A 230,686-nucleotide genomic window follows, 5' to 3' on the forward strand; every position below is an offset into this window, starting at 1 on the left:
CGATATGGAGGACAAGCTCCGCCTCATAGTGCACATCTCCCCGATCCTCCGGCAGCACCACGGGGGAACCGTCCGCGACAACCAGAGCATGAGTCGGCTTAGTGAAAATCATAGGCTCATCCGGAACGCTGTTGCCGAGCTCGGCTGCATGAAGCCCATAGTTTCTTCCGACGCAATATATATTGCGAATGTGGTGTATGTCCATCCTATGTATCGTCCCTTCCACTCTTCCAGATCATCCGCTTGGATTACTGCTTGGTTTCTTGCTTGGGTCCTGCAGGCTGTGCTGCGGGAGACTTTCCGGACGACGACGAGCTTGCCGCTCCCGATGCTTTGCCTGTACCCTCAGCACCCGCTTTCGGTTTATCGCTTGCTCCCGACTTGCCGCTCCCTTCCTGTGAAGAGGAGCTGCCTTTTCCGGCCGGCGAGGTCTCCCCGGCTTTCTTGCTGCTTGGCGTCTTAGTCGCCTCGGTTGCACCCGGTTTGGCCGTACCTGTACTCTCCGGCTGCTTTGTTGCTGGAGTGGAGGTTGACTGCGCCGGCTTGGTCGTTTCGGTAGCTTTGGGCGCTGTCGGCTTGGTCGTTTCGGTAGCTTTCGGAGCCGCCGGCTTTGGAGAAGCTGCCGGGAACGTATTGACCGGCCCGAGGGATATCGCACCCTGTTTATCAACTTTGGCATTTATGGAATTCTTAGTCAACCTCTGGAATAACTGCTCGCTCTGATCCTCCACCATGCGGACCGGCTGCGCCCACTTGGTCAATATCGGAACGAGACTGAGCTCGCAGCTTCGTTCCTTGGTGCATGCCGCATTCAGGATCATGCTGTCCCACGTCTCGGGCACCTCATTGGTTGTAAATACAAAATTGCCAAGGCTGTAGGCCACCCACTTGCCTTTATACTGCTCGAAGCCTTGTGGAACGTGAGGATGGCTCGCGACCACCAAGTCGGCTCCCGCGTCGATAAATTCATGGGCCAAATCCGTCTGAATCTTCACCGGATGCGACTTCCGCTCCTCTCCCCAGTGCGCGATCACCACGACCAGATCGGCTTCCTGCCGCGCCTTGGCCACGGCTTCCATCGTTGCTTTGCTCGTATGGGCTGTCGCCAGCCCGGCCTTCTTGGCCGTCGCTATCCAGCTCGTGCTGGGAAGAACCCGCGTGAATCCTAGAAACGCGATCTTCATCCCATGGCGTTCCACGATGACGTGTCGATATGCTTCGTCCGCATCGCGTCCGCCGCCGACCCGAAGGATGCCCTGATCGTCCAGATGTTCGAGCGTATCCAGCAGCCCCTCCTCGCCATAATCCATCGAATGGTTGTTTGCGAGATTAACCAGATCGATTCCCGCTTTCTTCAACTCAGGCAGGGCTAGCGGGGACGAACGATATACATATTCCTTGGTTTGCGCGCTGCCTCGCGTCGTAACCGGCGTCTCCAGGTTGGCTATCGTGAGATCCGCCTTCTCCAGATAGGATTTGACATATTTAAAAGGATAATCATAGCCATGCTTAGTCAGCAAGTCTTCCACCTTGCCGGCGAACATCACATCGCCCACGAAGGTCAGGGTGACCTTATCAGACGCATTTGAAGTATCCGCCCCAAGCGGCTGAGGCCTTGCGCCCTCCGTTAACGTCGCCGGCTTTTCCCCAGCTGAGGGGGGATTGTCTGCGCCCGTGGACGTGCCCGGGGCACCCGAAGCCGCGGCAGGCGGTTTAGCCGACGCAACGGGCGACTCTGCGGCAACCGTATTCTCTTGCTGACGCGATTCCAGCCATTGTGTCAAATAAGCAAAGGCCCCCATCGTAATCAAGGACAGGAGGGCGATTTTCAACCATAGAGTTTTGTGGTCTTTCCTCACGCTCTTGTGCTTCTCTGTGCGGGATTGTATCATCATCTACTCCTTTACCGGGCTTGCCGCAAATCAAACTCTATTATATCAAATCGAACAGGTCCGGTCATGGGCAAATGTCCCAAAAATCTGTGTTCGGAGCCGCACTGTGATATAATGACACAGCCGAATGATTACGGATTATACCCGATAAATGAAAGGTGAGAGCATGGAGAAAATCGCGTTGATCTCAGACATCCACAGCAATATGACGGCTCTGGAGGCCGTCTTGGCTCATATCCGGGATACCGGTATACGGCGTATCGTCTGCCTTGGCGATCTGGTGGGCAAGGGACCCCAGCCGTCAGAAGCGGTGGAGAGAATACGAGAAGTGTGCGAAGCGGTCGTCCAGGGCAATTGGGACCACGGGATCGTACGTCCTCAGGAGAAGGCCTCGGCTCAGTGGCAGCAGGACAGGCTATCGTCCGAGCAGCTGGCTTACCTGGGAGGGCTTCCGTTCTCCTTCGACCTTTGGATCAGCGGACGCCGGGTTCGTCTGGTGCATGCCTCCTCGGATAGCGTCTATCACTGGATTACCCGCAAGGCCGACAAGAAGGAGAAGCTGAGCTTTTTCGATAATACGGCGGCAACGGGCCCTTTCCTGGATACGGAGGATACGCCGGATGTAGTCGGGTATGGCGACCTGCACGTTCCTTTCATGCAGACGTTGAAGACGAAGCAGCCGCGCGGACTGGTGCTTTTTAATACAGGCAGCGTGGGCGCGCCTTATGACGGCTTGCCGCAGGCAAGCTATGTCGTGCTGGAGGGGATGATCGGGGAACGGACAGAGGCCCCTTTCTCCATGCAATGGGTTCGCATTCCCTATGACGTGCAGCGCGAAATTGCGATTGCCGAGGAGGCGAATGTGCCTGAGCTTGACCGTTACCGCTATGAGCAGCTTCACGGCCGCGAGCTGTAGCTATCACGAGTACATGTCGCCGATTTGTGAGAAGATAGGCACAGGTCTTTCCAAGTGAAATGCCCGTACATACGAAAGAAGGTGAGCCGCTATGGAGAGATGGAAAATTAATTTAGCCGTTCTATGGGCGGGTCAATTTTTGGTCATGGCGGGGATGACGATGATCGTGCCCTTCCTCCCTCTGTATTTGCAGGATTTGGGCATGCATGACCAGCATGAAGTAGCGGTGTGGGCTGGACTTATCTTCGCCGGCAACTTCGTTACATCCTTTCTGTTCCAACCGCTTTGGGGCGGTCTGGCCGATCGCTACGGCCGCAAGGTCATGCTGCTTCGCTCCGGGTTCGGCATGGCCATCGTCATGACCTTGATGGGCTTCGCCGGTACGGCTTGGCATCTGCTGCTGCTCCGTATGCTCAACGGCACGATATCCGGCTTTGTTCCTGCAGCGGTGGCTCTGATGTCTGCCAATACCCCGCGCGAACGGATGGGCTTCGCGATGGGCACGCTGCAGTCGGGAGCGGTCGCCGGTTCGATCCTGGGTCCATTTATCGGCGGACTGATGGCAGCCTGGGTCGGCTTTCGTCCCATCTTCTTTATTACGGGAGGGACGTTGTTCGCCGCTTCCCTGCTCGTCGCCTGGCTGGTCAAGGAAACGTTCGACGCTAAAGAGGCGGCGAGCAAGCCGAAGCAATCGATGCTGTCCAGCTTCAACGAGCTTCGCCTCACCCGCCAGCTGCCGTCGCTCTATGCGGTCACCTTCCTGATCCAGTTCTCCCTGCTGAGCGTCCAGCCCTTGCTGCCTCTCTTCGTGCAAAAGCTGCATGGACAAGATGCGATGATAGCGTTCTATGCCGGGCTGGTCGGCTCTGTTACCGGGTTCTCCAACATGGCCGCCGCGCCGGTGCTTGGCCGGGTCGCCGACCGGATCGGTCCGGAGCGCATCCTGTTCGTCTGCCTGATCGGCGCCGCGGTCGCTTCCGTTCCCCAAGCGATAGCAGGCAACGTCTGGCAGCTGCTAGCGGCCCGTTTTTTCCTGGGCATCTTCCTCGGCGGGCTGCTGCCTACCGTCAACGCACTGATTCGCAAGCATACGCCTTCCGGGATGGAAAGCCGTTCCTACAGCTTCAACTCCAGCGCGCTGAGCCTGGGCAATATGCTGGGTCCGGTCGTCGGAGGAGCCGTCTCGGGCTTCATTACCATTCAGCAAATTTTCTTGATATCCGGATTTTTACTGCTAATTAACGCCTTCTGGGCCCGCAAGTCGCTGACTCCTCTCCGTCCGAAAGAACCGGCCGGAGGAAGCTAGTCCGGAGCAGCGGCAGCGCTCGCTTTCAGTGCATAAAACCCGCTTCCGTCACAGTTGTAGCTGTTGATGAAAGCGGGTCTTTTCGCTTGCGGCGGTGCGGGTTCGGCCGGCTAGGTTATCCCTAATCCTTCACCCGGGCGATTGCAAGTCCGTCGTAAGCCGGCAGCATAACGCTGTCCAGCCGATGGTCCTGAGCGATCCGTTCATTGAATTCTCGCAAACGCGTCACGCCATTGCCCTTCTCCATCGGATTTGTTGTCTTGCCGCGCATGAAGGTATTGTCTCCCACAATTAAAGCCCCCGGGCGGGCCAGCTTGATTGCCCAATCCAGATAGTTCGGATAATTGCCTTTATCCGCATCGATGAAGAAGAAATCGAACTGCCTTCCTTCCGCATGAAGTCTTTGCAAGCTATCCAGCGCCTCTCCGACGCGATATTCCACCTGATCGCCGAATCCGGCAAGCTTCAGGCTGGCATGCGCGAGCTCGGCATATTCGGGTACCAGCTCCAGGGATACCAGCCTTCCTGCAGGCTTTAGCCCTCTTGCCAGGCACACCCCGCTATATCCTCCGAGCGCTCCGATCTCCAGCGCATCGCGCGCCTGTACGGACTTCACGAGCAGCGTCAGCAGTCTGCCGTAACCCGGCGCGATGGATATATCCCTCATGCCCCGCTCAGCAATGGCCGCCGTCACTTTCTCCAGCACCTCGTCAGGTCCAAACAGGCTCTCGGCATATTGCTCCTGCGACATTTCAGCCGTCATCTAGTCCCACTCCTCTCATCCAGGGCTCTACCCTCTGCGTTGTATAATCATCGGGAATCGCCTATACTAGGTTATTGTATGGTTTTGTGACAAGCAGTTCAACTCGGTCCGATTCGGAGTGAATATCTTATGACGTCTTATTCCCCAACTATTCAATTGATTGCAACCTCCCCCATGGGCCTCGAAGCCGTCGTGGCCAGGGAGGTGCGGGAGCTTGGGTACGACCAGGTCACCGTGGAGAACGGCCGCATCACCTATACCGGCGACCTGCTGGCGATATGCCGATCCAATCTGTGGCTTCGTACCTCCGACCGGGTACTTGTCCGCATGGCCCAGTTCGAAGCCAAATCCTTCGATGAGCTGTTCGAGGGCGTCAAGGCGCTTCCCTGGGCCGACTGGATACCCGAGGACGGCGAGTTTCCCGTTGAAGGACGTTCCCATAAATCTCAGTTATCCAGCGTTCCCGCCTGCCAAGGGATTGTGAAAAAAGCCGTTGTCGACAGCATGAAGCAGCGCTACGGGACAGAGTGGTTCCGGGAGACGGGCGGACGCTACGTAATCGAGGTATCCTTGCTGAACGACATCGCGACGATCACCCTCGATACGACGGGACCCGGACTGCATAAGCGGGGCTACCGTAAGCTGGTGACCGAAGCGCCGCTCAAGGAAACGATGGCGGCCGCCATGGTGCTCCTCAGCCGCTGGCAGCCCCAGCAGCCTCTGTATGACCCGTTTTGCGGCTCGGGAACAATTCCTATCGAGGCAGCCATGATCGGATGGAATCTTGCTCCGGGCCTGCGGCGCAGCTTTAACTCGGAGAGCTGGCCCCTTATCGGGGAAGAGCTTTGGGAGCAGGCCAGAGAAGAAGCCTACGACTCGGTTAAGGACGATATTCCGCTGCAAATCGGCGGCTCGGACATCGACGCCAGCGCCATCGAGGTTGCCCTGGCTGCTGCCAAAGCAGCCGGACTGGCTAACGATCTGACGTTCAAGACGATTCCGGTGGGCAAAGCGCTCCCGACCGGCGATTACGGCTGCTTGCTGACTAATCCTCCCTATGGCGAGCGGCTCGGCGATTCCGGCGAAGTGGAGCGCGCCCTGCGCCAATTCGGCCATATGTACAAGCAGCTGCCGAACTGGTCGGCTTACCTGCTCAGTCCAAGCAAGCAGCTTGAGCACTATGTGGGGCGGCATGCCGACAAGAAGCGCAAGCTGTTCAACGGACGGATCGAATGCAATCTGTTCCAGTTCTTTGCACCCGGCGGGTTGTACGGCTGGCGCAAGGGAGCGGGACAGGCGGAAGAGAACGGACGCAAAGAAACCTAATCCCCTCGTGATAACAGCTATTGACCGAACAACCCAAAGCCTTTGTCTGCTCCTGATTCTCCCGGAGCGGCAAAGGCTTTGATCGTTAGCTAAGCAACCAGCCGGCAGGCGGTTAGCGCATCTCTTCGTTTCTACTTTCCGTCAAACGCAAAAAGACCCGCCTCAAAACAGCCCACAGAGCCGGTCAGTCCCACCTCAAGATGTGACATCCGGATTCCGTACGCTGTATGGAGAATGCGGATCTTATCCCATTTCATGCATGTTCAGGCGTGCTTCAGCCTCTTCGGCCGGCACATCAAATAGTCGAACAGGGGAAGAAAGATATCATGCTCGGCTTCACATTGGACGGACAGCTTAACCTCGCCCTTCCAATAGAAGGTCATCATCTGACGGCTCTGCCCACGGATCATCTCAACATCCCAGTCCGGACTCGACAGTTCGTAAACCTCTTTATTCACAAACAGCTTCGGACCTTCCGGAGACAAAAATACGCCGATGAAATCGCCGCCGATTTTCGTATAGAACCCTTGCTTGCTCATGATGATTCGTTCCTGATTAACCATCGGTTATTCCTCCCTGCCATTTACGTCAAAAAAACGACTCCCGTATTCGTACTGGAGCCGCTTTACGCGTATAGCGCAAGATTCGCTCCGTCCTTTCGGCAGCTGGCTGGCATCACGCTCCATATGAGCGCCTAAGCCCCTTTAGCTTTGCGTACTCAGGCTTTCGCCCGGTTTGCTTTTTCGAGCACGTTCGAGTCGTTTTTCACTCATTCCTTGTTCTTTATTAAGAATAAGAGATAGGATCATTTGTATATATAATTCTTTATGACTATTTTTTCGATAAATTTCGGGACTTTCGGATTGTTTTTAGGGAAATCGGCTCTTTTCGCTCTCAAAAATCCAGGTGACGACTGAACCCTGGCTCCATTTCCTGGACCCTCGGCCCATCTTTGGCCCAGTTTTCCCCCTCCATTATCCACATGGAAAAAATCCCCAAGACAATAGTCCCAGGGATTAGGTTGAAGCTCTACTTCACATATTTACTTGCCTTCTCAATCGCTTCATCCTCGGTTTGGCCAGTCACGTAGCGTCCGTTGATGAAGATGAACGCAAAGCGCGAGCATGGGCCGCAATATGACTTGCAGCCCACTTTAATATCGGCGTCCGGCGCCAGCTTCTGCAGCTTGGACACCGCCGTTTTCATTTTCATATGCTTGCATTTGTCGCAAACGCGTATATCGTTAGCCATGCGGCCATCCCTTTCTTAGCGCGGCCTGATCAATGGTCCCCGTGATTGCCCTTGCTTGGATTCGTTACGGCAAACCCTTCTTCCGGCACATAGAAGTAATCCACGCGGACGCCATCCAGCAAAGGCTCGTCCTTCTGCAGAATAACCTCAATCCCGCTATCGGTTGTTACGACCTCGTCCTGATCGGTCGGTGTGTCCATCCCCATGCCGTAGTGGGCATGGTCGCCATGCTTATGCGTAATATAGACGCGCAGCTTCAGCTCTTTATTCTCTTCCTTATCGATCTCGGCCAGCAGCACCTTGGCCGCATTCCTTGAAATTTTACATTTCATCGTCCTGTCACTTCTCCCACTCTGCGTTTCTCCTTATTGTATAAAAACCTTGCGACGAAAGCAACCGCACGCGGATGAAACCTTCATTCGGCGTACTCGTAATGCAAAGTAGCTTGCGAAGAGTCTCCATGTCTTTTAATATGGAAGGACGTGAGCAAAGGCAGCAAGCAGGAAGATAATGAAGCATTGGGCGGCAGATGCCGACCCGACCGGAAAGGCAAAGGTGAGCCCATGATTTCGTTTTACCGCAAGTACTACAAGACGATCTTCGATATCGCGCTGCTTGTGTTGACCGTGTATTTGTTTATGTTGGCGTTCAGTTACGTGTACAACATAGCCAAGCCGATTTTCATCGCGTTCGTCATTTACCTCATTAACGAGCCTTTGGCCCGCTTTCTTCATCGGAGAGGACTGCCCAAGTCCATCGCAGCGGCCATATCCACCCTGGTGTTTATCATCGTAATCCTGGGCATCATCACCGGTACGGGAGTTATATTCACGACTCAAATTATCGGACTGGCGGACAAGCTGCCCGATTATGCCGTCGTTTTGGAGAAGGAGCTCATCAACCGCACCGGGCAGCTGCAATCCATGATGGGATCACTTCCTGTCGACGTGGACCTTGTGGAGAAGGCCAAGGAATATTCGACCGTTATTATCCAAAAGGCTACGACTATAGCACGGGACTTCCTAATAGAGCTGTTCCGGATGCTAACCTCGTTCTCCACTTTTGTCGTCAACTTCGTCATTGGCATCATTCTGGCTTATTTTCTCAGTATCGAAATCCAGTCCTGGAAGCGGGTCGCTTCGGAGAAAACGCCCCGTACGTTCAAACTGGCTTTCCACTTTCTCCGGGAGAACGTTTTGCTCGGCATCGTCACTTATATAAAGGCCCAGGCCAAACTGATCAGTATCACCTTTGTCGTCATCTTCATCGCGCTGCTCGCGCTGGGCGTCAATAATGCCTTCTCCATCGCGCTGCTGTCCGCCATCTTCGACGTGCTCCCGCTGCTCGGGGTATCCACCTTGTTTATCCCGTGGATCATCTACCTGCTCGTCGTGGGACAGACGACGCTGGCCATCTGGCTGACCGTCCTGCTTGCTCTCGTAGTCGGGGTCCGGCAGATTCTGGAGCCCAAGATTACCGGCGATTCACTGGGCGTATCGGCCTTTACGATGCTCGCCTTCATGATCATCTCTCTGAAGCTGTTCGGAGTGGCCGGATTGATCTTGTCCCCGGTGCTGATCATTCTGATCAAGGCGCTTTATGAGCAGGGATACCTGAAGAAATGGATCCGTATGCCTGCGGAAGAATATGAAACGACCGAGCCTGCTGTCAATAAATAAGCCCCTTGGATAGAAGGCCTATCCACCGTACTTACGTTCTGCACGGTCGGTGAACCAGTTCATCAGCAGCATCGTAACGGCAATATCGTCAAGCGGCATGAACGGAAGCAGATCGGGGGCTATCCAATAGGCGAGGGCGGGCACGGCAAATAATAGCTTTTCGCCTATCGGCACCCGGCGCGATCGGAGCAGCGGGACGATCCGCCGGAAGACATGCCCCCATTGTCGCAGCGATAGGATTCTCTTCCACATAAGTCAGTCACCCTCCCTTCCATCGGTATAACCTATCATACCCCAAAACCTCCCTAATGTGACGGATATCTCTCAGATAGATCCCATGACTCCCAGGGAGACTCGATTCAACGCAGAAGACCGCCGGAATCCATATTCCAGCGGTCTTCCTGTTTATATGACCAGACCCTCGATAAGAAGCGGCATCAGCTCGCGGATGATAAGCCCAAACTGCTCGATAGGCAAAGGATTGACCCCATAGCCGGCTTCAATCGTAAAGCCCGGCCGGCCGTACTCCCGGATAAACCAATCCTTGTAACCGGCATCGCTACCTGTGAGCTTCACCGCGCGGTAGCCGCTCAGCTCCTCGAAGCGTGCGGCCAGCGGAGCCGCCTCCACCGGCTCGAAATCCCGGTAATTCCAATAAATTTCCCGGCCCTGAGTATGAAATGCCATCACTAGACGGAAGTTCCGGCTAGCCGTAAAGTCGGCCATCGCCCTTGCCTCCGGCTCGGATAGCGGGCCCGGCCCCGTATAATCACGTGGTCCGGGTCCCGGCCTGGCACGGCGGTCACGCTCGGTCTCCCAGTAGGCAGGAAACTGATCATTCAGATCCACGCCTTGGATATTGGCCTTCCAGCCAGTAAAATCGGAGGACCCTCCATTCCACTCAAGCAGCCGCTCATAGTATGGATGCTCGGGCGAGGCTCCCCGCAGAACAAGCTCGACACCGTCCGGGTTGACCATCGGCACGATCCATAAGGAGGTTTCCTCCATCAGCTTCCCGGCATCGCTGCCCGCCAAGGTCTTCCCGCTGGCTGCAGCCGATGCATAACGCTCGGCAAAACGCATGAGAAGCAGCGAAGTGATCCATTCATTGGCGTGAAAGGAACCGTTGTAATGCACCTCCCGCTCCCCATGCCCGATCCGGATGTAGGGAATCGGCTGTCCCAGCACGGTTCGGCCTATCGAACCAACTTCAATAAAAGGAAACTCCTCTTGAAGCTGATCGAGCTGGGAGGTGAGCTCCCTATAGCCATAGACGCCATCTTGGGCGCGGACGATGCCGTACAGCCGCGGCAATGTCAGAGTTTGTCCAATACGCAGACGACGCGGGTGGACATCGGGATTAACCTCCAGCAGCTGGGCGGGCTCCAGCCGAAAGATCCGGGCCACCTCTTCGAGCGTATCCCCGGCCTGCACGGTGTAGCTGCAAGCGGGCAATATCGGAATACGAATGGTGGCCCCGGGCTTCATTCCGCTAAGTTCCCTAAGCTCGCGATTCGCCCCGACTAACTGTTCCACCGGCAGGCCGTACCGCATCGCGATACGCTCCCATGTGTCTCCCCGTCTGATCACATAAAGGAATGTCATACCTCTTACCCACCTCCGGCATCCTACCCATGCCGCAAGCGGCATGCGTTTCTCCAACATATGCCGGACATTTATATTATATTCGGAACCCGCCAGACGACCGGCGTTACTCGGATCTGCTCCCCGAGCCAGCTCTGGGCGATCATGCGAAACATCGCCGGGTCCCCGCTGCAGAAAAATTGATGGACAGGGATAACCGGACTATTGGCCAGCATGCCTTTGTGGTACAGGATCGTGCTAACTTCTCGTGCCGTTTCTTCTGCGGAGCTGATCAGCTTGACCTGCGGCCCCATAACGTTGCCGATCGCATCGGCCAGAAACGGATAATGCGTACAGCCGAGAATCAGACAGTCCAGCGGCAGGCCATTCAACTCCTGCAAGGTTTCCTCCACCACCTGAGTAGTCCGATCTGTGCGGAACAGCCCGCGTTCGACCAAAGGAACGAATTCCGGACAAGCCTTGCTCACCACTTGAATGCTCGGCGATATTTGGCGCAGCGCCTGTTCATAGGCACCGCTTCGGATCGTCCCTTCCGTACCGATCACGCCGACGAATTGGTTACGGGTTGATTTGATAGCTGCACGGGCCCCCGGATGGATGACGCCGATCACCGGAATCGACAGCCTCGATCTGATTTCTTCAATCGCAACAGCAGTCGCCGTATTGCAAGCGATCACGATCATCTTCGGTTGATATTGGAGCAAATAATCGACGATTTGATGCGTAAAATGGATGACTTCTTCAGCTGGCCTCGGACCGTAAGGCGTCCGTGCGGTATCGCCGAAATAAAGGATTTTTTCTTGCGGCAGTTGGCGCAAAACTTCCTTTGCCACCGTTAGTCCGCCGACCCCTGAATCCAGTATGGCAATCGCTTGCTGCACGTATGTTCGCTTCCTTCATCATAGGATGTGTAAGACTGGATGCTGCTTCTACAGAATATGTAAGTCCGGGAGTAACGGTCACCATGGACACGCCTATTGCGCGGCTGCCCCGGCATCCTCCCGCTCTCCGGGCTTCGTGACGGCAGGCTTACGTTCTATCCGTCCCTTCTACTTGGGAGGCTCGATGTCATCGAGAAGGGCGAGCGTGTAGCCCGCTTTTTGGATCGCCTTAACGATCCGGTCCAGCGCCTGGATATTTTCCGGGGAGCCCTGATGCATCAGTATAATATTGCCGTCATGCAAATTATTCATAATATCGTTATACGGGTCCTCGGCTCCGTTCTTCCTCGGTTCCCAATCCCGCATCGCCGTGGACCAGAAGACCGAGGTGTACCCCATGCCGGATACAAGCTCCAGCAAATGCTTGTTATACCGGCCGTAAGGGAAACGGAAAAATGGCTGAATGTCCTGTCCCGTTACTTCCTTGTACAGCTTCTCGTAATCCTTGATCTCCTTGCGGACCTGGTCGTCCGTCTGGAGATTCATATCCGTATGCGTCATGGTATGATTGGCGACCAGATGGCCGTCCTTCACCAATTGCCGCACAAAATCGGGATTTTTCTTAACATTGTACCCGGCGATAAAAAAATTGGCTTTGGCGTCATTGTCCTTGAGCGCCTTCACCAGCGTATCGATATCTCCGAGGTCTCCGCCCGTATCGATGGTCAAATAGACCTTTTTCCCGGTGCCGACCCACAGCGCCTTCATACTGTCCGCGAACGTCTTGGTTTCGCCCGGAAAACCCGGGACCTGACCCTTGGACTTTTTCATATAGTACCACGATAGCTGCTTCCGGTCTCCGCTCCCTGGCTCCTGAGGCTTGGTCGCATTCGATCCGACTGCGGCGCCTGCCGGATTGCGGGTCGCTCCATACACCGAGCCGGCTGCCGTATCCGGGGAAGGGCTCGGAGCGGGCTTCTCCTTGGACTCAACTGGCTTGGTCGTCTCAAGCCCCGCTCCTCCAGCTCCATCCGGCGCGGAATTCCCATTCCCGCTTCCCGAGGTAACCGGGGTCACCGGCGGGGAGGGGACGACCTGGGCCTCACTTGGAGGCTTTACACGCTGCTGCGTCGGGGCGGCCGGCGCAGGTTGCTCAATCGGCGCTCCCGAGCTACCGCTGCCGTTGCCGCCATCGCTGCAAGCCGTTATAACACAGACCAGCGCCGCGCATGTCAACCCGATTCTTATGTATCTAGTCATGGTGCCTCCTCAGTCGCAGAGAGCCTTGCCGCACAGCTTGCAGCAAGGCGGGTACGTAGTTTATGTAAGGTTCATCTAAGCTCCAGTATACTCGATAATCGACAGCTGCGGCGACTGATGATTGCCCCATGGCTCCCTGATGCGGGCAAGCAAGTCCATGAAGTCAGGGAGGCCCCGCTGGAACAAGAGGCATCAGCCCTCTGAACGAGCGTTTTTCCCGGCTTCTCCCCGTCCTGCTGCCCACAGCAGCACCATGACCACGCTGATCAGCACGAAGGCTGTGAGTGCAAGAAACGGGATCGTCACAAAGCCGAACCAGTCGATATAATCGACATCGCAAGGCACCAGACCGCAAGCCTTTGCGCCTTCTTGAAACAGCTCCGTTTTCTGCATCAGGTAGTGATAGAGAGAGATTCCCGCCCCCCATACCGACAAAGGAAGCACATACAGATAGATGCGCTTGTCCTTGCGGACAGCGGCAATGCCAAGGATGATAGCGAGCGGGTACATCAGAATCCGCTGGTACCAGCATAGCTTGCACGGAGCGTATTGCAATATTTCCGAGAAGTACAAGCTTCCGAGCGTCGCCACAAGCGCAACTACCCAGGACAAATGTAAGCCGTTTTCGCGAATGAAAGGTTTCCAGTTCATAGCGTCTCTCCCTTTATAAATCCATTGGAATTACTCTATTATATCACTATTGATTAGTTGCAAGAAAGAATGCCGAAAAGCCCGAATCGGACAGGAATCCAACCGGGCTTAACGTTTGAATTACAGTTTCCGGGGTTCAAAAGCCGTCTATTCCTCATACTGAGAAACTATATGCTACTTCCTTCTCAGCAGGTCTTGCCAGCTTGGCCCACTCGTCAGGCGGCACCAGATCGACGACGGCTTTGATGCCTACTTGCGTAAAATCCAATTCGGTAAGCTGCTCCAGCGTAAGACGGTCGGTCATGAGCCGATCCAGAATTCCCGGGAACAGCTCTTCCATCCGCTTGAGCCGGTACAATCCCGTCTCGAAGTCTTTCCGCGACGCATTGACCGAGCCGATGATGCATTTGTTCTCCAGCACCAGCTCCCGGTTAATCAGATCGGCTGGAATTTCTATATGGGTTTGGCCCGGCGTTACGCCCAGAAGGGCCAGGACGCCATTGGGTCCCAGCGCTCTCATGGACTCGAAGGCAAGCGGACTATAGCCCGTACATTCTATGATGAGATCGGCCTGCTTTCCTTTCGACTGAAGGAATGCGATCAGTCCGGATGCAGCAGACTCTGTGAGGTTTCCTTGAGACCCTTGCCCATTCTCGGCCTTCCAAGAATCGGACTGCTGGAATTCCGCGCCGCACTGCCTGACGATATCGGCCGCGGCAGAGTCGGCTGCCGATTTTGACCAGACGAGCGTTTCCAGTCCCAGGCAGCGGCAGGTGAGCGAGGCCAGCAGTCCAAGCGGTCCCGAGCCTAGGATGACCGCCGTCTTCGGCTGCCAGACGAGCCTCTGCTGGATGCGCTGCACCTCATCCCACACCTTCTCCACGATGCTTTGCGGCTCAGTCAGCACGCCGTGGCGTAGCTGGGCAAGCGGGACCTTCACCAGGTAGCGCGCATCCTCTACATAGTACTCCGACATGTAGCCGTTAGCCCCCTTGATGCCGCGTTCCAGATAATGGCCGCTCTCGCAATAATCCTGCTTTCCGTTGCGGCAGTTCACGCACCAGGGCTCGGCGCACGGCCGCCTCACCAGCGCGCTGACGATATCGCCCGGGCTCAGTCCGGCGCCGGGGCCTGCCTCCTCCACGATGCCAAGCGATTCGTGACCGATGATCAGCGAGCTTTCGCCTGCCGGAGGCACGCCATATTTCTCCGTCATGATCTCTCGGTCGGTCCCGTCAAGACCTACGCACAGCACGCGTACCAGCACGTCCTCTGCCGACCTTCGCCGTGGCCGCTCCACCTCACGGCATTCCAGTTTTGGCGTTTCGGACGCCTCACCCTTCCCGGCCGCCGGTGCCAATCCCGTCACGATCACCGCTCTCATGTCCGCGGCCTCCCTGCTTGGAGGATCTTCTCGTCGCTTACGTCCTCCGTACCTTTACGCTGGTGCCGGAACCACTTGAGCTTCGAGACATATTCCTGCACCACCTTGACGAACGAAGCATGCGACCAAGTCAGCGGCGAAACGGATAACGGTTCCCCCGTATAAGGATGCACCTGTTCAGCCAATGCCCCAGATGGAAGCGAGTGACCGATCGTCCAGCGGAGCAGCTCCTCAGCCTCCTTCAGACCATCTTCATCCTTAGCCACAGCGATAACATACTCCGCATACCACAAGGTACCGATGAACCAAGGATTTCCGGGAACGCGCTCCACATCCTTCGTCACCTGATGATAATAGTCGTTGGTGTAGCGGGCAAGACCGCCCACCTCCGTCTTCACCCACAGCTTCTCGCGGATCGCCTTCATCGTGGCCGTTACGCGCGGGTCCTCCGCTCGGGCAAGACCAAAGTCGAACACCGCATACATGCTAACGTCCAGGGTAAGATCCGGATCATAGGTCTCCGTCTCGGCATTCCAATACAAGGAGCGGATGAAACGTTCTTCCGTCTCGGAATACAAGTACTTCTCCGCCGCTTGCTTGACTCGAAGCGCATCTTCACGATATCTGAGCGCGCGGAGCTGGTCTCCGAAGTATTCCGCGAAAGCAGCGGCGGCCATGAGCCCGCCATAGACGCTCGAGACCGTAAATAAATGTACGCCGTAACGCTCTTCCCACAGATCATAAGACGGCAGCGGCAGTCCCGATGCATCCTTGTAGCCAGCCATGAAATTCGCGGCCGGAATGACGAATGACTCGTAGTCGCCGCGCGCATCTTGAATCGTGCCGGCCAGTCTGTGATGGTGCCACAGCGTATACACCACCAGAGCCGTCTCGTCCTCCTGAATCGGGAACTGCTTCTCCCCGCGGGCATTGATCCAGGGATGCCAGCTTGAGCCCGGAGATCCGTCCGGGTTGTATTTATGAAGCAGGAAGCCGTCTTCGGACAAGCCTTTGCGGCAAAAGTTAAAAAATCGTCTGGTCAATGTATAGTAGCCCGATCGGTCCAAAGCGTGAGAGATCAAGGCGCCGTCCCGCGGCCACATGTACGAATACGTATCGCGGGCGAATTTCATAATGTCCGAGTCGTTGGCTGCTACGATCGCACCCCGGTTATCCGTATGGGAGCGGATAATGAGCAGACTTCGCCTATAGAACGAAGCGAGCTCGGGATCCAGCAGCCCCAGGTCGTGACGGTCCTGCTCCAGCCATTGCTTCCAATGATTATAAGTACGCTGCAGCAGAGCATGCGGTGTCGAGGAGCGGACCAGCCGCTCCAGCTGGGTGACCTCGTTTAGGCTTCGGCCAAAACAAATCCAGAACCACGCCTCCGCCGTTCCCTCACTAAGTAAGGTCAGCTCCAGCTCCACCGTACCGTCCACCGACCCTTGGGCGATCGGATTGCGTTCCAGCTGTCCGTCCTCGGCGTCGCGCCATGTCCCTTCCAGCCGGTGCATTTCCTTCTGTCCTGTCGCAAACGAGGTTGGGGACGACTCCTTTCCCTCCACCCCTTTGCAGGACAACGTCATATACCGGTGGCCCTTGTAGAACACCAGGGAGTTCAGATCGGGGTCCAGGTACACCGTATCTCCCACTCCGTTGCCGTACAGATGCAGATCCAGATGGAAATACAGCTTTACCTTGCGCTCGGTCTTCCACTGGTTGGTCAAGACAACCTTCCTCAGGAAAACATTCTCTTGGCTATCGACCCCATCGCGCAGCACCACGCCTAATCCCAGACGATCATGGACGCATTCCACATTGGTCACCATCGAGTCATTCAGATAGGTGGCTTGCTTGCGAAATTCGGGATGATCAATCCAGAAAAAATCCTCTTGCGTCCATATACCAAAATGCGACAAATGATCCACAGCTTGATTCTCTTGACCTACATAGGGGAAATAAATATCGCGCAAATTATAGTGCGTGTCGAAATTCATCAGCACATTACCGTTGCCTATCGGCAAATCTCTTGCCATGATCAGTTCATCTCCTTCCTGCTCTTTCTAAGTTCCCCTCAGCAAGAATCGATTTATGCACAGATCGGAAAACAAAAAAAGCCGGCTCCTAAGGAACTGGCTCAATCTACAGAGCAGGGCTACCTGCGTTTACGTCCATGCTTAACCAGTGTCATCCGGCGGGAATGCCGCAGCCAGGAGTAATAAGCCTTCAGATCGCGCAGCTGGATGTCCTGCGAGATCCGTCCAAGAAAAGTAACCACGATGAGCTTGTGCAGCGGATTGCCGGCAATGTCGGTCTCCTGCTTTAATTCCATGAATTCAGCAACCATCACCAGGTCCTCATCGATGAGATAGACATCCTTCTCATTGGCATAGTAAGGTTGTATACGGTTATTCTTTAATTTATCCCACAAAAATGCACATATATGTTCAATTGTCACCTCATCCGACTCCACCCGTTCTGTCCATCTGCTGATAGCATGACTGGTGATGACAATATCCGCCACCTTGTAACCATTAAAAGGCACGTAGAAGGGTTCATATGTACTCCAACGATTCATCATCTTGTCTTTCATAATCCGTCCTCCCCCTTCAGACCTAAAAAGGCTGCTATTATTCATCGTATTATCGGTATTACATGCAGTCAAGTACTATTTAACCAGATTAACATTTTTTTAGAATTACTATTTATTTTCGTGCAGCCGTCCATTACAATGGTTGTGAAAGGGGTGAGCCAGGATGGGTCAACCTATTCCTGATTTTGGAAAGTTTCTAGAATCCTTACGCGGCTCGTTGTCATTGCGCGAAGCTGCCAAAAAAAGCGGGTTGTCCCACGCCTACATCAGGGACCTTGAGCTCGAACGCAACCGTTCGACCAATGATCGCATCACACCGTCTCCGGATACCTTGCAGAAGCTGTCCAGGGCCTACGGTTATTCTTATACAGAACTGATGGTGAAGGCAGGCCATCTGAGCGATGGAGATGTATTAACCGGCCGTCAAAGCGCCAAAGACGATATGGATCTGGCTCATATACGTTATATTGAGATCGGAATGAACGAGATCGTCTATCACAGCGAATCCTCCGATATCGCCCGTAGTGTCGACTCTCTGGTGGATTTCAGCGCGTTCCTGGACAAGCTCGAGGAGCATGGCTTCCGTAAGATGGATACCGACCTGTACGTTAGCTTTCACCATATTCGGAAGTACGACGAGCGCCGCGGCAGGCTGTATTTCGACGATGCGGGAGAAGGACCTTGCGTGACTATCGCGGCCTTAAGGCAGAAGAAATACCATGACCTGCTGATCCGGCATGTGGCCAACAACACGAATAAAAGCCTGGAGTTCGCGTTCGGGAAAAACAACAACGGACAGCTAGTTCAGGTGATAGAAGATAAGGTATAACTACTACTCTAGTAAAGCTTACGGCGGAGCAAGGACAAATATACCTGAATGGACCAAGTTAACGATTCGTTTTACAAGGCGAAAAAGAGACGGAACACACGAGGCTTCTCTAGTGTTCCGTCTCTTTTTCGCCTTTTTCTGTAGATTTATCCGCCGTTCTATGGAAATATAAACCTCTAATGTAGGAACAAGGTATTTATTTTTTATCGCGACTCCTTTACAATGATTGGAAAGGGGGCATCACTCATGGGTCAACCTATTCCTGACTTTGGAAAATTTCTCGAGTCGCTTCGCGGCTCTATGTCTCTTCGCGAGGTAGCCAAAAAAAGCGGGCTGTCTCACGCTTATATACGTGATCTGGAGCTGGAGCGCAACCGCTCCACCAATGACCGGATTACACCTTCGCCAGATACCTTGCAGAAGCTGTCTATCGCCTATAGCTACCCGTATACCGAGCTGATGATTAAAGCCGGGCATCTGAGCAGCGAGGATGTTGTAAGCCACAAAGGGTTTATAGAAGAGCTCGACTTGGAAGATGTTCAGTACATCGAGATCGGTTTGAAGGAAATTGTGTATCATTGGGAGGATTCTCTGGTCGCCCGGAATGTGGATTCTTTGCTGGATTTCAGTACATTCATGGACAAGCTGGAGGAGTACGGCTTTCGCAAGATGGATGCCGATCTGTATGTGAATTTCCATCATATTCGCAAGTATGACGAGAAGCGGGGCAAGCTTTACTTCGATGAACAAGGGACCGGGGCCGAGGTTACCATATCCGCCCTGCGCCAGAAGAAGTACCATGCGCTGCTGAGGCGCTATGTCGCTAACAATACCAACAAAAGCCTGGAGTTTTCGATAGGCAAGCCAAGCACAGGAAGAGTGGCTTCTTCCGTGGAGGACCCTGTGTAATCATGATCCCGATGACTCCGGCTTTGTACATGGTCTGTTATCCGTTCGTATGGTGGGGGATTCTTACTTTGACGTTAGGCCTGTGCCGGCTGAAGGTTAAGGATTTCCTATATCCGTTGCTCGTTTCCGTTACTCTGCTTTCCACGATTTCGGTAACGCTGCAGATCAATGACTTGGCCTTTTTGACCGGTTCCGTCCAACCAGTCTGTCTAATCCTATGCCTATGGTATATATTCAGGTTCCGACTCTCTTACTCTGTGCTTGTTATTGCTGTCGTGTATGCCTCTTTTGTAGTATTGGAATATTTGTATAATCTCATCTTGGCTTCCTTTGACTTACAGAAGACCATTTTTTATTATCAAAACGACAGGCTGATTATTTTTTTCCTTCTGCCCGCAACCGCCTTTGTTATGTACGCGATGCTCCATCGACTTCGTTGGGGGTTTTCATTCCTTTCGACCCGGATAATACGAACAGAGCTAGATCAGATGCCTAGGCTCTGGTTGTCCTTACTGGTCCTGGGATTCCTTCTATCCCTGAATCTAGCCCTAAGTATTTACTTCCATTCTCATCTGGTTCTTATTTTTATACTCAGCTACATGATTATTGGAGCCGCACTTTTACTGCTGTATTATCGGAAAGAGTTAAATGAATAAGCGAATAGTCTTTCTAGAATAAAGAAAAGCCTTCAAGGCCGGGATCGGGAGCTTGAAGGCTTTTGTGTGGAATTTGTTAAGAAGTGAAACTAAATATTGGCAAGTCCTAGAAAATCCCTTACACTCAGATCAGCATTCATTAACTGTATGATTTACATAGGAAAGGGATTTTGCAAAGTGACCTTTTATTTATTTGCTTATCCGTTTTTATGGGCTTCCGTCTTATCATTTGGGTTAGCTTTATGCCGACTTAAAGTTTCGAAATATAAGCTACAGCTGGTCCTATCCATTGTACCTTTAACCATAATGGCTGTAATAGTCCATTACTACAAACAAGCTCATTGGTTCGGTCTCCTGCAGCCGATCGCTATGACTTTATGTTATTGGCGGATTTTCAGGTTCCGACTCTTTCACGCTTTTCTGGTAGCCTTAAGTGTTTTTGCCAGTGGAGGACTATCTGAAACATTATTGAATTTGTTCGTTGCCGGGTTTCACTTAGAACGTTCTCTCCTTAACCAGCGAAACGTTCTTGCCATCATGCCTGTTCTGATGACCGGCTTTCATGTCATCCTATATTTCTTGCTTCATAAATTTCGAGTAGGATTTTCTTTTAAAGCACCCTCTCGGTTGCCCCCCATTGCCGAAAATGAATATTCGTGTGATTGGTTGTACGTGAGTATCGGTTTTCTTTGTATTTTACTCTTATTAAATCTTGCCATCTATTTTGCCTTATCTCTATTTGTGCCCTTTATCATCTTGACTATTGTCCATTGGGTCATCTTATTGTATTTTTCTTATCGCAAGGAAATTAAAGATTAATAGGTTAGAGGGATTTAATCATGACGACTACTGAGTATATATTTGCCTATCCTTTTTTATGGTTCGGGTTACTTTCATTAGGGCTAGCCTTATGCAGAATGAAGATGTCCAAACATAAAAAGAGATTGTTGGTTGCCATTATTTTATTAAGCATTATGTCTGTAACCGTCCAGTTTTATGAAAAGGCCTATTTATTCGGGATACTTCAACCCCTAGCTGTAACCCTATGTTTTCGCCTCATTTTCAGGTTGCGCACTTTCCATGCTTTCCTAGTATCATTATTTATCTTTGTCAGCGGTGTTTTATCCGAAATTCTATATAATCACATTATTGCTGGCTTTCATTTTGAACAGGCGCTCTTTTATCAACAAGATGATCTTACCCTTACAAGCAATCTGATGGCTTTGCATCATTTAGGACTATACTTTATACTTCATCGATTTCGGCTTGGCTTTTCATTTATCGCCCCCTCAGCAGAAAATGCATTAAAACAACCTAGCTTCTCAAGAACATGGTTTATATTAGCAATAGGACTATTATTCTTTCTAGGCATGTTCAACATTTCAGTGTACTTTACCAACCACTTATTGTTACCTGTCACAATTTCATTTATGGTTTGTTGGGCAGTCATACTTTTTCTATCCTATCGGAAGGAACTAGAGGATTAATTATTGGAAGGAAGATGAGTCTTGTACTTTTTTTGGCTTTACATGATCTCATTAGCATGTTGGTTTTCTGTCTTCATGATAGGTTTAACAATGTTTCGCGTATCTTTCAAAAATTATATGTCACCTTTGCTGGTTAGTTCTATTTTAATGTCCGGTATCACAACAAGTATCCACTATTTCCATTGGAACGCTTTCACGACATTAATACAAACCTTATGCTTCGCTACATGTCTGTTGGTGTTTTTTAGATTTCGCATTTTGTTCTCAATCGTATTTACGCTGATTAGTAATATTTTTATCATGCTTTTTGAACTACTTTTGTATTTGGTCTGGAGCCTATTAAGTCAATCGGATTTTTTTGAAATGGCAAAAGAAAATGCTATTTTACCAAGTATTTTCATTTGTGGAAACAACATTCTAACTGCAGCTCTATTGCATAAACTACGTTTAGGATTCACTCTTCCGTCAAAATATGTAGACTCACATCTCATAAAACTGGCTACTCCAAAACTTTTATTCTTACTTATAGTAGGAATTTTTAGTGTTTTTTCAATAGCCCTTGCTCTTTATCATTATGTAGATTGGATGTTGCTTAATGTTTTATTTGCTTCCATGCTAATTGCACTCGTTGCATATATTATTCTAAAAAACGAAATGGAACACTGACCCGCTTCAATGCCTGTTGATTTACCAGAACAGAAATAGACTCATAATCAGAATAATCATGAAATCAATCTGTATCATCCATTAAACCGGTAAACTTGGCTAACGAATCCTTGACTACCATTCAATTGTCAACCAAAAAAGGCTTGCTTGCCGGACTCAATATGCAGCAGACCTTGCTACATTATACCAAATAGATTAATTAATCGTTCCCTTTCCACACTGCGGTTGACTATTAGTGAGTCTCTGCTTTTTTGAATCTTGTTCCTATTCACTTTTTCCATTTAATTTTTCATATCTCTAGTTTGTATCCTTTGTCACTTTGAGCATTGTTTGTTAGGCCAAGGAAATCCAAGAATAAAAGTAGAATTAGAGGAATTTATCATGACGACCATTTCGTATATATTGGCCTACCCTTTTTTGTGGGGCGGTTTGCTTTCCGTCGGATTAGCACTATGCAGAATGAGGGCTTCAAGGCATATGATTCAGATGTTGGTAGCCATAATTTTATTAAGCATAATGTCTGTTATTGTTCAGTATTATGAAAAAGCTTATTTATTTGGGATACTTCACCCCATTTCTTTGACTATTTGTTTTCGGATGATTTTTAAATTGCGCCCCTTCCATGCTATTTTGATTTCAGTAATTATTTTTGCTAACGCGGTAATATCCGAAATTCTTTACAATATTCTAACAGCTGGTTTCCATATTGAAACTGCACTATTCTATCAGCAGAATGATTATCTCATTTCATGCCTTTTCATGGCTTTGCATCAATGGTGTCTGTATTATATCCTTCAACGATTTCGTATAGGCTTTTCATTTATAGCACCATCTGCTGGAAACGACTTGAAACGGCTCTCCTTCTCAAGAACATGGTTTATACTGGCACTAGGTCTTTTACTTTTTCTAGGAATGTTCAATCTTTCGGTATATTTTACCAACCACTTGCTACTACCTATCATAATTTCTTTTACAGTATGTTGGACTATTGTACTTTTTCTATCTTATCGAAAGGAATTAGAGGATAATTAGTTGAAAGGAAGAGGAGACTTGTACTATATTGGACTCTACTTGGCCTCATTAGCATGTTGGTACTCTGTCTTCATGCTAGGTCTAACCATGTTTCGCGTATCTTTCAAAAAACATACTTCTCCAATTCTACTCAGTTCTAATTTTATGGCCTGCGTTTCCACAAGCATTCACTTTTTCGATTGGAATGCTTTCACAACAATAATCCAAACCATTTGCTTCGTTGTATGCCTTACCCTACTATTCAGATTTCGTATATTATTTTCAATAATTCTCACACTTATTAGCAATATCTACACTATGCTATTCGAATTGCTGTTGTATCTGAGTTGGAGCAAAATCGGTCAATCTAATTTTGTAGATATAGCAAGAGAGAATGCTATATTACCAAGCCTTTTTATCTGGGTAATTAACATTTGTACTACAGCACTATTATATAAATTTCGCCTTGGGTTCACTCTCCCTTCGAAATATCTAGATAAACATTTTATAAGATTGGCTTCTCCTACATTTGTACTGATACTTACGTCCGGAATTATGGGTGTTTTTTCACTTACTTTTGCTCTTTATCATTACATAGATTGGATGTTACTTAACGTTTTCTTTGTTTCCATGATTGTCGTATTCATTGCCTACCTTTTATACAGAGATGAGTGGGATCATTAACCACTTTTGAATCAAAATGAACAGATAATCGTATTATACATACAACTAAATGTCAATGTAGTTAAAAAAATATAAAAATAATTTTAGAAAAACCTATTTATTTTCCCCATTTACTCTTATAGAATAGACACTATAAGTATATAATATATTGAAGTTCTACTGAATCGGCGAAGGAGGTTCCGAGGAAGTACCCCCTTAGCTTGAATATTAAAGACTTTAAGAATGGATTTACGTTTCCTTTTGAATTTTGAAATTTTGTAGCAAGAAAGAATTCACTTATGTAAGAAGGCTTAAAAATGTATAATCCCCCTAATAGATCTTTACTAATTTGTATTGTTTTTATTATCGCAACATCAATTAGTATGATGTTTTCAAACAAATATGTTATAATTTTCAACCCATTATTTTCAACTTTATTTATTTTTTATTTATGTAGAGAGGAATGGATACGTTATGATTTTAATCTTTTAAAGAATAGAAGTCTCTACGTTTGGGTGTATATTGGATTATCGCTTTGTCTTCCAGTGCAAGCAATAAATTCCTTGATATTTGGTCAAATGAACACTACATCTGAGAATATAAGTCATGAATATATTATAGTTCCTATATATATTATTACAGGTGCCATAATAGAGGAAATTATTTTTAGAAAAATAATATTTATGAACCTCAATAAGTATCTTCCATTTTTTATGAGTGCCTTCATTTCTTCACTAATTTACTCCCTCATGCATCTAAATAATGCTAGATTTATTGGATATCTTGCCGTAGGGTACATTCTCTGTGTTATTTATAAAAAATCTAATACCATATTATCAACGATAATCATACATATTATTCTTAACATTGCGGGACTTATTTCTATCTCTTTGAATGTTTTATATTAAAGACTAATTGTTGACTAATTTCGACAAAATTCTGCTTGAGAAGTAATCGTAAGTATATTAAAATTAGTCCATTGAGCAATATTTTAATATATAAATTTTAAGGAGCCTTTCCATGAGTATATGGATCAAATTACCATTCTTTATTTTTGAATATGCAGCAGCAATTATTTTTACATTATCTGCATTTCGGTTACCCATTAAATTCTATCTTCATAAAATTTTGCTGATTGCCTTGTCCATGTCCTTTGTCTTTATTTACATAAGAGACTTCTTACACCAAACCAGTTTTGCCTTAATTCCGACTCTCATAATAGAAATTATTTTAATAATGATATTTTTTAGGTTACCTTTGATTTTTTCTTTTTTTGTAGGAATAATAGGATTATTAGGCGTTGGGACAGTAGAACTTACCGTTCTTTGGCTAGAAACAAATTTTAATGTTTTCACTTTTGAGCAAACCAGAAATAATAGCGCCTTAGTACAATTCCCTACAGGAGTGCTGTTATTGTTGATTACGTTTTTGCTACAACGCAGAAAAATAGGATTTCATTTTACGGTTCAAGATTCGCTACGCGGCTACAATTTTTATCTATCAGCCGTTCTAATAATTGCTGTTGTCATGTTCCAACTCACAACCCTCTCTCTTACATCTAATTTATTTAACATACTTATTCCGATCATTTTTGGTCTTATAATGGTTACTGCAATCTATCTTTCATATAAACATAATACCAAACTCTGGAAGGAACGCAGAGCACGATTGGAGAAAAGAAAAGGTGAATAAATGAATCCTAACCTCATAGATCGTACTGCTAGGTATCTTGCTATTTCCATTAGAAATAACTACCCGGCAGCTCACTCAGAATCAGTTCTCACCTATTCCTTGATAACACTCATTAACACTCTTTCTGCTATTATTATTTCGTTGATAGTCTCCGTTTTTACGAATCATATATTTGAAACAACTATTACTATAATTGCATTTCTAGCTATTAGGTACGTCAGTGGAGGCATGCATCTTAGTTCCTCTGTACATTGTTCAATATTTTCATCCATAGTAATATTGATTTCTAGCCATATTTTCTTTCAGTATCAAGGCTGGGGACAAATACTGAATTTCATTTCACTAATAATTCTTAGTATAACTGCTCCCAACGGAATAAAAGGAGTAAGTAGGATATCGGAGAGATACTATCCTATTTTAAAGTTAATCTCCTGTATAATTGTTTTATTAAATTTTTGGATTCAATCTCCTTCCCTTTCTATGATATACTTTATTCAGGCAGTACTTACTACTAAAGTTGCATATAGTATTAAAGATTACTTTGAAGGGGGGCATCATACATGAAGACTCGTTTGGCCATCGTTGCGAACTCTATTTTAATGGCACTTGCAACCTTCTTTGTTGGAACAAATTGTTTCTTCTCTCACCGCCCAGAAACTCCCGCTGAACTTCTCAGGAAATAATGTTCGTTATTAAGCCCACGGCTGACAAGTCCTGCTTGTCAGCCGCATCTTCATTTTATGGAGCTGATCTTCAACCATGCAGAAAATTCCGGTTACTCGCGACGGTAAGAGAGGTTCCGAGATACTCGTTATCGATGCCAATGATGTGGTCAAGATCGATCGCATCCGCGAACGCGAAATTATCATTCACACCCAAGACGAGCAGTTTTATCTAGACTTCTCCTTCGACAACTTAGAAGAATGGCTATTTGAGGACGGATTTCGACAGCTGGACAGCGCCAATATCGTCAACATGAATCATGTCAAGGAGTACGACTCCAGGAAGGGTCTACTCTACCTCGGCACCGAACCTAATAAAAGGCCTAAAACCGCATCCGCCGCTCGAATCCACAGAGAACACGTCGATAATGCCCTGCAACTGATCAAAACTGCCCACAACACGGCTACAGACCACAATCCCGAAGTGTACGAAGAACTGTTTTCCCGGATTATTAGCGAGACCAATGATTATCAATTGCTTCGTTCGTACGCGACCATTCGGGCCGTCAACGAGCGCAAGCGCGCTGAAGAGAAGATTCAGCACATGGCCTACCATGATGCACTCACCAATCTGCCTAACCGACTGATGTTCGATGAGAAGCTGAAGGCTTGTTTCTCCGATGCCGAACGGAACGGAAGTGCGATGGCTGTCATTTTCTTCGACCTCGACCGCTTCAAGGTCATTAATGACACGCTCGGACATCACGTAGGCGACCAGCTCCTGCAGCGATTGGCCCAGAAACTGCAAGGCTATGTTCATGATAAAGATATCGTAGCCCGTTTCGGCGGGGACGAATTCATTATATTGCTAACGAATATCGCGCATCCGGATGAGGCTGCCCATTTTGCCGCAGGCATCCCGGAGCTGTTGAAGGAACCTTTCATTATTGAAGGTCAAGAGCTTTTTGTAACTGCCAGTATCGGCATCAGCTTGTATCCTCATGATGGGATCGAAGTGGATACCTTATTGAAGAATGCAGACATCGCCATGTACCGTTCCAAGGAAAAAGGCGGCAATTCCTTTCACTATTATCATCCCGATATGAATAAGCGTTCTATGCACAGGCTGAATCTAGAAATCCATCTCCGTAAAGCGTTGGAACGAAAGGAATTCGCTGTCTACTACCAGCCTATCGTCGATCTGAAGAATGGTTCGGTGTTTGGCATGGAAGCCCTTGTTCGCTGGCATCACCCCGAATGGGGGATGGTGTCCCCAGGAGAATTCATCCCCTTGGCTGAGGAAACAGGGTTGATCGTTCCTATCGGCAACTGGGTGCTCAGGCAGGCCTGCAGACAGAACCGGGAGTGGCAGCGTCTCGGCTATGCTCCGCTTGTCGTGTCCGTGAATATCTCGGCCATTCAATTTCATCAGATGAACTTCGTTCAGATCGTCGTGGATGCTTTGCAAGAATCCGGGCTGGCTCCTGACCTGCTTTGTCTGGAGATCACAGAGAATATAGCCATGAACAACGTCCCTTATATTCTCGATACGATGCATAAGCTGAAGGAGCTTGGGGTCCGCATCTCGATCGATGATTTCGGAACGGGTTACTCTTCGCTCAGTTACCTGAAAAGGTTCCGCGTCCATACGCTCAAGATCGACCAATCGTTTATCCGCGATGTGACCTCAGATGAAGACAATGCGGCTATCGTCACGGCTCTGATCGCGATGAGTCATCGTCTAAAGATCAAGTCTTTGGCGGAAGGCGTTGAGACCCAGGATCAATTGGAGTTCCTGATTTCCCAGGGCTGCGATGAAATTCAGGGCTATGTCTTCAGCAAGCCTATGCCTGCCCGAGAATTCGAGGATTTGATTCAGGAAAACAAGCAATTGTATCTGAATTAGAGAAAAAGGCCCGCCATGTGCAACCTTTTTCTCTTTTTTTCGTTGTATACGTAAAAGCTCTAAACCTGCCTGTTTCAAACAGGCTCATTTTGTGTATAAAGGAAGGAATGGAATCATGTCTTCGAGAGTGCCCGGCAATACCGGGATCCAGGTCAAGCGTGCAGCCTCACAAGCTAAGAAGTCGGCCGTTAAACGCCGTTCCTCCCCCTTACTTACGTTATTTTTCTATACGTTATTTGTTCTCATGCTGTTCGGCATGGCCTTCAGCTGCTGGTTCTTCCTCACGAAGCCCGGGACGGATCTAAGGTTCATGATGGCGGACACGCTGATCACGACCCAGCATCGTCATTGGGCCAAGTATATGATCGGCAGCGCCGAACTCGAGAAGCGCGTTAACCGCTATTGGACACAGTTCGATGCCTATTCCGGTCTCAAGGATAATGAAGATCTGGTCCAAGTGGAGGACAAGCCGACTGTCGTCCTGGAGAAACCGAAGCCCGCTATCGAGATCGAGGATATCCAGGGCACGAACTTCAAGGGCAAGCTTCTGATCGTTCATGATCCTAAGATGCTGCGCATCGCTGTACCCGGTACGGCCGGTAAAGGCGAGAAGGTATCCAGCATGGTCAAGCGGCTCGGAGCCAAGGCCGGGGTCAACGCCGGAGGGTTTGTCGATCCGGAGTGGAAGGGCAACGGCTTCCAGCCGACCGGACTGGTGATGTCCGGGGGGACGATCTATTACAATGACGGCTCGATGAATACGTCCAATCATATCGTAGGGATCGATAAGGACGGCCGGATGGTCGCGGGGAAGTACACGCCTAAGCAGCTTCTGGATATGGGCGTTCAAGAGGCGGTCACCTTCGCCCCGAAATTCATCGTCAACGGAGTCGGGATGATCAAGAATCAGGCCGATGGCTGGGGGATTGCTCCCCGGACGGCTATGGCCCAGAAGGCCGATGGCACGATCATGTTCGCCATCATCGACGGCAGGCAGCCCGCTCATAGCATCGGCGCCACCTTATTCGACATCCAGAAGGTGTTTCTGGAGCATGGCGCCGTCACCGCAGCCAATCTGGACGGCGGCTCTTCCAGCGTGCTTGTCGTGGACGACAAGATTGTAAACAAGCCTTCAAGCGAATATGGGGAAAGATATCTGCCTACAGCCTGGCTTGTGTTCGAGGAACCCGAGAATGTCGAGATTAAGAACATTTGGAAGGGCCTTGATCCGAGCAAGATTGATCCGTCGAAGTGGTAGCAGCAGGCGGCTAGAACCTTGACCGTTATTAAGAGGGGATAACTCATGAAAGAAGGCTATCTGCGGGGTGAAATCGCCAAGAAAGCTAATGTGAACGCGGAAACTCTAAGATATTACGAGAAGCATGGGCTGATCCCCTCTCCAATGCGAACCGACTCGGGCTATCGTCTGTATTCGGAAGAAGTGCTGCATCTTCTTGCTTTTATCAAAAATGCCAAATCTTGCGGATTTACATTGAAGGAAATTAATAAGGCTCTGACCCAATCGGAAGCCTCCCATATCCGTATAGAAGATTTTGTAAACGTGATCGAGCGAAAGATCGACAGCCTCAACCGGGAGATAGCCGCTAGAGAGCGCACGAAGCAGCTCTTGTCCGACTTGAAATCCAGTCTTCAGGCAGCGGAAAAGCATCCCGAGGTGCAAGAGGTTCTGCAGATCTTGAACATAAACTCATAGCTTGACCTTGTACCCGCCTACAGGCTTTATAATGGCCTTATTCAACCTTGTAGGGGGTATTTATTTTGGAAAAAACCAGCCTCGACCAACTGATGGCGATCAAGAGCCACCTCAAGCAAACCAGCCATTACGCTACCCAATCAACGGAGCAGATACGCCAAGATCTCGCCGCTGCAGCCACCCGATTCCCACAGCTTCCCTATACGCGGATCGAACAAACCTCCTTCGGGCAATTAACCGGGGAGTGGGTAAGCGATGCCAGCCGACTGCCAGTAAGCGAAAAGCGGGTCATCCTTTATTTCCATGGCGGGGGATTTATTGCAGGCACTTGCGAATTTTATCGGGACTTGGCGGCAAGAGTTGCCAAAGCCAGCGGCGTCAAGGTACTCACGTTTGAATACCGTCTTGCCCCCGAGCATCGATACCCTGCCGCGAATGAGGATGCAATGCATGTCTACCGTCAGCTATTGGAAGAAGGTTACTCAGCCCGCCACATGGTGTTCGGAGGGGATTCCGTCGGCGCTACACTTGCGCTTATGACCTTACTTACCTTGAGGGACGCGGGTGAAGAGCTTCCGGCAGGTGCTTTTCTCCTTTCTCCGCATACGGATCTGGTGCATCTGGACGGCGAATCGTATCAAAGCCGTGCGGAGCTAGATCCTACGGGAAGTAAGCAGAGCAGCGAGCGGATACTGGCTGATTATTTGGGAGGTTGGTCGGGGGAATTCCCGTCCTTGTTGTCACCTTTACGACTGGAACTAAAGAACCTGCCTCGACTGCTGATTCAAGTAGGCGATCATGAGGTGTTATTGAGCGATGCGATCCGATTGGCAGAGCGAGCCCGAGCGGCAGGCGTTGACGTCTCGCTGGAGGTTTGGGAACAGATGTGGAGCGTATTTCAAGGCTTGGCCTACCTGCTGCCCGAGGCACGGCAGGCCATTGACCATATTGGCCGCTTTGTACAAAGCTGTCTGGACTCGGAGCCTTGTTGACTATGGGAATTTTTATTATCGGTAAACGGAAGTGTAATGAATTCCAAAAAAAGCAACGCAAGACCAGTTTTCTAATCTTGGGCTGCTTTTTTGGAATACGATGACAGTGTATAAGGGATTATTCTTACTTATGTTCATATGTACATAAAATCTAGATTTTTTGCAGATGTCAAAACCTCTTTTTTAGTGACTTGCCTATCTATTTCGAGAAATCCAGAGAAAAACGAAGAACGGCTCTTTCGCTTTTAATGCGAACAGAGCCGTTTTTTTCCATTGTTCCACGGAAGCGAAATCGGCTGCCACGGCTGAATTTAAGGGAATACGAGACTTGATTTGGTTTACATTAGCAGACTAACAATATTTGTTCCAATTACCGATCGCGGTTCGGCACAAACATTTCCACTCACTCCGTCTGCAAGGTTTTTTGCCATTTTTCCGTATTTTCCTTGCAGATAAATTCGAAAAAAATGCTTCAAATCCCTTGTGGATAAAGGGACTTTCTTTGTTCAGCAAGCCCTAGGTAAACCGTGCCCTATGGGTTACTTAAAAGATGTTACTTCTAATATAACTTTAGAATAAGCGCTTGCATCACCTGGGAATGAATCCATAATGTATCTTATTTCACCATTCTTCAATGGCATATTGGACGATTTCCAAGGGAACGTTCCGAGAAGATTATTGTTTTGATCAAAGAACTTTAAAGAAAATTCCAATGTGTGGATTACGTTTGAATTGGATTCCGGATTCACAGACACCATTCCGCCAATTAATGTATGGGATCCATCTTTAGCAACTTTGATAACTCCGACATGGACATTTGGATAATTTTGATCTGTAACATAATCGGATGAAGCCGGAACGTAGTTTATGTTTATTCTTTTTTGATCTTCATCGTAGTTTACGTATGCCCCCAGGTTCTCAGAAATGAACCGAACAGGGACATAAGCGTGGCCATTGTAATTTAAAGTTACATATTCTTCACCTAGGACTTTTACCTGTTCATTAATTTTATAGTCCACTGGGAATAAAAAAGCTTGCAACGTATCAGATGCATATACTGCCGTTGAAGCTGAGATTATCACACCACTAATTAGTCCCATAAAATACTTTCTCATAATTTCCCTCCCTTTATATAATATATAATATCTTCATTATACAACAGTTTTGAATATCGGAAATAATAATTTTCCAGAAAATCATAAAAATGGGCAAAAAAAATATCCAATCCACTAATATTAGTAGATTGGATCGACTTTCAACCATTCATTATAGTTGTACGTTATTCACGACTTCTACCATTGCTGCAAGTTTACGGGTATGCGAAGTAGAGAATACCCCTGGCACGTTCATTTGTGCTGCATTTGCGCCATCCAGAAAAATACCATCTCTCATGTTGGATTCTATGCCTTTGCAAGCAGTTCTAAACTGAGCCGCAGTACATTCAGTTGTGCTTACCACAAGGAATATATTTAATCCGTCATTCCAGAGTAATCCGGAACGGTACCAAGATTGATCGATGACGGGCATTCCTTCATTTTTCGCAGTTGTATGCCAATTGCTAGTAGTATCTTGAAGGTTCATGCTGATCCCACCTTGTGCCCAATACTTATCGCCGTAAGCAACCCAAAGCGTGGCTTCATCACCTTTTTTTGTTACTTGAACGAAATATCCGCGGGTTGTTTTATTCCATACTAGAGTGCCCCTAGATACATCCTGCGTACCACCACTTCCATAATCCGAGAAGGTTCCATTTACTGGAACATTATCATTTACAGCAATAGAATATACATACGGTCCCCCACTATGGCCGCTTACGGGTACATCCTCGAAGAATCCACCATTCATTCCAAGTTTTCCAGATCCCGGTACGCTCTGTCCATTCAAGTAAGTTAACTTAATGTTATTCGGTGAAGTTTTAATAATCTTAAGATCAACACCATTAATTGTTTTCGAACTGTAAACATAGTAAGCCATTTGTCATTACCTCCGTTTTGTTTTTGGGCGGCCGCTTACTATTTAAAGTGAAATATCCCCTAGTTAAAAACAACCATTTATCGAAAATATTATTAAAAAGTTTTACGACCTCTACTAGGATAGGGATACTCAGTAGATTACAAAAAATTGTTTTAATTTCCTATAATTTATTTTTCTTTGCTATAATACAAAAAAAACAACGATTCCCTTTAAATGGTTATTTTCCCAAAAAGAATAGAAGCATATGTTTTATTGGGTTGTTTTTTGAGATTCTAAATTCACTTCAATAATAGAAGGATCCAACATAATAGAGGTGAATTGTGATGGCTCTTACAGAAGTTCAAAGAGGAAGATTTTACGAATATAGCGTTGAGAATCGATCCGTTTTTTCAGATCGTGTTATCCAAGATTTCTTCCAAAAGGAGTTGAACATCGAACTCCTTTTAAAGACACTTGATGGCGATACAGATAGTCAAAAGGAACTAGAAGAGCGGTTTCGAAAACACTTCTTCCGAGTGCGGTTTATTAAATTCATAGTATCAACCATCAAATATTGTACGATTGATCAGACGCGATACAACCAAAAGAACGATACGCGGAATCAACTTATTTTTGATCGCCCTGCCTCGGAAGATGGAGACGGAACGCTCGGTGAATTGCTTTTATGCACTAAAATGAAGCCGGAATCTGAACCCATCTTTTCAGATCCAGTTCAATTCCAAACGTCATTTTCTAACGATGTCCTGGCAAACGCGTTTGCTGCACTCACTCAAAAACAACAACTTATCGCAACTCTATGCTACGCCCTATGTTATCAAGATAATGAAATCGCCAAAATCATCGGTGTATCCCCTCAGGCAGTTTGCAAAACTAGAAATTTGGCATTGCAAAAACTGCGCCTTGCAATGCTCGAGAGGAGGTGACTTCATTGGACAACACTCAATATTTATTTACAGCAGTTAGTCAAGTTGGATTTCCAATCGTACTTACCGGATACCTACTTATTCGCTTTGAAAAAAAGATCGAAACGCTAACCGAAAGCATTTCGAAACTGGCAGATGTCATTATTAAAAAGATGAGTGAGGAAAGCCATGGGAAATGAACTATTCGATTTGGTCCAAAGAGCTCAGAGCGGCGAGAGCGAAGCCATGCAGGAAATTATCTCTTTATTTATGCCAGCAATCCGATGTGCAAGGTCCAAATTTAAAACGGATCGGCAGGATGATCTTGAGCAAAACATTGTCGAGATGATTTTGAAGAAGATAATGACTTACGATTTGAATCAAACTCCTGATTTCTCAGCTTATTGTCGCCAGCTAAACGAATTACGACCCATAAATGGACCGTGGAAGAAGTCAGAATTAGACAAAATCTGGTGCTACAAGATTCTGGACAAGTCAAAAGTTCTACAGCATTAAGATTTACGTGCGGTAACGCCCTTAATCTATACACACGTTAATCCATATGGCACATTCCAATTGGACATGAAGGAAAGACTTCCATTGGAAGGTGAACTTGCATGATTGAAAAACACGTATCTGCAAAAAGAAAGTCCGGGAGCTGAATTTTCAGAACATGATGATCGTGAAAACACTCATGTATACAGGTAGCTATGCTAGGATTACCCGAACTAACAGAAGCGGTTCCATTGTTTCTGAGCACTGCAGGTCATAATGCCATAATGTGATTCATCCCCTTTATCCGGAATACAAGAGAGCCTTGGTTCTCATTCGAGCCATAGGCTTTTTTGTTATCCTAAGAGAGTAGCCCCCCATATTGGGGCTGCTTTTGCTTATTGCAAAATGCACGCACTTTGCCGGCCCTTCTATTTAACGTCCTCGATCCCGATCTTCATCATGCTGCGAATACCGCTCTTGCAAGTTAGCTTGTTCCCGCATTTTTCGTTTAAATTCCTCCTGCTACATCTGATTTCGTTCTTGGTCAATCGCTTTGAAAGCCCGGTCGATAGCCTTAAACGTGCTTTGCAACGCGGACAGATCTTTCTCGATCTTCGGCACTTCGCTAGCTGGTGGCGTTCCACGCTGCTCGGCCCCGATCAGCTGCTCAACAGATTCTTTCATTTTTCCAATAATAGCATTATAATTGATTTATTTGGAACCATATGTTTAATGAGGAGCCTACTAAGTGAAAAAGATTTCCACTTTTTTATGCGGCTGTTTGATAGGCTTGACGGCATATAGTACGAGTCTATGGATTGAATATCTATTTGCTCACTCTGTAAGAATGGCCGCTATACGCCAAGGTGAATTTTCCTATCTACTTACACTGATAACGACGGCTATCCTCATGTCCACGTTCTACAGGCTTTCAGATTTACACATAACTCGAAAAAATCTGTTTGGTTTAACTTTTACGGGGGGAATTAGCTTTATTTTGTTCTTTCTGGCCGGTCAAAGGATCATTCAGGATATAACGGCATCGGACTTTCACTTTTTGATTGGATATGAGCAATCTTACTGGTTTACGGCTATGAAAGGATTAGTCCTAAGCACAGTCATTTTTTTCGTTGGAACCTTTCTCAATTCTATCAAATACGTATAATATTGAAAAAAATTGTGCAATTGTCTCATATGAAGGTTGTTAGACAAAGGTTATGATAAGCTTTAGACAGCTTGTCCAGAAAATCAGTTAGACTGGCAAAATTTGAAACGAGGAGAATCCATCATGACAAATGTTCCCCTGCCCAAACAACCGTTAGTCTCTCATCTGTTTACTGCCGATCCGTCTGCGCATGTTTTCGAAGGGAAAATATACATATATCCTTCTCACGATCTGGATCACGACGGGCCGGATAACGACAACGGGGATCAGTATGCTATGGAAGATTACCATGTCTTTTCCATGGATAATTTCGATTCGCCCGTCGTTGATCATGGGCAAGTTCTCCATCTAAACGACATCCCTTGGGCATCCAAACAACTATGGGCGCCAGATGCTGCAGTCAAGGATGGTACGTACTATTTATTTTTTCCTGCGCGTGACCATGAGGGGATATTCAGAATCGGGGTAGCTGAGGGCGCATCGCCGGCGGGTCCATTTACACCGCATGAGAATTACATTAAGGGAAGCTTTAGCATCGACCCAGCCGTGTATGTGGAGGAGGATAACAGCGTATATGTAAGCTTTGGCGGTCTTTGGGGCGGTCAGTTGGAGAAGTGGCAGTCCGGTACTTTCGATCCCAATGTCACTGGGCCGGCTCCGGATGAGCCTGCGTTGGGGCCGCGCTTGGCATTAATGAGCGAGGATATGCGGTCGTTTCAAGCTACATGGGAAATCTCCATTCTTGATGAGGAAGGTAAGCCCATCCTCGCTGGAGACGAAGACCGCAGATACTTTGAAGGTCCATGGATCCATAAGTATAACGGTCTTTACTATTTATCCTATTCGACAGGCACTACTCACAAGATTGTGTATGCGGTAAGCCAAAATCTGAAGGGGCCGTATACGTTCAAGGGAACGATTTTGACTCCGGTAATCGGTTGGACTACCCATCACTCCATTGTTTCGTTTGAAGATAAATGGTACTTGTTTTACCATGATTGCTCCTTGTCGGATGGCGTGAATCATAAACGCTGCGTGAAGTATACGGAATTGAGATATAACGAAGACGGGACGATTCAGACAATCGATCCTTATAAGTAAAAGCTTGCTCAACAGGGGCAGTCGCTTCAACAAGCGCTGGCCCTGCAGTAGCCTTATGTTCCATAGGCTATCGGCTAATGGCGCCTCCCTGCTGCTCGGCTTCTGCAGCAGGGAGGCGCTTCTTTCCTTATTTTGCTCACTCTCTGCCCTCGCCCGGCGGCTCTTCATCCGTCTCGGTCGTCGTAGCCGCTACAGGAGCTACCGGGGCTTCCGCCAGCCCTTCCCCTTCATGGGCTTTACGCCATGCCTTCACCCCGTCGCGGGCCTGAACGGCAAGCTCCTTGGCCTTCCCGGTCCATTCAGCTGTCTGCCGGCTGATCGTTTTGGCAGCGGAGCTGGTTTTGACCGAAACCTCGGTTGCCAGCTGCTTCGTCTTCTCGCTTACTTCGCTTGCCACCTGCTGGGTTTTCTCGCTAGCCTGCTGATAGCCCTCGGCAATATCCGAACGCAGCTCTTTACCCGACTTGGGAGCCAGCAGAAGCGCGGTAATGGCTCCCAATATACTCCCGACAACGGCTCCAACGAGAAATTCCTTGCCTTTGTTTTCTTCGGACATGGCTACTCACTCCTTGGTTTTGGATGGTTTTGAAGGCTGGAAACGGGAAGCGAGTGTAAGGCCGCGCATAGTCCACTCCATCAGATCGCTAACGGCGTCCTGACGGGTATGTACCGCTCGCCTTGCTTCCTGAACCGTATCTTCTACGGTCTGGGAGATCATGCTGACGGAGCGGGTAGCCCGCCGCACGGCTTCTCCGGCTTCGTTCGCCGCTTGGAACCAGGCATCCAGCGCGTCCAGCTTCTGTTGAAGATCTTCGATGAGAAGAACGGAGGCTTCGATCATCTTCTCCGATTCCCTGGCCGTGCGCAGCGCCTGCCTTTGCAAGCGATCGATCGACGATTCACCGAGCCGCAAGAGGGCGTGGGTATAGAGTAAAAAACGGACAAAACAGATGGAAGACGCTACAAATGCGACCATACAAAACGCTGCTCCCCACTGCCACCAAACCACAAGCCCCCACCCCCGTCACATCACTCTCCCCTAGACGAATGCCTATGAGATAGTACAGTATAAGTAGGCGGTATCCCATTTGCTACACTTTTCTCCAAAAAAGGACAAGCGATCGTTCCCGCATGTTGAAAGTTCGTCTTATTTATTGTCGAAGTACGTTGTTGGTCCGCCTGCGGTACGGGTATAATAGAGTCAATCTACGAAATATTGAGGGAGGCCAAGCATGAACAAGGAGCAAGGACTGCAGTTGCTGGAAGCCGTAAAGATTATGGCTATCGTCAGAGGTGTGGAGGAGCGGCATATTGTAGGCGTAGCGGATGCCCTGCTGCGCGGGGGGATTCCGGTTATGGAGGTGACGCTCAATACGGAGGGGGCTCTCTCGATGATCGAGCGGCTTCAGGAGCAGCTCGGGGAGCGTATGTTCATCGGAGCCGGGACGGTGCTGGATCTGGACGATGCTCGCAAGGCCTTCGATGCCGGGGCCTCTTACCTGGTCACTCCCAACCTGGATGAGGCCGTTATTGAATTCGCTTGCAAGCGGGGACTTCCCATCTTCCCGGGCGCCATGACGCCGACTGAGGTTGTGCGAGCTTATAAGGCCGGAGCAACGGCAGTCAAAATTTTCCCGAATGCCAGTCTTGGTTACGGGTACATGAAGGAACTGATGGGCCCCCTGGGTCATATTCCCATGATGGCCGTAGGCGGCGTTCGCGAGGATAATATCCGGGATTATATCCAATTAGGCTGCTACGGAGTCGGAATTGGCGGTTCCCTGATCAATCTGAAGCAGATCGCGGACGGCAACCTGGACGGGATTCGGGATAAAGCGGCAAGACTTGTCCAATGTTCGGCGGGATAAGACGGGAAAACAAAAAAAGCGGCCGGCGGCCGCTTCTCCTTTATGCTTTCAGCACATCATGATCGACATAACGTTCCCCGTTAAGCTCACTGATGACATTAATGGCAACTTTCGCGCCGTCTCCGGCTGTTACAATCGTGTGTACGCTTACGCCCGCTACCGTTCCGGCAGCCCAGATGCCCGGCACGTTCGTTTTCCCATCCGGCTGTGCATCGATTACAGTCTTAATGCGCGGCTCCGTCCCTGGCTTGGTTTGCACGCCGGCGCTCTCAGCCAGATCGACCGAAAGCCCGGTAGCCAGGATGACATGCTTGGCGTCGAAGCTTCCATTTTCCGTCTCGATCCTAAAGCCTCCATCGGTCTTCACGATGGCTGCCGCTTTCGTCTGCACCAGCTCGGCTCCGAACTTGGTCGCCTGCTTCTTGCCGATCTCGATCAGATCGGGCCCCGAGATCTCGGCTGCTCCATAATGATTCTCGATCCAGGCACGCTTCGTAATGCTTTGATCGCTGTCGAGCAGGACGGTCTTCTTTCCGGCCTTGGCCGTAAACAATGCTGCGCTGGCTCCCGCAGGGCCCGCTCCGATAATCGCAACTTCAAAGGACATGGCTTCAATTTCCCCTTTCGTAAGATCGTACAGCCTTCATTATCCTTCCAAACCTAAGCCTTTGTCAATTTGTGTTACGACTTATCTGGCTGGGTAATGACAAATAGGACTTTTCTTCGAAACTATTCAAAAAAGTTACAACTTTTTTTAACTCTCTTTCGTCTAACACTTTGACTGAATTCGACAACTTACGAGAGGATGGCCGATGTCTATGTCGCGACAGAGTAAACCCAAGAATCGCAAGACGCTTCGCAACACCCTCATCACATTAGCTGTTATCGGTGCCGGAGCCTTAGGCTTTGCCGGCTATCTCTTACATAAAGCGGATACGGCACTCAAGCAAATGTCCCAGCCGATCGAGACCGTATCGCAGAAGCCCTCGGATACGACTCCGGTTGCGGAGACGAAGGAATTGAAGCCGATGAGCTTTCTGCTGGCCGGTGTTGACAGCCGCGATGGCAGCGGAGGATCTATGAATACCGACGTGCTGATGATGGTCAGCTTGAATCCCGAACGGCGCTCCGCGACGGTCGTTTCCATCCCGCGGGATTTTGAGCTGAAGCCCAAAGCCTTCGGCATCTCCAATCAGAAGGCCAACTATTATTATGCGTATTATAACAATCAAGACAAGACCACTTCCCTGACGAAGACCCGCGAGTTTTTCGGCAGTATGTTCGACGTGCCCTTGGACTACATGGCCGTGATCGATTTCGACGGATTCCGCGAGGTCGTCGACGAGCTTGGCGGTCTGGACATCAACGTCGATATGGACATGAGATATGTGGACACCTGGGACGGGACCAATATCAATCTGAAGAAGGGCCTGCAGAGGCTGGACGGCAAAAACACGCTGGATTTCTTGCGCTACCGCAAGTCCAACCGCGGCACGGAGGAATCGTCCGACATCGCCCGCAACGAACGGCAGCAGCTTGTGCTCGACAAGCTGTTGAACAAGATGACCTCCCTGGGCGGCATTGCCCAGTGGGGAGGCATTCTCGAGATCGCAGGGCGCAACGTGAAGACGGATATTCCGGCCGATACCCTGCGCAAGTTTATCTTATCGTTCCAGAAGCTGAAGCCCGATCATATCGAATTCATGAACATAGACGGACGTTGGGACGGCCGGTTTATCGTGCCGAAGGAAGAGGACCTTACGGCAGCCATCGCGGCGCTGAGAACCCAGCTTGGGCTCCCATCGGACTCTTCAACCTCTGCAGCAGGCTCGAGTTCTACCGTTACCGGTTCGACGTATAGTATTCTGAGTACTAAATTCGGCATCGATCCCGCCCAGAAGAAACCGGCTTCCAGCCCGGGGAACAGCACAAGCACAGGCAGTAGCACAAGCACAGGCAGTAGCACAAGCACAGGCAGTAGCACAAGCACAAGCAGCAGCTCAAGCAGCAGCTCAAGCAACAGCTCAAGCAACAGCAGTGTAACTCCTGCTTATAAAAGCCGTTAAGCAGCGGAACCGTATCCGCCCGACACAACTCCTTCCCTCCTCCCCGTCCTATCGTGTATACTTATGGGAACCAAGGATGGGAAAAAGGTGAGGATTATGGCAGAGAAAATCATACGCAACATCGGAGACCCCGTTCTCCGTGAAAAATGCCGCCCGATTGGCGCTGTGAATTCGACGATCATCAAATTGCTGGACGACTTGCGCGATACGTTATATGCCGTCCCCGGTCGGGCAGGCTTGGCCGCTCCTCAAGTAGGCATTGCCAAGCGAGCGGCTGTGCTGGATTGCGGCACCGGTCTCATCGAGCTGATCAATCCCGAGATCATCGAGCGCAGCGGAAGCCAAGAGGGCGCAGAGGGCTGCTTGTCGATCCCGAACGTTTACGGCTTCGTCACCCGCGCGCAAGCTATTAAGGTAAAGACGCTGACGCGTTCGGGCGAGGAGACCGTACTGGAGGCAGAGGGGCATTTGGCCGTATGCATGCAGCATGAAATCGATCATCTTGACGGAATATTATACATCGACCACGTGAAGCAAGGAGACCTGTACGACGAAACGACGGATAAACCGATCCGTGTTCTGGACCTGATCCGGTTATCCAAACAGGGGTGATACTGTGGGGCATGTGTATAGGTATGAGGAAAATCCGCTGCTGACTCCATCCGGCATTAAGCCGCTTTGGGAGGGCTTTGAGGTTATCGGCGCATTCAATGCGGGGATCGCCCGGATGGATGGCCAGATTCTGATGCTGCTTCGCGTTGCGGAACGACCGCTGGGCTCGGAGGATGGCTCTATTCTTACTGCGTATTTCGAACCGGCCTCAGGGAAGGCGGTATCCGTCCGGCTCGATAGCTCGGATGCGAGGTATGATTTCTCGGATGCCCGGGTGGTCAAGGACGCCCGAACAGGGAGCACGGTGTATTTGACCTCGATCTCCTATCTCCGGCTTGCCCGCAGTACCGATGGAAGGCATTTTGCGGTAGATGATCAAGCCTTCCTTCTTCCTGCTTCAGAGCTGGAGACCTTCGGCGTGGAGGACCCCCGGATTACCCGGATCGGCGATACCTATTGCATCACCTACAGCGCCGTTTCCTCCAAGGGCGTAGGCGTGGGCTTAGCGTCCACTCGGGATTTTGTGCGGACGCAGCGGCATGGTCTTATTTTCCCTCCGGAGAATAAGGATGTCATTCTTTTCCCCGAATCCATCGGAGGTCTTTATTATGCGTTAACTCGTCCTGTCCCCAAAGCTATCGGGCAGCCGGAGATATGGATCTCGGAATCTCCCGATCTGCTGCACTGGGGCAATCATCGATTTCTGATGGGACTAAGAGAGGATGCCTGGGATAGCGGGCGTATCGGAGGCGGTGCGGTTCCTTTGCGGGTCGAAGCCGGTTGGCTGGAGCTGTACCATGCCGCGGACCGCAACGACCGTTACTGCATGGGCGCCGTCCTGCTTGATGCGGATGACCCCGGCAAGGTGCTTGCCCGCACGCCGGGACCCATCCTGGAGCCTGAGACCGACTATGAGCTCCATGGATTTTTCGGTGGAGTAGTTTTTTCCTGCGGGGTTCTGCTGGACGGAGATACGATCCGAATGTATTATGGCGCGGCCGATACTTCGATGGCCTGCGCGGAGCTAAGTCTATCCGACGTACTCGCTCAGCTTGTCTTCGATACCTGAGCAAGCCTCGACATGGGTCGACAAAGAACCCCCTTTCAGCCAGCTATGCATCTCCTGCATTCGCTGGCTGAAAGGGGGTTTTCTCTGTCCGCTCGCACAGATATCAGCAGGAAGCGATCAATTGCTTCAGATCGGTCAGAAGCTCCTGATCGGGTGGCTGCTGCTCCTCTTGCCCCTGCTCCTGTTCGAGAGCCTGAAGCAGAGAAGAGGCCACGAACGCGGCATTTACTCCGTAATAGCTAAGAACTGCATGGAGCTGCCCAAGCTGCTCATGATTTTCCACGATCTCATGCAATCGGCTCACAGCTTTATCCTCCACTCCGCTTCGGCTTGCTGCTCCAGTTCCCGTTCCTCTTCCAAGGCGAACCATCCGTCTTCCGCATCGGGAATAGCGTCAAACCAATAATCGGAACCTTCTTGTCCGGTCAGCCGCCTCTCGAAATGTGCATCCTGGTTGCTAGGCATGGTACTATCCCCTCCTATCTCGTGAACATACAACGTGAATCCTCAGATTCAGTATGCCCGGGCCCACAGGGAAACTATGCATATGCCGGGTTCGCCCCGCTCCCGCCTCGTCAGCCTGCACGTGCGTAGTATTCTCGGCAAGATGAGCTCGCTCTCCCGACAAAAAAAACCGTTCCTTCTCCAATGGAGAGAAACGGTCAAGTTTATTTACGGTTCTTCGATCTCCTGAATGACATAGGAGCATTTACTTCCGCCCTTAGCCAAGCACTCAGTACGCTCCACAGCCGCATCCGTCCCGAGCAAATCACGGAACATCGCCAGCTCGCAGCTGCATGCATGGTTGTACTGCTTCGCTACTTGGGAGATCGGACAATTATGCTCTTGCAGCACGAAGCTGCCGTCATCTCTAGTCTCCAGATTGACCATATAACCGTTGGCATGTTGAATATCCGCCAGCTCCTTGACTCTATCGGCCAACGGCTTGCCCGTCATCCGGTCCTCATATCTTCCGATCAGCCGTTCCTTGCGCCGTTCGAACAGCAGGTCCACTTGTCCCGGGCCGGCCAATGCCGCAAGCTCCTCAAGCAGATCCAAGGTCAGATGCTGATATTTCTTGGGAAATAAATCATCGGCAGCGGGTGCCAACGAGTATAAATGAGTCGGTCTGCCCATAGCCTGACGTACCAGCCTGGACTCGATCAGATTATCTCTCTCCAACGTATGCAGGTGACGGCGTACCGCCATCTCGGTGATACCGAGCTGTCTGGACAGTTCGCCGACGCTTTGCGGCCCTTTGGTCTTAAGCAGCGTGACTATAACTTTGCGAGTGGGCACTTCCGCTTCCTGATTATTCATCGGGGTCTCACCATCCTTCCAGCACAGGTCGCCATCATTCGACAAGCCAAGCGTATACGTTTAGATACACTCATTGTATATGAAAAACAGGTATAAGTAAATTAGTATACTAAAATGTATGTAAAATACTAATTCAGGAAGCTAGTCCCTGGACCAATCGCAAATAGCCGTCCGATCGGCGCTTGGGGCGTCGCATGGACGGCTAAGACCTGAGGCACAGCTTACAGGGACTCTTTGCTAATAAACGCCGGCACGGCTGCTGCGAACCCGCCCAGAGCTTCAGGAAGCGCGCCGATCAATGGATGCAGCCCTGTACGGGAGATTTCCGTATAATCCTGCGTGAGGAAACGGCGCATCTGCACAAGCGCAGTCAGGACGGATGCAAGCTCAGCGTCAATAACCTTCTCGCCGGACAGAATCTCCACAATATCCTCGTAACTGCTCGCATCCCGCATCATAAAGGCATCGATCAGCAGGCTGCCTATATCGGTTACCGTTTCGATAGCCAGCACCAGAGTACGCTCCTGGGCCAGATGAAAAAGCAGCGACCCGTCGCCAAACTCCGCGGTTTCGCTCTCTTCCTGCAGCTCCCGACAGGCTTGAAGCAGTGTAGGAATGAAGGCGAGCCTCCGGTCAATCTGTTCTTGATCTACATAGTACATAGTTGTTTATCCCCGCTTTTTCTTTTTCCATTTGGACCATAGGATAACGGCCGGAAACGCAGCCATCAACAATACGATCAGCAAGACGGCCTGCATTAAATATTCATAACTCATGAAGCTTCGTCACTCCTTCTTGTCCAGGACACGCTCAGCCGCCTGCTCCCGGGCATAAGCCCAGTGATTGGTCGGTCCATGGCCCGCCCCGATCCCCAGCTCCTCGCGAATCGCAAGCGTAATGAACCGCTTGGCGGTATGCGCCGCCTCCAGCAGGGGAAGGCCCTTCGCCAGCTCCGCACAGATCGCAGCAGAAAAGGTGCAGCCTGTCCCATGGGTATGACGCGTTTCGTAACGCACGCCCTGCAGCAGGTGATGCGATTCGCCGTCATAGATCACGTCGATCGGTTCGCCGCTGCGATGACCGCCCTTGACTACAGCCGCGCCCGCTCCATATTCGCGGACAAGCACGGTTGCCGCCTTCTTCATATCGTCCAGAGACGAAATCTTCAGCCCCGTCAGCACCTCGGCTTCCGGGATATTGGGCGTCACGACGGCGGCCAGCGGCAGCAGCTTGTCCCTGAGGGCTTGCTGGGCGGAAGCGGCCAGCAGGCTCGCACCGCCCTTGGCTATCATGACCGGGTCGACGACCAGCTTGGACAGTCCCCACTTCCGCATGCTGCCCGCGACCAGCTCGATAACCTCAGGCTGCGACAGCATCCCGGTCTTGACCGCATCCGCGCCCAGATCGGACAGAACGGACTCCAGCTGCCTCTCTATACCCTCTAGGGGAATATCATAAATGCCATGGACCCCAAGCGTATTCTGAGCCGTTATGGCGGTGATCGCCGACATCCCGTAAACATCGAGCATCTGGAACGTCTTCAGATCGGCCTGAATACCGGCGCCGCCTCCGCTATCCGATCCCGCAATGGTCAATGCTTTATAGACCTTCATCGATTTCTCAATCCTCTCCGCTTTAAAACGCCTTCCCTCTAGTTTAGTCTTCCTCCGCTTCACTAGTCAAGGAGGTTGACAGGGCAAGACCCGTCCCTTTCGTGAGCATTTTTTGACAACTTTCGCAAACGCTTTGACGGCGGAGATACACGGCGGTATGATGACATAAAGATGAATATCGGAAAGGGCGGGTTCCATCGCCGATGAATAGAAGAATCAAGCAGCTTCATCTCATAACCACCGGCTGCCAAGAGCTTGATGAGGTTGCGGCCATTATCCGCGATCTCCCCGTTCGGCTGATCGATGCGCTGCATATCCGGGAGAAGCACCGTACGGCCCGGGAGCTGATCCACTGGTATCAGACGCTCAAGCCTCTGCTCCCCAGGGCCTCCGTTCTGTTGAATGACCGGGTGGATGCGGCGCTGGCCGTTCAAGCCGGCGGCGTCCAGCTGGGGTTCGGCAGTCTGTCTCCTGCCGAAGCCCGCTCCCTGCTGCCCGCTGCCATGCTGATCGGCAGATCGGTCCATGCGCCGGAAGAAGCGGCGGAGGCCGCAGCCCAAGGAGCCGACTTCGTTCTTTTCGGCCATGTGTATGAATCCGGATCCAAGCCCGGACTGCCGGCACGTGGTCTGCAGGCGCTCTCGCAGACCGTGAAGTCTTCGCCTGTGCCCGTTATCGCCATCGGAGGGGTGACCCCGGAGCGTACCGAAGAAGTACTGGCGGCTGGTGCCGGCGGCATTGCCGTGCTTTCCTCTATCCTGCTGCACAGGGAACCCGGGCTGCAGGTCGAGCGGTTCCGCCAGGCGCTGGACGGGATGTCCCCCACCCTACCTCAAGGAGAGAATTCGTATGAATAACCACGCAAGCGCAATGATGCGCACGCAAGCCCTCCAGGACAGCGGACGATCCGGCCTGGAAACTCCCACGGCCCTCATCATCGGAAGCGGTGTGATCGGAGCCGCCTCCGCTTACGAGCTGGGCAAGGCCGGGTTTGCCTGCACCCTGCTCGATAAAGGAGGCTGGAGCCTGGAGGCCTCCACGGCGGCAGCGGGCATGCTGGGGGCTCAGGTAGAGATCCATCGCGACGGCCCCTTCTATGAGCTTTGCCGGGCCAGCCTCGGGATGTACCGGGAATGGGTCCGTGAGCTGGAAGATTGGAGCGGCATCCCCACGCAGTACATAGCGGAGGGCATCCTGCGAGCGGCGATGACCGACGAGGATGAAGCCGAGCTTCGCAGCCGCCTCCCCTGGATGCGCGATGCGGACTGGATGTCGGCCGAAGAACTGCTTCGCGTCGAATCCGAGCTCTCCCCCGCTGTCCGCGGAGGTCTGTATCTGCCCGCCGACCATCAGGTGCATCCCGTCTGGCTGGCGAAGTCCCTGAAGGCCGCCATCAGCCGGCAAGGCTGCCTGATCAAGGAATGGACACCGGCTACAAAGCTGCTGACGGATGAAACCGGGCGAGTCTGCGGCGCGGATACACCCGAGGGCGAGCTTTACGCCGATCTAGTCGTGCTGGCGGCAGGAGCCTGGAGCTCTCCGTTAGCCGAGACGCTCGGCCTGAAGCTGCCGATCTTCCCCGTGAAGGGCCAATGCATCTCGGTGCGTACGGACGCGCCGCTGATCCGGGCTACGGTATTTACCAAGGGCTGCTACATCGTCCCTAAGAGCGATGGCACGTATATCATCGGCGCTACCCAGCAGCAGGTAGGCTTTGACAAGCGCGCTAAAGTAAGCGCGATCGCCGATCTGCATGAAAAAGCGGCAGCGCTGCTGCCGCGAATGGCCGATGCCGAATTTGTGTCGACCTGGACAGGTCTTCGTCCCGGAACAGAGGACGAGCTGCCCTTCATCGGCGCCTGGGAGGGCGCGCCCGGCTTGATCTTCGCGACCGGTCATTATCGCAATGGCATCCTGCTTGCCCCGATCACGGGACGGCTCGTCGCCCAGTTGGCTCAAGGGAGCGCCACGGAGCTTGACCTGGCGCCCTTTGCCCCGGCGAGAGCGGAGAGGCTGGCTGAACAGCAAATCCCTCTCATCCGATAGCCGGTTAAGATTTGAACCTGGCCATAAGCGCCCAGCGACGCTCATGGCGGCGCTTGTACTTGGGAAGTCCCCGATACAGCTCTACCGTCTCGCGGAACGAGCGTCGGGCTTCTTCAGCGCGTCCTAGCTGCTGATACAGCTGGCCTTGCCGGTAATAGGCCTCGCAGGAGGAGGAGTTGACTTCCCGGAAGCTCTCCAGGTAGCGGATCGCCCGCTCCGGATCGGTCGCGGCGTACGCTTCGCCGAGCTTAAGGTAGGGATCGCCGTACTTGACCCGCGGATTGATCTCCAGCGCCCGGAGGATCAGGCTTTCTCCTTCCTCCAGATGTCCGCGTCCCAGCTGACAGATGCCCAGCTCGCTCAAGACATCCGCCGAGTCATCCATCACGCGGTGTACCTCGGTCAGCAGCTCGTAGGCAGCCTCATACTTCTTCTGATCCATATAAATGCGAGCGACCTCATGCTTGGTAGACGTGTGATGCGGGCTAAGTCTTAATTCGTCCCTCAGCCGTCTCAGCCTTCGCCCTCTCTGGAGCGGCTTCAGGAAGCTGGGCGTCAGCCCGATGAACCGGCGGTCCAGCATGTAAACGATCAGGAGCAGGACAATCAATGCCACGAAAGGATTGCCAAGCAGCCAGGTAAGCAGGATAAATATAAAAACTTTACTCAATGCAGTACGCCTTCCTTTCCAACGACCCTATGAATATATGCCTGAGCTCCATCTGCGGTCCCAATCAGGGGAGCTTTCGGGCAATCTATTGCCGATTATACCATATGCTCCCAGTCTATGGACAGGAAGGATATGCCGGAGGCGGATCAAGCGTCGTTTTTACGCAGGCAAGCAGGAATTGACGTCTTTGCAGCGAATGGATGGTATTAGCCAAAAAAGCAGGGGGAACGAATGCGATATGAATGAAGCCAAGGCAGCTGCCTGGAGTAAAACAAGACAAATGGGTAAAGCCAAATTCATCATGATCCGGGGCGTACTCCTGTGGGGGGTCACGTTGGCAGCCGTCTTCACCGCCATCGAATGGTTCTCGCAGCAGACGGTTCTATCGTCCTGGTTAACCGTACGGCTGCTCGTCTTCGGCATCGTCGGCTTCTTCGCTGCCAATTTTCAATGGGACGGCAATGAACGTAAATATGAGGCGTACCAGCGTCAGCTGCAGGCGTCGGCAGGCAGCTCCAAGAAGGGCAAGCGGAAGCCCGGCAGCAACTAGTAAAGGTCCGCGCGGCGCGAAGCGCCGCTTGCTTGTAAAACCTAGCGACATGGGCGCTAGGTTTTTCGGTTCAGGATAAAAAAAATCTGCGATCGTTTGCGAACGATCACAGACATCAAGGAATATCTATTATTAAAAGGGGGTCACTGCTTATTATAAGCGGTCAACATTAAAGAACGATGAACCTCATATTACAGTTCTATGACAAAGTCGGGACAAAGGTCACGGTCCCCGCCGGCTTAATCATCGTCCGGATGCGGCTCGTAAACAGGAGGACCGTCCCCCCCAATCTTGCGCTTCATCCCGAGCAGGGCGAAAAACAGCAGCACCTCATTGTTCACGTAGGACACACCGTACCCGAAGATGCCGAACATTTTAGAGAATTCCTGCCCTTCCCCGTTAAAGACGGAAGCCCACCACCAGATGCTTCCCCCAGCTATGAGCGTATTCACGACCGAGCCGGCCAGAAAGGACATGCCCAGCTTCTCCGTTTTCCACATCGGCCAAATGCCTACAATCCCGGTCATCACGAAGCCGACTCCCAGAAGCAACCAGAATATCGTATCGTATGTCAAGGCGTTCCCTCACGCTCCTACCCGCTCATCACATGTAATCCTTCACCAGAGTATCATGAATGAAGGCCCTTGGACAACCGTTTGGCCAATCTGTCTTAAAGTTGTCAAATGCTGCAGCCGACTTGGATGATCTGATGTGGGATCTTCCTTCCGCCCCTCTCTCCTTGGCGAAATCCCGTTCGACCTTGTATAATCAGAAGCAGACTGTACTTAACCCGAGGAGGTGCCCTACATGGCACGAAGCAAAGCCCAGAAGCAGCGCAGCAAGCTGGTGCGCGAAGGAAAACTCGATCCCGTCATCAGCCGCAAGGATTGGCACGGCTGCCGACCGGTCGAACGCGTAATCCCGACCTACAAGGAAACCAAGAACAGACTGGATAACAAGCATAAAAAGAAATGGAACCTCTCGTCGTATACGAGCGAAGGTTCCATTTTTTATTGCAGGACTACAGTGGCCTTGTCGGCCCCCTACAGCACCTCTCCCGCTTCCAGCCGCCCTCTGGCATATAAGGCGCTACCTACCACGCCCGCATCCTCCAGCAGCTCCGCCGGCTTGATCTGCAGGTCGCGCCAGTAGAAGGACAAGGCCGCGCGCTCAATTTCCTCGCGCATCGGCTTCAGCAGCCTCTCTCCGGCCTGCGCCGCTCCTCCCCCGACTACGATCAGATCGGGGCTGAACAGCGTGATCGCCGCAGCCAATCCGCGCCCGAGCAGCGTGCCCGTCCGCTGCAGCACGGCGATAGCCGCGGGATCTCCGGCATCATAAGCCTTCGATACATCCGCTGACGTAATATCCGCAACCTTCTCTCCCGGGAATTGCCGGGCAAGGACGGTCGACTCGCCGCGCGCAACCGCTTCGCGAGCCTGTCTCGCGATCCCTGTCGCGGAAGCGACGGTCTCCAGGCATCCGGTCAGCCCGCAATTGCAGACGTAATCGATGCCTTCGAGGGTGACATGGCCGAGCTCCCCTGCGCGACCGCCGCTCCCGTAGTACAGTCTGCCGTCGTTATACATAGCCGCTGCCATGCCGGTTCCCACGGTGATTCCCAGCACGTGCCGGAAGCCGCGCCCGGCTCCCCCCGTCGCTTCCCCATAAACGTACATCCGCACATCATTATTGACAAAAACGGGAACCCCGCCGATCTGTGCGCTCAGCAGGTCAGCCAGCGGAAAGTCCTTCCAGCCCAGATTCGCTGCGAATACGCTCGTTCCCTTCACATGATCCACAAAGCCGGGAACACCGATCCCGACGCCTTGGATCGTAACCTGAGCTTCCTTCTGCACCTGCCCGATCGCTTCGGCCAGCCTCCTGACTACATCCTCACCGCCGCGCTTCACCTCGGTTGCAATCTTCACCATTTTCTGAGTCTCGCCTGCTTCGTTCACGATGCCAATGACCATATTCGTCCCGCCGATATCGACGCCTGCATAATGTTTCACCGGTTCTCCTCTTTTCTGTTTCAGCTTGAACTTCGTCCTCCGCTCTTCCAATCAAGCCCGCTTGAACTGCTTTGATCGGCGGCAGCTAACCCCCTACTCCCCCGGCTCCGTATCGGCCAAGTGGAGCGCTATGCCGCTGGCCTCCAGATAGGCGCGCAGCGATGCATCGGTAAGCTCGTTCGTGATACAGCCTGTTAGCGTCGATAGCGGCGCCATGCTGAACAACGACGTGCGGCCGATCTTCGTATGGTCGAAAACGGCATACGAGCGGAGCGCCCGCTTCAGCATCAGTCTGGCGATATCGGCCTCCTGCTCGGAGAACGTGGTGAGCCCCTGCTCCTCCGTAATGCCGTCAATCCCCATGAACATGATGCCGATATTGACGCTCTCGATGATCCGCTCGGCGAGCGGCCCGCACAGCTCGAAGCTGTTGCGGCGCATCACCCCTCCGGTCAGCACCACCTGCACGCCATCGCTTTCCGACAGCTCCATGGCGATGTTGACCGCGTTGGTCACGATGGTGATTCCCTTGCGAAGCTTCAGCTCGCGTGCGATCAGAAACGTCGTCGTACCGCCTGTCAAGCCGACGACATCCCCTTCTTCGACGAGAGCTGCGGCCTTGGCTGCGATCGCTTCTTTCTCCAGCCAGAGAAGCTGTTTTTTCTCGAAGAACGAAATCTCCCTGCCGGAAGCTGCAGCAGGACTCTCCAGCTGGGCGCCGCCCAAGCTGCGGATAATGCCGCCCTGACGCTCCAGCACGTCAAGATCGCGCCGGGCCGTCGCTTCCGAGCAGTCGAACTTGTCGATCATCTCTTGTATCGTAATGCGTCCTTGCCGCTTCAGCAGGTTCATGATTTGCTCGCGGCGTCTTTCTCCCTTGCTGGGAGCCCGATCGACCATGACATATCCTCCTTCGAGTGTAGTGCGCTCGATCGCTTTTATTAAATTTTAAATCATTTTTTTGACGATATCAATCATATCTTACTTACGATCCTTCATTTGAAACCAAATCGCAGGGACTGCGTATTATATAGGAAGCGGAGCTTCAGACCGCCGCTACTACCGTCAATGATGCTCTTTAGGGGGTTGCCATGCCAAACCGTCAAGAATTATACGAGCTTGAAGAAACATTCCGCCAGCTATTCCGCCGCATCCGAGCAAGCTGGACGCGCTTCGAGGTTCAGGGAGTCTCCTCCTCGCAAGCCTCCATCTTGGAAAAACTGCAAAACGACGGACCGCTGAAGGTTTCCCAGCTCGCCGAAGCGCTTTGGATCACAGCCGGTGCGGTCACTTCGCTGTCGGACAAGCTAATAGCCGGACACTTCGCCGAGCGTTCGCGTTCTGAGGAAGACCGCCGGGTCGTGTATCTCGAAATTACCGATAAGGGGCGAGAGGTTCTCACTGAGTTCCGAACGCATAGAGAGAAAATTATCGATGGATTTTTCGGTAGCTTATCCAAGGAGGATAGCGACCATCTGATACGGATCTTCAACCAAATACTGAAAGACTCCGAGCCGATGCACTCCTAGCCGATGAACAAGCGGAGGCATCGGTCTTCCTGTATGCCCAGACCCAACAATCGCAGCCATACTGCGATTGTTGGTTTTTTTGCGCTTAATAAGCCGCCTGCCGAACCGCTCCCTCACTCTGCCGCCAGACGCTTGAAGGCCTCAATGAAGGAAGCCGGGTCCGACTTGACGTTGAACGGGTAAACCCCTTGGCGGGTATGCAGATACAGAATCCCCTCTTCCGCGCCCATCCTCCGATAGGATATGTCATACACCTCATGAAGGGGAAACTCGCGGTGTCGAGTGGTGATTTTGCTGACAAACAAACACATCACCCTCTCTTCCGGAATGTAGGATTGCTCCGTTGCCGTTACCGTTCTAACTATTTTGTAATATGGATGCTCCGCCAGGATATGCGGCATCTTCGATCCCTCCTACTTGTAGTCTCCGCTTGTCCCCTCCTGCTTTCCTTCTTGCCCGAGGTCGTCCATTACGCTTCTTTTCCACAAGGGAACCCCTGAGCGGTGAGCCGCCCGGCCGGTAAGATGTCCGGCTACAGGCGACGTTAAGAACACGAAGACGATACCGAGCAGCACCTTCACGCTGACATGATTCAGGTAAAGCAGCAAGTAGACAAAGGCGCCCGCGAGCACAAGCAGCACGCCGAGCGTGGCGCTTTTGGCGGCGGCATGCGACCGGGTGTACACATCGGGAAGGCGGATAAGCCCCCAGGCGCTCAATGCGCTCACTATCGCACCGGCTGCAATGACGATCCCTATGATGATTTCACCGGATAAGGCGAGCAGCTCTCTATTCAATCACTTCACCTCTCTCTATATAACGAGCGAATGCCGTGGTCCCGATAAAGGTGATGATGCCGATGACCAGCACAATGTCAAAATACGCAGTCGTCTTTAGCAAGACGCCAAGCAGCGTAATCATCGCCAGCAGCATGACGCCGATCGTATCCAAGGCCACTATCCGGTCCGGCGTAGAGGGGCCGATGAGCAATCTGTACATGCAGCCCAGAATCGCCAGAGCCAGGACAGCCAGCGAGACAAGGAGAAAATAAGTAATCATGCGCGTGTCACCTCCAGGATGGCCTTCTCGAACGAGCCTCTGATGTGGCCCGACAACTGGTCCGCGTCATCGATATCGAGGGCATGGATATACAGGATTTGCCCGTTCGGAGAGACGTCCAGAGTGAGCGTTCCCGGCGTCAGACAGATCAGGCACGAGAGGAGGGTAACCTCCCAGTCGGACCTCAGCTCGGTGCGATAAGCGAAAATCCCCGGTCGGATCGTCAGCTTGGGACGCAATATTTGCCGGATCACATCGAATCCCGAGACAAACAGCTCCTTATTGAACAGCAAGAACAGCTTGATAACCGCCGCTGCTTTTATGAGAACCAATCCGATTAGCTGTGCCATCTTCATCTCCCCCCCAATACGGCATGGATATAGACTGCGGGGTCCGCCAGCGTACGGCCGGCCTCCGCTGCCAAGCGGTATACGTATTCCGAGCCCAGCCCCATCCCGATGATAAGCAAGGCAAGACCGGCAGCAGGCAGGATCAGTCTGGGGCCAAGCGGAGGCAGCGGACGGGACGGTGCCTTCGCCTCTCCCCAAAAAGCGTGCATAAACACCCGGACCAAGGAATAAAGCACGATCAGACTGGAGGCAAGGGCTATGGCCGTCAGCCCGTAATAACCCTCCTGAAGGCCGCCCCGGATCAGGAGCAGCTTGCCCGCGAACCCGCTGAATGGGGGAATGCCCGCAATCGCCAGAGCCGTTATCAGGAAAAGCCAGCCCATCAGCGGGTGGCGCTCTTTGAGTCCGCCCATCTCCTGCAGATTATAAGTGCCCGTGGCTTGAACGAGCATGCCTCCCAGCACGAACAGCAGCGCTTTGGCCAGCATGTCATGGAGCAGATAAAATACCGCGCCGTCCAGGGAATCCTTGACGGACACAGCGAGCCCGAAGGCGATCAAGCCCACGCTGATGACGACGTTGTAGTTCAGAATAAGACGGATATCCCGGTAGCCGACAGCCCCGAGCGCCCCCAGGATCATGGTGACCGCCGCCATTCCCTCTATCCAGCTATGCGTGGCTGCCGGGTCGGAGTAAAACATCAAGGTAAACGTACGAATCAGCGCATACAGGCCAACCTTGGTGAGCAGAGCAGCGAACAGAGCCGTTACGGCTGCCGGAGGCGCACTGTACGAGCCCGGCAGCCAGAAAAACAGAAACAAGCCGGACTTTAGAGAGAAAACGATAAGGAATAAAAGTGCGATGACGTTAAGTATTCCGGTCTGTCCGGCTTCCGCCACCCGCTGCGACAAATCCGCCATATTCAGCGTCCCGACGACTCCGTATAAATAAGCGACGGCCGCGACAAACAGGGTGGAGGATAACATATTAATCAGCATATACTTCAACGTTTCGCGGAGCTGCCTCCTGCTCCCTCCCAGAACGATCAGCGCGTAGGACGAAATCAGCATGACCTCGAAGCAGACGAACAAGTTAAACAGATCCCCCGTGAGAAAAGATCCGTTGATCCCGACCAGCAGAAACTGAAATAAAGGATAAACATAATACCGCTCCCGCTCGTGACCGATCGTACCGAACGCATAGAACAAGCAGGCTATCGCGACGATCGATGTCGCAAGCACGAGCAGCGCGCCGAGCATATCGGCTACGAAGACAATCCCGTAGGGCGGCATCCATCCTCCCATACTCAGCACCTGTATACCCTCGGAGTGGACCCGAGCCACGATAAGACAGGAGGCTGCCGCCGTCCCCAGCATACCGAGGACGCTCAAGACACGTTGGAATCCGATACGGTTCCTAAGGAACAGCAAGAGGATGGCCGTCCCCAGAGGAAGCAGCAGCGGAAGCACGAGCAGATTATTCATCCTCCTGCCCCCTCAGCTGCTCCATATCATCGGTCCCCAGCTTCTGATAGGCTTTATAGGCCAGCACGAAGAAGAAGGAGGTCACGCCGAAGCTGATGACGATGGAGGTTAGAATAAGCGCTTGGGGCAGCGGGTCGACATACGCCTCCGCCTGCTCCCCAAGCAAAGGAGCCGCTCCTGTCTTCAATCGGGACATCGTCAGCAGCAGCAGATGAACCCCGTGCGTGAGGAGAGATGTTCCTAATATAATCCGAAGCAGGCTCTTCGAGAGGATCAGGTAAACCCCGACCGTAAACAGGACTCCGATGGATAAGGACATGTAGAGCTCCATTACTCTTTATCACTCCCAATTGTAAAGATGATGGTCATCGTTATCCCGATAACGGTCAAATACACGCCCAGGTCAAACAGCACGGCGGTAGCCAGCTCAGTCTGTCCGAGCAAAGGCAGATTGAAGTAGCCGAAGGCATGGCTGAGGAACGGCGCCTGGAACAGGAAGGACCCGATGCCCGTGGTCATCGCGATCAGCAGCCCGACCGCGGTCATCCGCCGAAAGTCGAGCGGGATAATCCGGCGGATCGTTTGTACGCCCTGGCTTATCGTCAGCAGGATCAAGGCGGCCGCCGTCATCAGCGCCCCGATAAAGCCGCCTCCGGGACGATTATGCCCAGCGAAGAATAGATAAAGGGAAAACATGACGATGATGACGATCGCCACCCGCGAGATCGTCCGCAGGATCACGTCATTGCTTCTGGGCCGCTGCGCGGCGCTAGGCGGCAGTTCTCCCCCCCTTGCGCTTGCGCTTTGCTGCTTCCTCTCCTCCCCGGCAGCGGGCTTCAGCCGGATCAGGGCATAGATGCCGTAAGAAGCAATCCCCAGCACCACGATTTCCAGCATCGTATCGAAGCCGCGGAAGTCTACGAGGATGACGTTGACTACATTTTTTCCGCCGGCCAGCTCATAGCTGGAACGGAGGAAATAGTCCGAGATGGATTCGAACGTCCGGCTGCCGCTCGCACTTAGCGCGATCAGCGTCATCAGCGTACCGACGCCAACCGCGATGAAGGCGTTAGTCAATTTGAACGGGAGCCTGGTGATTTCTTTTTTCAGCTTCGGCAGATGGTAGAAGCAGAGCAGGAACAGCGCTACCGATACAGTCTCTACGATCATCTGCGTCAAGGCCAGATCGGGAGCCCGGAAAATAACGAAAAACAAGGTAACCATATACCCCGCCGCCCCGGTCAAAATAATAGCGGTCAGACGGGAGCCCGCGAATGGAACGGCAAGTACGGCTGCGATCAGCACGATGTTGATGACGGCCTCATAGAAGGAAACGGGAGCGAAGCCCGATGTATCTATCTTCAATGCGCCGGAGCTGAGCATAGTCAAGCCGAGCGAGACGATGAAAAACAAAAAGATATAGATCACATAGTGCCGGAGAGATCCGGTCATATACAAGCCGGTCAATCGGCTAGAGCCTTGATGCAGCAGCTTGAGTCCGCCGTCATAGGCATGGTTCAGCGTAGCCCGCTGAAGGAGCGGCTGATACAGCGCCTTGACCCGGCGGTGAAGGACGACCACGATGCAGCCTGCGGCGACTACGCCGATCGTCATGAAGATCTCTGTCGTCCAGCCATGCCACATGGATATCGACACGGCGAACCGTTCTCCCGGCAGCAGCAGCCCGGGATGAATAGCCGCCATCGCCGGCTCAATCAGCGAGTAGGATAACAGATTAGGGAAAAGGCCGAACACGACGGCCAGGGAGGCCAGAACCACGGGAGACAGCAGCATGCCGAGCGGCGCCTCATGCGGAGCTGTCTCCTCCTGCTGCTCCAGCTTCGACCGGCCTGTGAAGGTCCGCAGCAGCAGCAGCATGCTGTAGCCGAATGTGAGGATACTGGCCAGCCAGGCTATAACCGGGAATATCAGTCCCAGCGACTGCAGGCTCAGCACATCCAGGCTCGTGATCGTCAATACCGCCGTGAAGAACATTTCCTTGCTCAGAAAGCCGTTGAACGGCGGCAAGCCCGCCATTGAGAAGGTTCCGATGACGGCTACCGTGAAGGTGACCGGCATGACCGCCATCAATCCGCCAAGCTTGCGAATATCGCGAGTCCCCGTTTCATGATCCACGATACCGGCCACCATGAATAAGGCGCCTTTGAAGATCGCGTGATTGATCAGATGGAAGATGGCGGCCATCGTAGCTTTGGTATACGGCAGAGCTCCGCCGGGATCTCCGAAGAAACCGGCCGCTGAGCCGAGCCCCAGCAAGCTCATGATCAAGCCAAGCTGACTAATCGTGGAGAAGGCCAGTATGGCCTTCAGGTCCGTTTGCTTCAGCGCTCGGTAAGAGCCGTAGATAAGCGTAAGAATCCCTACTCCAGACACCAGCCAGAACCAGACGGCATGGCCTGAGAAGACGGGACTGAACCGCGCTGTCAGGAAGAGACCCGCCTTGACCATGGTGGCCGAATGAAGATACGCGCTTACCGGCGTAGGGGCTTCCATCGCATCCGGCAGCCAGATATGAAACGGAAACTGGGCGGACTTGGTAAAGGCCCCCAGCAGAATAAGCAGCATCGCCGGGACAAACAGGCCGTGGCCGGATAGATCTGCTATGAGTCCCAAGGTTTCCCGGATGCTGAAGGTTCCCGTCATGACATACAGAAGGACGAAGCCTCCGAGCATCGCAAGTCCCCCGAAAACCGTTATCAGCATCGATTTCAAAGCACCGTATCTGGACTTCTCCCGGCCATGCCAGAACGCGATCAGGAGGAAAGATGACATGCTGGTCAGCTCCCAGAAGCCGTATAATACCATCGTATTATCGGAGAGGACCACACCGAGCATCGCCCCCATAAAGAGCAGCAGGTACAAGTAGAATTCATGCAGCGCTTCTTTGGCTTTATCCAGATAAAAGATGGAGTACAGCACGACCAGCGAGCCGATCCCGCTAATAAGCAGAGCAAATAACAGCCCGAGTCCGTCCAGATAGACGGAGAAGGAGATGCCTAGCGACGGAATCCACGGAACGGCTTCTATACGCGTACCGCCGTTCCGAATAAACGGAAGCTCCGATAGGAAATACCCGAATAGCAAGACCGGCACAGGAAGAATAAACCAGCCTGTGTGGACGCCCCTCCCCAGCCGGCGGAAAATCGGGCTTAACGCCGCATACAATAAAGGAAATAGAATAGCCAGATGCAACAGAGACAAGCTTCTCATCCTCCCAAACGAACGTACCTTCATCAGTTTTTCCAAAAAAACGCAAAAAGAGCCTGCGTTTGGCAGGCTCCTCCATTAAAACATGTTATTTAATTAGTTGGTCAAACGGTCGCATTAGTATTCGACTTGATTAAGTATAGCCCGAGCGCAGCGATTTGTCAAAATGAATGAAACCGCTTCTTCTGTCATCTTTCCGTCCAAGCGTTCATAGGATCCTAGTATCCTTGCCAGAAAGGAACGTGATCGGATGAACGCCCTGTGGATCGAGCTTTTCATGTGGCTGTCTCTCTTCTTTTCCCTTACGCTGGCCTTCTGCATCCTGCTGCTCGACTTCGTGCTGGCCGACTCGGCCCGTTACGACATGGAGCATCTGTGGAACGACCGGTATACGTACCGGGAGCTGCATCTCGAATGCGATGCGGCGAGTAAGCCCTAGGACCGGGCCGCCTCGGCAGAGCTGCGCCGGACGGAAGGCGCTCGGAAGCGGGAGGCCGCTATCACTAGCGCCAGCAGCAGCACGTACAAGGACACCAGCACCCATAAGGTAAGCCCCAGGGACAGCCGATCCATGCACCAGCCGGTCAGCAGAGGAATCAAGGCTCCGCCCGCTCCGCCGGAGGCGATCAGTACACTCGTTACGCGCTCCTCCTTGCCGGGGAAGAAGGAATTGGCAAAGACCAGGGCGACCGCGAACATGCCCGACATCAATAAGCCTAGCGCCACGATGATAACGAAGCCTGCAGCCACGCTTGTGATCGACGCGAACAAAGCGAGTGCAGCCGCCCCGCCGGCGCAGCTGACGATCAGATAGCGAGCATGCCCCCAGCGTCCAGCCAGCTGGGCGGCGAACAGACGCCCGACCGCGATGGCTCCCCAGAAGCAGGTGACCGACAAAGCGCCAAGCTCTGGCTTAATGCCTGCATTCTCCAGCAGGATCGAAGGCAGGAAGTTTGCCAGGCTCATCTCAGCTCCGACATATAGCGCGAATACGGCTATAAATAACGTCATCCATAAGACAGGCCGGCCTTTACGGGGACGGGAGCCCGTCCGGGCATGATTCGCCGAAGCTTGTCCCGTCTCCGGAAGCGGCGATTGCTTGGTCAAAACACCCGACATCTCCCCCATAGGAAGCAGCGCCCATAGAGCCAGGATGACCGCCGAGATCAGAGCGAGAATCGCAAACGAGCCGCGCCACCAGCCTGTCGTGATCATAAGCGATACGATCAGCGGCATGACCAGAGCTCCGATACCGAAGAAGACCTCCAGGCGGGCCATGGCCGCCGTTTTTTGCTTCGTATCCGCTATATATCCGATGACTACGCCGCCGATAATCGTCTCGACCATACCGAATCCGAACCCGGCCAGCGGAGCCGTCATCAGCACTAAAGACCATGAAGGCAGCGTGAAGAACACCGACTCGGCCGCCGTCAGACAGAACAAGCAGAGCAGGAGCGCTCCTTTTTTGCCAAGCTTGGCCGAGAGCCAGGGACCCGCCAGCACCCCGACGAGAAATCCGAAAAATTGCAGGGAAACGAGCTGCCCGCCCGCACTGTAATCCTTGCCGTAATGCGCTAGCAGCTCAGGCAGCATCGCCCCGATAATGACATGTGCCAAACCGATCAGAAAGTATGAAAAGCAGCCTGTCCATAAAAAATTTCTCACGCCGTCCTCCGTGTACCATCTGTGTATTCAAGCGTCGAACTGACGCCTGATCTGGAGTAAACTTTACTGGATCGACAGATGGATTGCAATAGGGTAATAAGACGAGGCGAACTCAGACATCCTATAAAGGCATCCTTTGCTTCTATATCCGAGAAGGGACGTGAGTTTACGATGAGCCATTCCAAACGCCGTCAGGAAAATGAATGGAAAATCCGCAAGCAAACCCCGCATCCCCACGGCAAGATCAAGTCGATCGCCGAATATTCGGACGAATACGATGCCCAGCATCCGAGCGAGTGAATGCAGCAAGACCCCGCCGTCCCCACGGCGGGGTCTTGCCTTGCTTATGCTGGTAATAGGGGGACGCATGGTGCTGCAGAGATGGCCTTAAGCCCTGGGCGCGGGCTGAAGCTGCCCCTGCGTCTCACTCCGTCCCTGAGCGATCAGCTGGCGGGCGCGTTCGACTTCCCGGGCGTCCGGCGTCGGCACATGCTCCAGCGGATAGGCCCGCCCGAGCTGCTGCCACTTGTATACGCCCATCCGGTGATACGGCAGCACCTCGACCTTTTCCACATGGTTCAAGGTGCCGATGAAGCGCCCCAGCTCCAGCAGATCGCGGGCATCGTCGGTAATGCCGGGGATCAGTACATGCCGGATCCACATCGGCTTTCCGAGCTCCGACAGATGGCGCGCGAATCGCAGGATCCGCTCATTGGGCCGGCTGGTCAGCGCCTCATGCTTGGCAGAGTCGATATGCTTGAGATCAAGCAGCACCAGGTCGGTATGCGCCAGCAGGTTCCCCGCATGATCAGGCTCGCAGAAGCCCGAGGAATCGATAGCCGTATGCAGATTCCAGCGCTGCTTGACTTCCCGGAACAGCTCGGCGACAAAGGGAGCCTGAAGGGTCGGCTCACCGCCAGTTACGGTAAGCCCGCCGCCGGAGCTCCGGTAATACGGGAGAAACGACTCGATCTCCTCCAGTACGGCGGCCACGTCCATCGCGCGGCCGCTTCCGGTATCCCAGGTATCCGGGTTATGGCAGAATGCGCACTGCAGAGCGCAGCCCTGCATGAACAGTACAAACCGGATACCGGGACCGTCTACCGTGCCGAAGGTATCGAGCGAATGAATCCGTCCTTTCATCCGATCGAACCGTGGAATGTCCGGTTTACGACATCAAGCTGCTGCTCCCGGGTCAGCTTGATAAAGTTGACGGCATAGCCGGATACGCGTACGGTCAGCTGCGGATACTGCTCCGGATGCTCCATCGCGTCGAGCAGCTGCTCGCGGTTGAAGACGTTAACGTTCAGGTGATGCCCGCCGCTAGCCGCATAGCCATCCAGCAAGGCCACCAGATTCTGCGCCCGCACTTCCTCTTCGCGGCCCAGCGCCTTCGGAATAATCGAGAAGGTGTTGGAGATCCCGTCCAGGCAGTGCTCATAAGGAATCTTCGCTACGGAATTCAACGAGGCAAGCGCGCCCTTCGTATCGCGGCCATGCATCGGGTTGGCGCCCGGCGCAAACGGCTCCCCGGCCTTGCGGCCGTCAGGGGTCGTACCGGTCTTCTTGCCGTACACGACGTTCGAGGTGATCGTCAGCACCGACATCGTCGGCAGCGCATTCCGGTAGGTCCGGTGCTTGCGTAGCTTGTTCATGAACGTCTCGGCCAGCTGAACCGCAATCTGGTCGACACGATCGTCATTGTTGCCGTACTTCGGATAGTCGCCCTCGATCTCGAAGTCGACGGCGATGCCCTTCTCATTACGGATCGGCCGTACCTTAGCGTGCTTAATCGCACTCAAGCTATCGGCGACGACGGATAAGCCGGCGATCCCGCAAGCCATCGTCCGTACAATCTCCCGGTCGTGCAGCGCCATTTCGATACGCTCATAGCTGTATTTATCATGCATGAAATGAATAACGTTCAAGGTATTCATATACAGCCTCGCCAGCCAATCCATCACCTGATCGAACTTGGCGTATACTTCCTCGTAGCTCAGCGTGTCTCCTGCGATCGGAGCCAGCTGCGGTCCGACCTGGGCGCCAAGCTTCTCGTCTATGCCGCCATTGATCGCGTAGAGCAGCGCCTTCGCCAGGTTGGCCCGCGCTCCGAAGAACTGCATCTGCTTGCCGATCCGCATCGCGGATACGCAGCAGGCAATCCCGTAATCGTCGCCGTATTGCGGACGCATCAGATCATCGGACTCGTACTGGATCGAGCTCGTCTCGATGGATACCTTGGCGCAATATTTCTTGAAGCCGTCCGGCAGTTGGGTCGACCAGAGCACCGTCAGGTTGGGCTCGGGAGCCGGCCCCAGGTTATACAGGGTGTGCAGGAAGCGGAACGATGATTTCGTAACCCGCGTCGTTCCGTTGAGCGCCATCCCGCCTATGGATTCCGTCACCCAAGTCGGGTCTCCGCTGAACAGCTCGTTGTAATCCGGCGTCCGCAGGAACTTCACGATACGCAGCTTCATGACGAAGTGGTCGACCAGCTCTTGGGCTTGCTCTTCGGTCAGCGCTCCGTCGCGCAGATCGCGCTCGATATAAATATCGAGGAAGCTGGATACGCGGCCCAGGCTCATCGCCGCTCCGTTCTGCTCCTTGATCGCCGCCAGATAAGCGAAGTACAGCCACTGGATCGCTTCCTTCGCGCTGCCTGCCGGGCGGGAGATGTCATAGCCATAGGTCAACGCCATCGCCTTCAGCTCGGCCAGGCTGCGGATCTGCTCGGACAGCTCCTCGCGGTCGCGGATAACCTCCTCGGTCATGGAGTCGACTTCAAGCTGGAGCAGCTCATTCTTCTTGTCCTCGATCAGCCGGTTCACGCCATAGAGCGCAACCCTCCGGTAATCGCCGATGATGCGTCCGCGGCCGTAAGCATCCGGGAGACCCGTAATAATCCCCGCCTTGCGGGCAAGCTTCATGTCCGTCGTGTAGGCATCGAACACGCCTTGATTATGCGTTTTGCGGATGTCGGTAAACAGCTTGACGATCTCCTCGGGCACCTTGAAGCCATAAGCCTCGCAAGCATCCACCACCATGCGTATGCCGCCGAAGGGCTGAACGGACCGTTTGAACGGCTCGTCGGTCTGGAGCCCGACGATCTGCTCCAGTCCCTTCTCGATATATCCGGGGCCGTGGGAGACGATGGTGGAGACGGTGCGGACGTCAACGTCCAGCACCCCTCCATTCGCTCTTTCCTTGAGCATCAGCTCGCGGATATGCTGCCACAGCTTCTCCGTTGCCTCCGTAGGTCCGGCCAGGAACGCTTCATCGCCGGTGTAAGGCGTCAGGTTGCGGTCCAGAAAGTCCTTCACATCAATACGCGACTGCCACTTGCCTGCTGTGAAGCTGCGCCATTCCGCCGGCCCGGAGGCTTGAGCCCCTCCGGGTACGGCTGTAACGTTGATTGCCATGGAATATTCCCTCCTGCCAAATTCAAGTTAGTTAAAATTTACCGTAGAAGGCATTGCGGTACACATCGGCTAATTCCTTGACGAGCGGCAGACGCGGATTCGCCGTCGTGCACTGATCTTCAAAGGCGCGGTCCGCCAGATAGTCGACCTTCGCTTCGAAATCAGCCGCATCGAATCCAAGGTCCTTGAAGCTTTCCGGAATGCCCAGCGCCTTGTTCAGCTTGCGGATGGCGTCGATCAGGCTGTTGACGCCTTCTTCCGTCGTGCGCGCTGGCAGCCCCAGCATTCTCGCTATTTCAGCATACCGCACATCCGCGATAAAGTGGTCATATTTCGGGAAAGATGCGAATTTCGTCGGCTTCTGTGCATTGTAGCGAATGACGTGCGGCATCAGAATCGCGTTGGTGCGGCCGTGCGCCGTATGGTACTGCCCGCCCCATTTATGCGCCAGACTGTGGTTGATGCCGAGGAAGGCGTTGGCGAAAGCCATCCCTGCGATGGTCGAAGCATTGTGCATCTTCTCCCTCGCCAGCGGGTCGCCGGTGTGATACGACGCCTCCAGATACTGGAACACCAGCTGGATCGCCTTCATCGCCAGCCCGTCGGTGTAGTCGTTCGCCATAACCGATACATACGCTTCGATCGCATGCGTCAAGACGTCCATACCCGTATCGGCAACGGCTGTCTTCGGCAGCGTGTAGACGTATTCCGGATCGATGATCGCCACATCCGGAGTCAGCTCGTAGTCGGCCAGCGGATACTTGGTATTACCCTTATTTTTATCCGTGATCACAGCAAAGCTGGTTACCTCCGAGCCTGTGCCCGATGTCGTCGGGATGGCGACGAATTTGGCTTTCTGCCCGAGTCGCGGATATTTGTAGACGCGCTTGCGGATATCCAGGAACTTTTGCTTCAGCGATTGGAAATCCGTGTCCGGATATTCATAGAACAGCCACATCGCCTTCGCCGCATCCATCGGCGAGCCGCCGCCCAGCGCAATGATGCAATCCGGCTGGAACGATCTCATCTGTGCGGTGCCGCGGTCTACCGTATCGACGGAAGGATCGGGCTCCACGTCGCTGAACACCTCGATGTGAACAGGCAGCCGGCGCTTGCGGAGGTAATACTCGACCCGCTCGACATAGCCGAGCTTGACCATCATCGGGTCGGTTACGATCATGACGCGCGTAATATCCGGCATTTTCTCCAGGTACTGCGTCGCGCCCTTCTCGAAGTAAACCTTAGGCGGCATTTTGAACCATTGCATATTCACCGTTCTTTCGGCTACTCGCTTGATGTTCAGCAGGTTGACCGCCGTGACGTTAGCCGTCGTGGAGTTATGGCCGTACGAGCCGCAGCCCAGCGTCAGGGAAGGCAGGTTGGTGTTATAAATATCGCCGATCGCGCCGTGTGTGGAAGGCGAGTTCACGATGACGCGGCCTGTTTGCAGCCGGGCGGCGAACGCCTGAACGACCTCGTCGTTCTTCGAATGAACGACGGAGGAGTGACCCATCCCGCCGAAGGCCACGACCTCGGCCGCGCGGTTGATGCCCTGCTCGGCGTTCTTGACCTTGTAGCAGGCCAGGACCGGGCTCAGCTTCTCCGCGGACAACGGATAAGCTTCTCCGACACCCTGCAGCTCGGCGACCAGAATCTTCGTCTGCTCCGGCACGTTCAGCCCCGCCATCTTGGCGATGGCCGCTGCCGGCTGACCGACGATGACCGCGTTGACCGCACATTTCTCCGGATTGATCACGAGCTTGGAAACCGCTTCGGTCTCTTCCTTGTTCAGGAAATAGCAGCCGAATTCCGTCATCAGCTTCTTGGCCTGCTCATAGATCGGCTCCTCCAGAATGACGGCTTGCTCGGATGCGCAGATCATGCCGTTGTCGAACGTCTTGGACAAGATCAGATCGGTTACAGCCTGCTTCAGATCGGCCGTTTTCTCGATAAAGCAAGGCACGTTGCCGGGACCTACGCCAAGCGCCGGCTTGCCGGTGCTGTAGGCGGACTTGACCATCGAAGAGCCGCCTGTCGCCAGGACGAGCGCCACATCGGTATGGTTCATCAACAGCTGCGTAGCTTCAACAGACGGATGCTCGATCCACTGGATGCAGGCGGCCGGAGCTCCTGCCAGCACAGCGGCATCGCGGAGCGTCCGGGCAGCGGCTACGCTGGACTTCTGCGCCGACGGATGGAAGGCGAAGATAATCGGATTGCGCGTCTTGGCCGCGATCAGCGATTTGAACATCGTCGTGGACGTTGGGTTGGTAACGGGCGTTACCCCGGCGATCACGCCGACAGGCTCTGCGACCAGCCGGTAATTTTCATACCGGTTTTCTTCGATCGTACCGACCGTCTTCGCGGATTTGATGCTGTGATAGATGTACTCGGTGGCGAAGATGTTTTTGGTGATCTTGTCTTCATACACGCCGCGTCCGGTTTCTTCGTAAGCCAGCTTTGCCAGCTCCATGTGACGATCCAGACCTGCCAGCGCCATCTGCTGGACAATATGGTCGACTTGCTCCTGATCGAGCTGCAGATACGCTTGCTGGGCCTGCAGCGCCTGGGACACCAAACGGTTGACTTCATCTTGTGCCGACACCTGTTGTACTTGTACTTTCGTCTCTCTCACAGCCATGGTTAATCTCCTCCTGATATGGACGGTTAATATGGAGCTCTATGCGAATCGGTAACGCTGCGGGCAATCTGTGCAGGCTATCCTGGAAAGCTTGATCGCTACTGGCTGTAGGAACCCGCCGCCCTTATAGGGTCAGGCTCCCGGATTACCCTACTCGGAGCGCTGCTCCTCCGTCGCCGGAGAGACTCGGCAATCCTCGCAGATCCATTCGCTGCCGGTTTCCCCATAGCCCTGGACCTTGCCGCAGGAGTTGCAGTCGATCGCCTTTCTCTGTGTCATGGGATTCGCCTCCTTGTCAGGTTTTTCATTGTGGCTCGATGCTGTCATCTATGAGAACAAGCTGTCGATATCCGTAAGGATTTGCTCCGCCATCGGATAGACAACCTCTTCTTCCAGGTTCAAATGCTCGGTTAAGATCAGGCAAGCCTGTATCAGATGGGAGGCTGCCGTTTTCACGTGAATTTTTTCACCTTTTTGTGCAGGCCCATCCAACGCTTCGTAGAAAGACTGTACGAACAAATGCGCCAGCTCGTGATCCTTCTCCATCACCCAAATCGAAGGCATGATCGACGGTCCTTGCACTTTGTTGAAATATCGGGTCAGCATCGGGAACAATTCTTGCTCTTCCCAGCTCGCGTGACGATCCAGAGACTCCATCAGTACGCTTATGGACCCGCGAAGCTCCTTCAGCTTCTCGGCAGCTTCTGAGGTCGATCTTAGTTTGCTTACTCCTTCGCCTTCGCGGCAAATTTCCTTAAGGCGCAAGCGCAAATCATCATGTTCTTCCTTCAGGCGATCGATAGCTTCCATGAACTGGGTCGGTCGAGCGCTTTGCTCGAATATTTCAACTGCCGGTGTGTGCATGCCGGAATCCTCCTTGATTTGGAATTATCTTTATTGTAATCTCCTGTGCCGAAATTCACTGTGAAAAATGTCACTCGCCGCAAATTCGACATATCCGGCTCGAAGCATGCCAAAAACCGCCCTTTTTGCGAAACCAGGGCGGTTGACGTGCCGGCTATGCGATTGTCGTATTCATGATTTGCGCGCAAGCTGCTCCTGGGCAAGCCTAATCATCTCGCGCACCATCGTGCCGCCGATCTGCCCGCCGATTTTCCCTGCCTGCTCGGTGGACAAAGCTCCGTTCCCGGACGGCTTAAGCGGGATGCCAAGCGAGCTGGCAACCTCGTATTTGACCCGTTCCGGCTGCGCGGAACTCGCGGTATAGCCCGCACGGTGCATCACTTCCGCCTTGAAGGCATCAAGCGCCTGTCCCGACCCTGGGACTACGGGTTGTCGGTTTCTTCTTCTGGCCATCGCGAACGCTCCTTATATCAGTAATGGGTAGACCCGGAATCTCTGCTCCGGCGGTTAGCGGAAGCCGATACCAGTTGCTTGGCCCCGCTTTTTCGTGATAAAGTTACTTAACGGGAACATTTGTTCGTTTCTCGCTATTCTTGCTATATTCGGAGGGGTGTCTGTATGAAAACTACTTACGAGCCGATTCACGCCAAGCAGGTGCTTAACGCGGTAAAAAGTCCTTCCATGCCCTTCGACTGGTCGATCAATCCTTACCGCGGCTGCCAGCATGGTTGTAGCTTCTGTTATGCGCGGTCAACTCATACATTCCTGGGGCTTGCGACCGACGATACGTTCCAGCACCGTATCCTGGTCAAGCATAATGCAGCCGAAGCCCTGGAGGCCCAGCTTCAGCGCATGCTGAAGTCAAGGAACGGACGCGAGAGGATCGGCAAGGTGGCGCTGGGAACGGCCACCGACCCTTATCAGCAAGCGGAGGCCAAGGAGCGAATTACCCGGCAATGCCTGGAGGTACTCGTTGCTTACGGGATACCGGCCAGCATCACGACCCGCTCGCCGCTCATCCTGCAGGATGCGGACCTGCTCGCGCGTCTGCCCGACTGCACCGTCCATGTGAGCTTGAATACGCTCGACAGATCCATCTGGCGCAGCTTTGAGCCGATGTCTCCCGCTCCCTCCGAACGACTGCGAACCGTAGCCGGGCTGCGGGAGAGGGGGATCGAAGCCGGCGTATTCATCGCGCCGATCCTTCCCTTTCTTACTGACGGGCCTGATCAGCTCGAGCCTTTGGTGCAGGCGGTTGCGGAAGCGGGCGCCGCTTTCGTCATGGGGTCTGTCCTGCGCCTGAATACAGCTCCCGTCAAGTCCTGGTTCTTCGCCGCTCTGAACCAGCACTACCCTTCGCTGGCTCGGCGTTACGCCCGGTTGTACGCGGACTCCCCTTCGGCCCCCAAGCCCTTCCGCGCTGAAGTCGCGGGGAGGCTCGATGACTTGCTTCGATCTCACGGCCTGCCGTCTTATCATCCGCTTGCTAGCCCTGGCAACGGAGATGCCCCGCCGTCCGACGCCAAAAACACCGAACAGCGTCCGGTGCAGTTGGCTTTCGATCTATAAACGATGAGTGCCCCGAGTCAGACCTCGTCGCAGCTCGCGCCAGGCGTTGGCGGGCTGGCTGCTCCTGTTGGGCCCGCCGGTCTTGCCTGTCCCCGCAGAGCAAGCTTGTAGCCCGCATACACAACAGCGAGAAATACGGCATAGACCGCCAGCGCAGCGGCCGTCATGATCGGGTCTGTTAGAAACGTATCGCCTACGAGAGCGAACACGAGCATAACAGGCACTTTGCCTAACACCGTCGCCGCGGCGAACACCGCCACCGAAATACGGCTTAGGCCTGAATAGATATTGATGGCCGGAGAGGGCAGGATCGGGATCAGCCGCGCGGCCAGCACACTCAGGAACGGACGCTTTTCGTACAGCGCCGTGAATCTCTCCAGACTCCGGAACCGGGTCAAGTAACGTCTCCCTTGATCCCTGAACAAGACTCGGACGAGCAGCAGCATCAGTACGGCTGCTATCGAAGAGCCTGCCAGGTTCAGAAGTCCTCCGATCACGAACCCGTACTTGGCCCCCATGATGCCCCCTACCACTCCGAACGGGACCACCGGGACAAAAGCGAGCAATACGGATAGCAGCAGCATCAGAGGGAGATCGGAGCGATCCCCGCTGCCAAGCCAGCGGAGCAGCTCCTCTTTATAGAAGAGTGCAGCTGCTATCAAAGCTGCATACATGAGAACGACCAAGCCTTTTTTCACGTGCACGTGCGACTTCCTTTCCTCAAGGGTTCCGCCATTTCTCTATTCCGCGTTTCGGATAATATCATACCATTTTGGGCAAACATAAGTTAAGTTATTTTCCCGAATCGAGGTTCAAAAGATGATCTATGACAATTGCAATTCCTCTTCCTTAAAAGAACATTTAGAAAAATCGCTCGAAGAAATATCTTCACTAGCGAAACATAATATCGAGCTATTAAGCAATGAAGATGTATGCCTCGTACAACAATTCGAAAATATGAGAAACGTGATGACAGATATCGTCACAACCGCCGCGTCCTTTTATTTAAAATGTTATTTATCTCCTTACACATCCAAATACGAGGATCTGACGATAAGCATATGCCATTTATCCGAACGAAAGCATGGCGCGCTAATCGTCGTGGAACGAAACGATTCCCTTGAATCGCTCATTCCATCCAACGTACCCATTGGGGGGACGTTATCCCACTCCTTGATCGAATCGATATTTTTTCCGGGAAACCCATTACATGACGGGGCTATTCTGATTCGCGCCGAAACGGTTGTGTCTGCTGCTAACGTTCTTCCTTTATCCAACATTCAGGTAACAGACCGAAAACTAGGAACAAGGCACCGAGCTGCAATCGGACTAAGCGAAAGATCCGATGCGATCGTTCTTGTCGTATCTGAAGAAACGGGTCAAGCCTCGTTTGCTATAAACGGTGCTTTACATCCCATTCATATGATCACTACTTGATCCGTTAACCCGGGTTATCGGCTATACGGCCCCATACGACTACTTGACGGAACGATGCACGATCCCCATCGTATACCGGGCGGCAAGCCGCATCGCCTTCCGTTCCCGGGGATGTATCGTACTTGGCAGATGAGAGCCGGAGACGGAGATTTCGCTTACCGGCAATACTTGATAGGAGATCGCGCCCGAGACGGGCACCCTTCGTACCCAGGTAGGCACATAGTCAAGGCTAAGCAGACGGGTACCCGCCGCATCCTTCTCGATGGCAGCGAGCAGCAACAGCCCGTTCCGTGTAGCCGCATGCCCCATTAGCGTCGTCGAAATGAAATTGCCCAGCGAATAAGCGGCCGCCTGGCCGCCGGTCCGCACGACGGGCTGTACGACATGAGGGTGCGCGCCCAGCACCAGATCCGCGCCGCCCTCAAGCAGCATACGGACCAGCCGCTTCTGCACCTTCCCCGGCTCATGCGTATACTCCTTGCCGAAATGCGGGCAGACGATCGTGTAATCCGCTGCTCTGCGGGCAGCCGCAAGCTCACGCAGCATCTGCTCCTCGTCCAGTCGGTTGACCATCCAGGCGCACGACTGCGGCAGTGTGAGACGATTGGTGCTTTTCGAGTAGGATAGCACGGCGATGCGGACCCCCTTAATGTCCAGCAGAAGAGGACGTCCCGACTCCGCTTCGCTGCGGAAGGTCCCCGTGTGGGCAATCCCCGCTTCATCCAGAATGTCCAGCGTTCGGATCAAGCCAGTCATCCCGCGGTCCAGACAATGGTTATTGCCGGTCACTAGCACATCGAAGCCCGAAGCCTTCAGATCCGAAGCGAGCTCGGCAGGCGCATGGAACGTATAGAAGCCCGTCTTCGGATGCCGGTAAGTATATCTCGACGCGTGGCCGCCCAGCGGCAGCTCCAGATTACCGATCGTCAGGTCCGCGCTTCGGAGCAGCGGCGCCGCGTAGCGGAAGATCGGAGCAAAGTCGTAACGGGCCGAACCTGCTATGCGCGCGGAGCGTATCATCGATTCCGGGACCAGAATATCTCCTACGGCGGCTATCCGGATTATCGTAGACATAGGACGTCCCTCCCTTCGGGACTATCCTATTCAGGTGCGTCACCATCGTTCATGCCCGGCAGGCCCAAAAATCTATACGTCATACTCCAGCTGCTTCTTGGCCTGGGCTATAAATGAAACCGGCGTCGGGATCGTGTCCTTGTCATACTCGATAGCGCCTATCTTCAGGACGAGCTCCACCTTATACTTCTCGGCGTACTCGCTGTCGTTCAGATCATCGACCCGACTCTTCAACCGCTCGATGACGAAGTTCGCTCCCTCCCGGTCCGTAAACAGCAGCATTCCCCAAGTCGGATTATCCCGGTTGAGCAAGTAGAGCGAATCATTCGTGCGGATGCTGGTCTGGCTGAGCTTGGACAGATCATGCACCGCCTCCATCAGCTTCTCTTCGCCGATCATGCGCCTGATCTCATCCCAATACTTCACACTGAGCACAAGCAAAGTCAGCGGCATATGATAGCGAACCGACAGCGCCATGAAAACCGTAGCATCGTTCTGGAAGGCCAAGCTGTTCTTCAAGCTTGTCTTCTCGTCCATCGTAGCCAGAGAAGAGTTGGTCTTCTTCAGTTCTTCATTCTCCTGCTGCAACTGCCTGCTTGCCAAGGTGAACATCCACGTTGCAACCGTGAATATGGGCGTCATGAGGAGCCAGAAATAATTCTGGGTCACGATAACGTCCCCCTCCACAACCGTCTGGTACAAGGTGAAGGTCCCGTAGCCGAATACAAACACGACATTCAGCATCAACCCCGTCGTAAGGGTCGTAAAATACGTGATGATGGCGATCAGGAAGGCCAGATTCAAGAAAATAATGTTCGGAACATACGTATTCGGATCCGCTGCTGTATAGACGATACTGATAAAGCAAGCGATGAATAGCAGCAAGAACGCCCCGTCCGAAAGCGCGCCGCCTTGTAGGCGTCTCATCGGCCTCTCCCCCGCTTCGTTGACTTCTTGTGCTTGCGGATCATCAGAATCAGAGAAACAAGCACCAGTACAAGAGTAAGTACGGCAGCTATCGTAAAGCCGACCACATCCTTGCGCTCCAGCACCTCGCGGAGCACGGAGGGGGACTCGGGCTCGGCCAGCTTTTTGAACCGGAAGGCTTGCGTCCTGCCGTCTTTATCCGTAACGACGCCATCCCCGTATACCTTCCACAGCGTACCCTCCGTAGCCAGCAGCTTGGACGCCAGATACACATACTCGGAGCCGCTGCCCGTAATTGCCAATAGTCCGTTGCCTCGGCCGTAAGGCGAATCGATCAATTGCAGGGAGCCTATACGCTTTCCGTATTCGGTCTCGATGCTCATCTTTTCATTGGACACAAACCCTCCGCCGTCCGGATCATAGCGAAAATACAGCTGCTCGTTGCTATCCCGGATAACCTTGTTGTCCTGGTAGCTGCCTATCGCAATGATCTGCCTTCCCTTCAGCTCTTCCGCGCTGGCCTCGTCTCCGAAGAAGCGAACCTCTCCCGTATTCGTCTGCGCATATTGGCCAAGCAGGTTAAACAGATGGGTCAGCGTTTGGAAGCTGTAGGCATCGCGCTTGCTCGGGAGCACCACAGCCACCTGGTTGTAGCTGCCGTCGCGAAGGAAGGGATAGGGGTAATTATTGAGCAGCAAGTCGGCTCGATCCTTGGTGTTCAGCTGCAGCAGCGAATCCTTCCCGATAAAAGCCCAGGGCATCTGATCTTGTCTTTCTATACAATCCATATGATGCTTGAGCTCCAGATCGAAAGCGACGGTTACCGAAAAATTGCCCGAGATGTTCAAGTTTTTCGGCACTTGCAGCGTAAGACGATCGCCATCCGCCAGCTCCGAGGATAGTTTTTTGCTGCCTATAGGCGTTTTGTCGATCAGGACGGTAACCATGGAGCGTTCCATATCCAGATTACGCGCATAGCGCAAATCCAGACTAAGCTTGCTGGCATCGGCGAGCGAACGATTTCCGGGCAGGGCGACGAAATAGGTTCTTTCCTGGTGACCCTCGCCGGTCAACTGGTCTCCGCTCTCGGTCAAGACGACATTCCGGCTGACGCTGGCGGCGGGCGTCCCGACTTCCGTCGTCGCATCCACTACCTTCGCATTCGCGTCGATCTGAGCTAGCAACGCTTGATTGGCCGCCAGGCGTCCGGCTTTGATGAGCATGCTCGCATCGCGAGAGGTGATAACCAGCGTAGGTTGATCGGCCGTCTTCACCAGTTGGAGCAGCGCCTTATCCTGCAGCTCCCCTGTACTCAACAGCCCCTTGAGCTCATCCGGCAAATTATCGTAGAGAGCGATAAGCACAACCGCCCGCTTCCCCTTCACCTGCTCCGCCACATAGGGGATCAGAGAGATCGTGCGTTCCTTCAGCGAGTTCGCCTTGGCGAATCCGGATAAAGCATACGCCGCGGCTTCCAGCTCGGCTGTCTCGCTCTTCCCGGACACCGCTACGGCATTCTGCCCTTCATCGACCGTATCGAGTCCGATAAAGTGGCGATTGAAATCCCGGATGCTATCCTTCATCGCCTCGCGGTCGTAGTGCACGGTAATTCGGGAGGAATCCAGCACCTGAAGCCAGCTGCCCCGGGTATCGGTCGGCAGACAGACGAGCTGCAGGCTCGGATCGATCGTTTCGAGCTGTCCTTGAATGCCCAGCGTATTGACTCCCTCGGTCAGAAGCGAGGCAGGGACCGCCACCGACAGCTGCTGGTTCCCCGTCTCGCCGGTCACGGGCCGGAAGGAATGAAACGGCGTGCCGTTCAGAAGCAGCGTAACGCTGGATCGCTCGCTCTGCGTCAAGGGAGACGCTTTATAATCGAGCCGCACCTCTACCGCTCCCACCTTCCAATAGTCTTCGATCCGAAAATATTGCTGGGCGGAGGTTATCCCCCCGGATAAGGAGGTGCCGGTAAACGTCGTCCCGTACGTCTTTCCGTCCGCTCCCCCGTCTAATGCACCCTCGGCACGAGCCGTAAGCGGCAGCAGCAGAGCCCCGCAGAGCAGAGCTATCCTTAGCAATCTTTTGTTCACTAGTCTCCTCACCCCCTTAGAATCGTTCGGTTTTATACCACTTGGCCTCTCGTTTAAACACCAGGTCCTTCAAGTAGGTATACATGCCGTAGGCCGCCACCACCATCCACAGCTGGCAGTAGGAAACATACATCAGCATGATGATCCATAAGTTCGACAGCCTCATCTCGCCTTTCTCCGTAACGAGAGTAATAAAGGTGCCGACGACAAAAAGCGTAACCGCCAGCAGCCATAGGAACGAACTGAAGCCTGCTATCGTAGTCGTCACATATCCAAGAGCATTCAGGATCAGCAGCAGGTCGGACATCACGAGAGAGGTCAGCAGCAGAAAATAAATCGACAAAAAATAAAGAATGTCAAAGCGAATCGTCTTCGCCGAGCGATCGAACAGCAGCGGCAGGTTTTTGATGATGACATAAATATTGCCTTTCGCCCAACGCGTGCGCTGCTTAAACCATACTTTGACCGTTTGGGGCTCCTGTTCCCAGGTGACGGCTTTCGGCTGGAACTTGATCCGGTACCCCATCATATAGATGCGGAAGCTGATCTCGGTATCCTCCGCGATCGCCTTCACATCCCATCCTCCGATCCGCTCGACAATCTCCCTTCTCATGATGAAGTTGGTGCCGGGGATCGTGCACAGCTTGAATAATTTCCAGCGGCCCGCCTGGGCCATCCATTGGAAGGACAGCGTCTCGATGTTGATAAACCGCGTCAGCAGATTGGCATCCCGGTTCCGCGTCCTGAACTTGCCGATGACCGCTCCTAGCGTCGGATCATGGGTTATCTCCGAGACGAGGTAGCGCAGCGCTTGTTTCTCGGGTGTGTTGTCCGCGTCGTAGATGGCGATCAATTCGCCCTTGCTTAGCGCAAATCCAAGGTTGAGCGCATTGGACTTCCCCTTCCCACCGGTAACTGCATCGGTATTCAAGATGATCAGATTGCGGCCCGGGTGCTTAAGCTGGAGATTGCCCAGCAGCACGCTGCTGTTATCCGAGGAGTTGTCGTTGATGACGATGATCTCATACCGGTCATGGGGATAATGCAGGGCGAGCAAAGCTTCCACGGTCTGCGTGATGACCTTCCCCTCATTATGCGCCGGTACCATAATCGTCACAAACGGCGGCTCTTCCTGAAGCTCCGGGACGCTCTGGTTCTCCAGCTGAATATAGTAGAAGTAGCCCGCTACGATCAGGACCACATTCACGAGCAGCAGAGACCATATACATATCACCGAAATCAGCATAAGCAGATCTGCAATCGTCATAATTTTCTCCCCGGATGCGTGTATTTGCGCTTGTACAGCCGATAGCCGATCACCAGGAAAATTCCGAATATCAACAGGGTCGTTGTGATCAGCACGATAAAGATATTGTTCTGAATAGTGAACAGGGCGTCGAAGCTGCGCTCGCCTTCCTCGATATACGTATGATCCGATTCGATCTGCGCAAAGTCCTTGTTCAAGACGAGCGTTCGGCCGTTGATCTGAAGAAGCCCGGCGGCGGACCGGATCTCATGCTTGTCCGTGCGGACGACATGAACCATGCTCTTGTAATCGGAAAAAGTTTTCCAGTCGCCCTGGAGCGCCTGAATCGTTGCTTCCAGTTGCTCCTCGCCTTCGGGAAGCTCGAACACGAAAGCGGTGTTCATAGGGAGCGGCTCTATCGCTTTGATCGACTGGTCGAATCTTTCCAGCTCACCAGCCTTCAGCGTATACAGCGTGGAGGCAAAGGTCTTCGATGTAGAGGTCGGGGCCCGGTGCATAATCCGCTCATTCGGGAACATCACGACCGAGTCGAAGAATGCCAGCCCTTTGGACGCATAATGCTCATCGTAGCTCCAGTACATCTCCGCCCCGATTCCCAGAGGCGCTATCCCATAGTCAGCCAAAGCATCTACAAAGGAAGCCAGCTCTTTATTCAACGTCGTGATATCCTGACTGATCGTCGAAGCTACGAACGGAGCGTCCACCACCAGGCTGCCATTCCTCGACTGCACGTATTTGAGCGTCTCCAGATAACGCTGCGCTGCGGGGTAGTCGAAGTTGTCGAGGATGGGACGGACACTCGCAACAAAGGGGATGCCCGATTCGTACAGCCGATCTGCCAAGCGTCTGAGCAGCTGCAGGTCGGAGAACGGGTAGATCTCCTTGAACACCGCATAATATCCGCTCGGCGCGCGGACCTCCAGCCAGTCCGCAAGCAGATAGGCGATGCCCAGCTCGCTGAGGTTCCCTTTCTGCATATAGGGGACATAGGCATGCCGCCCGTTCAAGATTCCATATGGAGTAGTCCCGGAACGGCTGCCCGAGCTCCAGTTGCCATATCCCTTGCCTGCGTAGCGGACAATGGAAGGCAGGTTCTCCACCGGAAGAGAAGCCTCGGACAGCTGTCCGATCGCAAGCCGGAACCTGTCCCTCGTGCCCCGCTCCTCCTGAAGCTCCAAAGCTTGTACCGCTTGCTGCGGAAGGTGGGCGCCGATATGCAGATAACGGCCCTGGTATGCTTCGAAGTCCCGGACATAGGCTCCCGGCAGCTCCGTCAGATCTCCGGCATTGCGTACGGCGATCACGTGGTCGTAGCGCTGAAGCGCCCCCGGCTCATACTTATCGAAGGAGGATAAGGTCACCTGGGTCCCGAACGAAGCGAGCAGCCGCTGCAGCGCTTCGACATTGCCCTCGGTCGGGGTACCGATCGACAGACTGTCGTAGATTACCAACACCTGACTTGACGGCTGTTCGGCAGCGGCGCCGGCGGCTTTGACGTTCAAGCCCGGCGATGCTAGAAGAAAACAAAGCGACAGCAGCAGCCAGGATAAGACCTTATTGGGAAACATGCCATCCCCCCTGTCCATAGTTCACAGCGCCGGCTTGCCCGCCTTCCTCCTCTTCCTGTTCGTCCTCCAGCAGCCTCGCCCCCCATAACCTTCGGCCGAAGAAATCGGCTGCCGTCAGGAAGGACACAAGATCGAAGCAGGCTGTAAACAGAAACTCATGCTTGGACAAGTCCGCATCGCCCGCCCCGATAATCGAAACCAGAATGCCGGACAGACCGACCAGTATCATCATGGCCATCAAAGGAAGCCGGATCGTGGCCCGGACCCGTCTGGCACGCACCGCAGCAACGAAGGAAGGCGCATAAAGCCCCAGCACGACGAGCGTCCAGATCACGACGAAGCCGAAGGTTTTCGGTGCCAGGGCATCCTTCAGCAGGCTGTAGCCTGAGAAGAAAACCGTCTGCGCGCCGAACGGCTTGCCAGCCGCCTGTTCATAGTTTCCCATGGCAGGAGGCCGGATCGTGAATCCGCTGCGGGCCGCAAGGTCCAGCATTTTGCCCGCCTGATCGGGGTGGGTGAGGTAGTAGGCGAGGATGGAGCCGAAGCCGTACCTGCTGTAAAACTCCTTCTCCAGCAGCTCGGAATCGACATCCACCGCCGTGTAAGGCAGATAATAAATGCTGCCGTTCAGAATAGCGAACTGCCGGTCGATTCCGAAGGATTTCAGCGTAGCCTCAGGATCATGCGAATTCATCAACACGCCGCGAGTCATCGCATGGTATTTATTAATGTTGACGAACTCCTTCGGAATCAGCGCATACGTGCCGACCCCGACTGCAAATAAGCCGATAAGCGCACAAGAGACAAGCATTCGATACGCTCGCTCCCGCCTTACGAATACAAGGATGACGCCGGCCATTGCGATGATGAGTCCTACCGGCGCATTTTGCTGCTTACTCGTCGTCAGAAGTACGGCGCTGACCGCGAGCACGGCCAACAGCACATAGTCGTTGTATCTCTTCCGGTAAAGCAGCATCCCAGAAGCCACCACCAGCATCGCCATGATCATTACGACGCTTTCGCTATAGAAAGAATTAAAAAACGCCGTATAACCGGTGTCAGCGAAGATGAACACGGCCAAGCCGGCAATCGGATAGCCGAGCTTGCGGGGCAGCTTCCACGTGACGGCCTCCACCAGCAGGTACACGGCCATCGTATACAGCACGGTGTAAACGGCGGCCTGGAACCGGATATCGAACACGGCAGAGCTGTAGAACAGCTTGTTCAGGAGCAGGGCCAGATGTATAAATAAGGACTGGGACGAGAAAAGAGGCGCTCCATTCTCGTTAAAGAATTGAAAGATGCCGTATTCCCTTACGAAATAACCCAGATACTGATCGTTGTAATCCGGCGGTTTGAAATATAAGCCGTTTCCGTACAGAATACGAAAGTAATCCCCGTTATCCGCCATGCCGAGGAAGGGTGGCGTGAAGAGCGCCACGATCGTGATCAGCAGTACCCCGGCCGCCGCTGCGGCAGCCGGAGAGCCGTATCGGACAATCCACTTTCCCACTTTCTCTCCTGACATGCCGCAAGCCTTCTTTCCAATTAATATACGTAAGCCAGCAACGCCATCAGATTGTCGAAGGAATAGGCCTGCCCGGTGGCTGTGTCTCCGAAGCCCCCGTTCAGCTCACTCCCGGGATCCAGAATCTGAAATTCATTCATTCGTCGCACGCTGTCTTCATATAAAGCCTTGTCTCCAAGCTCGGCTCCGATCATAGCCGCTATCGCATAGATTGCCGTCGACCGGATGTCCGTGGTTGGCTTCCCATTCTTCGCGTATTGACCGTACAAGGTACCTGCCTTGACCTGTTCCTTCACAAACCGGATGCTGGAGGGCTCGTGCTGCCGGACTTCCGTTAGCGCGAGAATAGTCAAGAGAGATTCCACCGTGTTGATATTCTCCGAGCTGTAGCCGGCTTTCTTGTAATCATACCGGGTTTCATAGAACGGGAAGTCATCCGATATGTACCCTCCCTTACTAATACCCAACATACGGGCTGTAAAAGCACCCTTCGACTTGCCGGATAGCGGCAGAAGCTCAAGCGTCTTCAAATCTATGTAGCATAACGTAATGAAATCATTGGTCATGCGATACGTATCGTCGTAGAAGTCATACAGAAACCCGTCTTTTACATTATGCTCGTAGAAGCGCTGGCCATAGGTTTTCGCTTCGTTCGCATAAGCAGGATCGCGGAAGGCCTGTGCCGCTTCATGGAGACTTCTAATCATACGCAGGTCATCAACTGCCGCATTAATTGGGTAAGACTTGGTAAGGAGAGGGCTGTACCGGTAGCTGAAGCCGGATGGCAGGTCGAAAATCCGCTTGGCCCGGGCCCACTCCTCGTCAAATTTCTGCCGTTGCCCGGTTATCGCATAATAGCGCATCAGGATGCCTGCCGATTCGCTTAGCACCTCGTGCCCGCTAGCAGCTTCAGCGGTCTGCGGAGTATCCTTCAGGTTCGTATGGATGCCGCTCGGGCCGGTAAGACGGTTTTCTATAAATGCATACAAGGCCTCTCGTCTCTTCGACATGCCCGTGCTGTCCCCATAAGCTTGCATCGGCAGCAGGGAGCTGCTTTCAGCAGGTACGGATGCAGGAGCCGATTCACAAGCCGTGAGGCCGACCATCAGCAGGATGCTTGCGCCGATCAGGAATCTTTTTTTCATACCCGTAAGTCTCCCTATGCATGCTATGATTTTTAACCGTAAGAAATGATAAAATTAGGTCTTTGGAACCATTTACCAACCCGAAACATCCACTATATTTGTCGAATTGTCGTTTTTTATTCTCGACTTGTTCAGCTTCCTATGCTATTTTGGTTCTAAGCAAGTTTACCATAATATCTTCATTCCCTCAGGAGGTAATATATGTATACATTCGGAGGAGAGACGCCCTTTTTGGCCGTAGTCGTACCCTGTTACAATGAGGAAGCCGTGCTTCACGAAACGACGAGAAGACTGGCTGCCGTGCTCGACCGCTTGGTTCAAGAACGGCTCATCGCTCCGGAAAGTATCATCTTGTATGTCGATGACGGGAGCAAGGACGAAACCTGGGAGCTGATCGACGAGCTTAGCCGTTCCCATACCTTTGTCCGCGGGTTGAAGCTGTCCCGCAATTCGGGACATCAGAACGCTCTGCTCGCGGGACTGACCGCCGCCCGGGAGTGCTCGGATTGCGTCATCTCCATCGATGCCGATCTTCAGGACGACGTTACGGCTATCCGCTCGTTTATATACAAGTTCCATGAGGGCTATGATGTAGTCTACGGAGTCCGGCAAAACCGGAGCACCGATTCGATCTTCAAACGGAATACGGCCCTCGCCTTCTACCGGTTCATGAAGCTGATGGGCGTTAACATCATCTACAACCACGCGGATTACCGGCTTCTCAGTCACCGGGCTCTGACCGCCCTCTCCGATTACAAAGAGGTGAATTTGTTTCTGAGAGGGATCGTCCCCCTGGTCGGCTTCAAGTCCGCTATCGTCCGGTATGACCGCCATGAACGATATGCGGGGAAGTCGAAATACAACCTGCGAAAAATGCTGTCCTTTGCTTTCCAGGGCATAACTTCCTTCAGCGTCACGCCGATCCGGATGGTGACGGCCGCCGGCTTCGTCATCTTCATACTGAGCTTTCTCGCGGCCCTATACTCCTTGACGGTCCATCTTTGGGGGCGTACGACTTCCGGCTGGACCTCGCTTATCTTGTCCATCTGGTTCCTTGGGGGCGTTCAACTGATGAGCCTCGGCTTGTTAGGGGAGTATATCGGCAAGATTTACTTGGAAGTAAAAAGCAGGCCCTTATACAATATAGAGGTGAACCAGCTTCTGGAGGATCGGGGTGTGCAAGCTGACAACAATCAGAAACTCATATCGCGTTAGAAAAAGGATGAAGACGATCCTCACCTCCAGCCTATTCCGCTTTCTGCTGGTCGGGATGCTTAACACGGCGGTCGGCCTATCCGTCATGCTCGTGCTCCTTCACGGGGCGAAGCTCGATTACTGGATGTCTACCCTGATCGGGACGGCTGTTGGGGCCTGCGTCAGTTATGTGCTTAACCGGTCGTTCACGTTCAAAAGCCGTACGGCCCACAAGACAGGCCTGATTAAATTCCTCCTGGTGCTCGGCTCCTGCTACGTGGTGGCGTATGCCAGCAGCAGCTGGTTGACAGGCAGCATCGGCGAATTTATCCCGGTCCTGTCTGGCGATGCAGGCCGTACGATTGCTGTGGTGCTGGGGAACGGTTTGTATACGATTCTGAATTATCTCGGCCAGAAGCACTTTGTATTTGCGGAGCGAGATCGAGCGTAGAGACGATAAGGCAGCTCTGGCCCCGCAGCAATTATGGCAGCAAGCTTCGCCTTGGGGGAAGAGGCGAGGAGCTTTTGATCTGCAATACATAGCTCACTTCTTCCCCTTGCGGGGCTGCTTCTCCCAGATGAATGCTCAATCTGCTGCCATCCGTGCCCTGCCACGCCACAACCTTCCCTTGGGTACCCGCTTCATCCGCTTGTTCCAAAACTCGGAGATCATTGCTTGTCGGCTGCGGCAGGGATTGCGACAAGCTTGCCTTCAATTCCTGATTCCAAGCAGCGAAGCGATCTTTATCGGACGTTATCAACCAGTACTCGCCCGACACAAACTGATCGTCTGTGAAATGATAAACGACTCTTTGCGTCAAAGACGGACTGTCTTGAAGAATGTCTGCTGCAGTTATCAGCCTATCCTCTCCGGTCTCGTAGCTGCTTATCTTCCTTGTTGCTATAAGCTCCTGCCTCGTGATCAGCCATGGCAAGCCTTCGAACCCAAACCCGTCTCGGCTCTGTATGCTCTTCACAAGCTCGTTAAAGCGTGTCTGATTGTCGGAAGAAGCAGAGGTCGTTTTATCCGAACCTGTATACGCTGTACAAGCGACCAAAATACCCGAGCCTATCACGAACAAAAGCACAGTGGTCATAGCAAGCTTGCCTTTTCGCTTGGTTCCCAGATCCAATATGCTGGCGAAGCGCCGTTCCATGGTTTTTTTCCCGCCGCTGAAGGAAGTGGAGAGCTTGCTGCTTCGCGTCTGTCCCGCTTCCATAATGGCGAGGATCGTTTCGCTGTACTGTCTTCTGTAGGTTAGGTCCTTCCCTTTCACTACCTCGGTATCACATGAAATCTCCAGATCCTTGTCGGCCTGCCTCACCATCAGATGGACCAGCGGATTAAACCAATGGATCGCCTGAACCGCGAGCAGCAGCAGCTTATACCCTAAGTCTCTTCGCTGATAATGAACGAGCTCATGCTTGAATATAACCTGTAGCTCATGGTCGCGATAGGTTTCCTGCGGCAGCCATACCGTAGGCTTGAAGAAGCCGGTCAGCATGGGGCCTTCCAGCTGCTTCCCGATCCGAAGTCGAACCTTACCCGACAGGCTGCGGCTCTCCAGCTCCTTCTCGAATAGCTCCCGAACTCTCGGGTCGGCCGGCGGTCTGCTCCAGCGCCTGATCGAGCGTTGGAACCAGATGTATCCTGCCAGGTGAACAAGGAGAGTAAGTACCGCTCCCCCGCCCCATACGATGACCAGCCAGTCATAGAGGCTGAGGCTTGCGAACGGGTAAACTGCCGCGGATGAACCGGTTTGGACGGCTTCATTTACGTGAATGGCCGCCGCTTGTTCCTGGAGGCTCAGCCCATTCGGCACGCTTGGGGAAGGGAGGACGATCCGAAGCGGAGATTGGGGCAAGGCGAAGCTGACTGGCAGAACAAGTCTCGCTGACAGTGCCATCCACACCCAATAACGCCAATGAACCGTATAAGTGGCCGTTAACCATGGGATCAGCAGCAGCAAACAAGCGATCACAACGGAAGTACTGAGCGTGACTTCCATGATGGATGTAAGGATACGTTCGGACATGCTCATCCCTCCTTGGCCCGCTCTTCAATAAACTTCCGCAGCTCCTCCAGCTCGTCCTTGGAAACGGCCTGGCTGTCGTATAGAGAGGCAACAAAGCTCTTAAGCGAATTGCCGTACAGTCTTTGCAGGATCGACTTGCTTTCGTGCTTTAGATAGTCTTTTTCCTGTACAAGTGCGGTATAGGCATTGAACCTCCCCTGTCGCTCTGAGGTAACAAAGCCGCGATCCAATAGCCTGGCCAGCAGATTGAGAACGGTAGTCACCCCCCAGGTTTTGACCCCTTTCAATTGCTCCATCACATCCGCAGAGGTTACGGGCCTCCCCGCTTCCCAGATCACCTTCATCACTTCCAGCTCGGCATCCGGCAATCTTGGCAGTTTATCCTCGCTCATGGCAAAACCTTCTTTCGACAAAGTGTGAATCAACGTACGCACATTCTACACTTGTCGAATGAAGATGTCAACCATTCCCTTTATGGACATAAAAAAGACACCCCAATCAGGCATCGGTTCACACATGGTTGTCCGATGTCCCTGATTAGAGGTGCAAATCTAGGGCTGATTTCGTTGACTTACGGCTCTTTCGTTACATCATGGATGAGGTCTGCCGTCAGAAGCATTCTTCTGACTATGGCTGCCGTCTCCGCCCTGCTGATGGACTCCTTGGCAGAAAGGCCCGTATCGTCCCCTTGGACGATGCCTAGGCGAATGCACAGGGCGACGAATGCTTTGGCCCATTCGGAAACCTCTCCGTTATCCTTGAATCCCGCAAGCCGATTGTGAATGTCACTTTCCGATATCACGGTATCCAGCTTGGTTATCCGCATCGCCTTGGCGATCATCGCCATGGCCTCTTCTCTCGTAATGGTCCGCTCCGGCTTGAAGCTACCATCGTCATAGCCGCTAATGATTCCATACTCATGAGCTGCGCTGACTGCTTCAACATACCATGCCCCCGCCTTCACATCGTCAAAGTCCGGCTGGGAACCGGATGGACGGAGCGCCATCGCTTTGACGAGAATCGCTGCGAATTCAGCGCGCGTGATGGCATCGTCCGGCTTGAACCGCTTGTCGTCGTATCCGTTCACGATCATCCGGGAGGCCATGTCGTTCACATCGATTTTCGACCAATGACTCTCTACATCCTCCATGGTTCGAGGGTTGTAGATGACGGAGTAGGTGCTGTTCGTCAAGCTATTGATTTTGGCGAAGTATTGGGAACCCGTGCGGCTGACTGCGGTGGGCACATGTGCAACGACGCCATCAGCTACGTGCACAACCCCCGTCGTAATCTTGCCCGGATCGATCTCTTCAGGCAATCGGATATGCCGCTCCACGTAAGCATCGAATCTGCTTACCTCCATAGTTTGACCGCGATACGAGGCCTGGACGGTAAAGTCCAGCGGCGGAGCGACTAGAGAGTACCCTTCCTTTTGCGCCGTACTTTGAAGCATGTGAACGGTCTCCTGCGAAGATTTCGTTATCCGGATATCGATCATGACATCCTGGAGCGCCGTCCCTGATCCCCAATGAGCAGTCAGGGCGCTGAGGTTGATTTGATGCGCCCCTAGCGAGTAGGACGCCTCCTCAGTCTTAAGAATGAGCGTCGCTCCTCTAGTCTCCATACTATGGATAAGATCCCCGGTAAGCTGCAAGGACACAGTCCCGCTGCTGTTGTTGATCGGAACGATCACAACCGGCTTGTTCCCCTGCTGATTCAGTATTCGATTCCACTTGGCATGGTCTGCCACTAATCTAGTGACCGTTCTTCCCGCTATCGCTTCGGTTACCAGCACGCCTGCCTGACCTTGCCTTACACCATTGACGATAATCTCGGCTTCCCCGTCTGTGCGATTCATGTCGGAAGTAGGCAGCTGCGCCGGATTCGACACGGATGGCTCAGGGGTCGGTTCCAACACCGGGCCAGGCTGAGGCGCAGGCGTTCCCGGATCGGATGGACCATCACCGCCGGTATCGCTCTCTTCTTCCAGCCTGTTGATCGACAGGGTGTATCTCCGCTTGGTTGTGCCGTCTTGAGCCGTCACTTCCACGGTAATGACGTTCGCGCCTGTTCGAAGCTGAACCGCCGTAGCTGCACCATGGGCGGCCGCTTGACCGTTAATGCTTACCGTTGCTGTAGGGTCATCGAGCTCCGGCGTAATCGCTATGCTGCCGCTCGAATACGACACCGTGGCGTTGTAAGCTGCTACCTCCGCATCGAAGGCGGGATTCAGCGTCGCCCCGCTCACCGCGATCCCCTTCACCTTCGCATTGGCGGAGGGGTCACGATAGACCGTAAGGGCATATGTCAGTCGGGTTATGCCGTCTTGAGCGGTCACCTCCACGTTGAAAGCATTGCTGCCTACGTGGAGAGCCAGATCACCGGAGTACGTCCCACCTGACGTCAAGGCGCCATTGATCCGAATCACCGATGTGGTATCCGCTGCCACAGGCTGGAATCGTATGGTATCCGTATGATGCTCCACTTGGACCGTGTACGCATATTGCCCGCTATCGAATACAGGCGTCAGCGAGCCCGCGCTGGCCGTTAATCCGCTTAAGCTCGCATTCGATGACGGCGCCCTGTCGACGCGGATCGAATACGTTTTGGTCGTCCGTCCATCCTGAGCGGTAACCTCGACCAGGTGCGTGCTCACGCCTACCTCCAGGTCCACTTCATGCGTGTAGACTCCTGTTCCCGCATCGATAACCAAATGCCCGTTAATCTTAACAGTGGAATGAGGGTTATACACCGTGGCGGTCACGGAAAGGCTATACACGCTATTCGACACATTGGCGCTGTAATTCATGCTATTCGCGGCAAACTCAGGGGTAAGTGTCACATTCCCGGCGCTCAATGACCGCAAGTCCGCTACGCCGCTCGGAATAATAGTTACTTGTACGACTGCGGTATTAGAATCCGCGAGGCCGTCGCTCACCTTAAAGGTAAAGCTATCCGGCCCATGCTGTCCTGCATGAGGCGAATATTCGAATGCCCCGGAAGCCGGGTCCGTCAGGACCACGGTGCCCTTGCCTCCCTGCGCGACAATGTGATATGTCAATGGATCGCCTTCCACATCACGGGCTGTCAGTACTCCTGTTCCGACCTCCCCTGCGTTGGTCGTAAATATCCCGTTGGAGGCCACAGGCGCATCGTTGACAGGCAAAATCCGGATATCCAGAGAGGCCGCTTGCGCATAATATTTGCTTCCGTCGCTTGCCTCCCACATCAACCGTGCAATCCCACTCCAGTCCGCATCCGGCTCGAAAGTCAGGTTCCCCAGATCATAGGCATAAACCTCCTGCGATACGGTGACGCTCGAACCGTTCAGCTTCAGCAAGCCGTGGGCTGGCAGCGTGACGACCTTGATTTTATGAAGTGCTCTGCCTGTTTGCGTACTATACACAAAATCCGTCACCGACAGGCGTACGACGGCATCCTCCATTCCTTGCTTCTCGTGATCTATGCCTGTCGGCCCGCCATATCGGATGTCGGCCGCAGTCGAGTAAGGAGTTAACAGGTAGTTGGCCGAATCCGCTCCGGTTAGGATCAGACCGCTTACGGACACCGGTATCCCTGTGCCGATATCGCCGCTGGCAAAGCTTCCCGTTGCACCGCTAGTATCCAGGACTACGCTATCCCCGGGAACTGCGCCGGATACATGGGCGAGCGCCTTGTTCAGCGCTACTGTGCTGGTTCCATCGTAAAATTTGCTAACAGCTGTTATTCCTGCTGCCGATACCGGCTTTACCGTAATCGTTGACAGCAAAGCCAGCGGCGTCAAGCTGTAGTTGCCGGCGTCTGCTCCACTTAGAGAAAGACCGCTTACGTTGATGACTTTGTCCGCTCCGGCTTGTCTTTCTTCATAGCTCCCGACTGCCGTTCCACTGAGTTCCACCCTATCGCCGGTTTTGATCCCCTGCAAGCTTCCACTTCCAGCGAGAGCGGCCGACGTCGTGCCATCATACGTCTTCGGAGCCACCGTTATCCCGCTAATCGAGACGGATTTCTGCGTAATCCCGGCAGTCGTCGTCACCACAGGAACGCTGTACTTGGCGGCATCCCTTCCGCTCAGTGCAAGACCACTGATCGTCACCGTCTTACCCGCAGCCGCGTGCTTGCTGTCAAAGGCTGCTGCAGCGGATGCCGTGACAAGGCTCACCTCGTCTCCGGCTACAATCCCGTTCAACACGGCGGCAGATGCGTCGAAGGTTGCTGCCACGGTGCCGTCGTAAAGCTTGTCGTTGGCCGTGATTCCGGTGACGCTCAGCGCCAGAACCGTGATGTCAGCCTGTGTCGTATAGGGGCTCAGGGAATAGTTGCCCGCATCGGCGCCTTCCAGGAAAAGACCCATTACCGCCACACTCTTGCCCGTACCCGCATCGGCGCTAGCGAAGACAGCCGCTGCCAAGCTGGTATTCAGACTGACTGCATCGCCCGCTTCCACACCGGTTAAGCTTGCTGCCGCAAGGTCCAGCGCAGCCGATACCGTTCCATCGTAAGCCCGGTTCACGGCTTGAATCCCTGCTGCCGAGATTGTCTTCGGCTCAATACCTGCCGTACTCGTATAAGGCAGCAGCTCATAGTTGCCTGCATCCGCACCGTTCAGTGACAAGCCGCTAACCGTTACAGCCTTAGTCGTCCCCACCTCACGGCTGCCGAAGCTTCCGGTCGCTGAGCTGATGTTCAATTCAGCTTCATCCCCAGGGATAACTCCGTCCACAGCGGCTGCCGACATATGCAAGACGGCTGCCGTCGTTCCGTCATACGTTTTGTCGACCGCGGAGATGCCCGACACTGTCAGGGGCTTCGCCGTAACCGATGCCGATGCCGCCGTTCCGGGATTCAAGATATAATTATTGGCATCTGCACCCACGATACTTAGCCCGGTTATGGCGACGGTTTTATTGGCCCCGACATGCTTATTGTCGAAAGCGCCGCTTGCCATGGAAGAGTCCAGCGCGACTTGATCGCCAGCCACCGCTCCGCTCAGAACCGCAGCCGATACATCCAGCGCTGCAGCCGTCTGACCGTCATACTCTTTGCCGCTCGCCGTAATTCCCGTCACGGCTACCGTCTTAACCGTTATGTCGGCCGTCGTGCTGTAGGGCTGCAAAGCATAGTTGCCTGCGTCAACACCGGTGAGGGCTAGACCGCTTACCGAGACGGTTTTTCCGCTACCAACTTGCTTGTCTGGGAATGCTCCTGTCGCTTGAGATACATCCAGCGCGACTTGATCGCCAGCCACCGCTCCGCTCAGTACCGCAGCGGATGCATCCAGTCTCGCAGCCGTCTGGCCGTCATACACCTTGCTCCCTGCGGTTATTCCCGTCAAGGTTACCGGGATGGCCGTTATATCGGCCGTCATGCTGTAAGCTGCCACGGCGTAGTTCCCTGCATCGACGCCTGTAAGGGATAGACCGCTCACCGCGACGGTTTTTCTGCTGCCTGCTTGCTTGTCCGCGAAGGCTCCCGCCGCTTGGGATACATCCAGCACGACTTGATCGCCAGCCACCGCTCCATTCAGTCCCGCAGCGGATACATCCAGCGCTGCAGCCGTCTGGCCGTCATACGCTTTGCTGCTCGCCGTAATTCCCGTCACGGCTACCGTCTTGACCGTTATATCGGCCGTGGTGCTGTAGGACTGCAAGGCATAGTTCCCTGCGTCAGCACCGGTGAGGGCAAGACCGCTTACCGCGACCGTTTTTCCACTGCCGGCATGCTTATCAGAGAAGACTCCCGCCGCTTGGGATACATCCAGGGCGACTTGATCGCTAGCCACCGCTCCGCTCAGCACCGCAGCCGATAGATCCAGCGCTGCAGCCAACTGGCCGTCATACGCTTTGCCGCTCGCCGTAATTCCCGTCACAGCTACCGTCTTAACCGTTATATCGGCCGTCGTGCTGTAGGGCTGCAAAGCATAGTTCCCTGCGTCGGCGCCGGTGAGGGCTAGACCGCTTACCGCAACAGTTTTTCCGCTGCCAACTTGCTTGTCCACGAAAGCTCCTGCCGCTTGCGACACATTCAGCGTGACTTGATCGCCAGGAATAATCCCGCTGATCGTGGCGGTGCCTGCTTGTATATTCGCTCCGGCGCTTCCGTCGTAATCTTTACCGCTTGCCGTAATATCATGAAGAGTTACAGGCTTGGCGATGATATCTGCCGCCAGCACCACATCCGTCAAGACATACTTGCTCGCCTGAGCCCCGGCCAGCACAAGTCCGTTGACCGTCACTGTCTTACCGGTTCCGACATTTTTATTGTCGAAGACTGCCGCCGCCGAAGCGGTATTCAAGGTAACCTCGTCACCGACTAAGATCCCATTTAATACCGCACCGGATGCATCGAAGGCTGCCGCTGTGGTATTATCATAGGTTTTGCTGCTAGCTGTCACTCCGGTTACCGTCAGCGCAATAGGCTGAATCAAGCTGCTTGATAGAGCAGACTGCGCGCCATCCAGGATCAGACCACCGCCCTTAGGCGTTACCCGGAACGTATAGGTGCCCGGCGCTGCTAGGCTTGCTGTGAAATCAACGCCGGCCGTCTGGTTCGCACCCGTGACGTTGATAGGGGCCCCTATCGCGACGTTATCTTTGAAAAGCTGCACATCATAGCTGATTGCCTGTGGTGTTGCCTGCCAATTCGCTGTCTTATTCACCCATACAAGACCGCTGCTCACGGTGCTAAGCCTTATTACCGTTTGGGCAGCCGAAGCAGCCGAGGCAGCACCATCGATGATGTTTACTCCATTTCCTTTGGCCGTAACCCGAACCGTATAGCTGCCTTCTCCAAAGCTACGCATATCCGATAAGAAATCATGACTCGTGCTGTTAGCCGTCTTGGATACAGCACTGCCTACGGGAACTCCATTATTGTACAGTTGCACCTGATAACCCAGTTCATTAGAAAGATCATTCCAACTGGCGATCCCTTGGGCAGATAATTGGACATTGCCGACTTGGCCCAGGGCAACATTCACGGTCAATGCTGCGCTATTGGATGTGACGCTAGGAGCGGATGCTCCCGTTACGACAACCCGGTATTGGTAACCGTGCATGCCTGCAGTCGCTCCGGTAATGCTCAAAGTATTGGTAGTAGCCCCGCTATATACCCCGCCATTCGTAATATTGACGAAGCCTGAACCAGAATTTACTTGCCATTGATAACCGACCACCGTTCCAGTCGCCGTTATCGAGAAGCTTGTGCTACCTCCTGCATTCACCGATGCACCGCTTGGTTGGGTGACAACTGAAACTGGCACAGCCGCGACGTTCACAGAGATCGTACGCGTCGTCGTAGCTATTCCGTCGCTCACCTGTACTGTAAAGGTGTCCGCACCGTAATAGCCGTTAGCCGGTGTATAAGTGATCGTCCCGCCAGGGGTAATCGATGCGTTACCCGAAGCGGCCGTTGTCCCCGAGAGGGCCATGGTTCCGTGACTTGGAGCCGTGCTTAACGACCATGTCAGCGTCTGCCCGGTATCCGGATCGCTGACTTTAAGCAAATCTCTGACGTCGACGGCACTCGAATTCTGGTTAACCGTCAGCACCGTAGCGGCTCCTACGAAGCTCGGGCTGGTGTTCTGACTCCCTATCAGGACGACGTAGTACTTGCTTCCCAATATAAAAGAATCCGTTCCAGACGCGGCGGGAGCCCGGTACATGACGCGCTCGCCTACCATCAGTGGAGCATCGTTGATAACCATCTGCAAGTCTACGTTGCCGCCGCCATACCAATCTTCATCATCCACATAATAGAGCGTCCCTTTGCCGGACTCCGCCGGTAAATAGTGGATGTCTCTTACTTCTTCGGTCATCTCGAAATATTGCTCAGCCAAGCTGTTAAGATTCAAGATCTGAGGGGCTACACCCGTTATCGTAAAGGCTTTATCAAAGGATTGGCCCAACTGATCGGTAACGGTAAGCGTTACGTTCGCGTTTTCGCCGAGTGCCAGCGACTTTCCCGCTCTGAGGCTCAATAAACCCAGTTTTTGCGAGGCATCCACAGTGGTTACTGAGAATAAATTAGCGGGGTCGCTTTTCACGGAGAAAGTCAGCTGATCACCTGCTATGTCGGTCCCTATCAGCTTGCCTATTCTCATTCCCGGATAACCGGCAGGCGCCTTATCGCTAATGAGTTGAATATTTGTCGGAGGAGGATTGACAACGGTAATGGTGATCGTAAAGCTAGAGGTATGGGGCGTTTTCTTATCCCCGACCAGGCCTTGGCCGCCGCTCCAACTGACTTTAAAGGTGTACACTCCAGCTGCGTTGCCCCTAAACTTAATTTGGTTGCTATCCACCGTAGTCTTGGGGTAGCTGAATCCCACGCCGATGGAATTAGATGCCGTACCAAGGCCCAACTGGCTCCCCGCTCCCGGCACAGAATCGAAATAAACGTAAGAATAATCCTGGTAGCCCAAATCCGCGGAGGTCAGCGATACTTCCTGTCCGACTCCTACCGTCTTGGAGGCATTCGGCAGCACACCGTTCCAGCCGCTCATATCAACAGGCTGAGTCTCTATACCGCCAATGGCGGCTTCAAGCACGGCGTTCCCAAGAAGCGGATTGCCCGAGGTCCTATCTTCGCTTGCTGCGATATCGGCCCCTATCATTCTGGATAGCGCTTCCAAAAATGTATATCCCTCACCTGACTGGGCCACCTCGCAGCCATAAATCAGCACATCGCCGCCAGCCCGAAGCGAATGGCCCACGGCGGCAAGCTCGGCCCGATACGTGTCTACCGTCTCTTCTGATAGCACGTTGCCGCCTAGCACAATCTCGCCTGGGGCCCCATGGGTGATCAAATGGATGGCGTCAAGACCTTTCCTTCCAGCAAGTGCATCGCTGATCTGCTTGATTCCATCTAGATCCGACCCGATCCATATCACTTCCGCTCTCCTACTAGCCTGATCCGCCAAGAGCTGCGCGTCCTCTATGCTAGAGTCGATAAATACGACTTCCTTTGAAACGGTTGACGCAGCCGACGATACCGGGACTGACAGGTAAAAAGTGAATAGCAGCAGCATGGTGAACAAACTCAGCAGGCTATTTTTTACAGTCTTCAAATACGGTCCCCTCCTTAAGATGACTTCCTGTTGTTTAACTTGTCCTCATTTGTCCAGCCATCTAGGTGAGCCCGCCTGAAAAGCAAAGGACTTTTGCCTCTTACCCTTGATCAACTAAGTCTTGCCTTCACTCCCCGTTCATAGGCACAAATTCCTATATCTATAGTAATAAAACTATTATATTATAGAAACTTTCATTTTTCTAACATTTTTCTACATTTTATTCTGATTTTTTCGTGTACGCTCCTACGGGGAAAGGAAGACATCGTATCGTTGGCTGAGCGGTTCAATATGTCGTTTCAATCCACGCTCCCGCACGGAGAGCGACTACTAGAGCGATCTGAAAGTAATGTAATAATGTAATAATGGAGCAAAATAGGAGCGGTGGCGGGGCGGGGTTACGGTTAACGGACATGTGTCCGTTAGATTTTTCATCAAGCTCAAATCTGCTTCTAAGAGGGCGTCATTAGACTGTCGATTCATTGTGGACGGCAGCGCAGTTAAGTAAAGGTTGATCGTAACGGACACCACAGTCGCTATTTCACAAAAATGGGGCCTGTTCAAATTGTAACGGACACAGACGACCTTACTTACGTCAAAACCGCATAGAATGGGCGGAAATGCACCAAATAGCGTCATCTGAGTCCGTTAGATTTTCAATATCGCAAAAATGCTGCAAATAGAGACGCTGAGGTCCGTTAACGAAAGCAGAACGTTTCAACTCAGTTACTCATAATGAATCGACAGCCTCCGTCATGTCCGTTAGCCGATCCCGATACCCATGTAGGTATGTGGGGACTAGTAACGTTACTTCGGGAACGTTCTACTAGAGGCTCTACAGGTACTGATCGAGCAACACGTCGTTTCAATCCACGCTCCCTCACGGAGAGCGACTGGCCAAGACAGCCCCAAAGGTACGTATATCGAGGTCTCAATCCTCGCTCCCGCACGGGGAGAGACTAGTGACCAAGCATGTACTCTGCCTTGTCCGATAGGTTTCAATCCACGCCCCGCGCGGGGAGCGACTTTCGAGTAGGCCACGTAAGAGCGGCCCATAATGAGGTTTCAATCCACGTCCCCGCACGGGGAGCGACAGCTTGCATTTCAGCCCTTGTCCCACAAGGGATCTCAGGCGAAAAGTGCGAACCTACATTTTCACCCGGCCTTTGCACAGGCGCTTTGGGGACGAATCACCTGCTCCCTTACTGCGCCTGTAGTGCGAACCTCCCAGGAAAATCAGGTGAGCTTGGGGTTCTCACCCATGCTTCTACAATCTTTCTCCGCCTCCCTCCCATTTTCCTCCAACGACAACGAAACAGATCCGCACACCTAACAGGCGCGCGGATCTGTTCCGAACCACTAAACCTCACTTCTTCTCATCCGCTCCGCCCCGATGATACTGCTCGACCAGCTTATCCAGCCTTCCGATATGGTAGCCATAATCGAAGAGCGCCGATGCAACGATGCTTAGTCTCAATTCATCATCGGCCCGCTCATAGACAGTTCCCATCGTCTCGCGCAGGAAGCGGGCGCTCTCGGCCTCCATCAGCTCCACTTCGGGCGGTTCCGTTTCCTTCAGCTTTTCATCGAACTTCAGAAGGACGTGCTCATGAAACTTGCTCAGCCGCTCCAGCTGCCGGTCAAATTCTGCTCCATACCGTTTATCCCGATCGGCCTGGAAGTAGTGCTCCTCCACCACCTCCAGCACGTCCGCCCCTTTGCGCAGGGCAACGAGCATCTGCTGATACACGACCAGATCGCGGATTTTGCTGAATTGATTGCCTCCCACCTTCTTGTATTCCTCTTCCACCAGCTTGAACTTGTCAGCCAGCGACTTGAGCGATTCCTCCAGAGCTTTTTTCTCGTCGCGGAAGATGTTCTCCTTGATCTCATTGGATACTGCTGTCCGCAGCAGCAGCGACAGCTTCGCGTATACGCTGTGAATCTGCGTGACGAACTGCTGGCGGGGCCGGGGAGGGAGGAAGAAGATATTGATCAGCGAGGCCGTACCGATCCCCACCAGAATCTGGGCGAAACGGCTGAGAGCAAACTCCCATTGCCCCGAGGCTTCCATTACGGCAATAACTGTGACTAGGGTCAAGCCGATGCTGTCCTGCATCTTTAGCTTCATGCAGATCATGATGACGATAATACAGATCAAGCCGATCGCGAACGGGTCCTTCGAAAAATACATGCCCGCCAGTAGCGCTAGGACCGCACCGAGCGTATTGGCCTGAAGCTGCTCCAGAAAATGCCGCCAGGAGCGATAGATCGTAGGCTGAATGGCGAACATGGCCGCGACGGCGGAGATGACCGGGGACGGGAAATGCAAGAAGAATGAATTAAAATATAAGGTCAATGTGACGGCTAGGCCGGTCTTGAGCATGCGGGCTCCGAAAGCCACATTCATCCCTCCCGGATTTATAGGGTTGAGCCGGATTCATGACAATCATAAGGATTGTGCAGATCCTGCCGGTATTCGGACGGCGTGAGTCCGTAGCAGCGCTTAAACTGCTTGGAGAAATAAAGCGGATCGGCAAAACCGATCGAAGAAGCGACCTGCTCCACCGTCAGCGATTCCTGCAGCAGCAGCTTGGCGCGTTCCATCCGCACCTTCAGCAGGTACTGCATCGGAGAGAGACCGGTATGCTGCTTGAACATCTTGGACAAATGCGTCCGGTGATAGCCCAAAGACCTCGCCATCTCCTCGATCGAGATAGGCTGGTAATATTGCAAGGTCAGCCATCGGATGGCCTGCTCGATCTGCCGTTCGATCACCGGACTCTCCTCTTTGCGCACTTCGCTTACGGCGGATGCGGAGGAATACTCGGCCAGGATCAGCCGGAGCATGCCCCCCGAGGCCAGCTCCTTGCGTACCGGCCCGTCTCCCCGCAGCGATTGCTCCATCTGTTGGTACAGCCTATGCATCCGGCGCGGCCGCTCGGCCAAGGCAGTCGGGGCATTGCGCGTCAACCCGCAGGAGCTAAGCAGCTCCTCCGCACGCCCCCCCTTGAAGGCCACCCAGCGATACTTCCAGGGGTCTTCATCCTCGCAATCGTAGCGGACCAGCTCACCGGGGAAAATTACGAAGCTGTGTCCGGGACCGAGCCGATAGTCCGTATTGCGGCAGCGGAATACTCCTCGTCCGGACACGACCGTATGAACCAAATAATAATCGAGCACCTGCGGACCGACCCGGTGACCTGCCATCGTCTGGGCATGCCCGCTGAACAGCACCGTTAGCTCGCCCTTGCCCGGAGACGGGTTAAAGGCGGCGTCATACTTGGCATGCGGCATTTGCAAAAGCCTCCTTTTGTCCATAAGCGCCCTACATCTGTCACTTGCGATTATACCCGGCTTTGTAACTGGCCGCAACCGTCTTCCGACCGAGGTTCGGAGAGCCTTCCCGCACCCCATAATCCTACAAATGTCCTTAAGCAAGTGGAATTCCTCCATATTCCTTCCCGGGCGGATGAGATATAGTCAGAAGCAGGAAGTCCACTATGCATTCCCTCCAGAAAGGAAGATGGTCTTGAATAAAATTACATTTATCGGAGCGGGCAGTACCGTATTTGCCAAAAACGTACTTGGAGACTGCATGCTCACCCCATCCCTGCAGGAGTTCGAGCTGGCCTTGTTCGATATCGATGAGCAGCGCCTCAAGGATTCCGAAAGCATGCTGCTAAACCTGAAAGCGACGACGGGCAGCGGCTGTACCGTCAAGGCTTACCAAGATCGCAAGGAAGCGCTGCGCGGAGCCAAGTATGTCATCAACGCAATCCAGGTAGGCGGATACGATCCGTGCACAATCACCGATTTCGAAATTCCGAAAAAATACGGCCTGCGGCAAACGATCGCGGATACGTTGGGAATCGGAGGCATTTTCCGCAATCTTCGCACGATCCCGGTCATGCTGGACTTTGCTCGCGACATCCAGGAGGTTTGTCCGGACGCCTGGTTCCTGAACTATACGAATCCGATGGCCGTATTGACGAACGCGATGAATACGTATGGAGGCGTCAAGACGGTCGGTCTCTGTCACAGCGTGCAGGTGTGTATGCCCCATTTGTTTAAGAGCCTTGGCATCGATACGACGGGCGTCCAAACGAAGATCGCCGGCATCAATCATATGGCCTGGCTGCTGGAATGTACCCGCGACGGCGTCGATCTGTATCCCGAGATCAAGCGTCTGGCTGCCGAGAAGCAGAAGGAAAAGCATAAGGACATGGTCCGCTATGAGCTGATGTTCCGCTTTGGGTACTACGTCACTGAATCCAGCGAGCATAACGCCGAGTATCATCCCTACTTCATTAAGAAGAATTACCCCGAATTGATCGAGCAACTCAATATCCCGTTGGATGAATATCCGCGCCGCTGCATTAACCAGATCGAGCGTTGGAAGACAATGCGGGAGGAACTGGTGGGCGATAAAAATCTGGAGCACAAGCGTTCCAACGAATACGCCTCCTACATGCTGCATGCGATGGAGACGAACGAGCCGTTCAAGATCGGCGGCAATGTGATGAATACGGGACTCATTACCAACCTGCCTAAGGAAGCCTGCGTGGAGGTACCGTGCCTGGTCGACAGCAGCGGGATAACGCCGACCTATGTGGGCGATCTGCCGCCGCAGCTTGCAGCCTTGAATCGCACGAACATCAACACCCAGCTGCTGACGCTTGAAGCGGCGATCACGCGCAAGAAGGAGCATATCTATCACGCGGCGCTTCTCGATCCGCATACCTCCGCCGAGCTGTCAATCGATGAGATCGTAGCGATGTGCGATGAGCTGATCGAGGCTCACGGCGACTGGCTGCCCAAGTACGTGTAGCTCGCAAGCCAAGCAGCGGCAAGGAACCAACACAAAACCGGCTTCGGAGCAGGCAATCAAGCCTGTACGAAGCCGGTTTTCATTCGTGAAACTATGAAGTTCGGCAGGACTTCTTTTACAGAAGATCAGCGAGTTAGTCAGCCTCCCGGCTGTATATCGCCGGTCTGACGAGTTTACTTCGCTTTAGCCGCATCGGCCTTCTCCTTCTCTTCCTTCTCCTGAATGCTTTTTGTGAGCATCTGCTGTCCTTGCTCTTGAAGCGTCTTGAGCGCTTCATCGACCGACTTCTTGCCGTCGACTACCGCTTGGACCTCGGTGGTGCCTAATTGAGTGAACTCCATAAAGAAATTTCCAGGCACCTTCTCCATCCCTTTGTACAGCGAGTTTTCATCTATCTTCAGCATGTAGAACGGCTCCAGGCTGCGGCCTTCCCGCTCCTTGACGAAGGCTGTTCGGGCGGACATAGCGCCTTGGTCGATATTGGCCATCAGCCGGGCCATTTCCTCGCCATTGATATACTTGAGGAATTCCCAGGCCGCCCTCTTCTGAGGAGATTGGGCGTTTATAGCGAACAGGTTGGATACCGATACGTTGTTCGACACGTCGCGATTTTGCGGGTCTACCGGCACAGTCACGAGATCCCAATTGACCGGGTTGACATTCTTCACCGATTCCTTGGCTCTCTCCAGCTCCGATATCGTATAAGTGTTGCCAATCGTCATCGCCGCTTTACCGGCAATGAACGGATTCCGCAAAGCGTAGTCGCCCATCGTCATTGGCTCGTTCCGGTCAAAATTCATAGGGTCCTCGTTCAACATCAGCTTGGAGCGGTAGGCGTCTACGGTCAGCTCCATCGCCTTCTTCCAGCCGTCCGTCTGCACCGTAACCAAACCCTTGTCCACGTCCACGAAGGACAAGCCATTGGTGGAAGCGATGTTGCTCAGGAAGTAATATTCCGATCCCGGTCCTATGCTGTTCATCCCGAGCCCGTAGATCCGTTCGTTCTCCGGTCCATCGATCGGGAAACGCTTCGCCAGCTGCAGCACCTCTTCCCATGTCATCTTATTGGTCGGCAGCGGCACCCCGTGCTTCTCGAACAGGTCCTTGTTATAGAACAACGCCTGGCTGAAGAACGTCGGCGACAAGCCGTACAGCTTGCCCCCTCCCTTTGCCCGGATGGAGGAGGTCACGCTCTCCAGCAGATTATCAATATCGAACTTGTCCTGCTGGATGATACTATCGAGCTCCAGCAGCTTCCCTTCTTCCGCGGCCGTCTGGAACTCATCGGGACTAAAGTAGAGGAGTACGTCAGGCTTTTCCTCGTCCAGCATCTTCTGAAAAGCTTCCTTTGGATCTTGCGGCCCCCCACTATATAAAGAGCTCATGTTGACGACTTCAACCTCGATATTCGGATATTTGGCCATGAACAAGTTACCGTACTGCTGGAAGAAAGACGATTTATCGTAATACATCACCTTGATGCTTGCCTTCTCGTCCTTGCTGAGCTTCTTCAAAGTCTCCCCTTGAGCGGATTTCTCGCCATCCGACGTACCCAACTGACACCCTGTCAGCATGGAGCTGCACAGGAGCGCGGCTATTCCCGCTTGCTTCCATGATTTCATCTCATCCCACATCCCCAATTATTTGTAAATTTGCCAAACCTCCTATACAGACGGAGTTGGAATACAAAATGTTCCAGCAAATTTAAAATAATCGGATCTCTTCCGGGAACCGCTACCCGCGGGGCCTTCCAGCCAGCCACAGCAGCAGCATGCTGATCATGACAAGGGAACCGCACCAGAGCCAGGCCAGCGTCATATTTCCCGAATCTACCGCCAAATAGATCGCCGTCGGCACGGTCTGCGTCCTCCCGGGTATATTCCCCGCCAGCATCAGCGTAGCGCCGAACTCGCCGAGCGCTCTCGCGAAGCCAAGCACATAGCCACTCCTGAGCGACCTCCAGGCGAGCGGCAGCGTCACCCGGCTCAGCACCTGCCATTCACCCGCCCCCATCGAGCGGGCCGCATCCAGCAGATCCCGATCTACGGACTGGAACCCCACCTTCAATGTCTGATAAACGAGTGGAAAAGCAACAACAATGGAGGCGATCACAGCCGCATGCCAGGTGAATACGATAGGGTGGCCGAATAGCTGCTCAAATCGGATGCCCAGTACGCTCTTGCGTCCCAGCAGGACGAGCAGGATAAAGCCGACTACCGTCGGGGGCAATACCAGAGGAAGCAGGATGATTGTCTCGAGCAGCGTCTTGCCCCGAAACCGGGCTTTATCCATCCCCCAGGCCGCGGCCGCTGCCAGTGCGAAGGCAATCACGCTGGCAATTAGCGACACTTGGAGCGATAGCCGGATAGGCTCAGCGAACGACACCCAATCGATCGGAGTGGGCATCGTTATTTAGCAGGGATCGAGAAGCCCTGGCTGATGAAAATATCGCGGGCCTCCGGACTCTGCAGGAAGTCATAGAAGACTCGGGCTTCGGCGGGATGAGCGGAAGCCTTCAAGATGCCGGCCGGGTATTCGATCGGCTTGTAGCTGGCCCTATCCGCCGCGAAAGCGACGCGTACCTTGGAAGAGGACAAAGCATCGGTCCGGTACACGTAGCCCGCCTCCACATTCCCCGTTTCCACATAGCTTAGAACCTGTCTGACATCCATGGCGAGCACAAGTCTCGGCTGCAGCTCATCCCACAGCTTATGATAGACCAGCGACTCCTTGGCATAGCTCCCGGCAGGTACTGATTCCGGCTGGCCGATGGACAGCTTCTTGATCTCGGGCTTCGCCAGATCCTGGACAACCCCGGGTGCGGCCTGACCATCCTTCGCCACGATCACGACAAGCTCATTGGTCAGCAGGTTCGTCTGGTCCGCGGCAGCAATCAGCTGCTTATCGACGAGCGCCGCCATCTGTTTCGTGCCGGCCGATAAGAACAGATCGCTAGGAGCACCCTGCTCGAGCTGCTGCTGAAGGGTGCCGGAAGCCGCGTAATGGAAGGTCAGCTTAATATGCGGGTGCATTTGAGCAAAAGCCGCCTCCACCGCTTTCATACTATCGGTTAAGCTGGCCGCTGCCGATATGAGCAGCTCCACCTGCTTCGTTTCCTGACCCTGTTCTCCCGACGGCCTTTCTCCCTGTGTCTGGCTGGCACAGCCGACCGCTAAGAACAGCATCAAGGCAAGCGCTAGTGCGGTTCGATATAGACGCAATGGTATGTCCCCCTTCATCCTTCCGAAGTTTCTGTTCTTGATTGTAGCATCGTCCTCTATGAAAGTGAATCTACTTAGTGATAACTAAATATAACTAGACTTATTTAATCCTATAATTTGATTCGATAATGAGGAACCCGTTTAATCATACGATGTGTAGATTCATGAATGAATTCCAGAATAGGAGTTGAAGCGAAATGACAGAACTTAACCATTTGTTGGACAAAAACGGAACCCTTCAGACGGACAAGCTGGAGGAGACGATGGAGAGGCTCGACGAAGGTAAAAAGGAAGAAATTTTGCGAAACTTCGATTCCTTCATCGGTTACCTGGGTCGGCGTATCGAGCTCGCGGAGAAGCTCGGACTCAACGAAGAGCAGTTAAATAGCCTTGCTTTGAAGGTCGCCTCCTACCTGGCCGATCACGAGGAGCCGCGCAATAGCGAGGAAAAGCTGCTGAAGGAATTATGGAAGGTAGCCAATAAGGAGCAGCAGCAGATGCTGGCCCGCACCTTGGTCAATCTGGCACGAAATACGAATGTGTAAGCACTTAATATGGTTGACGACGAACCCCCTCCGGGAGCCGGAGGGGGTTCGTCGTCTGCCATGTAGCTTTGCATACCGTATGTTCCGTATACTAGAAGGAGTAACACGAACCATGTCGGTTATAAGGGGATGAACAACATAACGGATGAGCTTTCTTACACAACGGAGGACATTGCCAAGCTTCTGAAGATTTCCAAGCTGACCGTGTATGATTTGATTAAAAAAGGCGAGCTTCCCGCCTACCGGGTAGGCCGCCAGATGCGTGTAGATGCAACCGATCTCGAGCTCTACAAGCAGCAGGCCAGGGAGGGCAGAGCCTCCCGGACAGCCAGCCCTTCCGCGAACCTTCCTCGATGGAAGACGGAAGAGGGCGGCAGACCGCTTGTCATCACCGGGCAGGATGTCAGCCTGGATATTCTGTCCCGGCATATCGAGAAGCATACCAAGGCTTACCGCCCGCTCCGCTCCCATGCCGGCAGCCTGGACAGCCTTATCGCGATGTACCAGGGACGGGCGGATATCGTCAGTACACATCTGCTGGACGGCGATACCGGGGACTATAATCTTCCTTATATCCGGCGTATATTGTCCGGCTTCTCTTATGTCGTCGTCAATCTCGTCACCCGCGCGGCAGGCCTCTGCGTCCAGCCCGGCAATCCGAAGCAAATCACCGGCTGGGAGGACCTGCGGCGGGACGACATCCGCATCGTTAATCGAGAGAAGGGAGCTGGGGCCCGTGTGCTGCTGGACGAGCAGCTCCGGCTGCATGGCATCTCCCCCCGGCAGGTTCGCGGCTATGCCGACGAGGAGTCGAACCATCTGGGCGTTGCCGGTCAAGTCGTCAGCGGAGCTGCCGATACGGGAGTCGGCATCGAGAAAGCGGCGGCGCTGGTCGGTGCGGAGTTCATCCCGCTGATCCGAGAGCGCTATGACCTCGTCATGCTGAAGAACGACGCTAACCTCGAATGGCTCGATGCCGTGCTGTCGGTCCTAAAGTCCGATCCGCTGCGCAAGGAGCTCGCCCTGGTCCAGGGCTATGATCTGTCCATGACCGGAACGATCCTTCATGAAACGTAAGCCTGCGCTTTATGGCCCGGCTGCGTACAACCCGCGCAGCCCGTGTTAATAATAGCGCGGGTACTGCTGCAGCTCTTCCCGTTTCTGCAAATAACGGAAGAACGCCGTCGCCGCCTGGGCGCGATTTACTTCCTCGGCAGGCACGAAGCTGCCCTCCGTCAGCGACATGATGCCCAGACCGACGACGAGCGCCACCTGGCCGATCTGCTTCACTTCGCCGGCATCCGCAAAGCTTTGGTTAAACACGTCCTGATGCTCGGCGAGCTTCTTGTATCCGAGCGCGCGGACGATCAGCTGAGCCATTTCCTCCCGGTTCATTTTGGCATTCGGATTGAACTCCGTACCTGGATCGATAAGTCCGCGGTCTACGCCGTTCTCCACATATGCGAAGTAAAGGGAGTCATTCGCTACATCCTTGAAGGAAGCTGTTCGTTCCGCGCCGTAGAAGATCCCGTGATTGCCGCCGTTCATCGCGATGACCAGCATCTTGATCATCTCGCCGCGCGTCATGGCCTGGGCCGGATTCACCTTGCCGTCCTTCAGGTCAAGCGCCTCATAATCCAGCATAAGCTGAAGCTCGCGCTGCGCCCAGTGCCCTTCGATATCGCTGGCCTTCACGGACTCCAGTACGATCGGCTCGCCTGTAGCGGCATTCTTCCATTGACCCGTCTGGGCATCCAGGAAGAAAGGCTCGCGGGTATACTTAGGGGTCAGCGAGTAAACGAGCTTGGCTTCCCGCTTGACGCCGTCCGAGGCAGCGCTCCTCGGGATCTCCCCTGCAGCTACCATCAGATTGTACTTTTCCATCGCAATCCCGCCGCCTGCGAAAGGATGGTAGCTTTCCGCAAGGACATAGCCCAGTCGAACATCATACTGGGAGAGTAACAGGTCCTTCGCCTCGTCCACGCCGATAACCTCCGGCTTCACGGACGGGTAGTCGATTTCACTCAAAGAGGTGTAATAATTGACGATCTTTCCCGTCTCTCTGTCGATGCTGACATTCACATTCTCGTAATTAGCGCTCACGCCATCGATCACCCGGCGGAACCCGATGTCCCAGGTCCTCATCTCCTTCAGCCTTTCCTCCGGCACATCCTTCAGTCCGGCATCGTCCAGCACAAGCTGATGCGTATGGGCCGGAAGCTGTTGACGCACGAAATCGACGGCTTTCGTCTTCGCTTCCTCGCTCGTAATCTTAGGGTCGAACTTGGCTTTCGGGTCCATCATATAGGGCATACTTTGATTAAAGTTAACGAGTTCTCCGGTCTTGGCATTTACATTCGCCCACACGGAATGCATGCCCTTGCCCATGGTATCTTTCTCTCCCGTAGGACTCCAACGCAAAGACCAGGAAGCGCTGGACTTGCCGGTAGACGGATCGGTGTATTCGTTATAGGAAGCGTCCTCCAGCTTGTTATCCTTCAACTCCCCGAAGACGGAGGTTACCTTGGCGATCGCCTGCTCCTTCGTCAGATTCAGATCGGCTGCGGGCTTCTCGGCCAATGGCTTATCCGTGAGCGGCTTCTTCTCGGAAGCGGACTGGATCGGAGCATTCAGCGGATTCCAGGGCTCACCTTTGGCTGCATCGATCATGAACGAGTTCATGACATACGCAATAACCGGCTTGCGCGCTTGGCGGGAGTCGTACGGAATGACATAAGAAAGCTCGATATCCGCCTTATCGAGAAACGCCTGCTTCGCCTTGTCGCTTCCGATCGGTGTGACTCCCTGCTCAAAGGCTATGCCGTCCGTCCAGCGGAAGCTGTATCCCACCACTTCCCCTTCCCCGTTCACATCGACCGATATCCCGTCCTGCATAAACGGCACGCCGTCGACAATCCGGTCATAGCGGATAGGGTACATATAATTGCCGTTAAGCGGCATGCGGAATTGCTTCTCCGCCTGGTCGTTATATTGAACCGTTTCGTCCGGGTTAAGCTTCTTCAGCCAGCCATCGGCAATCGTCTTCGCTCCTGCAAAGTCGACCTTCGGCGGGTAGCTCGGCTTAAGATCCGGATCGCCGCTATAGGCGTTGTAAGCGGTTAACTTTCCATTAAGACCATGGATGCTGACACCTATGTTGGCATAGTAGTGGTCTTTGATCTTCCGCGTAAAATTCAGAGACCAGCTAGGGACCGAATCTCCCGAGTAGGAGTAAAGATTCGCTGATTGCAGCGTGTAGCCTTCCGGAATCGTCACATACTTCTTGGCCAGCTCGATGGCCTGCTCCTTGGTGACCGTCGGCTCGGCCAGCTTCCCATCCTCCGGACCCTGCGGCGGGATGCTGACTCGAGTCGTGCTGGATGCGGTAGATGCCGCTGTTGAATTGTCGGCCCAGGCCTGAGGAGCGCAGGACAGCAGCAGAGCCGACGCTACGGCGATCGGAGCGGCTTTTTTGACTAGTTTCATAAGAATCGTCCTCTCTTGTAGAAGATCTTGAGCTATCTGCTTCTTAGACGAGGCATTCCAATAAAAGGTTGCGAAAAAAGGCTGCGGCCGCCCCATTGTTTCCCATGAGCGCAGCCACAGCCTTTTCATTGAATATTTATTTTTCCATAGCTAGCCGGAAGCCCATGTTCCCTGTACTGCTGTCCGGCGTATTCTTGCTCCGGGCCGCTACGCGATACCGGTTGCAGTAAGAGCGGTGACATAGATAGGAGCCGCCCCGCAGCGAGCGGACGCCGCTGCCCGGAGCTCCCTTCGGGTTGACGTTATCGGTGCGGAGATGGTAGTTGCGATCGAACCAGTCCGCACACCATTCCCAGACATTGCCCGATACATTATAAAGCCCGTAGCCGTTCGGCTCATAGGCATCTACAGGGGCCGTGCCCGCATAACCGTCCTCGGCGTGATTGACGGTAGGAAATTTCCCCTGCCAAATATTGCAACGGTGACGGCCGTCCTGCTTCAGGATATCGCCCCACGGGTACGTCTTCTGCTCAAGTCCTCCCCGCGCTGCATACTCCCACTCCGCCTCCGTCGGCAGACGGCCTCCGGCCCACTCGCAGTAGGCGGACGCGTCGTTCCACGACACATGGATAACCGGATGGTCCAGCCTGTCGTCGATCGACGAGCCTTCTCCCTCCGGCTTCGCCCAGTAAGCTCCGCGAACTCCGAGCCACCAAGGCGTTCCCCCCGGAGATCCCTCCACATCGGCCAGCCGTTCCTTAGGCACGAAAAGATGGAAGACGTAGGACCACCCGAACCGTTCGGCCTCGGTCACATAGCCTGTAGCCTCTACAAAGGCACGAAACTGTGCATTGGTAACCGCATGCGCCGCGATACGGAACGCGTCTACGGCAACCTTGCGGATCGGGCCTTCCCCATCATCCGGGAAACCGTCAGTGGCCTGCGTTCCCATCAAAAATTCGCCCCCCGGCAGCTCGATCATCGTGTGTCCGGGATCGACAGCCTTCCCTGTGCCCTTGAAGCTCTGCAGCACAAGGGGCACAGGCTGCTGAGGGGCCGAGGAACCGGATAGCTCCTCTCGTCCAGATGCGCAGCAGGGTTTGGGATTCGTTTCACTCATGATGTGCTTGTCCCCTTCCGGACTTCGTTTCGGATTTTTTCCTGTATGGGTATTACCCGAGCTCAGGATTAGCCGTTCGCCAGCAGGGGCTTCACGCATACCGGCTTGGAAAGAACGAGAGAGTAGCCGGTTGCGGTTAATTTCCCTGTTTCCCCGTCGACAAAGTACGATACGACATTGTTGGTGTCACGGTTGGCCGCGATCAGGAACCGTCCGCCAGGCGTCAAGGTAAAGTGGCGCGGATGCTGGCCCTGCGTCGAAACATGCTCAACTACCGAAAGCAAGCCAGTCTCCGGATCAGCGGAGAACACAACGATGCTATCGTGCCCGCGGTTGGAGCCGTACACGAACCGGCCGTCTGCCGAAATGGCGATTTCTGCGCAGCCGTTCTCTCCGGCAAAATCCTCCGGCAGGGTCGATACGCGCTGGATCGGGTGCAGATGACCGGCCTCTGCGTCGTAACGGAAAGCCACGATCGTGGAATCAAGCTCATTGATGACATAGGCGTACCGGCCTTCCGGGTGAAAAGCCAGGTGACGCGGTCCTGCGCCCGGATGCACTTGCGTGTCCGCATGCGCCCGAAGCTTGCGCGGCTCCGAATCGACTGTGTAGGAGCGGATCTTGTCCAAGCCAAGATCGGACACGAACAGAAACCGGTTGTCCGGGCTGAAAAAAGCGGAGTGAGGATGCGGCCTGTCCTGGCGCTCGGGATTCACGCTGTGCCCCGTATGCTGGCTGAGATCGAGCAGCTCGCCGATCTGTCCGTCCTCCGTCAAGCTCACCAGCGCAACATGACCGCCGTGATAGCTGACCTGAATCAGATAGTTGTCCTGCTCATTCCGCTGGATGTGGCAGGTAGGATCGGGAGAAGTGGACGCCCGGTTCAGCTCCCTAATCGTGCCCTGCGTCGTATCGATGGCAAAGGATACCGCCTCCGCAACCTTTTTTCCGGCCTCATCCACGGTCTCGGCGATGGCGTACAGCCGGCCTGCCGGAGCGTCCACGTTCAGGAACGTCGGGTTTTTCAAGCCGGACACTTGATCGAGCAGCGTCAGCTCCCCTGTCGAGGGATCAAGCTCGACCGCATAAACGCCGGGGTCGGAAGCCTCCGCGTAGGAACCGATATAGAGAAGCATACGCTGTGACGATAAGGACATCTTGATTACCTCCTGGGGTTAAGTCTGTCAATAAACAATAACCTTATCTTACAAAGAGTTTCCCTCTCTGGCAAGCTGCAGCCTTATATCCCCCGGGTCGATGCCGCCGAAGCCTCTCCCACGCGCAGCCCGGGCTTCTGTCTGCGCCAGCGCAGAACGTAGAACGACGCACGCACGATCTCATCGGCAATGAGCGCCAGAAAAAGTCCCGTAAGGCCTAGCCCCAGTTGAATCCCCAGCACATAGGCGCCTCCCGCGGCCAAAACCCACATCCCGAAAACCGCCATCAGGCCGACTGCTCTGGCTTCCCCGACGACGTTCAGCGAGGTCGCGGCGCACAGCCCGATCGATCTCATCGGCTGCCACACCATGCAGATGGCCAGCAGCGGCAGCGACAATGCGACAATGGACGGGTCGGATGTGAATTGCGCCATAATTAACGGTCCCAGCGCATATGTGGCGCTCGTCGTCACCACCAGCAGAAGGGCGCAAGGCGCAAGCGCGCGGTAGAACCCCGCATACATCTCTTGAAACCGTCTCGCCCCATACAGCTGAGCGATCCGAATCCCGAGCCCTCCGGCAATCGCGCTGGCAAATATCCACGGAAATTGCTGGATGGTCTGGACATAGGTATAGGACGCAAGCGATACCGGGCCCATCCGTGCTACCATGCCAAGCATTAGCATCTGCGAATATCCCCAGGATAATGCCGTAACCGATACAGGAAGGCCGATGGACAAAATTTCACGCCAAAGCGGCCGCTCCAGCGTCGTCCAGTCTTCCCGTGACCAGTAAGGGTGGAAGGAGCGCCACAGCAGCCATAGGGTGACGGCCAGCGCTGCGGCCCGGCTGATCATCGTCGATAGCGCCGCACCGGCAATCCCCATCTCGGGAAATCCAAGCTCGCCGAAGATCAGCGCATAGTTCAGCAGCACGTGCAGCACATTCATGCCGAACGTGATATACATCGGGCCCCGGGTGTTGCCGATACTGCGGATGACGGCATTGATCGCTCCGTGAAGGACGACGACAACCGTTCCGGCGCCCACCACAGTCAGATACGTCCCTGCATAGGGCAGCACCTCCTCCGGCGTACCCATCCGCAGGAGTGCGGACGAAGCGCCGAATAAGAAAAACAGGCTGAGGACAAGGCCTGCCGCCAGATTAGCTTGCAGGGCGATGACCGAGGTTTTCCTGGCAAGATCGGGGCGACCCGCCCCCCACTTGCGTGCGACGACGACGCTGACGCCCGCGTTGATTAAGGCGAACAGCGTAAGGGCCGACTGTATGATTTGATTCGATATGCCGACCGCGGATACCGCATGGTCCCCTATTCGGCTGACCATCAGGGTGTCTGCCGTTCCCATTAAAAATTGAAAAAACAACTCGATGCCGATCGGCCAGCTTAACTGCCACAAGGAAATCCGATCAGTTGCTTGCTTGGACATGATGGTGAAGACCCCTTCCAGCACACTTCCATAAATCGGTTCAACCGCATTACAAAAAGGACCAAGCCCTCCATCCATCGGCTTGGTCCCTTAAAAACTAGCTTACACGATAGACACGCGTATTCCGCGTTCCTCCAGCTCTGCTACCGTCTCCTCGCTGACGCCACGGTCCGTGATGATCGCGTCGGCGACGCCGAGCTCGGCGACATGGGTAAACGCCCGGACGCCGAATTTGCTCGCATCCGCCAGTAGAATGACCTGCTCGGCGATCCCGATCATCTTCTGCTTCACAAGGGCCTGCTGCTCATTGGATTCGCTGATGCCGCGCTCCAGATGAACGCCCTTGCAGGACAGAAACAGCTTGTCGACATGGTAGGCATCCATCGACCGCTCGGCGAGCGGACCGACGAAGGACAGCGAGCGCTTCGCCAGACGGCCGCCCGTGGAGATGACCTCGATCTTCTCCTTGCCGCTGAGCTCGCTGGCCACCTTGACAGAATTGGTCAGGACGGTCAGCGGGATATCGGGCAGATACGAGGCCATGTACCAAGCGGTCGTGCTGGCATCCAGCAGAACGCGGTCATGCGGCTGAATCCACTTGATCGCTTCCTGGGCTATCCGCCGCTTCTCGTCAGCATGGATGATCTCGCGTTCGAAATAAGGGGTTTCCGCCTGGGTCTCCTTGACGCTGACGGCTCCCCCGTGGGAACGGCGCAGCCGCCCCGCCGACTCAAGGCGGTCCAGGTCCCGGCGGATCGTCTCTTCCGTTACGCCGCACAGCTCGCTCAGCTCGGAGACGCGGATGCTGCCCCGTTCGTTGACCACCTGAACTATGAGCTCGTATCTTTCCGCTACCAGCATGCGCTCCCTCTCCTATCCTTTGTCTGCAAGTTACAGCCTGTCAGCAGGGATTGTCCTGCTCCTGTCCGGGACTTCTTAGTTGGCAAGACCCGTGATCGCCTTAAACCGGCCGTACGCATCTTGCCAAGCCGCGCTGTCCTGCGGCTCATACGTCTTGACCGGGAAGGAGTCGCGGATCGCCCGGCGAGCTTCCCAAATATCCGAGAACACGCCCTGCGCGATCCATTGAACGACCAGGTTGCCGATCGCGCTGCCTTCGGCCGGGCCGGCCCAGACCGGCTTGCCGATCGCATTCGCCGACCACTGGCACAGCAGCTCGTTCTGGCTGCCTCCTCCGACCATGTGAAGTCCGCTGAACGGCTGCCCGGACAAGCTTTCCGTCATCTCCAGCACATAACGGTATTTTAACGCCAGACTTTCGAAAACACAACGAACAACTTCGCCCGGCTGCTCCGGCACCCGCTGATCGGTCCTGCTGCAATATGCGCGGACACGGACGCGCATATCGCCCGCCGCCAGGAATAGCGGGTCGTCCGGATCGATCCAGGCCGAGAAGGCCGGGGCTTGATCGGCCAGTCGGACCAGCTCGGGGAACGAATAATCCAAGCCTTGACGATCCCACTCCCGCTTCAGCTCCTGCACGATCCACAGCCCCATGATGTTTTTCAGCAGCCGATACGTGCCGCCTACGCCGCCTTCGTTGGTGAAGTTATACGCAAGCGCCTGCTCAGTAAGAACCGGCGCGTCGACCTCGGTCCCCATCAGCGACCAGGTGCCGCAGCTGAGGTAAGCGAACGAGCGCTCCAGCGCCGGTACCGCGGCAACGGCGGACCCGGTGTCATGCTCGGCGACGGCGATGACGGGGACCGCACCTACGCCAAGCTCAGCCTGTACGGAGCCAAGCAGCTCGCCGGCGGCCGCGCCGGGCTGGGCGACCCTGGCGAACCACGAGGAAGGGATGCCCAGCTTCGCCAGCAGTTCGCGGTCCCAATCGCCCTGCAGCGGATTGTACAGCTGAGTCGTCGTCGCGTTCGAGAATTCGCTCAGCTTCTCGCCGGTCAGGAAGTAGCGCAGCAGGTCCGGAATCATCAGGAAGCTGCCCGTCTCGCGCAGCAGCGGCGAGTTCGCGCGCTTCAGCGCCGCAAGCTGGAACACCGTGTTGAATGTCAGGAACTGAATGCCCGTACGCGCGAACAGCTCCTCCTTGCCGATATCCTCGGCTAGTACCCGCTCCATTACGCCTTCCGTATGCCGGTCCCGGTAATGGTACGGGTTGCCGAGCAGTTCCCCGTTCTTGCCAAGCAGGCCGAAGTCGACGGCCCACGAGTCGATCGCGAGGCTCGCCGGCTCCACCCCGAGGTGCTTCGCCTTGAGAAGACCCTGCTTGATTTCATGATACAGGCGCAAAATATCCCACTGCAGGCGGTCGCCCACCTGCACCGGGTCGTTCGGGAAGCGGTGCAGTTCCTCCGTTTCAATCCGACGGTCAGTAAGACGGCCGAGCAGCGCTCTTCCGCTGCTCGCCCCCAGATCATAGGCCAGAATGGTAGTCAAGTGATCACCTTCCGCGCTTCAGCAGAACTTCCTGCTCATAAGCTTTTACGTCAGCAAGCCATTGCTCGCGTACAGGCACGCCCTGCTTCTCGCAATAGTAATCCCAGATGGCTCCGAACGGATAGGTCTTGAACTCCTCAGTGAGAGCCAGACGAGTCGTGTAATCGCCGCTCAGCTCCGCCTGCTTCAGCGCCTCTACCGGCTCCAGCATCGCGCGCAGCAGCGCTTTGATCGTGTTGCGCGTCCCGATGACCCAAGCCGCTACGCGGTTGATGCTCGCATCGAAGAAGTCAAGGCCGATATGCGTCTTGCCGAGCAGATCGCCGCGCACCAGCTCTTTACCGATCTCCAGCAGCTCGTCGTCCAGCGTCACCACATGGTCGCTGTCCCAGCGCATCGGACGGCTCACGTGCAACAGGATGCCTTCGGCAAACAGCGACAAGCTCGACAGCTTGTTGGAGATAACCTCCGTCGGATGGAAATGTCCGGCATCCAGACAGATCAGCTTGTTGTTCTGCAAGCCGTAGCCCATATAAAATTCGTGGGAGCCGACTACATAAGCTTCCGAACCAAGACCGAACAGCTTGCTTTCGACCGCATCCAGATGATAGGCCGGGTTCAGTTCTTCGGCAAAAATCTCATCGAGCGATTCCTTAAGCCTTCTTCTCGGGGATAGACGGTCCACCGGCACATCCTTGAAGCCGTCCGGAATCCAGACATTGTTCACGCTGGTTTGGCCGAGCTGCTCGCCGAAGTAGGCGCTGATTTTGCGCGAAGCCTTGCAGTGGTCGATCCAGAACTTGCGGATGCTTTCGTCCGAATGGCTCAGTGTAAAGCCGTCGCTGGATTTCTCGTGGGAAAACAGCGTCGGGTTGAAGTCGAGACCGAGTCCCTGCTCCTTCGCCCAAGTCACCCAGTTCTCAAAATGCTTCGGCTCCAGCTGGTCCAGATCCACCTTCTCGTTCGTATCGGCGTAGATCGCATGAAGATTAACCTTATGCTTGCCCGGGATCAAAGAGAACGCTTTCTCCAGATCGGCGCGCAGCTCATCAGGCGTTCTAGCCGCTCCCGGATAGTTGCCGGTAACGGAAATCCCGCCGGTCAGATCCTGATCCTGGAACAGAAAGCCCTTGACGTCGTCTCCTTGCCAGCAGTGCATGGAAATCTTGATCTTCGCCAGCTGCTCCAGCGCCTGATCCACATCGATACCGTGCTTGGCGTACAGCTCCTTGGCTTCGTTATAGCTTCTTTCGATAGTTGAAGACATAGCGGATTCCTCCCAAATTAGGTTATTTAGCCGGATAAGCCACGACCGACATCAACGCGTTCTCAGCTTGCGTCGAATCCAGTCGGCTGTATTGCACGATGATCGGAATATCGCTTCGCACCTCAATAGCATAAGGAACGCCGACTGGAATCGGCGTCCCCTCCTTAAGCAATGAGGAAGTGCGAATATGCTTTGTACGGCGGGCTTCCACGGTGTATGGGATGTCCTCCATAGGCTCCCGGTCTTCGAAGAAGATCGTGAATGACAGATGCGCATCCTCGGATGCCGTGTTCAGCACGCAGACCGATTCATGGCTGGTCAGCTCGCCCGAGCTTTTCTCCGGGATATATGCGTCCGGGATGACCCAGTAGTCTGCGCCCTTGGCCTCGTATTTCGCCATATTCGTGTATCCTCCTTAAATTAACGTGTGAAGGCAGCCGGTACGCCGCCGTCGATCGTCAGCATGCAGCCTGTCGTTTTCTCCGACTTGGAGGAAGCGAAGAAGGCGATGCCTTCGGCGATGTCGCGCGGGAAGATATTGACGAGCAGCGTCGTGCGCTTACGGTAGTATTCTTCCAGCTGATCCGGCTCGATGCCGTAGGCGGCAGCGCGCTCGTTGCGCCAGTTGGAGTTCCAGATCGCGGAGCCCTGCAGGATGGCGTCAGGCAGTACCGTGTTGACGCGGATGCCGAACTCGCCGCCCTCGGCTGCGATGCAGCGGGCCAGATGAGCTTCGAGAGCTTTGGCTGCACTGTAAGCAGAGGCGTTTTTACCGGCATAAACGGAGTTCTTGGAGCCGATGAACACCATGTTGCCGCCGATCGCCTGCTCCTTCATTACCTTGAACGCTTCGCGGGCGACAAGGAAATAGCCGGTACCCAGCACGTTGATGTTCAGGTTCCATTCCTTCAGGCTCGTCTCATCGAACGGACTCGATGTGGCAAGTCCTGCATTGTTGACGATAATGTCCACGCCGCCGTAAGCGATAGCCGTCTCGGCATAGGCGGCTACGACCGCTTCTTCGCTCGTTACATCCATTTTAACCGCAATCGCACGGTTTTCGCCAAACTTCGCGTTCAGCTCGTCCGCTACCTTCTGGGCACCCTCCAGGTTGAGGTCGGCCAGAACGACATGCGCTCCCTCGGAGACGAGACGACGTGCCGTTTCGCTGCCGATACCGCCTGCGCCGCCGGTGATGAAGGCAACCTTGCGGGAGAATTCGGCTTCTGCCGGAGCCAGCGTCAGCTTGTAGAGCTCAAGCGGCCAGTATTCCACGTTATACGATTCGTTCTCGCTGAGCGAAACGAAATTGCCGAGCGCCGTCGCGCCGCGCATAACCGCGATCGCACGATGGTACAGAGCGCCGCTGACCTGGGACATCGCCCAGCTCTTGCCCGTGTTGATCATCCCTACGCCCGGGATCAGGATGACGCGCGGAGCCGCTTCGAACATCACGTCGCCTTCGTTTTTGTTGCGGTCGAAATAGGCTTTGTATTGCTCTTTATAAGCGGCGATGCCTTCCTTCAGCTTCGCTTTAAGTCCGTCGATATCCTCGGCATTCGGCTCCCAATCGATGAAGAGCGGAACAACCTTAGTATGCACCAGGTGATCCGGGCAAGCTGCGCCGACCTGGGACAGCTTCGGCGAATCCTGGCCGTTGACAAAGGCAAGCACATCGTCCGCATCGTCGAACGACAGGATCATTTTCTTGGCGTCGCTGACTGCGCCGCGGACCGTAGGCATTACGGCTGCAGCCACGCTGCGGCGTACTTCTGCGGACAGGGACTCGTATTTGGCGCCGCCGAACAGCTTGGCTTCGTTCACGCGCGCTTCGATAAAGGCTTCCGCCTCATTAATAATAGCGATAGTTTGCGCATAGCAAGCTTCGGACGTTTCGCCCCAAGTGACCAGACCATGCTTCTCCATCAGGACGAGCTCGGCCTTCGGATTGGCGAGGACGCCTTCGGCGATCATCTTGGACAGCGTGAAGCCAGGACGGACATAAGGAACCCAAACGAAGCGGTCGCCGAAAATTTCCTTCGCCAGCTCCTTACCGTTATCTGCGCAGCACAAGCTGATGATCGCATCGGGATGCGTATGGTCCACATGCTTGAACGGCAGGAACGCATGCAGCAGCGTCTCGATGGAAGCGCGCGGATGCTTGGCGTCGATCATGCAGTGCGCCAGGTAGCCGACCATCTCTTCATCGGACATTTCGGGAAGCTCGAACAACGGACGGATATCCTCCATGCGGAGTCCGGTAAAGTTGCCTGCTTTCATCGTCGCCAGGTCGGAGCCGCTGCCCTTTACGAACATGACTTCAACGTCGCGGCCGCGGAAATCCTTCACGATCGTCTTGCTGGATGTATTGCCGCCGCCCCAGTTACAAACCCGGCGGTCGGAGCCGATGATGTTGGAGCGGTAGACAAGCTCGTCCAATCCGCCTTGAAGCTGAGATGCCTTTTCGTTCTCCCACAAACTTTGTACCATGATAAACCTCCGTTTTTATGTTTGAATGATTTTGTTTTTGCTTATTTCAAGTTTATCATGTTTGTTTTTCTTTGTATAGAAGAAAAACAGACAGGAACAAAATAACCTTGTTCCTGCCTGCTATCAGCTGTCTGCTAGCCTGCTTAGCTTAAACCAAACGCTTTGTCGATATCCCGGATATGCGTGTCCTCGATATGAACGATAGGCCCGAGCGCCCGCGCATCGATAATGGACTTGGCGCTGTACTCGGCCACCTCCAGCCGATCGAACGCATTCAACAGGCTGCTGCCGGTCACGATGACGCAGTTGTTCTCCACGATGACGATCGGCGTATGGGCTTCGAACATATCCGCTGTGCCCTCGGGATCGTCATATACCGATTGAAACGGCAGCTTCGGCGTACCGCGAAGCAGGATATAGCTCTCCGGAATCGTCCGCGAATCGAAAGGCGCTTCCGTTACGGCAAAGGCCATGATATGCGGCGGATGAGCGATGAGTACCGAGTTCACATGCGGGTGGCGCTCATAAATATATTGATGAAGCCGGATGGAGCTGCTCGGCAGCTTGCCCTCCTCCGCCGCTCCCTGCTCGATGCGTACCAGATCCTGCGGCTCCAGATACTTGCGGTCCGGCCCGTGCGGCGTGATCAGGAAGGCTCCGTCCTCCAATCGCTCGGAGTAAGTTCCTTGCGTGCTGGTAAACAGCCGTTGATCATAGGAACGGCGGATCAGCGCGCACATATCCATGCGGGCTTTCCGCTCCTGGCTGCCGACCCGGCCTGGGGCGAACGTCGCGAGCTTCGGATATCCTTCGGCGGCGGCGCCGATCTGGCCGGGGGACAGAAGCTGGGGCTTCCCGATCCGGCTGGCATGGATTTCGAGTCTGGCGCAGAAGTCCAGCGTCTCGAAAGCCTGGAAGGCGGTGAACAGATCCCCTCCGCCCACGACCACGCCATGGTTCTCCAGCATAACGGCGTTCATGCCCGCCGCGAAGACGGAGGCCACATTTTCTCCGAGCAGCACGCTGCCCGGCAGCGCATAATCGGCCATCCCGACCTTGCCGCAGATAAGGCCCTCGCCTGGCAGCAGGCTCGTATCCGGGATACGCCGCACGATACTGAAGGCTACCAGCGCGGGCGGATGAGCGTGAACGACAGCCTTCAGATCAGGGCGCGTGCGGTAGACAAGCTGGTGGAACGGAAACTCGCTGGACGGCCTGTGATGGCCGACGATCTGCCCGTCAGGCTTTACGCAGACAATATCCGCGCTCGTCAGCGCTCCCTTATCCACCCCGGCCGGGGTGATCCAGATATCCCCGTTGTCATCCAAAATCGACAGATTGCCTCCTGAAGTCGTCGTCATGCCATACGCGTAAATCCGCTCCATCAGCAGGACAATTTGATCCGCGGGATGTAAGAGTTCGATTTGCATAAAGTCACAGCCTTTCCGATTTGTTTACTTCCGTTTATATTTGAATTGGTTTGTTTCAAGTTTACCATACTTTATCACCTCGTGAGCGTGACATTTTTCACAGCAGGCTTTAGCCGGGGCGGGGCTCCGCTTGCCGCAAAAAAAATCCCCTCCAGCCGTATTCAGGCTGAAGAGGATTTTTCGGATTCTGTGTTAGGCTTTCGACGGAGAGAGTTTACCGTCTGTGTCTTCTGCTTGCTGCTCCTTATTCGAGGTGCGCAGCGGTATTTCCCGCAGGAAGAACGTCAGCACCAAAGCGACGACGAGCAGCGCGGCTCCCGCCAGAAAGACGGTGGTCAGCGAGGCACTAAGCGCATCGCGCAGCATCTCGATCATCTTGGTCAAGATCGGCTGAACCTCTGCAGGCAGTGTTTGCTGAAGCTCTGCGAGCTTCGGTTGATCCAGCAACATCTCCGGGTTCTGGAACGCAGCCAGCTTGGAGGCAACCGCCGGATCGAGCTTGGTGATGTCTACGCCGCCGCCCGAAGCCATAGTCTCCTTGAGATTGCTGGTCAGACGCGATGCCATGATCGTTCCCATCACGGCGATCCCGATCGTACCGCCGAGATTCCGGAACAGCTGGGAGGAGGCCGTCGCTACCCCAAGCTCGGAAGGCTTGGCGGCGTTCTGCACGGTAAGCGAGAAGACCGGCATGCCGAGACCAAGACCCAAGCCGAAGATCAGCATGCTCAGCACCGCCATCCAGACGCTGTTCATATAAGCCATCATGACCATGCTGAGCACCATGATCGGCATACCGATCAGCGCATAACGCTTATATTTGCCCGTTTTGGTAATGAATCTGCCCGTAACCGCGCTGACAACCACCATACTGAGCGACATAGGCATCGTGACATAGCCCGAATACGTAGGAGCAATCCCGAGGACGCCCTGGACGAAGAACGACAGATAGATCAACGCCCCCATCATCCCGGCATTCATCAAAAATCCGATCACATTCGAAATCGTAATGATGCTGTTGCGGAATAACGATAGCGGCAGTACCGGGCTTTTGGCCTTTGTCTCCACCCAGATGAAGATAAGAAGGCTGACAACCGCAGCTGCGAACAATCCGATAATCTGCTGCGAGCCCCAGGCATACTTCGTACCCGCCCATGAGAAGCCGAGCAGCATCGGAACGATGGTCAAGGTCAGGAACAGCGAGCCCGCGTAGTCAATTTTTTCGGAAGCGCGGCGCTCCACTTTGGGAAACAAGGCCATAATCAGTATAAACGCGATAAGTCCGATAGGAAGGAAAATCCAAAATACCCATTTCCAATTCATATGGTCGACGATCCAACCGCCCAAGGTTGGCCCAAGGACGCTGGAGAAGCCGAAGACAGCCATCATCAGGCCGGTCCATTTACCGCGTTCGCGCGGCGGGAACAAGTCCCCTACGGCCGTAAAGGCACAGGACATAATGATACCGGCACCGATACCCTGTATCCCGCGATACGTGATCAGCTCGAATATGTCGCGGGACAAGCCGCTCATAAACGCTCCGATGATAAAAAATACAATCCCCGCCAATATAAACGGCTTGCGCCCATATATATCGGACAGCTTCCCGACCAGTACGGTCGAAATCGTCGAGGTCAGCATGTAGATCGTAATGACCCACGTGTAATAGTCCATCCCGCCCAAGATCGCAATAATGCGCGGCATGGCCGTACTTACGATGGTCTGGTTAATGGCCGCGAAGAACATCGCAGCTATGATCGCCACCATAATCGTCAGTTTTCGTTTCGGTGTTAAATGCTCCACTCTATCTTCTCCTTGTCTCTTATGTGTAGGATGATTTCTTTCGTACTATAATATTTCAATAGTAAACAATTAAACTATACAAGAATATGCAGGCTTCGTCAAATATATGTTTCCGGAATTGCCCCAACGGGAAAAGGGCCCCTTACGGAGCCCTTCACGGCGGTGACATGGTTTTGGTCTACTGCGATTGTACCTCGCTGAATCTCGGGTATTCCAACATTGACGAAAGTTATACCTTACAGGTACTACAAGTACGTCTCTGCGGCACATCCCCTCGCTTCGCTCAGGATTCGATCACAACTGCCTCTGCCTCGGTATTGCTCGTTAGATCGCCCAACGGAACCACACCTCTCTCGTTCACCGCCTAAGCCTAGTATGACCGATCCCGACCAGGTTATACCTTACTTGTCGAAGAAATGTTTCGCCAAGCCGGGTCCTGCGCCTTAAGGGGTTAAGTAAATATCCGGCTTCGGCGACGGATTCATGCCGGTACCGAGATAATAGCTCGTATGCGGCGGCTGGTTATATGCGACATTTTGCCAGGCGACGCCAAGCCGATATACCGGATCATGCATCAAAGTATGGATTTTATAAGCCGTTACATCGGTTGTCGTGAACAGGCGGAGCGCCGTACTGTCGCTCGTCCGCCAGATCACCTCTTCCCTCCAGTCCCCAATCAGATCGGCCTGAAGCGAAGGATTGCCCTTGGTCGAATTATTGGAACTCGTGCCGGTAGCGGTAAGCAGGCGGGTCAAGCTATTGTTCGAATAATTCCACTTGTCGATCTTACCCGTCCCCCCCGTATGGTCGAGCAGCTCGCGCGACAGATCGCCGTCCCACCAGATGGCGAAATTCACGGAGGACGGAGCGGTGTCGCTGATCTTGGTGCCCGTAACCGTGTACAAGCCGATCCCTGAAGCCCACAGCTCCGCACCCTTATGCCGGGGGTCGATATCCGCGGCCAACCCTCTTCCCGTATCGGAGCCCGTATGCAAGCCCCATAGGATCTGGCCGGTTTTGGCATCATGTATTTCTGCTCCGTAAGCGGCTCCCGTACTTTCGTGAACCTGGAACACCTCGAGCCCCGCCCGGTCGGGATTCAGATCGCTCTGATGCATCGCATCCCCGTGGCCCAAGCCGGTATTGTACAGCTTGGCCCCATTATCATCAATGCCCAGCGAGCCGTAAGCGATCTCGTCCTTCCCGTCCCCGTCCACATCCGCTATGCTGAGGTTGTGGTTTCCTTGGCCGGCGGTACCGGGATTCGTGGAGCTGTTGCTGTCAAAGGTCCATCGGCGGGTCAGCGCGCCGTTGCGCCAATCGTAGGCGACCACGACGGTCCGGGTATAATAGCCGCGAGCCATAATAATGCTCGGCCGCACCCCGTCGAGATAGGCGACTCCGGCGAGGAACCTGTCCACCCTGTTGCCATAGTTGTCTCCCCAATCGGAGACGTTACCCCGAGGAGGCAAATAGTCGGTTGTGGAGAGCGCTTTCCCATTCGTGCCCGAAAACACAGTCATAAATTCCGGACCCGCAAGAACATAGCCGCTGGAATTCCGATGGTCGGCAGCTGCATTGCCGATGACGACTCCTGTGCCGTCCTTGGTGCCGTCAGCCGTCTTGCAGACGACCTCGGCCTTGCCGTCCCCGTCGAAGTCGTAGACAAGGAATTGGGTATAATGGGCGCCGGCCCGAATGTTTTTGCCCAGGTCGATCCTCCACAGGAGGGTGCCGTTTAGTTTATAGGCATCCAGATACACATTGCCCGTGTAGCCGGATTGGGAATTATCCTTCGAATTCGAAGGGTCCCATTTCACTATAATTTCGTATTCGCCGTCTCCGTCCAGATCGCCTACACTTGCATCGTTCGCGCTGTAGGTGTAGCTGACGTTATCCGGTGTCGTGCCTCCCGCCGGCTTCTGGATCGGAATATCCTTATAATTATTGCTCCACACGGCAGCAGCTGGAGAGGCCGGCTGTTCGACGCCATTCACGATAGCCCGCACCGTATAGCTGGATGAGGTCGTCCCCGCCGCGTCCTGATAGTTCGTGCTGTCCGTAATCGGTGAGGCATTGACCTTGGTTCCGTTTCGATATAGGTTAAAGGTCGTGGATGCATTCTCCGTTCCCAGCAAGCGCCAGCTGACGAATACTCCGCTGCTTACCTTTACGGCGACCACTCCGCGGGACAGCTTTTCCGCCTGACGGGCCGCCGCAACAGCCGGGGGAGCCGGCAGCAGAGCAGAGCCTGCTACCGCGGTACTCAGAACGAGCAAAGCCGACAACTTCCAGGTGTAGCCCCAATTTTTGATCATCATTTCATCCCTCCAACTTTAGATTTGAATAGCCTGGCCAATAATTAAAGCGGTTACATTCCTCCTTTCGACTTGATATGGGTATATTTTACTATAAAAGAAAATTCGAACAATTCAAAAATCAGTGTTAGTTGTTTAAAAAAACGGGATTTTTTCACATACATGGACATTCTGCAGGAAGACGAGAGTCTGAGCTGCCTCATGCTGGCGGGCTTGCTCAAGAATACATGCGAAAGCTGAGCTGTTGGATAGGAAAAAGGCCTGTTGAACCGCTCAACAGGCCTCAAGTTTCCGTACGCTAACCTTCCAGCTGCTCGAAGTATCGCTGCAGCCGCCGAGCCAGCTCGTCGTCCGACAGCGGATTGCGATGCGTATTTTCCAAATAAATATGCTTTTCGGTCTCAGGCATCAGGTATTCCTTGTACCATAGGAAAAATTCGGGGCTGTCTCCGTGCATCCGGAGAAAACGGCGCACCGTGTCGACATTGCTTACCGTGCTCTCGATGTTGGTCAGCCAATCGGCGCGGTAAAAATACTCCCACTTGCCATGCTCAGAGTCCCGCAGCGCCTGAAGCCCTTCCTTATAGCTCCACATCGACTGCGAGGCGTAATCGAAGGCTTGCAGATACCGCTTCTCGGTATAGGCCTCGTATGCGCGGCACAGCCACATAAAGCCCTCGCAGCCGGAGCGGTGCAGCTCGCCATCGAAGCGAAGCTGATCGACCGCGCGCTGCCGGTCTTGGTCCCCGAGCAGCGCGATGACCTGATCGCAGCGCTCCGTCCAGTCCTTCCAGCGGGCCAGCCCCCTCTCGCAGCTCTGTCCGAAGTGACGGACCTGCTCGGCGAAGGATACTTCGCCCGTGGCCCAATAGAGACGTTCGTCGGGTCGCTCTCCCCGTCCCTGCAGCCAGTGGCCCATGATTCGCCGGGCGGGATGATGATAATACTCCTCCCCGGCGAGATCGTCGGCATGCGGCCCGTAAGGCGGCGCCGCTTCGGTATAGGTGCGGTACAGCTCTGCCAGCCCGGCGTGACCCTCTGTATAATAATGCCTCACGAAGCTGTCCAGGTGCGCCTCGGTATCGATCGTGACTGCCTGCCACAGCTCGCGAAGCACATCCAGCGTGTAGACATGCGGACGAATATTGCCGCAGTTCAGCAGCAGGTAGTCATCCGCCCCGGCCGCCAAGGCCGACTCGACCTCCTGCTTCAGAAATCCGGCAGAGCCCGGGAACATCGTCAGATGATTGGATGCCTGCAGATCATGGAACGTTAGATGGTAGTAGATGCCGTGCCTTCCGGTATCCTCGGCGGACGGCAGCGCCGGCACCCGCAGATTCAGATGCCGTGACGCCGGGACACCATACGACCGTAGCCATTGTCCGCCCATACCTTGATGACGTCCTCCGGAAGCTCGACATATCCGCCCTTGTACAGCTCCGAAATCTCGCCATACAAGGCAACGCAGAATACCGGAAGGGGGACGGAGCTTCGGATCATCTCATGCTGCCTGCGGATGACGCGGCTGATCATCGCCTCGCTTCTCGGGCGTATCGAACGAAGGATCGTTCTCCCAGAACGGCTTGTCTCCTTGACCTCGGAAAGACAGCACCCACAGCACCTTCCGGTCCCGCTGCTTCTCGATCGCTTCCGTCCACAGCCGCTCGAACAGCTCCGGCGCTTCCTGATAGCTCGCCCTGCGGCCGGGATAGGCCAGCAGAAACATCTCGGCCCCGAGCGCCGTTTATACCCCCGAGTAAGCCATGAACCCGCCATCGACGGGCACCGTGATGCCCGTCACGAACCCGGACATGCTGTCGTCCGCGAGCCACACGAGCGTGCCGAGCAAATCCTCCGGCTTGCCGAAGCGGCGCATCGGGGTGTGGGTGATGATCTTGTGGGAGCGCTCGGTCAACGAGCCGTCCTCTTGCGTGAGCAGCCTTCGGTTCTGCTCGGTGAGGAAAAAGCCGGGAGCGATGGCATTCACCCGGATGCCGACATCCGCCATATGCACAGCCAGCCATTGGGTAAAATTATCAATCGCCGCCTTCGCTGCGCTGTAGGCCGGCACCTTCGTCATCGGACTCGGAGCGCTCATGGAGGATAAGTTGATGACTACCGCTCCTGGCCTCTGGATCATCTGCTTCGCAAACGCCTGGGTCGGGATCAGCGTCCCCAGGAAGTTCAGATTGAAGACGAAGCCGAAGCCCTCGTCCGTCAGGTCGAAAAAGGTCGTTATATCGGAGTTCAGCAGATCCTCCGGCTTGAGCGTTTCGTTGGTGGTGCTGCCCTTGGGATGATTGCCGCCCGCTCCGTTGATCAGAATGTCGCAGGGTCCAAGCTCCTTCAGAATAAGATCGGCGGCCCGGTTGACGCTATCCGCATCGAGCACGTCGCAGGCCACAGCGAGCGCTATTCCGCCGCCCTGACGGATCTGCCGCGCTACCGCCTCGCCCTTCTCCGCCGTACGGTTCAGGATCGCTACTTTCACGCCATGCCGGCCCAGCTCCCGCGCCATGGCCGAGCAGAGAACCCCGCTGCCCCCGGTGACTACAGCTACCTTGCCTTGCAGATTTGGATGGATGGGTATCATTGCAATCTCTCCTTTTTCTCCCTTTGGAAGGCATCCCAGACGCCCCACAGGTACATGATGCCGAGCGCCCGGTCGTACAGCCCGTAGCCCGGACGGCATTGCTCATCCCAGATATGCCGCCCGTGGTCGGGACGCGCATAGCCCGTGAATCCGATTTCATGGTAAGCGCGCATGATACCGACAATATCGACCGTTCCGTCTTCGGCCCGGTGCGAGGTCTCGATAAAGTCGCCATTCTCATACACCCGCACATTACGGATATGGGCGAACGGGATACGTCCGGCAAATTCGCGGACCATCGCGGGAATGTCATTAGCCGGGTTAGAACCAAGCGACCCGCTGCATAACGTCAGCCCGTTATACGGGCTGTCCACCAGCTTCAACAGCTTGCGGAAATTGTCCGGTCCCGTCATAATGCGCGGAAGCCCGAAGATCGGCCATGGCGGATCATCCGGGTGGATGGCCATCCGGATATCGTACTGCTCCGCGACCGGAATAATCTGCTCCAGGAAATATTGGAGGTTGTCCCATAGATCCTGCTCCGTCACCTGCTTGTAGGCTTCGAACAAAGGCGCCAGTCGCCGCAGCCGTTCCGGTTCCCAGCCGGGCATCGTGAAATACGGATTGTCGGCGATCATGCGGACCAGCGCTTCCGGATCCATCAGGTCCACTTGGGCTTTGTCGTAGAACATCGCAGTCGAGCCGTCCTCCAGCGCCCTGAACAGATCGGTGCGGATCCAGTCGAAAACCGGCATAAAATTGTAGCAAATGGTTTTGGCGCCGACCTGAGCCAGCTTCGCTATCGTTTTCTTGTAATTCTCGATGTACACATCCCTCGTAGGCAATCCCAGCTTGATATCCTCGTGAACGTTGACGCTCTCGACAACCTCCAGATGGAAGCCATGCGCATCGGCCTGTTCCTTGTAGGCCATTATTTTGTCCATCGGCCATTCTTCGCCCGCCGGCACATCATGCAGCGCCCACACGATCCCTTCGACCCCGGGGATCTGCTTGATCTGTCTCAGCGAAACCGTATCATTGCCCTCTCCATACCACCGAAACACCATCTTCATCGTCCCTGTCACCCTATTCCTGAAAATATTGCGGGTAAGCCGCGCGCAGCTCCGGCAGCTCCGCATCAAGCTTGCCCAGATGCCGCCCCAGCAGCTCCGCGGTCAACGCCTCATCGCCCTGCTCGACCGCAGCGAACAGCGCGCGGTGTTCCTCCATGACTTGATCCATATGATGAAATTGCTGCAGCGCCAGACAGCGCAGCCGGTTCAGATGGCCTCTCATCTCATACACAACCTGAAGCAGCGTCGCATTGCCTGTAATCTCCATGATCGCGTAGTGAAAGGCTTCGTCCAGCTGGAGAAACAAAGCTATCTCTCCGGCGCGGACCGCCTCCTGCTGCCGCTGCAGCAGCTGGATGATCGTTTCCCGGACGCGCGCGTGCTTGACCGGATCCCACAGGCGCGCGGCCATCCGGAAGGCGCCCAGCTCCAGCTGCTCGCGGATAAACCGCGTCTCGCTCACCTTGCGCTCGGAAATCTGCGCAATTCGCGTCCCGCGCTGCGGAAGCACCTCGAGCAGTTGCTCGCTGACGAGCAGCCGGATCGCCTCGCGAATCGGCGTACGGCTGATCCGCAGCTCCTCGGCCAGCTCGTTCTCATAAATCATACTGCCGGGAACCAGTCGCAAGGCGACAATATCTTCCCGGATCGCTTCATAGATCTGATTGGATTTACGCTGGACCCCGAGCCCTGAAGATCTGTCTGTAATGGAAGCCACCCCCTCTTCGTTAGGGCTATTGTACCTCCTTCCCAACTTGTATACAAGTTAAAAGTTTCGGACTTTAGACCATGCCGCAAGGCTGGCTGTTCTACATACTATTAAGAAGCCGTCCCGAATCGGACGGCTTCGATGCGCTTCCTTGCTGCTAACGAATAAGGCCATACTTCAAGCCAAGCACTCCCGCAATCATTACAGCGGCTTGCACCCTTGTCATCGGCTGATTCGGATGAACCCCTCCGTCATAGCCTTCAAGATAGCCGGCCTTTACAAGAGCCGCTACGCTCTCCCTGGCATAGGACGATATATCGGCCGTATCCTTGAAAGAAGTTAGCAAGCAGGCCCTAGCGAGGGAATATTTACTACTTTAGGTTCATGTTGGATTAGATTCAATTGTTTACAATAGGTTACGAAGAACCAAGACCCAAAGGAGTGAATTTGTAGTGAAATCGTTAGTAGGGCGTCTATCTCTTCTTCTCGCATTTAGTATGTTTGCAGCCTTGCCTCTTGCCTCTGCACAATCATCTGCCCCTTCCGCCGGTCCCAAGTTAAAACAGGAAGAAGTCTGGTTCAATAGTTATTGGGGAACTTATCTCTCTACGGTAAGCACGGACGACCGCAAGGAATTTTACGCTTCGGGCCCTCGAGGAGAGACCTGGATGGTCAGCATCGCCGGAGATCGTTTCCGATTGCGCGATTGGAAGCACCAGCAACCTACGATCTATACCAAGGAGCTGCGCTACGAAACCGCAAGCGGCGGCGGCAGTCAGTTCTCCACCGCGATTATTAGTGAGGACGGCCGGCTCTACGACGTGGAGAAAAACTGCTATGGCATCTCCACCATCCGCTTTTCGGGAAATTTAGTGGTTAGCACCGACGTATTCGTCGTCAATCCATAGCCCTACGGCAACAAGCCCCCGATTCCCATCGGGGGCTTGTATTGAGACGTATGACCTCCCGTAAAGAGAAAATCATGGGGAGTCGTCCCTCTTTTTCTTCTTCGATTCTTCGATTTCAACGTTATCGGCAGGCCTCAGCTCCAGGTTCTCAAACAGAGCCGTCATGCTTTTCATCTTTGCAAGCGCTTCATCTTCACGAAGAGGTCCATACAGCACTTTGCCCTTGTAGCAGATGTTAAATTTCATAGACACTAGCACTCTCCATAAACTAAATCTCTATAGGTCTATAGTATCATATAGATTCACCATTATAGCAAGTATATTGAACAAATTATTACATACCAGTGCCTTACCTCCTAATAATTGGAACAATTTCGGAAGGTTCACCTTCTTCTTTTCTCCCATATTTTATGATAAACTAAAGCGATATTTGATGCTTTTGAGCTTGAATTCCCAGCTTCACCTTGCAGGAAAAAAACAAATAAAACGACAAGTCTGTCGGACAGACCTATCGCTTTAGTTAAGAAATGAGGCTTTACTTATGTTGCTGCACAAGGGCGAGATCCTCTTCCGTCAAGGGGAATCGGGTCCGCTTTTTCGTCTCCAAAGCGGCTTGTTGAAAATAATCCGTGTCCATGAGGACGGTCATTTTATACTGGTAAATATCATTGTACCCGGCGAGACCATTCCCCACCATTCCCTGCTGACCCCCAATCCCTATTATGGAACGGCGGTCGCGCTTGTCACGTGCGAGGTTGACGTTCTTCCAGCGGCCTCCTGGTACGCGCAGCTGGAGGAGGACCCTTCCTTATACCGGACCATCGCCCTCCAGCTCCAGAACAAACTACGCATGATGCAGCAGCGCATCGACCAGCTAACGAAGGCGTCCCCGGCAGAAAAGCTGAGCAACCTTCAGCTCTGGTTCCAGGCTTATACCGGTGTCAGCGAGCTGACGGACATTCTGACGCAGGATGAGATCGGTCAGTTCATCGGTCTTCGCCGGGAAACGGTGAATCGGCTGCTGCGCGCTCACAAGCTGCCCGCAGGGCCAAAAAATTCATAATGAATATTCTTATCCTCGACTCCCCAGGCCAGCAGCGAATCCCGAACCTTCTTCATGAAAGGGGTTGGCCCGCAGAAGTAAAAGCTGGATTCCCGGTTCCCCGCCGTATGAATAAGCCATTCCAGATCAACGAAGCCTTCTTTGTGAAAAGCCGCTTCCCTGCGATCCCGCTCTGTCGGTCTCTCATAGCACCAATACACGGAGAATCGCGGGTTGCTCCTCACCACGTCTTCGACGTGGCCGCGCATAGCATGCACATCTCCATGCTGAGCCGCATGGATGAAGGTAACGGCACGATCCGTGCCCGAGTCGGCCAGCGTATTGAGCATGCTTATCATCGGTGTCAGCCCCACGCCCCCGCTCAGCAGCACGACTGGCTTGTCATCCTTCTGATCCAACGTGAAATCTCCGGCCGGCGCCGACAGCATCAGCACGTCCCCCTCCTCGACCTGTTGGTGGAGAAATACCGAAACCTTGCCGGCTGGTCGATCGCCCACCGCTTCCTCACGCTTGACGGAGATTCGGTAATAAGGCTTGGCGGGCGCATCGGACAAACTGTATTGCCGGATATGCGTATTAGCCTCTCCCGGTATAGCTAGCTTGATACTCACATATTGTCCGGGCTCGAAGGCAGCCAACTGCCCCCCATCCTGCGGAACCAGATAAAAGGAAGTGATCACTTCGCTCTCCCGTTCCTTGCGCTTGACGATAAAGGGCCGGAAATCCCCCCAGCCGCCCGCCTGCTCCTCGGATTCCTTATACATATCCGCCTCCACGCTGATGAACACAGAAGCAATTACTCCGTATGCTGCCGCCCATGCCTCCAGAATTTCTTCCGTAGCCGCGTCTCCAAGCACTTCTTGAATGGCTGCCAGCAGATGCTGACCTACAATCGGATAATGCTCCGGACGGATCCCGAGGCTCCGGTGCTTATGGGCAATCCGCTTGACCGCAGGCAAAATGCTCTCCAGCTGATCGATGTGCTGGGCTGCGGCGTATACCGCATTGGCCAGTGCCGTTTGCTGTCTTCCTTGCTTCTGGTTGGCGTGGTTGAATATATTAAGCAGCTCGGGGTGGCTGGTAAACATACGCTCATAGAACCTTGTCGTGATCGCTGTTCCATGGACCTCCAGCACAGGTACGGTGGACTTGATTACCGCTATCGTTTTTTCATCCAGCATCAGTATCGCATCTCCTTTGTTTGTGAGCTTTTGATCTACGTCTAAGTATAGGTGAGGGGAAGAGGCAGCATAGTGATTACAATCACACCTAAATCTAACGATCTGTGACAATAACCACTAGACAATTGCAGCGTCTCTGCTTTCCGAGACCTATCCAAGACAAAAAGGTCCAAGCCTGATGCAGGCTGGACCTAAAGTGATCTGTTTGGTTTAAATAGGCTGGGTTATTTCACTATCAAGTACTTTCCCGTGATCGACTGCTCCGCATGGATAATCTGCGAAGGCAGGCCCTCGAACACCACCTGGCCGCCCTTGCTGCCCCCATCCGGCCCCATATCGATGATCCAATCCGCTTGGCTGATCACATCCGTGTTATGCTCGATGACGATCACCGTATTGCCGGCATCCACGAGGCGGTTCATGATCTCCAGAAGGTGTCCGATATCTGACATATGCAGGCCGGTCGTCGGTTCGTCCATCACGTAAATGCTGCCCTTCTTATGCAGCTCGCTTGCCAGCTTGATGCGCTGGCATTCCCCGCCCGAGAGCGTGCTGAGCGGCTGGCCGAGCGTAATATAGTTCAGCCCCACATCGCTCATCGCCTGGAGCTTGCGCACGACCTCCTTGAGCTGGAAAAATTCCAGCGCCTGTTCCACCGTCATCGCCAGCACTTCTGCGATCGACTTGCCGTTCAGCTTGTACGCGAGCACCTCTTCCTTGAACCGTCTGCCTTCGCATACTTCGCAAGGAAGCTTCACGCTGTCTAGGAACGCAACATCCGCATACACGACGCCCAGTCCTTGGCAGTTCTCGCAAGCTCCCTTGGAGTTGAAGCTGAACAAGCCTTGGTTCACTTTGTTCGCCGAAGCAAACGCCTTGCGCACATCATCCATAATGCCCGTATAAGTCGCAGGATTTGAGCGCGTCGACACGCCTATCGCCGATTGGTCGATGACGATCGCATCGGGATGCTGGCCGAGGAAGATTTCGTTAATCAGCGTACTTTTGCCCGAGCCGGCGACGCCCGTAACTACGGTCAATACCCCGGTAGGAATATCTACACTCACATTCCGCAGATTATGCAGCGAAGCATCCTTGATGGATAGCTTGCCGGACGGCTGCCGGGAGTCTTGCTTCAGCTGAAGCGGCCGCTTCATATGGGTGCCTGTCAGCGTACCGGACTCCAGCAAGCCTTCGAAGCTTCCTTCATACATAATCGTGCCGCCGCGGCTGCCCGCATGAGGGCCGACGTCGACGATATGATCCGCCACCTTGATCACATCGGGATCATGCTCGACGACAAGCACAGTATTGCCTTTGTCGCGCAGCTTCTGAAGCAATCCATTGAGCCGGTGTACATCACGGGGATGCAAGCCAACGCTCGGCTCATCGAAGATGTAAGTGACATCCACCAGACTGCCGCTCAGATGCTTCACCATCTTGACGCGCTGCGACTCGCCGCCAGACAAGGTATCCGTTTCGCGGTCCAGCGTCAAGTAGTCCAGTCCGATATCGACCAGATGCTGCAGCCGCTCCGTCAGCGCCTTTACGATCGGTGCAGCGGCAGGGTCGTTAATCTCCCGAATGACGCGGATGAGCTGGCCGACCTCCATAGAGGACAGCTCCGCAATATTGCGTCCATTGATCCTGCAGCTGAGCGTGGCCTGACTGAGTCTCGCGCCGCGGCAGCTGGAGCAGGGACCTTCGGAGATGAACGGCGCTACCGCTCGTTGTGTTCGTTCGGACTTCGTCTTCACATCCTGCTTGATGTACTTGTTGGTGAACTTCTCCAGTACGCCTTCCACGGTAATGTTCATGGCCTTCCCGCCGAACTGCACCTGCAGTTTGCTCGCCTTGGCATACAGCAGCTTCTCGAGCTCTTCCTCCGAATAATCGCTCAGCTTCTTGTCGAGATCGAAATTCCGGGACTCCACGATCATATTAAATTCCCAGCTGCCCACCCCATAGTCTGGCAGCAGGAGTGCCCCTTCATTCAGCGACTTGGACATATCTAGCGCCTTGCTCATGTCGACGCCAAGCCTGCGGCCGAGCCCGCTGCACTCGGGACACATGCCTTGCGGATCATTGAACGAGAACATATGAGCTTGTCCCACGTAAGGCTGACCCACTCGGGAGAAAAGCAGTCGGAGAATGGGAGAAATATCGGTAATTGTGCCCATCGTAGAGTGGGAGCCGCCGCCCAGCCGCTTCTGATCGACGATAACAGCCATGCTCAGGTTCTCGATCGCATCCGCCTCCGGCTGCGGAAAGCGCGGCAGAAAGTTGCGGACGAACATACTGAAGTTTTCATTCAGCAGACGCTGGGATTCGGAGGCGATCGTATCGAAGACGATCGATGACTTGCCTGATCCGGATACCCCGGTGAAGATCGTGATCTTCCGCTTGGGAATGCGCAAGGACACGTTCTTGAGATTGTTTTCCCTCGCACCCGAGATGACGATATATTCCTGATTCGTTTCGCTCATGCTTAACATCCTTCCGATGGCATTAATAACTGGATGCGGTTATTGTTCCAATACCTTCTCAAGCTCGCTATTCGCGCTCCAGAACTTGCTGTAGAAAGCCGCCCAATCTTGAATTTCTTGGAGTGGAGCGGCGTTGAGCCTAAATCGGGTTTCTCTGCCGACTTTTCGGTCAAGCACCAATCCGGCCTCTTTAAGGATGGTCAAATGCTTGGATACCGCTGTGCGGCCCATCTGAAACTGTGCCGTTAATTCATGAAGCGGCTTCTCCTCCGCCTCTGCTAACAGACGAATCAGCCGGCGCCTGGTAGGATCTGCAATCGCGTCAAACACATCCCGCAACTGGTTATTTTCGCTCACAACAGCTCTCTCCAAATTATTATTTTCTGCGGTAGAAATCCAAGGGGTATGAAGGGACAGCCGTTACCTTCACCACCTCCTTCACGAAACTGGACACCATTTAGTGACACTTTTATTGTAGGACGCCATCTGGTGTCACGTCAACATCCTGTAGCGACTCGCATGTTATTCTGCCCTAGTTAACAAATAGGGATAGATTTTCGTTCGTGCATCTGTTATATTATAACTATAACAAGTATAACGTTTGGAGGTGACAGCATGATTATCCGCTTGGATTTGGAGTCCGATACACCCATCTATACGCAGCTGGTGCAGCAGATCGTAGAAGGCATAGCTTCCGGCCGACTGCAGCCCGGAGAGCCGCTTCCCTCCGTCCGCACGCTGGCAGGCGATCTGGGAATTAACCTGCATACGGTCAATAAGGCGTATCAATTGCTCAAGCAAGACGGGTATATTCAGATTCACCGCCAGAAAGGCGTTGTCGTGCAGCCTCAGGGCATGCCTGATCTCACACCGCAATACCTCAAGAAGCTGGAGGGAGATCTACGGCCGATCATCGCCGAATCTATCGCCAGAAGCATGAAGAAGAATAAGCTTATCGAGCTCGTCGAGAAGCTTCATGCCGAATTATCCGTGAATTAACCCGAGGAGGTATTCGCCCATGAACGAATGGCCTATGTATGTTATTGTATGTTTAGTTTGGGGATTATTGGTTGGTCTCGCTTTAGTGATGCCGTCAGGGATGCGTAAAGGAGTTTTCTTCGGTATTAACCTTCCCGCCGAGGCCCTCAGCGATCCGAAAGTGGGAGAAATCGAACGGAGGTATAAGCTGCTATGCGTGGGGATCGGTACGGCCATCGGCGCTCTCCTGCTCGTCATCCTCTATACTGGCGGAGAACAAGTGGATACGGCTGTGATTCTGGTCGGAACGCTGCTCGCCGCGCCGGTCTCTCTGGGCATCTACCTGTATGCCCACAACAGCGTTAAGAAGCTGAAGCTGGCCAAGGGCTGGAAGACGCCCACCAGCCGATTTGTGGCAGCCGACATCTCGGCAGCCAGACGTCCGAAGGGTATCTCCGGTGGCTGGTATTTACTCATCCTCGGCCTGATCGCCCTGAATGCAGGTATTATCGCAAGCCTCTACGATCAGATCCCGGATGTCATGAATCTCCATTACAACATGGCCGGCGAGGTGGACCGGACGGCGCCGAAATCCTTTTTCTACGTATTTCTCATGAACTTTATCCAACTGGGCATGGCCGGCTTTATGTACCTCATGCACCTTACCGCCAATCGGATCGGGCAGCGCCTGGACCCGCAGGCCCCCCGCAGGTCGCTGGAAGACGAGGAGAAAGCCCGGAAGAAGCCGCAGCTTATCCTGTTGTTCTCTACGCTGGCGATCGTTTTGGAATTCGGCATAGTCCAGTTCGGCATAATCGAGCTCTTGCCAGGCCCGGTCATGGCCATAGCAGCTATAGCCATCCCCCTACTGATCGTCATAATGGCTATCGTCACTCATCAGAAAATGGACTACAGCGTCGCGACCGAAGCGCTGCATCCGAATGACGATGATAAATACTGGAAGGCCGGTCTGTTTTACCACAATCCTTCGGATCCTTCTTTGATCGTAGAGAAGCGCGTCGGCATCGGCTGGACCATAAACACGGCTCGACCCGCCGGGTGGCTGCTGGTATTAACCCCCCTTATCCTGGCGGCCGTGGTCTTGATTTTGTCTTGGCAGGCAGAATGAAGCAATCAGCTTGTCCCGAATAGTTAAGAAGGCAGGGCCCCTTAGAGGGAGCCCTGCCTTCTTATCTTCGACCCTTGGTTTAAACCATAATTTTGCAAATGTCATTCGTGAATTCGACCGGGTCCTGAAGCGGCAAGCCTTCGATCAGCAAAGCCTGGTTGTACAACAGCGCCGTATACAGGTTCAGCTTGTCCTTGTCCTTCTCGAACGCATCCTGCAGCGATTTGAACACGTCATGCTGAACGTTGATTTCCAGCACCTTGTCGGCCTTCACGTTCGGGTTGTTCGGCATCGCATTCAGGATCTTCTCCATCTCGATGGTAACCTCGCCCTCCGTGGACAAGCATACAGGATGGGATCTCAGTCTCTTGGATGCCCGAACGCCTGTAACTTTATCGGCAAGCAGACCCTTCATATAATCGAATAGCTCTTTATGCGAGTCCTTCGCTGCCTCGTCCTTATCCGAGGACTCCTCCGATTCGATGCCCAGATCGCCGCTCGATACGGATCTGAACTCCTTATCCTTGTACTTCATGATCATCTTGATCGCAAACTCATCAATGTCGTCGGTGAAATACAATATTTCGAAGCCCTTCTCCGCTACAAGCTCGGTTTGCGGAAGCTTTTCGATCCTTTCGTTGGAAGGACCGGAAGCATAGTAGATATATTTCTGGTCTTCCGGCATTCTGGAGACATACTCATCCAGCGATACCAGCTTCTTCTCCTTGGAGGAGTGGAACAACAGCAGATCCTGCAGCACATCCTTGTGACTGCCGTAGTCGCTGTACACGCCAAATTTCAATTGGCGGCCGAAAGCGCTGTAGAACTGCTCGTACTTCTCTCTTTCGTCCTTGAGCAGGCTCTGCAGCTGGCTCTTGATCTTGCTTTCGATATTTTTGGCGATTAGCTTCAGCTGGCGGTCATGCTGCAGCATTTCGCGCGAGATGTTGAGCGACAGGCTTTCGGAATCGACCATCCCCTTGACGAAGCTGAAGTAGTCCGGAAGCAGATCCGCGCATTTGTTCATGATCAGGACGCCATTCGCATACAGCTCCAGGCCCTTCTCAAATTCCTTGGTATAGTAGTCGAACGGCGTGCTGCCCGGAATGTACAGAATCGCCTGATAGACGACTGCCCCGTCCGCGCTGATATGGATATGCTTGAGCGGCTTGTCGAAGCCGTAATGCTTCTCGTTGTAGAAGCTCTCATAATCTTCCGCCGTCAACTCGCTCTTGTTCTTTCTCCAGATCGGCACCATGCTGTTGACGCGCTGCTCTTCCTGGTAATCCTCGAATTCATTCTCCGTTCCTTCTTTGGGCCTCCGGCCGGAGATATCCATTTTAATCGGATAGCGGATGAAGTCCGAGTACTTCTTGATGATCGATTTCAAGCGGTATTCCTCAAGAAATTCGTCGTAGCTGTCGTCTTCCGTATTCTCTTTGATCTTCATGACAATCTCGGTACCCACCGCATCCTTCTCGGCAGGCTCGATGGTGTAGCCGTCCGCACCGGTCGATTCCCATTTGTAAGCCGTGTCGCTGCCCAAAGCTTTACTGATTACGGTTACGACATCCGCTACCATGAAGGCCGAATAAAACCCGACGCCGAATTGGCCGATAATATCGTGGCCATCCTTCGATTCGTTCTCTTTCTTGAAAGCAAGCGAGCCGCTCTTGGCGATGACGCCGAGGTTATTCTCCAGCTCCTCCTTCGTCATCCCGATCCCGGTATCGCGAATCGTTAAGGTGCGGTTTGCCTTATCGGCGGTAACCTTAATATAGTAGCTATCTTTGTCGAAGACCAGGTTGTCATCGGTTAGCGCTTTGTAGTAAATTTTGTCGATCGCATCGCTCGCGTTGGAGATCAGCTCTCTAAGGAAAATTTCCCTTTGCGTATAAATGGAGTTGATCATCATTTCCAACAAACGTTTGGACTCTGCCTGAAACTGCTTTTTTTCCACTCCGGATCTCTCCCCTTCCCTAAATAAGGCGCTGCATTTAGCACTCTCCATCATCGAGTGCTACTCATTCCTTTTATAACATTCCTCATTTTCGATGTCAAGGCGGACGAGGCTTTGATTTGTGCTCGGCATCCGAAGCGGTTCCTTCGATTAATACTGCCAGGCCGAGGGCTTGGTCATCTCTTCCCACATCTTCAGAATCGCATAAGCTTCTTCATCCGAGCTCCCGCACATGTCCTCCGAGGGCCGCAAACTGCTGCATACTTCGGGACGCCCCGGTTGACCGTATAGCCCGCACCGGTTGCCGGCCGTCAGATGCAGGCAGGGGATGCCGGCCGGCTTCCCTTCGGGCATCCCGGGAATCGGCGAAGAGATCGAAATCACCGTACAGCATGCTCCACAGCCTGGTCTGCATTCCATCATGCCCACCTCCTTGGATATCCATTTAGAAATTCCCGGGTAGTACTATGACATGAGTTGACATCGTTAGGGGTTATCCTAGGTAATAAATCCACGAAAGGAGTAACAATGATGAAAAAACCTTTAGATGGGAAGATTGCTTTGGTGGCAGGTGCAACGCGCGGCGCCGGCAGAGGAATAGCTATCGAATTAGGGGCGGCCGGGGCTACGGTGTATGTGACAGGACGCACGACACGCGCCCAGCGCTCCGAGTACAATCGTCCTGAGACGATTGAAGAAACGGCTGAGCTTGTCTGTCAAGCAGGCGGCCGTGGGATTGCGGTTCAAGTGGATCATTTGGAGCCTGATCAGGTTCAGGCATTACTTGCTCGCATCGAGCAGGAACAGGGTAGACTGGACATCCTGGTTAACGATATATGGGGAGGCGAACATTTGACCCAGTGGAATGTGCCCGTGTGGGAGCATTCCCTTGAACGTGGGTTTCGCATGCTTCGGCTTGCGATCGACACGCATATTATGACCAGCCACTTCGCGCTCCCCCTCTTAATCCGAAACAAGAATGGACTGGTTATCGAAGTAACGGACGGAACGGCAGAATACAACGATAACAACTACCGACTATCTCTATTCTACGATCTGGCCAAGACGTCGGTCATCCGCATGGCCCGGTCTTTAGCCCATGAGCTTTCACCGTATTCCTGCACCGCCGTTGCCGTAACTCCGGGCTGGATGCGTTCCGAAATTATGCTTGATCACTTTGGGGTCAAGGAAGAGAATTGGCGCGACGCCACGGCGAAGGAGCCGCATTTCATCATCTCGGAGTCGCCCCGTTTTGTAGGGCGGGCCGTTGCCGCGATAGCTGGAGATCCCGAAGCAGCCCGCTGGAACGGTCGCTCTGTTTCGAGCAGTGAGCTCGCCCAAACGTATGGTTTTTACGATATTGACGGCTCACAGCCGGATTGCTGGCGGTATCTCGCAGAAGTGCAGGAGGCAGGCAAACCAGCCAATGCTGCCGGTTACCGCTAGCCCCCGGCAAACGCCTGAACGGTGACCCCCGAGAGAGTCACCGTTCCCATTGCCGTGTTAAGCATGCTGACCTGCCCTTTATGCCCGCACATCCGGCGAGGCAGGCCGCTTCGGGCAGTTAAGCTTACGCCTGGTTGACGTTACTTTCATCCATATACACGATTTCCCAGAGGTGTCCATCGATGTCCTGGAAGCTCCACGAATACATGAAGCCATGATCGATCTTATCGTTGTAAGGCTTTCCGCCTGCAGCCAGAGCCTTGTTGACGAACTCGTCCACTTTCTCCCGGCTTTCCGCCGACAAGCCCAAGATCACTTCCGTCGTTGTGACCGTGTCTGCAATCTCTTTCTGAGTAAACGTCTTAAAGAAGCTTTCTACCAGAAGCATCGCGTATATATGCTCCCCGATGATCATACAAGTTGCGTTCTCGTCCGTAAACTGAGGGTTGAATTCAAACCCGAGCTCTTTGAAAAATGCGACGGACTTGTTCAAATCTTTAACAGGCAAATTCACGAAAATATGTTTGGATTGGAAAGCCATCCTGTTCACCTCATCTTCTAATGGTCGCTTACTTCCTCCATTATAACCTATTCTTCGGGCTCGTATTTCTTCCCGATTGCTAGGTTCGCCTACTCGCTCCCCTCGCAGCTTCATGCTCGCAAGGCAGGCTGATCCGAAACAACGTGGAATAGGACGGGTCCTCCAGTAGCTCAATGGTTCCCTGATGAAGAGTAATTATTTTTTTGCAGATGGCTAGACCTAATCCCGTATTATCCTTTACCCCGCTGTGACCCCGAACAAACTCATCGAAAATATGGTCCCTGATCTGTTCCGGAACGCCCGTGCCGTCATCCCCCAGAACGAGCACGGCATACCCGCCTCTTCTTTCGCACGAAGCATAGAGCGTCGTTCCCGGAGGGTTGTACTTGAGCGCATTGCCGATCAGATTGGCGGCGACCCGGTTCATATGCCTCTTATCCAGCCTGACGGGCAGCGGTTCTTCGGGGATGTGCGCTTCCAGCTGAAACCCCTTCGCCTCCAGCTCGGGGTAGCATTCCGCCAGCATATGCCGGAACCACTCGGCCATGTTCACCGTTTCCCGGTTCAGCTTGAGCTGAGGATCGTCCAGCTTCGCCAGCTCAAACAAATCTTGAATCAGATGGGACATATAGGCCGATTTATCGTACATGTACTGCACATATTTCCGTCTGAGGCCCTCATCCGCTTCCTTCGTCTCCAGCAGCAGCTGCGAATACCCTAATATGGAGGTGATCGGCGTCTTCAAATCATGAGACAAATGCAGCAGCATGTTTCGTTTATGATGCTCGGCCGCTTCCTTCTCCGCAGAGGTACTCTGAAGCCGTTCAGCCATCTTGTTGAAGGCTTCTCGGATTTCGGCAAATTCCTGCTCGGCCGAAAAATCAAGACGCTTCTTGTAATTCAAGTGCTCCATCTCTTTAATGCCATCCACAATCTGCTGAAGCGGCTTTTTGATCTGCCTGACCGAATATCGGGCGTACACATAGAGGGCAACGAACAGCAAGACGGCAAATAAAGCGGCAAACAGGCCAAACGCCGTGGAAACCATCTCCAGCCGCTCGGGTATTTTCCAGAGCATCACATAAGCTTCGCCTCGCGGTCCCTCGACAGGGTAGGCATGATAGTGAATCGAATCGTCGTTTCGCAGTATATCCAGCTTCGCATATAGCTGGGCCCCGCTGTACTGAACGATGTCGTCTTCCTTGCTGCCCTTGACGTAGATCACACTCCCCGCTTCATCCACAATCTCCAGCCAACCGCCATATTGGTCCAGCAGCCGGCCGTCGATGTTGTCGAAGGGATACCGGTACATCTCGGCGCCATTCACCTCGTTCAAATCCGCCGTTCGATCCACATAGCGGTTCATCAACAGATCCATGCCGAAGAGGGATAGGGCGATCGTAACCAGCATCAGGCCGCTGATCGCCATATAATTCCGGAAAAACAGCTGTCTCAACGGCCTTTTGACCGCGGGTCGCTTATCCTTCTTATCCTTTTTCAAAACGGTAGCCTAACCCCCTAATCGTAATCAGATAGGCCGGCTTTCTTGGGTTATCCTCCAGCTTCTCCCGAAGCTTGCTGATATAGACCATAATTAAATTGTCGTCACCGATGTAGTCCTCGCCCCACACCCGCTCATAAATATGCGCCTTCGTAAACACACGGCCCGCATGCCCCATCAGCAGAGCGAGAATTTTGAATTCATACGAGGTCAGCTCCTTCGCGACGCCTGATTTGTACAGCAGGCAGCTGCTCAAATCCAGCTTGACATCGCCGATCTCCAGAACGTCCTGATCCTCGCGCTCTTGTCTGGCAAAGGCATCGATGCGCCGGAACAGCGCCTGAACCCGGCTGACCACTTCTAGAGGGTTGAAGGGCTTGCCTACGTAATCGTCCGCTCCGAGCTGCAAGCCGGCGATTTTGTCCATATCGTCCGATTTCGCGGAAATAAACAGAAACGGAATCTGCGATTCTTGGCGCAGCTGCTTAAGCAGTTCAAACCCGTCCATCTCCGGCATCATAATATCGGCAATGACCAGATCGACCTGTTCTTCCTGCCATACCGACAAGGCCTCCTTCCCGTTGCCGGCTTCAAGCACCGTATACCCGTGATTAGTCAAGTAAATCGTCAGCAGCTCGCGGATCTCCGCTTCATCGTCTATGATGAGTATCGTTTTGATCGTTCCCACCCCTGGCTGCAGTGTTAAAATAAATGGTCGGCGAACCTTGACAGCAGCGCTGCCGCCTCCTGCCTTAGCATCGGCTGCCTCGAACGGTAATCCGATGCGCCGCCTGGACCCTGTACAACGTCCGAACCATATAACTGTTTCGCCACTACATAGCGAACACCTTCTTCGGCCCAGGAATCGGTGACGCCGCTAAGCTCAGCCTCTTTCGGTTCGGCATGCAGATATCCGAAGGCCATCCGCCAGACCAGGGCTGCCGCCTCCTGCCTCGTCAACGTGCCTTGCGGGTTAAACTTGTCTTCGTCCGAGCCCTGGATCAGCCCGAATTCATAGGCCGCTTGAATTTCTTCTATATAGGGACTATCCCCGAGGTCTGTAAATACGGGCTTCTGCCGCGAAGGAGCAATCCCTGCCCAGCGGATAAACCAGGCGACGAATTCCTCGCGCGTGATCGGCTGCTCGGGCCGGAAGAGCTCTTCGCCCTGCTTGTCATGGTCATCAAGCACCTTTAGTTGGCGCAAGTGGTCAATATACGCGCCGAACGGACTGTCCGCAGCCACATCCGGGAAAGGCAGCGGCGCCGCCATTTTTTCCGCCCAGCTATCCGACTTCCGATCATAGTAAAACGCCTGCACGCTGCCTGCGCCGTCCGGCTTGAAAGCGGCTTTGTTGCCTTCTTCGTCCTGGAACAGAAGCGGCTCAAGCTCCGTCAGCACATGATCGCCAAGCGGGTCCTGCACCCGAAGCTTCCCGTCCTCTACGCGAATGCGCGTCGTCCACATCCGGTTGCGCAGATCGCTATACGTGCCTTCCAGCTCCGTCAGCGCCCCGGGAGAAGACGCCGACGACGCCGATGGAGCAGGCGGGGCCGCCTCTTCCGGGTAATAGTGATCCATGAACGCTTCGAGCAAGGGCGTGCGGATTTCAAAATCCTTGTTAACCGTGACGAACAACCCGACCTTCTCTTCAGGAAGCAGCCACATGCCGGTATGATAGCCCTCGAGATCGCCAGCCTTCTCGATGACATATCGTCCGTTATAGTTCTGCTGGGTCGCATACTCGAAGCCGTACGCCATATTCGGAAGCGACGGATGGATCGCTAGCTGGGGCCGCTGCATCTCCGCCGCTGTCTCCGCTCGCAGAATCTCGGCTCCGTGCAGACTGCCCCCGCCCAGATGAGCCATCATAAACTTAGCCATGTCGGAGCTCGTGGACAGCATACCGCCGCCGGGAAGCTCAGTCGGGACGGTCGCATACGCAGGGATCGCTTCTCCGAGCTGATTGTACGGAACAGCTAGCTGCTGCATAAGCTGCGGGGTCAGCCGGAAGTCACTGTTTGCCATGCCCAGAGGTTTATAAATATGCTCTTGGATATAAGTCCCGAAGGGCTGGCCGCTCACTTGCTCAACTACATAACCTTGAATCGTAAAGCCAAGATTGTCATAGCGGTAAAACGCGCCAGGCTTGCGAACGACCGTCGGCGCGTTCTCCAGCACATATTGCTTCAGCGGAGCCTCCCGGGTCAGGTCCTGCGTAGCCGACTCCGAAGTATCGCCATATGCGAAGCCGGTGGAATTTGTCAATAAATGCCGCATGGTCAGCGGCGTATCCGTCTCATTGGGGATGCGGACATCGCCCAGATAAGCCGACAGCTCCTTGTTCAGCTCGATCTTTCCCTGTTCGGCTAACTGCATCACGGCGGTAGCTGTGATCACTTTGGATACCGATGCGACGCGGAACACCGTCCGGTCCGGATCGACAGGCTGTTGCTTCTCCACATCCGCGTAGCCATAGCCTTTATTCAGCAGCACCCGGTCGCCTTTGACTACCGCCACCGAAGCCCCAGCCAGCTGTTCCTTGATCTCGGGCTTGCTGAAGAAGGCATCGGCAAACCGTTCGACCTCCTTCGCGTCCTGGGGCCCTGCTGAGGGAACGGCTGCCGCGGAGACCGCCGGCAGCGATCCGACTGTGCCCACGTTTCCCGCCATAACGGCGACGGACAGCACGGCGGCACTTAGCCTGCGAAGCTTTTGAAATCTGCTCATTATTCGATCACTCCTTGGATTGATTGATTTCTTATCCTCAGAGTACCCGAGTAAGCTTAATACGTTTTTTATCCAATCTTAATGTAATGTGAAATCGGAGAGCGGCAGCCGGCAACCGGAAGACACGGGCCAGTCCCCCGTTTGCAAGCACATGATGGATGCTGCCGCTATAAATCCAACCAAATGTTACCCTCTTAGGTTCACGCCGCCAAAGAAAAAAGCCACGCCTACAGGGCGTGACTTCGTGTTTCCAGTCGGGACAAGCCCCTCGCTTACTCGGAGTCGGGACTTGGATAAGTTCTTCTCAGAAACTGGACCGACTGGCTGATCAAAGCTTTCAATACCTCGATATCGATATCCGCTAGCTTATTGATATATACGCATGCTTTCCCGGTCGTATGCTTCCCGAGCTTAGTCAACAAAGCTTCGCGCTCCGTGTCCCCTACGGCAAAGTACAAGCTGATCTTGGCTTTCCTGGGCGAAAATCCTACCAGCGGCGCATCGCCTTCGTGCCCGGAGGCATATTTGTAGTGATAAGAGCCGAAGCCGATTATACTGGGGCCCCACATCTTGGCTTCATAGCCTGTCGTCTCCGTAAACAGATCCAACAGTCGATACGCATCCGCACGTTTCCCGGGACTTTCCACCTGCTCTATAAACTCGATGACGCTGTGCTCGGTTTCTTTTGTTTTCAATTCAGCCATCCGTTCGCCTCACTCCTCCCGTGCCCTGTCTCCATAAGCTAGCTTTAGCTTGGCCCTATCGATCTTATGCGCAATCGCGGAAGGACTCAAGAGGCTTCAAGCCTATGTGCAGCCGTATTGGTTCTAGCTGGCGCCGGGAACGAGGCGTTCCTCTCTCCCCTGCTCTGCCGCGTTCCCCAGAGTAATCTTCCGGATCATCTCCGCGTTGGCCGCCACATGCTCCTTGTTCAGCATGGTGTCATGCCCGCCGAGCCCCTGATGCTCACTGACGCACCCGGTCGTTGCGGTATGCCAGTGGGCGTACTCCCGGTCATACTCTCCCTCCACGGACACGTTAGAGCGGATCATATGAATATCGGCCCGCACCTCTCCGCTGTTCTCCAGCATGAAGAAGTAGGTCAGGAACCCCTTCAAGCGATCTTTATCCTTCTCTCTGAATTGAAAGTCCTGGAACACCGGATGTGTCATATAGTGACGGCAGAGCAGCTCCAGATCCTCCTCGGACGGGGGGCCCGCATCCTTCTTGCGGTAGCAGTCCAGCAGGATTAGGTCGGATACCCGGTGTCCCGCCGCCTCCATCGCCTTGACCGCTTCGAAAGCAAGATGACCGCCTGAAGAATAGCCGAGCAGGACATAGGGCCCTTCGGGCTGGGCTCCGGTAATCAGCTCCACATAATGCTCCATATGATGCGGGTGGTCGATATAGTCGATGGAATACACCGAAATCTCCTGCAGCTGCCCGCCAAGCTCATGGTAGATCATCCCGAGTCCGCCCATCGGGGTGAAGCAGAAGAGCGGCCTGCGGCCCTTCTTGTTCATCAGCATGATCGCCTTGGGCTCAGTCTTGTATCTGCCCATCAGGTAGGAGGCCATCCCCCGGGGCGACGGCGATTCCATCATCACCGAGAGAGGAAGCTCCACGTCAAACTCCTGGTGGACCCGGGAGACGAGCATCATCGCCTTCAGGGAGCTGCCCCCCGCTTCGAAGAAATCATCGCTCACCCCGATCCGGCGCTCCAGCAGCTCCTGGCAGAGCGCGGCCAGACGGTGCTCCCATTGGTTCTGGGCAGCCGTGTCCTTCCGCTCCGCGAGCAGCCCTTCCGGCTGCGGCAGCGCATGACGGTCGATCTTGCCGTTAGCGGATAAGGGCATCGAATCCAGCCTGATGAAACGGACGGGAATCATGTACCCCGGCAGCCGTGCGGAGCAGTGGTTCCGAAGCTCCTCTTCGGCTTCCGAAGCGTCCGGCGCTGTGTAGTAAGCGCACAGCACCTTTTCTTCCCCGGATGCCTCATACGCGGTGACAGCTGCGTCATGGACATGACGATGGGCCCGCAGCACCTCTTCGATCTCGCCGAGTTCAATACGGTAACCCCGCACCTTGACCTGATCGTCCGTCCTTCCCGTATACTCCAGTCTGCCGTCCGGCAGCCACCGGGCGCTGTCTCCCGAGCGGTACATCCGCTCGCCCGGATAGAACGGGTCATCGGCAAAGGCCTCCGCCGTCAGCTCCGGACGGTTCAGGTACCCTCTTGCCAGCCCTTCCCCGGCAATCCATAAGTGCCCTCTCACGCCGACCGGCAGCAGTCGAAGCTGTTCATCCAGAATGTACACCCGGGCGCCGGGAATAGGCCGGCCGATGGAGAGCTTGCCGCCGGGCCAAATATCCCGCTCGCACGTCGTAATGATGCTGTTCTCCGTGGGGCCGTACTCATCGGCGATCTCGATGCCGGGGAACACCTCCCTGCTGCGCTCCACAAGCCGAAGCGGGAGCTTCTCCCCTCCCAGGGTGACAACCCGCACGGAAGCCGCATCTTCCTCCCGGAGACATTCCAGGAGGACCGCATACAAGCTGGGGACGCATTCGATATGAGTCACCCTATGCTCCCCGATCCATCTTCGCAGGGCGAGCGGGTCCTTCGCCTCCCCGTCCGGCACCAGCACTACCGCCGAGCCTGACAGCAGGGGCGGCATTAGGCAGGATAGAAAGGCATCGAAGGCGAACGAGTAAACCTGCAATACCCGGTCCTCCGGCTTGAAGCCGAATTCCCGCCGACGCCACATCATCGTGTTCACGGCGCTGCGGTGCTCGATCATCACGCCTTTGGGGCGGCCGGTCGTGCCGGAGGTATAGATCACATAAGCCAGATCGCCCATGCGGTGGCAGGCCGGAAGCGCCTCCCCGTCTGCGCCGGGCTCTACGGCTTCTTCTTCCAGGCTCATGGTTGCGCCATCCCAGCCGATATCCGCTACCCCGCGGCCGGTCAGCAGCAGTCTGGCCCCGCTGTCGTCCAGCATGTACCGCTGTCTCTCTACCGGATAATCCGGGTCGATAGCGACAAATGCTCCGCCGGCCTTCCATACCGCAAGCATCCCGACGACCAGGCCCGAGGACCGCTTTGCGCACAGACCCACAATCTCGGCGGGCTTCACCCCTGTACGGCGCAGCCGGAAGGCCAACCGATCCGACCGCTGCTGCAGCTCGCGGTAGGTTACGGCCCCGCCATCGCAGAGCAGCGCCGGACGGTCCGGTGTACGGCCCGCCTGTTCATCGAAGAGGGCATCCAGCGGCTTGCCTTCATGGGGCGCCGGCTCCTGGAAGAAGGCCTTGAGCAGGCGCTCCTCGTCTCGCGGAGTCAAAATGCCGATACGCTCGACGGGTTCGTGATCCTGCACGGCCGCCGCATCCAGCGCGTGCAGCAGCTGCTCCTGCAGCTGCTCGATGAACCAGTCCTCGTACAGCCCGGGATGGTAGCTGAACTTGACCTGCCCTTCCTCGGGATAAATATGGACGGTAAGATGATAATTGATTTCCTCCGTATGAATATCCGAGATCGCGAAGCCCAGCTTCCGCTTCGATTCCTCCTGGTCGAGGGCTTGACGGTCGATGGGGAAATTCTCGAACACGAGAAAATGGTCGATTCTCGCATGCTTCAGATCCGTTTCCTGCTCGATGTCGCGAAACGACACATAATCATGGTTCATCGCCTCCAGGGCGCGCTGCTGAACCTGCCTCAGGCATTCGGCCAGAGACATACCGGGGGTCAGGCGGATCCGTACCGGAATCGTGTTGATGAGCAGCCCAACCATCTGCTCGATGCCCTCGATCGGAGCCGTCCGCCCGGAGACGATCGAACCGAACACGATATCATCGCTTCGGCAATACCTGCGCATCACGAGCGCCCAGACGGTTTGAAACACGCAGTTCACGGTGACCTGATGTCTGCGGGCAAGGAGCTCCAGACGGCGCGCGCGCTCTGCGCCCATCTCGAACAGCACTTCCTTGACAGTCGATGCCCCCGAGGCTCTCAAAACTCCCTGCGAGGAGGAGGGCAGCGCTTCTGCGGCCCGGTACCCGTCGAAATACGATCTCCAGTAGGCTAGCGAGGCCTCCTTAGGCCGCTCGCCAAGCCAGTCCAGATAGCTCCGGTAAGGGACTTCATCCTTGACCGGCAGCTCCTTCCCCTGTCGCAGCAGACGGTATCCCTCCAGCAGTTCGCGGAACACGTTGGAGAAGGACCAGCCGTCCATCACGATATGGTGGTGGTTGACAATGAAACGGTAAGTGGTCTCGCCCATCCGGAAAACGGTAATCCGCACAAGCAGGTCCCTCGCCAGGTCAAAATCCCGGTCCTTGTTCGCCTGCTTCCACTCCGACAGGTGCCTCTTCTGTGCCTCGGGCTCCAGCCCCCTCAGGTCCTCATAGCGGATGCGGAACTGACGCTGATGGAGCACCACCTGCACGGGGCGGGCCCTGTTCTGCTGGACAAAGACGGACCGAAGGATGTCGTAGCGCCGGATGAGCCCGTTCATGCTCGTCTCTAGGAGCGGAACATCCAGCTCCCCTTCCAGGCTCATCTCGATTTGCACAAAGTAAAGTCTGGATTCCTTATCCGCCAGCGAGGTATAGAACATCCCTTCCTGGGTCGGAGTCAGCGGATCGATCCGCTTGATCTTATCTCTCGGTTTCATGGCAGCCTCCCTGTTCTCTGCGACAGCGGCCCGGCGGCGGCCGGCAGCCGCTTTATGGCATCCTTACTCAATGGATTCGACAAGATCATAGAGCTCGTCCAGCTCTTCGAGGGACATGGAGGCGTACCCCAGATCGCTGGGCGTCCCTTCGCTGTGCGACTGTCCCGCGCAGTGTCGGATCACCGCCAGCAGGTTGGTCCTCAGAAGCTCCAGCAGCGAGGCTATCGTGTCCTCCTTGTGAATTCGCCGATTGTAATCCAGGAGCAGATGCAGGCTGCCGTCCCGCACAAAGCCCGTGATCAGCAGCAAGGCCGTACGGTCCGTATCGGGCGATGTGAGGTCTCCGGCCGGATAGAAGGAAGAACCGAAGTGCTTCCGCTGCAGGTCCCGGTCGATCTGGCCGAGGTAATTGAAGCTGATCTGGGGCTGAAGCCGGCACTGCAGCCCTTCCAGAAGCTCCTCGGGCGTCAAATATTTCAGGACGCCGTAGCCCATGCCTCCCTTTGGCACCTGACGGAGCTGCTCTTTGACGGACTTGATGGTATATGGAAGATCATGGGAGCGGCTCACGTCGAGAACAAGAGGGTACTGCGAGGTAAACCAGCCCACGGTGCGGTTCACATTGACTCCTTTGACCAGCGGCTCTCTGCCATGCCCCTCCATGCCCAGCGTAATCCGCTCGGCTGCCGTCCATTCCTTGAGCGTAAGCCCGACGGCGGTCAGCAGAATGTCATTGATTTCCGTTTTGTAGGCATGGTGGACCTTCTTCAGCAGCTCTTGGGTTTCCTGTTCGGTCAGCTTCACGCTGAGGGAACACTCGTCCCGAGTCAAGTTCGAGGCTCTCGTGTAATCGGTAGGAATACGCAGGGCCTGAGCCTCCTCCACCGACCGCCAGAACGGAATCTGCCGCAGCAGTTCACTGCTCCTCGCATACTCGTGCAGCTCCCTGGCCCAGCGCTGGAACGAGTCGGTTTTGGCCGGAAGCTGAATGTCCTCGTTCCTGATCGCCTGCCCGTAGACGGTATCAAAGTCCTCAAGGATGATCCGCCAGGATACCCAGTCCATGACCAGATGATGGGCGATGAACAGAAGGTGATCCCCATCCGCCGCTCTGAATAGCGCCGCCTTCCATAGGGAGCCGCTGTCCAGCCGAATGCTCGCGTGGAGACGGTTCGCATGCTCCAGCAGCTCCTCCTCCGCCCGTTCGGTTCCCCGGAGCTGAATGACATGAAGCTCAGGCTCCGTATCCTCCACCGGCCGGCACCATAACCTTGGCGCTCCTCCATCCTGCTTGGACACGACCGTACTGCGCAGGATATCATGATGCTCGGTTAATTTCCGCATGGCCTGCCTCACTGCCTCTTCATCGAAGCCGGCGCTGCTGTGGATCGTCAATGCTTGGTTCCAGTGCCCCGGATGAGTGACTTGCTCCTCGAAAAACCAGCTCGTGATCGGCGTCGCTGCGATCTCTCCGGTAACGGAAGTTTGCTCGGCGTAGGAGGTGACCGGCTGGACATGGGCGATCAGCTCCTTCAAGACCGGATGGATGAAGAGCTGCTTCATATCGAGCTCCCATCCCATCTTGTACAGACGGGAGGCGATGCCGATGGCCATGATCGAATCGCCACCCAGGTCGAAGAAGTTGTCGTTCAAGCCGACATCCTCCGCCCCGAGCACATCCTCCCAGACGGCGGCGAGCAGCTTCTCGAGCTCGCTTTCGGGCGGGGCATAGGCCCTCTGCCCCCTGCCCTGGGCAGGCTCCGGCAGCTGCTTGATATCCAGCTTGCCGCTGGTAGTCAGCGGAAAGCGCTCCAGCCTGATATAGTGGGCCGGAAGCATATAGGAAGGAAGCTTGCCCATCAAGTGAGTGCGCAGCCCTTCGCTGTCGATCTCCTCCCCTGCGGTATAGTAAGCGCACAGGCCTTGAGAGCCGGAAGCACGGCGGAAAGGGGCCACGACCGCTTTATCGACGAGCGGATGCTGCTGCAGCATCCATTCGACCTCCCCTTTTTCAATACGGATCCCGTTCACTTTCAGCTGATCGTCCCGGCGTCCGAGGTAGGCGATGGTGCCGTCCGGCAGCCACTTGGCATAATCCCCGGTACGGTATAGGCGTCCTTCACCCAGCGGGTTTGCCACGAAACGGTTCGAGGTATCCTCCGGAAGCCCCAGATACCCGCGGGCCAACTGGACGCCCCCGACGTACAGCTCGCCTCGGACGCCGATAGGTACGGGCTGCATCTGGCCGTCAAGAATGTACATCTGCGTCTCGGCAAGGGGCCTGCCGATGCTGTGCAGCTTGTCCCCGGGCGCGAACTCGTGGGCTGTCACAAACACCGCGGTTTCCGTCGGTCCGTACAGATTGATCAATCGTCTCCCGCCGCTCAGCCAACCGCCGATCTCAAAGGAGATCGCTTCGCCTCCCGTGAACACGGTCTTCAGGGAAGCCGGCAGCTCCTGCGGGTCTAACGTGGACAGAACCGGCGGCGTCAGCAGGACAGTCGTCACCTGATGCCGATGGAGCAGCTCTCTCAGCGCTTCTCCTCCCGCGCGTGCTTCCGGCGAGACGAGACACAGCGCCGCTCCCGTCGAAAGCGGACAGAACATCTCGAAGACCGACGCATCGAACGTGAGCGAAGCGAACTGAAGCATCACGGCGTCCTGTGCGTTCTTCAGGCCGGAGAGCTCCATACCCGCCGCGATGGCGCTGCAGATGCTCCGGTGCTCGATGGCCACGCCCTTGGGGGTACCCGTCGAGCCCGACGTGTACAGCACGTAGGCGAGTGTGCTGCCGTCTGCGGCGGAAGGCGGATTGTCCTCGCATTCCCGGCTAACCGAAGACCAAGCAGCATCCAACTCCAGGATGAAGCTGAACCCGGGCTGCGTGAGCCGGGCTGTATCGTCCGTCACCGCGAAGCGCAGGCCGGCGTCCTTGACTAGCGCCGTGATCCGCTCCTGCGGAAACGACGGGTCCATCGCCACGTAAGCGCCGCCTGCTTTGAGTATCCCGAGGACGGCTCCGATCATCTGCGGAGACCGGTCCACCAGCAGACCGACCAAGGTATCGGGGCCTACTCCATACCGTCTTAGGGCATGGGCCACCTGGTTGGCACGCCGGTTCAGCTCTCCATAAGTCAGCGAGACTTCCCCGTCGATGACGGCTGCGCGATCGGGATGCAGCTCCGCCTGAGCCTCGAACCAGTGGTGCAGGCAGGCTGCCGATACCGGTTCCCCTGCTGTCCTCTGCCCGCTTCCCGCGAGCTGTTCCAGCTCCTCCTTCCCGAGCATGGCCAGCTCACCCAGCGGCCGCTCGGGGTTCTCCGAGATACTCCTCAGCAGACGGTCCCAATGCTCCGCCATGCGCTCGAAGGTCTCTCTGTGGAACAGATCCGGCGAGTATTCGAGAAAGCCTTCCAGCCCGCTCTCCGACTCGGACAGCCCGATCGTCACGTCATACTTGGCCGTCTCCCCGTCGATCATCTCCGTACTGACCTCGAGTCCGGGCAGCGTAAACTTCTCTTCCGGCACATCCACATAGACGAAAACCGCCTGCACCAGAGGGTTGCGGCTGGGATCTGCCGGAATGCGAAGCTCATCGAGGAGCAGTCCGATCGGCATATCCCCGTGCTTGTAGACGTCCCGTGCCGTCTCCCTGACGCGGCGCAGCAGCTCCAGGAAGCTCATCCGCCCGTCCATCCGGCTGCGGATCGTGCCCATCGTCAGAAAGTAGCCCATGACCCGCTCCAGCTCGACCCTGGACCGGTTGGCCAGCGGCGTCCCGACGAGAATGTCGTCCTGTCCCGTGTAACGGTAGAGAAGCGTCTGGAAGGCGGCCATCATGATCATGAACGGCGTTGCGTTCTCGCGCTGGGCGATCAGCTTCAGCCGGTTCAATATCTCTAGCGGCGTGTGCAAAAACACCCGGGCGCCCCGGTAAGTCATGGCCGGCGGACGCGGAAAGTCCGTCTCGATGTCCAGGATGTATTCGCAGTCCTTCAGCTGCTCCATCCAGAAGCCGAGCAGCTTGTCCCTGTTCTCTCCCTGCAGGTAGGCGCGCTGCCATTCGGCGTAATCGGCGTACTGGACCGGCAGCTCAGGCAGCTCGGCGGAGCTGCCCTCTAACGCCGCCTTATAGTGGGCCATCAATTCTTCGAAGAAAATGCTGAACGTAATCCGGTCGATCACGATGTGGTGGATCGTAAGCGCCAGCATGGCTTCCGTATCCGAAATCGTAAAGAGCTTGAAGCGGATGAGCGGCCCCTTCTCCAGATCGAAGAGCTTCTGCACTTCCTCCCGCAGCCCCTCCTGTGCCCTTCTCTCCCGCTCCTCCTCAGGGAAGCCGCGGAGATCCTCCACGGGTACGGTAACCTGCAGCTCAGGCAGCACACGCTGAAGCGGGTCTACCCGGTCGAAGACCGTCCGCCAAGCTTCATGCCGCTTGACAATCTCATTGATCCCCTGCTCCAGCGCCCACAAGTGGAGGGTCCCCTTCAGACGCGCGGCTCCGTATACATTGTAAGTAAAGGACTCGGGATGCATCCGGTTGAAGAACCACAACCGTTCCTGATCGAACGACAGGGGGCTTGGCCGGCTGTGGTTTCTTCTTGGAATCGCTGGCTGCAGGTCCGGCAGCTTCGACCCGTCGAGCCGGTTCTCCTTCAGCTTTCGTTCGAATATGGCGCGGTGCTCCGGCGACAGATCCTTGATCCGATCTTGAATCGATTTCATCCTACTCCATCTTCTCCTTTACAGAAAATTTCCGGTTCAGCTCGGACAAGAGCTGCAGGCTCTCCCGGACCGATGCCGGATCCACCCCAAAGTCGATCAGGCAAGCCATTTCGTTCACGCCGATATCCCTTAGCGTTTCGACCAGCTTCTCGCACTTGTCCCTCGTGCCGAGCAGCGCGCTCTCCTCGTAGTACAGCTCGAAGGCCCGCGATACGATAACGTCCAGATCCGCTTCCGACAAAGAGGCATAGTCGTCCAGTATGTTCCTCTGCTGGCTGATGAAGGTTTTGAGGTAGGCCTTCAGAGGCGCCTCCACCTTCGCCTTGATCGCCTTGTCGCTCTCGCCCAGGCAGGTGTGCAGCATCAGCGCCACCTTCTTCGATGCCGGATCGTAGCCTGAATCGAGCAGCGTCTGGCGGTACATCGCGATCTTCTCCTCGAGCTCGGCGAACTTGCTGCCGGTTATCCCGGTCAGGATGTGGGCGCCGATCCGACCCGCTTCCCGGTACGTATCCGGATTGCCGTTGGTGGCGATCCACAGATCGAGCGGAGCGCGGATCGGCTTCGGAAGCGTCCGGACAGCATGCACCGTCCCCGCTGCATCGGTATACTCGACGGCTTCTCCGTCCCACAGCCGGCGGACCTCCCCGATCGCACGGAACATTTCACGCTTGCGCTGCGCGTAATATTCGGGGGTTTGCACCGGCGCAAGCAGGAAATCCGCCGGATGCCATCCCGTCGCGAAGGCGACGGATACCCGGCCGCCGGATAGGTTGTCGACGACGGACCATTCCTCCGTGAACCGGATGGGATGGTGGAGCGGCAGGACCGCGCTGCCGGCCCGAATCTCCACCCTCTCGGTAAGCACCGCCAAGGCGGCGCTTAACACGGACGGGTTCGGATATAACCCTCCGAAGTCCTCGAAGTGCCGCTCCGGCGTCCAGACCGCCGCAAACCCGTGCTCGTCGGCAAAGGCCGCACAGTCGAGCAGCAGCCGATACTTCTCCCGCTCATCGGTCGATCCGTCGCCGGAGAAGAAAAACAGGCTGAAATCCATCGTTTCCTCTCTCCGGCTCTTCTTCGGCACGAACGCCGACTCCGGCGCCGGGGGGCTCACTTTCGCATCGCGGGGAGACTGCCTTTCTTCCAGCGGTATGGTATCCAGCCCCTGTTCCTTGAAGCGCCTTGCGAGCAGCTCGCGCTGCCCGGGCGACAATGCGGCCCATCTCTCCTGCAGGCTGCCTGCCATACTCATGTTCCCCCTCCCTTAGTCTTAAGCTTAGTCCTACGCGTTCTCCAAGGCCTGCATTAATTCTTCCTGTGACATCGACTCAACTTCCCTTAGCAGACGCTCGATCTCATCCAGCTCCTCCCGGTCCGCCTGCGTCGATTCAATCGCTTCGGCAAGCGAGGCAATGGTAGGCGCTTGGAACAGAATATCCATGGGAATGGCGCTATGGAACGTCTGGCGGAGACGGGCGACGAGCTGGATCGAATGCAGGGAGTTGCCCCCCAGCTCGAAGAAATTGTGATGAATCCCAATGTCCGGGGTCCCGAACATAGCCTCCCACATCGAGGCGAGCGTGCGCTCCGTCTCGTTACGGGGGGCGGTCCGCTCCGCAGGGCCGACCAGGGACGGACTAAGCGTCTCCTCTGGAGCTGCCGATTCCGTCTTATGCAGCGATGCCCAGGCATTCCGGGCCTCCTCGAATGGCTGCGTCGATACGACCGCTTGGGGCAGTCCGGAGGCAGCCAGCCATTCGATGGCTAGCAGACCTTCGTCGGCAGAAAGACCGTAAGCCGCCTGCAAACCTTCCAGCTTCTCGCGGATTCGCTGAGGAATACCCGACATCCGCTCGAGCCAAATATCCTCCTGCCACATGCTCCAGCTGATAGACACAGCGGGCAGGCCCGCAGCGGACTGGGCTCTCGCCCATGCATCCAGGAAAGATCCGGTCGCGCACAAGTCCAGCTGGCCGACTCCGCCGGTAACCGTGATCGTCCGGGAGAAGAGCGCCATCCATCCGGCTCGTCCGCGGAGTAGCGAAGCAAGCACCGTCAAGCCCAGTATGTGGGGGGCCAGCATCTCCCCGAGCTGCGCCGTATTCCTCCACTGGATCAAGCCCGAGCTATAAGGCTCGGAAGCGATCACTACGCCGTCTATTCGTCCAAAACGCTCTTCCGCCTGGAGCAGACAACGGTCCGCTGCCAGCTCATCTGTAAGATCAAGAGCCGCATACAGTACCTCCGAGCCCCCCTCCTCCACAGCTAGGATACGGCGGATCGCGTCCTTGATCTTGGTTTCTACGGAGTCACTTCGAAGGCACAGCTCCCATTCGTCCCGCGCGGGAAAAGACGGGTCGCCGATCAACACGTAAGATGCCCTCACCCTCCGGCTGACCGCCTCGCAGACCGACAGTCCCATTCCGTCCGATGCTCCGGTGATCAGGTAGACCCCTCCATCACGGAATACGGAGCCGGAAGCGCCGCTTGCAGCCAGCTTGACCTGCTCATAGGCTTGAATATAGCGGAATGGCCCCCTGTACGCGGTCAAGAAGTCCGGCGAGTCGGAATCGATCTCGCCGATCAGCAGCTGCAGGAATCGCTGGCCCCAGATGCGTTCCTCCCGCTGGAGATCAGGGTACCCGGCGTCCTGCACGTCAATCACCCGGGTGCGGAGATGCCCGTATTCCTGCGGAATCACCCGCATAGCGCCCAGCAACGCCGCCCTCTCCGGGCAGGTTACCGGCTCATGGGCTACCTGAAGAAGCTGCCGCGTCACCGCGATAAGCTCCACCTGATGCGGGGAAGCCTGCATCCCGAGCGCCTGTGCGAGTGAGATCAAGCTGAACAATCCGGTGCGCTGGGCGGCCTCATAGCGCTCCTGCAGGGTCAGCCCTCTCTGCTCAGGGAGAATATCCGCGTTCCACAGGTGTATGATCTTGTCCGGCAGCTTGCCGTATACAGAACGAATGCGGCTCAGAAGTTCTTCATACGCCTGCGCTTCGCCTGACTGGAGCCGGAAGCGGTCTGCCTCGTCATGGCTGCCCGCAGGATCGGTTTCATCGTGCACCAGGACGACCGTACAGCCCTTGCGGAGCAGCTCCGTCCGCATGGCTTCGGCGAAGCCGCCCTGATCGGCGAAGAGCAGATACAAAGGCAATGGCGCCCCTGCTTCCGCCGATGTCTCCACAGCTCTGCCCGCAGGAAGCGGCGCCATCTTCCAGACCGGCGCGTAGAACCATTCTTCCGCCGGTCTTCGGCCGGTTTCCCCGGTCCTTGCGATGGCCGCAGTGCCCTCGGACGCCCTGTTCATCGGCAGGTAGTACGTCTGCCGCTCGAACGGATAGGTAGGCAGAGTCACCCGGCGGCCGGGCCGCTCAGCGTATATGGCAGCCGGATCCGATGCGCCCGCGCACCATAGAGCGCCAACCGCCTGAAGCAGACTCTCGTAAGAGGATTCGCTCGATGCGGCAGAAGGCAGCGTGGAATAAACCCCCGCATGACGCTCCGGAGAGGTACCCAAGATCTGTTTGACCATGGTGGCCAAAGTCTGTCCGGGACCGACTTCGAGATAAATGGCTGCATCCAGGCCGCCGCTTACGGCTTCGATGCCCTCGGCAAAGCGTACAGTATGGCGCAGATGCCGGACCCAATACTGCGGGTCCATCGCCTCCTCCGGCGTGATCCAGGTTCCCGTGACATTGGAGATGTAGGGCAGCCGGGGAGCTTCCAGACGGAGGCCGCTCATCACTCCCGCGAATGCTTCCAGACAGCCCTCCATCATATGCGAATGAAACGCATGCGAGGTTTGCAGCCGCTTGAAGGCGATCCCTTCGGCAGCCAAATAAGCTTCGAAGCTGGAGATCTCCTCCAGCATCCCTGCAGCTACGCAGGAATCCGGCACATTGACTGCCGCTATGGAGAGCAGCACGCCCGCAGAAGCGGCAGCGGAACTAAGCTGCCCCTCGGGTAGCTGAATGGCGGTCATCGCCCCCTTCTCCAGCTGCTGCATCAGCATAGCCCGGCAGCATACCGCCTTCATGGCATCCTCCAGCCGCATAACCCCAGCGAGGCAGGCGGCGGTGAATTCCCCGATGCTGTGGCCGATCATCGCCTTCGGGCGGATGCTCCAGGCCTCAAGCTGCTTCGCCAGCGCATATTCCAGGCTGAACAGAGCTGGCTGGGCATGCTTCGTCTGGCGCAGCTCCTCTCCGGCCTGCCTCTCTGTCCCTGCTTGGGGGAATAACAGCTCCCGGAAATCCGTACCGGTATGCTGCAGGGCCAGCCCTGCGCAGCGGTCAAGGTACTCTCGGTACACCGGAGCATGGCGGTACAAAGCTTCACCCATACCCGGGTGCTGGGCCCCCTGGCCGGAGAACAGGAAGATCACCCCGGGGGACGTCTTCGCGCCATCCCCTGCCTGCTTCCCGTTGCCGGCTGAGGACAAGCTCCCCTGCAGCGCGTATAGAAGCTCCTCCCGACGGGACGCCGTTATGGCGAGACGCTGAGCGAAGGCCTCGCGGCCGGCTGCGAGCGTATACGCGATGTCCGGAAGTCCGGCCTCCGGTCCGCGCTCCAGGCAGGCGGCCAGCTCTTGTATTCTTCGGTGCAGGGCAGTCTCCGACCGCGCCGAGAGCACGAATAAGTACGGCTCAGCCTCGGATTCTTCCTCGGCAGGTCTGCATGCAGCTGGCGCTTCTTCCAGGATGACATGGGCGTTCGTCCCCCCCATCCCGAACGAGCTGACGCCTGCGCGCAGCGGATGTTCCCCTGCCGGGGTCCAGGGTTTCAGCTCCTTGTTCACATAAAACGGGCTGCTGTCAAAATCAATCTCAGGATTCGGCTGCTTATAATGAAGAATTGGCGGCAGCATGCGGTGCTGCAGGCAGAGCACCGTCTTGATCAGTCCGGCGATGCCGGCCGCACTATCGAGGTGACCCAGGTTCGTCTTCACCGAACCCAAAGCGCAGAACTGGCGCTCGTCCGTGTAAGCGCGATAAGCATCGGTCAAAGCGGCAACCTCGATCGGATCACCGATAACAGTGCCGGTGCCGTGGGCCTCGACGTAGGTTACAGTCGCCGCATCCACCTCGGCCACCTGAAGCGCTTCCCGGATCACCTCGCTCTGGAGTCCGACGCTGGGGGCTGTGTACCCGATCTTCTGCGCCCCGTCATTGTTCACAGCCGTTCCCCGGATGACAGCAAGCACTGTATCTCCGTCGCGAAAGGCATCTTCCGCCCGCTTGAGCAGCACGGCTCCGCCGCCGCTGCCCACCACAGTCCCCCTCGCCTCCGCGTCGAAGGCGCGGCACCGGCCGTCCGGTGCGAGAATGCCTCCTTCCTGGTAGTCATACCCCTCCTGCTGATCTGCCTTCACGGATACGCCGCCCGCGAGCGCCATGTCGCATTCATGAGTGAGCAGGGCTTGGCAGGCCATATGTACGGCTACCAGCGAAGTGGAGCATGCCGTCTGGACGGCGATGCTCGGTCCTTGAAGATTCAGCTTGTAGGATACCCGGGTGGTCAGAAAGTCCGGACCGCTGCCGATCGCGCTCTGGAAGGCTCCGAGCGTCCCCGCCAGGTCCGGATGGCTTTCCACGTGCTTCAAGTAGCCCGATTGCCCGCTCCCCGCATAGACGCCGACTCTCCCCGTACAGCGCGAAGGTGGATATCCGGCCGATTCCATCGCTTCGTAAGCGCATTCGAGGAACACCCTATGCTGCGGGTCCGTCACTTCCGCCTCGCGGGGAGACATGCCGAAGAAGGCGGCGTCAAACTCGGCCGCATGCTCCAGCAAACCCGCCGCGTGGATGCGGCCCTCCTGCGGCTCCTTGAACGCGGTGATGGAATCCCGGCCGCTGACGAGGTTGTCCCAGAACTGCTCCAGATTCGCCGCCCCCGGGAATCGCCCCGCCGCCCCGATGATAGCGATGCCTTGAACCGGTACGTCCTTATTCACTTCTGTCATCATTCTTTCCCCTTTCTTCGCAGTCGTTTTTGTCTCTCCATCTCGGCTTTCCGGTTCGCGCTTTGCTCCTTGACCGCCGTATGCCTTTCGCCAGGCCCTCCCGCTTCACGGGTTACCTGGATGGGCGCAGCTCCTTTATTCCAATCAGCCAGATGATGGGCCAGGGACATCAGGGTAGGATAGCGGAACAGGTCCGGAACGGGGAGCGTAATGCCCCACTTCTGCCGGATCCGGCGGTGTACATGAAGCAGTCGGAATGAATCTCCCCCTTGGTCGAAAAAATTGTCCGTCGGCATATACGCAGCCGTCCCCAGAGCTTCCATCCAGATCTCGGCCAGAGCCGACTGGTACGCGTCATCATAGAACACGTCCCGCTCCTGCAACTGAATTTCCGCAAGCGGCATTGTTTTCAGCCGTTCCCGGTCCACTTTGCCGCTCGCGGTCAAGGGCAGCTCCTCCACCAGCCGGATCGGGTGAGGCACCATATAGCGGGGCAGCCTGTCCCCCAGCCAGCTCCGAAGAGCATCGGGGTCCGGCTTCTGCGAGCCGGCAGGGACCAGATAAGCGGCCAGAGACACACCTGCTCCGTTCTTCTGCTCGAGCAGAAGCACGCAGGCCTGAAGCACGAGGGGGTGCGCGTGCAGCACGGCTTCGATTTCTTCAAGCTCCACACGGTGTCCCCGGATTTTCACCTGTTGATCCAGCCGTCCGGCGTATTCGAAGCAGCCGTCCGGCCTATACCGGGCCCGGTCTCCCGTGCGATAGGCCCGGACCAGTTCGCTGCCGCCCATCCCGAGATCGATAAGCATGAATCGTTCGGCGGTCAGCTCCGGCCGGCGCCTGTACCCCCTCGCGAGGGCGGGTCCGCCGATATACAGCTCGCCCGTTACACCGGGCGGCACAGGCTGACGGTTCTCGTCCAGGAGGAAGAGCTGTGTGTTCCCTAACGGTCTTCCAATGTGAAGCGGCTCCCCTTCCACGTATTCCTGGTACGTCGCCCATACGGAGGCTTCCGTCGGCCCATAGCCGTTGATGAGCCTCCTTCCTTGTCCCCAAGCGGCCGCTACCTCCGCCGGGCAGGCCTCGCCTGCGCTCACCACGGTATGCAGGCCGTCCACGTACCGCTGCCAGCCGGGCTCCATCGCCATCTGGGCCAGTACGGAGGGGGTCAAGCAGGCGGTATTCACCCGACGGTCGCGGATCAGCCGCAGCAGCGGCTCTCCGGGCAGCAGCGCCTCCCTTGGCTCGATCACGAGCGTGCCCCCATGGCAGAGGATAGGGAAAATTTCGGCCACCGACGCATCGAAGCTGCTGGAAGCGAACTGCAGCATTCTTGTCTCAGCCGACAAGCGCATCAGACGACCTTGCGCCCCGATCAGATGAGCCAGACCCCGATGCTCGATCTCGACTCCCTTGGGCTTCCCGCTCGTGCCGGAGGTATAGATCACGTAAGCAAGCGATTCGGGAAGCGGCTCCGGCAGCACGGCGTCCATCCGGACATTCGGTTGGCTGTAAGCTTCCTCCAGCGTGACCATCCGGATGCCTTCCGCCAGCCCGGCCCCGCCGGAAGGAGCCAGCCTTTGCAGCGTCACCTCGTCCGAGAGCAGCAGCTCCGCACCCGAATCCCGGATCATGTAACGGATGCGTTCCTCGGGATAATCCGGGTCGATCGGCAGGTAGGCCCCTCCGGCCGTCATCACAGCGAGCATCGCGGGAATCAGCCCGGCCCCTCGGGGGAGCAGGAGCGCCACCACGTCTTCCGGCTCCAGCCCATCATCCAGGAGCCTCCGAGCCAGCTGCTCCGAGCGTTCGGCCACCTCGAGATAGGTCATCCGCTCTCCGCCGCACTCAACCGCCGGAGCGTCCGGCTTGCATCGTGCCTGCTCCCGGAACAGCCCGATAACCGTCCGCTCCGCAGAATGCTCTTCCTGTGAGGGGTTGAAGCCTGCCAGGATACGCTGCTTCTCCTCGGCGGACAAGAGAGGCAGCTCCGACAGAAGCAGCTCCGGTTCGGCTGCCGCAGCTTCGATCAGCCTAATGAAGCGTCCCCCCCAATCCGCTATGACGTCCTCCTCGAATGTGGCAAGCTTATACTCAAGAACCAATCCGTAGGTATGTCCCGCTCTGTAATCCTTGACGTGAACGACCAGTTCTTCATCGATCATGCCGCTGAACAGCGGCTCCAGCTCATAGGGAAGCTCGCCCCCCGAAGCGCTGTCCATCGCCTGAAACTCCATGCCTACCTGATAAATCTTGAGCAGCTCCGGATGCCGCTGCCGCAGCTTGGCCACAAGGTGGTTGAACGGGTATTTCTGGTGCCGCAGCATCCGGGCGTACTGTCTGGATACGGCTGCGCAGTGCTCCGCGAACGAGACATCCGGGTCCAATCCGCGCCGGACCGCCAGTGTATTCGCGAACATGCCGTAGGTGGTTTTGTCCTCCGGGTGGGTCCGGTTCGACGTGATGCTGCCGATGGTGATATCACGCTGTCCGGTCAGACGGTACAGCCAGATATAGGCCGCAGCAAGAAAGAAATGATAGGGCGTTACCGCGTTATCGCGGCAAAACCCGTCGATACGCGAACGCAAGCCGGGATCGATGACCGTCTCCCATCGGCCGCTCTGCAGGGAGACGCCGCTCCGTTCCGGGACGGAGAACAGCGGCTCCGACAGACTCGCGAACTGCTCCTCCCAGAAGCGGGCATCCTGCTCATATCTTCCCGATGCGAGATAGTCCCGCTCCCGCTCCGCCGCTCCGGCGAAGGCCGGCTTCGCAGCAAGGGGCACATATTCTCCCTGGCTCAGCTTCTGATAGATTACGGCAATCTCCCGCCCGGCATAGGTAAGAGCAGCCCCGTCAGCACCCATATGATGGGCTTTGATGTAAAGCCAGGTCTGCCCCGATGCAAGCTGCACCATGGCGAAGCGGGTCAGGACGCCGGATTCCATGTCGAAGAGCTCCTGCATGTCCCGCGCGATCCATGCCCGCGCTTCTCCAGCCGGGTCCGCTGTTTCCCGGAAATCATGGACGTCCAAGTCCGGCGCCGCCCCCTGAAGCGGAAGCTGCTGCGGGATGAAGACTTGGTCTTCTTGCCGTTGTGTCTGTGCGGGCACTGCGAGCAGGACGGATTCGTTCTCACGGATAAAGCAGTGAACCGCTTCCCGGAGGAGGCCGTCCTCTACGGGGTTCACTAATTTCAGGATGAGTCCGATGTTCATCAAGCAGGATTGGGGATGCAGCTGCTGCATGAACCATACGCGCTGCTGAGCATTCGTAAGCGAAACCATTTCCGATAGAACGGTGGTACTCATATACTCCTCCCTGATCTTTCCTTCCGCTTTCAACAATGGTCGGTTTAGGGGTCGTCGGGTCCGATAGAAGGCAGGTTGTAATGGTGAGATGTCATGCGGGGAAATTCTGAACCTATCATATCACACCCAAATAAACCCAGTATAGTAAATGTTATTAAAGGAAGGGTTTTCTAACTATATAAACAGCGCGACATCCGCAATCAAAAAAACGGCAATAGCACGGATCTACTCCGCACTCCTGCCGTTCTCGTGTTTCACTTATCCTTCATAAGCCTGTTTCAGCTTGGCAATGTCGATCTTATCCATCTGAAGCATAGCCTGCATGACCCTTCCCGACTTCTCAGGGTCCTTATCCTGCAGCAGCTCGCCTAAAGTCCTCGGGATAATTTGCCACGAAACTCCGTACTTGTCCGACAGCCAACCGCATCTTTGCTTCTCTCCCCCTGCGGACAGCTTCTCCCACAGCTCGTCTACTTCCTGCTGCGTCTCACAGTTGACAAATAAGGAGATGGCCGGAGAGAAAGTAAAATGCGGACCTCCGTTCAAGGCCATAAATTCCTGACCCTCGAGCTGAAAGGTTCCGGACACGACGGCTCCATGAGGACCTCGGTTAACACTCTTGATCTTGGAATCGTTAAATACGGAGACGTAAAAATTCATGGCTTCTTCGGCTTGGTCATTGAACCATAGGAAGGGGCTGATTTTTTGCATGCCTATTCGCTCCTTTTCATCTTGAGGGTACCTCAGTTGAGCAAATCATATCATACAAACTCAGCCTTCGTTTCTTCCGAATTGCGGTTACGATTCATCCACGAGTCCTAAATAAACAAGCTCAGGAGAAGCACGACCCCAAGACCAATCAGTGAATTCACTAACAGAAGGAGCCCCCATGTTTTAAACGTATCTTTGATACTCAAGTTAAAGTATTCTTTGAACAGCCAAAAAGATGCGTCATTTAGATGGGTTATAGTGTTGCTGCCTGCCGCTGTGGCCAGTACCATTAAGGTCGGATTCACGTCGAAGGTCGTAATAAGCGGCCCTACGATGCCGGCTGCCGTGACGGCCGACACGACACCTGTTCCTGTTGCGATTCGGATCATGGCCGTAATAAACCAAGCCATGATGAGCGGGGATACCTTCGTATTTTGCATCAGATCGGCGATGTAGGTTCCCACCCCCGAGTCCAGGATGACCTGCTTGAACGCGCCCCCCGATGCCACAATGAAAATGATCATAGAGATTCCCTTAATCGCTTCGGAGAACGAATCCATAACCTCGGGCATGCTGCGGCCTGCGCGAATCCCGAATACAAAGATCGCAATCAAAACAGCGATAAGCATACTGATCTCCGCGCTGCCGAAGAAGGTAATGACCTGCTCCGCCTCGGTTCCTGCCGGGATGAAGAACTTGAGAATGGTCGAGCTCATAATGATGAGGGCCGGAAGTAACGGGATTAGCATACTTACCGTAAATCCGGGCATTTCACTATCTTTAAATTCCTTGGGCTTCTCCATTAACGGCGGCACCGGGTGATCAAGGTTACGGAGCAGCTTCGGCAGAATGATTCCAGCACCTATGATCGATGGGATCAGAACGACAATCCCTAGGAGGTACACCATCCCCATATCAGCGCCGTATGCTTCGACAAGCGCAGTCGGGCCGGGCTGCGGCGGGAACAGACTATGCGCCATGGTCGCTGCCGCTACCATCGTTATCCCCAGTCGCATATACGGGATCTTCGCTTCTATCGCGATACTAATGACAAGAGGAGCCAGTATAATAAAAGCTACTTCGTAGAAAACGGAAATACCAAAGATCGTCCCGACGATCAAAAGGGCCCATTGAACATTTTTCACTCCGAATTTGTTCAATAATGTGGTTGCTATTCGCTGTGCCGCCCCGGAGTCCACCATTAATTTGCCAAGTATCGCTCCCAAGCCGATTATAAGCGCTAAGCTCCCCAGTGTCCCGCCAACCCCCGACTTGATGGAGCCGAGGAGATCCGGCAAAGCTAACCCGCTCGCAACCCCTACAAAAATAGAAACAAGTAAGAGTGAGATGAAACTATTAAGCTTCAATTTCATGGTCAGAAATAAAAGCAAGCCTACTCCTACGGCTACCCAGATGATCGGTAAAGCATTTACGATCCCGTTCATACTCGCGTCATCCCCTTTAATACCGTATTATGCCAATAATTCTCTACGTTATTCAGCTGCATCTCTGACGGATGGAGCCGCGGATAGGGTCTGACACGGATCACAAAAAAATCGTCCTGTCCCTTGTAAGGAACAAAACGATTCTTTGACTAAAGTTACGGCTATTCGGGGCTATTTGGGGCGATCTTGGTCCACTGTAATGACCACATTCCCTTTCTTGTGCCCCTTCTCGACATATCGGTGGGCTTCAGGGACATGCTCCAGCGGATAACGTCTATCGATGACCGATCTGAGCTGACCGGATTCAAAAAGCGCTTTAAGGAGCTCCAAATCCTCGCTGCGCTCCTTGGCTATCCCTTGTCCGTCGACGGTCACGTATTGTCCGTTCGGGACTAACGCTTTCTTGCCATGCGATTTCGTACTTTTCCCCACCGCATCAAAAACGATATCGTAAAGCTCTCCGCTTGCTGCAAAGTCCTCTTTTGTGTAATCGATCACCTTGTCGGCTCCCAGGGATTTCACCAATTCCACATTCGAGGTGCTGCAGACACCGGTCACTTCAGCCCCAAAGTACTTGGCAAGCTGGACCGCAGAGGAGCCTACCGCACCGGAAGCCCCATAGATAAGCACCTTCTGTCCTTGGCGAATCTTTCCTTTCCTTAGAAAGTACAAGGCCGAGGTTCCCCCAAATGGAATAGCTGCGGCTTCCTCATAGGTCGCATTGGCCGGTTTGATGCCGACCACTCCGTCTTCACGCATGCAGGCGTACTCGGCATAAGCGCCGAAGCCCATTCCCGTTAAGGCATACACCTGATCGCCTTTGTTGAATCGCTTCACCTTAGCCCCGGTTCCTACCACTTCACCTGCGAGCTCCACTCCAAGAACAGGCTTTCTTGGCTTGGTGAAGCCCAGGACAATGCGCATCGGCAGCCAGAATAAGAGAGGACTATTGAAGCTTCGAACTCGTACATCCCCGGCCGATACGGTTGTCGCATGAACCTTGACCAAAATTTCATGATCTTTGGGGGTTGGCTGCTCTACCTTTGCCAGTCGAAGAACATCGGGCGGCCCATATGCTGTGCAGACGATCGCTTTCATGAGTTTCCTCCAAACGTCAATTTGCACTTAGTATATCTGCAGCACCGCACAGACATCTAGCTACTTAAGTAGGGTTCCAAGCCTGTATGCCGCAGGCCGGGAGGATACGGCTTATAACAGACCCAGTTCACGGGCGCGCGCCACGGCTTCAGTTCGGCGCGAAACCTGCAGCTTCTCGAAGATTAGGCCGTTATGTCCTTTGACCGTACTGAGCGCGAGGAATAGCCGCTCGCTAATCTCGCGATTGGAAAGACCCTGAGCAATCAGGCGAAGAACCTCCAGCTCCCTGATGCTAAGCGGCTCGATAAGAGCCTTGGAAGGCTGAGGCCGTAGCAGGTTCGGTTGGGCTACCCGCATCTCGGCTTCGCATACAGCCAGAAGCTTCCCCACATACTCCGGCATGATCCCACAGGCTGCGGCCTCACCAAGCAGGCTGTACATCAAGAGGCCCTCGTCGACAAATAGCCGAATAAAGCCGCCAGGCTCGGCCCTGGCTAGAGCGTCTGCCAGCAGCTGTACCGCTTCCGACGTTTCCCCGTTCGCATGCCGGGCGACCGCCCGTAGAACCAATTCACCGAGCTGATCAGCCTTGAGATCCTCGGCTTCGGCCTCCGCCTGCCTCGGCAAGGACTCCAGCAGTGCCAGTGCCCCGGGCGCATTTCCTTGCGCCAGATACACTCGAGCCTGACTAAGCGGAAGCTCATGCTTCTGTGCGAGCTTGGCGGCTGCATCCAGATTGTCCTGGCGAAGCAGCGTGAGGACGCGAGCCTCGGCAATAGGGGGCAGTTGGTTCACATAATGGTGCTGCCGAGCCACATGATCTGCTTCAGCTAGCCTAGCGGCTGCAGCGCTCACTTCGCCTTCCGACAGCTTCAGCCTGGCAAGAAGCACCTCGCCGGCAACGACCCTGTCCGTTGGCTCTATCTGCTTCGCCAGTTCGACGCTCCGTCGTCCATGCTGCCTGGCAGAGTCCAGATCATTCCATTCATAATAGATCTGGGCTAATCCTAAGTGCGCCTCGCAGGCGATCGGCAGCTGCGGATCGCCTGCCAGCCTCAGCACATCGAGATAGGTGTCGGCAGCCAGTTGAAGCTGGTTTTCAGCTTTCTGAATATGAGCGAGGCCCAAGGAAGCCATGATCGTAATGATGGTATGCCCGATCTTCCGGCTGATCGCCAGCGCTTCCGTATAAGCCTTGCCTGCCGCGGCATAATCCCCTTGGAGCTGACGCGCATAGCCGAGCGTCCAGGCCGCGGCTGTGCGGACCGGCAGATTATCCGGGTGCAGCAAGTCCAGAGCGCGGGTCGACTCGGCGATAATCGCTTCGGTCTGATGCCGGCTGACAGCCAGCATGGCGCGTATCGAGGCCACATGGCCGAGTAAATCCCGCGTCCTCTCTTCGTGCTCCGTACCTTGCAGCGACTTGTCGACCGCTTGCAGCTTAGGCTCCACCTCCCCGAGCCGACCTGTCATCAGCAAGCCCGAAGCATACATGACCCCTAACATCGGTCTTGCATCCAACTCGTGGCTTGGCATCGAATCCAGCCAGTTCAGCACGGGGGTCACCGCCCCGCGAAAAATCAAGGGCATTCCTTTCCCCTCAACCAGTCTGGCCGCGCGATCCAGATCCCGGGCAGCCGCCGCATGGTAGAAGGCTTCACGATCCAGGCCATGGCTTTCATACCATTCGCTGGCCCGAATATGCAGGAGATCCACAGTCCTATGCTCATCCTCAAGGGCCGAGGCGGCGATTCGTTGCAGCCGATGCCGCAGCAAATCAGCAAAAAGATGATGATAGCGGTACCAGCGCCTCTCATGGTCCAAGGGGACTATAAACAGATTGGCCTGCTCCAGATAGTCCAAGGTGTCCTGCCCGGAAACAAAGGGACGCTCCTCATCTTCTCCGCCAAGAACGGCGTCACAAAGAGAACCGCATAGCCGGTCAAGAATGGATGTTCGCAGCAAGTAGGTCTGGATGCTTGCCGGCTGCTGCTTCAGCACCTCTTCGACCAGATAGTCCAGCACGAAGCGGTGGCTGCCGGTGAAGGATTGGATGAAGCTGTCCGGATCGAGATGTCTCTGCAAAGAAAGCGCGGCTAATTGCAAGCCGGCAATCCAGCCCTCCGTACGCGCTTCAAGCAGCAGGATGTTTTCCGATGAAAGCGAAAGTCCCATTACCCGTCCAAGAAATTCAGCCGTTTCGGCGGAGGAGAACCGCAGGTCCGAGGCTCGGACTTCACACAATTGGTTTCTGACACGCAATCGTGCCAATGGAAGACGAGGCTCTTCGCGGGTGGCGATAACCAGATGCATCTGCGGCGGCATCCACTCAAGCAGCAAGGCGATGGCTTGGTCTATCGCCTCGGATTTAATCAGGTGATGATCGTCGAGAACGAGAACGAAAGGGTCCGGGATAGCCGTGATTTCATGAAGCAGAGCCGTTAGCAACGCTTCGAGAGGCGGCGGCTGAGGAGACTGGAGCATCCCTGCCGCGCCTTTCCCGGTATTCGGCGCGACCGTCTGCAAAGCCGTGAAGAGATAGGTCAGAAAGGTGGCAGGGTCGTTATCCCCTTCATCCAGAGACAGCCAGGCAGCTGGTCGCGAGCAACCGGCGAGCCATTCGCTGACGAGCGTCGTTTTGCCATAGCCTGGGGGTGCGGAGACCAGGGTCAGCTTACACTGCTGCATCCCCTCGTTCAACCGCTCGACTAGGCGAGAGCGGTAGACAACGTTCGGCCGTGGCGGGGGAATACATAGTTTCGTGGATATCATGGTATAGACATCATTCCCCCCGTTCTATGCCGTCCATGCGACGGCAGGATGCGAATATGAATAGGTTCGACAGAGGAATGCGCTTTGCCTTCTTAAGTTAACTGTTTTTCAGCAAAGCCTCGGCCAACGAAGGAGCAAGCCGGTTGACCCACTTTAACAGCTTAACTTTACCGATGGCAACCTCCAGCCGGTCGTGGCGATAGGAGGTCCAGAACTGATCAGCCAGCACTTCAGGAGATATTTTCCCCCTACCTCTTCCCAGCGTCATATCCGTATCCACGATCGGAGGAATAACCTCGAACACCCGGATGCCCGTCCCTTCCAGTTGATAGCGGAGCGCCTTGGTAAAAAGATGCAAGCCGGCCTTCGTCCCGCAATAGACGGGTGCTGACTTCTTCGGCACGAGCCCTAACCCGGATGATACATTAATGACGGCCGCTTGCTCTTGGCGAGCGAGCAGGGGCAACAATCTCGCAGTAAGCTGCACCGGCGCGACCAGATTGACGGAGATCTCGCTCGCAATCCGGTCATATCCCCCCGCAGCGTCCATTTCCATGAAGGCGTAGTTGTACTGAATCCCTGCATTATTAACCAGCACACTCAGCCCTGGATATTCTTCATACAGCCGCTTGACAAGCCAATCTACTTCATCGTCCTGGCTTAAGTCGCATGCCATAATAGCAACCTCCGGATAGCGCGCCCTCAGCTCAATAAGCTTACTCTCATTGCGGCCTACGACAATGACTTTGTTCCCATTTTGTAGGAACCGTTCTGTCAAAGCCAGACCAATCCCCGAAGCGCCGCCTGTAATTAATGCGGTATGACCTGAAGTTCTCATAAAAAAATCCCCCCTATTCCTCACTTTAGTGTAGAACAGGATGGGGGGAACTTTCCTTAACCTAGGTTAATCTTCGGCGAATTCTACTTAATGCGACGGCCGTAATGCCAAGATAAGAGGCAATATGATATTGCGGAATCAGATGCGAGAGATGTCCGAAGCGCTGCTGGAACAGCCGGTATCGGTCTTCCGCAGAGAGCAGCAGCAGCTCCCGCTCGCGCGTTTCCTTGTTCATGAACATGTGCTCGGCGATGATTCGTCCCAGTCTCTCCCAGCAGACGTGCCGGTCGTACAACGCTTGAAGCTCTCGATAACGGAAGGCGATAAGCTCACTGTCAGCGAGCGCCTGGATCGAGAAATACGAAGGCACCTCCTGCAGCAAAGAGCTGTAGGAGGTAACGAAATCGTTCTTCGTGCAGAAGCTTTTATTAAATTCAACTCCGTCGGGCGTGGTGTAATAGAGCCGGAACAGACCCCCGACACAAAAGCCGATCGAATCCGCCTCTTCTCCCGCTTGGATGAAATGGCTGCCTTTCGCTATCGCTCGACGAGACGTCAATGCCCTGAAATATTCCCACTCCTCGGGCGGAATCTGCACTCTCTTCATCATTTCCACATAAAGGCTGTCCCATATCTTCTCCATAGATGGTAGATTTCGCCACAGCGCCTCTATTTCCTTCTGCACGCTTGCAAATGCTTCACCGGGTCCCGATACTGTTTATACCATATATTTCCTAATAAAGTAGGTCGGCGTACAGCTCCACGCATGGCAATAACTGTTAATCAGATTGCTTCCGTAAGGCGAAAATGACTTGTCTTCCGGGTTATAGAGCTCCCAGAAGCAATCTGCTCCGTCTTCCATCATACCGCCCCAGAAATAGCGCATTTGCTCGATAGCTTTATCTTTCATTCCGTTCTCCATCAAGGCTTCAATGAGATGATGATACATGTAGGGAGTTGAAAGGGAGACCGCGGTCCGATCCGCGAACAGCCGCTCCAGCAGCTTAACATTCTCCGTCTGATCCCACACTCCAGCAAGTATCATCCAGATTTGAGAGGCCCAGGATACTTGAGCATCCTCTCCGCTTACAAAGTAGCCCTTGGACGAATCCCATAGATGCTTTCTGGCTGCTTCCGCGACCGATTGAACCTGCGACTCCAGAAGCTCCGTCTCCATGGACAACTGCAGAGCTTGTGCGAGCCGTATTCCTTTTTTCAAGCTATAAAGAAGGATCGCTTGGGCCGACGCCTGTTTGTTCAGACCTTCCTGCCAATCGATAAAGCACCACCAGCTGGGGTCATCTCGAACGATATGTCGTTCATCCAGCCGGCGCAACGCGATCATCAGCTGCTCCCAAGCAACGGGCCATAACGCCCTGAGCGTCTCCATGTCCTGGGTAGCTTCGTAATAATCAGACAAAGTCGCTGTAAAAAACAGCGAGTAATCATATAAAAGCGTGTCATCCACATGAGGAGACGGCTTTTCAAATAAGCAAGCTCCTACTTGGCCTTCATTCAGAGTCATCCCTCCGAAGAGATAAAGGCCTCGTTTGACAAGATCATGATGGTGAAAGGTGTAGTAGTTCGCCAGCGCCTGAAGTCTCAGATCGCCGATCCAAAGCCTCCGATCCCGCTTTGGTCCGTCTTCAAATACGGTCTGCATACAATTCTGAAGCGTTCTGACACTGATCCTATCCATCCTCTGCAAATCCTCCGGAAGCCCCTCCGGGAGAGGCGTGAGCCGGTTCACATCGGCGGAAGTAACGGCTGTGCAATGGATATCGGAAAAGGCTACAGTATACTTGCGCGAAGTATCCAGGATGATGACCTTCATATAACGGAAGCTGTAGCGTCTTGGCAGATGTAGCTCAGCTGGGAGTACATCCACATACCTGGTTTCTTCCTGCAGCCAGGAGCTGCTCAGCCAACCGTTGTAGGCTTCGAAGGGCTCGGCAACCTCGCAAGGCATCTCGCCAAAAATGAATTTGATGCCTAGAGGCGCGTCGGGCGGACTTCCGACACTCTTGATGGAAATCGACACATAACCGACCTGATGATCTCCGAAATCAAGGATAAAGCTGTCTCCTTTGCCGAAGGTCTTCTCTTGCAGGCTGTCGAAGCCTTCCAGGACGTTTGTCTTCCAGCCTTGAAACGCCCGCTCATCTTGGATCACCTCGATCTGATGCTTCGGATAAACCTTTTCCTGATATAACGCAGGAATCAGCTGCTCCGCATAATCCACCATCTGTTGGTTGATCCTAACTTCTCCTCCGCTTACGTTCATACTCATGAGCAAAGCCCCCTTCCGTTCTTCCAGAGGATCGACACGATCATCTCTTTGTGTAGGTAAAGCAATAGTCACCCGAGCCCGCTACGATTCGCACTCCTTCTTCGGATTGAGTCGCCGAATGAATCCACGGTAAGTCTGCCAGTTCTCTTCCGCCCTCTCTCACCTCAGCCAACACCGCATCCTGCAGAACAATGTCGGCTGTCGTATTCGCCGGGATGACAGCCTCGATCTTGACCTGATCTCCGTCCTCGCTCCAGCCGGAAACAATCTGTCCATAAGGAGAGCTCAAGGAAGCCCGAGCATAGGTCAGTTCTCCTGATAAATGAGGATGAATCCGAATCTTCTTGTAAGCAGGGGAAGCTTCATCCATGCCCAGGCCGGCCACATATCGGTACATCCAATCCCCAATGGCCCCGTAAGCATAGTGATTATAAGAGTTCATATTGTCGCTCCAGAACGACCCGTCCGGCTTAATGCCGTCCCAGTGTTCCCAGATCGTGGTCGCTCCCTTGCTGATCGAGTACAGCCAAGACGGGAATGTCTCCTGCATCAGCAGCTTTACGGCTGTTTCGTGATATCCGTTTGCCGAGAGAGTCAGGCACAGGTAGGGCGTGCCCACAAACCCGGTGTCCAGGTGAAAATCATTACTTATCACCAGCTCATTCAGATCATGCGCCACCTGCTTGCGAACCTCTCCCTCCACCAAGTCAAACATGAGCGGGAGAATATTAGCCGTTTGCGTAGCATAGGCCATATGCCCGGACGGCGTAACGAATGTCTGCCGGAATGCCGTGATAATACCGGTTAATAGCTCGGTATAACGCTTAGCCTCGTCCTCTTTACCAAGCACGATAGCGGCATCGCGCAGAATTCGCGTGGACAGCGCGTAGTAGGCGGTAGCGACCAATTCCCCAGGAGTCGCACCGAAGTAGCTGCCCTCATGGGCGTCGAGCGCGAGCCAATCGCCAAAGTGAAAGCCCGTATTCCACAAATGAGGGTCATCGCCTTGCGTCCGGATGAATTCTACCCAGGACTTCATGCTCTCAAACTGCTCGGCTAGCAAACGGGCATCGCCGTAGCACAGATACATCGTCCATGGACAAACGGTAGCCGCATCTCCCCACGCGGAAGAGGTATAGGTTTCATCGCCCCACATCGTGGAGATGTAATTCTCCAGCGCATTCGGAATGACAAACGGTACGCTGCCTGTCTCCCTCTGATCCGCCTTCAGGTCTCGCAGCCACTTCGTGAAGAACGGTCCAACGTGATAATTGAAGGCGGCCGTCCTGATGAAGACCTGCGCATCCCCTGTCCAGCCGAGGCGCTCATCGCGCTGCGGGCAATCTGTAGGAACATCGAGGAAGTTGCCGCGCTGCCCCCATACGATATTTTGGTGAAGCCGATTCACCATGGGATGAGAGCATTCGAATTCGCCGACAGGCTCCATGTCGGAATGCATCACCTCAGCCATGAAGGAACCCAGCGGTATATTCGATTCCTGTCCCGGAAACCCTTCCATCTTCACATACCGGAAGCCTTGAAAGGTAAAGTGAGGCGTATAGACCTCGTTGGGCTTCCCCTTGGCGATATATTCGACCGTTTGCTTGGCCGTGCGAAGGTTTCCTGTATAGAAATTCCCCTCTTTATCCAGCACCTCCGCATGCTGCAGACGAATCCTCGTGCCCTCGGGCACATTTAATTTGATTCGCATGCGCCCGACCAGATTTTGTCCCATATCCAGCACGGTCTCCCCGGCAGGCGTGCGAAGCAAGCCGAGCGGCCTCAGGGTCTGAGTCACCCTTGTCGGCGAATTTTCCTGCGCCACCAGCTGAGACACAGGAAGCTCCACCCGTTCGGTACCGAACCACGACGAATCGTCGAAGCCGGCTTCGCTCCAGCCCTGCTGCTCAAGGCGCGCGTCATAAATCTCGCCAGCGTAAAATTCCGATAGCAGAATCGGACCGGTCGAGGCTTTCCACGTCGGGTCGGAGCCGATCCACTCTTCCGTACCATCGGCGTATCGAATATGCAGCTGAAGCAATACGGCACGCCGGTCTCCGTAAATATTTCTTTTATTCAGCCAGGTCAGCTCGCCTTTGTACCACCCGTCCCCTACCAGAACCCCCATGCCATTGGCGCCGCTTTGAAGCTGAGAGGTGACGTCATAGGTTTGATACTGGTGCCTATGGGTATAGCTGGTCCATCCGGGCGCGAGCAGTTCGTCACTGACGCGGCTGCCGTTCAAATAAATCTCATATACTCCCGCCGCCGTTGCGTAGATGCGTGCCGACCGAATAGGCTTCCCCGCCTCGAAGGACTTGCGCAGCATAAAGACAGGCTTGGCGTGCGGGTCCAGGCTCGCCGAATCGGGCGTAATCCATTGGGCTATCCATTCCTCCGGGGCCAATAATGCTGTCTCCCACCAAGCCGGCTCGCTCCACTCGCTCTCCCGGCCGAAGGTATCCCAAACCTTCACCCGATAATAATAGCGTGTTAAGGATGAAGGCTCCGGCCCGCCATACTCCACCTGAATGGACTGATCCGACTGAACCCGGCCGCTATCCCAAACGGGTGAGCGAAAGTCCCCCTCAGGCCCTGCCGCCTGAATCTGATAGCTTTCTTGACAGGTCGCTCTCTGGTCAGAGCTGATTCTCCATCCGAATCTCGGTCTTCTAACGTCCGTACCAAGCCATAGCTTGCGGTATTCACAGGTTAACCCCTCTACTTGTAGGCCCGTCATTGTTTCTCCCCCCAGATGGTCTGCTAGTATCCTCTTTATTGTAGCTTCATAACAAGTGCAATTTCTTTAGTGTTTGGGGTGCATTATCTTTGGGTCAACAAAAGTTGCCAGGATGAATTCCGAGCCTAACTATGGTATACTTTCTTTAGATTTTCTGCATTTTCAGGAGGACATCTATGATTTTCCGAAACATCAGGACCAAGCTTTTCATTGTATTTTTGGCCATTTCCGTCATCCCTGTCGTGATTGTCACACTCAGCTCCTATAGCAGCTATACGAGCCTTGTCAACAACCAAATATCCCTTGTATCCTCCAATACGATCAGCAACTCGATTGAAAAAATAGATAACATCTATCAAAATATTGACCGAATTACGTTAACCTTTCAGCAGTTTTCCACCCAAGCCGGGTCGACGACGGTTGCAGACCAGTTGAACCAACTCATTCAAAAACAAGACGTGGACATGTACGACTTATTTCTGGCCAGAAACAACATGCTGTTCTTTTTCAACAATCTGATCCTTAGCAACAGCTACCTGAACGGCATCTATATTTTTCTGCCGGATGGCAACTCAATCAGCTACGGTATGGGAACCGACCTTAGGGTAGACTACAAGCCTTTTGAGGATGAATGGTATCAGAAAACACTTCAGCGCAATGGCGGGTTGTATGTCAGCGACGCCGATATCAAGCCCTTTATCATTAACGCGAAGCCTTCCATCACGTTTTCGAGAGCGCTCTATGACACGAATACTCGCAAGCTGCTCGGCGTCTTGATGCTGGATTGCGGCCTGGACATCTTCAATGGGCTGGATCGGGATATCGTTCCGAACATGACGAATATGTATATTGTGAATGGAAAAGGGAAAATCCTGTACGATAACCTCAAGAACCAGATCGGAAGCCAACTGCCCGATTCTCTGCTCCAGATGATCCATAGCAGCCCCAATGAGACCCTAGAAGATCTGCAGAACGGGGTCCTTACGGTCGTTAAGCCGTTCCCGGACAATGATTGGCGTATTGTGGCCTCGATCTCGATCAACGAGCTATATAAGCAGTATGGGGTTTCGGAGAAGCTGATTATTTACATTTCGTCCGTATGTGCGGCGATCTTTATCCTGTTGTCCGTCTTTTTATCCGGCCTCATTACAAAGCCGATTATTGAATTAAGCAGGATCATGCGTAAAAATAAGTCTCAACATCTGGTAACCACGAAAAAGCAGCTGGAGCGGCAGGATGAAATCGGGATTTTGTACACCGAGTATAATAATATGATCCGCGATATCGACGATTATATTAAAGAGAGCTATCAAAACAAGCTGATAACGCTGGACTCGCAAATGAAAGCGCTGGAGGCCCAAATCAATTCGCACTTTTTGTATAATACGTTAGAATCCATTAACAGCATTGCCGAAATTGAAGAAGTGGAAAGCATTGCGATCATGACAAAGGCGCTCGGCGATATGTTCAGGTACAGCATCAAAACCGAAAGTGAGCTTGTAGCCCTGGAGGAAGAGATGAATCACGTGACTAACTTCTTGACTATTCAGAAAATCCGGTATGAGGACAAGCTTCAGTTCCGGTATGAAATTGATGAAGGATTAGCACGGATGCGCATACTGAAGCTTATTCTTCAGCCGATCATTGAGAATGCCATTTACCATGGTCTTGAGAGAAGCAGCAAGAAAGGCCTCATTACGATCAAGGGGTATGAGTCCAGCGGCAACATCTTGTTCGAAATTACAGATAACGGCATCGGCATGAGTCCGGATCAGCTTGAGGACATTCAAAGCGCGCTGCGGGAGCCGCCGGTTTTCAATGAACTGGGACAAAGAAATAAGCGAAGCATCGGACTGAAAAATGTCCATTCCCGAATAGCTTTGTATTATGGAGAAGAATACGGATTAACTCTGGATAGCCAAAGTGAGGTAGGGACCACGATCCGAATCTGCGTTCCTAAATTGATATAGAGGTGTGCTATGTATAGATTTATCATTGTGGATGACGAAGCGCTGATTAGACGAGGGATGCTCAAAAAAATTCAAACCTCTCCGCTCAAAGACAAGCTTCAGTTTGTTGGCGAAGCGGACAATGGACGGGATGGGCTTGAGCTGATCCATAAGGTCGATCCCGATATTATATTAACGGATATGCGAATGCCCGAAATGGATGGGAAATCCTTCTTACGTCTGCTTCAGAATGATTATCCGGATAAAAAGGTCATTGTCATCAGCGGCTATTCGGATTTCGAATATATGAAGGAAGCGATCTCAGCCAAGGTTGTGGGCTACTTGCTCAAGCCGTTCAACCGGGAAGAAATTCACGATACGTTGGAGAAAGCGATCCATCTCATCGAAGCGGAGCGGTCCGTCCAGCAAAAGCTGGAAAACACGGAGCTGGAAATGGAAGAAATCAGCTATAGCGCCGACCTTCAAGCCTTGTATAATTTGTTCCTGGGCAATCATCATAAAGAAAAAGCCCTTAGCCTGCGGTCGGGCAAGCTGAAGTTATTGGCACAGGCCGAACGTTTTATCTTATTGACGATCTACTCAACGGCTGCCCTGGAGCCCGTGCCTAGGCTTCCGGAAAATTGTATATTTATTCCGCATTTGCAGAACGTCCATATGGGATTCCTTGTATTATTCCTTGCTGACGATGGCGCAGATCTCCATCGTGCGGGTGTCCAAACGGCTGAGCTCATCAGCCGTCAACTGGACAAGCAGCTTGCCGGGGACGCCGTCATCGGCGTTAGCAGAGTCAAGGCCTCTCTCATGCAGCTAGAAGAAGCCTACCAGGAAACCATCATCGCCCTCGATGGCCGCAGCATAGCCGTCAGTCACAAGATCAATACTTACAAGGGGGAGAAACTGGAGCCGGAGTCTGCAATCCTACCTTGGAAGCATATGGACGAGCTCTTGTTTTTCTTAGAATCCGGCCATGTTTCCAAGGTAACGGAGCTCACTTCGGAGCTCTTTGACTATTTCAACACCATCCCTACAGCTACGGTATGGGAGATCAAAAACACGTGCCGGGGTCTGATCCAGCAAGTAAAAAACATGCTGCAAAGCCATTTTGAAGCACTGGGAGAACACTCCTCATCCTCCAGCTTCGATGACGTTTTGTCGGGCTCCTATGACGTAGAGACGATCAAGGCTTACTTGCTTCAGGTATTGCCGGGCATCGGCGAAATGCTCAGTGAGCAAGGCGTCTATCGTTCAGGCTCGCTCATCGATAATATTAAATTATACATTCAGAAGCATTATCATAAAGAGCTGACGTTGGATAAAATCTCCTCTCTGTTCTTTATTAATCCGAGCTACTGCAGCTATTTGTTCAAGGAGAAAACAGGCATCAATTTTATTGATTTCGTCAACAAGGTTCGAATCGATCAGGCAAAAACACTTCTTCAAACGACGGATGAAAAGGTATATAAGATTGCAAAATCGCTTGGATACGAGAATACGAAATATTTCTTCCGGGTTTTCAAGAAAGCAACGGGCTTCACGCCTGAGGAATACAGAACAACCTCGGTAAGCCGATTGAATACAAAATAACAGGCCGTTGATGACGGCCTGTTTCTTGTTTTCCTATCAAACCCCTCTTAGCCCTTCACCGAGCCCACGGTCATCCCGCCAATAAAAAACTTCTGAAGAAAAGCGAAGATAACGAGCAGGGGAAGCGCGCACAGGAAGCATGCAGCAAAGAGAACGTTCCATGCCGTAGGATTCGTCTGGTCGCCCATGAACCCTAGCATCGCCAGAGGCAGTGGAGAATGTGCAGCTTTGGAAATGAAAATCATGTTAAAAAAGTAATCGTTCCAAATCCATACGCCCTGTGTAATGATTACGGATGTCGTCACAGGCAGCAGAAGCGGAAATACAATTTGCCAAAATCGGCGGAATAACCCCGCTCCATCGATCAGCGCCGACTCCTCCACCTCGATCGGGATGCTGCTTTTAATGAAGCCGGTATATAGGAAAGAGGCAAACGGGATACTACAAGTGATAAACATGAGAATCGGCGTGTAGGGAGAGTTTGGAATATGAAGCCCCTTCAGCGTTTGGACGATGGGTATGATCACCATTTGACTTGGAACGACCAATCCGGATAAAAAGAAAATGTACAGAAATTTGCTAAACCGGTTGTTAATCCGCGCGATCGGATAAGCGGCCATCGCCGTGAAGACGACAATGACGATGACGGAAGTGACGGTCAGGACCAAGCTATTAGTAAGCGCCTGTGTGAATTGCATTTTCGTAAAGGCGGCTTTATAGCTTTCCAAGGTAAATTCAGAAAACATCTTCAGTGGGTTCGACATATTGCTTATCGAACGAAAGGAACTGGATAAAGCAATGAGAAGAGGCAGCAGGTTAAGCAGAAGGATCAAGGAAATACCGGCATGAATCAGGGTCTTCTTGGTCAATGTTGCGGCACTCATGCCGACACCTCCCTTTTATTCAGTTTAAGTACAAAAAACGTCGTAATCACAATGATCATAGCAAACGCAATGACCGCAAGCGCCGACCCTTTCCCGAATTGCTGCTCCTTGAACGCGATGCGGAATATATCTACCAGCAGCGTGCTTGTTGCCCGTCCCGGGCCGCCATTGGTCATAATAAACGGATAGTCGAAGGCTTTGAGTCCGTTAATCACGCTGAGCGTTACATTAATCGTGATGGCAGTTGCAAGCATGGGAATTTTGATAAACCGTGTAACCTGCCAAGTGCTGGCGCCATCGATTTTCCCTGCCTCGATCATGTCCACAGGCACCGTCTGCAAGCCTGCCAGGAAAATAATCGTGCTCGTCCCGATATGCTTCCAAACTTCTACCGTGGATATGGCGTACAACGCTGTATTATAGCTTCCGAGCAGATTCAGATCCTCGCCATTGAAGCCGAACCAGCTCATGGCCGTGGCGAGCAGTCCGCTATCGGGCATATAGACGTAACTCCAGATAAAGCCGACAACAATGGCGCTAAACAAAGTAGGAATATAGGCTGCTGTACGATAAAGGCCGGTGGCTCGAATTTTCATGTTTAAGAGGAAAGCTAGACCTAAGGCGATCAGATTGCAAAAGACAACATAAACCAGCGTGTAGATCAAGGTATTGGCAATAGAGGAGCCTACAATATCTTCCTTCAACAGTTGAGTGTAGTTGTCAAAACCGATATAGTTGAAATTTTGCACAAAGCCGTTATAATCCGATACACTGTATTGAAATAGCTTCAGTATGGGGAAAATCCAGAATACGACATACATTAGTAAGGCCGGCAGCACGAACAGATACATCGTTCTTTTCATTACCGCTGAGTTCATGGGTGTACTTTCCTTTCCTGCATCTAATTAAAGGAGGGGACAGAGCCTTCCGTCCCCCTGTAACCTGCATCCCTTATGGCTTCCAAAGCTCGTTAAATTTATCCTGCATCGCCTTCGTTACATCCTCCGGCGTGGTGTTTCTGCCGCCGATGCTTTCAGCAAATTTAGTCATTAAGGCCGTATCCACGCCGCTTGGCCACATTTGGTTCGCAAAATAAATGGAATTTCCGTCCTTTTGATATTGTTCGTAGGCCGGTTTGATCAACTCTATGTCAAGCGGCACCCCATTGAACGAGCTGATCGAAGGATTTAATTTGACCCATTCCTGGAACAGATCGGATTTGTCGTCAAACCAATAGTTTAATACCTGCTTCACCGCATCGGTATTTTTGGATTTTGCGTTCACCGCCCAGCCTGCCGCCGTAGCAACCGCCTGCCAAGTCGGTTTTCCCTTCTCGTTGCCCGGAAGCGGGAAGAAGCCGCGCTCAAAGTCTACTGCGCCCTTAGCCGTCAGCGTCGGGTAATCCCATGTACCGTCAAATACCATCGCAGCCTTGCCATCGTTGAACATTTGCGTAGCCTGCGGACCGCCGAGTCCTAACGTGTTTTTCGCAATATAGCCTTTGGTATAGAGCTCCTTATACATGGAGATGGCTTTGACCCATCTGGGATCCGTCAATTTTTGAGTTCCCGCCTGGAGCTTTGTATCAAAATCCTTCTCTTCCGAATAAACCGTATTGGCCGCAATCTGATAGACGCCGAATTGAATCCACCATGGATCTTTATCGCCCATCACGATCGGGGTAATCCCGGCATCCTTTAGCTTTTGACAAGCTTCGAGGAAGGAGTCCCAATCCTTAGGAAGGTCGGCAATCCCCGCTTTGGCAAACAAATCCTTATTGTAATAAGTACCGAGCATATCGATCCCTTTTGCTATTCCGTACACTTTTCCCTGGCTGGACATATCTTCCTTGGCCCCGGGATTGATGTTATTCATGAAAGGCAGATCCGACAAGTCCTCCAGATAACCCGCCTTCGCAAGATCGACAACGCTGGCTGCGTTTGCCATTCTCGGCCAAACTCGGAAAATATCCGGGCCTTCGCCGGCAGCGAGTTTAGTTTTGATGGATGTTGTATATTGGTCATCCGGCAGCTTTTGAACCTCCAGCTTAATGTTCGGGAATTTTTGATTGACGAGCTTCGGCAATACATCCAGTTCAAAGTCCTGGCCATTAGCCGCTTTGTTGCCGGACACAATCATCGTTAAGGTTACATTCTGTCCGTTGGCATTGGAAGCTGCGCCACCACCGGTACCCGCATTTTCGGTTGAACCCGCACTACCGCATGCGCTGAGCAGGACCAGACAAGATGTTGCTGCTGCGACAGTTGTAAAAACCGTTTTCATTTTTTTCAATTCGACCAACCCCCACATCCGAGTTTTCTTTTCCTGTTGTTTTTTACATGGCCATCGACGTTCCTGTGCACATTTCTATCATAACCTGTTCATGGGTATATTTGCTTTAGTAATCAGAGTGCACTATTTTTAGGTCAAGAAGGACTTTCAGCAGAGTCTTCAGCTCCAGGTTCAACGACAGAGCAAGTTTCTATAGTTTGATTCAAAATCAAAGGAGCTATTCTCGGGTCATTTATGACCTTGAGGTAGCTCCTTCTTGAGTGCTAGGCTATGCTACTACGCTCGGGTTTATCAGCATGTTGGTGGCGTCTAGCAATGCTTGAAATATATCTTGATCATGTAACACTAAGGTGATATTATGGGTAGTATAGGTTACATTATTGAGGAGGAGATTCATTTGGCATCGGAAATCACACAGTTGGAAAAGAACAGGACAACATTCATTCAAAGAAGCCTGATTGGTTTTGCCATATGGCAGCTGACCTATTTGATCCGGTATTTACATCTAGACACCGGCAAATTAATCACAGGCTTCACTGCCATTATTTCTGTTATTGGCGGGATTGTCTGGGCGTATTACCTCATGAGAATTGTCCTGTTATCATTTCTCATGCAAAAGAAGCGCCCATTGGCCATTTCATTAAATAATGAGTATGTTCAAATGATTCGGCTTAAGAGCTTTACGATCGGCTTTTGGGTTATTCTGGGGCTGGTTGGGATTCTATTTGCGCTCAGCTTGTTTGTTACATTAAATATCCAGCTTGTTTTACACCTGCTGCTCGTCATTGCCGTCATTTCTCCCCTAGTCAGTTACTTGATCCTTGAGAAAGATGAGGTTCTCGACGATGAGTGAAGATGTGCTGGAAAATACTATAAAGGTGCAACGAGCCAAGATGAATTTGACGCAAGAACAGTTAGCAGAATTGATTGGTGTTACCAGAAAGACAATCAACACGATTGAAAATGGCAAGTTCATACCGAGTACAGTGTTAGCCATTAAGATGGCAAGAGTTTTTGGTCTTCCCGTCGAGGAACTGTTTATTCTGAAATAAAGTCGGACTGGAAGCCTTTGAGGGGGCACCGAGGAACGCTCCGTCAGCAGCATCCCGACCTGATGCCGATATGCGCATGCTGGCAGCCGAAAATGCCGAATGTTCGTGTGCGCATAGATCCGCCTCCCCTCTTCATGTCTAGTCAGGTGCTTCGGGGCTTGGCTCGCTGCACCTTGCCCGCGTATTCGCTTGGCGTCATCCCTGTGTAGCTCTTGAAGCATTTTAAGAAATAGCTTTTATTGTCATACCCCAGCTGCTCGGCAAGCTCTTCTACGGTGCAGTCCGTCCTATCGATTAGCTCCTTGGCCTTCTCCATCTTCGTACGAGTGGCGAATTCGACGAAATTCTCGCCGGTCTCCCGCTTGAACAGCCTGCTGAAATAGCTGGGGTTCAGGTGGAGAAATTCCGCTACCTCCTCCTGGGTTACCCGGCGGTTTAGGGCGCGAAGCACATACCTCTGCGCTTCCGCAATATCCCTGCGCTGCGGCTGCTTATAGATGTGCTCCATCACCGGAAACGATCGATGCAGCAGCGTACTCACCATTTCCCGGAGCTGCCCTACCGTCTCCGCCTCAAGAATCGTTTGATGAAGAACCTCCATGGAATAATCCGTCTCAAAATTTTGCAGCGACTTGAACTTCAGCTGCAAGTCGAGCATCATCTGCAGGAACCATTCCTTCACAATGCCAGGCGGATATCTGTCCGCTGTGATCATCTCCGTCCAGTACCGGGTGACCGGTTCCACGCGCTCCCCTGCCTGATCCAGCACCACCTGCTTTAGCTGCTCCTGCGCAGAAGCATAGTGAGCGAACAGATCGGCTGCCGAATAGGGGAGGGGGCGGAATTTCGTAAGCACGCCATGCCCTGTATAGAACCTGGCATCCTCCGCCCCCTCCATGAGCTCGATGATTCGGCCCCGGAGGGACCGGACGTCCTGTCCCTGCTCTCCGATCAGGAAGGTGGTACCTACCCGGAGATACCTAAGCAGCGACTTCTGAATATTCCGCAGTGTCTCTTCCACCTCGGCTATACCGCTGGGGTGAAGCTTGCCGGGGACTATAGGAAACAGCAGCAGCAAACGATCGGGCGACGGGCGGAAAATCACGGAGGCCGACGGGCCGCCAGTCAGCTCTGTTGCCAAGTTTTCTACGGCGAACATCAGGTTATCCTCCGAGACAAATCGCTTCTGCGTCTCCTTGAACCGATCGATGAACCCCACGACGGGCAGATAAGCATACGTATCCAAGTGAATCCCAAGCTCGGCTGCCTGCTCGGTCAGCTGCTCCGTAAAAATCAAGGGATGGTACAGCAGCGTACGGAGAAGCCGGGTCATGATCGCTGACCCGCTCCACTTGGTAAGCTTTTGCAGCTGCTCTACCTTATGTTTCTCGGTACGCACTTCCTTCAGCTGCTCCGAAAGGCTTCGAAGCATTTTCACGATATGCTCGGCCTCCATGGTCTCTTTCAGCAGGTAATCATCCACCTGCAGCTTGATTGCCTGTTGAGCATAAGAAAAGTCATTGTGACAGGAGAGGATGGCTACCTTAAGCTGAGGACAGAACTCTCTCATCTTCTCTATGAGCTCCAGTCCGTTCATATGCGGCATGCCGATGTCCGTAATCAAGATATCGGGAGGTGATGCCTTGGCCGCTTCCATCGCCCGCATCCCGTTCTGATATACGCCCTGTACCTTCATGTCGAGCGACGCCCAGGGCACCGCCTGACGCAAAAATTCAAGCACCGGAAAATCGTCGTCCACCAGCATGATGTTAAGCATGTCTCTCCCCCCCTTTTAACGGAATGTGCAGCGTAATGGAAGTTCCTTCTCCCACATGGCTCTCAATTCGGTAATGAAAGGTTTCCCCATAGATCAATCTTAGCCGCTCCAGGACGTTGTTTAAGCCGATGCCGGAGAGGGTTTCCTTGCTTTTCTCCCCCTCCTGCTCCCCAAGCTTGCGCTCGAGCTGCATTAGCTCCTCCTCATCCATCCCGCGCCCCGTATCGCTAACCTCGATGACCAGCAGGTCTCTCTTCCCCCATGCTGTGATGGACACGGTTCCCGGCGCATCCCGAAACCCGTGAATGATGGAATTTTCGAGCACCGGCTGCAGGATAAACCTCGGAATTTCGGTAAGAGCCACACTCGAGGCGATCTCAGTCCGGAGTGCGAGGGGCTCGCTGAGCCGAAAGTTCATCAGGTGAAAATAATGGACGACCGTCTCCACTTCCTCGTGCAAGGGTACAAATTCATTATTGCGATTGATCGTCATTCGAAGCAAGGACGACAGGGAGCTGATCAGTCCGGCGTTCTCGTCATCCCCTTTGAGCTTGATCCTCATTCGGATCGAATTCAAGACGTTGAACAAGAAATGAGGATTAATCTGGGCCTGCAGCATCGCAAGCTCCGCTTTACGCTTGCGGGTCTGCTCCCAGGTAACCTGATGCAGCATCTCCTCGATGCGATCCAGCATCCGGTCGAAGGACTGGCCGAGCCGGCTGATCTCGTCGCCGCCTCGAATTCCCGTCCGAATCTGTAGGTTGCCGTCCTCTACCCGTGACACAACTCTCCCCAGCCGATAAATGGGCTTCGTGAATTGACGAACGAGGGTCACCAGGATGAGCAGAAACAGCACGAAAAAAAACGCTTGGAGGAAATAATTGGTTCCCTGCACGGCGTTGATCTGGGAAACCGCCTCACGGTAAGGCACCATACTGACCAGCCGCCAGTCGGAATAGGGCAGCTTGCGATGCAAGAGCAGATAGTCTTCCTTATCTACGGTGATCAAGCTTGAGCCTTCCTCGCCGTGGAGCTCCCCGTTATGAGTAAAGCGCTTCCCAATCTTCTGCGAATCGGCATGCGATAGGATCATCCCACTGGAGTCAAGCAGCATATGCTCCTGATTCAGCGACTGATTCACAAAAATGTTGCTGATCTCCTCCTCGCTCAGGCTGACGATCAGGTATCCGAAGGGCTCGGATGAGAAGCTCTTCATCGTCTTGGCGATGGTGATGAAGTATTGACCCTTTTCCCGGTCCTTGGCCAGATACGAAGGATGCGTACCAATCCAATACGTAGCGAAGGAAGGCAGCTGAGTCAGTCTGGCAAACCACGGCTCCTGGAAGAACCCTGCGGGATTATATTCCAGGTGAGAATAGTTGGTGAAACTGATGCCATCTGCGAGAAGAATCGTAATATGCGTCTTCCCGTCAGGAAAGGTGATATTCTCGAGCTTCTCCGTTATGTTCTTGGCACTGAGGAAATGCTCCACAAAGCGATCCTCGCCTCCAAGCCGGGTTTCATTCCAGCGCTGGGTAATGGCCGATTGGATCTCGCTGTCGAACTGAACATAGTTGGACACATACAGCATCTGATTGACCGTATTGATGATGTATCGCCCCATGACCTCTTGAGTGCCTAATGCGTTATCCGTGGCATGGCGCTGAATGATCGCCTCGGCGTTCCGATTGGTGATGCTTAAGGTGATGGCTGCCGGCAGCAGCAGGCAAACGACGGAGGAGATAATCAGCTTCTGCCGCAGGGATAATTGTCTCAGGATGGTTGTGAGCTTCATCGTCTATCCCTCGCTGTCGTCATGATATAAGCGGGGAGCAGCAGCCTGCTCCCCTCACTTATACTTTACCATCGCCATATAGGCTCATGCTATTTTTTGTTTGCAGATACGATCTTCTTGATTTTCTCAAGGGAGTTGGCCTGGGCAGTATCCACATCCTGCTTGCCCAGCAGCATCAGCTCGAACTCCGCCGAGTAGGCCTTGTTGATCTCTTCCGTGTAGGATACCGGCATCTGTCTGGTTATGGACTTAGAGTTATTCAAGGTTTCGAGCAGGGACTCCTTGTCGACCATCTCCGGGTTTTTGGAGGAATTGATCAAAGCATCCAACGCGGCCGCTGTATCTTCTTTCTTCCATGAGGATAAATATTTCTTCATCATCGGAATGCCCTCCGTCGTGAAGAAGCGCAGGAACTTGTAAGCCTCTTCCTTGTGCTTGGAGGTAGAAACGACCCCTACATAGTTCGCAGACATGATGGAATATCCGTTCGGATCCTCCTTCTTGTTTTTAGGCATCGGGGCGAATACCGTCTTGAAGCTGGCCGTAAATTCGCTGCCGCCGCCGACTTCGCCGATCATCCAGGATCCGATCGGCATCATGCTGGCTTGTTGATTGAAGTAAAGCGGACGATAGGTCAGCTTCTGGGAAATAATATCGGCATATGGCGTTGCCGACTTATCGATCAGCTCAGCTTGATGACGGATCTGGAGCGATTTCTTCACTCCGGGATTGTCCACATTCACGGTGTGGTCCGCAAGCACCAAGTCGTTTTTCTCCGGCTGATTCCACAGGCCAAGCATGAAGTAGTCCACCCAGTTATGGAAGTAAGTGCCGTAGCGCTTGGTGGCGCCCTCGCCCTTCGTCAGCTTTTTGGCATACTCCAGATACTCATCCCAGGTCCATTCCTTCGGAACCGGAAGATTCGCTTCGTCCAGATGAGCTTTGTTCAGGATGACGAACCATTGACGGAATGTTCCCGGGAAGCCGTAGTAGTTGTTATCGATCGAGGTATCGATTTTGTACGTATCGCCATAGTTGAGGCCTTCCTTCTTCATGAGCTCGTTGAGCGGCTCAAGCAAGCCGTTCGCTGCACGCTGGGCGTAGCTGCGGTCATCCGGAAGAAGAATGGCGTCCAGCTGTTCTCCCGAGGCGGAGAGCAGATCGATTTTTTTCACATTGTCCGCAGCGCTGGCTTCATTCAAGGGCACGAATTCAACCTGAATGCCCGGATTTTTCTCTTGGAACTTCGCAATGATCGGATCCAGGTCCTCTTTCTTAAAGGATATGCCGTCGGCATGGAACTTGATTTTGACCGGCTTGCCTTCTGCGCCTCCGTCAGCGGACGGCGTGCCGGAGCTTGGAGCCGGTTCTTGCGAGCAGCCTGCCGCAACGGATACGGCCAATACGAGACTTACGAAGGAAGACCATCTTAGTTTATTCATTCGTTTTCCCTCCAGATCGAGTTTGTATGCGCTTTATTATATTCAGACCACAAGCCGCCGCCGGTACAGAGTCGTCTATCCCTTCACTCCGCCAAGAGAAATACCGTCGATGACATGCTTCTGTCCTAGAACGAATACGATCAACAGCGGCACGATGGCGATGACCGAGCCGGCCATAATGAGCGAGTAAAATTCGCCGTAGGCGTCGGCAAACTTGCGGATGCCGATTTGCAGAGTCAGCAGATGCTCCGAACGCAGGAAGATGAGCGGATTCTGATAATCATTCCAGGTCCAGATGAATCTAAGTATAGCATAGGTGGCAATGGCCGGCCGGATCAGCGGAATGGCGACTGTCAGGAAAATCCTGGCATGGCCTGCGCCGTCGATTTTGGCCGCTTCCATATATTCCTTATTGATACCTAGGAAAAATTGCCTGAGCAGGAAGGTCCCAAGCACGCTGAAGCTGTTCAGAAGAATGAGTCCCGCATGGGTGTCGAACAGCTTGAGCTCCCGGTAAATAATGAACTGCGGAACAAGAATCGCCTGGCTTGGGATCATATACGTCGCCAGAACGATCAGGAAGGCGGCCTCCCGGCCCCTAAAGTCGATTTTCGCGAAGGCATACGCCGCCATGCAGGAGAAGAGCACGGAACATAAGGTCGTCAGCACCGTTACCTTGATGGAGTTCCAGTAAAAGAGGTAAAACGGGTATTTGCCCATCCATACTTCTTTATAGTTGTGCACCGCTTGCCCGTTCTTCGGAATCCATTCGATCGGATAAGTGAAGACGTCGGCCTCCGACTTGAACGAGGTGGACACCATCCAGACAAAGGGAAGCAGGAACGTCAGCCCGACAGCCAGCAGCAGGACGGTAGCAATCACCTTCCGTATATCCAGTTTTTCGAGAGTCATCGGCGGCACCTCCTAATAATTGACCCATTTGCGTTGGCCGTACCACTGAATGAGCGTGATGAGGAAAATCGTTGCGAACAGCACCAGCGCCATGGTCGAGGCGTAGCCCATTTTCAAATGAACGAAAGCTGTCTCGTATAAGTGAAAGACCACTACTGAGGTGGAATTCGCCGGACCGCCCCCGGTCAGCACCTGGATCACGTCGAATACCTTGAAGGTTCCGATCAGACCGGTAATCAGCAGGAAAAAGGTCGTCGGCGACAGCAGCGGCAGCGTGATATTCCAGAACTTCTGCGCCGGCCTCGCTCCGTCGATCTCGGCCGCCTCGTAAAGCTCCGGCGGAATGTTCTGAAGGCCCGCGATGTAAATAATGAGATTGTAGCCGATCGATACCCAGATCGTAATCATCATAATGGACGGAAGCGCAAAGTTGACATCCGCGAGCCACTTGGGCGGGTTCTCTATACCAAGCGACATCAGAAGATTGTTCACCGGACCGAAGGATGGATGGAAGAGCACCTGCCACACCATGGCTACAGCCACGATACTCGAAATATAGGGCATGAAGTAAATGACCTTGAACAAGTCTTTAAAGTACACATATTTATTGATCAGCACGGCAAGGAGCAGGGAAAAGGCCAACGTAGCCGGCACAACCAGCATAAAGATGACATTGTTCGTTAATGACTTCCAGAAGATATCGTCTGCAAGCAGCCGCTCAAAATTACGCAGGCCGATGAAATCGATGCGCTTAAAGCCGAGCAGAAAATTCCATTCCGTGAAGCTGAGAAAGAAGGAAGCCAGAATCGGCAGCAGCGTCATAATCGATACCCCGACCAGCATAGGGAAAATGAACGCATAACCATAGAGATTCTCAAACAGCCTGTTCTTATTGAATCGCCGCTTCTTGCGGATGGACATCGACGATGCGCCTGGTTCTGCCTGCGCTTGAGTATGCATGTGCAATGGTATCACCCCTTTCGTTGAAGCCGTCTTCGCGCCTTCCTATAGCTGTATTTCCCGGGATTCGGCTGCAGAGCGTACAATCCCCTCGATCAAGGCAACCGCCCGTTGCCCATCCTCCCCCGTGACGGCAGGCTCGCCGCCCTTCTCTAGAGCCTCCAAGAATTGGGCCAGCTGGAGCTTATGGAAGCGGCTCGGAATGTGAGAAGGATTGCTCACGCCAGCTCCTGTACCCGCTTCCGCTTGTTCTGGATCAGGCTCCGGCAGGCCGGGTACGTGCCACTCCGCGATCGATGCTCCCTCTAGGTGAATCGAGCCTCTCTCCCCATACAAGCGAAGGGTCGGCGGATAGCCCGGCTGGATACTGGTGGAGGACATGATCGTTCCATAGGCGCCACTAGCGAATTTCACCAGAGCGAGGCCGAGGTCCTCGGCTTCCATGCGATGGGTCTGAGTCGCGGTCATCCCCATGACGGAGCGGGCCGGACCTGCGAGCCAGAGCATGAGATCGATCGAATGAATACCCTGATTCATCAAGGCGCCTCCGTCCTCAAGTAAAGTCCCCCGCCAGTCAGCCGCATCGTAATACGCTTGGGTACGGTAGAAAGGGCATCGCACTTCTAGGAGCAGAAGCTTGCCGAGGACGCCTAAAGCTATCGCCCGGTGAACCGCTTGATGCTGCGGCTCGAACCGGCGCTGGGAGATCACCCCTAGCTTTAGCCCTCGCTCCTTGGCAAGCTGCGTCAGTTCGGCGGCCTCCGCCGAGGTCATGGCCATCGGCTTCTCCAGCAGCACATGCTTGCCCGCCAGCAGCGCCTCCCGGCCAATAGCAAAGTGGCTGCCGCTGCCTGTCGTGACGCAGACGATCTCGACCTCTGGATCGGCCAGCAGCTCCTCATACCGGGTCGTGCCGCTACAGCTGTAGGCTTGCGCCAGGCTCGCGACCTTCTCTTGGTTGCGCGAGCACACAGAGGCGAGTCTCGCGTTAGGCAGCGCCTCGATGGCCTGAATATGAAAGTCGGCTATCATGCCGAGCCCGACAACCCCGAAGCGATGTAGCTTCATACCGGCGGCTCCCTCCTCAACCAGTCGTCCAGAAATTCATAGGCCCATCTTCGGATTACATCCGGAAAGTCGTGACCAGACGTGCCGATAACCGCTTGGAATCGTTCTGGATATCCCAAATGAGCATACAGAGCTTGCAGTTCCTCCGCCGCCTCACCAATTTCCTTCCAATGCGGCATGTATCGATCCTGTTGGGCTATCCAGCAGAAGAATGGCACAGGTGCGGCTAACGCGGCGATCTCATGAAAGTCCAGGGTAAGACTCTGGCTGCTTAACGCGTCGGTTACCCGGGGGATATGGCTGAACCAGCTGCGTCTTCCCCAGCGGTTCGGCTCCGGGTCGCCGTAGAAGGTCGACAGTCCGCAGCTGACGGCCACAGCCTTCACGCGCGAATCGACCCCGGCCAGAAAGAACGCGTTGTATCCGCCCAGAGAATGTCCGATCGCGCCGATCCGTTCCGCATCCACCCCGGGCAGGCTGCAGAGCAGATCCACTCCCTGCAAGTGATCGGTCAGCATCTTGCCGACCGCCGACCATTCGGGGTGCTGCGCCTCGAACGAGGCCGTATGGAAGTACGGTTCCCCGCTTCGCCTTCGTTCACCGGCCGTGATCGTATCCGGAGCAAGTACGATATAGCCGCGTTCCACAAGCTCCAGCCCATACCTTCGACCGGGCCTTCCTGAGGCTACGGCTATGTCGTCCTTTCCGGTATCAATGGTAGGATGCAGGGCCAGGACGGCAGGCTTCGGCTCTGCGGCTTCATGAGGAACGAGCAAGTAGGCCATGACCTTATCGCCGTGCGCCGTATCGTATTCTAGATGATGCCGCGTATGCGTCTGCTCGGCGACGGAAGACAAGATGCGGTAGCGGACAGGCACCCTGGACGGCAGGCCGCCGATCAGCTCCAGCCACTTCAGGCGGATGATGTCCCGCTTCGCTTCCCATGGCGCTTGTGGAGTAAGTTCCGCCGTTAAAGGCGCAAGCTGTTGCAGGATCCTCACCCCCTTAGCTCCTCAAGGATACCGGCTTCCCGGTCAATCTGCTTTCATTCGCCGCTTCGATGAATCGGATGATCTCCCAGGTCTCGCTTATCGGCACCGAGGACCTGCCGGTCCGGAAGAACGGCATAATCTGTTCAAGCAGGCTCGCGTAATAAGGCTTCTTATGGGCGTTGACCTCCACCGAATGCGAGTCCTGCTCCCGATGGACCAAGGCGCCGAAGGTCATATTTCCGGTTCGGTTGCCGCGGATCGTGCCGATCCGGCCATCCTCCCACCGGCCTGTCACCACATCGTGAAGGGCTGTGGCGGTTGCCATGACCGTCACGCAGCCAGGGCCCAGGAAGGTATAAAGCATCTCTACACTGTGAATGCCGTACCAAAATAAACCTGGCTGCGTCGGCTGCAGCTCCATCGGCCCGTAGCAGTCGGCGCCGATGATTTTTCCGATGACGTTGACGTCAGCCGCTTCCTGGACACCCTCCGCATACCTCAAGGCCGAGCTGCTCATGATAGGTACGCCGTGCTTCTCCGCAAGACGGATGATCTCCCCGGCCTGCCCCGCATCGACCGTAAAGGGCTTATCGATGAACACCGGCTTGCCATAGGAAACAATCTGGCGGAATTGTTCCAGATGCACGCGTCCGTCGACCGACTCCAGCAGGATGGCATCGCTTCCCTCCGCCACTTCCTCCGGGGTGCTGACGATCTGCACGCCGTGCTTGCTGCGCAGCTCCTCCGTGAAGCCCTGTACGCGGGAGCGGCTCAGCTCGAAGTCGTCGGACCCGCCGGGATACGCAAGCACAACTTCCCCGCCGGGAACGTGATACGGATGACTGGAATTGTTCAACAGCTCCGTAAATGCCGTGGCATGGGAGGTATCCAAACCGATCACACCGATCCGCAATTTGCCCGTTGTCGTCATCTCTTCACCTATCGCTTTCTGTAGAAGTCGGCGACCTTGCGAATGCCCGCAATCATCTCCGTTATATCCTGCTCGGTGTAAAATTCATTGATCGGCAGCCGTATCGCAGTCTGCAGGATGCTCTCGGCCTCCGGACACAGCCCTCTTTCGTACGTTACGCCGGTCAGCTCGAACGGATAATGCGAGTTCCGATAGGCGGTGCGGTTCTGAAAGAGCGGCTGCATATAAACGACGTCCGGAATGTAGCCTTCCATATTAGGGATGCCCTCTGCCTCCAGCGCCTTGCAGAATTCCGTCCGGCTGCAGGTCAGCTCGCCCAGCTCCACGCGAAGCATATAGAACCAGTAGGTGCATGCATTCCCAGACTCCACATGATGCGGCTGAATACCGGGAAGGTTCTTGATCCCCTCCGTGACTCGATCGCCATGACGCCTCCTGCGCTCGCATATCGTCTCAAGCTTCTTCAGCTGAGCGATGCCTACGGCTCCCTGCAGCTCGGTCATGCGGTAATTCGGGGCCAGATAGTGCAAGTCGCGCTGAACGCTGCTGCCGAAGCGCTGATAATTTTTATCCGCAAAGGCATGCGTCACATGGTAATCGGCCTCCTCGCCGGAGTTGACCGTAACAAGCCCCCCGTCCCCTGTCGAGATATGCTTGAAGTCATTCGTGCTGAAGCAGCCGTAATCCCCGATAGTTCCAACCAGACGGCCCTTGTATCTCGTCAGATAGCTTTGAGCGCAATCCTCAATCACCTTCAGCTTGTGTTTGCGGGCAATCTCCATGATCGGGTCCATATCCGCGGGATTTCCCGCCAGATGGACGACTACGATTGCCTTCGTCCGTTCGGTAATCCGCGCTTCGATGGATTGCGGGTCCATATTGTACGTATGCGGGTCCAGGTCAGCAAACACAGGGATCGCATTTTGGTACAGGATGCCAATAAGCGTTCCTTGGTCGGTGATAGGGCTTGTGATCACCTCATCGCCTACCGTGATGCCTGCCGCGCCAAGCGCAACATGGATGGCTGCCGTCCCCGAGGAGGCGGCTACACTATAACGCACGCCGTACATGGCGTTGAAATCGGACAGAAACTGCTTAACCTTCCCACCGAAATGGTAGAAGAGCGTATTTTGATTCAGCGCCTCAACCAGCTCGGCTACCTCCTCCTCCCCAAACCGTTGACCCGTTCCGAATGGGGTTGTCTTCACCTTGCTGCCTCCGTGGATGGCGAGCTTTTCTTGATTCATCAGCATGCGGCTTCCTCCTTCATCGTATTAGTGAATATGCTTCCGGCACGGCACGCCGTACCGGTAACTCAACTTCTCCTCCGGCACGGCTTCAGCTTGCGAGAGAGGCACCCATACCACAACTTGCTCTGTCGCAGCGCCGCGCTCCACTTGTACCTGGTTATCCTCGTCAAGGCCGACGATGCGAATCGATCTGCGCGCCCGCGTCCAATCATTCACCTGCTTGGACGTCCAGAACGTATAGCCGCGCTGTCTTGCTTCGGTAATCACCTCTCGAAGGGCCTGCCTTACCGGCTCCAACCGGTGGATATGAATTTGGTGGAACAAGAAGTGGGCTACGCCCTGAGCCTCCGCCACCCGCTCCAGGAACGGCACGATGACCGAAGTATCGGATAAGCTCGGATGATTCAGATCCTGGGTGAGAAAGCCAAGCTCGAGCACATCATATCGGCGATTCTGCTCATCGAGCCACGCAACCGGGAAGTACGGATGACAGGTGCCGAACAGGAAACCCACATTGCCCCGCTTCGTAGGGCCTCGCGTCTGGTCCGTCTGAATGCCGTTCGCCTCGCACCAACGGAACAGCTCCCCCCAGCCTTCATACCGCGTATAGTGATTTTTATTGGAGGTTAATCCGCTTGTACCGGTTGCGGCTTCGGCCCACTTCCGTTGGCGGGTGAACTCCTCTGCACTCCAGATTCCATCTTCCTTCTCCAGTGCGTTGTAATGGAGCGCCAGCTCATGGCCCTCTGCTTTCACTCGTTGATACACCTCATCGGAGTAGCCCGGCTCGATCATGCACCAGGTGGACGAAGCCTTCAGCTCGTTCAAGACATCCAGTGTTGTCATGGCCGTTTCATCCAGGTTGAAGTCGCTGTCGAAGGAGATGACCGCCACCCTCTCCGTCCCTTCAGGCCAATAATCGACGAAGGGCAAGGTACAGCCGGCTTCTAGCGCGCATCGGACCAAGTGGGACAGTAGCACCTCGCGCCAGTAATCCGCCTGAGGATAAGCATAGTACGGCATCCCCGTCGCCGTCCGTTCCCGATCCCATGCCCAGTGCAGAGTAACTCCGTCATCTGCCTTCAGAATACCTTCATCGATATCCGCGGTTCCGTCCGGGCAAGGAATCCCGTCCTGCAACACAGGTCCGGCCCCCTGCTGCAGCTGCACCACCGTCGACGGAATGTCCACGGACCAGCGGTGAATGATGCCGCGTCCTACAGAAATGGACCGCAGCAGCGAACCGCCGTTCTCACCGCCGGGCGAGGAAACATGAAGCTCACCCCTGCCTGGAGACGCGCCCGACCAAGACTGCGCGGAGAGAAACCGCAAAGGGACCGGCACCTCGCCAAGCTCGGAAACCCGAGCATAGCCCGCTCCTATAGGCAGCTGCTGCCCGCAGCCAAGCCGCTTGGCCAGAGCCCCCAGTCCGCCGTAGGAAATGATCGTGCCCCCCGCTTCAGCAAAGCTCCAAAGGCGGTCTGCCGCATCAGCGGATTCCGGGACAACGGAAGCGATCAGGATATCCCAGTCGTTCGCGCGCAGCTGCTGCATACTTGTAAGTCTTTCGTAAGGCATCCCTGCATGCTCCAAAATCTCTTTAATATATAACTCGAACGCATTTCGACCGACGCTGTGCCACCGCCGGACCGTTGCTTCATCGATAAGTACCCCTACTTTTGCTAGTCTCATGAAGGTCACCTTCTTCTCGTTCCTTATTCGGTAATCCCATTCTACCGGACCCTCCCGCAGGCTCATAAGCCATATCGTTGACCTTTTTAGAAATTTTTTGACTTCCCCACAATATAAAAAGGCGCTGCCTCAAACGGTCATAACATGACCTTTAGAGAAAGCACCTTTTATTTGAATAGTGGCTTCATACCATTCCTATTCTATGTGTCACGCCCTACAGAGCCATCGAAACACCGGCCCGATAGGCAAAATCGCTGATGGTGACCATTCACTTGGTGGATGAGCTGCATTTTTTGACTTCGGCAGAGGCGGGCGAAATGCATTTACAGCGGAAAGCGACCGATCTGTCCGGGCTGCTGGCTGACTTGGCGGAACTTATCCGTCCTGAAGCCGAAGCGCGGGGCATTCGATTAAACCGTTCAGGCCGTATCGTCCCAATCGAAGCGGATATCGACGCTAAGCGGGTCAAACAAGTGATCCTGAATCGGGTGGCCAACACGCTTCGGCATACCCCTTCTGGCGGTGAAATTTCGATTCGTTTTTCTCCCGATGAAGATCCGGCATTTGTTGTCGTGACCGTACAGGTTACGGGACCGGGAATTCCGGCGGAAGCGATCCCGCATTTGTTCGATCGCTTTTACAAGGTAGATAAGTCAGAACGCAGCGGAGGAGCAGAATTTGTGGTTCATTTTCCTAGATGAATCATGTTGTTCAGCTGTAACGAAGAAAGAGGTTGATCCGTAAGAATCAACCTCTTTACTGCAAGAATTAATTGATTGTTGGAATCCTCCAAATAGGAGCTCCTGGCTTTGTTCCTTGATGTACTTATTCTTTATCGAACTGCTGTCTTAGCTTCTGGCTTAGATCAATATTACCTTGAGAGAACTTTCTAGTGTTGTTAAATTTGACTTCCATTTCCTTACTAAGTTCTGCTTGGTATGTGTCGAATCTTTCTAGGTATACGTTGTGCAGGTCTTTAAAATCTTCCCTTTCCTTCACGTTTGGAACTGGAGGCTTTTGGCGTTCCGGCATCCGTTGGATTCGCTGCTCTACTGGTAAAATTCCGAACGGTTTAGATGGCAGCGTTTGGTACCAATAGGCCGTTGTAGACCAATCGTCTGCTAAGTGATTGGCGTGTCCATGCTCCATGGTCACGCGAATGCTTTTTGAAAAGTAAACGGGATCCAGTACATGGAATCGGTACGACACTTGATATCCAGGCGCGTCATTCTCATGAACAATGGATCCGCAGAATGGAAATGAAACCTTCTGCATTCCCCAAGCATGGCCGAAGTAATCCTCTCCGCCTGTCCCAACAATACTCGGAATAGGTTCTCCATCTATAAAGAACATATCATCCCCTTCGCCCCACCAGGATTCTTCAAAATGAGCGACAGAGTGATTGCAGCCGATATAATGCCCTTGACCTTCTGCCTCCAAAATAACATAGTTGCCCTTCCCTTCAATATTAGGCACACTATTCACCTCAGGGGAATTCACCTGGATCTCAGGCGCCCAGCCATCACATGGATTTTCCCGATGCCATTGTGCATGGAAATATACTGTCTCCTCACTCAACGACTGTTTATACATTTCATAATCAATATAAAAGAATAAGCCAAAAGGCACATCATTTTCATTGATAATCTCAATTTTAGCTTTTTTATTAAACGGCATAGGCAAATAACAGTTAACCGAGGATACGCCGCCAAACTTGTACTCCTCACCTGGCTTCGCTGAAACTGTGAAAGGAAGAGATGAGAATGTACCCGGCATGGAATGTCCTATACAAAAGAAGTCCCCTAAGGGAGTAAGCACACTAGGATGAGCTTGGTCGTCCCAAGTCATCTTAATTAATACTTTGCGGTACCATGCCGGATCCGTCACCTCGTAAGAAACGCCAAGCGCATTATGAATCTCGAGCACAGATGCCACTTTAGAAACCTGCCGAGGGATCATGATGCTTGGCCCTAGCATTCTACGGCAAAATGAAGTCATCCACATATGCGTAATACAGCCCGGTCCTTCAATGTCCGCGAGTATTACTGTCTCTCCCGCAGGAATCATCCAGTAATCCTGATCGCGGCCAGTTTGATCCCAACTGGAAGCACGCGCAGAACGCGCATGCTTCGTTTTAGTTAAATTCCCCAAAAAATTAATAGAATCAATAGACATATTGAAACCTTCCCCTCTCTGTCTATACATCGTCAGTGAACTCTTGTTGAACCGGAACATTCACATCATCAACATTGATATGCCCCCAGCCGCCAGTAGCTTGATCCATCACCTGGATGTATAAGGTCTCCCCAATATGGGCTGATGCATTCCAGTTTCTTCTTGTGTAAGACTCACTGTCCTGACCCGTTACTTTAAATAAGACTTGATGGTCTGATGCACGGACTAAGGCAACATATAATTGATTACTATTTTGAACTCCTGCAACCAATAAGTCGATTTGTCCATCTCCGCCAAGTGGTATCTGAGTTCACATCCCCATCCGTAAAAGCATCCCCACTCACAACCGTCCAGCCGCTTAAATTACCCGCTTTAAAGTCGTGGTTTGCCAGCGATCCCGTAATCGGGCCAGGTGCTACAGGCACATTAAAATCATCTACATTCATGTGTGCAAAGTTACTGTACCTGCACCTTCGTTAAAGTTCCAATGAGCGACAGTACTTGCTGCGGCGCTCACTACGGAAGCAGTAGAGATCAAGGAGCTTAGTAACATTGAGCTTGTTAACAATAAAACTAGAGTACGCTTGAAGCAATTTACCAACATGGACACATCCTTTCACTTTTATTTTTTTTAGTTATAAAGTGCATGGTTGCTTATGTTAAATAAAATATCATCTCCTTAAAAAGTTACGTAATCGATTACGTAATAATTAAATAGAAGTATTAATTTCTGTTACAGATTTACCATCGATCCCCCAATTATCTGTAGATACTTCATCAATAATGACAACCGTTTGTTTAGGGTCTTTATCTAAAATACGAACTAGCAAATCCGTTACACCCTGAATGAGTTGAGATTTTTGATCGGCTGTTACGACGTCCTTCACAATACGAATATTTACAAATGGCATTGGTTTATGTACCTCCTAGCAAAAGTATTTTTCAATGATAAGCTTTAAACCATCTTCATCATTGCTCGCTGTGATTTCATCTGCGTATTTCTTGACATCTTCGGGCGCATTCCCCATAGCAACCCCTAGTCCCGCATTTTGAAGCATATCTATATCATTGTAATAATCCCCGATGGCAACGGTTATATCTCTAGTAAAATTATAATATTCTAATATTTTATCCATCGCGCTGGACTTACTTACTTGCGGTGCCATGATCTCCAAGTAGGTTGATTTTGATTTATATACAGTAAGTTTAGGATAATGCTTGGATATGTCTGCCTGCAGATATTCAATGTGTTTCGGATTGCCAATACACAACATCTTATTCATCTCTACTTTTTTGATCATCGCTTTAAGTTCACAAAGGTTAGGTTGAATAGATGTAATCCCTGACTCTTGCAAAATAGCTTCATCTAAAGCTTCAGCATACCATTCATCCTTGTTATAAAAACTAATAGTAATGTCGTAATCCGGTTGAATCAATGAATAAACGCACTGGATCTCCTCACTACTCAATGGGATATTTCGTATGATTTCCCGATGGCCATTAGACTGTAGTGGGCCAAGTACAAGGGCTCCGCTAAAGCAAATCATAGCTTCATGCGTCCCTATTTGATTCTGATAGGGTTCTATACCTTTGGGCATCCGCGCAGACACAAGGACAAATGGAATATTAGATCGTCTTAATGATCGAATCGCCTTCAGCGTTTCTTGGCTTATTTGAGATTTTGAATTCAACAAGGTTCCATCTATATCGCTAAATAAAATCTTATAGTTCACGATTTACACATCCCTTCTTAATTTTCTGCAACGATCAATTTAATCTGCTTATCGTTCATTAATTTCACAAATAAGTCTGGTGGTTTGTGATTGGTAATGACCATATCGATCTCTGCCCAATCCACGCCTTTAAAATAGCTCTCTTTCATAAACTTCTGAGTATCTGCGAGAACGATATTCTTAGCAGATTGCTTAGCTACCCGTTTTTTGACCCTGGCGTCCTCCAGATCGTCATAGAAGATGCCTTGCTCGGTAATGGCAGCTGCTCCTAGAAAGGCTGTATCATAATGCATAGATTCTAATTGATTGACGATATCCAGATCAACGAAAAATCGGTTACTGTGATGCAAACGACCACCAAATACATATAAAGTCGAGGTTGGTTTTTCTGAAAATATGGCCGCATTATCTAGTGAATGCGTAAACACCTTAATCGGTTGGGTTACTAATTCAGCCAAACAGTTAACCGTAGTAGAAACATCAAAAAAATAATGTTTGTGATCCTCAATGAATCTTAGAGCACTTATCCCTATCGATCGCTTATCAGCCGAAAATGATTCTACACGTTCCCGATAAGCTAACAGCTTATCATTGAGCAGCGGAAGTGAGATCCCGCCATGGGTACGAATAGCTGCTCCTTCCTGAACCAATTTAAGGATATCTCTGCGTGCCGTGTCCCTGGATATATTAAAGCGATCCATAAGTTCATTCACTGAAAGGCTATGCCGTTCATTTAACCATTCAAGCAATTTAAGCAATCTATCCTCTTGATACATAACGCCCTCCGCTTCGTAAGTATATATAAGTATTATTATACATTTTTTAAGTATTTTCAAGTATTATTTTACATATTTCCGCTTCCTTATAAGTCATTGATAATAAATGGTTCTATCGAAGACCTTAAATGTAGGGCATTCGTGTTTAAGCCGCCGTGGCTTTTCTTGCAATATTAGAAAGGTTGAGCTGACGCTCAGAACTTATACTTTTCAAAATTATAAAATAAAAAAGACAATCCGCACTTGGATTCTCTTTTTATTTATAATATTTACTTGTAAGGGCATGAAGGCAGAGCAATAATGGAGGGGCCTCCACCTGATGATAGCCTCGGGGGCGAGCACTGTCTCAATCCTCCACAGGGAGGGCTCCCTGCCGGTCACGCGGTACCATGATATCCTGTCTCTGAACTCACTCGTGATGCACTCAACTATTTCAGGTCACACATTAAATTTACCAATACTACTGTGTACCCGTTTAACGAGATATCCAAGATTTTGAAATGCAGAGTTGACATTTTCGACGGAACCAACTTGCTCTTGTGTCGTTGCTGTGATTTCCTCAACTAATGCTGCATTTTGCTCTGCAATTGCAGACAAGCTGTGCATCGTATCTAAAATAACCGTTTTATTTTCTTCCATGTTATTACCTGACACAATTAATGCTTGTATGATTTGAACAGATTCATTTATAGCGGTTAAGATATGTTGATACTTTTGTTCTACAATCGCTACACTCTGGGACTGTTCACCCAAAATGGTAGATACTCTCTCCATTGACTGAACGGAATAGTTGGAATTGGTTTGCAACTCCTTCACAACTTTATTGATTTCTTTAACCGAGAGAGACGTTTGTTCCGCTAATTTTCGAATTTCACTTGATACAACTGAGAATCCACGGCCGGCCTCTCCTGCGCGTGCAGCTTCAATTGCTGCATTCAATGCTAGCAAATTAGTTTGTTCAGCTATATCGGCAATGCCCCGGCTCAATCCATTAATCTTTTCCGAACTGCTATTTGTATTCACAATGCTATTAAATATTTCATTTGATGCGGATATAGTTTCTTTGTTTTTTGCGGTCAGACTTTGGATAACTTCCAGACCTTCATTAACAACAATATTTATATTTTCTGAAGCAATGCCCATTTTCAACAAATTTTTATGTGTCGTCTCAATAATTTGACCAATTTGAACTGTATTAGAAGCTCCTTCTTCAGTTTTTTGCGCTTGTTCCGTTACACCGCTTGAAATATCTTGAATACTTGTCGATATTTGATCTGCTGACTGTACCATCTCACCGGAAACGATACTTAATTTAATTGAAGATTCATTAACCTTGCTAATAGCCTCCGTCATCTCGCATATTAAATTTCTAAAATTCGTAACCATAAGAACAAAGGACTTGTATAATGTACCGATTTCATCGTGGTTATTAGAATATTTGGTTTCAATATTTACATTCAAATCCCCTTTTGCCATTTGTTCGGCGACTTCAGTGATTTGCAAAATTGGTTTAGACATGCGATTTGCGAAAATAGATGCGAAGACTAATCCAAATATAAATAGTAATAAAGTGACTGATATGGTTGTTTTTGATATAACTTGAGCCTTGTTTTCATAAATGACTCTTTGTTCTTTGCTGTAATTGTCAACCATATCTACAATCTGATTTAAAGTTAGTTCTGTTTCATTAAGTTGTATATAGACTTCATTGTTTACTTTTCCTTCCCTGTTTGCCTCCTTGCGCAAAATTTCAGAAGAGACAGAATTGGTCCACTTATACAAATTTTTCTCTAACTCAAGGAATTTTTCTTGGAATGATTGATTAGTTTGTATGTCCGTTGCTTTTTTCATCTCTTCATTGGTGAGAATAATCTTTTTAGCTTCGTTGAGCAGCAGCTTAATTTCTCTTATCTGCTCAAGATACTTAGTCTTATTATTGAGGTACTGCTCATTTCGAACCTCTATGTTCATCGTTTCTCCGAAGTAATGCATGGCTTGATAAAACCCTTTATTCACATCTACAATTTTTAATTTGGAATCAGATACTACATCATATGAGTTCCTGATAATTTCCTCTGTACTCTTTATATTTATTTGTGATAAAGCAATTATCACAACCCCTAGCAAAAAAATAGGCAGCCCGAACGATACCATTAACTTCTTTTTTAAATTTAAATGAAAGTTTATAGTTTTTTTCAACTTTACCCACTCCTGTTGTAGCTTTTTCTTTAAATAATTCTTCTACCAAACTTTCCCTCAGGGTATGGCTACTCCGTCCACATAATAGGTTTTAATACTATCTACATTAATAAAACCAAAATCTCCGTCACTATCGTCATCTACAATCAACAAATACATTTCTTGTCCAATATATTCAGGCAAATAAATGGCATAGTCCGCATAGTTATTAGTATAAGCGAGTCCTTTATCATACTGACTTACTTCGGCAATACCAGGATCCAAAAAGAATGTATTGGGCTGCTTAAAAATGATATCATTCGTTTTGGCAAGGCAAACAGCGACATATGTCTTTTCGATATCTCTGGCGGCCCCCATTTTGAATGTGATGGTACCATCACCCGATAACCTAAAAGTAGAAGATTGTAATTTCCCTACTTTCTGTTCGCCTGTAATAACTCCATTCAAATGATACTTACCTTCATGTTGAAAGGGGATATTTTCATCCCAGAAAGTTGCGGTATCTACAACTGTTTCATTGCTGAAGGCATCTCCTTCTACAACGGTCCATCCAGTTAAGTCCCCTGTCTCAAAGTCACCATTTATAATTTGAGAATTACTGATATTGTGAAGCGAGTTATTGCATCCTGTTATGAATATCATCCAAATTATACATATTAACCAATAATAAAAAGAACGATTTGTAATAACCTTCATTGTTTGCACTCCTTGAAAAAATAAATATGGTGAATAAGTTAAACGATTACGTACCTGTTTGAGAACTCCCTTTAATGTCGGAATACTCCTTGCTTGAGCTTCTAATTTTGAGTGACAAATTACCTTTCCTTCAGAATCCATTAGTTAAACGATTACGTAGGGAATATGATGCGTTCATCAACATGGTGTTTTGGTTAGAAAATATCCCCTCCTTTTAGGAGATGAATATATCGAATGAAATGATTACTCCAATACATTCACATTTCTAAAATCAGTTCTGCTAAAGGTAATGCTACTATATATTATCGAAAATACCACGCTGATTATTAAGTGTTTTCACTGTATTTTTCATTCCATTTATTATCGTTCTTCCAGAGTTGTTTAGAAACTGTCACTTCATAATTAATGAAAAACCTGCCCGCGGAAATAAAGAACTAAATAAAAGCTAGTGCCGATTAATTTCGGCACTAGCTCAGCTTATTAGTTTAATATAAAAAATATATTACGGCGATACCACTACAGGAACATTAACATCATCTACGTTCAGATGTCCAAAGCCACCTGTTGCTTGATCAACAATTTTAATATAGCATGCTGTACCGATAAAAGCTTCAGCATTCCAATGAACTCGGCTGTAGGCTTCATTATTATTTCCTGTAGCTTTCATCAATTCCACACCATCGGAAGCGCGAACTAATGCCACATACAAGTTGTTTAGATCATGGCCGCCGCCAATGAGGAAATCGATAGCACCGTTGCCTCCCAGCGTAAATGTCTCTGACTTCAAGACTCCCACTTGGTCATCTCCACCGTCCTTGAAGCCCCAAAGATGATACGTTCCGTTCTGGTTGAACGGTCCTCCCCAGCCCCAATCGGTATCAGTTGTAACGTCCCCTGCGTTGAAGGCATTGCCGCTTACAACGGTCCAACCACTCAAATCGCCGCTCTCAAAGTCATGATTTGTAAGCTCCCTCAACTGTACATGGGTAGTCGTAACAGCTAGCGAAGCGCTTGATGCAGACAAATTACCGGCGGCATCATACGCCTTCACCGTATACGTGTACGATGTACTTGGAGCCAAGCCATTGTCCGTAAAATTTGTTGCTGTAACAGCACCCACTTCAACATCATTACGATACACACGATAGCCGACAACACCTACGTTATCGGTAGAAGCGGACCAGGTTAATGATATGGATTGAGCTGAGGTTGCCGTAGTCGCGACATTACTCGGAGCAGTCGGCGCAGTCGAATCAGTGGATGACTGCTGGGTCGGAACGTTGACATCATCTAAATTAATATGTCCAAAATCCCCTGTCGCATTGTCTACAACCTTGATATAGCCTGTTGTTCCGATATGTGAAGCTGCATTCCACTCGACACGAGTATACTCCTCATTGTTGTTACCGGTAGCCTTCATGAGCTCGACCCCATCCGAGGCGCGGACAAAAGCAACATACAAGTTGTTCAGATCCTTGCCGCCGCCAATGAGGAAGTCAATCACACCGTTGCCTCCCAGCGTAAATGTCTCAGACTTCAAGATTCCCACTTGGTCGTCTCCACCGTCCTTGAATCCCCAAAGATGGTACGTTCCGTTCTGTTTGAACGGCCCTCCCCAGCCCCAATCCGTATCAGCAGTAACGTCCCCTGCGCTGAAGGCATTACCGCTTACAACCGTCCAACCACTCAAATCACCGCTCTCAAAGTCATGATTCGCAATTCCTTGCGGCTCGCCCGGAGTAACCGTTTCTGTCGTAACACTCAAACTGTTGCTAGCCGCCGACTCATTGCCTGCAGCATCTACTGCTTTTACGGTGTACGTATAAGCAGTGCTCGCGTTCAAGCCAGAATCGGTATAGCCGGTTGCAGCCGACGTACCTATTTTCGTACCGCCCCGATAGATGTTATAGCCCGTTACGCCCACGTTGTCGGTTGAGGCTGTCCAAGTTAGCGAAACCGAGGTCGATGTTTTCGAAGATGAGGCTAAGTTCGTCGGTGCGCTTGGCGCCTGAGTATCCGCAGCCCCCGCATTAGTTGTAACACTCAAACTGTTGCTAGCCGCCGACTCATTGCCTGCAGCATCTACAGCTTTTACGGTGTACGTATAAGCAGTGCTCGCGTTCAAGCCAGAATCGGTATAGCTGGTTGCAGCCGACGTACCTATTTTCGTACCGCCCCGATAGATGTTATAGCCCGTTACGCCCACGTTGTCGGTTGAGGCTGTCCAAGTTAGCGAAACCGAGGTCGATGTTTTCGAAGATGAGGCTAAGTTCGTCGGTGCGCTTGGCGCCTGGGTATCTGATGGCCCTGAGTTTTGAACAGGAACAATGAAGTCATCTACATTCAAGTGACCCCAACCGTCGCTTCGCTCGTCGACAACTTTAATATACATAGAAGTACCGATATGCTCCGTAGCATCCCAGTATCTCCGTGTATAAGCTTCTGTCTCCCCCTTATTACTTTGCCAATTCCAATAGGTTCCTGGACCTGTAGACCTGAACAGCTCTTTGCCATCGGAAGCTCGTACGAAGGCTATGTACAGCTTGTCAATATCCGAACCGCCGCCTACGAGGAAACTGACTTGTCCGTTTCCGCCCAGTGTAAAGACTTGCGATTTGAGTACGCCAGTCGAAGCATCTCCGCCGCTTAAATTTCCCCATAGATGATAATTGCCCTTATGATTGAATGGTTGGTTATCCCAAAACACAGCTTCGTTAGTAACGGCTGCATTCGTAAACGCATTGCCGCTCTCCACGATCCAACCACTCAAATCGCCGGTTTCAAACCCGCCGTTGGTCAAGTTCACGGAAGCTGGTGGAGTTGCAACGGTTACTGTGCTTGAGCCCATTTTAGATCCGTCCCGCGTTTTAGCCGTTATCGTTGCCGTTCCGCTTGCTTTACCTGTTACTACGCCATTATTGACCGTTGCAACGGAAGGGTTGCTAGATGTCCACGTTACATTTTTATTTGTAGCGTTAGCAGGAGCTACAGTCGCATACACCGACTTCTTGCCGCCGACTGTTACCTGTAGACTAGCCGGACTTAGTGTCACTCCGCTTACGGGCACCGTTTCATAAGCCGAATTCATTCTCCAAACCTTAAGGGATTTTACTACAATTGAATTCGTGTTCGCATCGCCCCACAGTTGCAGGCCTTTCGCATCGTCCCTTGTGGAGTATGTGCGTGTCGTAATAGACTTTAAGCCGTTCAGGTACGATTCCAGCATCGACTTATCAAGATAGAGATGAAGCTTGACGTTTTCGCTTCCAATGTCAACTTTCCCCTTCTGGATGCCTTTGCTAGTACCCGCTACCGTCTTCGTTCGATCGACACCGTATTCATCTGTGCTGTTCTTGTAATAAACAAGCGTTTCCTCTTCGCTGTTCGGAGATTTTCGAACTTTGATACCGACTTGATCCGCCGAGCCTCGAGCAAGCTCCAACTCAATCTCGAGCGTATCGCCTGTTATGGAGGAAAGCGCTTGGTTGGCCGCCGCGAAGCTGGTATCAGTCGTCATATTGAGAAGTTGTTGACCACGCAGCGACTGAAGCTCATCGATCGGTTTGATACCCAAGCGACCGTCTGCCCTAAGGGATAATTCCACTGGGAGTCCTGCGTTATGAGCCCAGCCAGCATCGGATTCCTCCTGAGATGGACGCTCGCCTTGTGCGATAGTAAACATAATATTGCGGCCGGTCGCCGGATCCGTAAATCCGCTTGGTCCTGTAAATTTGAAGTCGCCAAAGTCCATGAGCTGCGGCTCGGGGTGGTCCGGGATGAATTTGGCCGTGCTGCTGTTCCAGCTTCCAATCCAATAGTAAACTTCTACGTCGGCTCCGGGCCCGACCGGACTGATCGCCAGTACGTGCTTACCCTTGCCAAGAGGCAGCAGGACAGGCAGCTCCCACACGGCACCCAAGTACGGATATTCCGCTTGATTGGTCTGATAAAGCGGACCGCGATACATCCAATTCATCAGATTCGGGTCCGTCGTCGAGTAAACGGCAGCCGTTCCTCCCTGGCCTTCAATCCCCGTACCGACGAACATGAACCAAGTAGATCCATCTTTAAACACATAAGGGTCCCGGAACTCACCGAGTTTTCCTTGACCAGGCTGCTGGGCAACGGCCAGCTTCCTTTCTTTCACCCAGCTCTTCAGATCATTATCACCGTCTGTTTTGACCGTGCTGCGTGCGACGCCGACGTTCTGATTACTGCTGATATACGGCTTGGAATCGTTGCCTGCGGTAAAGAAAAGCGTTGGATTGCCACTGTCGTCCAATACAGCCGTACCTGTCCAATCTCCATCGGGATCTGCTTGGAACAGCTCTGGAGCAAGGGCCGGGGGAAGATCTCGCCAATGCACCATATCTTCGCTCACCCAATGTCCCCAGTGCATGTTGTGCCAATAAGGACCGTGTTGATTGTTCTGATAGAACAGGTGGTACTGTCCATTGTAGTAGAGAGGCGCGTGAGGCTCATTCATCCAATGTCCCGGAGCAATGGCATGATACGTCGGGCGATGCTTGTCTCCGCTGTATACACTTCGATCAAAGCTTAAGTTAGGCGTCGGTACATTGCCGCCTAGCTGCGTCAAGTAGCTCTGATAAGCGCTCTCAGCTTCCGCTGCACTATAGGCGCCGCTGTTTATTTTCAATTCGTCAATTAGGCCGTTGAACATATTGAGGGGGAAGGCGGCGAGCTGTGTGCTCTGATTGTTTTTGCCGATCAGCAAAGGATTGGATGAATGCGTTATAGTGGAGTTCGCTGGAATAGTACGAGATGCAACTTCTTTCCCGTTCAAGTACAGCTTCATGGTGCCTGCTGTGCCATCCACCGTCGCAACAATGTGAGACCATTCGAATTTGGGTAATGGCTCATGGGACCATACTTCATACCATTGGCCCTTTGAGCCGATTTGGAAAGACCACGCTCCATGCCGGAACATACCTAGCAGAAACCCCTGCTTGCCAGGCTTATCATGCTGGTTAACGATCGCTGAAAGTATTCCGTTGTCTCCCCATTCATATGCGCGAGGAGCGACCCATGCCTCTATCGTCATGGCGTTCGTTGGAGTCTGGATCGGATTATGCGTTACCCAATTGGAGTAGCCATCGAAGAGCAGGGCGCTGTTCGATATACCGTCGCTTCTCCAGATCGGATCGCTTGATGGCTTGTACACCGCGTTATTGTGAACATAATGAATGGCATCATTTAAAGCGCTTACAGTTTCCTTCGTCGTTTTCCCTGTACCTTCATCAAATTTCCAGCTCGCAATTTGTGTTGCAGCAGCCTCGGTATGCTGTACCGGTATAGACACCACAGCCATGGCTAAACAGAGCACAGTACTAAGCGTTCTTTTTTTCAATTGCAATCCAATTCCTCCTTAAATGAGTATTCGGGCTTTCTCGAAACAAAATAATGCCGATACTTGTATCCCCTCCTTAGACGTTTACGAGTCTGGTAATCCGTTGGTAGTTTTTCTAGTCAAACGATTACGTAAACGTTTACATAGCTTATTGTAAGTATAAACAGAAAAATCGTCAAGAACTTTATTCCATTTATAAAAAATATTTGAAGACAAAAACCCCCGCGAGACATTACTCGCAGGGGTGTCCCTCTTAATTAATAAATTCGATTGTCGTCAGGAATCGCTTAAGAACAACTGCCGATTCTGCTCGTGTCAAATGAGCGGACGCATCTATAGTAACCGTTGACCTGCCTTGAATCAGTTTTGCTTCCAGCAGCTCAACGATTGCAGGCTTTGCCCACGCACCGATCTCATGCGCATCGACAAAAGACTGAAGCTGCTGATCACCGCCAGTTCCTGCGCCCAGTTTTACACCTATGAAAGTAGCCGCACGTGATAGCATAACGGCCATCTCAGCCCGGGTAATTTGCTGGTTCGGCTTGAAGGTTCCATCTTCATAGCCGCTGATAAGGCCAGCCTTAACGACAGCGCCTACAGCTCCTGCATACCACTCACTCGCTACGATATCGGAGAACACCGTTCCTTTATTCGGTTGACTAGATAAACCGAGACCACGCGCAAGTATCGCTGCAAATTCTGCTCGAGTTACTTTCCGCTCAGGCTCATAGCTCTGTTCGCTTACGCCCTGAACAATATGCTTGGAAGCAAGCAGGTGAATCTCTTCCTTGGCCCAATGCTCCTTAGCGTCCGCGAAATCTTTGTTGAAATCAACAACCGTATATATGCTGTTGCCATTGCGTTTAATGGTAACAACCGTTTTTCCATCCTTCCGTTCAAACGTAGATGGTACGAAAGATATTTCACCCGTTTCAGGAACGTACATGACGGCTGTAATCGTGTCGAGTTTGCCACTAGCATCGATGGTCATCGATCGAGATACATAGAGATTCCCAAAATCCTCAATCTCCGTCGCCACATCGTCCTTTTCCGCCAGCACCTTGAAGTCATAGGCTCCGGCAAGCAGTTTCATGGAAGACGCCGCTGCTTGCGAACGGATAACTTCAAGCATTCTTTCGGTTTGAGGCTCGATAGCAATTTGAATATAATCCATCTCACCCGTCATCGAAGCATGCTTCAGTAAGGCAAGCGGAAGGTCATAAGTCACAATACCACTTTTAATGGTGATGACCGATTCAGGAGATACCTTTGCAGCATCTTGAAGTGCCGCAAAGTCTAACGAGAGCTGCAAACTCTCCTTATCTTGAACCGGAACTTCAATCATTACATTTTTGCTGGAGCTTGCTTGTATCGAACTGAACAGGCTTTTAAGCGTTTTGGCATCGATAACCGCTTTGGCAACGGTTTGACCATTGGCATTGGTTACTCTCTTGATGTGATCTGCGCTAAGCGACAGGACCCCTTTGATTGGAATCGGTGCCGTTATTGTCGCCGAAGACCCGCTACTGCCACCCGAAGTTTCAGGCTGCGGCCGCGAAACCTGTACAGGCACATTCACATCATCGATGTTCAGGTGTCCCCATCCGCCTGTATGCTCATCTACAAACTTGATGTACAATTGCTGACCTTTGTATGCTGACGCATCCCAGATTACACGACGGTAAGCCTCATTATCCTGCCCGGTAGCCTTCATTAGGATTTGATTATCGGATGCTCGGACCAGAGCAGCATATAAAGTATCGATATGATTGCCACCGCCAATCAGGAAGTCAATCCTGCCGTTTCCTCCGAGAATGAATGGTTCCGACTTCAATGAGCCGGTCGCTAGATCACCGTAGTCAGGATGTATGCCCCACAGATGGTGACGCTCCGGATCCTTACGATCCCAGGATTGCCCGAATGGCCCTCCCCAGCCCCAATCATTCCTTTTGGTAACATGTTCGTTCGTGAAAGCATTGCCTTCTGCCGTCCAGCCTGTCAAATTACCCAGCTCAAAATCATGATTTGTAAGTTCTCCCACGGCTTCCGTCTGAGGAACTGTATCAGGCCAGTAGGCCTTAGCTGTACTGTTGTATGCAGAATTCATCAGCCATACCTGCAAACTTTGAATCTCTGCTTCCCCGCCTTCGCTCCACAGCTTCAGGCCTAGTGCATCGCTTCGAGTAGGATATACTCGTGTAGTGATGCTATTCTTACCATTCGCATAAGCCTCTACCATCGAACGGTCCAAGTAAATATGAAGGCTAAGAACATTGTTATCCAGCTCCATATGGCCGCTGTTCATACCTTTTTGTACATCCGGATCAAGAGAAGTTTTCCATCTGTCGACGGCAAGCTCCTTCTTGTCCACATCATAATATAGCTTTGTTTCTTCCTGCCCGTCTGCTGTAGCTCTTAATGAAATTCCGAGTTTTTTAGCTGTGCCGATATTGGCTTTAAGCACAATTTCGAGCATGTCGCCTTGTACTTTCTGCAGTTCCGTATTCGCTGATGCCACACTCGATTGTTCGACATCTATAAGCTTCGGACCCCGCAGTGAATCCAGCTCCTGAATCGGCTCAACGCCCAGTGTATGGTCGCCGCGAAGCGACAGTACAACCGGAAGGCCTGCATTATGCGCCCAGCCCGAATCGTAATGCTGCTGTTCTGTTCGGCGGTCCTGAGCAATACTGAATAAAATGGATCTGCCTTGATTGTCAATCATACCGCTTGGCCCCGTGAAATGTTCGCCAAAGTCGAACAGTCTCGGCTCCTCGTGATCCGGTATGAACTTGTGATTCTCTTTGTCCCATGTTCCGATCCAATGGTATACATATTTCACATTGTCCTCATCATAATGATCAAACCAAGGATTGATTAGGAACACATACTTCTTATTACCGCTGCTGTCTTCGCCAATCGGTAACAGCACCGGAAGCTCCCATACTTGACCCGTCTTATGATATTTCTCATAATCGCCAACAAAGAATGGCTTCTGGTAGGTCCAATGGATCATATCCGTGGAAGTGTACATCAATGCTGTTCCGCCTACGCCCTTAATACCCGAGCCGACAAGCTGATACCACGTATCGCCATCCTTCCACACATAAGGGTCACGGAAATTGCCGTACCATACCTCACCTTCCTCAGCGTGAAGATTAGGTGCCTGCGTAGTGACTGGAGCTCCATGGTACACCCACTCTTTCAGGTTCACATCTCCGTCTTCTGCATACGTGCTTCTGGCAAGACCTGTAGCCTGATTCGGAGTCGCTTTGTCATTACCTGCTGTGAAGAACAGGGCGGGGTTTCCATTATCGTCCACAACCGCATTCCCGGACCACACGCCGTCTGGTGTTTCAGAACCGCCATCCGGCGCGAGTGCGACCGGCATATCTTCCCAATGCACCATATCATCGCTTACCGCATGCCCCCAATGGATCTGGTGCCAGTAAGGTCCTTGAGGATTGTTCTGATAAAATATATGATACTTGCCTTGGAAGTATAGCGGCCCATGTGGCTCGTTCATCCAGTGTCCGGGCGCTATAAAGTGATATTGAGGACGGTATCTGTCACCATCATATACGCTGCGGTCGAAATCCAGCTCCGGTGTAGGTGCAGTCCCGCTTTCAAAGCCTGACTTCACGGCCAGATAACCGTTCTTCACTTCTTCATCGGTTAAAGCTTTATTATATACTTTCAACTCATCGATCAAGCCGTTAAACATGTTTGCCGTAAATACGCCTCCGATAATGGCTCCGGAGTTGTTCTTGCCGATGATGAAGTCAACATTCGCAGGCGTAATGGCGAGCTTCTTCTCAGCGATGGATGTGCCAACCAATTCACCGTTCAAATACAGTTTAAGTGCGCCTGTCGACTTGCTGTAGGTTGCCGCTACGTGCGACCATTCGAACTTCTTAAGCGGTTTATTGTCCGCTGCCCATACCTCGGTCCATTTGCCGTTAATCCCAACCTGGAACGACCATTTGCCATGACGTCCCATCCCGAGAATATAACCGGCGCGTTTAGCGCTGTCATACTGGTTAACGATGGCGGAAAGCTTATTTTGATCTCCCCACTCGTATGATCTTGGCGCTACCCACCCCTCGATGGTTAACTCATCACCGGGCTTCGCGATTTCGTTTGCCGGTCTAGTAACCCATGTGGAATATCCGTCAAACAGCAGTCCACTACCCGAAACCCCTTTTTTCCACAAGGGATCTGTGCTCGGCTTATACTTCGCTTCATTAAATACGTATTGTACAACATCATTGCGGTTACGTACCTGATCGTTAACTGACTTGCCTGTACCCTCATTAAAGCTCCAGCTGCCGATCAAGCCAGATCCGTTCACCACAAAATCATCGACATTGATGTGTCCGCTGGTGTTCCTATCCACGACTTGGATAAACAATTCTTGACCGATATAGTTTGTTGCATCCCATGTGACCCGCGAGTAAGACTCGGACTGCGTGCCGGTTGCCTTCATCAGAATCTCTTGATCAGAAGCGCGAACCAATGCTACATAGGACTGATCTATATTCTGGCTGCCCCCGACAAGGAACGAAATCATACCTGTTCCTGTCAGCTTGAAGGTCGAGGAGGTCAGCGTACCTGTCAGATGATCTCCTCCCTTCGAACCTAATGCATGATAAACTCCTGCATGTCCGTAAGAAGTATGAGAATCGCCATGCTCCATTGCATTCGTGACAGCATCGTTAAACGCGTCGCCTTCCACCCGCCAACCGCTCAGATCACCGGTCTCGAAGCCAGGGTTCTCGATATCTACTTTCGTACTCGAGTGCAAATTGACTGCAGTTACGCCATCTGTTGGAATCGACTCATGATGAGTGAAAAACGCATCCGCGAAGATCATACCCCAGTCCGACTTTGCATTATCAACAATTTCGAAATAAAATTCTTCATTCAAGTGATTGGACAAATCGGCTTTATATTGCACCATATTGGCAAGTCGCATGCCTTGGTCTACATTCGGGAAATGAATATCGGCGAATTCCGTATTCCCGTAACGTGCCACGAGCTCATCCGTATTTGCATTGTAAAGATCAATATAAACGAGGTCTGTATTCTTTCCTCCGCCAAGCTTAAAAGTAATCCAACCACTCCCGCCCAACGTAAATTTGGAAGAACGAAGAATTCCGGTTTTCTCTTCATTGTACATCCAGCCGTTCAGGTGGTACTGCCCTTCCTGATTGTAGGGAATCTGCTCGGCCCACCATGTTGTATCGCTGGATACGCTGCTTGGTCCAAAGGCTTCGCCGGCTACGACGGTCCAACCAAACAGACTTCCCCGCTCAAATCCCGGATTAAGAATTTCGTACGTTAATGGATCATGTAAATTTTTGGCCAGTTCGCCTACCACCGGAGATTCAGGATAGTAGGTTTGGAAATCATCTGCAAATAGGACACCCCAATCATTAACCGCGTTATCTACGATCTCAACATACAGACTTTCACCTAAGAAAGCTCGCAAATCAGCTTTGTACTGAACCATGTTCGCCAGACGAAGGCCTTGTTCCACATGCGGGAAGTTCACGTCGGCGAACCCGGTGTTTCCATACCTGGCTACCACTTCACCTGTATCAGCGTGACGTACATTCACATAAGCCAGATCCGTATTTTTTCCTCCGCCCAGCCTGAAGGTAATCCAGCCGCTTCCCTTCAGCTTAAACGTCGATGAACGCAGCTTACCCGTTTCACTTTCCGGGTATTTCCACCCGTTCAGATGGTATTCCCCTTCTTGATGATACGGAATCTTTTCATCCCAATAGGTCTTTTCGTTCGATATACTATCGGGTCCAAAGGCGCCTCCCTCTAGTACCGTCCAGCCAGTCAAGTCGCCCGTCTCAAATCCCGGATTGATGATTTCCTTCGGTGAGGCATCGTATAAGTTATCCGCTCTTAAAGCGCTCGACGGCTCACTTTCGTAATACGTTTCGAACGAGTCCGCGAACAGCAATCCCCAATCCTGGGTGCCGTTATCTACAATATCGATATACATATTTTGTCCGATATAGTTTCTCAAATCGGCTTTGTATTTAACCAGATTTGCTAGCCGAAGCCCTTTTTCCACAAAAGGAAAGTTAGCGTCGCTCCACTCTGAATTGCCGTAACGTCCAATGATCTCTCCGGTATCCGCATTATGAATTTCGATATAATTCTGATCGGTATGCCGTCCTCCGCCAAGCATAAAGGTGATCCAGCCCGATCCTCCAAGATTGAAAGTAGAAGAACGAAGTCTTCCCGTTTCCGTCTCCTGATATCTCCAGCCATTCAGGTGATAAGTGCCTTCCTGCTGATAGGGTATACCTTCCGCCCAGTAAGTCGTTTCATTCGAAACACTTTGTGGACCAAAAGCCCTGCCATCGATGACAGTCCAGCCTGTCAAATCCCCGGTTTCAAATCCCGGATTTTGAATGGTATTACCGTAAACCACAGAGGTTACGCTCCTGTTAGAGTAGACACTGGAGATGACATTGCCATACAGGTTCGATGTAACGTTACTTACTTCAAGGGAATCATTTGAATGGGAAAGACTTGATGCTGATGCCAATACTGCAGGATTGAACAGTGAACTGATTATTAACGCAATCATTCCAGTTCGTATTGATTTTGGTAGCATGTTACATATACCCCCAAACGGTTTAGTAAGTATCATCTATATGTGAATCCTTGCGTAATCGTTTACCTCTAGCCTATTATAGATCCCATCTCCCAAACTTCTACACTCATCAGCTCAATCGGCCCTGTTGACCATATCGCAACACCTAACGCATCTATTCTTGACGGATAAGTCCTTGTCGTCAAGCTCTTTATCCCATTTGCATAGCATTCGATCATGGAGCGGTCAACGTAGACTATGAATTGTAATGTCTCGCCATCCAATTGCAGACTCCCACCCTGAATGCCGCCAATGCGCTCCGTTGTTTCAAGCGTTGACCTCGTACGATTAACGGACAGCCATTCGCGCCTGGCATCATAGTACAGCAGTGTTTCTTCTTCGCCCTCTGGTGTGCGCCTCACACTAATTCCATACTGTTCAGCGGAACATTTCCCAAAGTGAATGTGAATTTCCAGCTGATCTCCCTTTACATCAGCTAAACGTCTGTTCATTCCATCCATATCGTCTGTTGCGCTCAACAGCAATTTCTTACGCAATTGCTGCATTTCCCGAATGGGCTCGATGCCAAGCAAATCATCATTTCTTAAAAATAGGGAGACAGGTATCCCAGCATTATGTGCCCAACCGCTGTCATAGTCGATTTCAGGAGTCCGTTCTCCTTGGGCGATCGTGAACAGAAGCGTACGGCCGGTCCGCGGGTCGACCATACCGCTGGGACCTGTAAAATGAAAGTCTCCTACATCTATCAATCTCGGTTCTTCATGATCAGCCTTGAATTGACAAGTATTCTTATCCCAACTACCGATCCAATAGTAGACTTCAATATCTGCCCCTTCTCCCCATGGACTGATCAGGAGAACATGTTTGTCTGAGTTGACATACTGGTCCTCCTTCTTAAAGGGCAATGGAAGGAGGACCGGAAGCTCCCACATTATCCCGAGAAACGGGTATTTCTCGTAATTGCTCACATATAGAGGGCCTCTCAGCTCCCATTGCGTCAGATCCCCTGTGGACGTATACACCGTAGCCGTACCGCCTTGCTTGTTTTCCCCAGTACCTGTGCCGACCAGCATATACCATATACCGTCCTCTTCCCATACGAATGGATCCCGAAACTCACCGAAAAGTCCCCCCTCTTTCTCCTGCTCCACGATCGGTTCCGGATGCTTGACCCAATGCTTCAGATCGTGATCGCCATCAATGGGAAAACAACTCCGGGCGAGACCGATAGTTTGAGTGGGAAATTTCGAATATTTCCCCCCCGTATAAAACAAAACGGGATTTCCACTTTTGTCGTGACAAGCACTACCGGACCAGATTCCGTCCGAATCGAAGTCATTACCCGGAGATAGCGCGGGCGGCAGATCCTTCCAATGCACCAAATCATCACTGATCCAATGTCCCCAATGAATATGATGCCAAAAGGGTCCGCGCGGATTGTATTGGTAAAATAAATGATACTGTCCATTGAAATAGAAAGGCGCATGCGGCTCATTCATCCAGTGGGATGGCGGGCTTAAATGGAACTGCGGTCTGTGCCGATCCTTTGCACGCAATGATCGAATTTCATTCCCTTCTATTGTTACTGATTCGGGCATTTTGTCACCGTTCATGTGCAGATAGGCAGCATAGAGTTCCTGAATATCCTCCGAATGAAGTGCAGTCGGATATACAGTAAGCTCATCCATAAATCCTTGGTAATGGTTCAGTGTAAATGCACCAGCAAGAACTGACCCCTGGTTGTTCCTTCCAATTATGAAGTCGCCGGCATGCGGTGTTATACCGCTGGAAGAGTCAATTTTCTTCTCCGCTACCTGTACTCCGTTATAGTACAATTGAAGGCGCTTAGACGCTTGATCATACGTTGCCGATAAAAAGGTCCATTTGTTAAGAGGTATAGGCCGATCATAAGACCATATCTCCACCCACTCGCCGTCAATACCCAGTTGCAGAGACCAAGCGCCGTTTTTGTATATCCCAAATATATACCCTTCAGCCGCTTCACGGTTATGCTGGCTTATAATCGCCGATAGCCTTTCCTCTTCTCCAAATTCAAACGAACTCGGTGCAATCCATACCGTTATGGTTAGCCCTTCAACCGGATGTTTAATTTCTTGGGAAGATCTTCTGATGTAGGTTGAATAGCCGTCAAACCAAAGACTATGGCCCGCTATACCCGGATGCCAAATGGGATCTACAGGCGCTTGATATCTTCCTGTCCGCAATGCAAATTCGATTCTATCCTCCTTACCGGAAACAGAATCTTTGACCACGGATCCCATTCCTTCGTCAAATCCCCACTTTGCTATGCTCGACTCACTCCACTTGGATATCATGGTTACTCTCTCCTTACAGTTTTAAAAGGATAACCCCTTATCTAGGTCCCTCTCGAAAAGATATCTCTTAAAGAAGAAGCCGGAACATACAGAATAGTTCCGGCTCGTCTGTGAATCCACTTACTTCTTTGCTTTCACATAACGGTCATAGGCGGATTGATGCACTTCAAGCAGCTTTTCAATACCCATTTTTTTCAGAGTCTCCTGATGTTCATTCCATTCCTGCTCAACTCCACCGTTCAAGAGCCACTTTGCACGCATTTTGTTCACATACGACGAAATATCCGGCTTCAACTTGTCAATCGTGTTCAATTCTTCTTCATTAAAAAATAAGTTAGGAAACTTTTCTTTTTCCATCTGTGGTATGTAAAGCTTTGTATTATCTTTAATCCGTTCTGTAGCACGCGGTTCAATATAATCAACCTTGTTTGTGTGCTCCGTCAGGAGCATCCCGATACCGTTGCTAATTGCAGTGCTTTGACGTGTCTCGCCGGGATTTTTCACCTCTTTTTGAATCAGCTTACCGCTCGAGTCTTTATCAAACCAGACCCCGATGGGGCCGAAGCGGGATTGGGCGGCAAACACCGGATCGTAGAAGGAATCCAGCCAAGCAGCCGTAATTTCCTTATTTTTATTTGCACTTGTTATGGTTACACCGTCGCGGCCAAATCCGCCGCCGTTATTCCAGCCAATAACCATGTCTTTGAATGGAGGCACGAGGACCCAGTGTTCTCCTCTTTCCGGTCCGGTTACATCATTCTTGTCCCACCATATCAAGGAACCGAGCGTTTCATCCTTTGTCTTGCCTCGAGCAAAATAGGTTTCATAGTTATGTGTGAACGCATCTTTATCAACAAGATCTTCCTTAAACCATTGATGCAGGTAAGCTGCCGCTTTCTTATAGCCCTCTTGCTGAGGCGCGAATTGTACTTTACCATTCACAACATTGAGGTGATCGATATAAGTCGGATTGTTAGGACGATGCGTCTTATCCGGCACTCCGAAAGCACCAAATAGTATGCCGATATCGCCCGTCCAGAAATTATCTATGTAGGTAAGCGGGATTTCATCAGCCTTGCCATTACCGTTCGGATCCCCCTTCTTAAAGGCTCTCAAAACTTCAGTATACTCGTCCATTGTCGTAGGCATTTTTAACTGCAGCTTATCCAGCCAAGCCTTGTTTATATAGATAAAGTTGGGATTTGAAACGATCTCCTGCTGGCCCGATCCGATTTCTTCACCATTCGGCAGTGCATATATGCTTCCGTCTGGTGCAGTAATTTGAGCTTTTATATCAGGTCTGGAATCTAGAATCGCCTTTAAATTCGGCATATGCTTTTCGATTAAGTCATTCAATGGGATGATCGTACCGTCTTTCGCATAACGAATTAATTCGCTATCCGAGAATCGACCGCTGAAAAAGAAATCAGGCAGGTTTCTACTTGCAAGAAGGATGTTTCGCTTTTCGATAAAGTCGCTTTCTACGATAGTGTCCCATTTGATTTGTACGTTCGTTTGAGCTTCGAGCGATTTCAATAATGGCTGATTATTAAAGTCACTCGGTGCCAGCGAGGGCCGGTGCGCAACCGCCTTCAACGTTACTTTCTCTTTGAGCGGGAAAGCCACGTTCGTTACTCCCGAGTCTTTCTGACTGGCTTCGGGGTTAACTTCCGTGTTTTCCGCCTTATTAGTGCAGGCCGACAGAGCAATGGAAGATACTAAGAGCGCCGATACAAGCAAAGATATTTTACTATTCATGTGTTTCGTATTCCTCCCTTTTATATTTCTTTGAATGATATGTTGAGCAAAATTAGTGACATGCTCACCTCCTTAACAAAGTACTTGCCGAATCAGCCTTTTACCGATCCAATGAATACACCCTGAACAAAGAAACGCTGCAGGAACGGGTATAAGATCAACAAAGGCAGAGCCGCAACAATAATAACGCCGTATTTAATAAGCGATACAATTCGCTGCTTCTCAAGCGCTGTTTGAAGATCATCAACCAAATTGCCTGAAGGCTGATTCTGAATCAAAATATTTCGCAGGATGAGCTGCAGCGGATACTTGTCACTATCATCCAAATAAATTAAGGCGTCGAAGAATCCATTCCACTGCCTGACTACAGCAAATAACACAAGCACCGCTATAATCGGTTTGGACAATGGCAGAACAAAACTCCAGATGTATCTTAAATTCGTACATCCATCGATATTTGCCGCTTCCCGAATCTCTTCAGGCAACCCCTGAAAAAAGGTTCTTGCGACGATGATTACGAATGCATCCACTGCGGAGATCAGAACGACAGACCAAATGGTATTGACGAGCCCCAAATCTCTTACTAACAAATAAGTTGGAATTAATCCGCCGTTAAAAAACAAGGTAATCGTAAAAAATGTCATAAAAATAGGTCCGCCATAGAAATCTCTTCTTGATAGAGGATAAGCTGCCATTATAGCTAGAATTGAACCGATCACCGCTGACAAGGCTGCATACAGGATAGAATTTCGATATCCCATCCAGATCGCTCCATCACTAAATATCCGTTTGTAGCCTTCGAATGTGATTCCTTGCGGAAATAGCCATACCCCTCCTGAATTCACTTTGTTAGGGTCACTAAAGGAAGCAATTGCAATAAAATAGAGCGGATATATAATTAACAAGGCAAATCCGATCAGGATGGTATAGTTCGTAACATCGAATAAAATATCGCTTCTTGTTTTTTGTTTAATCGCGATCATATGCTCCTCCTCGATTAGAACAAGCCTCTGCCGGTAATTCTCTTCATTGTTTGATTAACAGTAACGAGTAAGATTAAATTAATTACGGCATTAAACAATCCAATGGCGGCCGAAAAGCTGTATTGCGCACGTTGTATGCCGATCTTGTACACATAGGTAGGAATGATTTCCGAGCTGTCGATATTCATGTCCGTTTGCATCAAGAACGCCTTCTCGAATCCAATGTTCATTAGATTCCCGGTCGCCAAAATAAACATGATCAGGATGGTAGGAGCAATTCCCGGCAGATCGATATGTCTTACTCTTTGCAGCTTGGAGGCACCGTCAACTATAGCGGCCTCATGAAGATGGGGATCTATACTTGTTAGTGCTGCCAGGTAAATAATCATCGCAAAGCCGGTGTTTTGCCAGATCTCCGTAAAAATATAGATCGGCCTGAACCAATGGGATTGAGCCATGAACAGAACAGGTTCTCCTCCGAAAGCCTGAATGATATGGTTGACAATACCGCTGCTCGGTGAAAGAAAGACGAACACCATTCCGACAAGTACGACGGTTGAAATAAAATATGGAGCGTAGATAGAGGTTTGAATAAACTTTTTTACTTTGAGGTGTACGACTTGGTTTAACATAAGGGCGATCAGAATCGGTATTGGAAAAGCAGTCAGTAATACCAGGACGCTTAAAAAAACCGTATTCATAAATATTTGCTTAAAATTGTATGATTCGAAAAATGCGACGAAATGTTCTATGCCTACCCATGGGCTATCCCATACTCCTTTAGCTGCCGAAAATTGTTTGAAGGCAATCAGAACACCATACATCGGCACATATCTAAAGATCAGGAAATATAATACTGGAGGTAAGATCAGCACATATAACTCCCAGTTCGTCCAAATGCGCTTAAGTACTCGACCTGGCTCTGATGACAAGTGATGCTCCCCTTTCTAATCAATCGATTACGTAATCGATTTTCTTTTTCCAAAATAGAAGGCTCGTGAATAAGCTAACACGAACCTCTGAGAATTAAGTGGGTGTTCAATCGGTACTCCTCATACTTCTTGTCCGGATGATCGATCCGATGCAGCAGGATCTCGGCGGCCTTCTCCCCGATTTCATAAGAAGGCTGCCGTATAACACTTAGCGGGGGGGCAGTTATCTGGGTCCAGTCATAGTCATCAAATCCGATAACCGCCAATTCATCAGGAATGGCGATCTTCTGCTCTTGAAGGTAGCAGACCGTTCCCATCGTAAGAACGTTATTCGTTACAAACAAAGCTGTGATTTTCTGTTCCTTCGACAACTGTTTGGCGCTTTCGTATCCGCTTTCAAAACTAGAACGTGCAATCTTTACAAGATTGTGATCATAGAGAATACCATGATCCTCTAAAGCCTCACAATAGCCTTTATAGCGTTCTTCACTTGTTGAGATGCCTAGTCCGCCTGTAATTAACCCAATTCTTCTGTGGCCCTTGGCGATTAGTGTTTTTACAGCGCCATAGGACCCGCCATAGCCATCTGCAACGACGCTGTCAGCACTGAATCCTTTAGCTCTTCGATCAACAAATACGATTGGATAATTAGTTGTCAGTTCTGAAAGAAACGTTAAGTCCTCTGCGATCGAAGCAATAATAAGCCCATCAATCTGTTTGGAGTTGAACATCCGAATCTGTTCTTTCTCCACATGTACGGATTCCGTAGTGTTTGTACTCAACAGAAAATGATAGCCGTGGTCTTTCAACTTGTTCTGAATACCTTGTGCTACGTTCATAAAAAAGAAATTGGACGTGTCTGATGGCAAAATCGGTACGATCAAACCAATTGTATTTGTTTTCTGATTTCTTAAGCTTCTCGCTACCGAATTAGGCTGGTAATTTAATAGCTTCATTGCCTTCTGCACTTTGCCTCTCGTTGCTTCCGATACAAAACGCGTGTTATTAATAACGTGAGAAACGGTGGCCGTTGAAACACCTGCCATAGCTGCGACTTGTTTTATGTCTGCGGATATTCATCTCGCCTCCTTGACCTTTCATCCCCCTGAGAAACTCCTATTGCTTCAAGCACTCATACTAGGCCAGCCGATCCTATCGACTGGCCTCGATTAGGATTGATTAATGCCTTACAAAGACACACTATTTAAATGTGTGAACGATAGTCTGGTCCGGCATAGCCGGTATAGCTCCCATTTTTGTCGTGACTATGGCTCCGACTTTATTGGCGTAAGCAAGTATTGTTCGAACCGCTTTAGGCTCAAATGCAGATGAGAGCGGCTCATACTCGGTTATTTGAGCCAAGACGGCCCCAAAGAAAGCATCCCCTGCACCTGTAGTATCAATAGGCTTTACTTGAATGCCCTTCACCAAGCCATATTTACTTGCGGTTCGGTAAAAACTGCCTTCCGCCCCAAGCGTGACAAGAATTAACGCTATCCCATACTGCTCAAACAGTCTCTTGGTTCCTTCCTCGAGATCTTTCGTCGACGTAAGAAGCTGAAGCTCCTCTAACGAAAGTTTAAGTACGTCGACACCTGCCAGCACCTGTTGAATCTCCTGCCGCGCAGCCTCTTCCGAAGGCCATAGATCTTCACGGTAATTCGGATCAAAGGAGACGAGAATGCCGCCTAACTTTCGAACAATCTGCAGAGCAGCTAAGGTTGCGCTGCGCACCGGTTCTTTCGTGAGGGAAAGTCCGCCGAAGTGGAATATTTTGGCTTGTCGAATCAGATCGTGATCCAGTTCCTCTGCAGTCAATCGGGTATCAGCTCCCGGCTTACGAAAAAACTCAAACGACCGGTCACCTGCTTCATCCAGATGAACAAAGGCTAAAGTGGTGTTGCTTTCCGGGTCTGTAATCAGTCCGGAGGAATCGATCCCAAGCCGCTCCAGCACCTCTCGGAGCTCGGTTCCAAACCGGTCATGTCCGACTTTGCCGATGAAAGCCGTCTTCTTCCCGTGCTTGGCAAGCAGTGCCAGCACGTTAGCCGGCGCTCCACCAGGGTTCGCTTCAAACAGGGGCTGTCCTTGCTTGGAATACCCATGTGGTGTCATATCCATTAACAATTCACCCATTGCAATAACATCAAACATAATATCTCTCCTCTGCTTCTATACAGAACGAAGCGTCCAAATATCCAGAGATTCCACCTTCACATGACCATCTAATCCAAGCAGTTCTACCCCGTTGCTAGTTACGTCAGGATATATTCGATTGGAAAACACAATGCGACCACCATTGGCGAACACTTCAATTGATGTCGTATCGATATAGATGTGCAGATCCAGCTTCTGTCCGGCTGTCAATTCTAGCGGCGCTGTACAGATTCCTCCTGCTCCTAGACCAGCAAGGCTGCGGTCAACGGATAGCTTCTTCGCCTGCATATCGTAAGTGATCCGTGTACCTTGTGTTCCATCTTCCGAACAACGTACTTTCAATCCGAAGCGTTGAGCTGAGCAAGCTGCCGGATCAAACACGGCCTTGATCTCGAGTTGGGATCCTTTCACTTCCTCAAGCGGGTTACTTCCACCAAAAGTTCGACCTACATCTCTGAAAGCAATATGCTGTTCGCGCAGCTGCTCAAGCTCAACAACTGGCAGGTATCTAACCTCACCTTCTGCTGACAGATCTATGACTCGCGGCAGCGCCATAGCCCCGCACCAACCATCCGGCTTTGTCAAAAATTCGGCTCCCCAGATATCCATCCAACCAATTGCAATACGACGTCCCTGGTTATCGATAAAGGTTTGAGGCGCATAATAATCGAAGCCGTAATCCATAGTTTCGACATGCTTCCAATTAAATTGACCTGCCGCGTAATCCATTTCGCCCAGCAATATTTTACAACGCTCGATCTCTGGACCCATCAATGACGTGATCAATGCGTGAGATCTTCCTCTCCCCAGAGGAAAAAGATCAGCGCACTCCCAAATCTCGCCAAGTGTTCCATCGCTTTGAGCGACAACGCCTATATAATCCCACTTAAAACCATCTTCGCTTTTATATAGAACTGCCTTCCCAATGCCTTCCTTACCGGTGGAAATAACCATATACCAGATATCCTCGTGCTTCCACACCTTCGGGTCACGGAAGTCAAAGGAGCCGTCGACCGGGGGATAATCGATAATCGGATTGGCAGTATGCTTTTCGAAGTGAATGCCGTCCGTAGACGTTGCGACGCATTGAACTTCCTTGGGCGTCTTCTCATCAACATGCCCGGTATAGTATAGCGTTAATATGCCGTCTAAATCTATCGCACTTCCGGAGAACACGCCTCCGATGTCATAGTCTTCGCTCGGCGCAAGAGCTATCGGGAGATTCTCCCAGTTAACAAGATCTTTACTTTTTGCATGTCCCCAGTGCATCGGCCCCCAGTCACTGCTGTAAGGATGATGCTGATAGAACATATGATATTCGCCTTTAAATTGAATGAGACCGTTTGGGTCATTAAGCCAGCCAGCTGGTGCCATGTAATGATAGCCTAAGCGGTATTGGGATTTCTTCACCATATCAGTATTCTTCTCTATAGCTTCATTTGCCCGTTGAATGACAGTACCATGGTCTATTTTTTTATCCATTGGTTTCGTTTCCATCCGAATCTATCCTCCCTATCTGTAAGCCCCAACTGCTTCAATTATTCTTTAGAGCCAGTATGAGCGAGACCTTGCACGTAGTACTTTTGGAATGAAGCAAAAATAATAACCATGGGAATCGTAGCAATCGTAATTGCTGCCAATATGGGTCCCCACTGGGGATTAGGCAGGTTGAAGAAATAGTTGATCCCGATTTGTATCGTTCTCATATTATTGTCCGTAATGACCATGCTCGGCCATAAATACTCCGTCCAATGCTGTGTAAATTGCAAAATCGCAACAGTTGCGAAGACAGGCTTTGCAAGCGGCATAACAATTTGAAAATAAGTTCTCCATATCGTGGCCCCATCCAACTTGGCCGATTCCTCTACCTCAGCCGGAATTCCAAGGAAAAACTGACGAAACAAGAAAATAAACAACGGAGCTGCAATAAACGGTAAAATAAGTCCCCAATATGAATTGATCCAGCCAAGCTTGTGAATGATTGTATACAAAGGCAGGAAGATCGTTTCCTGGGGCAGGATAATTAAGGAGAGCACAAGCGTGAAAATAACGTTCTTCAATGGAAACTTCATTCGGGCCAGCGCATAGCCTGCCATGGAATTGACGATAATGCCTGTTAGTACGATTGCGGAACAATAAAATAAAGTGTTCAAAGTATATCGGAACAATGGGACCGTATTCATGGCTTTGACATAATTCCGGAAATAAGAGCCTTCCGTCTCAATTGGAGGCAAGAATGCATGAATACTGCGCATATCGCCGAAAATTTGCAAATCATTTTTAAAGGTAGATACGATCATCCAGATCATTGGGAACAAAAACGCAAACGCAAGAATGAGCATCCACGTATATCGTATCACTCCAAGAACAGCCTTTTGTATCCTCACCTCTATGGCCTCCTCTCTAACCTCGCTCTTCTTTCAGTACAATACGCTGTATACCAGCAATGACCAGTACAATGACCATGAATATCACGGCTATAGCAGATCCATATCCCATTTCCCGGAATTGAAATCCGTATTCATACATGAGATACAGCAACGTTTTTGTTGAATTAATCGGGCCGCCTTGAGTCATGATGAGCGGTTGAATAAGCAAGCGGAATGCAGCCATCGTTATCGTAATTACGACAAAGATGGTAACATTACGCAGTCCCGGCAGTGTAACATAAACAAATTTCTGCCAAGTGCTCGCCCCATCCATCGAAGATGCTTCGTAAAGTTGCTCCGGGATGTCTTTTAGGCCCGCCAAAAATATAATCATTTGATACCCTGCACCCTGCCAGATTGACATAAAGATGATCGCATTCATTGCTTGATCCGAACTAGTCAAAAACTTCAGGCGTGGCAGCCCAAACGTTTCAAGTAGCGCATTAAATAGTCCCTGGTTCGGATTGTATAAAAACGTAAATAACAAACCTACGACAACGAGGGACATGACAACCGGACTGAAGAAAGCGACAGTGAAAAACTTCTTGAACTTGATTTTAGGATGGACCAATAAAGCGAGACCAAGTGCTACCGCCGTTTGGATCGGGACGACGATGATGACGAAATATAACGTGTTTTTCAATGCTTTGTAGAAAAGCGGATCGTCAAAAAGTCGCTGGTAATTCTCAAAACCGATAAATGCTTTGTCATTGGGCGTTAAATAATAGTAATCCGTAAAGCTGTTGTATAGTATCGTCAGCATCGGAATAAACAAAAACACAGTCATTCCGATCAAAGCCGGTAATATAAACGAATACCCTTCCAGAGCAGTACGAAGCTTTTTTTTCCATGCTTGGCTCACGATCTTCTCCTTATATGCTGCTGTCATTGAAGACTTCATTTCCATACTCCATCCCCCTACGGATGTCCAAGGAGCCGTTAATTATGGCTCCTTGGATGTTTGTTAACGAAAATTTGTTATTTGCTAGCTCGCTTAATGCTCTGATCGATGCGCTTCACAGCTTCATTCAGAAGTGGCTTTATATCTTCACCTGCTGCGGCTGCGTAGAACAACATTGCAAACTCCTTGGAAAGCATCGGATATGCAGGTGTTCTTGGACGTGCTTGTGCTGTGTTCTTCAACTGCTCCATAATAATTTTTTGCGGGTATTCGTTATACTGTGGCAACTGGTCAAATGCAGATTTTCGGCTAGGCGGCATTCCTGTAACATTGGACAATCCGACCGCAGTCTCAACATTGGTCATCCACTTGACCACTTCCGCCGCTTCCTTCGGATGCTTGGTCTGAGTCGTAATCGCATAGCCCCAGCTTCCGGATGGGGATTTTGCCACATCGAATTTAGGCATCGGCATCATGCCCCACTCATAGCCCTTCGTGTCCCCCGCAATCCAAGGGCCGCCAAGAGCAAGCACTGATTTCTGCTCTTCCCAATCCTTCTCACCAGGCGTTAAGGTTGCAAGACCGTCCTTGAAAAATTTACCGATCATAGTCAATGCTTCGGCTGTTTCGGGAGAGTTCAGCTTTCCTTCTGTCGTGGAGCCGTCAGCCGCAATGAGATCCCCTCCGTTGGACCATACGAACGGTGCGCCCATGAAAGTCTGCCATTCGTTAACGCCGTAGTTCATGAAGAAGTTAACCGGGTAGCTGTCGCCCTTTTTCAGCTTCTTCGCATATTCATAGAACTGGTCCATCGTCCAAGCTTCGCTGACCGATTTCGCAATAGGGATACCTGCTTCTTCCAATGCCTTCTTGTTGTAATAAAGTACAACCGAAGCTTCCATCGCGCCGAGCATGTACAGCTTATTATTATATGTTCCTTGCTGGATAATCGATTCCACGAAATCCGTGAGATCAGCTTTTGTGATATGCTCGTCCAATGGAGCAATTACGCCGGACTTGGCATAGGCCGCTGCATTCGGACCATCGAGGTCGAGCAGATCAGGCAGCTCGCCAGCAGCGATTGAAGCGTTAATTTTGTCTTCATACCCCGTACCGCTTTGGCCGCGGGGAATACCCTGCAGAGTAACTTTAATTTTCCCTTCATGCGCCTTGTTAAATGAAGCTATGCGTTCTCTATAGAATGAATCCTCTTTTTCATTCGTCTCATGCACCCACATTTTGAGTTCAACTGCTGCTGATGCAGGATTTCCTTCCGTCTTGTCACCATTCTTATTGGCAGTATCTCCACCCGGAGTATTCGTGCTATTGCCGCTGCAACCGCTAACCACCCCAGCAAGCATGGACGCCATCAATGCATATGAAATACGCTTTTTCATATTGTGTACACTCTCCCATTTTTATCGAAGTTTGTAATGATCCCCTTGTAACTGTTCCATATTCAATTGCAGGTAATTTTTTTCTTCCCTCCCAATACACGTAAATGACGTCTCAACGATTTATTAAACGATTACGTAATCGTTTAAATACAATGTAAACGAATTCAATTTCATTGTCAATTCTTTTTTTATCGTTCAATCTATAGGTTAAAAAAAGCATCGTTTTCTCAGCAAGAGAAACGATGCACTAGTTCTGTCGGTATTCGAATTTCCGTATAAGGCTCATCTGAAGACTTACTTTCAAGCCGTTCCAATAATATTTCGGCTGCCCGCTCTCCCAATTCAAACGAAGGCTGCTTGATTACAGTAAGCGGCGGGGTAGTGATTTTCGTCCATTCATAATCATCATATCCTATGATGGCCATCTGATCGGGAACTTTAATTTGATGCTCTTGGAGGTAGGCGACAGCCCCCATCGTCATTACATTGTTAGCAATAAGAATGCCGGATGCTTCCTGCTGTACGAGATTTTCGGTTAGCTCGTAGCCCGTCTCGAGCCCCGGTATACCTACTTGAATAAGCTTGGGGTCCACTTCAATTCCATGATCTGCTAATGCAGACTTATAGCCTTGCAGACGCTCGCTGCTCGTCGATATATCAAGCGGGCCGGATATAAAACCTATTTTGCGGTGCCCCTTACCAATCAGCAGCGTAATGGCTTCATAAATCCCCCGGTATCCATCAGCCAGCACGCAGTCCCTTTGCAAGTTATGAGGCTTTCGGTCCACAAACACAACCGGATAATCACCCAACGTTTCCGGCAGCTCCACATGCCCTTCTGCCGCGGGTGCAATAATCAGCCCATCAATCAATTGAGTATTAAACATTTTAATCTGCTCAAGTTCATTGGCCGGATTCTCATTCGAGTTGCTTAGCAGCAAGTGATATCCATACTTGTTCAACGTTTGCTGCACTCCATGTGCAACTGACATAAAGAAGAAGTTTGACGTATCCATTCCTGAGACCGGTATCAAAAGTCCAATGGTACGTGACTTTTGACTACGTAAGCTGCGAGCCACTGAGTTTGGCCTATAGTCCAGCTCTTTCATTGTCTGGAGTACTTTATTTTTCGTTTCCTCCGATACAAAGCGTGTGCCGTTGATTACATGGGAAACGGTCGCTGTGGATACACCCGCTTTTACAGCCACGTCTTTAATGCTGATCGACATAAGCCTCTCTCCGTCATATCCAAATTGTCTTGTGTAAGTCACATCCATCTTACTTAATCCATATGGTGCTGTCAATCTAACAATTACAAATCGAATGCAAACAAACCTCTGCTGCGAATCACACATACAGAGGTTATATTATGAAATTTCAAACCTTAGCTTGCAGCTTCTCCACATGCGTTGGAAAGCAATTTTTAATCTTTTAACTTATACACAGATTGAAGCTCATGCAGTGTCATTTTCTTTATGTCGACCTTCCCTCCCCGAGCAAAGGTTTCCAAGTACTGTAACGGGTGTTTTGGGAAAATCAAATCCGTTACAACCGTTGTTCCGTTATTCGCAAAGATTTCAATGGAAGACCGATCCAGGAACAAACGCAGCTTCAACTCAGATGCTTCGCTGAACAGCTGAGCTTCGTGTTTACATGAAAAGTTCGGATGGAAATCAACTTCACCGGATTGTGTTCTATCCACAATTAACATATTTGTACTTACATCCATACTAATTATTGTTTTCTCTTCAGCTGAGGAACACAATGCAAATCCAAACTGTTCTACGCCTGGCTCCCAAGCCACTTCGATCTCCAGTTCACATACATCACTTTGAAATGGGTAGATATCATTGAAATTCAAACCATCTAGGCTTGTTGAATCGGTTCTCAGCACCTGCAGTTCTTCCACTGGTGTTTGTGCCAGTCGAATCACCTGCTCCGTCGTGACCAGCGATAGGACACGCGGCAGCGTCATCGCCCCTCTCCAAACACTTGTTGGTGTCAATCTAGCATACTTCCAATTACTCATCCACCCTATGAATATTCGTCTTCCGTCATTTTTTTCGATATCAGACCAAGTGACTCCGGCATAATTATCTCTACCATAATCGAACCAGAGAATGGTTTCTGGAGAATGATCATTATGGAATGTGTTTCCATCAAAATGTCCAATAAAATATTGCGTTCTCGATCCTTCTACCAAGTCCGAACGATCACCGATACTCACGATCAGCACCCACTTCTTATTGGATGGATCACCATCGACAGACAATTCGAACAAATCTGGGCATTCCCAAACTCCATCATGCGATCCCGAATCCCTTCCAAACTGTCCGGTAAGCTTCCAGTCCGTTAAATTAAAGGATTCATAAAATCTTACATGATCAGCAACAACTAACGCCATAACCCATTTTTTTTGTTCTTCATGCCAAAATACTTTAGGATCTCTGAAATCCAGACATTCTTCATCAATCAGTACAGGATTCCCTTCATATTGCACCCAAGTACGTCCATTGTCTGTACTAAAGGCCAAACTTTGAGTTTGAGTGTACAGATCTTCTGTATCCGGTATTTTTTTTGCACTCGTATAAATAACGACAAGTCCGTGCCCGCCGGAAAAAAAGCCGCTCGTGTCTTCCCAATCGACTACAGCGCTCCCGGAGAATATCATTCCATTATGGTCGGGCTTCAACGCAATAGGCATATGCTCCCAATGAATCAAATCAGTACTGATAGCATGTCCCCAATGCATAGGACCCCATAGCGAATCCTCAGGATGATGTTGATAAAACAAGTGATATTCTCCATTGTAGTAAACCATTCCGTTAGGATCATTCAGCCAGTTGGAAACGGGTGTGAAATGAATTTGAGGGCGATACCTCTCTTCAAAAAGAACCTCTTTAGTCATGTTTAGCATATAGAACACCTCCGAATTTTAATGAAGCCGTTAGAATTACATTCTTTAGAAATACTAGTTTTACTCAACATCAACAGTCAGGAAATCGATTACGTAATCGTTTAATTAAAGCGAATTATAGGTGTTCGCGTACAAATTGTCAACTCTCTTTCCTATTTAAGTATAGGTTTAGTATAGTAATCTTTTTTCGAACAAGCTTAATTTACCATTTGTAATGAGAAGCAGGTCGTTTCGATACATCAAACGAGCAGATTTGATATCGCGAAGCGTTCTCTCCAGCGGAATAGCATCATTCTTTGTATAACCATATGTAACACCTGCTAAATTGATCATCTCATCTACGGCTTCGTACAACATTTCGGAAGCTACAATTTTCAAATTATTAATTTGTATGCTGAAATGATTGGTTTGAAATAGGTTTTCATCAGAACTGGCATTATCGTATTGTCGTATCATTTCTTTAAGATAATTGTCTACAACATCTAATTTCAATCTGATTCTCCCTAATTTCTCAAATAACATATCGGAGTTCATATTAAACTTGGTTCGATTGACTGGCTTTCTCATTATGGCGATCAGCTTCTCAAAAACACCTTTCGCAGCCCCCAACCAACTGGCGGACAAAGAAATGTGACCAATAGGCACGACGGTCTGGAGGGCAATCTCCTTGAACCCTTTTTCTGATTTTATGATTTGATGGTCCTCAATACTTGCCTCGATCTCCATTCCTACACTTCCTGTTCCCCGCATTCCCATGCTATTCCAATTGGTTGTATAAGTCAATTTGGCGTTACTCCTTTCAACTAAAGCTATAACTACATCATGAGCACTATGATCTGAAGAATTTCCATTCATGTATATCAGAAATAAATCTCCATACTGCCCACCTGTCACAATAGGAGCAGTTCTTTGGAGCAACCACTCATCTCCCAGCTTTGTTAATGGAGAAATAGAAGAGAAGATATTCCCTCCTTTCCCCTTTTCTGTTGTAATAGATGCAATATACAATTGTTCTGAAACTAATCTATGTAATAATTCTTGACGGTGAGCGCCATATAGGTGCTTCATTAAAATAGCAACTTGTTGACAATGCATGCTCCAAATGACCCCCGTATTCAAACAACTGCTAGATATGATTTGAGCTATTCGAGACACTGTCTCTAAGGTTGCGCCCCCACCGCCATCTTCTTTTGAGACTAAGATTGACAATAGTTTGCGTTTTTTTAATTCATTCAGACTATTGATTGGAAATAAAGCGTACTCATCAACTTCGTTCGCATACCCAGAAATAATTTTGGCAGCTTCCCTAGCACTTTCAATCAACTCTTCATGTAAGGAGCATGTATTCTTAATCACTGATTTCCCCCGCTTTCATCCTTATTTTGTCACGTTTATTGATGTAAATATTAAATCTGTACTTTCGATCTTTATTGCTATAATTTTCATCAGCACTCGTCCTTGTGTTCTTCAGCATCTGCTTGTACATGCTGAACCGGGAATTCCAAAGTAATCGCTGTTGGGATTTATACAGCTCAATTGCTCTGATTTTTGCTATTAGATGCACTCGCGATAGGCAAATGGCTGTTACCACAAATTGATTTGCCAGGTCCGTCTTCCAATTTACATCAAGTTGATAGTGCTTATATGGCAAATCCTCATAATACGCGATTTTATAAAGATAAGCATAATCTATTGTATCCATCCATCTCTCGAAAGCATGTCTTACGATAAGGTGGTCCACATGTCTCCCAATTCCTAGCGGAACATAAATTTGTTCATACTCAGCCAAATGAATAGCTGCTGACAACTGTTGAATAACCTCCTCTATCATCGGTTGTTCCAAAGACAAATCCGCTCTAAATAGTTCCTCCAACTTCCGGTAGCTCGGAGAAAAATCAGGATTCCTCCGATAAATGCATTCCGGGATATTAAGATGAACACAATCTGCCCCAAGTAACGCAGCGGCTGTGAGGTCCTCGGATCGCCTAATGCTCATCACTTCAGATCCAAGATTGAACTTTTTATGTATGATTCTCGCCAGCATAGATAAAGATTTAAATGGATTTTCCCCTGCAAATACGGTGGCGATTGTCACCCTGTTTCCCTCTTGAACTAGCTTACTGATGTAATCCCCACAGGAAATAATTGCATCATCCAAATGAGCCGATAAAAATAAATAACGAAGTTTCGTCATACGTCTCACCTCCATTTCAGACTTCAAATGTAGAGTATATCACAATGCTTTTGGAAAAAAATACTTTGTTTCGTAATTCATAATTTACCAATTTTTATATTGTCATTTGGAGAAATTTGTTATAGTATGATGAAGTAAACGATTACGTAAATATACTAAGAGAGGATTTGTTGGAATGTTTGACAAAATTTACGAGATTCTTAAAAAAGTAAAGGAAGTGAATGATTTCGAATATACGTTGACCCCAAGCACCGATTTGATTAACGAAGTCGGACTGGATTCACTTCAGATGATTAGTTTTATTCTTGAAGTGGAGGACGCTTTCCATGTTGAAATTGATTATGAGGAATTTGAAATGGCCCACATGAAATCGATCGAAACCTTCATGACGTTCCTGAACAGATTGGAGCCACAGATTGGTTAAGACTGTTTATGCTGGAAGCCTGGATTCCGAATCGTTCTGGAGAAACAAGCAGTACAGCAAGCTTCCTGCTTTTCATGATGAGCAAAGATCCCGTATCGTTAAGGCGATGGATGAATTAATGTTTCCATTCTGCGCCTCCAGTGATGGTCTAATTACAAGGTTTCCGATGGATCCCGTACACAAGGCGTATCTGAGCCGAATTAGTTTTTCCTTTGAGCACTTATCCTTTGAAGATATGCTAGAGGATGAGCATATGTTTCAATCTCTGACAAGAAATACGCTGCATAGGCAATGGATTTCTAAGTTTAAGCGTCTTTCGCCTTACGCAGTACTGGAGAATACAACTGAATTACTAGAGCTGTATGGCTTCGAACAGCCCCTACCTGCTTATGAAACAGTCCAACATGTTAATTCTAAAATGTATTCAGCCGAATTATCTAATCAATTAACAGAGAACAAGTACAGTTATCCGGTTAAAAGTGCTCATGAACTAATGACTGTCTGCACGGGACTACTGAAAGATCACAAGGCTATTTTAGTAAAAGATCCGTTCGGTGTATCCGGCAAAGGTAATCTAAAATTTGAATCAATGAATGCGGTAAACAGACTGGTATCCTATGTTAGCAAGCAAGAACTTCTGGGGACTATTACCGCATTTGTGGTAGAACCCTTTCTAGAAGTACAGCGGGATTTTTCCTGTCAATTTGAGATCACTTCAACGGGAAGATTCCATTTCATTAGTATGCAGCAGATGATGAATCATCAATTTGCCTATCTCGGTTCAACTACCATGCCAATTGAAGAGCAGCATGAACTAGAACGCTTGGGCTACTTTAAAGTGATGGAGCATGTTAGTTCATCCTTGTACCAGCAGGGGTATTTTGGACCCGTGTGCGTAGATTCCATGCAATTAAAGGATGGAAGCCTGATCCCGATCGTTGAAATCAATGCTCGTAAATCGATGGGACTCATTAATTTCTACCTTGATAGTGCACTGGCGAGCAATCGGTGCACCGGTTGTTTAACTTACTTGTCGATCGGATTTCACAAGCATTTCGAGTATGAATGGCTGCTTAGTGAGTTAGAGGATGCTCAGCTTTTATTCCCTCAATCCCTTGGCAGTGGAATTGTGCCCCTCTCCTCTGCAACACTTTTTGTTAATAGATATTTCCATGAGCATGAGCAAGGCCAATCTTTGGATCAGCAGCAGCTTCTAAAAGGGAGACTATACCTCTCGGTTTTTGCACCTAACACCGAAGAACGACTACGGTTGTTAAGAAGTCTGCGGATTTTCTTATCAAGTCATGGGGTGAAAGTGTATGACTGACACCGCTAGCGAAACGATTTCCTTATTGTGCTCCGGTAATTCCTTGGGTGTGTATGTTCCAGCAATTCAACTGGATTATCAGCTGCAACAAAAAGGTGTGACAACTGAAATACACATCTTAGAAAGCGTTTACCCTGGTGACGTATTAGCCAGAGTTCCGGCCATCAAGCAAGCATTCCACAAACATTTTGCACTTGCCAAAAAATCGGCGCAACTGGTACGTGACATCAAGGATACACTCGATCCCGCTAAAGTAAGTGAGCTGCTAAATCAATGGCGCCAGGAGAAAAGAACCCGCTTTATTGTGTTTACTGGATTCTGGATTCCCATATTAGAGCAATATCGAAAGATCATGGACCCAGTCAAACTCGATGTTGATTTGCTTCGGATGGATGCAGGGGATTCAGCTTCCTATCAAGTGTACGGCGAACGATGCGATGCATTTCGCAATGTATGGTTTTTTAGTGCCGAAGAAAACCAAGTATTACGAGAATTTCCGATTACTACTTTACTTCCGGTACCTTTTTCACTTCGTGATAAGGGAGTTGTGCTTCATGGCGGAGGCTGGGGTATTGGGACCTATCGAGAAGCGAAAAAAAAGCTGCTGGATGCAGGTAATCGTTTACATGTGCTTGCTTATGATTTGGAAGAATTCGTTCCCCATGATCAGGTTCAATACTACATGAATGACCCCCATTGGAATCCCTGGTCACTTAATGAACAAGGAAAGCATTCGTTTCCAGCTCTTGCCCTCCTCAAAGCTGGAATGGAACCCAAGTTCCGTAATCAGGACTGTCATCCCCTACTGTTTGATGTGATTCGAAACTCAAAAGCAATTGTCAGCAAGCCGGGTGGCTATTCTCTGTTTGAGTCTTTTGCCGCAGCTACCCCATTCGTATTCCTAGAACCGTTCGCTCGTCATGAAGCAGTCAATGCAGAATTTTGGATCAATCAAGGCTTTGGAATCTGGTTTGAAGATTGGGAGCAACAACACTTCTCAAATCGATGTTTAGAAGAGCTGCACAAGAATTTA

General features: G+C 52.6%; 188 protein-coding genes, 1 pseudogene and 1 riboswitch (2 of these 190 only partly in view). Of the genes and pseudogenes, 51 read left to right on the forward strand and 138 right to left on the reverse strand.

Translation table 11 applies throughout. From position 1 onward, the window contains the following. On the reverse strand, nt 1–205 hold the 5' portion of the coding sequence (locus GSF01_RS02050; protein WP_159881364.1) for a fumarylacetoacetate hydrolase family protein. The gene continues 431 nt to the left of window position 1, outside the view; only the first 205 of its 636 coding nucleotides appear in the window; it begins with the start codon at nt 203–205; its stop codon lies beyond the left edge, outside the window. Nucleotides 206–248: 43 nt separating this feature from the next. Next, nucleotides 249–1,895, reverse strand: coding sequence for a CapA family protein (locus GSF01_RS02055; protein WP_235941226.1), 1,647 nt, complete (start codon nt 1,893–1,895; stop codon nt 249–251). Nucleotides 1,896–2,058: 163 nt separating this feature from the next. On the opposite strand from GSF01_RS02055, the gene GSF01_RS02060 reads away from it, so the two are divergent. Together GSF01_RS02060 and GSF01_RS02065 are read left to right on the forward strand one after the other, a co-directional pair. After that, a complete protein-coding gene (locus GSF01_RS02060) occupies nt 2,059–2,808 on the forward strand; it encodes a metallophosphoesterase family protein (RefSeq protein WP_159881365.1) in 750 nt (249 codons plus the stop codon). Nucleotides 2,809–2,899: 91 nt separating this feature from the next. Next, on the forward strand, nt 2,900–4,114 hold the full coding sequence (locus tag GSF01_RS02065; protein WP_159881366.1) for an MFS transporter: 1,215 nt from the start codon (nt 2,900–2,902) through the stop codon (nt 4,112–4,114). 121 nt (nt 4,115–4,235) lie between these two features. On the opposite strand, the gene GSF01_RS02070 is transcribed toward GSF01_RS02065, so the two are convergent. Next, complete coding sequence (locus GSF01_RS02070; RefSeq protein WP_159881367.1) at nt 4,236–4,877, reverse strand: O-methyltransferase; 642 nt, start codon at nt 4,875–4,877, stop codon at nt 4,236–4,238. 129 nt (nt 4,878–5,006) lie between these two features. Between GSF01_RS02070 and GSF01_RS02075 the strand changes: the two genes are divergently transcribed. Further along, nucleotides 5,007–6,203: a THUMP domain-containing class I SAM-dependent RNA methyltransferase gene (locus GSF01_RS02075; protein ID WP_159881368.1), complete on the forward strand. Its 1,197-nt coding sequence runs from the start codon at nt 5,007–5,009 to the stop codon at nt 6,201–6,203. A gap of 263 nt (nt 6,204–6,466) precedes the next feature. On the opposite strand, the gene GSF01_RS02080 is transcribed toward GSF01_RS02075, so the two are convergent. The 3 genes from GSF01_RS02080 to GSF01_RS02090 all read right to left on the reverse strand — a co-directional run bounded on the left by GSF01_RS02080 (nt 6,467) and on the right by GSF01_RS02090 (nt 7,786). Continuing rightward, nucleotides 6,467–6,766, reverse strand: coding sequence for a hypothetical protein (locus tag GSF01_RS02080; RefSeq protein ID WP_159881369.1), 300 nt, complete (start codon nt 6,764–6,766; stop codon nt 6,467–6,469). 94 nt (nt 6,767–6,860) lie between these two features. Further along, a riboswitch (cyclic di-GMP riboswitch) is annotated at nt 6,861–6,953 on the reverse strand. 279 nt (nt 6,954–7,232) lie between these two features. After that, nucleotides 7,233–7,454 (reverse strand): DUF1450 domain-containing protein, encoded by a 222-nt coding sequence (locus tag GSF01_RS02085; protein ID WP_159881370.1) that lies wholly within the window; start codon nt 7,452–7,454, stop codon nt 7,233–7,235. A 29-nt stretch (nt 7,455–7,483) separates the two neighbouring features. Beyond that, entirely contained in the window at nt 7,484–7,786 is a 303-nt protein-coding gene (locus GSF01_RS02090; protein ID WP_159881371.1) for an iron-sulfur cluster assembly accessory protein, read from the reverse strand. A gap of 231 nt (nt 7,787–8,017) precedes the next feature. Between GSF01_RS02090 and ytvI the strand changes: the two genes are divergently transcribed. Beyond that, nucleotides 8,018–9,133, forward strand: a complete 1,116-nt coding sequence (gene ytvI / locus GSF01_RS02095) for a sporulation integral membrane protein YtvI (protein WP_159881618.1) — start codon at nt 8,018–8,020, stop codon at nt 9,131–9,133. 18 nt (nt 9,134–9,151) lie between these two features. Here the strand turns inward: ytvI and GSF01_RS02100 are convergent, their stop codons facing one another. The 8 genes from GSF01_RS02100 to GSF01_RS02135 form a co-directional block, all read right to left on the reverse strand. Then, nucleotides 9,152–9,385 carry a hypothetical protein gene (locus tag GSF01_RS02100; protein ID WP_159881372.1) on the reverse strand — a complete coding sequence of 78 codons (234 nt, stop codon included), beginning with the start codon at nt 9,383–9,385 and terminating at the stop codon, nt 9,152–9,154. A 153-nt stretch (nt 9,386–9,538) separates the two neighbouring features. Beyond that, nucleotides 9,539–10,738, reverse strand: coding sequence for a M14 family metallopeptidase (locus GSF01_RS02105; RefSeq protein WP_159881373.1), 1,200 nt, complete (start codon nt 10,736–10,738; stop codon nt 9,539–9,541). 71 nt (nt 10,739–10,809) lie between these two features. After that, complete coding sequence (racE, locus tag GSF01_RS02110) at nt 10,810–11,619, reverse strand: glutamate racemase (RefSeq protein WP_159881374.1); 810 nt, start codon at nt 11,617–11,619, stop codon at nt 10,810–10,812. 168 nt (nt 11,620–11,787) lie between these two features. Then, nucleotides 11,788–12,879, reverse strand: coding sequence for a polysaccharide deacetylase family protein (locus GSF01_RS02115; protein ID WP_159881375.1), 1,092 nt, complete (start codon nt 12,877–12,879; stop codon nt 11,788–11,790). A gap of 192 nt (nt 12,880–13,071) precedes the next feature. Then, nucleotides 13,072–13,530 carry a disulfide oxidoreductase gene (locus GSF01_RS02120; protein ID WP_159881376.1) on the reverse strand — a complete coding sequence of 153 codons (459 nt, stop codon included), beginning with the start codon at nt 13,528–13,530 and terminating at the stop codon, nt 13,072–13,074. A 154-nt stretch (nt 13,531–13,684) separates the two neighbouring features. Continuing rightward, a complete protein-coding gene (locus GSF01_RS02125; RefSeq protein WP_159881377.1) occupies nt 13,685–14,914 on the reverse strand; it encodes a glucose 1-dehydrogenase in 1,230 nt (409 codons plus the stop codon). Next, on the reverse strand, nt 14,911–16,950 hold the full coding sequence (locus GSF01_RS02130) for a glycoside hydrolase family 15 protein (protein WP_159881378.1): 2,040 nt from the start codon (nt 16,948–16,950) through the stop codon (nt 14,911–14,913). The genes GSF01_RS02125 and GSF01_RS02130 overlap by 4 nt, the downstream gene beginning before the upstream one ends. 119 nt (nt 16,951–17,069) lie before the next feature. Further along, the gene (locus GSF01_RS02135; protein WP_159881379.1) at nt 17,070–17,507 is read right to left on the reverse strand and encodes a hypothetical protein; all 438 of its coding nucleotides are present in this window, start codon (nt 17,505–17,507) and stop codon (nt 17,070–17,072) included. Between the two features lie 163 nt (nt 17,508–17,670). On the opposite strand from GSF01_RS02135, the gene GSF01_RS02140 reads away from it, so the two are divergent. The 13 genes from GSF01_RS02140 (at nt 17,671) to GSF01_RS02200 (ending at nt 30,694) form a co-directional block, all read left to right on the forward strand. Next, a complete protein-coding gene (locus tag GSF01_RS02140; RefSeq protein WP_159881380.1) occupies nt 17,671–18,336 on the forward strand; it encodes a helix-turn-helix domain-containing protein in 666 nt (221 codons plus the stop codon). A 246-nt stretch (nt 18,337–18,582) separates the two neighbouring features. Beyond that, complete coding sequence (locus GSF01_RS02145; protein ID WP_159881381.1) at nt 18,583–19,245, forward strand: helix-turn-helix domain-containing protein; 663 nt, start codon at nt 18,583–18,585, stop codon at nt 19,243–19,245. 1,495 nt (nt 19,246–20,740) lie between these two features. Further along, nucleotides 20,741–21,388 (forward strand): hypothetical protein, encoded by a 648-nt coding sequence (locus tag GSF01_RS02150; RefSeq protein ID WP_159881382.1) that lies wholly within the window; start codon nt 20,741–20,743, stop codon nt 21,386–21,388. Between the two features lie 363 nt (nt 21,389–21,751). After that, nucleotides 21,752–22,054, forward strand: a complete 303-nt coding sequence (locus tag GSF01_RS02155) for a hypothetical protein (RefSeq protein ID WP_159881383.1) — start codon at nt 21,752–21,754, stop codon at nt 22,052–22,054. Nucleotides 22,055–22,435: 381 nt separating this feature from the next. Then, nucleotides 22,436–23,086, forward strand: a complete 651-nt coding sequence (locus GSF01_RS02160) for a hypothetical protein (protein ID WP_159881384.1) — start codon at nt 22,436–22,438, stop codon at nt 23,084–23,086. Nucleotides 23,087–24,306: 1,220 nt separating this feature from the next. Next, complete coding sequence (locus GSF01_RS30285) at nt 24,307–24,636, forward strand: CPBP family intramembrane glutamic endopeptidase (RefSeq protein WP_407945737.1); 330 nt, start codon at nt 24,307–24,309, stop codon at nt 24,634–24,636. Nucleotides 24,637–24,748: 112 nt separating this feature from the next. Then, nucleotides 24,749–25,420 (forward strand): hypothetical protein, encoded by a 672-nt coding sequence (locus tag GSF01_RS02170; protein ID WP_159881386.1) that lies wholly within the window; start codon nt 24,749–24,751, stop codon nt 25,418–25,420. Next, a complete protein-coding gene (locus GSF01_RS30290) occupies nt 25,421–25,984 on the forward strand; it encodes an accessory gene regulator B family protein (RefSeq protein WP_159881387.1) in 564 nt (187 codons plus the stop codon). Beyond that, nucleotides 25,981–26,103, forward strand: a complete 123-nt coding sequence (locus GSF01_RS02180) for an AgrD family cyclic lactone autoinducer peptide (RefSeq protein WP_159881388.1) — start codon at nt 25,981–25,983, stop codon at nt 26,101–26,103. Before GSF01_RS30290 ends, GSF01_RS02180 begins: the two co-directional genes overlap by 4 nt. 76 nt (nt 26,104–26,179) lie before the next feature. Then, nucleotides 26,180–27,988 carry a putative bifunctional diguanylate cyclase/phosphodiesterase gene (locus GSF01_RS02185; RefSeq protein WP_159881389.1) on the forward strand — a complete coding sequence of 603 codons (1,809 nt, stop codon included), beginning with the start codon at nt 26,180–26,182 and terminating at the stop codon, nt 27,986–27,988. A gap of 115 nt (nt 27,989–28,103) precedes the next feature. Then, nucleotides 28,104–29,246, forward strand: a complete 1,143-nt coding sequence (locus GSF01_RS02190) for a phosphodiester glycosidase family protein (protein WP_159881390.1) — start codon at nt 28,104–28,106, stop codon at nt 29,244–29,246. A gap of 45 nt (nt 29,247–29,291) precedes the next feature. Then, entirely contained in the window at nt 29,292–29,702 is a 411-nt protein-coding gene (locus GSF01_RS02195; protein ID WP_159881391.1) for a MerR family transcriptional regulator, read from the forward strand. Nucleotides 29,703–29,767: 65 nt separating this feature from the next. Beyond that, nucleotides 29,768–30,694, forward strand: a complete 927-nt coding sequence (locus tag GSF01_RS02200; protein ID WP_159881392.1) for an alpha/beta hydrolase — start codon at nt 29,768–29,770, stop codon at nt 30,692–30,694. 539 nt (nt 30,695–31,233) lie between these two features. On the opposite strand, the gene GSF01_RS02205 is transcribed toward GSF01_RS02200, so the two are convergent. Further along, on the reverse strand, nt 31,234–31,809 hold the full coding sequence (locus tag GSF01_RS02205) for a stalk domain-containing protein (RefSeq protein ID WP_159881393.1): 576 nt from the start codon (nt 31,807–31,809) through the stop codon (nt 31,234–31,236). A gap of 151 nt (nt 31,810–31,960) precedes the next feature. Then, on the reverse strand, nt 31,961–32,668 hold the full coding sequence (locus tag GSF01_RS02210) for a hypothetical protein (protein WP_159881394.1): 708 nt from the start codon (nt 32,666–32,668) through the stop codon (nt 31,961–31,963). A gap of 323 nt (nt 32,669–32,991) precedes the next feature. Between GSF01_RS02210 and GSF01_RS02215 the strand changes: the two genes are divergently transcribed. The 3 genes from GSF01_RS02215 to GSF01_RS02225 are packed head-to-tail and all read left to right on the forward strand — an operon-like array spanning nt 32,992 to nt 34,086. Next, the gene (locus GSF01_RS02215) at nt 32,992–33,591 is read left to right on the forward strand and encodes a sigma-70 RNA polymerase sigma factor region 4 domain-containing protein (RefSeq protein WP_159881395.1); all 600 of its coding nucleotides are present in this window, start codon (nt 32,992–32,994) and stop codon (nt 33,589–33,591) included. A 5-nt stretch (nt 33,592–33,596) separates the two neighbouring features. Beyond that, nucleotides 33,597–33,770, forward strand: a complete 174-nt coding sequence (locus GSF01_RS02220) for a YvrJ family protein (protein ID WP_235941227.1) — start codon at nt 33,597–33,599, stop codon at nt 33,768–33,770. After that, on the forward strand, nt 33,760–34,086 hold the full coding sequence (locus GSF01_RS02225; protein ID WP_159881397.1) for a helix-turn-helix domain-containing protein: 327 nt from the start codon (nt 33,760–33,762) through the stop codon (nt 34,084–34,086). Before GSF01_RS02220 ends, GSF01_RS02225 begins: the two co-directional genes overlap by 11 nt. A gap of 501 nt (nt 34,087–34,587) precedes the next feature. On the opposite strand, the gene GSF01_RS02230 is transcribed toward GSF01_RS02225, so the two are convergent. Continuing rightward, nucleotides 34,588–34,749, reverse strand: a complete 162-nt coding sequence (locus GSF01_RS02230) for a hypothetical protein (protein WP_159881398.1) — start codon at nt 34,747–34,749, stop codon at nt 34,588–34,590. Nucleotides 34,750–35,353: 604 nt separating this feature from the next. Here GSF01_RS02230 and GSF01_RS02235 point away from each other — a divergent pair. Further along, nucleotides 35,354–36,331: a glycoside hydrolase family 43 protein gene (locus tag GSF01_RS02235; protein WP_159881399.1), complete on the forward strand. Its 978-nt coding sequence runs from the start codon at nt 35,354–35,356 to the stop codon at nt 36,329–36,331. Between the two features lie 136 nt (nt 36,332–36,467). On the opposite strand, the gene GSF01_RS02240 is transcribed toward GSF01_RS02235, so the two are convergent. Together GSF01_RS02240 and GSF01_RS02245 are read right to left on the reverse strand one after the other, a co-directional pair. Beyond that, nucleotides 36,468–36,887: a YtxH domain-containing protein gene (locus tag GSF01_RS02240; protein ID WP_159881400.1), complete on the reverse strand. Its 420-nt coding sequence runs from the start codon at nt 36,885–36,887 to the stop codon at nt 36,468–36,470. A 6-nt stretch (nt 36,888–36,893) separates the two neighbouring features. Next, a complete protein-coding gene (locus GSF01_RS02245; protein WP_159881401.1) occupies nt 36,894–37,307 on the reverse strand; it encodes a DUF948 domain-containing protein in 414 nt (137 codons plus the stop codon). Nucleotides 37,308–37,563: 256 nt separating this feature from the next. On the opposite strand from GSF01_RS02245, the gene GSF01_RS02250 reads away from it, so the two are divergent. Next, the gene (locus GSF01_RS02250; protein ID WP_159881402.1) at nt 37,564–38,199 is read left to right on the forward strand and encodes a bifunctional 4-hydroxy-2-oxoglutarate aldolase/2-dehydro-3-deoxy-phosphogluconate aldolase; all 636 of its coding nucleotides are present in this window, start codon (nt 37,564–37,566) and stop codon (nt 38,197–38,199) included. Between the two features lie 40 nt (nt 38,200–38,239). Here GSF01_RS02250 and GSF01_RS02255 read toward each other — a convergent pair whose 3' ends face one another. Further along, nucleotides 38,240–38,806 (reverse strand): FAD-dependent oxidoreductase, encoded by a 567-nt coding sequence (locus GSF01_RS02255; protein ID WP_159881403.1) that lies wholly within the window; start codon nt 38,804–38,806, stop codon nt 38,240–38,242. A 211-nt stretch (nt 38,807–39,017) separates the two neighbouring features. Here GSF01_RS02255 and GSF01_RS02260 point away from each other — a divergent pair, with 211 nt between their 5' ends. The 3 genes from GSF01_RS02260 to GSF01_RS02270 all read left to right on the forward strand — a co-directional run bounded on the left by GSF01_RS02260 (nt 39,018) and on the right by GSF01_RS02270 (nt 41,946). Next, a complete protein-coding gene (locus GSF01_RS02260) occupies nt 39,018–40,265 on the forward strand; it encodes an LCP family protein (RefSeq protein ID WP_235941228.1) in 1,248 nt (415 codons plus the stop codon). Between the two features lie 96 nt (nt 40,266–40,361). After that, nucleotides 40,362–40,877, forward strand: coding sequence for a peptide deformylase (gene def, locus GSF01_RS02265; RefSeq protein ID WP_159881619.1), 516 nt, complete (start codon nt 40,362–40,364; stop codon nt 40,875–40,877). A gap of 4 nt (nt 40,878–40,881) precedes the next feature. After that, nucleotides 40,882–41,946: a glycoside hydrolase family 130 protein gene (locus tag GSF01_RS02270; protein ID WP_159881405.1), complete on the forward strand. Its 1,065-nt coding sequence runs from the start codon at nt 40,882–40,884 to the stop codon at nt 41,944–41,946. A gap of 103 nt (nt 41,947–42,049) precedes the next feature. Here the strand turns inward: GSF01_RS02270 and GSF01_RS02275 are convergent, their stop codons facing one another. From GSF01_RS02275 to thiD, 6 genes are all read right to left on the reverse strand, one after another. After that, nucleotides 42,050–42,250: a hypothetical protein gene (locus GSF01_RS02275; protein WP_159881406.1), complete on the reverse strand. Its 201-nt coding sequence runs from the start codon at nt 42,248–42,250 to the stop codon at nt 42,050–42,052. Beyond that, the gene (locus GSF01_RS02280) at nt 42,247–42,411 is read right to left on the reverse strand and encodes a hypothetical protein (protein WP_159881407.1); all 165 of its coding nucleotides are present in this window, start codon (nt 42,409–42,411) and stop codon (nt 42,247–42,249) included. Before GSF01_RS02280 ends, GSF01_RS02275 begins: the two co-directional genes overlap by 4 nt. Before the next feature lie 207 nt (nt 42,412–42,618). Further along, nucleotides 42,619–43,266, reverse strand: coding sequence for a helix-turn-helix transcriptional regulator (locus tag GSF01_RS02285; RefSeq protein WP_159881408.1), 648 nt, complete (start codon nt 43,264–43,266; stop codon nt 42,619–42,621). A 221-nt stretch (nt 43,267–43,487) separates the two neighbouring features. Next, nucleotides 43,488–43,928, reverse strand: a complete 441-nt coding sequence (locus tag GSF01_RS02290; RefSeq protein ID WP_159881409.1) for a DUF86 domain-containing protein — start codon at nt 43,926–43,928, stop codon at nt 43,488–43,490. A 6-nt stretch (nt 43,929–43,934) separates the two neighbouring features. Next, nucleotides 43,935–44,042, reverse strand: coding sequence for a FeoB-associated Cys-rich membrane protein (locus GSF01_RS29220; protein ID WP_201305302.1), 108 nt, complete (start codon nt 44,040–44,042; stop codon nt 43,935–43,937). Nucleotides 44,043–44,051: 9 nt separating this feature from the next. After that, a complete protein-coding gene (gene thiD, locus GSF01_RS02295; RefSeq protein WP_159881410.1) occupies nt 44,052–44,879 on the reverse strand; it encodes a bifunctional hydroxymethylpyrimidine kinase/phosphomethylpyrimidine kinase in 828 nt (275 codons plus the stop codon). A gap of 203 nt (nt 44,880–45,082) precedes the next feature. Between thiD and GSF01_RS02300 the strand changes: the two genes are divergently transcribed. Then, on the forward strand, nt 45,083–45,736 hold the full coding sequence (locus GSF01_RS02300) for a thiamine phosphate synthase (protein ID WP_159881411.1): 654 nt from the start codon (nt 45,083–45,085) through the stop codon (nt 45,734–45,736). Then, a complete protein-coding gene (thiO, locus tag GSF01_RS02305; RefSeq protein WP_235941229.1) occupies nt 45,729–46,925 on the forward strand; it encodes a glycine oxidase ThiO in 1,197 nt (398 codons plus the stop codon). Before GSF01_RS02300 ends, thiO begins: the two co-directional genes overlap by 8 nt. A gap of 4 nt (nt 46,926–46,929) precedes the next feature. Here the strand turns inward: thiO and GSF01_RS02310 are convergent, their stop codons facing one another. Then, nucleotides 46,930–47,595 (reverse strand): tetratricopeptide repeat protein, encoded by a 666-nt coding sequence (locus GSF01_RS02310; RefSeq protein WP_159881412.1) that lies wholly within the window; start codon nt 47,593–47,595, stop codon nt 46,930–46,932. 238 nt (nt 47,596–47,833) lie between these two features. Between GSF01_RS02310 and GSF01_RS02315 the strand changes: the two genes are divergently transcribed. Further along, nucleotides 47,834–48,145 carry a hypothetical protein gene (locus GSF01_RS02315; protein WP_201305303.1) on the forward strand — a complete coding sequence of 104 codons (312 nt, stop codon included), beginning with the start codon at nt 47,834–47,836 and terminating at the stop codon, nt 48,143–48,145. 239 nt (nt 48,146–48,384) lie between these two features. Here the strand turns inward: GSF01_RS02315 and GSF01_RS02320 are convergent, their stop codons facing one another. The 3 genes from GSF01_RS02320 to GSF01_RS02330 form a co-directional block, all read right to left on the reverse strand. Further along, a complete protein-coding gene (locus GSF01_RS02320) occupies nt 48,385–48,720 on the reverse strand; it encodes a hypothetical protein (protein ID WP_159881413.1) in 336 nt (111 codons plus the stop codon). Between the two features lie 468 nt (nt 48,721–49,188). Further along, complete coding sequence (locus GSF01_RS02325) at nt 49,189–50,160, reverse strand: ROK family protein (RefSeq protein WP_159881414.1); 972 nt, start codon at nt 50,158–50,160, stop codon at nt 49,189–49,191. 93 nt (nt 50,161–50,253) lie between these two features. After that, complete coding sequence (locus GSF01_RS02330) at nt 50,254–51,060, reverse strand: DeoR/GlpR family DNA-binding transcription regulator (RefSeq protein WP_159881415.1); 807 nt, start codon at nt 51,058–51,060, stop codon at nt 50,254–50,256. A 191-nt stretch (nt 51,061–51,251) separates the two neighbouring features. On the opposite strand from GSF01_RS02330, the gene GSF01_RS02335 reads away from it, so the two are divergent. Beyond that, entirely contained in the window at nt 51,252–51,689 is a 438-nt protein-coding gene (locus GSF01_RS02335) for a MarR family winged helix-turn-helix transcriptional regulator (protein ID WP_159881416.1), read from the forward strand. A 113-nt stretch (nt 51,690–51,802) separates the two neighbouring features. On the opposite strand, the gene GSF01_RS02340 is transcribed toward GSF01_RS02335, so the two are convergent. The 7 genes and pseudogenes from GSF01_RS02340 to GSF01_RS02370 form a co-directional block, all read right to left on the reverse strand. Beyond that, on the reverse strand, nt 51,803–52,090 hold the full coding sequence (locus GSF01_RS02340; RefSeq protein WP_159881417.1) for a hypothetical protein: 288 nt from the start codon (nt 52,088–52,090) through the stop codon (nt 51,803–51,805). A 12-nt stretch (nt 52,091–52,102) separates the two neighbouring features. Beyond that, nucleotides 52,103–52,486 carry a monovalent cation/H(+) antiporter subunit G gene (gene mnhG, locus GSF01_RS02345; RefSeq protein ID WP_159881418.1) on the reverse strand — a complete coding sequence of 128 codons (384 nt, stop codon included), beginning with the start codon at nt 52,484–52,486 and terminating at the stop codon, nt 52,103–52,105. Beyond that, complete coding sequence (locus tag GSF01_RS02350) at nt 52,479–52,748, reverse strand: Na(+)/H(+) antiporter subunit F1 (RefSeq protein WP_159881419.1); 270 nt, start codon at nt 52,746–52,748, stop codon at nt 52,479–52,481. The genes mnhG and GSF01_RS02350 overlap by 8 nt, the downstream gene beginning before the upstream one ends. After that, a pseudogene (locus tag GSF01_RS02355) lies at nt 52,745–53,059 on the reverse strand (Na+/H+ antiporter subunit E); the annotation flags it as partial. The pseudogene GSF01_RS02355 and the gene GSF01_RS02350, both read right to left, overlap by 4 nt. Nucleotides 53,060–53,100: 41 nt before the next feature. Then, nucleotides 53,101–54,582, reverse strand: a complete 1,482-nt coding sequence (locus GSF01_RS02360; RefSeq protein WP_159881421.1) for a Na+/H+ antiporter subunit D — start codon at nt 54,580–54,582, stop codon at nt 53,101–53,103. Next, complete coding sequence (locus GSF01_RS02365) at nt 54,575–54,913, reverse strand: Na(+)/H(+) antiporter subunit C (RefSeq protein WP_159881422.1); 339 nt, start codon at nt 54,911–54,913, stop codon at nt 54,575–54,577. Before GSF01_RS02365 ends, GSF01_RS02360 begins: the two co-directional genes overlap by 8 nt. Beyond that, a complete protein-coding gene (locus GSF01_RS02370; RefSeq protein ID WP_159881423.1) occupies nt 54,913–57,804 on the reverse strand; it encodes a Na+/H+ antiporter subunit A in 2,892 nt (963 codons plus the stop codon). The genes GSF01_RS02365 and GSF01_RS02370 overlap by 1 nt, the downstream gene beginning before the upstream one ends. Nucleotides 57,805–58,060: 256 nt before the next feature. Here GSF01_RS02370 and GSF01_RS02375 point away from each other — a divergent pair, with 256 nt between their 5' ends. After that, nucleotides 58,061–58,249, forward strand: a complete 189-nt coding sequence (locus GSF01_RS02375; protein WP_159881424.1) for a hypothetical protein — start codon at nt 58,061–58,063, stop codon at nt 58,247–58,249. On the opposite strand, the gene GSF01_RS02380 is transcribed toward GSF01_RS02375, so the two are convergent. Beyond that, nucleotides 58,246–59,475 carry an MFS transporter gene (locus tag GSF01_RS02380; protein WP_159881425.1) on the reverse strand — a complete coding sequence of 410 codons (1,230 nt, stop codon included), beginning with the start codon at nt 59,473–59,475 and terminating at the stop codon, nt 58,246–58,248. The genes GSF01_RS02375 and GSF01_RS02380 overlap by 4 nt on opposite strands. Before the next feature lie 171 nt (nt 59,476–59,646). Here GSF01_RS02380 and GSF01_RS29495 point away from each other — a divergent pair, with 171 nt between their 5' ends. Then, nucleotides 59,647–59,775 (forward strand): DUF6254 family protein, encoded by a 129-nt coding sequence (locus GSF01_RS29495; RefSeq protein ID WP_235941230.1) that lies wholly within the window; start codon nt 59,647–59,649, stop codon nt 59,773–59,775. Between the two features lie 87 nt (nt 59,776–59,862). On the opposite strand, the gene pflA is transcribed toward GSF01_RS29495, so the two are convergent. The 6 genes from pflA to GSF01_RS02405 form a co-directional block, all read right to left on the reverse strand. Then, nucleotides 59,863–60,618: a pyruvate formate-lyase-activating protein gene (gene pflA / locus GSF01_RS02385; protein WP_159881426.1), complete on the reverse strand. Its 756-nt coding sequence runs from the start codon at nt 60,616–60,618 to the stop codon at nt 59,863–59,865. Further along, on the reverse strand, nt 60,615–62,894 hold the full coding sequence (pflB, locus tag GSF01_RS02390) for a formate C-acetyltransferase (RefSeq protein WP_159881427.1): 2,280 nt from the start codon (nt 62,892–62,894) through the stop codon (nt 60,615–60,617). Before pflB ends, pflA begins: the two co-directional genes overlap by 4 nt. Before the next feature lie 31 nt (nt 62,895–62,925). Next, a complete protein-coding gene (adhE, locus tag GSF01_RS02395) occupies nt 62,926–65,535 on the reverse strand; it encodes a bifunctional acetaldehyde-CoA/alcohol dehydrogenase (RefSeq protein WP_159881428.1) in 2,610 nt (869 codons plus the stop codon). A gap of 150 nt (nt 65,536–65,685) precedes the next feature. After that, nucleotides 65,686–65,814 (reverse strand): hypothetical protein, encoded by a 129-nt coding sequence (locus GSF01_RS30010; protein WP_268893670.1) that lies wholly within the window; start codon nt 65,812–65,814, stop codon nt 65,686–65,688. 48 nt (nt 65,815–65,862) lie between these two features. Then, a complete protein-coding gene (locus GSF01_RS02400; protein ID WP_159881429.1) occupies nt 65,863–66,399 on the reverse strand; it encodes a hemerythrin domain-containing protein in 537 nt (178 codons plus the stop codon). A gap of 171 nt (nt 66,400–66,570) precedes the next feature. After that, entirely contained in the window at nt 66,571–66,852 is a 282-nt protein-coding gene (locus GSF01_RS02405) for an alpha/beta-type small acid-soluble spore protein (RefSeq protein WP_159881430.1), read from the reverse strand. A 165-nt stretch (nt 66,853–67,017) separates the two neighbouring features. On the opposite strand from GSF01_RS02405, the gene GSF01_RS02410 reads away from it, so the two are divergent. Then, entirely contained in the window at nt 67,018–67,968 is a 951-nt protein-coding gene (locus GSF01_RS02410; RefSeq protein WP_159881431.1) for an SPL family radical SAM protein, read from the forward strand. Nucleotides 67,969–67,985: 17 nt separating this feature from the next. Here the strand turns inward: GSF01_RS02410 and GSF01_RS02415 are convergent, their stop codons facing one another. Then, nucleotides 67,986–68,672 carry a TVP38/TMEM64 family protein gene (locus GSF01_RS02415; protein ID WP_159881432.1) on the reverse strand — a complete coding sequence of 229 codons (687 nt, stop codon included), beginning with the start codon at nt 68,670–68,672 and terminating at the stop codon, nt 67,986–67,988. 115 nt (nt 68,673–68,787) lie between these two features. Here GSF01_RS02415 and cdaS point away from each other — a divergent pair, with 115 nt between their 5' ends. Further along, nucleotides 68,788–69,405 (forward strand): sporulation-specific diadenylate cyclase CdaS, encoded by a 618-nt coding sequence (cdaS, locus tag GSF01_RS02420; protein ID WP_159881433.1) that lies wholly within the window; start codon nt 68,788–68,790, stop codon nt 69,403–69,405. A gap of 39 nt (nt 69,406–69,444) precedes the next feature. Here the strand turns inward: cdaS and GSF01_RS02425 are convergent, their stop codons facing one another. The 7 genes from GSF01_RS02425 to GSF01_RS02455 all read right to left on the reverse strand — a co-directional run bounded on the left by GSF01_RS02425 (nt 69,445) and on the right by GSF01_RS02455 (nt 79,004). Next, nucleotides 69,445–70,479, reverse strand: coding sequence for a CapA family protein (locus tag GSF01_RS02425; protein ID WP_159881434.1), 1,035 nt, complete (start codon nt 70,477–70,479; stop codon nt 69,445–69,447). A 72-nt stretch (nt 70,480–70,551) separates the two neighbouring features. Further along, nucleotides 70,552–71,406 carry a diguanylate cyclase domain-containing protein gene (locus GSF01_RS02430; protein WP_159881435.1) on the reverse strand — a complete coding sequence of 285 codons (855 nt, stop codon included), beginning with the start codon at nt 71,404–71,406 and terminating at the stop codon, nt 70,552–70,554. After that, nucleotides 71,403–73,496: a cellulose biosynthesis cyclic di-GMP-binding regulatory protein BcsB gene (locus GSF01_RS02435; protein WP_159881436.1), complete on the reverse strand. Its 2,094-nt coding sequence runs from the start codon at nt 73,494–73,496 to the stop codon at nt 71,403–71,405. The genes GSF01_RS02430 and GSF01_RS02435 overlap by 4 nt, the downstream gene beginning before the upstream one ends. Nucleotides 73,497–73,512: 16 nt before the next feature. Beyond that, the gene (locus tag GSF01_RS02440; protein WP_159881437.1) at nt 73,513–74,763 is read right to left on the reverse strand and encodes a glycosyltransferase family 2 protein; all 1,251 of its coding nucleotides are present in this window, start codon (nt 74,761–74,763) and stop codon (nt 73,513–73,515) included. After that, entirely contained in the window at nt 74,760–76,331 is a 1,572-nt protein-coding gene (locus GSF01_RS02445) for a hypothetical protein (protein WP_159881438.1), read from the reverse strand. Before GSF01_RS02445 ends, GSF01_RS02440 begins: the two co-directional genes overlap by 4 nt. Beyond that, nucleotides 76,318–77,859, reverse strand: a complete 1,542-nt coding sequence (wsfD, locus tag GSF01_RS02450) for a glycan biosynthesis hexose transferase WsfD (protein ID WP_201305304.1) — start codon at nt 77,857–77,859, stop codon at nt 76,318–76,320. The genes GSF01_RS02445 and wsfD overlap by 14 nt, the downstream gene beginning before the upstream one ends. 20 nt (nt 77,860–77,879) lie before the next feature. Next, nucleotides 77,880–79,004: a hypothetical protein gene (locus tag GSF01_RS02455; protein ID WP_159881439.1), complete on the reverse strand. Its 1,125-nt coding sequence runs from the start codon at nt 79,002–79,004 to the stop codon at nt 77,880–77,882. Nucleotides 79,005–79,205: 201 nt separating this feature from the next. Between GSF01_RS02455 and GSF01_RS02460 the strand changes: the two genes are divergently transcribed. Together GSF01_RS02460 and GSF01_RS02465 are read left to right on the forward strand one after the other, a co-directional pair. Beyond that, a complete protein-coding gene (locus GSF01_RS02460) occupies nt 79,206–80,219 on the forward strand; it encodes a glycosyltransferase family 2 protein (RefSeq protein WP_159881440.1) in 1,014 nt (337 codons plus the stop codon). 7 nt (nt 80,220–80,226) lie between these two features. Beyond that, nucleotides 80,227–80,649 (forward strand): GtrA family protein, encoded by a 423-nt coding sequence (locus GSF01_RS02465; RefSeq protein WP_159881441.1) that lies wholly within the window; start codon nt 80,227–80,229, stop codon nt 80,647–80,649. Nucleotides 80,650–80,680: 31 nt separating this feature from the next. On the opposite strand, the gene GSF01_RS02470 is transcribed toward GSF01_RS02465, so the two are convergent. The 5 genes from GSF01_RS02470 to GSF01_RS02490 all read right to left on the reverse strand — a co-directional run bounded on the left by GSF01_RS02470 (nt 80,681) and on the right by GSF01_RS02490 (nt 94,598). Further along, on the reverse strand, nt 80,681–82,234 hold the full coding sequence (locus GSF01_RS02470) for a M56 family metallopeptidase (protein ID WP_159881442.1): 1,554 nt from the start codon (nt 82,232–82,234) through the stop codon (nt 80,681–80,683). A gap of 2 nt (nt 82,235–82,236) precedes the next feature. Next, complete coding sequence (locus GSF01_RS02475) at nt 82,237–82,626, reverse strand: BlaI/MecI/CopY family transcriptional regulator (RefSeq protein WP_159881443.1); 390 nt, start codon at nt 82,624–82,626, stop codon at nt 82,237–82,239. Between the two features lie 179 nt (nt 82,627–82,805). After that, complete coding sequence (locus GSF01_RS02480; protein ID WP_159881444.1) at nt 82,806–91,301, reverse strand: YDG domain-containing protein; 8,496 nt, start codon at nt 91,299–91,301, stop codon at nt 82,806–82,808. A gap of 1,366 nt (nt 91,302–92,667) precedes the next feature. Then, on the reverse strand, nt 92,668–93,711 hold the full coding sequence (locus GSF01_RS02485; protein ID WP_328803629.1) for an aromatic acid exporter family protein: 1,044 nt from the start codon (nt 93,709–93,711) through the stop codon (nt 92,668–92,670). An 11-nt stretch (nt 93,712–93,722) separates the two neighbouring features. Then, nucleotides 93,723–94,598 (reverse strand): AraC family transcriptional regulator, encoded by an 876-nt coding sequence (locus GSF01_RS02490; protein WP_159881446.1) that lies wholly within the window; start codon nt 94,596–94,598, stop codon nt 93,723–93,725. A 235-nt stretch (nt 94,599–94,833) separates the two neighbouring features. Here GSF01_RS02490 and melA point away from each other — a divergent pair, with 235 nt between their 5' ends. Continuing rightward, nucleotides 94,834–96,132, forward strand: coding sequence for an alpha-glucosidase/alpha-galactosidase (gene melA / locus GSF01_RS02495; RefSeq protein WP_159881447.1), 1,299 nt, complete (start codon nt 94,834–94,836; stop codon nt 96,130–96,132). A 173-nt stretch (nt 96,133–96,305) separates the two neighbouring features. On the opposite strand, the gene GSF01_RS02500 is transcribed toward melA, so the two are convergent. The 3 genes from GSF01_RS02500 to modA form a co-directional block, all read right to left on the reverse strand. Next, nucleotides 96,306–97,754, reverse strand: coding sequence for an ABC transporter substrate-binding protein (locus tag GSF01_RS02500; RefSeq protein WP_159881448.1), 1,449 nt, complete (start codon nt 97,752–97,754; stop codon nt 96,306–96,308). 112 nt (nt 97,755–97,866) lie between these two features. Next, entirely contained in the window at nt 97,867–98,538 is a 672-nt protein-coding gene (modB, locus tag GSF01_RS02505; RefSeq protein ID WP_159881449.1) for a molybdate ABC transporter permease subunit, read from the reverse strand. Between the two features lie 2 nt (nt 98,539–98,540). Then, nucleotides 98,541–99,371, reverse strand: a complete 831-nt coding sequence (gene modA, locus GSF01_RS02510; RefSeq protein WP_159881450.1) for a molybdate ABC transporter substrate-binding protein — start codon at nt 99,369–99,371, stop codon at nt 98,541–98,543. A 179-nt stretch (nt 99,372–99,550) separates the two neighbouring features. Between modA and GSF01_RS02515 the strand changes: the two genes are divergently transcribed. Next, on the forward strand, nt 99,551–99,898 hold the full coding sequence (locus tag GSF01_RS02515; RefSeq protein WP_159881451.1) for a DUF3243 domain-containing protein: 348 nt from the start codon (nt 99,551–99,553) through the stop codon (nt 99,896–99,898). Nucleotides 99,899–100,036: 138 nt separating this feature from the next. Beyond that, on the forward strand, nt 100,037–100,975 hold the full coding sequence (locus GSF01_RS02520) for a helix-turn-helix transcriptional regulator (RefSeq protein ID WP_159881621.1): 939 nt from the start codon (nt 100,037–100,039) through the stop codon (nt 100,973–100,975). 45 nt (nt 100,976–101,020) lie between these two features. On the opposite strand, the gene GSF01_RS02525 is transcribed toward GSF01_RS02520, so the two are convergent. From GSF01_RS02525 to GSF01_RS30295, 19 genes are all read right to left on the reverse strand, one after another. Further along, nucleotides 101,021–103,384 (reverse strand): S-layer homology domain-containing protein, encoded by a 2,364-nt coding sequence (locus GSF01_RS02525; RefSeq protein WP_159881452.1) that lies wholly within the window; start codon nt 103,382–103,384, stop codon nt 101,021–101,023. 136 nt (nt 103,385–103,520) lie between these two features. Beyond that, nucleotides 103,521–104,504 carry a formylglycine-generating enzyme family protein gene (locus GSF01_RS02530; protein ID WP_159881453.1) on the reverse strand — a complete coding sequence of 328 codons (984 nt, stop codon included), beginning with the start codon at nt 104,502–104,504 and terminating at the stop codon, nt 103,521–103,523. A gap of 68 nt (nt 104,505–104,572) precedes the next feature. Further along, nucleotides 104,573–105,661 carry a lactonase family protein gene (locus GSF01_RS02535; protein WP_159881454.1) on the reverse strand — a complete coding sequence of 363 codons (1,089 nt, stop codon included), beginning with the start codon at nt 105,659–105,661 and terminating at the stop codon, nt 104,573–104,575. A gap of 83 nt (nt 105,662–105,744) precedes the next feature. After that, nucleotides 105,745–107,109 (reverse strand): MATE family efflux transporter, encoded by a 1,365-nt coding sequence (locus tag GSF01_RS02540; protein WP_159881455.1) that lies wholly within the window; start codon nt 107,107–107,109, stop codon nt 105,745–105,747. 102 nt (nt 107,110–107,211) lie between these two features. Further along, nucleotides 107,212–107,970, reverse strand: a complete 759-nt coding sequence (locus GSF01_RS02545) for a DeoR/GlpR family DNA-binding transcription regulator (RefSeq protein WP_159881456.1) — start codon at nt 107,968–107,970, stop codon at nt 107,212–107,214. A 75-nt stretch (nt 107,971–108,045) separates the two neighbouring features. After that, on the reverse strand, nt 108,046–109,524 hold the full coding sequence (locus tag GSF01_RS02550) for a rhamnulokinase (RefSeq protein WP_159881457.1): 1,479 nt from the start codon (nt 109,522–109,524) through the stop codon (nt 108,046–108,048). Nucleotides 109,525–109,528: 4 nt separating this feature from the next. Continuing rightward, complete coding sequence (gene rhaA, locus GSF01_RS02555; protein ID WP_159881458.1) at nt 109,529–110,791, reverse strand: L-rhamnose isomerase; 1,263 nt, start codon at nt 110,789–110,791, stop codon at nt 109,529–109,531. A gap of 22 nt (nt 110,792–110,813) precedes the next feature. Next, nucleotides 110,814–111,191 (reverse strand): sensory rhodopsin transducer, encoded by a 378-nt coding sequence (locus GSF01_RS02560; protein WP_159881459.1) that lies wholly within the window; start codon nt 111,189–111,191, stop codon nt 110,814–110,816. Between the two features lie 20 nt (nt 111,192–111,211). Beyond that, nucleotides 111,212–113,281 carry a bifunctional aldolase/short-chain dehydrogenase gene (locus GSF01_RS02565; RefSeq protein ID WP_159881460.1) on the reverse strand — a complete coding sequence of 690 codons (2,070 nt, stop codon included), beginning with the start codon at nt 113,279–113,281 and terminating at the stop codon, nt 111,212–111,214. Between the two features lie 143 nt (nt 113,282–113,424). Next, a complete protein-coding gene (locus GSF01_RS02570) occupies nt 113,425–114,711 on the reverse strand; it encodes a class II aldolase/adducin family protein (RefSeq protein ID WP_159881461.1) in 1,287 nt (428 codons plus the stop codon). A 192-nt stretch (nt 114,712–114,903) separates the two neighbouring features. Next, nucleotides 114,904–116,514, reverse strand: a complete 1,611-nt coding sequence (locus GSF01_RS02575) for an MDR family MFS transporter (protein WP_159881462.1) — start codon at nt 116,512–116,514, stop codon at nt 114,904–114,906. A 443-nt stretch (nt 116,515–116,957) separates the two neighbouring features. Further along, complete coding sequence (locus GSF01_RS02580; protein WP_159881622.1) at nt 116,958–118,832, reverse strand: rhamnogalacturonan lyase; 1,875 nt, start codon at nt 118,830–118,832, stop codon at nt 116,958–116,960. Nucleotides 118,833–119,130: 298 nt separating this feature from the next. Further along, nucleotides 119,131–120,222 (reverse strand): glycosyl hydrolase 115 family protein, encoded by a 1,092-nt coding sequence (locus tag GSF01_RS02585; protein ID WP_268893672.1) that lies wholly within the window; start codon nt 120,220–120,222, stop codon nt 119,131–119,133. Continuing rightward, nucleotides 120,171–120,365, reverse strand: coding sequence for a glycosyl hydrolase 115 family protein (locus GSF01_RS30015; protein ID WP_268893674.1), 195 nt, complete (start codon nt 120,363–120,365; stop codon nt 120,171–120,173). The genes GSF01_RS02585 and GSF01_RS30015 overlap by 52 nt, the downstream gene beginning before the upstream one ends. Next, nucleotides 120,334–120,558: a glycosyl hydrolase 115 family protein gene (locus GSF01_RS30020; RefSeq protein WP_268893675.1), complete on the reverse strand. Its 225-nt coding sequence runs from the start codon at nt 120,556–120,558 to the stop codon at nt 120,334–120,336. Before GSF01_RS30020 ends, GSF01_RS30015 begins: the two co-directional genes overlap by 32 nt. A gap of 18 nt (nt 120,559–120,576) precedes the next feature. Beyond that, nucleotides 120,577–121,425: an SDR family oxidoreductase gene (locus GSF01_RS02590; protein WP_159881463.1), complete on the reverse strand. Its 849-nt coding sequence runs from the start codon at nt 121,423–121,425 to the stop codon at nt 120,577–120,579. Continuing rightward, nucleotides 121,422–122,498, reverse strand: a complete 1,077-nt coding sequence (uxuA, locus tag GSF01_RS02595; protein ID WP_159881464.1) for a mannonate dehydratase — start codon at nt 122,496–122,498, stop codon at nt 121,422–121,424. The genes GSF01_RS02590 and uxuA overlap by 4 nt, the downstream gene beginning before the upstream one ends. Nucleotides 122,499–122,511: 13 nt before the next feature. Further along, nucleotides 122,512–123,216: a GntR family transcriptional regulator gene (locus GSF01_RS02600; protein ID WP_235941232.1), complete on the reverse strand. Its 705-nt coding sequence runs from the start codon at nt 123,214–123,216 to the stop codon at nt 122,512–122,514. Nucleotides 123,217–123,364: 148 nt separating this feature from the next. Further along, nucleotides 123,365–123,553, reverse strand: coding sequence for an S-layer homology domain-containing protein (locus tag GSF01_RS30295; RefSeq protein ID WP_159881465.1), 189 nt, complete (start codon nt 123,551–123,553; stop codon nt 123,365–123,367). A gap of 106 nt (nt 123,554–123,659) precedes the next feature. Here GSF01_RS30295 and GSF01_RS02610 point away from each other — a divergent pair, with 106 nt between their 5' ends. Next, complete coding sequence (locus GSF01_RS02610) at nt 123,660–124,115, forward strand: hypothetical protein (RefSeq protein ID WP_159881466.1); 456 nt, start codon at nt 123,660–123,662, stop codon at nt 124,113–124,115. Nucleotides 124,116–124,187: 72 nt separating this feature from the next. Here the strand turns inward: GSF01_RS02610 and GSF01_RS02615 are convergent, their stop codons facing one another. Further along, nucleotides 124,188–124,361, reverse strand: coding sequence for a hypothetical protein (locus GSF01_RS02615; protein WP_159881467.1), 174 nt, complete (start codon nt 124,359–124,361; stop codon nt 124,188–124,190). A 295-nt stretch (nt 124,362–124,656) separates the two neighbouring features. Here GSF01_RS02615 and GSF01_RS02620 point away from each other — a divergent pair, with 295 nt between their 5' ends. Then, nucleotides 124,657–125,178 (forward strand): Crp/Fnr family transcriptional regulator, encoded by a 522-nt coding sequence (locus GSF01_RS02620; RefSeq protein ID WP_159881468.1) that lies wholly within the window; start codon nt 124,657–124,659, stop codon nt 125,176–125,178. Here the strand turns inward: GSF01_RS02620 and hmpA are convergent. The 3 genes from hmpA to GSF01_RS02635 all read right to left on the reverse strand — a co-directional run bounded on the left by hmpA (nt 125,145) and on the right by GSF01_RS02635 (nt 129,202). After that, the gene (hmpA, locus tag GSF01_RS02625; RefSeq protein ID WP_159881469.1) at nt 125,145–126,359 is read right to left on the reverse strand and encodes an NO-inducible flavohemoprotein; all 1,215 of its coding nucleotides are present in this window, start codon (nt 126,357–126,359) and stop codon (nt 125,145–125,147) included. The two genes, GSF01_RS02620 and hmpA, sit on opposite strands and share 34 nt — an antisense overlap. A 224-nt stretch (nt 126,360–126,583) precedes the next feature. Then, nucleotides 126,584–128,845: an ATP-binding cassette domain-containing protein gene (locus tag GSF01_RS02630; protein ID WP_159881470.1), complete on the reverse strand. Its 2,262-nt coding sequence runs from the start codon at nt 128,843–128,845 to the stop codon at nt 126,584–126,586. A 39-nt stretch (nt 128,846–128,884) separates the two neighbouring features. Next, nucleotides 128,885–129,202, reverse strand: coding sequence for an ArsR/SmtB family transcription factor (locus GSF01_RS02635; RefSeq protein ID WP_159881471.1), 318 nt, complete (start codon nt 129,200–129,202; stop codon nt 128,885–128,887). A gap of 258 nt (nt 129,203–129,460) precedes the next feature. Between GSF01_RS02635 and GSF01_RS02640 the strand changes: the two genes are divergently transcribed. Beyond that, entirely contained in the window at nt 129,461–129,844 is a 384-nt protein-coding gene (locus tag GSF01_RS02640; RefSeq protein WP_159881472.1) for a GntR family transcriptional regulator, read from the forward strand. Nucleotides 129,845–129,863: 19 nt separating this feature from the next. Beyond that, a complete protein-coding gene (locus GSF01_RS02645) occupies nt 129,864–130,952 on the forward strand; it encodes a DUF1648 domain-containing protein (RefSeq protein ID WP_159881473.1) in 1,089 nt (362 codons plus the stop codon). 79 nt (nt 130,953–131,031) lie between these two features. Here the strand turns inward: GSF01_RS02645 and htpG are convergent, their stop codons facing one another. Then, on the reverse strand, nt 131,032–132,912 hold the full coding sequence (htpG, locus tag GSF01_RS02650; RefSeq protein WP_159881474.1) for a molecular chaperone HtpG: 1,881 nt from the start codon (nt 132,910–132,912) through the stop codon (nt 131,032–131,034). Between the two features lie 150 nt (nt 132,913–133,062). Further along, entirely contained in the window at nt 133,063–133,332 is a 270-nt protein-coding gene (locus GSF01_RS02655) for a YkgJ family cysteine cluster protein (protein ID WP_159881475.1), read from the reverse strand. Between the two features lie 108 nt (nt 133,333–133,440). Here GSF01_RS02655 and GSF01_RS02660 point away from each other — a divergent pair, with 108 nt between their 5' ends. Continuing rightward, the gene (locus GSF01_RS02660; protein ID WP_159881476.1) at nt 133,441–134,358 is read left to right on the forward strand and encodes an SDR family oxidoreductase; all 918 of its coding nucleotides are present in this window, start codon (nt 133,441–133,443) and stop codon (nt 134,356–134,358) included. A gap of 124 nt (nt 134,359–134,482) precedes the next feature. Here the strand turns inward: GSF01_RS02660 and GSF01_RS02665 are convergent, their stop codons facing one another. From GSF01_RS02665 to GSF01_RS02750, 18 genes are all read right to left on the reverse strand, one after another. Then, the gene (locus GSF01_RS02665) at nt 134,483–134,899 is read right to left on the reverse strand and encodes a VOC family protein (RefSeq protein ID WP_159881477.1); all 417 of its coding nucleotides are present in this window, start codon (nt 134,897–134,899) and stop codon (nt 134,483–134,485) included. A 79-nt stretch (nt 134,900–134,978) separates the two neighbouring features. Next, nucleotides 134,979–136,328 carry a HAMP domain-containing sensor histidine kinase gene (locus GSF01_RS02670; RefSeq protein ID WP_159881623.1) on the reverse strand — a complete coding sequence of 450 codons (1,350 nt, stop codon included), beginning with the start codon at nt 136,326–136,328 and terminating at the stop codon, nt 134,979–134,981. A gap of 58 nt (nt 136,329–136,386) precedes the next feature. Further along, complete coding sequence (locus tag GSF01_RS02675; protein WP_159881624.1) at nt 136,387–137,079, reverse strand: response regulator transcription factor; 693 nt, start codon at nt 137,077–137,079, stop codon at nt 136,387–136,389. 23 nt (nt 137,080–137,102) lie between these two features. After that, entirely contained in the window at nt 137,103–139,130 is a 2,028-nt protein-coding gene (locus GSF01_RS02680; protein WP_159881478.1) for a serine hydrolase, read from the reverse strand. A 272-nt stretch (nt 139,131–139,402) separates the two neighbouring features. Next, a complete protein-coding gene (locus GSF01_RS02685; RefSeq protein ID WP_159881479.1) occupies nt 139,403–139,834 on the reverse strand; it encodes a DUF1801 domain-containing protein in 432 nt (143 codons plus the stop codon). A gap of 123 nt (nt 139,835–139,957) precedes the next feature. After that, nucleotides 139,958–143,806 carry a non-ribosomal peptide synthetase gene (locus GSF01_RS02690; protein WP_159881480.1) on the reverse strand — a complete coding sequence of 1,283 codons (3,849 nt, stop codon included), beginning with the start codon at nt 143,804–143,806 and terminating at the stop codon, nt 139,958–139,960. A 63-nt stretch (nt 143,807–143,869) separates the two neighbouring features. Further along, complete coding sequence (locus tag GSF01_RS02695) at nt 143,870–148,534, reverse strand: non-ribosomal peptide synthetase (protein WP_159881481.1); 4,665 nt, start codon at nt 148,532–148,534, stop codon at nt 143,870–143,872. A gap of 1 nt (nt 148,535) precedes the next feature. Next, nucleotides 148,536–149,783, reverse strand: a complete 1,248-nt coding sequence (locus GSF01_RS02700; protein ID WP_159881625.1) for a MupA/Atu3671 family FMN-dependent luciferase-like monooxygenase — start codon at nt 149,781–149,783, stop codon at nt 148,536–148,538. Nucleotides 149,784–149,819: 36 nt separating this feature from the next. Next, complete coding sequence (locus GSF01_RS02705; protein ID WP_159881482.1) at nt 149,820–154,505, reverse strand: type I polyketide synthase; 4,686 nt, start codon at nt 154,503–154,505, stop codon at nt 149,820–149,822. Beyond that, nucleotides 154,505–157,816, reverse strand: a complete 3,312-nt coding sequence (locus GSF01_RS02710) for a non-ribosomal peptide synthetase (RefSeq protein ID WP_159881483.1) — start codon at nt 157,814–157,816, stop codon at nt 154,505–154,507. Before GSF01_RS02710 ends, GSF01_RS02705 begins: the two co-directional genes overlap by 1 nt. Before the next feature lie 258 nt (nt 157,817–158,074). Continuing rightward, the gene (locus GSF01_RS02715; RefSeq protein WP_159881484.1) at nt 158,075–158,527 is read right to left on the reverse strand and encodes a VOC family protein; all 453 of its coding nucleotides are present in this window, start codon (nt 158,525–158,527) and stop codon (nt 158,075–158,077) included. A 107-nt stretch (nt 158,528–158,634) separates the two neighbouring features. After that, complete coding sequence (locus GSF01_RS02720; RefSeq protein WP_159881485.1) at nt 158,635–159,972, reverse strand: gluconate:H+ symporter; 1,338 nt, start codon at nt 159,970–159,972, stop codon at nt 158,635–158,637. Between the two features lie 171 nt (nt 159,973–160,143). Continuing rightward, complete coding sequence (locus GSF01_RS02725; RefSeq protein WP_159881486.1) at nt 160,144–161,070, reverse strand: NAD(P)-dependent alcohol dehydrogenase; 927 nt, start codon at nt 161,068–161,070, stop codon at nt 160,144–160,146. A gap of 111 nt (nt 161,071–161,181) precedes the next feature. After that, nucleotides 161,182–163,842 carry a LuxR C-terminal-related transcriptional regulator gene (locus GSF01_RS02730; protein ID WP_159881487.1) on the reverse strand — a complete coding sequence of 887 codons (2,661 nt, stop codon included), beginning with the start codon at nt 163,840–163,842 and terminating at the stop codon, nt 161,182–161,184. 97 nt (nt 163,843–163,939) lie between these two features. Beyond that, the gene (locus GSF01_RS02735; RefSeq protein WP_159881488.1) at nt 163,940–164,680 is read right to left on the reverse strand and encodes an SDR family oxidoreductase; all 741 of its coding nucleotides are present in this window, start codon (nt 164,678–164,680) and stop codon (nt 163,940–163,942) included. A 61-nt stretch (nt 164,681–164,741) separates the two neighbouring features. Beyond that, entirely contained in the window at nt 164,742–165,323 is a 582-nt protein-coding gene (locus tag GSF01_RS02740) for a Crp/Fnr family transcriptional regulator (protein WP_159881489.1), read from the reverse strand. A gap of 75 nt (nt 165,324–165,398) precedes the next feature. Further along, the gene (locus GSF01_RS02745; RefSeq protein ID WP_159881490.1) at nt 165,399–166,970 is read right to left on the reverse strand and encodes an alpha-L-rhamnosidase-related protein; all 1,572 of its coding nucleotides are present in this window, start codon (nt 166,968–166,970) and stop codon (nt 165,399–165,401) included. A gap of 40 nt (nt 166,971–167,010) precedes the next feature. Continuing rightward, complete coding sequence (locus GSF01_RS02750) at nt 167,011–169,710, reverse strand: alpha-L-rhamnosidase (RefSeq protein ID WP_159881491.1); 2,700 nt, start codon at nt 169,708–169,710, stop codon at nt 167,011–167,013. 176 nt (nt 169,711–169,886) lie between these two features. Between GSF01_RS02750 and GSF01_RS02755 the strand changes: the two genes are divergently transcribed. Beyond that, the gene (locus tag GSF01_RS02755) at nt 169,887–171,680 is read left to right on the forward strand and encodes a sensor histidine kinase (RefSeq protein WP_159881492.1); all 1,794 of its coding nucleotides are present in this window, start codon (nt 169,887–169,889) and stop codon (nt 171,678–171,680) included. 9 nt (nt 171,681–171,689) lie between these two features. Further along, nucleotides 171,690–173,264, forward strand: a complete 1,575-nt coding sequence (locus GSF01_RS02760; RefSeq protein ID WP_159881493.1) for a response regulator — start codon at nt 171,690–171,692, stop codon at nt 173,262–173,264. A gap of 47 nt (nt 173,265–173,311) precedes the next feature. Here the strand turns inward: GSF01_RS02760 and GSF01_RS02765 are convergent, their stop codons facing one another. The 3 genes from GSF01_RS02765 to GSF01_RS02775 form a co-directional block, all read right to left on the reverse strand. Then, complete coding sequence (locus tag GSF01_RS02765; RefSeq protein WP_159881494.1) at nt 173,312–174,148, reverse strand: carbohydrate ABC transporter permease; 837 nt, start codon at nt 174,146–174,148, stop codon at nt 173,312–173,314. Continuing rightward, nucleotides 174,145–175,026 (reverse strand): carbohydrate ABC transporter permease, encoded by an 882-nt coding sequence (locus GSF01_RS02770; RefSeq protein ID WP_159881495.1) that lies wholly within the window; start codon nt 175,024–175,026, stop codon nt 174,145–174,147. The genes GSF01_RS02765 and GSF01_RS02770 overlap by 4 nt, the downstream gene beginning before the upstream one ends. Before the next feature lie 73 nt (nt 175,027–175,099). Further along, nucleotides 175,100–176,431 (reverse strand): ABC transporter substrate-binding protein, encoded by a 1,332-nt coding sequence (locus GSF01_RS02775; RefSeq protein ID WP_159881626.1) that lies wholly within the window; start codon nt 176,429–176,431, stop codon nt 175,100–175,102. A 406-nt stretch (nt 176,432–176,837) separates the two neighbouring features. Here GSF01_RS02775 and GSF01_RS02780 point away from each other — a divergent pair, with 406 nt between their 5' ends. Beyond that, nucleotides 176,838–177,293 carry a hypothetical protein gene (locus GSF01_RS02780; protein ID WP_159881496.1) on the forward strand — a complete coding sequence of 152 codons (456 nt, stop codon included), beginning with the start codon at nt 176,838–176,840 and terminating at the stop codon, nt 177,291–177,293. Next, on the forward strand, nt 177,286–177,492 hold the full coding sequence (locus GSF01_RS02785; RefSeq protein ID WP_159881497.1) for a helix-turn-helix transcriptional regulator: 207 nt from the start codon (nt 177,286–177,288) through the stop codon (nt 177,490–177,492). The genes GSF01_RS02780 and GSF01_RS02785 overlap by 8 nt, the downstream gene beginning before the upstream one ends. A 142-nt stretch (nt 177,493–177,634) precedes the next feature. On the opposite strand, the gene GSF01_RS02790 is transcribed toward GSF01_RS02785, so the two are convergent. The 10 genes from GSF01_RS02790 to GSF01_RS02835 all read right to left on the reverse strand — a co-directional run bounded on the left by GSF01_RS02790 (nt 177,635) and on the right by GSF01_RS02835 (nt 190,311). Further along, entirely contained in the window at nt 177,635–179,269 is a 1,635-nt protein-coding gene (locus GSF01_RS02790; protein WP_159881498.1) for a response regulator transcription factor, read from the reverse strand. Continuing rightward, complete coding sequence (locus GSF01_RS02795) at nt 179,262–181,064, reverse strand: cache domain-containing sensor histidine kinase (protein ID WP_159881499.1); 1,803 nt, start codon at nt 181,062–181,064, stop codon at nt 179,262–179,264. The genes GSF01_RS02790 and GSF01_RS02795 overlap by 8 nt, the downstream gene beginning before the upstream one ends. A gap of 89 nt (nt 181,065–181,153) precedes the next feature. Continuing rightward, nucleotides 181,154–182,506, reverse strand: a complete 1,353-nt coding sequence (locus GSF01_RS02800; RefSeq protein WP_159881500.1) for an ABC transporter substrate-binding protein — start codon at nt 182,504–182,506, stop codon at nt 181,154–181,156. 75 nt (nt 182,507–182,581) lie between these two features. Further along, nucleotides 182,582–183,418 (reverse strand): carbohydrate ABC transporter permease, encoded by an 837-nt coding sequence (locus GSF01_RS02805; RefSeq protein WP_159881501.1) that lies wholly within the window; start codon nt 183,416–183,418, stop codon nt 182,582–182,584. Nucleotides 183,419–183,430: 12 nt separating this feature from the next. After that, nucleotides 183,431–184,378 carry a carbohydrate ABC transporter permease gene (locus GSF01_RS02810; protein ID WP_159881502.1) on the reverse strand — a complete coding sequence of 316 codons (948 nt, stop codon included), beginning with the start codon at nt 184,376–184,378 and terminating at the stop codon, nt 183,431–183,433. Nucleotides 184,379–184,423: 45 nt separating this feature from the next. Beyond that, entirely contained in the window at nt 184,424–185,446 is a 1,023-nt protein-coding gene (locus tag GSF01_RS02815; protein ID WP_159881503.1) for a Gfo/Idh/MocA family protein, read from the reverse strand. After that, the gene (locus GSF01_RS02820) at nt 185,443–186,447 is read right to left on the reverse strand and encodes an alpha/beta hydrolase family protein (protein WP_159881504.1); all 1,005 of its coding nucleotides are present in this window, start codon (nt 186,445–186,447) and stop codon (nt 185,443–185,445) included. The genes GSF01_RS02815 and GSF01_RS02820 overlap by 4 nt, the downstream gene beginning before the upstream one ends. Nucleotides 186,448–186,451: 4 nt before the next feature. Next, nucleotides 186,452–187,369: a Gfo/Idh/MocA family protein gene (locus GSF01_RS02825; RefSeq protein WP_159881505.1), complete on the reverse strand. Its 918-nt coding sequence runs from the start codon at nt 187,367–187,369 to the stop codon at nt 186,452–186,454. A gap of 8 nt (nt 187,370–187,377) precedes the next feature. Beyond that, a complete protein-coding gene (locus tag GSF01_RS02830; RefSeq protein WP_235941233.1) occupies nt 187,378–188,622 on the reverse strand; it encodes a DegT/DnrJ/EryC1/StrS family aminotransferase in 1,245 nt (414 codons plus the stop codon). 21 nt (nt 188,623–188,643) lie between these two features. Continuing rightward, nucleotides 188,644–190,311: a polysaccharide deacetylase family protein gene (locus GSF01_RS02835; RefSeq protein WP_159881506.1), complete on the reverse strand. Its 1,668-nt coding sequence runs from the start codon at nt 190,309–190,311 to the stop codon at nt 188,644–188,646. Between the two features lie 257 nt (nt 190,312–190,568). Between GSF01_RS02835 and GSF01_RS02840 the strand changes: the two genes are divergently transcribed. After that, the gene (locus GSF01_RS02840; RefSeq protein ID WP_235941234.1) at nt 190,569–191,012 is read left to right on the forward strand and encodes a sensor histidine kinase; all 444 of its coding nucleotides are present in this window, start codon (nt 190,569–190,571) and stop codon (nt 191,010–191,012) included. A 124-nt stretch (nt 191,013–191,136) separates the two neighbouring features. Here GSF01_RS02840 and GSF01_RS02845 read toward each other — a convergent pair whose 3' ends face one another. The 22 genes from GSF01_RS02845 to GSF01_RS02950 form a co-directional block, all read right to left on the reverse strand. Continuing rightward, nucleotides 191,137–192,486 carry a glycoside hydrolase family 172 protein gene (locus GSF01_RS02845; RefSeq protein WP_159881507.1) on the reverse strand — a complete coding sequence of 450 codons (1,350 nt, stop codon included), beginning with the start codon at nt 192,484–192,486 and terminating at the stop codon, nt 191,137–191,139. A gap of 710 nt (nt 192,487–193,196) precedes the next feature. Then, entirely contained in the window at nt 193,197–193,397 is a 201-nt protein-coding gene (locus tag GSF01_RS02850) for a 2-hydroxymuconate tautomerase family protein (protein ID WP_159881508.1), read from the reverse strand. A 15-nt stretch (nt 193,398–193,412) separates the two neighbouring features. After that, complete coding sequence (locus tag GSF01_RS02855) at nt 193,413–194,219, reverse strand: Cof-type HAD-IIB family hydrolase (RefSeq protein WP_159881509.1); 807 nt, start codon at nt 194,217–194,219, stop codon at nt 193,413–193,415. 17 nt (nt 194,220–194,236) lie between these two features. Then, on the reverse strand, nt 194,237–194,995 hold the full coding sequence (locus GSF01_RS02860; protein ID WP_159881510.1) for a DeoR/GlpR family DNA-binding transcription regulator: 759 nt from the start codon (nt 194,993–194,995) through the stop codon (nt 194,237–194,239). A 438-nt stretch (nt 194,996–195,433) separates the two neighbouring features. Then, nucleotides 195,434–197,194, reverse strand: coding sequence for a methyl-accepting chemotaxis protein (locus GSF01_RS02865; RefSeq protein WP_159881511.1), 1,761 nt, complete (start codon nt 197,192–197,194; stop codon nt 195,434–195,436). Nucleotides 197,195–197,251: 57 nt separating this feature from the next. Beyond that, nucleotides 197,252–197,890 (reverse strand): hypothetical protein, encoded by a 639-nt coding sequence (locus tag GSF01_RS02870; protein ID WP_159881512.1) that lies wholly within the window; start codon nt 197,888–197,890, stop codon nt 197,252–197,254. Between the two features lie 502 nt (nt 197,891–198,392). Further along, nucleotides 198,393–203,219, reverse strand: a complete 4,827-nt coding sequence (locus tag GSF01_RS30170) for a GH32 C-terminal domain-containing protein (protein WP_407945738.1) — start codon at nt 203,217–203,219, stop codon at nt 198,393–198,395. A gap of 292 nt (nt 203,220–203,511) precedes the next feature. Beyond that, nucleotides 203,512–209,898 (reverse strand): GH32 C-terminal domain-containing protein, encoded by a 6,387-nt coding sequence (locus tag GSF01_RS02880; RefSeq protein ID WP_159881514.1) that lies wholly within the window; start codon nt 209,896–209,898, stop codon nt 203,512–203,514. A 68-nt stretch (nt 209,899–209,966) separates the two neighbouring features. Next, the gene (locus GSF01_RS02885) at nt 209,967–212,234 is read right to left on the reverse strand and encodes a GH32 C-terminal domain-containing protein (RefSeq protein WP_159881515.1); all 2,268 of its coding nucleotides are present in this window, start codon (nt 212,232–212,234) and stop codon (nt 209,967–209,969) included. Between the two features lie 120 nt (nt 212,235–212,354). Next, on the reverse strand, nt 212,355–213,992 hold the full coding sequence (locus GSF01_RS02890; RefSeq protein WP_159881516.1) for a type 2 periplasmic-binding domain-containing protein: 1,638 nt from the start codon (nt 213,990–213,992) through the stop codon (nt 212,355–212,357). Between the two features lie 92 nt (nt 213,993–214,084). Next, nucleotides 214,085–214,975, reverse strand: coding sequence for a carbohydrate ABC transporter permease (locus tag GSF01_RS02895; RefSeq protein WP_159881517.1), 891 nt, complete (start codon nt 214,973–214,975; stop codon nt 214,085–214,087). Nucleotides 214,976–214,989: 14 nt separating this feature from the next. Next, a complete protein-coding gene (locus tag GSF01_RS02900; protein WP_159881518.1) occupies nt 214,990–215,907 on the reverse strand; it encodes an ABC transporter permease in 918 nt (305 codons plus the stop codon). Nucleotides 215,908–215,981: 74 nt separating this feature from the next. After that, the gene (locus tag GSF01_RS02905; protein WP_159881628.1) at nt 215,982–216,983 is read right to left on the reverse strand and encodes a LacI family DNA-binding transcriptional regulator; all 1,002 of its coding nucleotides are present in this window, start codon (nt 216,981–216,983) and stop codon (nt 215,982–215,984) included. Between the two features lie 124 nt (nt 216,984–217,107). After that, on the reverse strand, nt 217,108–218,061 hold the full coding sequence (locus GSF01_RS02910; protein ID WP_159881519.1) for a carbohydrate kinase family protein: 954 nt from the start codon (nt 218,059–218,061) through the stop codon (nt 217,108–217,110). Between the two features lie 18 nt (nt 218,062–218,079). After that, complete coding sequence (locus GSF01_RS02915) at nt 218,080–219,561, reverse strand: glycoside hydrolase family 32 protein (RefSeq protein WP_159881520.1); 1,482 nt, start codon at nt 219,559–219,561, stop codon at nt 218,080–218,082. A gap of 41 nt (nt 219,562–219,602) precedes the next feature. Further along, nucleotides 219,603–220,451 (reverse strand): carbohydrate ABC transporter permease, encoded by an 849-nt coding sequence (locus GSF01_RS02920; protein WP_235941236.1) that lies wholly within the window; start codon nt 220,449–220,451, stop codon nt 219,603–219,605. 16 nt (nt 220,452–220,467) lie between these two features. Next, on the reverse strand, nt 220,468–221,400 hold the full coding sequence (locus GSF01_RS02925) for a carbohydrate ABC transporter permease (protein WP_159881521.1): 933 nt from the start codon (nt 221,398–221,400) through the stop codon (nt 220,468–220,470). A 71-nt stretch (nt 221,401–221,471) separates the two neighbouring features. Beyond that, nucleotides 221,472–222,791 carry an ABC transporter substrate-binding protein gene (locus tag GSF01_RS02930; protein WP_159881522.1) on the reverse strand — a complete coding sequence of 440 codons (1,320 nt, stop codon included), beginning with the start codon at nt 222,789–222,791 and terminating at the stop codon, nt 221,472–221,474. A 227-nt stretch (nt 222,792–223,018) separates the two neighbouring features. Further along, nucleotides 223,019–224,020, reverse strand: a complete 1,002-nt coding sequence (locus GSF01_RS02935) for a LacI family DNA-binding transcriptional regulator (protein WP_235941237.1) — start codon at nt 224,018–224,020, stop codon at nt 223,019–223,021. Between the two features lie 194 nt (nt 224,021–224,214). Beyond that, complete coding sequence (locus GSF01_RS02940; protein WP_159881523.1) at nt 224,215–225,708, reverse strand: glycoside hydrolase family 32 protein; 1,494 nt, start codon at nt 225,706–225,708, stop codon at nt 224,215–224,217. 168 nt (nt 225,709–225,876) lie between these two features. Continuing rightward, nucleotides 225,877–227,064 carry an acyl-CoA dehydrogenase family protein gene (locus tag GSF01_RS02945; RefSeq protein ID WP_159881524.1) on the reverse strand — a complete coding sequence of 396 codons (1,188 nt, stop codon included), beginning with the start codon at nt 227,062–227,064 and terminating at the stop codon, nt 225,877–225,879. After that, complete coding sequence (locus GSF01_RS02950) at nt 227,057–227,902, reverse strand: PIG-L deacetylase family protein (protein ID WP_159881525.1); 846 nt, start codon at nt 227,900–227,902, stop codon at nt 227,057–227,059. The genes GSF01_RS02945 and GSF01_RS02950 overlap by 8 nt, the downstream gene beginning before the upstream one ends. 175 nt (nt 227,903–228,077) lie before the next feature. Here GSF01_RS02950 and GSF01_RS02955 point away from each other — a divergent pair, with 175 nt between their 5' ends. The 3 genes in view from GSF01_RS02955 to GSF01_RS02965 are tightly spaced (each overlapping or abutting the next) and all read left to right on the forward strand, a layout consistent with a single transcriptional unit that may run on beyond the window. Next, nucleotides 228,078–228,326 (forward strand): phosphopantetheine-binding protein, encoded by a 249-nt coding sequence (locus GSF01_RS02955; protein WP_159881526.1) that lies wholly within the window; start codon nt 228,078–228,080, stop codon nt 228,324–228,326. Then, nucleotides 228,319–229,653, forward strand: coding sequence for a hypothetical protein (locus GSF01_RS02960; RefSeq protein WP_159881527.1), 1,335 nt, complete (start codon nt 228,319–228,321; stop codon nt 229,651–229,653). Before GSF01_RS02955 ends, GSF01_RS02960 begins: the two co-directional genes overlap by 8 nt. After that, a protein-coding gene (locus GSF01_RS02965; RefSeq protein WP_159881528.1) for a hypothetical protein crosses the window boundary here: on the forward strand, nt 229,646–230,686 show its 5' portion. 69 nt of this gene lie beyond the right edge of the window; the window shows 1,041 of its 1,110 coding nt (coding positions 1–1,041); it begins with the start codon at nt 229,646–229,648; its stop codon lies off the right edge, out of view. Before GSF01_RS02960 ends, GSF01_RS02965 begins: the two co-directional genes overlap by 8 nt.

Source organism: Paenibacillus puerhi, from assembly GCF_009846885.1.
GTDB classification, from domain to species: Bacteria; Bacillota; Bacilli; order Paenibacillales; family NBRC-103111; genus Paenibacillus_G; species Paenibacillus_G puerhi.

Bases quoted from the DNA above. Each gene is read 5' to 3' on its own strand.
- GSF01_RS02055 (WP_235941226.1), bottom strand. From the start codon at position 1,895: ATGATGATACAATCCCGCACAGAGAAGCACAAGAGCGTGAGGAAAGAC.
- GSF01_RS02060 (WP_159881365.1), top strand. From the start codon at position 2,059: ATGGAGAAAATCGCGTTGATCTCAGACATCCACAGCAATATGACGGCT.
- GSF01_RS02065 (WP_159881366.1), top strand. From the start codon at position 2,900: ATGGAGAGATGGAAAATTAATTTAGCCGTTCTATGGGCGGGTCAATTT.
- GSF01_RS02070 (WP_159881367.1), bottom strand. From the start codon at position 4,877: ATGACGGCTGAAATGTCGCAGGAGCAATATGCCGAGAGCCTGTTTGGA.
- GSF01_RS02075 (WP_159881368.1), top strand. From the start codon at position 5,007: ATGACGTCTTATTCCCCAACTATTCAATTGATTGCAACCTCCCCCATG.
- GSF01_RS02080 (WP_159881369.1), bottom strand. From the start codon at position 6,766: ATGGTTAATCAGGAACGAATCATCATGAGCAAGCAAGGGTTCTATACG.
- GSF01_RS02085 (WP_159881370.1), bottom strand. From the start codon at position 7,454: ATGGCTAACGATATACGCGTTTGCGACAAATGCAAGCATATGAAAATG.
- GSF01_RS02090 (WP_159881371.1), bottom strand. From the start codon at position 7,786: ATGAAATGTAAAATTTCAAGGAATGCGGCCAAGGTGCTGCTGGCCGAG.
- ytvI (WP_159881618.1), top strand. From the start codon at position 8,018: ATGATTTCGTTTTACCGCAAGTACTACAAGACGATCTTCGATATCGCG.
- GSF01_RS02100 (WP_159881372.1), bottom strand. From the start codon at position 9,385: ATGTGGAAGAGAATCCTATCGCTGCGACAATGGGGGCATGTCTTCCGG.
- GSF01_RS02105 (WP_159881373.1), bottom strand. From the start codon at position 10,738: ATGACATTCCTTTATGTGATCAGACGGGGAGACACATGGGAGCGTATC.
- GSF01_RS02115 (WP_159881375.1), bottom strand. From the start codon at position 12,879: ATGACTAGATACATAAGAATCGGGTTGACATGCGCGGCGCTGGTCTGT.
- GSF01_RS02120 (WP_159881376.1), bottom strand. From the start codon at position 13,530: ATGAACTGGAAACCTTTCATTCGCGAAAACGGCTTACATTTGTCCTGG.
- GSF01_RS02125 (WP_159881377.1), bottom strand. From the start codon at position 14,914: ATGAGAGCGGTGATCGTGACGGGATTGGCACCGGCGGCCGGGAAGGGT.
- GSF01_RS02130 (WP_159881378.1), bottom strand. From the start codon at position 16,950: ATGGCAAGAGATTTGCCGATAGGCAACGGTAATGTGCTGATGAATTTC.
- GSF01_RS02135 (WP_159881379.1), bottom strand. From the start codon at position 17,507: ATGAAAGACAAGATGATGAATCGTTGGAGTACATATGAACCCTTCTAC.
- GSF01_RS02140 (WP_159881380.1), top strand. From the start codon at position 17,671: ATGGGTCAACCTATTCCTGATTTTGGAAAGTTTCTAGAATCCTTACGC.
- GSF01_RS02145 (WP_159881381.1), top strand. From the start codon at position 18,583: ATGGGTCAACCTATTCCTGACTTTGGAAAATTTCTCGAGTCGCTTCGC.
- GSF01_RS02150 (WP_159881382.1), top strand. From the start codon at position 20,741: ATGACGACTACTGAGTATATATTTGCCTATCCTTTTTTATGGTTCGGG.
- GSF01_RS02155 (WP_159881383.1), top strand. From the start codon at position 21,752: ATGGCAAAAGAAAATGCTATTTTACCAAGTATTTTCATTTGTGGAAAC.
- GSF01_RS02160 (WP_159881384.1), top strand. From the start codon at position 22,436: ATGACGACCATTTCGTATATATTGGCCTACCCTTTTTTGTGGGGCGGT.
- GSF01_RS30285 (WP_407945737.1), top strand. From the start codon at position 24,307: ATGAACACTACATCTGAGAATATAAGTCATGAATATATTATAGTTCCT.
- GSF01_RS02170 (WP_159881386.1), top strand. From the start codon at position 24,749: ATGAGTATATGGATCAAATTACCATTCTTTATTTTTGAATATGCAGCA.
- GSF01_RS30290 (WP_159881387.1), top strand. From the start codon at position 25,421: ATGAATCCTAACCTCATAGATCGTACTGCTAGGTATCTTGCTATTTCC.
- GSF01_RS02180 (WP_159881388.1), top strand. From the start codon at position 25,981: ATGAAGACTCGTTTGGCCATCGTTGCGAACTCTATTTTAATGGCACTT.
- GSF01_RS02185 (WP_159881389.1), top strand. From the start codon at position 26,180: ATGCAGAAAATTCCGGTTACTCGCGACGGTAAGAGAGGTTCCGAGATA.
- GSF01_RS02190 (WP_159881390.1), top strand. From the start codon at position 28,104: ATGTCTTCGAGAGTGCCCGGCAATACCGGGATCCAGGTCAAGCGTGCA.
- GSF01_RS02195 (WP_159881391.1), top strand. From the start codon at position 29,292: ATGAAAGAAGGCTATCTGCGGGGTGAAATCGCCAAGAAAGCTAATGTG.
- GSF01_RS02205 (WP_159881393.1), bottom strand. From the start codon at position 31,809: ATGAGAAAGTATTTTATGGGACTAATTAGTGGTGTGATAATCTCAGCT.
- GSF01_RS02210 (WP_159881394.1), bottom strand. From the start codon at position 32,668: ATGGCTTACTATGTTTACAGTTCGAAAACAATTAATGGTGTTGATCTT.
- GSF01_RS02215 (WP_159881395.1), top strand. From the start codon at position 32,992: ATGGCTCTTACAGAAGTTCAAAGAGGAAGATTTTACGAATATAGCGTT.
- GSF01_RS02225 (WP_159881397.1), top strand. From the start codon at position 33,760: ATGGGAAATGAACTATTCGATTTGGTCCAAAGAGCTCAGAGCGGCGAG.
- GSF01_RS02230 (WP_159881398.1), bottom strand. From the start codon at position 34,749: ATGAAAGAATCTGTTGAGCAGCTGATCGGGGCCGAGCAGCGTGGAACG.
- GSF01_RS02235 (WP_159881399.1), top strand. From the start codon at position 35,354: ATGACAAATGTTCCCCTGCCCAAACAACCGTTAGTCTCTCATCTGTTT.
- GSF01_RS02240 (WP_159881400.1), bottom strand. From the start codon at position 36,887: ATGTCCGAAGAAAACAAAGGCAAGGAATTTCTCGTTGGAGCCGTTGTC.
- GSF01_RS02245 (WP_159881401.1), bottom strand. From the start codon at position 37,307: ATGGTCGCATTTGTAGCGTCTTCCATCTGTTTTGTCCGTTTTTTACTC.
- GSF01_RS02250 (WP_159881402.1), top strand. From the start codon at position 37,564: ATGAACAAGGAGCAAGGACTGCAGTTGCTGGAAGCCGTAAAGATTATG.
- GSF01_RS02255 (WP_159881403.1), bottom strand. From the start codon at position 38,806: ATGTCCTTTGAAGTTGCGATTATCGGAGCGGGCCCTGCGGGAGCCAGC.
- GSF01_RS02260 (WP_235941228.1), top strand. From the start codon at position 39,018: ATGTCGCGACAGAGTAAACCCAAGAATCGCAAGACGCTTCGCAACACC.
- def (WP_159881619.1), top strand. From the start codon at position 40,362: ATGGCAGAGAAAATCATACGCAACATCGGAGACCCCGTTCTCCGTGAA.
- GSF01_RS02280 (WP_159881407.1), bottom strand. From the start codon at position 42,411: ATGCCTAGCAACCAGGATGCACATTTCGAGAGGCGGCTGACCGGACAA.
- GSF01_RS02285 (WP_159881408.1), bottom strand. From the start codon at position 43,266: ATGAATAATCAGGAAGCGGAAGTGCCCACTCGCAAAGTTATAGTCACG.
- GSF01_RS02290 (WP_159881409.1), bottom strand. From the start codon at position 43,928: ATGTACTATGTAGATCAAGAACAGATTGACCGGAGGCTCGCCTTCATT.
- GSF01_RS29220 (WP_201305302.1), bottom strand. From the start codon at position 44,042: ATGAGTTATGAATATTTAATGCAGGCCGTCTTGCTGATCGTATTGTTG.
- thiD (WP_159881410.1), bottom strand. From the start codon at position 44,879: ATGAAGGTCTATAAAGCATTGACCATTGCGGGATCGGATAGCGGAGGC.
- GSF01_RS02300 (WP_159881411.1), top strand. From the start codon at position 45,083: ATGAATAGAAGAATCAAGCAGCTTCATCTCATAACCACCGGCTGCCAA.
- thiO (WP_235941229.1), top strand. From the start codon at position 45,729: ATGAATAACCACGCAAGCGCAATGATGCGCACGCAAGCCCTCCAGGAC.
- GSF01_RS02315 (WP_201305303.1), top strand. From the start codon at position 47,834: ATGAATGAAGCCAAGGCAGCTGCCTGGAGTAAAACAAGACAAATGGGT.
- GSF01_RS02330 (WP_159881415.1), bottom strand. From the start codon at position 51,060: ATGGTCGATCGGGCTCCCAGCAAGGGAGAAAGACGCCGCGAGCAAATC.
- GSF01_RS02335 (WP_159881416.1), top strand. From the start codon at position 51,252: ATGCCAAACCGTCAAGAATTATACGAGCTTGAAGAAACATTCCGCCAG.
- GSF01_RS02340 (WP_159881417.1), bottom strand. From the start codon at position 52,090: ATGCCGCATATCCTGGCGGAGCATCCATATTACAAAATAGTTAGAACG.
- GSF01_RS02350 (WP_159881419.1), bottom strand. From the start codon at position 52,748: ATGATTACTTATTTTCTCCTTGTCTCGCTGGCTGTCCTGGCTCTGGCG.
- GSF01_RS02360 (WP_159881421.1), bottom strand. From the start codon at position 54,582: ATGAATAATCTGCTCGTGCTTCCGCTGCTGCTTCCTCTGGGGACGGCC.
- GSF01_RS02365 (WP_159881422.1), bottom strand. From the start codon at position 54,913: ATGGAGCTCTACATGTCCTTATCCATCGGAGTCCTGTTTACGGTCGGG.
- GSF01_RS02375 (WP_159881424.1), top strand. From the start codon at position 58,061: ATGAACGCCCTGTGGATCGAGCTTTTCATGTGGCTGTCTCTCTTCTTT.
- GSF01_RS29495 (WP_235941230.1), top strand. From the start codon at position 59,647: ATGAGCCATTCCAAACGCCGTCAGGAAAATGAATGGAAAATCCGCAAG.
- pflA (WP_159881426.1), bottom strand. From the start codon at position 60,618: ATGAAAGGACGGATTCATTCGCTCGATACCTTCGGCACGGTAGACGGT.
- pflB (WP_159881427.1), bottom strand. From the start codon at position 62,894: ATGGCAATCAACGTTACAGCCGTACCCGGAGGGGCTCAAGCCTCCGGG.
- adhE (WP_159881428.1), bottom strand. From the start codon at position 65,535: ATGGCTGTGAGAGAGACGAAAGTACAAGTACAACAGGTGTCGGCACAA.
- GSF01_RS30010 (WP_268893670.1), bottom strand. From the start codon at position 65,814: ATGACACAGAGAAAGGCGATCGACTGCAACTCCTGCGGCAAGGTCCAG.
- GSF01_RS02400 (WP_159881429.1), bottom strand. From the start codon at position 66,399: ATGCACACACCGGCAGTTGAAATATTCGAGCAAAGCGCTCGACCGACC.
- GSF01_RS02405 (WP_159881430.1), bottom strand. From the start codon at position 66,852: ATGGCCAGAAGAAGAAACCGACAACCCGTAGTCCCAGGGTCGGGACAG.
- GSF01_RS02410 (WP_159881431.1), top strand. From the start codon at position 67,018: ATGAAAACTACTTACGAGCCGATTCACGCCAAGCAGGTGCTTAACGCG.
- cdaS (WP_159881433.1), top strand. From the start codon at position 68,788: ATGATCTATGACAATTGCAATTCCTCTTCCTTAAAAGAACATTTAGAA.
- GSF01_RS02425 (WP_159881434.1), bottom strand. From the start codon at position 70,479: ATGTCTACGATAATCCGGATAGCCGCCGTAGGAGATATTCTGGTCCCG.
- GSF01_RS02430 (WP_159881435.1), bottom strand. From the start codon at position 71,406: ATGAGACGCCTACAAGGCGGCGCGCTTTCGGACGGGGCGTTCTTGCTG.
- GSF01_RS02440 (WP_159881437.1), bottom strand. From the start codon at position 74,763: ATGACGATTGCAGATCTGCTTATGCTGATTTCGGTGATATGTATATGG.
- GSF01_RS02445 (WP_159881438.1), bottom strand. From the start codon at position 76,331: ATGTTTCCCAATAAGGTCTTATCCTGGCTGCTGCTGTCGCTTTGTTTT.
- wsfD (WP_201305304.1), bottom strand. From the start codon at position 77,859: ATGTCAGGAGAGAAAGTGGGAAAGTGGATTGTCCGATACGGCTCTCCG.
- GSF01_RS02455 (WP_159881439.1), bottom strand. From the start codon at position 79,004: ATGAAAAAAAGATTCCTGATCGGCGCAAGCATCCTGCTGATGGTCGGC.
- GSF01_RS02460 (WP_159881440.1), top strand. From the start codon at position 79,206: ATGTATACATTCGGAGGAGAGACGCCCTTTTTGGCCGTAGTCGTACCC.
- GSF01_RS02465 (WP_159881441.1), top strand. From the start codon at position 80,227: ATGAAGACGATCCTCACCTCCAGCCTATTCCGCTTTCTGCTGGTCGGG.
- GSF01_RS02470 (WP_159881442.1), bottom strand. From the start codon at position 82,234: ATGTCCGAACGTATCCTTACATCCATCATGGAAGTCACGCTCAGTACT.
- GSF01_RS02475 (WP_159881443.1), bottom strand. From the start codon at position 82,626: ATGAGCGAGGATAAACTGCCAAGATTGCCGGATGCCGAGCTGGAAGTG.
- GSF01_RS02485 (WP_328803629.1), bottom strand. From the start codon at position 93,711: ATGAATGTGGCTTTCGGAGCCCGCATGCTCAAGACCGGCCTAGCCGTC.
- GSF01_RS02490 (WP_159881446.1), bottom strand. From the start codon at position 94,598: ATGCCGCATGCCAAGTATGACGCCGCCTTTAACCCGTCTCCGGGCAAG.
- GSF01_RS02500 (WP_159881448.1), bottom strand. From the start codon at position 97,754: ATGAAATCATGGAAGCAAGCGGGAATAGCCGCGCTCCTGTGCAGCTCC.
- modB (WP_159881449.1), bottom strand. From the start codon at position 98,538: ATGCCCACTCCGATCGATTGGGTGTCGTTCGCTGAGCCTATCCGGCTA.
- modA (WP_159881450.1), bottom strand. From the start codon at position 99,371: ATGAAGGGGGACATACCATTGCGTCTATATCGAACCGCACTAGCGCTT.
- GSF01_RS02515 (WP_159881451.1), top strand. From the start codon at position 99,551: ATGACAGAACTTAACCATTTGTTGGACAAAAACGGAACCCTTCAGACG.
- GSF01_RS02525 (WP_159881452.1), bottom strand. From the start codon at position 103,384: ATGAAACTAGTCAAAAAAGCCGCTCCGATCGCCGTAGCGTCGGCTCTG.
- GSF01_RS02530 (WP_159881453.1), bottom strand. From the start codon at position 104,504: ATGAGTGAAACGAATCCCAAACCCTGCTGCGCATCTGGACGAGAGGAG.
- GSF01_RS02535 (WP_159881454.1), bottom strand. From the start codon at position 105,661: ATGTCCTTATCGTCACAGCGTATGCTTCTCTATATCGGTTCCTACGCG.
- GSF01_RS02540 (WP_159881455.1), bottom strand. From the start codon at position 107,109: ATGTCCAAGCAAGCAACTGATCGGATTTCCTTGTGGCAGTTAAGCTGG.
- GSF01_RS02545 (WP_159881456.1), bottom strand. From the start codon at position 107,970: ATGCTGGTAGCGGAAAGATACGAGCTCATAGTTCAGGTGGTCAACGAA.
- rhaA (WP_159881458.1), bottom strand. From the start codon at position 110,791: ATGTCTTCAACTATCGAAAGAAGCTATAACGAAGCCAAGGAGCTGTAC.
- GSF01_RS02560 (WP_159881459.1), bottom strand. From the start codon at position 111,191: ATGGCGAAATACGAGGCCAAGGGCGCAGACTACTGGGTCATCCCGGAC.
- GSF01_RS02565 (WP_159881460.1), bottom strand. From the start codon at position 113,281: ATGGTACAAAGTTTGTGGGAGAACGAAAAGGCATCTCAGCTTCAAGGC.
- GSF01_RS02570 (WP_159881461.1), bottom strand. From the start codon at position 114,711: ATGCAAATCGAACTCTTACATCCCGCGGATCAAATTGTCCTGCTGATG.
- GSF01_RS02580 (WP_159881622.1), bottom strand. From the start codon at position 118,832: ATGATCAAAAATTGGGGCTACACCTGGAAGTTGTCGGCTTTGCTCGTT.
- GSF01_RS02585 (WP_268893672.1), bottom strand. From the start codon at position 120,222: ATGGGCGGACAATGGCTACGGTCGTATGGTGTCCCGGCGTCACGGCAT.
- GSF01_RS30015 (WP_268893674.1), bottom strand. From the start codon at position 120,365: ATGATCAGCCGCGTCATCCGCAGGCAGCATGAGATGATCCGAAGCTCC.
- GSF01_RS30020 (WP_268893675.1), bottom strand. From the start codon at position 120,558: ATGTTTCTGCTGGCCTATCCCGGCCGCAGGGCGAGCTATCAGGAAGCG.
- GSF01_RS02590 (WP_159881463.1), bottom strand. From the start codon at position 121,425: ATGATACCCATCCATCCAAATCTGCAAGGCAAGGTAGCTGTAGTCACC.
- uxuA (WP_159881464.1), bottom strand. From the start codon at position 122,498: ATGAAGATGGTGTTTCGGTGGTATGGAGAGGGCAATGATACGGTTTCG.
- GSF01_RS02615 (WP_159881467.1), bottom strand. From the start codon at position 124,361: ATGAAATTTAACATCTGCTACAAGGGCAAAGTGCTGTATGGACCTCTT.
- GSF01_RS02620 (WP_159881468.1), top strand. From the start codon at position 124,657: ATGTTGCTGCACAAGGGCGAGATCCTCTTCCGTCAAGGGGAATCGGGT.
- hmpA (WP_159881469.1), bottom strand. From the start codon at position 126,359: ATGCTGGATGAAAAAACGATAGCGGTAATCAAGTCCACCGTACCTGTG.
- GSF01_RS02630 (WP_159881470.1), bottom strand. From the start codon at position 128,845: ATGAGCGAAACGAATCAGGAATATATCGTCATCTCGGGTGCGAGGGAA.
- GSF01_RS02640 (WP_159881472.1), top strand. From the start codon at position 129,461: ATGATTATCCGCTTGGATTTGGAGTCCGATACACCCATCTATACGCAG.
- GSF01_RS02645 (WP_159881473.1), top strand. From the start codon at position 129,864: ATGAACGAATGGCCTATGTATGTTATTGTATGTTTAGTTTGGGGATTA.
- GSF01_RS02655 (WP_159881475.1), bottom strand. From the start codon at position 133,332: ATGGAATGCAGACCAGGCTGTGGAGCATGCTGTACGGTGATTTCGATC.
- GSF01_RS02660 (WP_159881476.1), top strand. From the start codon at position 133,441: ATGATGAAAAAACCTTTAGATGGGAAGATTGCTTTGGTGGCAGGTGCA.
- GSF01_RS02665 (WP_159881477.1), bottom strand. From the start codon at position 134,899: ATGGCTTTCCAATCCAAACATATTTTCGTGAATTTGCCTGTTAAAGAT.
- GSF01_RS02670 (WP_159881623.1), bottom strand. From the start codon at position 136,328: ATGGCGATCAGCGGCCTGATGCTGGTTACGATCGCCCTATCCCTCTTC.
- GSF01_RS02680 (WP_159881478.1), bottom strand. From the start codon at position 139,130: ATGAGCAGATTTCAAAAGCTTCGCAGGCTAAGTGCCGCCGTGCTGTCC.
- GSF01_RS02685 (WP_159881479.1), bottom strand. From the start codon at position 139,834: ATGGCTGAATTGAAAACAAAAGAAACCGAGCACAGCGTCATCGAGTTT.
- GSF01_RS02690 (WP_159881480.1), bottom strand. From the start codon at position 143,806: ATGAAACCGAGAGATAAGATCAAGCGGATCGATCCGCTGACTCCGACC.
- GSF01_RS02695 (WP_159881481.1), bottom strand. From the start codon at position 148,534: ATGAAATCGATTCAAGATCGGATCAAGGATCTGTCGCCGGAGCACCGC.
- GSF01_RS02700 (WP_159881625.1), bottom strand. From the start codon at position 149,783: ATGGCAGGCAGCCTGCAGGAGAGATGGGCCGCATTGTCGCCCGGGCAG.
- GSF01_RS02705 (WP_159881482.1), bottom strand. From the start codon at position 154,505: ATGACAGAAGTGAATAAGGACGTACCGGTTCAAGGCATCGCTATCATC.
- GSF01_RS02710 (WP_159881483.1), bottom strand. From the start codon at position 157,816: ATGAGTACCACCGTTCTATCGGAAATGGTTTCGCTTACGAATGCTCAG.
- GSF01_RS02715 (WP_159881484.1), bottom strand. From the start codon at position 158,527: ATGCAAAAAATCAGCCCCTTCCTATGGTTCAATGACCAAGCCGAAGAA.
- GSF01_RS02720 (WP_159881485.1), bottom strand. From the start codon at position 159,972: ATGAACGGGATCGTAAATGCTTTACCGATCATCTGGGTAGCCGTAGGA.
- GSF01_RS02725 (WP_159881486.1), bottom strand. From the start codon at position 161,070: ATGAAAGCGATCGTCTGCACAGCATATGGGCCGCCCGATGTTCTTCGA.
- GSF01_RS02730 (WP_159881487.1), bottom strand. From the start codon at position 163,842: ATGATATCCACGAAACTATGTATTCCCCCGCCACGGCCGAACGTTGTC.
- GSF01_RS02735 (WP_159881488.1), bottom strand. From the start codon at position 164,680: ATGAGAACTTCAGGTCATACCGCATTAATTACAGGCGGCGCTTCGGGG.
- GSF01_RS02740 (WP_159881489.1), bottom strand. From the start codon at position 165,323: ATGGAGAAGATATGGGACAGCCTTTATGTGGAAATGATGAAGAGAGTG.
- GSF01_RS02745 (WP_159881490.1), bottom strand. From the start codon at position 166,970: ATGAGTATGAACGTAAGCGGAGGAGAAGTTAGGATCAACCAACAGATG.
- GSF01_RS02750 (WP_159881491.1), bottom strand. From the start codon at position 169,710: ATGACGGGCCTACAAGTAGAGGGGTTAACCTGTGAATACCGCAAGCTA.
- GSF01_RS02755 (WP_159881492.1), top strand. From the start codon at position 169,887: ATGATTTTCCGAAACATCAGGACCAAGCTTTTCATTGTATTTTTGGCC.
- GSF01_RS02760 (WP_159881493.1), top strand. From the start codon at position 171,690: ATGTATAGATTTATCATTGTGGATGACGAAGCGCTGATTAGACGAGGG.
- GSF01_RS02765 (WP_159881494.1), bottom strand. From the start codon at position 174,148: ATGAGTGCCGCAACATTGACCAAGAAGACCCTGATTCATGCCGGTATT.
- GSF01_RS02770 (WP_159881495.1), bottom strand. From the start codon at position 175,026: ATGAACTCAGCGGTAATGAAAAGAACGATGTATCTGTTCGTGCTGCCG.
- GSF01_RS02775 (WP_159881626.1), bottom strand. From the start codon at position 176,431: ATGAAAACGGTTTTTACAACTGTCGCAGCAGCAACATCTTGTCTGGTC.
- GSF01_RS02785 (WP_159881497.1), top strand. From the start codon at position 177,286: ATGAGTGAAGATGTGCTGGAAAATACTATAAAGGTGCAACGAGCCAAG.
- GSF01_RS02790 (WP_159881498.1), bottom strand. From the start codon at position 179,269: ATGCTTAACATCATGCTGGTGGACGACGATTTTCCGGTGCTTGAATTT.
- GSF01_RS02795 (WP_159881499.1), bottom strand. From the start codon at position 181,064: ATGAAGCTCACAACCATCCTGAGACAATTATCCCTGCGGCAGAAGCTG.
- GSF01_RS02800 (WP_159881500.1), bottom strand. From the start codon at position 182,506: ATGAATAAACTAAGATGGTCTTCCTTCGTAAGTCTCGTATTGGCCGTA.
- GSF01_RS02805 (WP_159881501.1), bottom strand. From the start codon at position 183,418: ATGACTCTCGAAAAACTGGATATACGGAAGGTGATTGCTACCGTCCTG.
- GSF01_RS02810 (WP_159881502.1), bottom strand. From the start codon at position 184,378: ATGCATACTCAAGCGCAGGCAGAACCAGGCGCATCGTCGATGTCCATC.
- GSF01_RS02815 (WP_159881503.1), bottom strand. From the start codon at position 185,446: ATGAAGCTACATCGCTTCGGGGTTGTCGGGCTCGGCATGATAGCCGAC.
- GSF01_RS02825 (WP_159881505.1), bottom strand. From the start codon at position 187,369: ATGACGACAACGGGCAAATTGCGGATCGGTGTGATCGGTTTGGATACC.
- GSF01_RS02830 (WP_235941233.1), bottom strand. From the start codon at position 188,622: ATGCTGATGAATCAAGAAAAGCTCGCCATCCACGGAGGCAGCAAGGTG.
- GSF01_RS02835 (WP_159881506.1), bottom strand. From the start codon at position 190,311: ATGAGACTAGCAAAAGTAGGGGTACTTATCGATGAAGCAACGGTCCGG.
- GSF01_RS02840 (WP_235941234.1), top strand. From the start codon at position 190,569: ATGGTGACCATTCACTTGGTGGATGAGCTGCATTTTTTGACTTCGGCA.
- GSF01_RS02845 (WP_159881507.1), bottom strand. From the start codon at position 192,486: ATGTCTATTGATTCTATTAATTTTTTGGGGAATTTAACTAAAACGAAG.
- GSF01_RS02850 (WP_159881508.1), bottom strand. From the start codon at position 193,397: ATGCCATTTGTAAATATTCGTATTGTGAAGGACGTCGTAACAGCCGAT.
- GSF01_RS02860 (WP_159881510.1), bottom strand. From the start codon at position 194,995: ATGTATCAAGAGGATAGATTGCTTAAATTGCTTGAATGGTTAAATGAA.
- GSF01_RS02870 (WP_159881512.1), bottom strand. From the start codon at position 197,890: ATGAAGGTTATTACAAATCGTTCTTTTTATTATTGGTTAATATGTATA.
- GSF01_RS30170 (WP_407945738.1), bottom strand. From the start codon at position 203,219: ATGGCTGTGGTGTCTATACCGGTACAGCATACCGAGGCTGCTGCAACA.
- GSF01_RS02880 (WP_159881514.1), bottom strand. From the start codon at position 209,898: ATGCTACCAAAATCAATACGAACTGGAATGATTGCGTTAATAATCAGT.
- GSF01_RS02885 (WP_159881515.1), bottom strand. From the start codon at position 212,234: ATGATATCCAAGTGGAGTGAGTCGAGCATAGCAAAGTGGGGATTTGAC.
- GSF01_RS02890 (WP_159881516.1), bottom strand. From the start codon at position 213,992: ATGAATAGTAAAATATCTTTGCTTGTATCGGCGCTCTTAGTATCTTCC.
- GSF01_RS02895 (WP_159881517.1), bottom strand. From the start codon at position 214,975: ATGATCGCGATTAAACAAAAAACAAGAAGCGATATTTTATTCGATGTT.
- GSF01_RS02910 (WP_159881519.1), bottom strand. From the start codon at position 218,061: ATGTTTGATGTTATTGCAATGGGTGAATTGTTAATGGATATGACACCA.
- GSF01_RS02915 (WP_159881520.1), bottom strand. From the start codon at position 219,561: ATGGAAACGAAACCAATGGATAAAAAAATAGACCATGGTACTGTCATT.
- GSF01_RS02925 (WP_159881521.1), bottom strand. From the start codon at position 221,400: ATGGAAATGAAGTCTTCAATGACAGCAGCATATAAGGAGAAGATCGTG.
- GSF01_RS02930 (WP_159881522.1), bottom strand. From the start codon at position 222,791: ATGAAAAAGCGTATTTCATATGCATTGATGGCGTCCATGCTTGCTGGG.
- GSF01_RS02935 (WP_235941237.1), bottom strand. From the start codon at position 224,020: ATGTCGATCAGCATTAAAGACGTGGCTGTAAAAGCGGGTGTATCCACA.
- GSF01_RS02940 (WP_159881523.1), bottom strand. From the start codon at position 225,708: ATGCTAAACATGACTAAAGAGGTTCTTTTTGAAGAGAGGTATCGCCCT.
- GSF01_RS02950 (WP_159881525.1), bottom strand. From the start codon at position 227,902: ATGACGAAACTTCGTTATTTATTTTTATCGGCTCATTTGGATGATGCA.
- GSF01_RS02955 (WP_159881526.1), top strand. From the start codon at position 228,078: ATGTTTGACAAAATTTACGAGATTCTTAAAAAAGTAAAGGAAGTGAAT.